Origin of the sequence: Bradyrhizobium sp. 215_C5_N1_1, from assembly GCF_052075935.1 — a bacterium.
In the GTDB taxonomy this organism is placed as follows: domain Bacteria; phylum Pseudomonadota; class Alphaproteobacteria; order Rhizobiales; family Xanthobacteraceae; genus Bradyrhizobium; species Bradyrhizobium barranii.
The window spans coordinates 1,189,592-1,416,346 of the sequence record NZ_CP197228.1 but is presented as its reverse complement, the minus strand read 5'-3'; the positions used below and the strand labels follow the sequence as shown (position 1 = coordinate 1,416,346).

211 protein-coding genes, 1 other RNA gene and 1 pseudogene (2 of these 213 only partly in view) are annotated in these 226,755 nt (G+C 64.9%); 97 read left to right on the top strand and 116 right to left on the bottom strand.

The genetic code is table 11. The features are described from left to right. A protein-coding gene (locus AB7G19_RS06580; protein WP_085401814.1) for a tetratricopeptide repeat protein crosses the window boundary here: on the top strand, positions 1 to 844 show its 3' portion. The gene continues 2 nt to the left of window position 1, outside the view; the window shows 844 of its 846 coding nt (coding positions 3-846); only part of the start codon is in view: it crosses the left edge, with 1 base visible at position 1; its stop codon occupies positions 842 to 844. Here AB7G19_RS06580 and AB7G19_RS06575 read toward each other — a convergent pair. The 10 genes from AB7G19_RS06575 to AB7G19_RS06530 all read right to left on the bottom strand — a co-directional run bounded on the left by AB7G19_RS06575 (position 834) and on the right by AB7G19_RS06530 (position 9,826). Continuing rightward, positions 834 to 1,553: a hypothetical protein gene (locus AB7G19_RS06575; RefSeq protein ID WP_063981063.1), complete on the bottom strand. Its 720-nt coding sequence runs from the start codon at positions 1,551 to 1,553 to the stop codon at positions 834 to 836. The genes AB7G19_RS06580 and AB7G19_RS06575 overlap by 11 nt on opposite strands. A 135-nt stretch (positions 1,554 to 1,688) precedes the next feature. Then, positions 1,689 to 2,036 (bottom strand): RidA family protein, encoded by a 348-nt coding sequence (locus AB7G19_RS06570; RefSeq protein WP_085401813.1) that lies wholly within the window; start codon positions 2,034 to 2,036, stop codon positions 1,689 to 1,691. Between the two features lie 12 nt (positions 2,037 to 2,048). Then, positions 2,049 to 3,170 carry an NAD(P)/FAD-dependent oxidoreductase gene (locus tag AB7G19_RS06565; RefSeq protein WP_085401812.1) on the bottom strand — a complete coding sequence of 374 codons (1,122 nt, stop codon included), beginning with the start codon at positions 3,168 to 3,170 and terminating at the stop codon, positions 2,049 to 2,051. Further along, positions 3,167 to 4,585: an FAD/NAD(P)-dependent oxidoreductase gene (locus AB7G19_RS06560; RefSeq protein ID WP_085401811.1), complete on the bottom strand. Its 1,419-nt coding sequence runs from the start codon at positions 4,583 to 4,585 to the stop codon at positions 3,167 to 3,169. The genes AB7G19_RS06565 and AB7G19_RS06560 overlap by 4 nt, the downstream gene beginning before the upstream one ends. Further along, on the bottom strand, positions 4,582 to 4,878 hold the full coding sequence (locus AB7G19_RS06555) for a (2Fe-2S)-binding protein (protein ID WP_063981059.1): 297 nt from the start codon (positions 4,876 to 4,878) through the stop codon (positions 4,582 to 4,584). The genes AB7G19_RS06560 and AB7G19_RS06555 overlap by 4 nt, the downstream gene beginning before the upstream one ends. 29 nt (positions 4,879 to 4,907) lie before the next feature. Then, complete coding sequence (locus tag AB7G19_RS06550; RefSeq protein WP_085401810.1) at positions 4,908 to 6,044, bottom strand: NAD(P)/FAD-dependent oxidoreductase; 1,137 nt, start codon at positions 6,042 to 6,044, stop codon at positions 4,908 to 4,910. Positions 6,045 to 6,052: 8 nt separating this feature from the next. Further along, positions 6,053 to 6,859 (bottom strand): ABC transporter permease, encoded by an 807-nt coding sequence (locus AB7G19_RS06545; RefSeq protein ID WP_085401809.1) that lies wholly within the window; start codon positions 6,857 to 6,859, stop codon positions 6,053 to 6,055. Further along, positions 6,856 to 7,731, bottom strand: a complete 876-nt coding sequence (locus tag AB7G19_RS06540) for an ABC transporter permease (RefSeq protein WP_085401808.1) — start codon at positions 7,729 to 7,731, stop codon at positions 6,856 to 6,858. Before AB7G19_RS06540 ends, AB7G19_RS06545 begins: the two co-directional genes overlap by 4 nt. Then, positions 7,728 to 8,768: an ABC transporter ATP-binding protein gene (locus tag AB7G19_RS06535; protein WP_085401807.1), complete on the bottom strand. Its 1,041-nt coding sequence runs from the start codon at positions 8,766 to 8,768 to the stop codon at positions 7,728 to 7,730. The genes AB7G19_RS06540 and AB7G19_RS06535 overlap by 4 nt, the downstream gene beginning before the upstream one ends. 23 nt (positions 8,769 to 8,791) lie before the next feature. Beyond that, positions 8,792 to 9,826: an ABC transporter substrate-binding protein gene (locus AB7G19_RS06530; RefSeq protein WP_085401806.1), complete on the bottom strand. Its 1,035-nt coding sequence runs from the start codon at positions 9,824 to 9,826 to the stop codon at positions 8,792 to 8,794. 273 nt (positions 9,827 to 10,099) lie between these two features. Here AB7G19_RS06530 and AB7G19_RS06525 point away from each other — a divergent pair, with 273 nt between their 5' ends. Then, positions 10,100 to 11,017, top strand: a complete 918-nt coding sequence (locus tag AB7G19_RS06525) for a LysR substrate-binding domain-containing protein (RefSeq protein WP_085401844.1) — start codon at positions 10,100 to 10,102, stop codon at positions 11,015 to 11,017. On the opposite strand, the gene AB7G19_RS06520 is transcribed toward AB7G19_RS06525, so the two are convergent. Genes AB7G19_RS06520 through AB7G19_RS06480 form a run of 9 tightly spaced genes read right to left on the bottom strand, consistent with a single transcriptional unit; the run spans position 11,007 to position 19,799 of the window. Further along, positions 11,007 to 12,380 carry an amidohydrolase family protein gene (locus AB7G19_RS06520; RefSeq protein WP_085401805.1) on the bottom strand — a complete coding sequence of 458 codons (1,374 nt, stop codon included), beginning with the start codon at positions 12,378 to 12,380 and terminating at the stop codon, positions 11,007 to 11,009. The genes AB7G19_RS06525 and AB7G19_RS06520 overlap by 11 nt on opposite strands. Further along, positions 12,377 to 13,960: an ABC transporter substrate-binding protein gene (locus AB7G19_RS06515; protein ID WP_085401804.1), complete on the bottom strand. Its 1,584-nt coding sequence runs from the start codon at positions 13,958 to 13,960 to the stop codon at positions 12,377 to 12,379. Before AB7G19_RS06515 ends, AB7G19_RS06520 begins: the two co-directional genes overlap by 4 nt. Before the next feature lie 22 nt (positions 13,961 to 13,982). Beyond that, positions 13,983 to 14,639, bottom strand: a complete 657-nt coding sequence (locus AB7G19_RS06510; protein WP_085401803.1) for an aspartate/glutamate racemase family protein — start codon at positions 14,637 to 14,639, stop codon at positions 13,983 to 13,985. A gap of 8 nt (positions 14,640 to 14,647) precedes the next feature. Then, complete coding sequence (locus tag AB7G19_RS06505; protein WP_028151441.1) at positions 14,648 to 15,532, bottom strand: polysaccharide deacetylase family protein; 885 nt, start codon at positions 15,530 to 15,532, stop codon at positions 14,648 to 14,650. Further along, positions 15,519 to 16,334: an ABC transporter substrate-binding protein gene (locus AB7G19_RS06500; RefSeq protein WP_085401802.1), complete on the bottom strand. Its 816-nt coding sequence runs from the start codon at positions 16,332 to 16,334 to the stop codon at positions 15,519 to 15,521. The genes AB7G19_RS06505 and AB7G19_RS06500 overlap by 14 nt, the downstream gene beginning before the upstream one ends. 15 nt (positions 16,335 to 16,349) lie before the next feature. Continuing rightward, positions 16,350 to 17,114, bottom strand: coding sequence for an amino acid ABC transporter ATP-binding protein (locus AB7G19_RS06495; RefSeq protein ID WP_085401801.1), 765 nt, complete (start codon positions 17,112 to 17,114; stop codon positions 16,350 to 16,352). Beyond that, entirely contained in the window at positions 17,111 to 17,968 is an 858-nt protein-coding gene (locus AB7G19_RS06490) for an amino acid ABC transporter permease (protein ID WP_014492344.1), read from the bottom strand. Before AB7G19_RS06490 ends, AB7G19_RS06495 begins: the two co-directional genes overlap by 4 nt. Next, the gene (locus AB7G19_RS06485) at positions 17,965 to 18,789 is read right to left on the bottom strand and encodes an ABC transporter substrate-binding protein (RefSeq protein ID WP_085401800.1); all 825 of its coding nucleotides are present in this window, start codon (positions 18,787 to 18,789) and stop codon (positions 17,965 to 17,967) included. The genes AB7G19_RS06490 and AB7G19_RS06485 overlap by 4 nt, the downstream gene beginning before the upstream one ends. A 53-nt stretch (positions 18,790 to 18,842) precedes the next feature. Continuing rightward, a complete protein-coding gene (locus AB7G19_RS06480) occupies positions 18,843 to 19,799 on the bottom strand; it encodes an N-carbamoyl-D-amino-acid hydrolase (RefSeq protein ID WP_085401843.1) in 957 nt (318 codons plus the stop codon). Between the two features lie 151 nt (positions 19,800 to 19,950). Between AB7G19_RS06480 and AB7G19_RS06475 the strand changes: the two genes are divergently transcribed. Both AB7G19_RS06475 and AB7G19_RS06470 read left to right on the top strand, forming a co-directional pair. After that, positions 19,951 to 20,877 (top strand): LysR family transcriptional regulator, encoded by a 927-nt coding sequence (locus tag AB7G19_RS06475; protein WP_085401799.1) that lies wholly within the window; start codon positions 19,951 to 19,953, stop codon positions 20,875 to 20,877. A gap of 29 nt (positions 20,878 to 20,906) precedes the next feature. Further along, positions 20,907 to 21,620 carry a type 1 glutamine amidotransferase gene (locus AB7G19_RS06470; RefSeq protein ID WP_085401798.1) on the top strand — a complete coding sequence of 238 codons (714 nt, stop codon included), beginning with the start codon at positions 20,907 to 20,909 and terminating at the stop codon, positions 21,618 to 21,620. Between the two features lie 209 nt (positions 21,621 to 21,829). Here the strand turns inward: AB7G19_RS06470 and AB7G19_RS06465 are convergent, their stop codons facing one another. From AB7G19_RS06465 to AB7G19_RS06430, 8 genes are all read right to left on the bottom strand, one after another. Further along, positions 21,830 to 22,297, bottom strand: coding sequence for a nuclear transport factor 2 family protein (locus tag AB7G19_RS06465; protein ID WP_085401797.1), 468 nt, complete (start codon positions 22,295 to 22,297; stop codon positions 21,830 to 21,832). A 93-nt stretch (positions 22,298 to 22,390) separates the two neighbouring features. Beyond that, complete coding sequence (gene ybgC, locus AB7G19_RS06460; protein WP_085401796.1) at positions 22,391 to 22,840, bottom strand: tol-pal system-associated acyl-CoA thioesterase; 450 nt, start codon at positions 22,838 to 22,840, stop codon at positions 22,391 to 22,393. Between the two features lie 69 nt (positions 22,841 to 22,909). Then, positions 22,910 to 23,824 (bottom strand): metallophosphoesterase, encoded by a 915-nt coding sequence (locus AB7G19_RS06455; protein WP_085401795.1) that lies wholly within the window; start codon positions 23,822 to 23,824, stop codon positions 22,910 to 22,912. 150 nt (positions 23,825 to 23,974) lie between these two features. Further along, positions 23,975 to 25,027 (bottom strand): Holliday junction branch migration DNA helicase RuvB, encoded by a 1,053-nt coding sequence (ruvB, locus tag AB7G19_RS06450; protein ID WP_085401794.1) that lies wholly within the window; start codon positions 25,025 to 25,027, stop codon positions 23,975 to 23,977. Then, positions 25,024 to 25,554, bottom strand: a complete 531-nt coding sequence (locus AB7G19_RS06445; RefSeq protein ID WP_071916641.1) for a hypothetical protein — start codon at positions 25,552 to 25,554, stop codon at positions 25,024 to 25,026. Before AB7G19_RS06445 ends, ruvB begins: the two co-directional genes overlap by 4 nt. After that, positions 25,551 to 26,168 carry a Holliday junction branch migration protein RuvA gene (gene ruvA / locus AB7G19_RS06440; RefSeq protein ID WP_063981036.1) on the bottom strand — a complete coding sequence of 206 codons (618 nt, stop codon included), beginning with the start codon at positions 26,166 to 26,168 and terminating at the stop codon, positions 25,551 to 25,553. The genes AB7G19_RS06445 and ruvA overlap by 4 nt, the downstream gene beginning before the upstream one ends. Beyond that, complete coding sequence (ruvC, locus tag AB7G19_RS06435; protein ID WP_039156321.1) at positions 26,165 to 26,692, bottom strand: crossover junction endodeoxyribonuclease RuvC; 528 nt, start codon at positions 26,690 to 26,692, stop codon at positions 26,165 to 26,167. The genes ruvA and ruvC overlap by 4 nt, the downstream gene beginning before the upstream one ends. Before the next feature lie 235 nt (positions 26,693 to 26,927). Then, positions 26,928 to 27,674 carry a YebC/PmpR family DNA-binding transcriptional regulator gene (locus AB7G19_RS06430; RefSeq protein WP_085401793.1) on the bottom strand — a complete coding sequence of 249 codons (747 nt, stop codon included), beginning with the start codon at positions 27,672 to 27,674 and terminating at the stop codon, positions 26,928 to 26,930. A 203-nt stretch (positions 27,675 to 27,877) separates the two neighbouring features. On the opposite strand from AB7G19_RS06430, the gene AB7G19_RS06425 reads away from it, so the two are divergent. From AB7G19_RS06425 to AB7G19_RS06405, 5 genes are all read left to right on the top strand, one after another. After that, positions 27,878 to 29,626 carry a methyl-accepting chemotaxis protein gene (locus AB7G19_RS06425; protein WP_085401792.1) on the top strand — a complete coding sequence of 583 codons (1,749 nt, stop codon included), beginning with the start codon at positions 27,878 to 27,880 and terminating at the stop codon, positions 29,624 to 29,626. Between the two features lie 108 nt (positions 29,627 to 29,734). Then, a complete protein-coding gene (locus AB7G19_RS06420; protein WP_085401791.1) occupies positions 29,735 to 31,159 on the top strand; it encodes a methyl-accepting chemotaxis protein in 1,425 nt (474 codons plus the stop codon). 699 nt (positions 31,160 to 31,858) lie between these two features. Next, positions 31,859 to 32,323, top strand: a complete 465-nt coding sequence (locus AB7G19_RS06415) for a (2Fe-2S)-binding protein (protein WP_201266187.1) — start codon at positions 31,859 to 31,861, stop codon at positions 32,321 to 32,323. A gap of 8 nt (positions 32,324 to 32,331) precedes the next feature. After that, positions 32,332 to 34,500, top strand: coding sequence for a xanthine dehydrogenase family protein molybdopterin-binding subunit (locus AB7G19_RS06410; RefSeq protein WP_085401790.1), 2,169 nt, complete (start codon positions 32,332 to 32,334; stop codon positions 34,498 to 34,500). Further along, a complete protein-coding gene (locus tag AB7G19_RS06405) occupies positions 34,497 to 35,840 on the top strand; it encodes a c-type cytochrome (RefSeq protein ID WP_085401789.1) in 1,344 nt (447 codons plus the stop codon). Before AB7G19_RS06410 ends, AB7G19_RS06405 begins: the two co-directional genes overlap by 4 nt. 269 nt (positions 35,841 to 36,109) lie before the next feature. On the opposite strand, the gene AB7G19_RS06400 is transcribed toward AB7G19_RS06405, so the two are convergent. After that, a complete protein-coding gene (locus AB7G19_RS06400; RefSeq protein ID WP_085401788.1) occupies positions 36,110 to 37,207 on the bottom strand; it encodes a cyclase family protein in 1,098 nt (365 codons plus the stop codon). Positions 37,208 to 37,327: 120 nt separating this feature from the next. On the opposite strand from AB7G19_RS06400, the gene AB7G19_RS06395 reads away from it, so the two are divergent. Further along, complete coding sequence (locus AB7G19_RS06395; RefSeq protein WP_085401787.1) at positions 37,328 to 38,395, top strand: CobW family GTP-binding protein; 1,068 nt, start codon at positions 37,328 to 37,330, stop codon at positions 38,393 to 38,395. Between the two features lie 212 nt (positions 38,396 to 38,607). Here the strand turns inward: AB7G19_RS06395 and AB7G19_RS06390 are convergent, their stop codons facing one another. From AB7G19_RS06390 to AB7G19_RS06370, 5 genes are all read right to left on the bottom strand, one after another. Then, a complete protein-coding gene (locus AB7G19_RS06390; protein WP_085401786.1) occupies positions 38,608 to 39,432 on the bottom strand; it encodes a TIGR00282 family metallophosphoesterase in 825 nt (274 codons plus the stop codon). Next, positions 39,410 to 40,006, bottom strand: coding sequence for a 5-formyltetrahydrofolate cyclo-ligase (locus tag AB7G19_RS06385; protein WP_071916650.1), 597 nt, complete (start codon positions 40,004 to 40,006; stop codon positions 39,410 to 39,412). Before AB7G19_RS06385 ends, AB7G19_RS06390 begins: the two co-directional genes overlap by 23 nt. A 190-nt stretch (positions 40,007 to 40,196) precedes the next feature. Next, a non-coding RNA gene (gene ssrS / locus AB7G19_RS06380) (6S RNA) lies at positions 40,197 to 40,357 on the bottom strand. A 59-nt stretch (positions 40,358 to 40,416) separates the two neighbouring features. Beyond that, positions 40,417 to 40,800 carry a cell division protein ZapA gene (locus tag AB7G19_RS06375; protein WP_028150902.1) on the bottom strand — a complete coding sequence of 128 codons (384 nt, stop codon included), beginning with the start codon at positions 40,798 to 40,800 and terminating at the stop codon, positions 40,417 to 40,419. Beyond that, entirely contained in the window at positions 40,797 to 41,117 is a 321-nt protein-coding gene (locus AB7G19_RS06370) for a DUF4164 domain-containing protein (RefSeq protein ID WP_020608063.1), read from the bottom strand. The genes AB7G19_RS06375 and AB7G19_RS06370 overlap by 4 nt, the downstream gene beginning before the upstream one ends. Before the next feature lie 285 nt (positions 41,118 to 41,402). Between AB7G19_RS06370 and tkt the strand changes: the two genes are divergently transcribed. From tkt to AB7G19_RS06330, 8 genes are all read left to right on the top strand, one after another. Next, positions 41,403 to 43,388, top strand: coding sequence for a transketolase (gene tkt, locus AB7G19_RS06365; protein WP_085401785.1), 1,986 nt, complete (start codon positions 41,403 to 41,405; stop codon positions 43,386 to 43,388). Positions 43,389 to 43,556: 168 nt separating this feature from the next. After that, complete coding sequence (gene gap, locus AB7G19_RS06360; RefSeq protein WP_085401784.1) at positions 43,557 to 44,564, top strand: type I glyceraldehyde-3-phosphate dehydrogenase; 1,008 nt, start codon at positions 43,557 to 43,559, stop codon at positions 44,562 to 44,564. A gap of 138 nt (positions 44,565 to 44,702) precedes the next feature. Then, a complete protein-coding gene (locus tag AB7G19_RS06355) occupies positions 44,703 to 45,899 on the top strand; it encodes a phosphoglycerate kinase (protein WP_063981025.1) in 1,197 nt (398 codons plus the stop codon). A 52-nt stretch (positions 45,900 to 45,951) separates the two neighbouring features. Then, the gene (fba, locus tag AB7G19_RS06350) at positions 45,952 to 47,019 is read left to right on the top strand and encodes a class II fructose-bisphosphate aldolase (RefSeq protein WP_071916654.1); all 1,068 of its coding nucleotides are present in this window, start codon (positions 45,952 to 45,954) and stop codon (positions 47,017 to 47,019) included. 241 nt (positions 47,020 to 47,260) lie between these two features. Beyond that, on the top strand, positions 47,261 to 48,286 hold the full coding sequence (locus tag AB7G19_RS06345) for a class I fructose-bisphosphate aldolase (RefSeq protein ID WP_085401783.1): 1,026 nt from the start codon (positions 47,261 to 47,263) through the stop codon (positions 48,284 to 48,286). 3 nt (positions 48,287 to 48,289) lie between these two features. Beyond that, positions 48,290 to 48,964, top strand: a complete 675-nt coding sequence (locus tag AB7G19_RS06340; protein WP_085401782.1) for a thiamine phosphate synthase — start codon at positions 48,290 to 48,292, stop codon at positions 48,962 to 48,964. A gap of 8 nt (positions 48,965 to 48,972) precedes the next feature. Then, on the top strand, positions 48,973 to 50,055 hold the full coding sequence (locus tag AB7G19_RS06335) for a tetratricopeptide repeat protein (protein WP_085401781.1): 1,083 nt from the start codon (positions 48,973 to 48,975) through the stop codon (positions 50,053 to 50,055). A gap of 84 nt (positions 50,056 to 50,139) precedes the next feature. Next, the gene (locus AB7G19_RS06330) at positions 50,140 to 50,925 is read left to right on the top strand and encodes an inositol monophosphatase family protein (RefSeq protein WP_028150910.1); all 786 of its coding nucleotides are present in this window, start codon (positions 50,140 to 50,142) and stop codon (positions 50,923 to 50,925) included. A 161-nt stretch (positions 50,926 to 51,086) separates the two neighbouring features. Here the strand turns inward: AB7G19_RS06330 and AB7G19_RS06325 are convergent, their stop codons facing one another. The 4 genes from AB7G19_RS06325 to AB7G19_RS06310 form a co-directional block, all read right to left on the bottom strand. Continuing rightward, positions 51,087 to 54,242, bottom strand: a complete 3,156-nt coding sequence (locus AB7G19_RS06325) for a multidrug efflux RND transporter permease subunit (protein ID WP_085401780.1) — start codon at positions 54,240 to 54,242, stop codon at positions 51,087 to 51,089. A gap of 6 nt (positions 54,243 to 54,248) precedes the next feature. Then, entirely contained in the window at positions 54,249 to 55,442 is a 1,194-nt protein-coding gene (locus AB7G19_RS06320; RefSeq protein WP_094184113.1) for an efflux RND transporter periplasmic adaptor subunit, read from the bottom strand. Between the two features lie 327 nt (positions 55,443 to 55,769). Next, the gene (locus AB7G19_RS06315; RefSeq protein WP_063981018.1) at positions 55,770 to 56,333 is read right to left on the bottom strand and encodes a hemerythrin domain-containing protein; all 564 of its coding nucleotides are present in this window, start codon (positions 56,331 to 56,333) and stop codon (positions 55,770 to 55,772) included. 302 nt (positions 56,334 to 56,635) lie between these two features. Continuing rightward, positions 56,636 to 57,661, bottom strand: coding sequence for an SAM-dependent methyltransferase (locus AB7G19_RS06310; protein WP_085401779.1), 1,026 nt, complete (start codon positions 57,659 to 57,661; stop codon positions 56,636 to 56,638). Positions 57,662 to 58,043: 382 nt separating this feature from the next. Here AB7G19_RS06310 and AB7G19_RS06305 point away from each other — a divergent pair, with 382 nt between their 5' ends. The 4 genes from AB7G19_RS06305 to AB7G19_RS06290 all read left to right on the top strand — a co-directional run bounded on the left by AB7G19_RS06305 (position 58,044) and on the right by AB7G19_RS06290 (position 62,148). Further along, a complete protein-coding gene (locus AB7G19_RS06305; protein WP_085401777.1) occupies positions 58,044 to 59,069 on the top strand; it encodes a flagellar motor protein MotA in 1,026 nt (341 codons plus the stop codon). A gap of 152 nt (positions 59,070 to 59,221) precedes the next feature. Next, positions 59,222 to 60,250, top strand: coding sequence for a peptidoglycan -binding protein (locus AB7G19_RS06300; protein ID WP_085401776.1), 1,029 nt, complete (start codon positions 59,222 to 59,224; stop codon positions 60,248 to 60,250). After that, positions 60,250 to 60,696, top strand: coding sequence for a GNAT family N-acetyltransferase (locus AB7G19_RS06295; protein ID WP_085401775.1), 447 nt, complete (start codon positions 60,250 to 60,252; stop codon positions 60,694 to 60,696). Before AB7G19_RS06300 ends, AB7G19_RS06295 begins: the two co-directional genes overlap by 1 nt. 276 nt (positions 60,697 to 60,972) lie before the next feature. Beyond that, positions 60,973 to 62,148: an IS481 family transposase gene (locus tag AB7G19_RS06290; RefSeq protein WP_085398134.1), complete on the top strand. Its 1,176-nt coding sequence runs from the start codon at positions 60,973 to 60,975 to the stop codon at positions 62,146 to 62,148. A gap of 49 nt (positions 62,149 to 62,197) precedes the next feature. On the opposite strand, the gene AB7G19_RS06285 is transcribed toward AB7G19_RS06290, so the two are convergent. After that, positions 62,198 to 64,042 carry an ABC transporter ATP-binding protein/permease gene (locus AB7G19_RS06285; RefSeq protein WP_085401847.1) on the bottom strand — a complete coding sequence of 615 codons (1,845 nt, stop codon included), beginning with the start codon at positions 64,040 to 64,042 and terminating at the stop codon, positions 62,198 to 62,200. Positions 64,043 to 64,242: 200 nt separating this feature from the next. Between AB7G19_RS06285 and rpmE the strand changes: the two genes are divergently transcribed. Then, positions 64,243 to 64,470, top strand: a complete 228-nt coding sequence (gene rpmE / locus AB7G19_RS06280) for a 50S ribosomal protein L31 (RefSeq protein ID WP_007599895.1) — start codon at positions 64,243 to 64,245, stop codon at positions 64,468 to 64,470. 179 nt (positions 64,471 to 64,649) lie between these two features. Here the strand turns inward: rpmE and rcdA are convergent, their stop codons facing one another. Together rcdA and AB7G19_RS06270 are read right to left on the bottom strand one after the other, a co-directional pair. Continuing rightward, complete coding sequence (gene rcdA, locus AB7G19_RS06275; protein ID WP_028148425.1) at positions 64,650 to 65,159, bottom strand: protease adaptor protein RcdA; 510 nt, start codon at positions 65,157 to 65,159, stop codon at positions 64,650 to 64,652. Positions 65,160 to 65,785: 626 nt separating this feature from the next. Further along, a complete protein-coding gene (locus tag AB7G19_RS06270) occupies positions 65,786 to 65,977 on the bottom strand; it encodes a DUF1192 domain-containing protein (protein ID WP_085401848.1) in 192 nt (63 codons plus the stop codon). 275 nt (positions 65,978 to 66,252) lie between these two features. Here AB7G19_RS06270 and metG point away from each other — a divergent pair, with 275 nt between their 5' ends. The 3 genes from metG (at position 66,253) to AB7G19_RS06255 (ending at position 72,029) form a co-directional block, all read left to right on the top strand. Further along, complete coding sequence (gene metG / locus AB7G19_RS06265) at positions 66,253 to 67,932, top strand: methionine--tRNA ligase (protein WP_085401849.1); 1,680 nt, start codon at positions 66,253 to 66,255, stop codon at positions 67,930 to 67,932. 67 nt (positions 67,933 to 67,999) lie between these two features. Continuing rightward, on the top strand, positions 68,000 to 68,998 hold the full coding sequence (locus tag AB7G19_RS06260; protein ID WP_085401850.1) for an NAD(P)H-quinone oxidoreductase: 999 nt from the start codon (positions 68,000 to 68,002) through the stop codon (positions 68,996 to 68,998). Between the two features lie 154 nt (positions 68,999 to 69,152). Next, entirely contained in the window at positions 69,153 to 72,029 is a 2,877-nt protein-coding gene (locus AB7G19_RS06255) for an EAL domain-containing protein (RefSeq protein ID WP_085401851.1), read from the top strand. Here the strand turns inward: AB7G19_RS06255 and AB7G19_RS06250 are convergent. The 3 genes from AB7G19_RS06250 to AB7G19_RS06240 all read right to left on the bottom strand — a co-directional run bounded on the left by AB7G19_RS06250 (position 72,026) and on the right by AB7G19_RS06240 (position 73,097). Then, on the bottom strand, positions 72,026 to 72,190 hold the full coding sequence (locus tag AB7G19_RS06250; RefSeq protein ID WP_161495846.1) for a hypothetical protein: 165 nt from the start codon (positions 72,188 to 72,190) through the stop codon (positions 72,026 to 72,028). The genes AB7G19_RS06255 and AB7G19_RS06250 overlap by 4 nt on opposite strands. A gap of 389 nt (positions 72,191 to 72,579) precedes the next feature. Beyond that, positions 72,580 to 72,828 (bottom strand): hypothetical protein, encoded by a 249-nt coding sequence (locus AB7G19_RS06245; RefSeq protein ID WP_144030762.1) that lies wholly within the window; start codon positions 72,826 to 72,828, stop codon positions 72,580 to 72,582. 11 nt (positions 72,829 to 72,839) lie between these two features. After that, complete coding sequence (locus AB7G19_RS06240; protein WP_028148420.1) at positions 72,840 to 73,097, bottom strand: DUF7662 domain-containing protein; 258 nt, start codon at positions 73,095 to 73,097, stop codon at positions 72,840 to 72,842. Positions 73,098 to 73,234: 137 nt separating this feature from the next. Here AB7G19_RS06240 and AB7G19_RS06235 point away from each other — a divergent pair, with 137 nt between their 5' ends. Continuing rightward, positions 73,235 to 74,731 carry a sensor domain-containing diguanylate cyclase gene (locus tag AB7G19_RS06235; RefSeq protein WP_085401853.1) on the top strand — a complete coding sequence of 499 codons (1,497 nt, stop codon included), beginning with the start codon at positions 73,235 to 73,237 and terminating at the stop codon, positions 74,729 to 74,731. Positions 74,732 to 74,837: 106 nt separating this feature from the next. Here AB7G19_RS06235 and galU read toward each other — a convergent pair whose 3' ends face one another. Beyond that, positions 74,838 to 75,713 carry a UTP--glucose-1-phosphate uridylyltransferase GalU gene (gene galU, locus AB7G19_RS06230; protein ID WP_014498169.1) on the bottom strand — a complete coding sequence of 292 codons (876 nt, stop codon included), beginning with the start codon at positions 75,711 to 75,713 and terminating at the stop codon, positions 74,838 to 74,840. 254 nt (positions 75,714 to 75,967) lie between these two features. On the opposite strand from galU, the gene AB7G19_RS06225 reads away from it, so the two are divergent. Both AB7G19_RS06225 and AB7G19_RS06220 read left to right on the top strand, forming a co-directional pair. After that, positions 75,968 to 77,299 (top strand): lytic murein transglycosylase, encoded by a 1,332-nt coding sequence (locus tag AB7G19_RS06225; RefSeq protein ID WP_245344109.1) that lies wholly within the window; start codon positions 75,968 to 75,970, stop codon positions 77,297 to 77,299. Positions 77,300 to 77,457: 158 nt separating this feature from the next. Continuing rightward, entirely contained in the window at positions 77,458 to 79,137 is a 1,680-nt protein-coding gene (locus AB7G19_RS06220; protein WP_085401854.1) for an SGNH/GDSL hydrolase family protein, read from the top strand. Between the two features lie 188 nt (positions 79,138 to 79,325). Here AB7G19_RS06220 and AB7G19_RS06215 read toward each other — a convergent pair whose 3' ends face one another. Both AB7G19_RS06215 and AB7G19_RS06210 read right to left on the bottom strand, forming a co-directional pair. After that, a complete protein-coding gene (locus tag AB7G19_RS06215; RefSeq protein WP_063981006.1) occupies positions 79,326 to 79,700 on the bottom strand; it encodes a CsbD family protein in 375 nt (124 codons plus the stop codon). 73 nt (positions 79,701 to 79,773) lie between these two features. Next, entirely contained in the window at positions 79,774 to 80,511 is a 738-nt protein-coding gene (locus tag AB7G19_RS06210) for an SDR family NAD(P)-dependent oxidoreductase (RefSeq protein WP_085401898.1), read from the bottom strand. A 99-nt stretch (positions 80,512 to 80,610) separates the two neighbouring features. Between AB7G19_RS06210 and AB7G19_RS06205 the strand changes: the two genes are divergently transcribed. Further along, entirely contained in the window at positions 80,611 to 81,390 is a 780-nt protein-coding gene (locus tag AB7G19_RS06205; RefSeq protein ID WP_085401855.1) for an SDR family NAD(P)-dependent oxidoreductase, read from the top strand. A gap of 113 nt (positions 81,391 to 81,503) precedes the next feature. Further along, entirely contained in the window at positions 81,504 to 82,391 is an 888-nt protein-coding gene (locus AB7G19_RS06200) for a TauD/TfdA dioxygenase family protein (RefSeq protein ID WP_085401856.1), read from the top strand. Positions 82,392 to 82,628: 237 nt separating this feature from the next. On the opposite strand, the gene AB7G19_RS06195 is transcribed toward AB7G19_RS06200, so the two are convergent. After that, positions 82,629 to 83,273: a YqgE/AlgH family protein gene (locus AB7G19_RS06195; protein WP_063981003.1), complete on the bottom strand. Its 645-nt coding sequence runs from the start codon at positions 83,271 to 83,273 to the stop codon at positions 82,629 to 82,631. Between the two features lie 142 nt (positions 83,274 to 83,415). Between AB7G19_RS06195 and AB7G19_RS06190 the strand changes: the two genes are divergently transcribed. The 3 genes from AB7G19_RS06190 (at position 83,416) to AB7G19_RS06180 (ending at position 86,962) form a co-directional block, all read left to right on the top strand. Then, a complete protein-coding gene (locus tag AB7G19_RS06190; RefSeq protein WP_085401857.1) occupies positions 83,416 to 84,255 on the top strand; it encodes a protein-disulfide reductase DsbD domain-containing protein in 840 nt (279 codons plus the stop codon). 325 nt (positions 84,256 to 84,580) lie between these two features. Beyond that, positions 84,581 to 85,948, top strand: coding sequence for a flippase (locus AB7G19_RS06185; protein ID WP_085401858.1), 1,368 nt, complete (start codon positions 84,581 to 84,583; stop codon positions 85,946 to 85,948). 189 nt (positions 85,949 to 86,137) lie between these two features. Next, the gene (locus AB7G19_RS06180) at positions 86,138 to 86,962 is read left to right on the top strand and encodes a sulfite exporter TauE/SafE family protein (RefSeq protein WP_071916674.1); all 825 of its coding nucleotides are present in this window, start codon (positions 86,138 to 86,140) and stop codon (positions 86,960 to 86,962) included. Between the two features lie 125 nt (positions 86,963 to 87,087). Here the strand turns inward: AB7G19_RS06180 and AB7G19_RS06175 are convergent, their stop codons facing one another. The 12 genes from AB7G19_RS06175 to cysG all read right to left on the bottom strand — a co-directional run bounded on the left by AB7G19_RS06175 (position 87,088) and on the right by cysG (position 98,318). Then, a complete protein-coding gene (locus AB7G19_RS06175) occupies positions 87,088 to 87,876 on the bottom strand; it encodes a 3-hydroxybutyrate dehydrogenase (protein ID WP_028157423.1) in 789 nt (262 codons plus the stop codon). Between the two features lies 1 nt (position 87,877). Then, the gene (locus tag AB7G19_RS06170; protein ID WP_085401859.1) at positions 87,878 to 89,053 is read right to left on the bottom strand and encodes a DUF3734 domain-containing protein; all 1,176 of its coding nucleotides are present in this window, start codon (positions 89,051 to 89,053) and stop codon (positions 87,878 to 87,880) included. 78 nt (positions 89,054 to 89,131) lie between these two features. Further along, positions 89,132 to 89,635, bottom strand: a complete 504-nt coding sequence (locus AB7G19_RS06165) for a CAP domain-containing protein (RefSeq protein WP_063980998.1) — start codon at positions 89,633 to 89,635, stop codon at positions 89,132 to 89,134. Positions 89,636 to 89,731: 96 nt separating this feature from the next. Then, complete coding sequence (locus AB7G19_RS06160) at positions 89,732 to 90,766, bottom strand: sulfate/molybdate ABC transporter ATP-binding protein (protein WP_063980997.1); 1,035 nt, start codon at positions 90,764 to 90,766, stop codon at positions 89,732 to 89,734. Beyond that, positions 90,756 to 91,667: a sulfate ABC transporter permease subunit CysW gene (gene cysW, locus AB7G19_RS06155; protein ID WP_085401860.1), complete on the bottom strand. Its 912-nt coding sequence runs from the start codon at positions 91,665 to 91,667 to the stop codon at positions 90,756 to 90,758. The genes AB7G19_RS06160 and cysW overlap by 11 nt, the downstream gene beginning before the upstream one ends. A 9-nt stretch (positions 91,668 to 91,676) precedes the next feature. Further along, positions 91,677 to 92,513 (bottom strand): sulfate ABC transporter permease subunit CysT, encoded by an 837-nt coding sequence (gene cysT, locus AB7G19_RS06150; protein ID WP_071916676.1) that lies wholly within the window; start codon positions 92,511 to 92,513, stop codon positions 91,677 to 91,679. 33 nt (positions 92,514 to 92,546) lie between these two features. Next, a complete protein-coding gene (locus tag AB7G19_RS06145; protein ID WP_085401899.1) occupies positions 92,547 to 93,548 on the bottom strand; it encodes a sulfate ABC transporter substrate-binding protein in 1,002 nt (333 codons plus the stop codon). A 124-nt stretch (positions 93,549 to 93,672) separates the two neighbouring features. Beyond that, positions 93,673 to 94,404, bottom strand: a complete 732-nt coding sequence (locus AB7G19_RS06140; RefSeq protein WP_085401861.1) for a phosphoadenylyl-sulfate reductase — start codon at positions 94,402 to 94,404, stop codon at positions 93,673 to 93,675. Then, positions 94,401 to 94,916, bottom strand: coding sequence for a DUF934 domain-containing protein (locus AB7G19_RS06135; RefSeq protein WP_085401862.1), 516 nt, complete (start codon positions 94,914 to 94,916; stop codon positions 94,401 to 94,403). The genes AB7G19_RS06140 and AB7G19_RS06135 overlap by 4 nt, the downstream gene beginning before the upstream one ends. Next, positions 94,903 to 96,558 (bottom strand): nitrite/sulfite reductase, encoded by a 1,656-nt coding sequence (locus tag AB7G19_RS06130; RefSeq protein ID WP_085401863.1) that lies wholly within the window; start codon positions 96,556 to 96,558, stop codon positions 94,903 to 94,905. The genes AB7G19_RS06135 and AB7G19_RS06130 overlap by 14 nt, the downstream gene beginning before the upstream one ends. A 30-nt stretch (positions 96,559 to 96,588) precedes the next feature. After that, positions 96,589 to 96,897, bottom strand: a complete 309-nt coding sequence (locus tag AB7G19_RS06125) for a DUF2849 domain-containing protein (protein WP_071916679.1) — start codon at positions 96,895 to 96,897, stop codon at positions 96,589 to 96,591. Continuing rightward, positions 96,894 to 98,318, bottom strand: a complete 1,425-nt coding sequence (gene cysG, locus AB7G19_RS06120; protein WP_085401864.1) for a siroheme synthase CysG — start codon at positions 98,316 to 98,318, stop codon at positions 96,894 to 96,896. The genes AB7G19_RS06125 and cysG overlap by 4 nt, the downstream gene beginning before the upstream one ends. A gap of 236 nt (positions 98,319 to 98,554) precedes the next feature. On the opposite strand from cysG, the gene cysD reads away from it, so the two are divergent. The 3 genes from cysD to AB7G19_RS06105 all read left to right on the top strand — a co-directional run bounded on the left by cysD (position 98,555) and on the right by AB7G19_RS06105 (position 103,749). Then, complete coding sequence (gene cysD, locus AB7G19_RS06115) at positions 98,555 to 99,349, top strand: sulfate adenylyltransferase subunit CysD (RefSeq protein ID WP_063980990.1); 795 nt, start codon at positions 98,555 to 98,557, stop codon at positions 99,347 to 99,349. A gap of 20 nt (positions 99,350 to 99,369) precedes the next feature. After that, a complete protein-coding gene (cysC, locus tag AB7G19_RS06110) occupies positions 99,370 to 101,286 on the top strand; it encodes an adenylyl-sulfate kinase (protein ID WP_085401865.1) in 1,917 nt (638 codons plus the stop codon). A gap of 297 nt (positions 101,287 to 101,583) precedes the next feature. After that, entirely contained in the window at positions 101,584 to 103,749 is a 2,166-nt protein-coding gene (locus tag AB7G19_RS06105) for a malate synthase G (protein WP_085401866.1), read from the top strand. Positions 103,750 to 103,907: 158 nt separating this feature from the next. On the opposite strand, the gene AB7G19_RS06100 is transcribed toward AB7G19_RS06105, so the two are convergent. Then, positions 103,908 to 104,063, bottom strand: coding sequence for a Thivi_2564 family membrane protein (locus tag AB7G19_RS06100; RefSeq protein ID WP_011084288.1), 156 nt, complete (start codon positions 104,061 to 104,063; stop codon positions 103,908 to 103,910). Between the two features lie 274 nt (positions 104,064 to 104,337). Between AB7G19_RS06100 and AB7G19_RS06095 the strand changes: the two genes are divergently transcribed. Next, the gene (locus tag AB7G19_RS06095) at positions 104,338 to 106,431 is read left to right on the top strand and encodes a methyl-accepting chemotaxis protein (RefSeq protein ID WP_085401867.1); all 2,094 of its coding nucleotides are present in this window, start codon (positions 104,338 to 104,340) and stop codon (positions 106,429 to 106,431) included. A 225-nt stretch (positions 106,432 to 106,656) separates the two neighbouring features. Here AB7G19_RS06095 and AB7G19_RS06090 read toward each other — a convergent pair whose 3' ends face one another. Then, positions 106,657 to 107,310, bottom strand: coding sequence for a DUF2865 domain-containing protein (locus AB7G19_RS06090; protein WP_085401868.1), 654 nt, complete (start codon positions 107,308 to 107,310; stop codon positions 106,657 to 106,659). A gap of 13 nt (positions 107,311 to 107,323) precedes the next feature. Further along, entirely contained in the window at positions 107,324 to 108,106 is a 783-nt protein-coding gene (locus AB7G19_RS06085) for a L,D-transpeptidase (RefSeq protein WP_063986079.1), read from the bottom strand. Between the two features lie 204 nt (positions 108,107 to 108,310). On the opposite strand from AB7G19_RS06085, the gene AB7G19_RS06080 reads away from it, so the two are divergent. The 5 genes from AB7G19_RS06080 (at position 108,311) to AB7G19_RS06060 (ending at position 112,519) form a co-directional block, all read left to right on the top strand. Further along, positions 108,311 to 109,423, top strand: a complete 1,113-nt coding sequence (locus AB7G19_RS06080) for an AI-2E family transporter (protein WP_085401869.1) — start codon at positions 108,311 to 108,313, stop codon at positions 109,421 to 109,423. A gap of 75 nt (positions 109,424 to 109,498) precedes the next feature. Continuing rightward, positions 109,499 to 109,870, top strand: a complete 372-nt coding sequence (locus tag AB7G19_RS06075; RefSeq protein WP_028148389.1) for a DUF883 family protein — start codon at positions 109,499 to 109,501, stop codon at positions 109,868 to 109,870. A gap of 82 nt (positions 109,871 to 109,952) precedes the next feature. Continuing rightward, positions 109,953 to 110,408: a hypothetical protein gene (locus AB7G19_RS06070; protein WP_085401870.1), complete on the top strand. Its 456-nt coding sequence runs from the start codon at positions 109,953 to 109,955 to the stop codon at positions 110,406 to 110,408. Positions 110,409 to 110,595: 187 nt separating this feature from the next. Further along, positions 110,596 to 111,738, top strand: coding sequence for an OpgC domain-containing protein (locus AB7G19_RS06065; protein WP_063980984.1), 1,143 nt, complete (start codon positions 110,596 to 110,598; stop codon positions 111,736 to 111,738). A 172-nt stretch (positions 111,739 to 111,910) separates the two neighbouring features. Continuing rightward, on the top strand, positions 111,911 to 112,519 hold the full coding sequence (locus AB7G19_RS06060; protein ID WP_441254515.1) for a TetR/AcrR family transcriptional regulator: 609 nt from the start codon (positions 111,911 to 111,913) through the stop codon (positions 112,517 to 112,519). 73 nt (positions 112,520 to 112,592) lie between these two features. Here AB7G19_RS06060 and AB7G19_RS06055 read toward each other — a convergent pair whose 3' ends face one another. The 15 genes from AB7G19_RS06055 to urtA all read right to left on the bottom strand — a co-directional run bounded on the left by AB7G19_RS06055 (position 112,593) and on the right by urtA (position 126,434). After that, complete coding sequence (locus tag AB7G19_RS06055) at positions 112,593 to 114,251, bottom strand: CHASE domain-containing protein (RefSeq protein ID WP_014498206.1); 1,659 nt, start codon at positions 114,249 to 114,251, stop codon at positions 112,593 to 112,595. A gap of 299 nt (positions 114,252 to 114,550) precedes the next feature. Then, on the bottom strand, positions 114,551 to 115,174 hold the full coding sequence (gene ureG / locus AB7G19_RS06050; RefSeq protein ID WP_063980981.1) for an urease accessory protein UreG: 624 nt from the start codon (positions 115,172 to 115,174) through the stop codon (positions 114,551 to 114,553). Between the two features lie 39 nt (positions 115,175 to 115,213). Next, positions 115,214 to 115,942 (bottom strand): urease accessory protein UreF, encoded by a 729-nt coding sequence (locus AB7G19_RS06045; protein ID WP_085401872.1) that lies wholly within the window; start codon positions 115,940 to 115,942, stop codon positions 115,214 to 115,216. Beyond that, entirely contained in the window at positions 115,923 to 116,534 is a 612-nt protein-coding gene (locus AB7G19_RS06040) for an urease accessory protein UreE (protein WP_085401873.1), read from the bottom strand. Before AB7G19_RS06040 ends, AB7G19_RS06045 begins: the two co-directional genes overlap by 20 nt. 12 nt (positions 116,535 to 116,546) lie before the next feature. Further along, on the bottom strand, positions 116,547 to 116,846 hold the full coding sequence (locus tag AB7G19_RS06035) for a putative quinol monooxygenase (RefSeq protein ID WP_014498210.1): 300 nt from the start codon (positions 116,844 to 116,846) through the stop codon (positions 116,547 to 116,549). Between the two features lie 128 nt (positions 116,847 to 116,974). Continuing rightward, on the bottom strand, positions 116,975 to 118,690 hold the full coding sequence (ureC, locus tag AB7G19_RS06030) for an urease subunit alpha (RefSeq protein ID WP_085401874.1): 1,716 nt from the start codon (positions 118,688 to 118,690) through the stop codon (positions 116,975 to 116,977). 34 nt (positions 118,691 to 118,724) lie between these two features. Next, positions 118,725 to 119,264, bottom strand: a complete 540-nt coding sequence (locus tag AB7G19_RS06025) for an HD domain-containing protein (RefSeq protein WP_085401875.1) — start codon at positions 119,262 to 119,264, stop codon at positions 118,725 to 118,727. Positions 119,265 to 119,267: 3 nt separating this feature from the next. Next, entirely contained in the window at positions 119,268 to 119,573 is a 306-nt protein-coding gene (locus AB7G19_RS06020) for an urease subunit beta (RefSeq protein WP_085401876.1), read from the bottom strand. A 10-nt stretch (positions 119,574 to 119,583) separates the two neighbouring features. Then, positions 119,584 to 119,886 (bottom strand): urease subunit gamma, encoded by a 303-nt coding sequence (locus AB7G19_RS06015; protein ID WP_085401877.1) that lies wholly within the window; start codon positions 119,884 to 119,886, stop codon positions 119,584 to 119,586. 39 nt (positions 119,887 to 119,925) lie between these two features. Beyond that, positions 119,926 to 120,756 carry an urease accessory protein UreD gene (locus tag AB7G19_RS06010; RefSeq protein WP_085401878.1) on the bottom strand — a complete coding sequence of 277 codons (831 nt, stop codon included), beginning with the start codon at positions 120,754 to 120,756 and terminating at the stop codon, positions 119,926 to 119,928. A 36-nt stretch (positions 120,757 to 120,792) separates the two neighbouring features. Beyond that, on the bottom strand, positions 120,793 to 121,488 hold the full coding sequence (urtE, locus tag AB7G19_RS06005; RefSeq protein ID WP_008131878.1) for an urea ABC transporter ATP-binding subunit UrtE: 696 nt from the start codon (positions 121,486 to 121,488) through the stop codon (positions 120,793 to 120,795). 3 nt (positions 121,489 to 121,491) lie between these two features. After that, entirely contained in the window at positions 121,492 to 122,253 is a 762-nt protein-coding gene (gene urtD, locus AB7G19_RS06000) for an urea ABC transporter ATP-binding protein UrtD (RefSeq protein ID WP_014498216.1), read from the bottom strand. Between the two features lie 5 nt (positions 122,254 to 122,258). Beyond that, complete coding sequence (gene urtC / locus AB7G19_RS05995) at positions 122,259 to 123,425, bottom strand: urea ABC transporter permease subunit UrtC (protein ID WP_085401879.1); 1,167 nt, start codon at positions 123,423 to 123,425, stop codon at positions 122,259 to 122,261. Beyond that, positions 123,422 to 125,029: an urea ABC transporter permease subunit UrtB gene (gene urtB / locus AB7G19_RS05990; protein WP_441267743.1), complete on the bottom strand. Its 1,608-nt coding sequence runs from the start codon at positions 125,027 to 125,029 to the stop codon at positions 123,422 to 123,424. The genes urtC and urtB overlap by 4 nt, the downstream gene beginning before the upstream one ends. 82 nt (positions 125,030 to 125,111) lie before the next feature. Next, a complete protein-coding gene (gene urtA, locus AB7G19_RS05985; RefSeq protein ID WP_063980975.1) occupies positions 125,112 to 126,434 on the bottom strand; it encodes an urea ABC transporter substrate-binding protein in 1,323 nt (440 codons plus the stop codon). Positions 126,435 to 126,940: 506 nt separating this feature from the next. Here urtA and AB7G19_RS05980 point away from each other — a divergent pair. The 3 genes from AB7G19_RS05980 to AB7G19_RS05970 all read left to right on the top strand — a co-directional run bounded on the left by AB7G19_RS05980 (position 126,941) and on the right by AB7G19_RS05970 (position 129,303). Next, positions 126,941 to 128,512 carry a DEAD/DEAH box helicase gene (locus AB7G19_RS05980; protein ID WP_085401881.1) on the top strand — a complete coding sequence of 524 codons (1,572 nt, stop codon included), beginning with the start codon at positions 126,941 to 126,943 and terminating at the stop codon, positions 128,510 to 128,512. Positions 128,513 to 128,535: 23 nt separating this feature from the next. After that, positions 128,536 to 128,823, top strand: coding sequence for a translation initiation factor IF-1 (gene infA / locus AB7G19_RS05975; RefSeq protein WP_008131890.1), 288 nt, complete (start codon positions 128,536 to 128,538; stop codon positions 128,821 to 128,823). Positions 128,824 to 129,090: 267 nt separating this feature from the next. Beyond that, positions 129,091 to 129,303 carry a cold-shock protein gene (locus AB7G19_RS05970; RefSeq protein ID WP_028148374.1) on the top strand — a complete coding sequence of 71 codons (213 nt, stop codon included), beginning with the start codon at positions 129,091 to 129,093 and terminating at the stop codon, positions 129,301 to 129,303. Between the two features lie 203 nt (positions 129,304 to 129,506). On the opposite strand, the gene AB7G19_RS05965 is transcribed toward AB7G19_RS05970, so the two are convergent. Further along, the gene (locus AB7G19_RS05965; RefSeq protein WP_063980973.1) at positions 129,507 to 130,004 is read right to left on the bottom strand and encodes a pilus assembly protein N-terminal domain-containing protein; all 498 of its coding nucleotides are present in this window, start codon (positions 130,002 to 130,004) and stop codon (positions 129,507 to 129,509) included. A 157-nt stretch (positions 130,005 to 130,161) separates the two neighbouring features. Next, positions 130,162 to 130,989, bottom strand: coding sequence for a sterol desaturase family protein (locus AB7G19_RS05960; protein ID WP_085401882.1), 828 nt, complete (start codon positions 130,987 to 130,989; stop codon positions 130,162 to 130,164). A 269-nt stretch (positions 130,990 to 131,258) separates the two neighbouring features. On the opposite strand from AB7G19_RS05960, the gene AB7G19_RS05955 reads away from it, so the two are divergent. The 10 genes from AB7G19_RS05955 to AB7G19_RS05910 all read left to right on the top strand — a co-directional run bounded on the left by AB7G19_RS05955 (position 131,259) and on the right by AB7G19_RS05910 (position 140,176). Further along, a complete protein-coding gene (locus tag AB7G19_RS05955) occupies positions 131,259 to 131,423 on the top strand; it encodes a Flp family type IVb pilin (RefSeq protein ID WP_014498224.1) in 165 nt (54 codons plus the stop codon). 70 nt (positions 131,424 to 131,493) lie between these two features. Further along, entirely contained in the window at positions 131,494 to 131,640 is a 147-nt protein-coding gene (locus AB7G19_RS05950; protein ID WP_167768029.1) for a hypothetical protein, read from the top strand. A gap of 123 nt (positions 131,641 to 131,763) precedes the next feature. Beyond that, a complete protein-coding gene (locus tag AB7G19_RS05945) occupies positions 131,764 to 132,288 on the top strand; it encodes an A24 family peptidase (RefSeq protein WP_014498226.1) in 525 nt (174 codons plus the stop codon). Between the two features lie 126 nt (positions 132,289 to 132,414). Beyond that, entirely contained in the window at positions 132,415 to 133,209 is a 795-nt protein-coding gene (gene cpaB, locus AB7G19_RS05940; protein ID WP_063980971.1) for a Flp pilus assembly protein CpaB, read from the top strand. A gap of 11 nt (positions 133,210 to 133,220) precedes the next feature. Next, positions 133,221 to 134,696 (top strand): type II and III secretion system protein family protein, encoded by a 1,476-nt coding sequence (locus AB7G19_RS05935; RefSeq protein WP_085401900.1) that lies wholly within the window; start codon positions 133,221 to 133,223, stop codon positions 134,694 to 134,696. Between the two features lie 20 nt (positions 134,697 to 134,716). After that, on the top strand, positions 134,717 to 135,451 hold the full coding sequence (locus tag AB7G19_RS05930; protein ID WP_085401884.1) for a CpaD family pilus assembly protein: 735 nt from the start codon (positions 134,717 to 134,719) through the stop codon (positions 135,449 to 135,451). Continuing rightward, positions 135,448 to 136,713 (top strand): AAA family ATPase, encoded by a 1,266-nt coding sequence (locus AB7G19_RS05925; protein ID WP_085401885.1) that lies wholly within the window; start codon positions 135,448 to 135,450, stop codon positions 136,711 to 136,713. Before AB7G19_RS05930 ends, AB7G19_RS05925 begins: the two co-directional genes overlap by 4 nt. A 21-nt stretch (positions 136,714 to 136,734) precedes the next feature. Beyond that, a complete protein-coding gene (locus tag AB7G19_RS05920) occupies positions 136,735 to 138,198 on the top strand; it encodes a CpaF family protein (protein ID WP_071916702.1) in 1,464 nt (487 codons plus the stop codon). Positions 138,199 to 138,214: 16 nt separating this feature from the next. Then, a complete protein-coding gene (locus tag AB7G19_RS05915; protein WP_063980967.1) occupies positions 138,215 to 139,192 on the top strand; it encodes a type II secretion system F family protein in 978 nt (325 codons plus the stop codon). A gap of 9 nt (positions 139,193 to 139,201) precedes the next feature. Beyond that, positions 139,202 to 140,176, top strand: a complete 975-nt coding sequence (locus tag AB7G19_RS05910; protein WP_063980966.1) for a type II secretion system F family protein — start codon at positions 139,202 to 139,204, stop codon at positions 140,174 to 140,176. Between the two features lie 62 nt (positions 140,177 to 140,238). Here AB7G19_RS05910 and AB7G19_RS05905 read toward each other — a convergent pair whose 3' ends face one another. From AB7G19_RS05905 to AB7G19_RS05895, 3 genes are all read right to left on the bottom strand, one after another. Further along, positions 140,239 to 141,051 carry a tetratricopeptide repeat protein gene (locus AB7G19_RS05905; protein WP_085401886.1) on the bottom strand — a complete coding sequence of 271 codons (813 nt, stop codon included), beginning with the start codon at positions 141,049 to 141,051 and terminating at the stop codon, positions 140,239 to 140,241. 94 nt (positions 141,052 to 141,145) lie between these two features. Beyond that, complete coding sequence (locus AB7G19_RS05900; protein WP_085401887.1) at positions 141,146 to 142,648, bottom strand: metallophosphoesterase family protein; 1,503 nt, start codon at positions 142,646 to 142,648, stop codon at positions 141,146 to 141,148. A gap of 257 nt (positions 142,649 to 142,905) precedes the next feature. Further along, entirely contained in the window at positions 142,906 to 143,109 is a 204-nt protein-coding gene (locus AB7G19_RS05895; RefSeq protein ID WP_018454690.1) for a hypothetical protein, read from the bottom strand. A 220-nt stretch (positions 143,110 to 143,329) separates the two neighbouring features. Between AB7G19_RS05895 and AB7G19_RS05890 the strand changes: the two genes are divergently transcribed. Beyond that, a complete protein-coding gene (locus tag AB7G19_RS05890; RefSeq protein ID WP_085401888.1) occupies positions 143,330 to 144,703 on the top strand; it encodes a leucyl aminopeptidase family protein in 1,374 nt (457 codons plus the stop codon). After that, positions 144,696 to 145,550: a C40 family peptidase gene (locus tag AB7G19_RS05885; RefSeq protein WP_085401889.1), complete on the top strand. Its 855-nt coding sequence runs from the start codon at positions 144,696 to 144,698 to the stop codon at positions 145,548 to 145,550. The genes AB7G19_RS05890 and AB7G19_RS05885 overlap by 8 nt, the downstream gene beginning before the upstream one ends. Before the next feature lie 88 nt (positions 145,551 to 145,638). Here the strand turns inward: AB7G19_RS05885 and AB7G19_RS05880 are convergent, their stop codons facing one another. The 6 genes from AB7G19_RS05880 to AB7G19_RS05855 form a co-directional block, all read right to left on the bottom strand. Beyond that, positions 145,639 to 147,276, bottom strand: coding sequence for an ABC transporter ATP-binding protein (locus AB7G19_RS05880; RefSeq protein ID WP_085401890.1), 1,638 nt, complete (start codon positions 147,274 to 147,276; stop codon positions 145,639 to 145,641). A gap of 7 nt (positions 147,277 to 147,283) precedes the next feature. Continuing rightward, positions 147,284 to 148,462 (bottom strand): ABC transporter permease, encoded by a 1,179-nt coding sequence (locus AB7G19_RS05875; RefSeq protein ID WP_085401891.1) that lies wholly within the window; start codon positions 148,460 to 148,462, stop codon positions 147,284 to 147,286. Next, a complete protein-coding gene (locus AB7G19_RS05870; protein ID WP_028148358.1) occupies positions 148,462 to 149,571 on the bottom strand; it encodes a microcin C ABC transporter permease YejB in 1,110 nt (369 codons plus the stop codon). Before AB7G19_RS05870 ends, AB7G19_RS05875 begins: the two co-directional genes overlap by 1 nt. A gap of 2 nt (positions 149,572 to 149,573) precedes the next feature. Next, positions 149,574 to 151,472 carry an extracellular solute-binding protein gene (locus AB7G19_RS05865; RefSeq protein ID WP_441267742.1) on the bottom strand — a complete coding sequence of 633 codons (1,899 nt, stop codon included), beginning with the start codon at positions 151,470 to 151,472 and terminating at the stop codon, positions 149,574 to 149,576. A 14-nt stretch (positions 151,473 to 151,486) separates the two neighbouring features. After that, on the bottom strand, positions 151,487 to 153,388 hold the full coding sequence (locus tag AB7G19_RS05860) for an extracellular solute-binding protein (RefSeq protein ID WP_085401893.1): 1,902 nt from the start codon (positions 153,386 to 153,388) through the stop codon (positions 151,487 to 151,489). 212 nt (positions 153,389 to 153,600) lie between these two features. After that, the gene (locus tag AB7G19_RS05855; RefSeq protein WP_071916710.1) at positions 153,601 to 154,155 is read right to left on the bottom strand and encodes a c-type cytochrome; all 555 of its coding nucleotides are present in this window, start codon (positions 154,153 to 154,155) and stop codon (positions 153,601 to 153,603) included. A 219-nt stretch (positions 154,156 to 154,374) separates the two neighbouring features. Here AB7G19_RS05855 and AB7G19_RS05850 point away from each other — a divergent pair, with 219 nt between their 5' ends. Continuing rightward, complete coding sequence (locus AB7G19_RS05850; RefSeq protein ID WP_014498245.1) at positions 154,375 to 155,115, top strand: 3-deoxy-manno-octulosonate cytidylyltransferase; 741 nt, start codon at positions 154,375 to 154,377, stop codon at positions 155,113 to 155,115. 21 nt (positions 155,116 to 155,136) lie between these two features. Further along, complete coding sequence (locus tag AB7G19_RS05845; RefSeq protein ID WP_014498246.1) at positions 155,137 to 155,997, top strand: prephenate dehydratase; 861 nt, start codon at positions 155,137 to 155,139, stop codon at positions 155,995 to 155,997. Positions 155,998 to 156,119: 122 nt separating this feature from the next. Here the strand turns inward: AB7G19_RS05845 and AB7G19_RS05840 are convergent, their stop codons facing one another. Further along, complete coding sequence (locus AB7G19_RS05840) at positions 156,120 to 157,133, bottom strand: LLM class flavin-dependent oxidoreductase (protein WP_085401894.1); 1,014 nt, start codon at positions 157,131 to 157,133, stop codon at positions 156,120 to 156,122. Positions 157,134 to 157,532: 399 nt separating this feature from the next. Here AB7G19_RS05840 and metF point away from each other — a divergent pair, with 399 nt between their 5' ends. From metF to AB7G19_RS05825, 3 genes are all read left to right on the top strand, one after another. Beyond that, positions 157,533 to 158,474 carry a methylenetetrahydrofolate reductase [NAD(P)H] gene (metF, locus tag AB7G19_RS05835; RefSeq protein ID WP_085401895.1) on the top strand — a complete coding sequence of 314 codons (942 nt, stop codon included), beginning with the start codon at positions 157,533 to 157,535 and terminating at the stop codon, positions 158,472 to 158,474. A gap of 6 nt (positions 158,475 to 158,480) precedes the next feature. Beyond that, positions 158,481 to 162,329 carry a methionine synthase gene (metH, locus tag AB7G19_RS05830; RefSeq protein WP_354115631.1) on the top strand — a complete coding sequence of 1,283 codons (3,849 nt, stop codon included), beginning with the start codon at positions 158,481 to 158,483 and terminating at the stop codon, positions 162,327 to 162,329. Between the two features lie 697 nt (positions 162,330 to 163,026). Continuing rightward, positions 163,027 to 163,815: a hypothetical protein gene (locus tag AB7G19_RS05825; RefSeq protein WP_071916715.1), complete on the top strand. Its 789-nt coding sequence runs from the start codon at positions 163,027 to 163,029 to the stop codon at positions 163,813 to 163,815. 12 nt (positions 163,816 to 163,827) lie between these two features. Here the strand turns inward: AB7G19_RS05825 and AB7G19_RS05820 are convergent, their stop codons facing one another. Further along, a complete protein-coding gene (locus AB7G19_RS05820; protein ID WP_085403570.1) occupies positions 163,828 to 164,457 on the bottom strand; it encodes a glutathione S-transferase family protein in 630 nt (209 codons plus the stop codon). A gap of 195 nt (positions 164,458 to 164,652) precedes the next feature. Here AB7G19_RS05820 and AB7G19_RS05815 point away from each other — a divergent pair, with 195 nt between their 5' ends. Further along, entirely contained in the window at positions 164,653 to 165,807 is a 1,155-nt protein-coding gene (locus tag AB7G19_RS05815; RefSeq protein ID WP_161495885.1) for a BBP7 family outer membrane beta-barrel protein, read from the top strand. Positions 165,808 to 165,824: 17 nt separating this feature from the next. On the opposite strand, the gene AB7G19_RS05810 is transcribed toward AB7G19_RS05815, so the two are convergent. From AB7G19_RS05810 to AB7G19_RS05770, 9 genes and pseudogenes are all read right to left on the bottom strand, one after another. After that, entirely contained in the window at positions 165,825 to 166,418 is a 594-nt protein-coding gene (locus AB7G19_RS05810; protein WP_085403568.1) for a GNAT family N-acetyltransferase, read from the bottom strand. A gap of 194 nt (positions 166,419 to 166,612) precedes the next feature. Further along, positions 166,613 to 169,060, bottom strand: coding sequence for a penicillin acylase family protein (locus AB7G19_RS05805; protein ID WP_135214683.1), 2,448 nt, complete (start codon positions 169,058 to 169,060; stop codon positions 166,613 to 166,615). A 122-nt stretch (positions 169,061 to 169,182) separates the two neighbouring features. Continuing rightward, positions 169,183 to 170,688, bottom strand: coding sequence for a glycerol kinase GlpK (gene glpK / locus AB7G19_RS05800; RefSeq protein WP_085403566.1), 1,506 nt, complete (start codon positions 170,686 to 170,688; stop codon positions 169,183 to 169,185). Positions 170,689 to 170,952: 264 nt separating this feature from the next. Next, positions 170,953 to 171,731: pseudogene (locus AB7G19_RS05795) on the bottom strand (SDR family NAD(P)-dependent oxidoreductase). A gap of 155 nt (positions 171,732 to 171,886) precedes the next feature. Then, a complete protein-coding gene (gene pimD, locus AB7G19_RS05790; RefSeq protein WP_085403565.1) occupies positions 171,887 to 173,029 on the bottom strand; it encodes a pimeloyl-CoA dehydrogenase small subunit in 1,143 nt (380 codons plus the stop codon). Between the two features lie 163 nt (positions 173,030 to 173,192). Beyond that, positions 173,193 to 174,383 carry a pimeloyl-CoA dehydrogenase large subunit gene (gene pimC, locus AB7G19_RS05785; protein WP_085403564.1) on the bottom strand — a complete coding sequence of 397 codons (1,191 nt, stop codon included), beginning with the start codon at positions 174,381 to 174,383 and terminating at the stop codon, positions 173,193 to 173,195. Between the two features lie 52 nt (positions 174,384 to 174,435). Beyond that, positions 174,436 to 175,623, bottom strand: coding sequence for an acetyl-CoA C-acyltransferase (locus tag AB7G19_RS05780; protein ID WP_085403563.1), 1,188 nt, complete (start codon positions 175,621 to 175,623; stop codon positions 174,436 to 174,438). Continuing rightward, complete coding sequence (gene pimA, locus AB7G19_RS05775) at positions 175,620 to 177,302, bottom strand: dicarboxylate--CoA ligase PimA (RefSeq protein WP_085403562.1); 1,683 nt, start codon at positions 177,300 to 177,302, stop codon at positions 175,620 to 175,622. Before pimA ends, AB7G19_RS05780 begins: the two co-directional genes overlap by 4 nt. A gap of 159 nt (positions 177,303 to 177,461) precedes the next feature. Beyond that, the gene (locus tag AB7G19_RS05770) at positions 177,462 to 179,558 is read right to left on the bottom strand and encodes a 3-hydroxyacyl-CoA dehydrogenase NAD-binding domain-containing protein (protein WP_063980943.1); all 2,097 of its coding nucleotides are present in this window, start codon (positions 179,556 to 179,558) and stop codon (positions 177,462 to 177,464) included. A 130-nt stretch (positions 179,559 to 179,688) separates the two neighbouring features. On the opposite strand from AB7G19_RS05770, the gene AB7G19_RS05765 reads away from it, so the two are divergent. The 9 genes from AB7G19_RS05765 to AB7G19_RS05725 all read left to right on the top strand — a co-directional run bounded on the left by AB7G19_RS05765 (position 179,689) and on the right by AB7G19_RS05725 (position 189,618). Continuing rightward, complete coding sequence (locus AB7G19_RS05765; RefSeq protein WP_085403561.1) at positions 179,689 to 180,555, top strand: IclR family transcriptional regulator; 867 nt, start codon at positions 179,689 to 179,691, stop codon at positions 180,553 to 180,555. 66 nt (positions 180,556 to 180,621) lie between these two features. Next, the gene (locus AB7G19_RS05760) at positions 180,622 to 181,419 is read left to right on the top strand and encodes an ABC transporter ATP-binding protein (protein WP_085403560.1); all 798 of its coding nucleotides are present in this window, start codon (positions 180,622 to 180,624) and stop codon (positions 181,417 to 181,419) included. Then, entirely contained in the window at positions 181,416 to 182,129 is a 714-nt protein-coding gene (locus AB7G19_RS05755) for an ABC transporter ATP-binding protein (protein WP_014498266.1), read from the top strand. The genes AB7G19_RS05760 and AB7G19_RS05755 overlap by 4 nt, the downstream gene beginning before the upstream one ends. A 12-nt stretch (positions 182,130 to 182,141) precedes the next feature. Beyond that, positions 182,142 to 183,020, top strand: a complete 879-nt coding sequence (locus tag AB7G19_RS05750) for a branched-chain amino acid ABC transporter permease (protein WP_063980940.1) — start codon at positions 182,142 to 182,144, stop codon at positions 183,018 to 183,020. A gap of 2 nt (positions 183,021 to 183,022) precedes the next feature. Then, positions 183,023 to 184,042, top strand: a complete 1,020-nt coding sequence (locus AB7G19_RS05745; RefSeq protein WP_028151939.1) for a branched-chain amino acid ABC transporter permease — start codon at positions 183,023 to 183,025, stop codon at positions 184,040 to 184,042. A 40-nt stretch (positions 184,043 to 184,082) separates the two neighbouring features. Continuing rightward, entirely contained in the window at positions 184,083 to 185,312 is a 1,230-nt protein-coding gene (locus AB7G19_RS05740) for an ABC transporter substrate-binding protein (RefSeq protein ID WP_071916729.1), read from the top strand. Between the two features lie 142 nt (positions 185,313 to 185,454). Next, complete coding sequence (locus AB7G19_RS05735) at positions 185,455 to 186,681, top strand: ABC transporter substrate-binding protein (protein ID WP_085403582.1); 1,227 nt, start codon at positions 185,455 to 185,457, stop codon at positions 186,679 to 186,681. A gap of 240 nt (positions 186,682 to 186,921) precedes the next feature. Continuing rightward, positions 186,922 to 188,151 carry an ABC transporter substrate-binding protein gene (locus AB7G19_RS05730; protein WP_085403559.1) on the top strand — a complete coding sequence of 410 codons (1,230 nt, stop codon included), beginning with the start codon at positions 186,922 to 186,924 and terminating at the stop codon, positions 188,149 to 188,151. A gap of 183 nt (positions 188,152 to 188,334) precedes the next feature. After that, on the top strand, positions 188,335 to 189,618 hold the full coding sequence (locus AB7G19_RS05725) for a glycerate kinase type-2 family protein (RefSeq protein ID WP_135214681.1): 1,284 nt from the start codon (positions 188,335 to 188,337) through the stop codon (positions 189,616 to 189,618). 196 nt (positions 189,619 to 189,814) lie between these two features. Here AB7G19_RS05725 and AB7G19_RS05720 read toward each other — a convergent pair whose 3' ends face one another. Next, complete coding sequence (locus tag AB7G19_RS05720; RefSeq protein WP_071916733.1) at positions 189,815 to 190,336, bottom strand: MarR family winged helix-turn-helix transcriptional regulator; 522 nt, start codon at positions 190,334 to 190,336, stop codon at positions 189,815 to 189,817. A 177-nt stretch (positions 190,337 to 190,513) separates the two neighbouring features. Between AB7G19_RS05720 and AB7G19_RS05715 the strand changes: the two genes are divergently transcribed. From AB7G19_RS05715 to AB7G19_RS05705, 3 genes are read left to right on the top strand one after another with little or no spacing between them, the layout of a single operon-like run. Next, on the top strand, positions 190,514 to 191,554 hold the full coding sequence (locus AB7G19_RS05715) for a branched-chain amino acid ABC transporter permease (protein WP_085403557.1): 1,041 nt from the start codon (positions 190,514 to 190,516) through the stop codon (positions 191,552 to 191,554). 5 nt (positions 191,555 to 191,559) lie between these two features. Further along, on the top strand, positions 191,560 to 193,329 hold the full coding sequence (locus AB7G19_RS05710; RefSeq protein WP_441267741.1) for a branched-chain amino acid ABC transporter ATP-binding protein/permease: 1,770 nt from the start codon (positions 191,560 to 191,562) through the stop codon (positions 193,327 to 193,329). Further along, positions 193,326 to 194,057 (top strand): ABC transporter ATP-binding protein, encoded by a 732-nt coding sequence (locus tag AB7G19_RS05705; protein WP_063980934.1) that lies wholly within the window; start codon positions 193,326 to 193,328, stop codon positions 194,055 to 194,057. Before AB7G19_RS05710 ends, AB7G19_RS05705 begins: the two co-directional genes overlap by 4 nt. A gap of 216 nt (positions 194,058 to 194,273) precedes the next feature. Here AB7G19_RS05705 and AB7G19_RS05700 read toward each other — a convergent pair whose 3' ends face one another. Beyond that, a complete protein-coding gene (locus tag AB7G19_RS05700) occupies positions 194,274 to 194,909 on the bottom strand; it encodes a pyridoxamine 5'-phosphate oxidase family protein (protein WP_085403555.1) in 636 nt (211 codons plus the stop codon). A gap of 121 nt (positions 194,910 to 195,030) precedes the next feature. On the opposite strand from AB7G19_RS05700, the gene AB7G19_RS05695 reads away from it, so the two are divergent. Beyond that, complete coding sequence (locus tag AB7G19_RS05695) at positions 195,031 to 195,915, top strand: LysR family transcriptional regulator (RefSeq protein ID WP_085403554.1); 885 nt, start codon at positions 195,031 to 195,033, stop codon at positions 195,913 to 195,915. A gap of 146 nt (positions 195,916 to 196,061) precedes the next feature. Here AB7G19_RS05695 and AB7G19_RS05690 read toward each other — a convergent pair whose 3' ends face one another. After that, positions 196,062 to 196,481, bottom strand: coding sequence for a PaaI family thioesterase (locus AB7G19_RS05690; RefSeq protein ID WP_085403553.1), 420 nt, complete (start codon positions 196,479 to 196,481; stop codon positions 196,062 to 196,064). 316 nt (positions 196,482 to 196,797) lie between these two features. Further along, positions 196,798 to 197,967, bottom strand: coding sequence for a 4-hydroxybenzoate 3-monooxygenase (gene pobA / locus AB7G19_RS05685; protein WP_085403552.1), 1,170 nt, complete (start codon positions 197,965 to 197,967; stop codon positions 196,798 to 196,800). 260 nt (positions 197,968 to 198,227) lie between these two features. Here pobA and AB7G19_RS05680 point away from each other — a divergent pair, with 260 nt between their 5' ends. The 9 genes from AB7G19_RS05680 (at position 198,228) to AB7G19_RS05640 (ending at position 207,199) form a co-directional block, all read left to right on the top strand. Beyond that, positions 198,228 to 199,244: a TRAP transporter substrate-binding protein gene (locus tag AB7G19_RS05680; RefSeq protein WP_135214680.1), complete on the top strand. Its 1,017-nt coding sequence runs from the start codon at positions 198,228 to 198,230 to the stop codon at positions 199,242 to 199,244. A gap of 233 nt (positions 199,245 to 199,477) precedes the next feature. Further along, positions 199,478 to 199,987 (top strand): TRAP transporter small permease, encoded by a 510-nt coding sequence (locus AB7G19_RS05675; protein WP_014498282.1) that lies wholly within the window; start codon positions 199,478 to 199,480, stop codon positions 199,985 to 199,987. Between the two features lie 2 nt (positions 199,988 to 199,989). After that, complete coding sequence (locus tag AB7G19_RS05670; RefSeq protein WP_071916741.1) at positions 199,990 to 201,309, top strand: TRAP transporter large permease; 1,320 nt, start codon at positions 199,990 to 199,992, stop codon at positions 201,307 to 201,309. A 12-nt stretch (positions 201,310 to 201,321) separates the two neighbouring features. Beyond that, positions 201,322 to 201,783 (top strand): DUF3237 domain-containing protein, encoded by a 462-nt coding sequence (locus AB7G19_RS05665; RefSeq protein WP_441267740.1) that lies wholly within the window; start codon positions 201,322 to 201,324, stop codon positions 201,781 to 201,783. Between the two features lie 252 nt (positions 201,784 to 202,035). Next, on the top strand, positions 202,036 to 202,845 hold the full coding sequence (locus tag AB7G19_RS05660) for a crotonase/enoyl-CoA hydratase family protein (protein ID WP_063980927.1): 810 nt from the start codon (positions 202,036 to 202,038) through the stop codon (positions 202,843 to 202,845). Further along, the gene (locus tag AB7G19_RS05655; protein ID WP_085403549.1) at positions 202,842 to 204,725 is read left to right on the top strand and encodes a feruloyl-CoA synthase; all 1,884 of its coding nucleotides are present in this window, start codon (positions 202,842 to 202,844) and stop codon (positions 204,723 to 204,725) included. Before AB7G19_RS05660 ends, AB7G19_RS05655 begins: the two co-directional genes overlap by 4 nt. A gap of 25 nt (positions 204,726 to 204,750) precedes the next feature. Next, a complete protein-coding gene (locus AB7G19_RS05650) occupies positions 204,751 to 205,512 on the top strand; it encodes a 3-hydroxyacyl-CoA dehydrogenase (RefSeq protein WP_085403548.1) in 762 nt (253 codons plus the stop codon). A 25-nt stretch (positions 205,513 to 205,537) separates the two neighbouring features. Further along, the gene (locus tag AB7G19_RS05645) at positions 205,538 to 205,957 is read left to right on the top strand and encodes an acyl-CoA thioesterase (protein ID WP_085403547.1); all 420 of its coding nucleotides are present in this window, start codon (positions 205,538 to 205,540) and stop codon (positions 205,955 to 205,957) included. Positions 205,958 to 206,047: 90 nt separating this feature from the next. Next, positions 206,048 to 207,199 (top strand): ABC transporter substrate-binding protein, encoded by a 1,152-nt coding sequence (locus AB7G19_RS05640; RefSeq protein WP_028151958.1) that lies wholly within the window; start codon positions 206,048 to 206,050, stop codon positions 207,197 to 207,199. Positions 207,200 to 207,454: 255 nt separating this feature from the next. On the opposite strand, the gene AB7G19_RS05635 is transcribed toward AB7G19_RS05640, so the two are convergent. Both AB7G19_RS05635 and AB7G19_RS05630 read right to left on the bottom strand, forming a co-directional pair. Then, complete coding sequence (locus AB7G19_RS05635; protein ID WP_085403545.1) at positions 207,455 to 208,183, bottom strand: glutathione S-transferase family protein; 729 nt, start codon at positions 208,181 to 208,183, stop codon at positions 207,455 to 207,457. Positions 208,184 to 208,251: 68 nt separating this feature from the next. Next, positions 208,252 to 208,524: a hypothetical protein gene (locus AB7G19_RS05630; RefSeq protein WP_085403544.1), complete on the bottom strand. Its 273-nt coding sequence runs from the start codon at positions 208,522 to 208,524 to the stop codon at positions 208,252 to 208,254. Positions 208,525 to 208,637: 113 nt separating this feature from the next. Between AB7G19_RS05630 and AB7G19_RS05625 the strand changes: the two genes are divergently transcribed. After that, positions 208,638 to 209,336, top strand: a complete 699-nt coding sequence (locus AB7G19_RS05625) for a helix-turn-helix transcriptional regulator (protein WP_063980922.1) — start codon at positions 208,638 to 208,640, stop codon at positions 209,334 to 209,336. Between the two features lie 5 nt (positions 209,337 to 209,341). Next, a complete protein-coding gene (locus AB7G19_RS05620; RefSeq protein WP_085403543.1) occupies positions 209,342 to 209,665 on the top strand; it encodes a YkgJ family cysteine cluster protein in 324 nt (107 codons plus the stop codon). Here AB7G19_RS05620 and AB7G19_RS05615 read toward each other — a convergent pair. Together AB7G19_RS05615 and AB7G19_RS05610 are read right to left on the bottom strand one after the other, a co-directional pair. Continuing rightward, positions 209,662 to 210,075: a hypothetical protein gene (locus AB7G19_RS05615; protein ID WP_085403542.1), complete on the bottom strand. Its 414-nt coding sequence runs from the start codon at positions 210,073 to 210,075 to the stop codon at positions 209,662 to 209,664. The genes AB7G19_RS05620 and AB7G19_RS05615 overlap by 4 nt on opposite strands. Before the next feature lie 378 nt (positions 210,076 to 210,453). Further along, positions 210,454 to 210,801, bottom strand: coding sequence for a DUF3307 domain-containing protein (locus AB7G19_RS05610; protein WP_038933545.1), 348 nt, complete (start codon positions 210,799 to 210,801; stop codon positions 210,454 to 210,456). Between the two features lie 402 nt (positions 210,802 to 211,203). Here AB7G19_RS05610 and AB7G19_RS05605 point away from each other — a divergent pair, with 402 nt between their 5' ends. The 4 genes from AB7G19_RS05605 to AB7G19_RS05590 all read left to right on the top strand — a co-directional run bounded on the left by AB7G19_RS05605 (position 211,204) and on the right by AB7G19_RS05590 (position 215,047). Beyond that, positions 211,204 to 212,649: a TAXI family TRAP transporter solute-binding subunit gene (locus AB7G19_RS05605; RefSeq protein WP_085403541.1), complete on the top strand. Its 1,446-nt coding sequence runs from the start codon at positions 211,204 to 211,206 to the stop codon at positions 212,647 to 212,649. Between the two features lie 124 nt (positions 212,650 to 212,773). Beyond that, a complete protein-coding gene (locus tag AB7G19_RS05600) occupies positions 212,774 to 212,992 on the top strand; it encodes a hypothetical protein (protein WP_135214674.1) in 219 nt (72 codons plus the stop codon). Between the two features lie 147 nt (positions 212,993 to 213,139). Next, positions 213,140 to 214,249, top strand: coding sequence for a cyclic nucleotide-gated ion channel (locus AB7G19_RS05595; RefSeq protein ID WP_085403539.1), 1,110 nt, complete (start codon positions 213,140 to 213,142; stop codon positions 214,247 to 214,249). Positions 214,250 to 214,261: 12 nt separating this feature from the next. Further along, positions 214,262 to 215,047 (top strand): enoyl-CoA hydratase/isomerase family protein, encoded by a 786-nt coding sequence (locus tag AB7G19_RS05590; RefSeq protein WP_085403538.1) that lies wholly within the window; start codon positions 214,262 to 214,264, stop codon positions 215,045 to 215,047. Here AB7G19_RS05590 and AB7G19_RS05585 read toward each other — a convergent pair whose 3' ends face one another. Further along, on the bottom strand, positions 215,048 to 215,482 hold the full coding sequence (locus AB7G19_RS05585; protein ID WP_085403537.1) for a DUF6157 family protein: 435 nt from the start codon (positions 215,480 to 215,482) through the stop codon (positions 215,048 to 215,050). Positions 215,483 to 215,499: 17 nt separating this feature from the next. After that, positions 215,500 to 216,144, bottom strand: a complete 645-nt coding sequence (locus AB7G19_RS05580) for a glutathione S-transferase family protein (RefSeq protein ID WP_085403536.1) — start codon at positions 216,142 to 216,144, stop codon at positions 215,500 to 215,502. 84 nt (positions 216,145 to 216,228) lie between these two features. On the opposite strand from AB7G19_RS05580, the gene AB7G19_RS05575 reads away from it, so the two are divergent. Both AB7G19_RS05575 and AB7G19_RS05570 read left to right on the top strand, forming a co-directional pair. After that, the gene (locus tag AB7G19_RS05575) at positions 216,229 to 217,212 is read left to right on the top strand and encodes a helix-turn-helix transcriptional regulator (protein WP_085403535.1); all 984 of its coding nucleotides are present in this window, start codon (positions 216,229 to 216,231) and stop codon (positions 217,210 to 217,212) included. Positions 217,213 to 217,350: 138 nt separating this feature from the next. After that, positions 217,351 to 217,584, top strand: a complete 234-nt coding sequence (locus AB7G19_RS05570; protein ID WP_014498305.1) for a hypothetical protein — start codon at positions 217,351 to 217,353, stop codon at positions 217,582 to 217,584. 56 nt (positions 217,585 to 217,640) lie between these two features. Here AB7G19_RS05570 and AB7G19_RS05565 read toward each other — a convergent pair whose 3' ends face one another. The 3 genes from AB7G19_RS05565 to AB7G19_RS05555 all read right to left on the bottom strand — a co-directional run bounded on the left by AB7G19_RS05565 (position 217,641) and on the right by AB7G19_RS05555 (position 220,583). Then, positions 217,641 to 218,588, bottom strand: a complete 948-nt coding sequence (locus AB7G19_RS05565; protein ID WP_085403581.1) for a fatty acid desaturase — start codon at positions 218,586 to 218,588, stop codon at positions 217,641 to 217,643. A gap of 15 nt (positions 218,589 to 218,603) precedes the next feature. Then, complete coding sequence (locus AB7G19_RS05560; RefSeq protein WP_085403534.1) at positions 218,604 to 219,623, bottom strand: alpha/beta fold hydrolase; 1,020 nt, start codon at positions 219,621 to 219,623, stop codon at positions 218,604 to 218,606. A gap of 156 nt (positions 219,624 to 219,779) precedes the next feature. Next, positions 219,780 to 220,583, bottom strand: coding sequence for an MBL fold metallo-hydrolase (locus tag AB7G19_RS05555; protein WP_085403580.1), 804 nt, complete (start codon positions 220,581 to 220,583; stop codon positions 219,780 to 219,782). 260 nt (positions 220,584 to 220,843) lie between these two features. Between AB7G19_RS05555 and AB7G19_RS05550 the strand changes: the two genes are divergently transcribed. Then, entirely contained in the window at positions 220,844 to 221,233 is a 390-nt protein-coding gene (locus AB7G19_RS05550) for a hypothetical protein (RefSeq protein WP_441267739.1), read from the top strand. Positions 221,234 to 221,302: 69 nt separating this feature from the next. On the opposite strand, the gene AB7G19_RS05545 is transcribed toward AB7G19_RS05550, so the two are convergent. Continuing rightward, on the bottom strand, positions 221,303 to 221,443 hold the full coding sequence (locus AB7G19_RS05545) for a hypothetical protein (protein ID WP_231143863.1): 141 nt from the start codon (positions 221,441 to 221,443) through the stop codon (positions 221,303 to 221,305). Between AB7G19_RS05545 and AB7G19_RS05540 the strand changes: the two genes are divergently transcribed. Continuing rightward, positions 221,442 to 222,131 (top strand): helix-turn-helix domain-containing protein, encoded by a 690-nt coding sequence (locus AB7G19_RS05540; protein ID WP_245328533.1) that lies wholly within the window; start codon positions 221,442 to 221,444, stop codon positions 222,129 to 222,131. The two genes, AB7G19_RS05545 and AB7G19_RS05540, sit on opposite strands and share 2 nt — an antisense overlap. Here AB7G19_RS05540 and AB7G19_RS05535 read toward each other — a convergent pair. The 3 genes from AB7G19_RS05535 to AB7G19_RS05525 all read right to left on the bottom strand — a co-directional run bounded on the left by AB7G19_RS05535 (position 222,128) and on the right by AB7G19_RS05525 (position 225,601). After that, positions 222,128 to 223,135, bottom strand: coding sequence for a zinc-dependent alcohol dehydrogenase family protein (locus tag AB7G19_RS05535; protein WP_063980911.1), 1,008 nt, complete (start codon positions 223,133 to 223,135; stop codon positions 222,128 to 222,130). The genes AB7G19_RS05540 and AB7G19_RS05535 overlap by 4 nt on opposite strands. A 16-nt stretch (positions 223,136 to 223,151) precedes the next feature. After that, entirely contained in the window at positions 223,152 to 224,765 is a 1,614-nt protein-coding gene (locus AB7G19_RS05530; protein WP_063980910.1) for an acyl-CoA synthetase, read from the bottom strand. Positions 224,766 to 224,833: 68 nt separating this feature from the next. Next, positions 224,834 to 225,601 carry a FadR/GntR family transcriptional regulator gene (locus tag AB7G19_RS05525; RefSeq protein ID WP_283017990.1) on the bottom strand — a complete coding sequence of 256 codons (768 nt, stop codon included), beginning with the start codon at positions 225,599 to 225,601 and terminating at the stop codon, positions 224,834 to 224,836. Between the two features lie 165 nt (positions 225,602 to 225,766). On the opposite strand from AB7G19_RS05525, the gene AB7G19_RS05520 reads away from it, so the two are divergent. Beyond that, positions 225,767 to 226,755 carry the 5' portion of an ABC transporter substrate-binding protein gene (locus tag AB7G19_RS05520; protein WP_085403529.1) on the top strand. 217 nt of this gene lie beyond the right edge of the window, so only the first 989 of its 1,206 coding nucleotides appear in the window; its start codon is at positions 225,767 to 225,769; its stop codon lies off the right edge, out of view.

Here is a 226,755-nt window from a genome sequence, read left to right as displayed (position 1 = left end):
GAGCGGCAAGCCGAATAGCCCCCTCGCCCAACTGCTTCAGCAAGCCTTTCTGGCGCTACGTGCAAAGCAGTTCGACATTGCAAGGCAGCTTGCGACCGAAGCCCTGAAATCAAATCGCACCGACCGGAATGCCGTGCTGATCCTCGCCCATGCCCTGCTCGGCCAGGAGCGCGCGGAGGAGGCGATTGCGCCGCTGGAGAAAGCCGCGAAGCGCAATAGCGATCCCGAAATCGAGACGCTGCTCGGCCATGTGCTGTGTGCCGCGCGGCGCAGAAGCGATGGACTGGCGCAACTGCGGCGAACCGCAGCACGCCGTCCGCCCTATCTGCCCGCGTTCCAGGAGCTGGCGGGCCAGCTTGCGAACGCCGGCGAGGTTGGCGAGGCGGTCGGGATGATCGAGCAAGCCCTCGCGCTCGCCCCGGCCAGCGTCGATCTGCAACTCGACCTTGGCCGCATGCATGTCCGGAATAACAATCGCGCCAAAGCGCGTACCGTGCTGACCGCGGCGCGCGCGATCGGGCCGGGACGCACCGATATCCTGACCGAACTTGCCTGGGCCGAGCTTCTCGACGGCGCCTATGCGGAGGCCGCCGACACCTACCGTCACGCGCTCGGGCTTCGCCCGGACGACGCTCTCTCCCGCGCCAATCTCGCGATCTGCCTGATGGAGATGGGCGAACGCGATGGCGGCGAGGCGGCGCTGCGGTCCGTGTATGGCGGACGGCCGCAGATGCTCAGCCGCGCCGCCCTCACACTCGCCGCCTCGTCGCACGGCCGCTTCTTCTTCCGCCCGAGCGCCGCGGCGAAATTCCTGGGAGCCAGGCCCGAGCGGGCTACGCCCTGAATTTCCGCCGGTACAGACCCGGCTCGCGCTTCAGCGCGGCGCGCAGGGCGTGGACCTTCTGCGCTTCATCCTCGGTGAAGGCCGAGGTCTGCCGCGTCCAATCCTCACGCTTGACCGGAATGCATTGCGCGATCGGTGTGCCCTTGGGCAGCACGCCGCGAAAGCCCGTATTGTGCCAATGCGCCGGAAAGTGGATCCAGCTGTCGCGATAGCGATCGCAATCGACGAGGCCGCTCAGCGTGATGAACGGCAGGTCGAAGCGATTGACCGGATGGGTGAAGAACAGCGAATAGCCTTCCGGCGCCTCGATGGTCCAGAGATTGTGAAACTTGATGACGAAGCGATCGGCCTCGAACAGCGGCGAGCCGGTGAGCTGGCCCTGATCGTGAAAGCTGATCGGCGAGCGCGGAAAATCGATCTCACCGCCGGGCGGGATGTCGTTGTCCCAGCTGATCTCGCCATCCTCGACCCTGATATCGCAGATTAGCGGGATCAGGAAACCGCATGTCATCGCGTCGATGAACGGCGGGCAACGCTTGACCGTCTCGTCATCCTGCTGATTAAGGGCACTGAAGGCCGTGGTCGGCATCGCCTTGAGCCAGTCGGGAACGCCGAGATTCGCCGGCACCGGCTGCGGCAGCAGGCCTTCGAGTTCTCCGGGGCAGCGAAATTTGATCGCGAGCTTGTTGTTATTATTCTGCGAGGACATTGGGCATTCCAGCCGAGTCCCCTACTGATAAACGGAAACTGCGGCGCGTCAAAGCGCCGCAGCTAATCCAGACCATTACATCTTCGTCATGTTCGGATCGACGGCTCTCTTCACGGGCCCGTGAGAAGAGCGCAATCAGCCCTTGAGTGCGGTCACCACCACCTCGATCAGAGCACCGCCGCCGAGATCGGCGACACCGACCGTGGCGCGCGTCGGCAGGTTGTCGCCGAAGAACTCGGTCCAGGCCGCGTCCATCTCCTTCTTCTTGGAGAGATCCGTGACGAAGATCGAGGTGCTGACGACGCGCGACTTGTCGGTGCCGGCTTCCTTCAGATAGCCGGCGATCTTGCCGAGGATGTTGCGGGTCTGATCGCCCATCGAGACCGAGGTGTCGTCGGCGATGGTGCCGCCGACGAAGACGAAGCCGTTGGCCTCGACGGCGCGGTGCATGATGGGCGTGCGGATGCTGCGGGTGATGCTCATGATGTCCTCTTCTTAGAGCGTGGAAGGATGGAAACGGTCGATGCCGAGATCGCCGATTCGGGTCTGGGTGCCGCCATTGACGATCAGCTCGGCCATCACGGCGCCGGCGCCGGGGCCGAGCTGGAAGCCGTGCAGGGAGAAGCCGAACTGGTGATAGAGGCCCTTGTGGCGGCTGCTCGGTCCGAACACAGGGATATCGTCCTTCATCTTCGCCTCGATGCCGGCCCAGGCGCGGACGATCGTCGCGCTGCGCATCACCGGGAACAGCTCGAACACGGTGCGCGCGCTGATCGCGAGGCTCTTCCAGTCCAGCACGGTCTCGTTGCGATCCTGATAGGGCGTCGCCAGGTGGCCGCCGCCAATCAGCACGGTGCCGTTGGAGAATTGCTTGAAGGAGAGCTTGCGCCCGCGCAGGATCACGACGGGGTCGATGAAGTGCGGCACGCGCGAGGTGATCATCAGCATCGGCGCCACGGTCTCGACCGGAACGGGCTCGCCGAGCGCGGCCGCAATGTTTCCGGCCCAGGCGCCGGCGGCATTGACGAGCACCGGCGCGGCATAAGTCTCGGTGCCGACATCGACATACCAGAGGCCGTCGCTGTAGCGGATGTTGCTGGCCGCCACGCCCTCGCGCACGGTCGCGCCGAGCTGCTCCGCCTTGCGCCGGAACGCCGTCGTCGTCTGCGCCGGATTGGCGGCCCCATCGCGGCGCGACACCACGCCGCCCGGACATGTCTCAGCCACGGCCGGCACGAGGCGCCGCAATTCAGTCGCGTCGATCAGCTCTTCATGGGTGAAGCCAAGCGCGTTCAGCTCGGCGACACGCGCGCGGCAGACCGCGAGCTCCTCCTCGTTCTCCGCGACGAGAACCTGACCGTAACTCTCAAAGCTGCAATCGTCGTCGAGGAGATCGGTGATCTTCTCCCAGATCCCCATCGAGCGGATCGAGAGCGGGATTTCGGGCATGTGCCGCGCGAGCTGGCGGACGCCGCCGGCATTGACGCCGGAAGCATGGCGGCCGGCGTAGTCTTTCTCGATCAGCACCGGCTTCATGCCGGCGAGGCACAGATGCAGCGCGGTCGAGCATCCGTGGATGCCGCCGCCGACGACGATCGCATCCACGTTTTGGGTCATCCGCGTACCACCGCCTTGACGTCGGCCTCGCTCTTCGGGACGGAGGCGAGCTCGGCGAGCGTGATCGGCTTGACCGGCGCGCGCAGCCGGTAATAGCCGATCTCCTGTGCCGTCTTGCCCCGCGCCTGCGCCATCAACTCGGTGACCGTGAGGCCGCAGAGCCGGCCCTGGCACGGCCCCATGCCGGTGCGGCGATAGGCCTTGAGCTGGTTCGGCCCGGTCGCGCCGATGGCAACGGCATCGAGAATGTCCTTCGCGGTGACTTCCTCGCAGCGGCAGACGATGGTGTCGCCCGTGGGAATGCGGAACTGCGGCGCCGGGCGGAACAGCGTGTCGAGAAAGACGCGGCCGCGCTCGGCCTTGGCGAGATCGGCGCGGAGCGTCGCCATCGGCGCAAGCTTTGTCGCAACCGCAGGCGCCAATGCCTCCACTGCCGCGCGCGCCGCGATGCGGCCACGGACCACAGCCGCATTGGCACCACCGATACCGGCGCCGTCACCAGCGATCGCGATGCCCGCTACCGACGAATTGCCGCTCGCGTCTAACACCGGCGACCAGCACAATTGCAGATCATCCCAGCGATGCTCGATACCGGCGGCCATCGCCAGATTGACATTGGGCACGACGCCCTGATGCAGCAGCAACAGGTCCGCCGGAATCGTCTCACGCTTGCCGCCGGCGACATAGCTCACATTCGCGAGCTGGCCATCACCGGATGCTGAGAGCTCGGTCACACCTGAGACGACCTGCGCCTTCGCTTTCACCTCGCGCATCATCGACAGCCCCTTGGTGAAATAGGGCGAGGTCAGGAAGGCGAAGGCGTGCGGCAACGCGGCGAAGTAATTGCCGCGCTCGGTGGTGTCGAGGATGCGATCGATGCGGCCGCCCAGCCGCAAGATCTGCGCGGCGAGCAGCCAGAGCAGAGGCCCCTGCCCCGCGATCACGGTGCGGCCGTCCGGCACCAGGGCCGATGATTTCAGCATCGTCTGCGCCGCGCCCGCGGTCATCACGCCCGGCAAGGTCCAGCCGGGAATCGGGAACGGCCGCTCCAGCGCGCCGGTCGCGAGGATCACGCGCTGCGCCTTGAGGAAAGCGGAGGCACCGCCGATCGAGACGGCGATCTCGAGATTGCGGTCGAGGCTCCAGACGGTGGCGCGATGGATAATCTCGGCGCGGCTCGCGCGGAGCGACTGAACGAGATCGGCACCGACCCAATAGTCGGCGCCAAGCTGGTTGCGGTCGGTCACGGGCGTGGACGAGATGGCACGAAACACCTGGCCGCCGGGGCCGATGTTCTCGTCGAGCAGCAGCGTCGACAGGCCGGCTTCGGCGGATGTCGCAGCGGCCGCGAGGCCGGCGGGCCCGGCCCCGATCACCACGACGTCATAAGCTTCGCGCTTGGGAGCCACAGTCATTTTCCGATCTCCCGCTTGCCCTTCTGAATCTCGATCTGCATGCCCTCGGCGACGGGCACGAGGCAGCCCTGGCGGTTACCGACGCCGTCGATGGTGACGAGGCAGTCGAAGCACACCCCCATCATGCAATAGGGCAGACGCGGCGCGCCGCTCACTGCGGTGGAACGGCGCGCATCACAGCCGGAGGCCAGCAGTGCGGCGGAGACGGTGTCGCCCTGGCGCGCCGCGATGGCCGTGCCATCCACGAAGATCTGGACCTGCGGTCGCTTGTCCTGTTCGGATCGTCTAAACATGGGATGCCTCTTGGCTCCTTGAGATATCTCTAATAGCCGCTGTTGTTCGCAGCACCGGCGACGCCGAAACGGCTGGCCGAGAACGCGCCGACCAGCTCCGGCTCGAGCGCGCCAGCTGCGACCATGCGCGCGATCTCGAAAGCGTGGTTGGAGGCGAGCGTCACGCCGGAATGGCAACAGGCCACGAAGGCGCCGGGATGCGTCTCCGACTGGTCGTAGATCGGAAAGCCGTCCTGCGGCATGACGCGGATGCCGGCCCAGCTCCTGACCACGTTGAGCCGCGCCAGATGCGGAAACATCCTTTGCGCGCGATCGGCCATCACGGCGCTGACGGAATGCTTCAGGGTGCGATCGTCGAGCTCGTCCTCCTTGCTGTCGCCGATCATCACGGTGCCCTCGTCGGTCTGGCGGATCGTGGTCAGCGGGTGCGGCAGGAACGGCATGGTGCGCTCGGTCACCACGATCTGGCCGCGGGTCGGGCCCATCGGCGCGTGGAGGCCGACCATCGGTGCCAGCGTCTGGTTGGCATTGCCGGCCGCGAGCACGATCTTGGCGGCGCGCAGTTCGCCCTTCGGCGTGGTCAGGCGGAATTCGCCACCGCTCTTGCTGATCGCCGAGACCGGGCGCTCCGGAAAATAGTCGATGCCGAATGCCTTGAAGCCGGTGTGGAAGGCGCGGAAGGTCCGCAGCGAATTGACGTGGCCGTCGAGCGGACAATAGCTGCCGCCGGACACTTCCGGCCCGATCAGCGGCAACGACTTCTTCACCTCGGAGGCGGAGAGCATCTCCATCTTGTAGTCGGCAGCGCCGGTCTGGTTGTGCATGCGCTTGACCAGCTCGGTGCGCTGGCCGAACTCGTCATCGCCAAGCGTGAGATGAAAGCCGCCATTCTGCTGAAGCGAGACGTCGAGGCCTGTCTGCTGCTTCAGCTCGGAGGCGAGCCGGCCCCACGCTTGCGACGCCTGCACGGTCCAGACAGTATAGGCCGGCATGCCGAGCCCTTTGCTCTGAACCCAGACCAGCGCAAAGTTCGCGCGCGAGGCGCGCTTGGTGATATCGCCTTCGTCGAGAACGGCCACGCTCTTGCCTAGCCGGCCTAGACCCCAAGCAATCGCGGAGCCGAGCAATCCGCCGCCGACGACGGCGACGTCATAATCCCTGGACATGGGTTCTCCTATCGTCCCGTATCGCCCTTGCCGGCGAGCACACGGTCGAGCCCGTAGAAGCGGTCGAGCAGAATGAGGGCGGTCATGGTAACAGCGATCACGCAGGCCGAGACCGACGTCACCAGCGGATCGATGTTGTCCTGGATATAAAGGAACATGCGCACCGGCAACGTCTCGGTGCCGGGTGCCGCAAGAAAGACGGTCATGGTGAGATCGTCGAAGGACTGGATGAAGGCGAGCGCCCAGCCGCTGATGACGCCGGGCAGGATCAGCGGCAACGTCACGCGGCGAAACAAAGTCCAGCCGTTGGCGCCGAGCGAGACTGCCGCCATCTCGACCGAGAGGTCCATGCCGGTCGCCGCTGCCAGGGTCAGCCGCAGCGCGAACGGAAACACGATGATGACATGCGCGATGATCAGCGCGGCAAAGCTGCCGCCGAGGCCGGCCGAGGTGAAGAAGCGCAGGAAGGCGATGCCGAGCACGACATGCGGGATCATCAGCGGCGACAGGAACAGCGCCGCGAGCGCATCGCGGCCGCGGAAGCGATAGCGCGCGATCGCGAGCGCCGCCGGCACCGCGAACAGCAGCGCCACGAAGGATGAGAGCGCACCGAGCCCCAGGCTGACCCAGAAGGCATGGATGAATTCGGGATAGTTGGCGATCGCCCTGAACCAGCGCAGCGAAAAACCGTTGGTCGGCAGCGACAGAAAGCCTTCCGGCGTGAAAGCAACGAGGCAGACCACCAGGATCGGCGCGACCATGACGATGACGAAGATGGTGTGGAAGATCAACGCGAGCGGGCCGTTCCGGCTCATCGGAACACCTCCGCGTAGCGGCGCTCGATCAGCGCGTTGCTGCCGACGACGATCAGCACCAGCGCGACCAGCAGCAGCGTTGCGACCGCTGCACCGAGCGGCCAGTTCAGCGTGTTGAGGAATTCGTCATAGGCCAGCGTCGCCGCGACCTTGAGCCGGCGGCCGCCGATGATCGCCGGCGTCGCGAAGGCGCTGGCCGAGAGCGAAAACACGATGATCGCCCCCGACAGCACGCCCGGCATGATCTGCGGCATGATGATGCGGCGGATGATGGTCACGGGTCCCGCGCCGAGCGACATCGCGGCGTTCTCGATCTGCGGGTTGAGCCGCTGGAGCGCGGCCCACACCGACAGCACCATGAACGGCATCATCACATGGGCGAGCGCAACCACCATCCCTGTCTCGGTGAACATGAAGGGAATGGGCGAGCGGATCACTCCGAGCGACATCAGCAGCTTGTTGACGAGCCCGTTGTTGCCGCCGAACAGCAGCGCCCAGCCGAGCGTCCGCGCCACCACGGAGATCAAGAGCGGCCCGAGGATGACGAGCAGAAAAAGACTCTTCCAGCGCCCGCTCATGCGGTTGAGGATGTAGGCTTCCGGCGCACCAAGCACGGCGGTGAGCAGCGTTGTCAGGATCGCGATGCGAAACGTTCGCCAGAACATTTCGGCGTAATAGGGATCGGTCGCGATCTCATGCCAGTTCTTCAGGATGAAGACGGGCTCGATGCCCTTGTACTGACCCCAGTCGTGGAACGACAGCATCACCGTCATCGCCAGCGGGATCAACAGCACGCCGACGAACAGCATCAAAGCCGGCGCCGTCAGTGCCCATGGCGCGCGTGCGCTGCGCTCCTCGGCGGCCGTGCTCATGCGACACCCCTCGCGCGCACGCTCATGTCCTCGGGCCGCCAGACGAGGCGAACCGCCTCGCCCTCTGCCGGCGGCGCCGTCCCGTCATTCTGGCGGATCACGATCGCGGGCCCGCATTCGCTGTCGCACTGGAACAGCCAGTGATTGCCCTGGAAGATACGCGTGACGATCTTTGCGCCGAGCCCCGTATCGCCAAAGCCGATCCGTTCAGGGCGAATGCTGACAGTGACGGGGCCACTGAGCCCGGCCGGCGCCGGCGCGTTCCAGGAGCCAGCCACCACCCGCACCGGCGTCGCGGCCCGATCAATCGTCGCCGCAAAATCGTTGGTCTTGCCGAGGAACTGCGAGACGAAGGCCGAGGCCGGCTTCTCATAGGTCTCCTGCGGCGAGCCGATCTGCTCGATGCGGCCCTGGCTCATCACCACGATGCGGTCGGACAGCGACATCGCCTCGTTCTGGTCGTGGGTGACCAGGATCGTCGTGGTGCCGATGGTGCGCTGGATCTGGCGCAGCTCGATCTGCATCTCCTCGCGCAGCTTGGCGTCGAGATTGGACAGCGGCTCGTCGAGCAAGAGCACGCTCGGCTTGATCACCAGCGCGCGCGCCAGGGCCACGCGCTGCTGCTGACCGCCGGACATGCGGCGCGGATGGCGGTCCTCGTAGCCGGCAAGCCCGACCATCGCGAGCGCGGCGCGGACGCGCTCGGCTCTTTCGGCGCGCGGCACGTTGCGCATCTCGAGGCCGAACGCGACGTTCTCCGCCGCCGTCATGTGCGGAAACAGCGCGTAGCTCTGGAACACGATGCCGAGCCCGCGCTTCGCGGGATGGATCGCGGTGAGGTCCTTGCCCTCCAGGCGGATCGCGCCGCGTGTGGGATCGAGGAAACCCGCGATCATCTGCAAGGTCGTGGTCTTGCCGCAGCCGGACGGGCCGAGGAAGGAGATGAACTCCCCCTTCCCCACCGACAGACTGAAGTCATCGACCACAGTCTGCGCGCCGAACTGCTTTGCGACCCGATCGAGCTCGAGATAGGCCATGCGCTGTCTCCGCAACGATCAGATCAACGCTCGACCTCGCGATTCCAGCGCTTGGTCCACTCCTCGCGCTTCTCGTTGATCACAGTCCAGTCCGGATTATAGAGCTTTGCCGCGCGCTCGCCGATCGGCGCCATCTTGCCGAGCTCCAGCGGTACCACCAGTGATTTCAGCACCGGGCCGTAGCCGTAGTCCTTCAGCAGCACGAGCTGGATCTTTGGGTCGAGCAGCATCTTGATGAAGCTGGAGGCCAGCGGCGAGGCATTCGGCTTGGTGATCGGACACGCCGTCGTCAGCAGCGTCGCCGCGCCTTCCTTGGGATAGACGAAGTCGACGGGGAAGCCGGTGTTGGCAAAACTCTGCACGCGGCCGGTGCCCCACACCGCGATCACGGCCTGGCCGGATTGGAACAGCTCGGTCATCTTGCCCGGCGACGGCTCATAGGCGAGCACGTTCGGATTGATCTGCTCCTTGAAGATCTTGAAGCCGGAATCGACGTTGGTCTCGCCGCCGCCGTTCATCTTCGACAGCATCACCAGCGCTTCGAGGCCGTAGGTGTTGTTGATCGGCGGGATCACGAGCTGTTTGGCGTATTTCGTGTCCTTCAGATCGTTCCAGGAGGTCGGCGGCGCCCAGCCTTTCTCGGCGAACACCTTGGTGTTGTACATCAGGCCGGTCGCGACGATGCCGATCGCAACGGCGCGATCGTCCTTGAAGCGGGCGGTGTCATAGAGATCGGCCGGCAGACCGTCGAGCTTGCCGCAGAAGCCGAGCTGAATCGCCTGGTACATCGGGCCGTCGTCGACGATGGCGACGTCGATCTGCTGATTGCCCTTCTGCGCCTGGAGCTTGGCCAGCGTGTCCGTGGAGTTGCCGGCGACGTATTCGACCTTGACGCCGTTCTCCTTCTCGAAGGCCGGGATCACCTCGTCGCGGATGGTCTTCTCGAACGAGCCGCCGTAGCCGGCGACGTAGAGCGTTTTCTGCTGGGCCGAGGCGGCCGACGGGACGGCGATGAGCGCTGCGATGCTGACCGCGGTCAGAAGGCTGAGAGTCTTCATATGGACCGATCTCCAATACCGGGATGAGGTGACGTGCCGAAAAATCTCTGACTGAGGCGCCTTCCGCATTTCCTTCCGCGCCAACCCTCTCCGGACAGGGCTCCGGCCCCTGTTCGCGAGGTTTTGGCGCGATTCGGAGGTTTGAACCCCTCCAATCTGCCGAAAAAGCGGGCTGTCTCCAGTCCTGATGAAAAAGATCGCAAACCCTGGCTTCCATCGTCCAATGAATAATGGCACCCTCTGCATGCCTAAATGTTATGGATGGAATTGGAGATGGCGCGGATCAATTCGCGGCAGGTGGAGGCCTTCCGCGCGACGATGCTGACCGGCAGCGTGACTGAGGCGGCGGCGCTGATGACCGTGACGCAGCCGGCCGTAAGCCGGCTGCTGCGCGACCTCCAGGCGCTGCTGAAAATGGAGCTGTTCGAGCGGCGCGGGACTGGCCTCGTGCCGACCGCCGCGGCGATGGCGCTCTATACCGAAGTGGAGCGCTCCTTCGTCGGGCTCGAACGCATCACGGCGGCGGCGGAAGAAATCCGCGGCCGTCGCACCGGGTCGCTGCGGATCGCAGCTCTGCCGGCGCTGTCGAACGGCTATCTGCCGCGGCTCGCCGGACATTTCCTGAAGGAGCGGCCCAACCTCAACCTCGCCTTCTTCGGCGTGATCTCACCGATCGTGGTCGATTGGGTGCTCAACAATCAATGCGACATCGGCTTTGCCGAGGTGCCGATCGCCCATTCCGGCCTGCCGAGCCAGCGGCTGCCCGCGTTGGCGCGCGTCGCGGTGCTGCCGACCGGTCACCGCCTCGCGGAGAAGGAGGTGCTGGAGCCGCGCGATTTCGGGGGCGAGACATTCATCTCGCTGTCGGCGGGATCGTCGAGCCGGCACCTCGTCGACCAGGTCTTCCATCGCCACGACGTCCGCCGCGTGCTCAGGGTCGAGACCACGCTGTCGGAGATCATGTGCGGCATGGTGTCATCAGGGCTCGGCGTCGCAATCTGCGATCCCTTCACCGCGCAGGAATTCTCCACCCGCGGCATCGTCGTGCGCCGCTTCCTGCCGCGCATCGACTTCGAATTCTCCGCGGTCTTTCCGGCGCAGCGCAGCCCCTCGCCCGTGGCGCTCGATCTGGTCGAGACCATGCGCAAGGCGCTGGTTGAATTCGAGGACGACGCAACACTCAGCCGTTGAACGCGGCCTGCGCCTCCGGCAGGTCCCAGATCTTGCAGATCGCAGCGGTACCAGCCGCCGTGATCGCCGCTTCGTCGGCGCCGAGATAGCATCCCTCATCGACTAGCATGCGGCCGTCGACCATGACCTGATCGATGTTGGCGCGGTTGGCAAGCGCGATCAGCGCGCGGCGCGGATCGAACAGCGGCTGAAGATGCGGATGGGTGAGATCGACGACGGTGAGATCGGCCGTCGCGCCCGGCTCGATCCGGCCGAGATCAGGCCGCTTGATGACGTCGGCGGCCACGGCCGTGTTGGCCTCGATCAGCTCCGGCGAATTGGCGACATCGGCGCGCTGCGACGTGACCTTGGAGATCAGCGACGCCGCATTGAGTTCGCCAAGCAGGTCCATGTTGTAGCCGTCGGTGCCGACCACGGTGCGGACGCCGTGCTCCGCGAACCGGCTGAACGCCGCGGTGACGCCGGCGCGCGCGAATACGCGCGGGCAATTCAGCACGGTCATGCCGCAGGCGGCCATCAGCTTGAGATCGTCGTCGGTGCTGAACATGCAGTGCGCGGCCATGAGGTCGGGCGCGAGCAGGCCTAGCCAGTCCAGATATTGCGCCGGCGTGCGGCCACCATAGCGCTTGCCGATGGTCTCGACCTCGGCGCGGCTCTGCGCCATGTGCGTCGTGATGGGCACGCCAAGCTCGCGCGCCCGTGCGGCGCAGGCTTTCAGCAGATCGGGACCGCAGGTGTCCGTGGCGTGCGGGCTCATCGCAAGACTGATGCGGCCGTCGCCGCGATTGTTCCAGCGCTGATAGAGCGCGTCCCAGGTTGCCATGTCGGCGGTGCCATCGTCGCCGGAATAGCGGACCACGCCGTCAGGACCCGCCTTGGCATCTGATGTCGAGAACAGATAGGGCGCGCCGTAGAAGCGGATGCCCATCTCCTCGGCCGCATCAAACATCTCGGGGATCGAGTTGCGGAACGGCTCCATCACGGTGGTGGCGCCGCCCTTCAGAAGTTGAAGGATGCCCAGCCGTGCGACGGCCATGCGCTCTTCCGCCGACAACAGATCGGCGCCGCGCTTGGTCAGCGGCAAGAGCACCGTATAGACGATGCTCTGGTTGTTACGGCGTCCGTTGCCGTCCTCGGTGTGGCTGCGCGCCACCGCCTCGGAGAAGCAATGATTGTGCAGGTTCAAAAGACCAGGCAGCACGAAGCGGCCGGGACGATCATAGACCTGATCCGCGCTCGGCCTGTCGCGCGTGATTGCCGCGATCTTCTTGCCTTCGACCAAGACCCAATGGTCGCGCAACACGTCCTGCGCGCCGTCCTTGCGTGACAGCACATAGCTGCCGAAAATTGCTGTGGTGCTCATGCGGGGCGTACGTTCCAGAAGACGGCGGTGCCGTCGAGAATGCCGGTGATGGCTTTGCGATAGGCGGTCGGCTGCTTGTACAGGCCGATCGGAATATAGGGGATTTCGTCGAACGCGACCGCCTGGATCTCGCGGCAGATGCGCTGCTGCTCGGCGAGCTCGGAGGCCGCCAGCCACTGGCTGCGCAAGGGCCCCATCTTCTCGCTCGCGTACCAGCCGGCGACCTTGCCTTCGCCGCGGATGTTGGTGTTGCCGGCCGGATTGAGCCAGTCGATGCCCTGCCAGTTGCCGACCGCGGCGCTCCAGCCGCCCTGCCCGATCGGGTCTTTCTTCAACTGGCGCTGCAGGACGACGGCGAAATCGAGCCCGGCATATTCGACGTTCATGCCGGCCTTGCGCAAGCTGTCGACCGCGATCTCGCCGAGTGGCTTCTGCGCCAGCGAATTGGTGGGGACCAGCACCACGATCTTCTCGCCATTGTAGCCCGCGGCCTTCAGCTCGGCCTTGACCTTGGCGTAGTCGCGCGGGCCGCGGAACACGTCGAGGCCGACGTCGCTCGCCATCGGGGTATCAGGCGCGAAATAGCCGATCGGCGAGACCTGGAAGGCCGGATCGGTGCCAGCCACGGCCGTCATGAACGCGGATTGATCGATCGCACCCAGCAGCGCGCGGCGCACGGCAGGATTGTCGAACGGCGGCTGCAGATGATTGAGGCGCAGCATGCAGGCGTAGCCTCTGGGGTCAAGGATGCGCGTCTCGATATCGCCGGCGGCCTTGATGATCGGCAGCAGATCGTGCGGCGTGGTCTCCTGCCAGTCCTGCTCGCCGGTCTGGAGCGCGGCGACGCCGGTGCCGGCATCGGGCGTTGTGGTCCAGACCACGCGATCGTAGTGCACGATCTTCGGTCCCGCGGTCCAGTCCGGCTTGCCGTCGGTGCGCGGCTGGTAGCGCTCGAATTTGGCATAGGCGTTGCGCGCGCCCTGCACGCGCTCGTCGGCGAGATAGCGGAACGGGCCGCTGCCGATGACTTCGGTCAGCGGCTTGAACGGGTCCTGGCTCGCCAGCCGCTCCGGCATCATGAAGCAGGGATTGATCGCGGCCTTGCCGAGCGCCGGCGGCAGCAGCGGGAACGGACGCTTGAGGCGGAAGCGGATGGTGCGGTCGTCGGCAGCCGAGAGCTCGGCGGTCGCCTCCAGCAGCTCGCCGCCAAAGCCGTCGCGCGCCGCCCAGCGGCGGATGCTGGCGACGCAGTCGCGCGCCAGCACACGTTCGCCATCGTGCCAGAACAGGCCATCGCGCAAGCTGAGGTCCCACTGCAGCAAGTCAGCGGAGATGGCGTGGCCCGACAACATCTGCGGCGAGACCTGGAGCGAGGAGCTCATGCCGTAGAGCGTGTCGTAGACCATGAAACCATGGTTTCGCGACACCTGCGCGGTCGAATAGATGGGGTCGACGAAGGCGAGGTCGATGACGGGAATGAAGCGCAAGGTGCTCTGCGCTTCGGCGCGTACGATGCCCGGCAGTGAAAGCGCGGGCACTGTTGCGGCAGCCTTGAGGAGCGAGCGGCGGGAGATCGGCATGACAAAAGGCTCCTGAAGGATCTTACGTATTCAACAAGACCGCGCCGATTGCAGCGGCGACAGCCTGCTGCGCCGGCTCGATCACGGGCACGCCGATCGCATCCACAATCGCCGCGCGGTGCGAGGCCATGCCGGCGCACCCCATCACCACGACGTCGGCGCGGCATTGGGTGACCAGCGCGCGGCCGGCTTCGATCAAGCGGCCGCGGATATCGGCGCCTGCCGTTTCCGCCGCACTCGCACCCACCGACCAGCTTCCGGCGTAACGGCCATCGACGCCCATTACCCGCGCCATGCGTTGCTGGCGGCGGATGCTCGATGGCGACAGCGCGATGATGCCGAAGCGTTCGCCCAGCATCAGCGCGCGAAAGATGCCGCATTCGGCGATGCCCAGCACCGGACGGCGGCCTGCCGCCTCGCGCACGGCATGCAGGCCGGGATCGCTGAAGCAGGCGAGCACGAAGGCATCGGCATCAGCGCGCGTGACGCGGTTGACCAGCGGCATGACCACGCTATCGGCATCGCGCTGCGAGCTGATGCCTGGCGGTCCCTCGGCGAGGCCAACCACCTCGATGTCAGGCCCGCCGGCAATGCGCAGCGGCGCGACCGCCTCGTCGATCGCCGCCGTCACCGACGCCGAGGAGTTGGGGTTGATGACGAGGATGCGACGACGGGTCATGGCACTGCTCAGCGGTTACCGGCTTCGTGGCGCAGGAAGTTCTCCGCGATCTTCTCGCCGGTCGTGATCCAGACGTCCGGGCACGACTTTGCGTAGGTCAGGAACTCGCGCAGCAGGCGCAGCCGCATGGGGCGGCCGCTGCACTGGGGATGCAGCACGGTCGTGACCATGGCGCCCCAGTCCCTGGTTTCGTCGAGCTCGTCCTTCCAGATCGAGAGCACGTGCTCCTTGGGGAAGATCGAGCGCGGGCTGAAGCGGGCGGAGAGGCCGTGCATCCAGTCGTCATAGCTCGCTGTGACCGGCAGCTCGATCGTGCCGGGCTTGCCGTCGGCGAGACGATGGCGATAGGGCCGCACGTCGTCGCGGAACGAGGACGTGTAGACGATGCCGTGACGTACGAGTGCTGCGCGCAGCTCCTCGGTGAACTCGCCATAGGGCGCGCGGTAGCCGGTCGGCCTGACGCCGAGCCGGCGCTTTAGCGCCTCAAAGCCGCGCTCCAGCTCCTCCTCGATCCAGGGATCGCCGGGATCGGGCAGCAGATGGTGATAGCCGTGATGGCCGATCTCGTGGCCGGCCTTGAGGATCGACTCGGCCATCGCCGGATGCGCGTCGACCGACCATCCCGTGACGAAGAAGGTCGCCTTGAGATCGAGCTGGTCGAGCAGCTCCAGCAGTTTTGGCGTGCCGACGCGCGCCTCATAGCCGCCATAGCTCATGGTGATGAGCCGCTGCGCGTGCACCGCGTCCTTGCTGGTCCACGCGCTCTCCGCGTCCACGTCGAACGACAGGAACATCGCCGAAGTGTAGGGTTTCGGCCAGGGATATTCCGGCGCGGGATCGGCGGTGTTGGCCGGAACGAGCGGGATGCTCTTGAGTGCCTTACTGTCCAGCATTGATGGTCGCCTTCTCTAATCCGTTGTCGTTCAGTTTCCACTTGGCAAGCAGGGTCTTGTAGGTGCCGTCGGCGATCAACCCATCGACCGCTTCGAGAATGGCCTGCTGAAGTGCCTTTTCCTTGACCGGCAGGGCAATGCCGGTGAATTGCTGCGCGATGGGCTCGCCCACGGACGCATAGGCGCCGGGCTCGAGGTCCATGATGTAGGGCAGCGTCTCGTTGCCTTGGGCGGCGGCATCGATGCGGCCCTGCCTGAGCTGGGTGCGGGCGTCGGCCGAGCCGTCGGTGCCGATGAACTGGATCGGATTGCTGCCGCAATTCTTCTCGCTCCACGCCGCGATCTGCGCCGGGAACATGGTGCGGCGGCTGGCGCCGACCTTCTTGCCGCAGAGCGATGCCGCGTCCTTGAACTCCGCCTTGCGCGACTGCTGCACGAAGAACTGCGGGCCGCTCCTGAGATAATCGACGAAGGACGCGATGTCGTGACGGCTCGCGTAGTCCGTGAAGCCGGACAGAATGGCGTCCACGCGCCCGGTCGAGATCGACGGCATGAACTCGGCAAAGCTCGTCTCCTGCCATTCGATCTTGACGCCGAGCTTGCGGCCGATGGCTTCGCCGAGATCGATGTCGAAGCCGGACAGCGCGTTGGTGGCGGGATCGCGGAATTCCATCGGCGGATAGTTCGGGACCAGCGCCACCTTGAGACTGCCGCGCTTGGCGATCTCCGCCGGCAGCTCGATGGACAAGGCCGAAACGGTCATGGCGCCGAAAAGCGCCGCCGCAACCCAAAGTCTCTTCATCAACACGCCCCCATTTCAGATCACAGCCGAAAGAAATGCCTTGGTGCGCTCCTCGCGCGGCGCACCCAATACGTCCGAGGCGCGCCCCTGCTCGACGATCGCGCCCTGGTCCATGTAGACGACGCGGTCGGCGACCTCGCGCGCGAAGCCGAGCTCGTGCGTCACCACCATCATGGTCATGCCGCTCTTCGCCAGCTCCTTCATGACCGCGAGAACCTCGCCGACGAGTTCCGGATCGAGCGCACTGGTCGGCTCGTCGAACAGCATCAGCATCGGCTTCATGGCGAGCGCGCGCGCGATCGCCACGCGCTGCTGCTGGCCGCCGGAAAGCTGCGCGGGATACCAGTCCGCCTTGGCGGACAATCCGACGCGCCGGAGCAGTTCGAGCGCCTCCGCGCGCACCTCGTCGGACTTGCGCCCCTGCACCTGAAGTGGACCTTCGGTGATATTCTCTAGCGCGGTCTTGTGCGGAAACAGGTTGAAGCGCTGGAACACCATGCCGGTCTTCAGCCGCTGCCGCCCGATCTCCCGCTCGCTGAGGCGATAGAGCCGCCCGCTTTGCTCGCGCACGCCAAGCAGCTCGCCGTCGAGCCAGATGCCGCCAGCATCGATCATGGCGAGCTGGTTGATGCAGCGGAGCAGCGTGGTCTTGCCGGAGCCGGAGGCGCCGATCAGGCACATCACCTCGCCGGGCCAGACGTCGAGCGAGACGCTTCTGAGAGCCTGGAATTCGCCAAAGCTCTTGCTGACGGAGCGGATCGCGACGAGGGGTTTTGTCATCGCGCCAGCCGCAATGTGCCGCGGGCAAAACGGCGTTCGAGCAGCATCTGGAGCGGCGTCAGGATCGAGACCACGAGCAGATACCAGAGCCCGGCGACGATCAGGAGCTCGATCACGCGCGAATTGGCGTAGTAGATGTTTTCGGCGTTGTGCAGCAGTTCCGGATACTGGATGACGCTCGCGAGCGAGGTCGCCTTCACCATGCCGATGAACTCGTTGCCGAGCGGCGGGATCACCACGCGCATCGCCTGCGGCAGGATGATCCGGCGCAGCGCGCGCAGCCGGCCCATGCCGATCGCCTGCGCCGCCTCGTATTGCCCGATGTCGACCGACAGCATGCCGGCGCGCATCACCTCGGACGTATAGGCGCCCTGGTTGATGCCGAGCCCGAGCAGCGCGGCGAGGAACGGCGTCATGACGTCGACCGCGCGCGCAGACCACAGGCCGGGAATGCCGATGGTCGGAAACACCAGCGCGAGGTTGAACCACAACAGCAGTTGCAGGATCAGCGGCGTGCCACGGAACAGCCAGGTGTAGCCGGCCGCGACCGTCTTCAGCACCGGATTGGGCGACAGCCGCATGACCGCGACGACAACGCCGAGGACAATGCCGAGCGCCATGGCCAGCACCGCCATCACCATCGTGTTGACGATGCCTTCGAGAATGACTTTTGCGGTCAGGAAGCGACTGACATAGGACCATTCGATCTGGCCGCCGGCGAAGGCGCGCACGATCGCCGCCAGCACGAGGACGATCAGGGCCGCGCTGAGCCAGCGAAACCAGTGCGGCTCGCGCGCGATCCGCATCCCCGACAGATCAGGGAAACCCTCCGCGAGTGCCGGCACCGGCTTCATTGCGGCGCCGCATTCAGCATGGGCTGGGCCACCGCGTTGGCCCCCAGGCCCCATTTGTCGAGGACGGCCTTGTAGGCGCCGTCGGCGATCATTGCCGTGAGCTTCTCCGTGACTACTTCGCGCAAGGCCGCGTCGTCCTTGCGGAACATGATGCCCTGATAGCCTTTGGCGAAGGGCTCGCCGACGACGCGATATTTGCCGGGCTCCTGCGTCTGCGCGTAAGGCAGCGTCTCGCTGCCCTGCACGGCGGCGTCGATGCGGCCCTGCTTGAGCTGGTTGCGGACGTCGATCGAGTTTTCGCCGGGGACGTACTGAATGGCCGGCTTGCCGGCCGGCTCGCAGTTCTGCTTGCTCCACTTCTCGATCTCGACCGGGAAGCTGGTGCTGCGGGTGGTGCCGACCTTCTTGCCGCAGAGATCTGTCGCGTCCTTGGCCGCATTGTCCGCCATCACGAAGAACTGCGGGCCGGTCGCGAGGTAGTCGACGAAATCGGCGGTCTCGCGCCGCGAGGCGCGGTCGGAGATGCCGGAGATGATGAAGTCCGCGCGCCTGGTCTGGAGCGACGGGATCAGCTCGGCGAACGGCGTCTCGCTCCAGACGATCTTGACGCCAAGCCGCTTGGCAAGTTCGTTGGCCAGATCGATGTCGAGCCCGACGAGCTCGTTGGTGGCGGGATCGCGATATTCCATCGGCGCGTAGGTGGAGTTGACCGTGAGTTTTACCACGCCCGCCTGCTTGATCTCCGCCGGAAGCTCTGCCGCTTGCGCTGACGTTACGGTAGCCAGTACTGCGAGACCGAGAGAGAGCGAGAGGCGTATCATGTCAGCTCCTTTGCCAACGTTTTGCTTTGAGTCCTTTGCCAGCGCCGTGCCAGTCAGTCCGCGTCGAGAACGGCCGGCTCGATGACGCCGGCGCGTTCGGTGATCACCCTGTATTGCTCCGGCCGCCGGTGGGCGGCGAAGTTGAACATCTTGTCCTTGCCCTGGCGGCAGAGATCGAGATCGATATCGGCGACGATTACCTCGTCGGCCAAAGTCTGGGCTTGCGCGACGATGCGGCCGTTGGGATCGACGATGCAGGAGCCGCCGATCAACCCGGAGCCGTCCTCCTCACCCGCCTTCGCCACCGAGATCGCCCAGGTCGCGTTCATGTAGGCGTTGGCCTGTGTCACCAGTGTCGAGTGGAAGGTGCGCAAGGACGCGTCTTCGGTGATGCCGCCGTTGGGGTCATAGGCCGCCGAATTGTAACCGATGCAGACCAGCTCGACGCCTTGCAGGCCGAGCACGCGCCAGGATTCCGGCCAGCGGCGGTCGTTGCAGATCATCATGCCCATGATGGCGTGGGCCCAGGCCGATCCGGCGCGGAAGGCGGGGAAGCCGAGGTCGCCATATTCGAAATAGCGCTTCTCGAGCTGCTGGTAGCGCGCGCCTTCGCGCGGCTCGACCGAGCCCGGCAGATGCACCTTGCGATAGCGGCCGAGGATCTCGCCATCGCGATCGACCAGGATCGCGCAATTATAACGTCGACCGTCCGGCGTCAGCTCGGCATAGCCGACATAGAAGCCGACACGCAGCGCGCGCGCACGGTCGAACAGCTTTGCCACCGCCGGGTTCGGCATGCCGCGCTCGAAGTAATGGTCGAGCGCGTCGCCTTCGAGCAGCCAGCGCGGGAAGAAGGTGGTGAAGGCAAGCTCGGGAAACACCACGAGGCTGGCGCCGCGACCGGCGGCCTGCTCCAGCAAGTCGAGCATACGCGCCAGCGTATGCTCGCGCGTATCGGCTTTTTGCGTCGGCCCCATCTGTGCGGCGGCGGCGCGAAGGACACGAACCAAGATTGCCTCCAATATGTGCGCAGTGCTGCCTCAATGGGCGAATGAACCCTTTGATGCGACGTGCAAATCCGCGACCATTACGCGGAAGCGGGGCTGCAAAATCAATTCGTTCTGCTATGATGTTTTGGCCCAGAGTATAATCGGCAGTGATATGAACCTGCGTCAGCTCGAGATCCTGCGTGCCGTCATCCGCCATCGCACCACGGTGGCGGCGGCGGACGAGCTGGCGCTGTCGCAGCCGGCGGTCAGCAACGCGCTGAAGACGATGGAGGCGCAGGCGGGCTTTGCGCTGTTCGAGCGCGTCAACAACCGGCTGTTTCCGACCGCGGAGGCGATGGCGCTCTACAAGGAGAGCGAAGCGATCTTCGCGCTGCACGCCAAGCTCGAGAACCGCGTCCGCGATCTGCGCGAGAACCGCTCCGGGCATCTCGCGCTCGTCGCGACGCCGCCGCTGGCCTACAGCATCATCCCGTCGGCGCTCTCAAGCTTCCTTCGCCGCCGCCCTGAGACGCGCGTGTTCTTCGACGTGCGGCGCTATGAGGGCATCATCGAGGGCGTGCTCAGCCGCGTCGCCGAGCTCGGTTTCGCGCTGGGGCTGACGCATCATCCCGGCATCGCGCATGAGGTGGTGCACACCGGCGAGATGGTCTGTGTGCTGCCGCCGCGGCATCCGCTTGCCGACAAGCCGGTGATCTCGGCCGCCGATCTCTCCGGCATGCCCTTCATCGGGCTCGAGCGCGGTACGCGCCTCGGTGAGGCCGTGCGCGACAGCTTTGCCCGCGCCGGTGCGCCGTTCCAGCCGACCGTCGAGGTCCGCTACTGCAACACGGCTTGCGTGCTCGCCGCCGCCGGCGTCGGCGCCGCCGTGGTCGATCCGTTCTCGCCGCGACAGAACGGCGGCAGCGGCCTCGTGGTGCGGCCGTTCACGCCCACGACGCACGCCGTCGCCTATATGCTATGGTCGGAAGCCGAGCCGCTGTCGCGCCTGGCCAAGGCGTTTCTCAACGAGGTCCGGAAAGAGAGCGCACTGCTGGCGCGCCCAGCGCCACACCAGCAACATGGGGCAGAAAGCGACTGAGCTTCGCAACCTTTTGACCCGGGGGGCACATGGCACGCATCACCATCATCGAGACCGGACAGGTCCCGCAGAAGTACCGCGAGCAGCACGGCTCGTTTCCCGACATGTTCGAGCGCATGGTCCGCGCCGAGGATCCGACCGCCACGGTGGACGTCGTCAGCATCCCCAATGGCGACGCACTCCCCGACCCGAGCAAGCTCGAGGCCGTGCTGATCACCGGTGCTGCCGCCGGTGTCTATGACGGGCTCGACTGGATCGCGCCGCTGGAAGATTTCGTGCGCACGGCTTACGCCAACAAGACGCCGATGGTCGGTGTCTGCTTCGGCCATCAGCTGATCGCGCAGGCGCTCGGCGGCACCGTGCAGAAGTCGGAGAAGGGCTGGGGCATCGGCCGCCACGTCTATCAGGTGCTGCCGGAGAACGGCGTCGTCGACGGCAAAGCGGTTGCGATCGCCGCCTCGCATCAGGACCAGGTGGTCGAGCCGCCCAGCGATGCGCTGACGATCCTCTCGTCCGAATTCACCCCGCATGCCGGCCTGCTCTACGCCAACGGCACCACGCTGACCGTGCAGCCGCATCCGGAATTCGACGTGGAGTTTGCGCAAGTGTGCTGCGAGCTCCGCGACGGCAAGGCGCCGGAGGATGTCGTTGCGACCGCGAGGGAGTCGCTGGCGGAGCCGATGGACAACGCGAAGCTGGGTGCGGCAATCACGCGGTTTTTGGCGCGGCGCGCGGCGCCTTAATTCAAGGTCCTCGCCACGCGCACCTCTTCCCTTCTCCCCTTGCGGGAGAAGGTGGCGCGAAGCGCCGGATGAGGGGTTGCCTCAGCGCACTCAATAAGAGTCGGACTCGCGGAGGGAGACCCCTCACCCGTCTCGCCGCTGCGCGGCGAGCCACCCTCTCCCACGGGGGGAGAGGGTGCAGCGTGCTCGCTGCACTATCTCCGCAAGCCTCAGAACGGATCCGTCCCCAGCCCCGGCACATCCGCCGGCCGCGGTCCCGGCGCCGGCCAGTGAAACCGGCGGTCCTTCTCGGCAATCGCGATATCGTTGATCGACGCCTCGCGCCGCCGCATCAGCCCGTGCTCGTCGAACTCCCACTGCTCGTTGCCGTAGGAGCGATACCACTGGCCGCCCGCATCGTGCCATTCGTACTGGAAGCGTACCGCGATGTGGTTGCCGTCGAAGGCCCAGAGGTCCTTGATCAGGCGGTAGTCGTGCTCCTTCTCCCATTTGCGGGTGAGGAACGCGACGATGGCCTCCCGGCCCTGAAAGACCTCGGAGCGGTTGCGCCAGCGGCTGTCCTCGGTATAGGCGAGCGAGACTTTCACCGGATCGCGCGAATTCCACGCGTCCTCGGCCATGCGCGCCTTTTGCGCGGCGGTCTCACGGGTGAAGGGTGGAAGTGGCGGGCGCGACATGGTGGCCTCATCGGTTGGTCCGGGCCGCAATCTATCGCTGCAATTGCTGGAGTCGATAGGCCATCACCTATCGGCCGATCACTTATCGGGTGATCAGGAAATCAGATCGGCCCTCATCAATGACCGGATCGATTTCGGGATCGGCTGGGCGCGGCCGCCGCTGATGAAGGCGACGCGCACCTCGGCCTTCACCAGCACGTCCTCGGCTCGCCGCACCTCCTGCGCCAGCATGATGGAGGCGCCCTTCACCGCAACCGGCCACGTCACGACGTCGAGCACGTCGTCCATCCGCGCGGGCTTCAGAAAGTCCAGATGCATCGAGCGCACCACGAAGGCAAAGCCCGCGCCCTCTGTTTCGACCTGGTCGAACAGCGCCTGCTGCTCGGCGCCCATCAGCCGCAGATGGTTGGTGCGCCCGCGCTCCATGTATCGGAGATAATTGGCGTGATAGACGATGCCGGAGAAGTCCGTATCCTCGTAGTAGACGCGGACCTGCATGTGATGGCGGCCGTCGCGGATCTCGCCGTCGAGATGGGCTGTCACGTCGCGAGCCTCTTCGCTTTTTGCAACCGGTCCGTTTTGCGCAAAAACAGCCGGCCGCGCAAGCGCAGGTTATGCCACGGCCGGCGTCCTTCCCAGCGTCACCTCGACGATTTCCGGCGGCACGCCGACGCGGACCGGCATGATGCTGCAACCGAGGCCGCCGGAGACGATGACGTCGCATTTCAGCCGGAAGTGACCATAGGCGAGCCGCAGGCCGTGCTGAGGCGAAACAGCCGGCGACCAGCCGAACAGGCGGACCTGGCCGCCATGGGTATGGCCGGACAGTTGCAGCGCGACGCGCGCGGGTACGAGCGGCGCGATATTGGGCTCGTGCGCGAGCAAGATGACCGGCGCATCGTCGGTGACCTTCGCCAGCGTACCCGCGAGATCGTCGGCGCCAAGCCGGTGCACGCGGCCATAGCGCTTCGCGGGATAGTAGGCGAGCTGATCGCCGAGGCCCGCGAGCCAGAAGGAGCGTCCGTCCTTGGTGAGACGCACGACGTCGTTCTCGTAGACGGGAATACCGGCCGCCTCCAGCGCGCGATGGGCGGCTGTCGGCCCGTGCCCGGCCTGCTGCACGGCCCTGTCCACCCAATAGTCGTGATTGCCCATGACGGCATGGACGCCGAGCGGTGCCTTGAGGCCCGCGAGCACCTTGGCCCATTCGCTCGACGGAATGATGCGCGTGACCTGGTGAACACCCGCGACATAGTCGCCGAGCAACACGATGACATCGGCGTTGAGCGCATTGGTGCGATCGACGATGCCCTCGATCCGCTCCAGCGACATCCAGGGATCGCAGGCATGAATGTCGGTGACGATGGCGATCTTGAGCGGAAAATCCGCCGGCCATTGCCGCGGGGTCGGGTGATAACGGGTGACGCGGAGCCGCAGCGGCTCGATGCCGACGCCATAGGCCGCGGTCGAGACGCCGAGCGCGGACAGGCCGCCGATGGAACGGATGAGATGACGACGCGTGATCATGGAAGCCCGATGGTGATGCAGCTTTGTGATGCGGTCCGATTGGAGCGGAATTGGGGTCCGCTCGTGCAGACGGCCTGCATTCGCGTGCAGACCGTTTGCACAAAGGTTACCGGAAGTTCATGACAACCGACGCACCTTGCATCAACGCAATCAGTCGTCGCTCTCGTCCGTGCCGAACAGGCCGAACTGTGCCGCGGCATCGCGCGAGGGCTCGGCGATGCCGAGATGGCGGAAGGCGTGCGAGGTGAGCAGGCGGCCGCGCGGGGTGCGCTGGAGATAGCCGCACTGAATGAGATAAGGCTCGATGATGTCCTCGATCGCATCGCGCGGCTCGGACAGCGCGGCGGCCATCGTCTCGACGCCGACCGGGCCGCCGCCATAGTTCTGCGCGATGGTCGTGAGGTAGCGGCGGTCCATGGCGTCAAGGCCCGCGGCGTCGACCTCGAGCGCGCTCAGCGCGTGGTCGGCGATCTTGCGGTCGATCGAGGCGGCATCGGCGGCGGAGGCGAAATCGCGCACGCGCCGCAACAGGCGGCCGGCGATGCGCGGCGTGCCGCGGGCGCGGCGCGCGATCTCGTTGGCACCGTCGGCGCTCATGCCGACATTGAGCACGCGCGCGCCGCGGGTGACGATGCTTTCCAGCTCTTCGATGGTGTAAAAATTGAGCCGGACCGGGATGCCGAAGCGGTCGCGCAAGGGATTGGTGAGGAGGCCGGCGCGCGTGGTAGCGCCGACGAGCGTGAATTTCGACAGCTCGATCTTCACCGAGCGTGCCGCCGGGCCCTCGCCGATGATCAGGTCGAGCTGAAAGTCCTCCATCGCGGGATAGAGCACCTCTTCCACCGCCGGGCTCAGGCGATGGATCTCGTCGATGAAGAGCACGTCGCGCTCTTCGAGGTTGGTGAGGAGTGCGGCGAGATCGCCGGCCTTGGCGATCACCGGACCCGAGGTGGCGCGAAAGCCGACGCCGAGCTCCTTGGCGACGATCTGCGCCAGCGTGGTCTTGCCGAGGCCAGGGGGGCCTACGAACAGCACGTGATCCAGCGCCTCGCCGCGCTTGCGCGCCGCCTCGATGAAGATCGAGAGGTTCTTGCGCGCCTGCTGCTGGCCGACGAAGTCGGACAGCGATTGCGGACGTAGCGCGGTGTCGCCGACGTCATCGGAGCGGCGCTCGGGCGTGACGATGCGTGGGGGAGTGGTCATGCGGGCAGGATAACACGATGCAGCGGTTTCGCGAGCCACCAGCACAGGCTGGCCGGAATGACGGCGACGACGGCGAGCATCGCCGAAAGCTTCAGCGCCTCGGGCGCGGAACGGACACTCGGCACGATCACCGCCGAGGTTTCGGAGGGCACGACGAACATGCCAACCATGACGAAGCCGGCCGCGCCCACGGCCGCGGCGAGCCACGCCATCCAGATCATGTTGAGATCGGCGTAGACCGCCGCCAACGCAAATATCAGGCCGGCGACGACTGCAGGAAGGAACGAGGCGAGAATCGTGACGATGGCCAACAGCACGACCGCGATCGAAACCAGAGCACGCAGTGCTTCCAGTTCGAGGAACACGAGAAACATCTGCAGCACCGCGGCGCCGAGCGCCGTTACCGTCACAGCAACCAACGCGGCGGTCGTCAGCGGCCCGACAATGGAGAAAATCACGACGATACCGGCCACGCGCGAAAGGCGACGAAACAGGGCGGCGACGGGATTGGCGTGGGCCGCGCTCACTTCGACAGCTCCTTCAGGCCTAGCCGGATGAGTTGCGCGGTCTCGGCGCTCTCGCCCGCGCTGCGCGATGCGGATGCAATAGCGGCAGCCGCCTGCGGCTGGCCGTAGCCGAGATTGACCAGCGCAGAGATCGCATCTGCCACCGGGCGCGGCGCGCGCTGGTCGTCGACGGCGCCGGCGAGATGCACGACGGCGGGATCGACATTGGCGAAAGCAGGCGCCTTGTCCTTCAGCTCGGTAACGATGCGCTCGGCAACCTTGGGGCCGACGCCCGGCGTGCGTGCCACCGCGGCCTTGTCGCGCAGCGCAATCGCGTTGGCGAGGTCGGAAGGCGCCAGCGTGCCGAGCACGGCGAGCGCGACCTTGGCGCCGACGCCCTGCACGGTCTGGAGCAGGCGAAACCATTCGCGCTCCTGGTCGGTGCGGAAGCCGAACAGCTTTATCTGGTCCTCGCGGACGTAAGTCTCGATCGACAGCACCGCGGCCTCGCCGGGCGAGGGCAGATGCTGCAGCGTGCGGGCCGAGCAATGCACCTGATAGCCGACCCCGCCGACGTCGAGGAGCACATAATCCTCGCCGTAGGAATCGATCAGGCCCTTGAGCTTGCCGATCATAAGCCCGCCACCTTCAGCCTGAGCGCCGTGCTTTGGCGATGATGGGCGTGGGTAATGGCGATGGCGAGCGCGTCGGCGGCGTCCGCTGACGGCGGCTCGGCTTTCGGCAGCAAAATCTTCAGCATCATCGCGATCTGGTGCTTGTCGGCGTGGCCGGCGCCGACCACCGTCTTCTTGACTTGGTTCGGTGCGTATTCGGCGACAGTAATGCCGAACATCGCGGGCGCCAGCATGGCGACGCCGCGGGCCTGGCCGAGCTTCAGCGTCGCGACGCCGTCCTTGTTCACAAAGGTCTGCTCGACCGCGGCTTCCATCGGCTTGTGACCGGACAGGACAGCGGCAAGCCCCTCATGGATCGCGAGCAGCCGGCTCGCCAGCGGCAAATCGTCCGGCGGTTCCACCGAGCCGCAGGCGACGTAGATCAGGCGATTGCCCTCGGCCTCGATCACGCCCCAGCCGGTGCGGCGCAGGCCGGGGTCGATGCCGATGATGCGAACGGGGCCACGAATCGGGAGCGCAGTCATGGGCCAGTGATAGCGGCTGGCTGCGGTGGGGGAAACAGAAACAGAACGGAAGTAACAGGGGAAGTGGGGTGTCGCGATTGGGCGCCCGCGATGACGACCACAAGGCACGCGGTCATACCCCGCGAAAGCGGGGTATCCAGTACGCCGCGGCTTCTCCGTATCCTTCTGGCGTCTCTGGAATACTGGGTCGCCCGGTCAAGCCGGGCGACGACAGCGGAGATTGGGATTAGCGACCTCAGCCGCCCATCTTCGCCAACAGCGCGTCCGACATCTCGAAATTGGCGTAGACGTGCTGGACGTCGTCGTGCTCGTTGAGCAGATCCATCAGCTTCAGGAGCTTCTCGCCGGTCTCGTCGTCGACCGCGACCGTATTCTGCGGCTTCCAGATCAGCGCAGCCTTGCGCGGCTCGCCGAACTTGGCTTCCAGCGCCTTGGCGACGTCGCGATAGCCTTCGGTCGAGGCGTAGATCTCGTGTCCGCCTTCGCTCGATACCACGTCGTCGGCGCCGGCCTCGATCGCGGCATCCAGCACCGCGTCGTCGGAGGCGACGCTGCGGTCGTATTCGATGATGCCGGTGCGGTCGAACATGAAGGAGACCGAGCCGGTTTCGCCGAGATTGCCGCCCGATTTGGTGAAGAAGGAGCGGATGTCGGAGGCGGCGCGGTTGCGGTTGTCGGTCAGCGCCTCGACGATGACGGCGACGCCGCCGGGGCCGTAACCCTCGTAGCGGATCTCGTCATAGTTCTCGCCCTCATTGCCGAGCGCCTTCTTGACGGCGCGCTCGATATTGTCCTTCGGCATGTTCTCCTGGCGCGCCGCGATGATGGCGGCGCGCAGGCGCGGGTTCATGTTGGGGTCGGGCGTGCCCAGCTTGGCCGCGACGGTGATTTCCCGCGCCAGCTTGCCGAACAGCTTCGACTTCTGGGCATCCTGCCGCCCCTTGCGGTGCATGATGTTCTTGAATTGGGAATGTCCGGCCATGCGTGTCTCGTAAGGAATCGTGCGCCAAAGGTGAGCGTGGGAAGCGCGGCCTTATAGGCCGCCAACCCACCGGAATGAAAGAGGCTCTACGACTTTAAGGTAATACCGTAGTGCCCCGTGCCTAGGAGCCAGGCACCGTTAACCCTGATTTCATTCCGGCCTGCGAAAATAGCAACCGCCCGTTCCCCGACAAGAGTGACCTGATGGCGTTCGCATTGTTTCGGAAGCGTCTGCCCGACTTGTCCGCGCCCGTGGCACCCCCGCAGGCCGCGCCGTCGCCGGTCGATCCCGCGCCTGCCCTGTCGGCCGAGGGCGATTCCGCCAGGGAAATCCTGGAACTGCTGGAACTCGAGCTCGGCGCCATGATCCGCCAGCTCGAGCGGGCCGCCAACTCGGTCGCCGGCGGCGCGGAGGCGACCGCGGCAACGCTCGCGGATATTCGCGAGCGCACCGACGCCCTCACCGGTCGCACCAATGCGGCGCAGTCGAACGCCTCAACCTTCGCCCATGCCGCCGACAAGTTCACCCAGTCCGCGCAAGGCATCGGCGCGCAGGTGCGCGAGGCCGCCAAGCTCGCCGACGAAGCCAGCGCCGCAGCGCAGGAAGCCCGCGCCAACGTTGACCGCCTGCGTGAATCCTCCGCCGCCATCGGCAACGTCGTCAATCTGATCGCGCAGATCGCGCGGCAGACGACGCTGCTCGCGCTCAACTCCACCATCGAGGCCGCGCGTGCGGGTGCGGCCGGCAAGGGCTTTGCGGTCGTAGCCACCGAAGTGAAGGCGCTCGCGGTGCAGACCCAGGGCGCGACGGAGGAGATCACCAGGAAGATCGACGCGCTCCAGCGCGACGCCGCCGGCTCGGCCGACGCCGTGCATCGCATCGCGCAGGCGATCGAGGCGATCCGCCCGGTGTTCGACACCGTCAACGGCGCGGTCGCCGAGCAGAATGCCACCACCAGCGAGGTGTCCGGCAACGCGGCCAGCGCATCGCAGTTCATCATCTCGGTCGGCGAGAGCGCGGCCGAGATCGACGCCGCGACCAAGGCGGCCGAGACCCACGGCGAGAACGTCGCCAGCGCCGGCAAGGCCGTCACCACCTTCGCGCGCAAGCTGAAATCGCGCTGTGCGGTGCTGCTGCGCCAGAGCGAGCACGACGACCGCCGCAAGACCGAGCGGCTGCCCTGCCATCTCAAGTTCGAAGCCGCGCGCGGCGTGTTGCAGGTCTACGAGATCGCGATGGATGGCGTGCTGATCGGCGGCGCGGAGGCGGCGAAGCTTGCCACGCAGGCCGTCGTCGACGGTACCCTCGAAGGCGTCGGTGCCTGCCGCCTGCGCGTGATCGAGCAGTCCAAGGCCGGCGCCCGCGCGCAATTCGTCAGCCCGAACGCCGATCTCAGCGAGAAGATCGAAGACAGGCTCTGGTCGATCCACGAGGAGAGCACCGAGTTCGTCACCCGCGCCATGGAAGCCGGCACCGCGCTGACCCGGATTTTCGAGCAGGCGGTCGCGCGCGGCGAGGTCAAGATCGACGACCTCTTCGACACCGATTATGCGGAGATCGCCGGCACCAATCCGCAGCAATACCGCACCAGATATCTGGACTGGGCCGACCGCGCGCTGCAGCCGTTCCAGGAAGCCTTTCTCGCCAAGGAACCGCGCATGGCGTTCTGCGCCATGGTCGACCGCAACGGCTTCCTGCCGGTGCACAACAAGATCTATTCGCATCCGCAGCGGCCGGGCGACACCGCCTGGAACACTGCCAACAGCCGCAACCGGCGGATCTTCAACGATCCGGCGGGGCTCGCCGCCGCGCGCAACCTGCGCTCGTACCTGGTCCAGAGCTATGCGCGCGACATGGGCAACGGCAACACCGTGATGATGCGCGAGATCGACGTTCCGATCCGCGTCCAGGGCCGGCACTGGGGCGGATTCCGCACGGCTTACAAGCTGTAGTGCACGCTCAGGCAAGACGCCGGCCGCGAATCATCCTTTAAGGCTGGAATTGGAATGGGAATGCCGCGGAGGGCCGGCGAACGGCTCTGACTGGAGGACTCTCAAAACATGTCCGTCGCACAACTTGCAGTCCTGGACACCGGCTCCAACCGGACACTTGCCGAACGTCTGATCGACCAGCTCGCCGACCGCATCGGCGGCCTCGGCGTCGAGCTCGCCGACATCGCCGGCAACGTCCAGGAAGTCGCAAACCGCGTCGCGAACCAGTCCGAACGGTTCCATCATCTCCAGGAGACGGCCGAGACCATGGTCTCGGCCAATCACGATATCGCCAACGCATCGCAGGCGGTGCAATCGACCGCATCGGCGGCGGTCGGCGAGATCGCGCAGTCGCGCGGCGCGGTCGACACCGCGGTCAGCCACATCTCCGAGCTCGTCGCAGCCGTGGAGCGGATCGAGGCGCGCTTGAGCGCCGTCGGCTCGGCGCTGGCGCAGGTGGCAAAAGTGTCCGGCTCGATCGAGGCGATCGCCAAGCAGACCAACTTGCTCGCGCTCAACGCCACCATCGAAGCGGCCCGCGCCGGCAATGCCGGCCGCGGATTTGCGGTGGTGGCAAGCGAGGTCAAGAATCTCGCGGAGGCTACCCGTGCGGCCACGCATCAGATCTCCGACACCGTGCGCGATCTCGACGGCCAGATCGAAGGCCTGATCGGCGAGAGCAGCGACGCCTCGCAACGCGCCAAGACTGCCGGCGAAGGCGCCCAGCAGATCTCCGGCATCATCTCGCGGGTCCAGCAGGGTTTTGCCTCGGTGGAGGCGGAGATCGACAGCGTCACGCGCGCCGCGACCTCCAATCTCGGCCATTGCGACACGGTCATCAGCGAGCTCAACGAGCTCGCCAAGGGCGTCGACCTGTCCTCGCGCGATCTCAAGAACGCCGATCAGCGCGTGACAAAACTGCTCGACACGTCCGAAGCGCTGATCGCGATGATCGCCGACAGCGGCGTGGAGACATCGGATGCGCCGCTGATCCGCGTCGTCGTCGCGACCGCAAAGCGGATCTCGGACGAGTTCGAGGCCGCAATCGACCGCGGCGAGATCACGCTCGACCAGCTCATGGACGAGACCTACCGGGAAATCCCCGGCACCGATCCCAAGCAATACAAGACCAACTACGTCGACTTCACCGACCGCGTGCTGCCCGCCATCCAGGACCCGATCCAGAAGTCAGACCCCCGCATCGTGTTCTGCGTCGCCTGGGCCAAGGGCGGCTATCTGCCGACCCACAACCCGAACTACCGCCTGCCGCAGGGCAAGGACCCCGTCTGGAACAACGCCAATTGCCGCAACCGCCGCCTGTTCAGCGACCGCGCGGTGAAGAAGGTCGCGGCCAACACAAAACCGTTCCTGCTCCAGACCTATCGCCGCGACATGGGCGGCGGGCAGTTCGTGCTGATGAAGGATTTGTCCTCGCCGATCGTGATCCGCGGCAAGCACTGGGGCGCCTTCCGGATGGGTTTTCGGCAGAGCTGACGCCCGCCGCGCCTACGACCCTGAATCAAAAATCTGGAAAACAACCCCATGCACAGTAACCGGGGCGTGGGGAATCAATGGCTTACGCCGGCAGGCCAGGACGCAGTTTGAGACGCAGTTTGACTCGTCGGGCAAAACAGGCGCACAATACTACTATTCCGAAATTCCCATCTCCTCCTCTTCCCTTCTCCCCTTGTGGGAGAAGGTGGCGCGAAGCGCCGCATGAGGGGTCTCTATCGGCGGACGAGGCTGCTTCGGAATGAGAGAGCATCATACGCGGAGACGGACCCCTCACCCGATTGAGTCTGCGTCTACCGGCGTCGCTGCCCTCTCCCACAAGGGGAGAGGGCACAGCAATGAGCCGCTGGGACTGATCCCGCCAGACTCGTCGTCCGACTTTCCCAATCGCACGAATTTCGTCATCGCATGATTTTCCGCATTCGCACGATCATCTGCGGCGATCAACGATGCGTACGACGAAAATGCGTCACAACATGACGATTATCATATCAATTAGCCCAATTCCGCTGCAGCGATCGCCGCACAAATTCGTGAACGTCATGGCCTGACGCGTCGGCAGCGCAAATATGCATCGCCGGAAATTCTGGCGCTTCATCGTTTCGCATCAGTATGATTATTGTCGCGCACGAATTCGCCGACGAGATCGCCGCAAGCGATCAAGCGAGCAAGGGGATGCTTATGGCAACAACTCTCACCATCAACGGCGAAACCAAATCGTTCGACGCGCCGCCGGAAATGCCGCTGCTGTGGGTGCTGCGCGACATCCTCGGAATGACGGGCACGAAATTCGGCTGCGGCATCGCGCAATGCGGTGCCTGCACGGTGCATGTGGACGGCAAGGCCGTGCGCTCCTGCGTCCTGCCGGTCAGCGCGGTTGCGAACCGCGCCATCACCACCATCGAACATGTCGGCAATACGCCCGCAGGCGCGAAGGTGCAGAAAGCCTGGCTCGATCTCGAGGTGGTCCAGTGCGGCTATTGCCAATCCGGCCAGATCATGGCGGCCGCCGCTCTACTGGCAACCACCTCTCATCCGGATGATTCCGACATCGACGCCGCGATGGCTGGCAACATCTGCCGCTGCGGCACCTATGTCCGCATCCGCGAGGCCATCAAGCAGGCGGCCTCCGGCCGGCAGTCGTGAGGTCCGCCATGAATGCACACAACAGCCTCTCCCGCCGCACGCTTCTGACCAGCGGTCTCGCGACCGGTTTCCTGCTCGCCTTTCACCTGCCCCTGCGGGCCGCCGTCAACGAGCCGGAGCAGCCGAGGGATACGACCGACGGCAAGTTCGCGCCCAACGCCTTCATCCGTATCGACGAGACCGGCCAGACCACGCTGATCATGCCGCAGGTGGAGATGGGTCAGGGCATCTACACCTCGATCTCGATGGTTCTGGCCGAAGAGCTCGACGCCGATTGGGCAAAGGTCGGGGCGTTGCACGCGCCGCCAAACGACAAGTTCTACGCCAATCCCGCCTTCGGACTGCAGGCGACGGGTGGTTCGACGTCGATCCGCGCCTGGTGGAAGCCGCTACGCGAAGCGGGTGCCAGCGCGCGCGCGATGCTGGTGCAGGCCGCCGCCGCGCAATGGCAGGTCGAGCCAGCGAGTTGCACGACGTCCAAGGGCGAAGTCATCCATGCGGCAAGCGGCCGCAAGCTCGGCTATGGTGAGCTCGCGCTGGCGGCACAGAGCCAGACACCTCCGAAGGATGTCCCGGTCAAGGACCCCAAGGACTTCGTCCTCATAGGCCAACCGCTGAAGCGGCTGGATACACCGGACAAGGTCAACGGCAAAGTCGTCTACGGCATCGACGCGATCCTGCCCAACATGAAGATTGCCGCGATCGCCAATTGCCCGGTGTTCGGCGGCAAGGTCGGCAAGGTCGATGACAGCGCAGCGATGAAAGTCGCCGGCGTGCGCAAGGTCGTCGTGCTCGACGACGCCGTCGCCGTGATCGGCGATCACATGTGGGCGGCCAAGAAGGGTCTCGAAGCGCTCAAGATCGAGTGGAACGAAGGACCGAACGCCAAGATCTCCACCAAGGACATCTGGGACGATTTACGCAAGGCCAGCGAGAAGGATGGCGCGATCGCGAAATCCGTCGGCGACATCGCCAAGGGGCTTGCCAGCGGAGACAAGTTCGAGGCGAGCTTCGAACTGCCGTTCCTCGCGCATGCCTCGATGGAGCCGATCAACGCCACCGTTCACGTCAGGCCGGATGCCTGCGAGATCTGGACCGGCACACAAATCATGACGCGCGTGCAGTCGGAGGCGGCGAAGGCCGCCGGCCTTCCCGTCGAGAAGGTGATCGTCAACCAGCACCTGCTCGGCGGCGGTTTCGGCCGCAAGCTCGAACCCGACATGGTGGTTGCGGCGGTCAAGATCGCCAAGCAGGTCGACTATCCCGTCAAGGTGATATGGACCCGCGAGGAGGACATCCAGCACGACGTCTACCGCCCGGTCTATCGCGACCAGGTCAATGCGACCCTGGTCGACGGCAAGGTGGCGGCCTGGAAGTACAAGATCGCAGGTTCTGCGGTGATTGCCCGCTGGCTGCCGCCAGCGTTCCAGAAGGGCGTCGATATCGACGCGGTCGACGCCGCCGTGGAGACGCCCTACGACTTTCCCAACTTCCACGTCGAATATGTCCGTGCCGAGCCACCGGCTGTGCCGACCGGCTTCTGGCGCGGTGTCGGCCCGAACAACAATGTGTTCGCGTTCGAATGCGCGCTGGACGAACTTGCGCGCAAGGCCGGCAAGGATCCGGTCGAATTCCGAAGGTCGATGCTGACCAAGACTCCGCGTGCGCTCGCGGTGCTCAACCTTGCCGCGGAGAAATCCGGCTGGGGCCAACCGCTGCCGGCCCGCGTTGGACGTGGCGTCTGCCTGCAGCCATCGTTTGCGAGCTTCCTCGCAACTGTTGTGGAAGCCGAGATCGACGACATCGGCGAGATCACGCTGCGCCGCATCACCTCGGTGGTCGACACCGGCATTGCGGTCAACCCCGATACGGTGAAGGCGCAGATCGAGGGCGGGCTGATCTTCGGCCTCACGGCCGCGCTCTATGGCGAGATCACCATCGACAAGGGCCGCGTGCAGCAGTCGAACTTCCACGACTACCGCATGATGCGCATCAACGAGACGCCGAAGATCGAGGTCATCGTGGTCAAGAGCGGCGAAGCGCCCGGCGGCATCGGCGAAGCCGGCGTCAATGCCGGACCACCGGCGCTGCGCAACGCGATCTACGCCGCAACCGGCGTGGCGCTGCGGCGCCTGCCGATCGACCGGAAACTTCTGGCTGTGGGGAAGAAGGCATGAGCGGCAAGATGCGTATCCTCACAAGCCTGGTCGTGATCGCCATCGTGGTGGCGGCGCTCGGCGTCTGGATCATCCGCGGGCCCGGTCCGCTCGACTTCGCCGGCGGCACCAAAGTGGCGCTGGCGGATTATCGCGCCGGCAAGCCGACCGGCGTACCGGCCAAGCTGGAGAAAGCGAGTGTGGTCGAGCGCGGCGAGTATCTCGCGAAGGCGGCCGACTGCATGGTCTGCCACACCAAGCCCGGGGAGAAGGAATATTCCGGCGGGCTCGGCTTCAAGCTACCGTTCGGCACGCTCTATTCGACCAACATCACGCCGGACAAGGACACCGGCATCGGCAATTACAGCGACCAGGATTTCCTCAACGCTGTCCAGCGCGGCACGCGTCATGACGGCGCGCGGCTCTATCCGGCCATGCCCTACACGTCCTACACCTACATGACGGACGAGGACGTGCTGGCGGTGAAGGCGTATCTGTTCAGCCTGCCGGCAGTGCGCGCGAAAGCGCCCGACAACACGCTGTCGTTCCCGTTCAACCAGCGCTGGGCGATGATCTTCTGGTCGGCCGTGTTCAATCCGGACACGCGCTTTACGCCGGATACCTCGAAGAGCCCGGAGTGGAACAGAGGTGCGTATCTCGCCGAAGCGCTGGCGCATTGCGGCGAGTGCCACACGCCGCGCAATCTCGGCTTTGCGCTCGACAACCGCAAGAAGTTCGGCGGCGCGATCACGGCCGGCTGGCGCGCTTTCAACATCTCCTCCGACAAGGCCACCGGCCTCGGCAATTGGCGCGACGAGGACCTGATCTCGTATCTCTCGCTCGGCCACGCGCCGGGCCACGGCTCGGCCTCGGGTCCGATGGGCGAAGCGGTCGATCGCAGCTTCAGCCAGTTCGCTCCCGAAGACATCCGCGCGGTCGTCGCCTATCTGCGTAGCGTGCCGCCGGTGGCCTCGCCCGACCTGCCTGCGACCACGGCGCCGGTCGCGCCCGCCTCGCACAAGGACGGCGTCACGGCCGACGCACGCGGCAAGATGGTGTTCGCCAGCGCCTGCGCCAGCTGCCACGGCTGGAGCGGCGAGAGCCCGGTCTCGCCGATGGCGACGCTGACCGGCACCTGGGCCGTCAACGACCCGGCCGCCACCAACGTCGCCCAGATCGTACTCTCGGGCACCAAGCGGCATACGCCGGATGGCGCTCTCTCGATGCCGGCATTCGGCGATGCGTATAGCGACGACGAGATCGCGGCGGTGGCGAACTACGTCACGGCACGGTTCGGCACCAAGGGCTCGAAGCTGACGGCGAAGGATGTTGCGGAGCTGCGGGAGCAGACGGCGGAGTAGTGTACGACGAGATTGACGCGTGATCGCGCGCCAATCTCCGCCGTCGTCCCGGACAAGCGAAGCGCAGATCCGGGACCCATACCCACAGGGCGGGATTTGGCGAAGATTCGGTGTGGGAGCTGTGCCCCACACCACTCCCTGGGGTTATGGGTCCCCGCCCCCCGTGCGCAATTGCGCACTAGGCGGGGACGACACCGAGGATGTGGCAACGCTTTCAGCCCAACCAAAACATCGGCGTGGGCTTCCCTCACCCACGCCGATGCGTATCGTCACGTAATCGCAATCGGGCAGCCGTTGCTTCCCGTCGCGCCCTTGATGGGCGCCGGGGTGAACGAATAGACGAACTGATACTTCTTCTCGGCGATCAGATCGTCGAAGATCAGATTCTCATGGTTGTGGATGCCGTACTTGGTCTGCAGCTCGGCGTGGACCACGAAAGCGAGCGACTTGTCGGGATTGGGCACCACCTCGACCGCCCAGGTGTCGGCGCCGGTCAGCGCAAGATCCTTTTCGACCACCCACTTCGCAGCATCGAGGCCGATGCCCGGCTCGCCGCTGTTGAAGCGATCGTTGTTCTTCATCCACAGCGAGCCCCAGCCGGTGTGGAACATGATCGCGTCGCCAGGCTTGATGTCGCTCTCGGGGATGTTCTGCTTCGCCAGCGCCGCCTTGATGTCAGCCGAGGTGATCTCCTGCCCCGCATCCATCATGCCGCCCTTGAGCGCGACCATGTCGAGCAGATGCGCGCGGGTGAAGATCGGCTTAAGCTTCTCGACGCCAAGCTTCTTGAGCCCGTATGCGTCGCTAATTTCTGCGGCTGTGAAGCCATTGTAGAATCGCATCTCGCTCTTGTCGCCGTCCTTGCCCATCTGGATGCCGATATGGCCGAGGCCGTCGAACTGCGTACCGGTCTGGCCGATCTCGGTGGCCAGGAATTCGTCGTGATAGACCATCTTGTTGTCACCGAACGGGCCGCCGGTCGGGCTGCCGGGAATGCGCAGTGCGAATATGCGCGCACCAAACAGCGGCATGGCGGCTTCGTAGACGCGGCCGATCTTGTAGATCTTGCCGTCCTTGATCCATTTCGCCGCGTCGAGGACCTTCGCCGGGGTGATGTGGTTGGATGCGCCGGACTCGTCATCCTTACCCCATTTCGATGGCCACCAGGGCTTGTCGGTGCCCTTGGGCATGGAGGTTGCAGTCTGCGCCTGGGCCTCACTGATCGGTGCAAGCGCGAACTTGCCGTGCATCGAGCCGGCGAGCGCGGCTCCAGCAACGCCGGCGATGCCCGCGGTGCGGAGCAGGGTCCGGCGATCCGTCGTGGAGCCGCCGCCGTCTTGATCTACGTTATTGATCTCGTTAGACATTCCACCCTCCCAGGTTGTGGTCAGAACAATGTCTGACTCTAAAATTGTTTCCGCTAGCCTCCTCCTCCGCTACGCTATTGTCCAGCGACAAAAATAAGACGGCCGACGCGAGAGCTTCCCATGGGCCTGTTCGAAAGCGATAAATCCGCGCAGCGACTTCCGGTCTCGCTGATCACCGGCTTTCTCGGCAGCGGCAAGACCACGCTGCTCAATCGCCTGCTGCGCCACGACGACATGAAGGACAGCGCCGTCATCATCAACGAGTACGGCGAAGTCAGCCTCGACCATCTCCTGGTCGAACGCGTCGACGGCGAAGTCGCCGTGCTTGCGAGCGGATGCATCTGCTGCACCATCCGCAGCGACCTGGAGCAGACGCTGCGAGACCTTCTGGTGAAGCGGGACCGCGGCGAGATTCCGCCGTTCCGCCGTATCCTGGTCGAGACCACCGGGCTCGCCGACCCCGCGCCGATCGTGCAGCTCCTGCTCAACAATCCGCTCGTCTCGCACTTCCTGCGGCTCGACACGGTCGTGACCACGGTCGATGCGGTCAACGCGCCGCATCAGCTAGACCGGCAGTATGAGGCGGTGAAACAGGTCGCGTTGGCCGACCGGCTGTTGATCACCAAGAGTGACCTGGTCGAGGACATCGCGGCGCTTGAGCTGCGTCTGCGGCGGCTCAATCCCGGCGCCAGAATCGAAAGCGTCAGTTATGGCGAGATCGATCCCGCGCAGCTATTCGGCGCCGGCCTGATCGATCCCGAGCTGAAAAGGATAGACGTCGAGCGCTGGCTCAACGAGCGGGCCTTCGCGGAACCAGATGCGCACGCCGGCCATGCGCATCACGATCATCACGCGCACCATGATCATGGCCATCATGATCACGATGCGTCGATCGCGAGCTTCATGCTGGCGTTCGACGAGCCGCTCGACTGGATGGCCGTGACGCACTGGCTTGCGCATTTACGCAACGCGCGCGGCCAGGATCTGCTGCGGGTGAAGGGGATCCTCAATCTTCGTGACGAACCGACGCCGATCGTGATCCATGGCGTGCATCACGTCTTCCATCCGCCGGTCGCGCTTAGCGGCTGGCCCGACAGCGATCGCCGCTCGCGCATCGTGTTCATCACGCGCGGGATCTTGCGTGCGGACGTGCTTGAGCTCTGGCAGGCGGTTCGCGCCGCGGCGTGAGGCGATTGATGCGCAGTTGCGCGCGTCAATTTCAACTGTCGTCCCGGACAAGCGAAGCGCAGATCCGGGACCCATACCCACAGGAAGCAGTTTTGCGAAGACTCGGAGTGGCCAGTCTAGCACCACAACTACTCCCTGGGGTTATGGGTCCCCGCGCCCCGTGCGCAATTGCGCACTAGGCGGGGACGACACCGAGGGTGTGGCGGCGTACTTCAGCTCAACCAGAATTTCGGCGTCGCCGGCTCCAGCCGGCCGCCCACGCGCACAGGCGCAATCCGCAGCGCGAGGCCCGTCGCATCATCCGTCTCGACCGCCACGCCGCTCAGCGTCGCGACGCCAGCCGCCGGCTCGAACCGGCCGGAGGGAATCCCCGACGTGAAGCGCCGCAGCGGTTCTTCCTTCTGCATGCCGATGATGGAATCGTAGTCACCGGTCATGCCGGCGTCGGTCATGTAGGCCGTGCCGCCCGACAGGATCTGGTGGTCGGCGGTCGGCACATGGGTGTGGGTGCCGACGACGAGGCTGGCGCGGCCGTCGCAGAAGAAGCCGATGCCCTGCTTCTCGCTGGTCGCCTCGCAATGGAAGTCGACGACGATGGCGTCGGCGGCAACGCCGAGCGGACAGGCGCCAAGCTCGCGCTCGAGCGCGGCAAAGGGATCGTCGAACGGGGTCATGAAGACCCGGCCGAGCGCGTTGACGACGAGCGCATGCTTGCCGTTCTTGGTCTCCACCAGCGCGGCGCCGCGGCCGGGCGTGCCGCGCGGGTAGTTCGTCGGCCGCACCAGGCGTTCGGCGCGCTCGATGAACACCAGGGCTTCACGCTGGTCCCAGGAGTGATTGCCGAGCGTCACCGCGTCGGCCCCGGCATCGAGAAACTCCTGATAGATCGCTTCCGTGATGCCGAAGCCGCCGGCGGAATTCTCACCGTTGACGACGACGAAATCGAGCGACCAGTCCTTGACCATGCCGGGCAGATATTCGGCGATGGCGTTGCGGCCGCTACGGCCGACGACATCACCCACGAAGAGAATGCGCAACTTCAGAACTCCGGAAATCGAACACGTCCGATTCCGTTAGCACATAATCCAGCGCGACGTCGTGCGATAGTGCCGGAACCGCCTTGATCTCCTGGGCTGCAAAAGCAAGCCCGATACCGACGATCTGCTTGGTCTTGCGCAGATGCGCGAAGGTGTGGTCGTAGTGCCCCGCGCCATAGCCGATGCGATGGCCGAGACGGTCGAAGGCCGCGAGCGGCGTCAGCATGATGTCGGGGATGACTTCGGCCGCGGCCGGCGACGGCTCGGGAATGCCGAGCGGGCCGAGCATCAGGCGGTCGTTCGGATGGAAGATGCGGAAGATCAGCGACTGGCCGCGGGCGGTGACGCAGGGCAGCGCGAGCTTTGCGCCCGCCTCGGCGAGTGCCTTCATCAGCGGCAGCGGATCGATCTCGCTGCGGATCGGGGAATAGCCGGAGACGATGCTGCCGGGCAAAAGCGGGAACGGCAGCCCGCGCTTGGCGAGCTTTGCGGCGGCGGCGGTGCGCTTCTTCTCGCTCAGCGCGTCACGCGCCGCGAGGGCTTTGGCACGGAGTTCGGCTTTCGAATTGGACATGCGCTTTGGTCCCCCACGTCATCACCCACCTTGTGCGCCCTTGCGCACCGGGGCGGGTGATCCAGTATTCCAGAGGCGGTGGTGATTCACACAGAGGCCGCGGCGTACTGAATGCCCCGGGCGAGCCGGAGCACGACATCTACCGAACTGGCCGCAGTCGTTTCGACAAGCACAAACCAAGCAAAAAAAGTGCGAAGCCGCGAACGCCGTTGAAGCACTCGATCCCGGAGTTCCCTACGAAAGTAGGTGGGCACCATATGTCCGAGCCCACGGGCCCGGCCAGGGACAGTTCCCTAAAGGATCGATAAGGCCCCGGGGATATATGGCTCCTGACGCACGTCGCAGCCTCGCCCGCGCAATGTAACAACGATACTGACGAACCGCCAGCCCAACGGGCGGTCCGCCCAAAATCAGCCGATCGCGATGCCGTTGCCCACCGTCCGGTTCAGGACCTGGGTCGACTTCTCGATGCGCTCGGCGGCGGCGTTGAGCGCATTCACCACGGCGGTCTGGGTCATCCGGGCGCGCTCGACGGCGGCGTTGCGGAAATCCCTGAGCTCAGTCAGCTCCTGCTCCATGGTGCGGACGCGGTTGCCGACGTCGACCAGCTCGTCGCAGACGGTCAGCGCCGCCATCACGGTGAGCCTGGCATCACCGATCTCGCCGAATTTTCCGCGCAGCGACTGAATTCGCGTCTCCAGGCTTTCGGCGAGCTTGAGCAGCCGCACCTCCTGGCCCTCCTCGCAGGCCATGCGGTATTGCCGGCCGTTGATGGTGACGTTGATGTGGCTCATCCGTCCTCTCCGGTATCGAGCACCGAGCGTATCGTGACGATTGCGGAATCCAGCCGATCGGAGATTTCGCGATTGGTGCGCTCGAGCTTGCGCGCCTTCACCAGCGCGCCGTCGAGCTCATCGGCAAGCCGCGAGCGATCCGCGCCCAGTGCCTGGATTCGTGCCGCGAGCTCGTTCTCGTCGCGATCGGCATCGCGCCGCCGCTCCACCGCGCTTTCGAGCGCGTCGAGCGCCGCCATGAGTCTGCGGGTCGCGATCTCGATCTCGACGGCCGAGGACTCCGTCATGGCAGAGCTGTTGGAAACGCGATCGTTCATGCAGTCAGCGGCGGAACCTGTGGCCTTGCCCGTGGGGCTTGCCGTCCGGCAAAAGACTCGGTTCGGCAAACGGTTAGAAGCAGAAATTTACGTGGCAAGCTAGCGGAGCGCAACGCCGCCGCGAAACTATGCACTGCTAAGCAACTTTTACGGCCAAACCGACGTTTGATTGCCTTGGACTCCCGGAACCGAGGTGCTATCCCAGCCCAACCTTCCGTGGCCGCCAGGCTCCCCCCACGCGGCCCGCACCACTGCCAAGCGCCTCATTTCAGACGGATTTCAGACATGACGCAAGTCGACCACAACCGCATGGCCAACGCGATCCGTGGCCTCTCGATGGACGCTGTCGAGAAGGCGAAATCGGGCCATCCCGGCCTGCCGATGGGCGCCGCCGACGTCGCCACGGTGCTGTTCACGCAATTCCTGAAATTCGACGCCACTGCCACCGACTGGCCCGACCGCGACCGCTTCGTGCTCTCGGCCGGCCACGGTTCGATGCTGCTCTATTCGCTGCTGTATCTGACCGGCAATGCCGACATGACGCTGGATCAGCTCAAGCAGTTCCGCCAGCTCGGCGGCTTGACCCCGGGGCATCCCGAGAACTTCCACACCAAGGGCATCGAGACCACTACCGGTCCGCTCGGCCAGGGGATCTCGACCGCGGTCGGCATGGCGCTCGCCGAGAAGATGCTGGCCGCCGAATTCGGCAAGAAGATCGTCGACCACCACACCTATGTGCTCGCCTCCGACGGCGACCTGATGGAAGGCGTGTCGCAGGAAGCGATCGCGATGGCCGGGCACTGGAAGCTCGGCAAGCTGATCGTGCTCTACGACGACAACGGCATCTCGATCGACGGGCCGACCTCGATCTCCGATTCCGTCGACCAGGTAAAGCGCTTCAAGTCCGCGGGCTGGGCCGCCGAAAAGATCGACGGCCATGACCAGGCCGCCATCACTGCTGCGATCACCCGCGCGCAAAAATCCAACAAGCCGACGCTGATCGCCTGCCGCACCACCATCGGCTTCGGCGCGCCGCACAAGGCCGGCACCGCGAAGGCGCATGGCGAGGCGCTCGGCGCCGACGAGCTCAAGGCCGCCAAGGAAAATCTCGGCATCTCGCTCGAGCCGTTCTCGGTGCCGGATGACGTGCTGAAGGCCTGGCGCGCCGCCGGCAGCCGCGGCGCGGCGGCACGGCAGGAATGGGAGGGACGGCTCGGTGGGCTCGGCAGCCGCAAGCGCGCCGAGTTCGAGCGCCGTCTGCGTCATGAGCGTCCGGCCTCGCTCGCGAAGGCCGTGCGCGCGTACAAGAAGGAGCTGCTGGAAAAGCCGATGACCGCGGCGACCCGCAAATCCTCGGAAGCGGTGATCGAAGTCATCGCCGGCGCGATGCCGATGGAATTCCTCGCAGGCTCCGCCGACCTCACCGGCTCCAACAACAACAAGGCGAAGTCGGCCACAGCTTTCTCGGCCAAGACGCCAAAAGGCCGCTTCATCCATTACGGCATCCGCGAGCACGGCATGGCGGCTGCAATGAACGGCATCTTCCTGCATGGCGGCTTCGCGCCGAACGGTGCGACCTTCCTGGTGTTCACCGACTATGCGCGTCCCGCGATGCGCCTTGCCGCGTTGATGGGCGCCGGCGTCGTCTACGTGATGACGCACGACTCCATCGGCCTCGGCGAAGACGGCCCGACCCACCAGCCGGTCGAGCATCTCGCCGCACTTCGCGCCATTCCGAACATGCGCGTGTTCCGCCCGGCTGACTCCATCGAGGTCGCCGAGTGCTGGGAGCTTGCGCTCAATCGTATCGACGGGCCGACCGTGCTGGCGCTGACGCGTCAGAACCTGCCGCAGCTCCGCACCAATGCGCCGAACGACATTCCTTGCGCGGCCGGCGCCTACGAGCTGGTCGCCGCCCAGGGCGAAGCCAAGGCAACGCTGTTCGCTTCCGGCTCCGAGGTCGAGATCGCGGTCGCCGCCCAGAAGCAGCTCGCCGAGCGCGGCATCGCGTCACGGGTGGTCTCGGTGCCCTCGCTCGAGCTTTTGTTAGCGCAACCAGAAGCCAAGCGTGCCGAGATCATCGGCAACGCGCCGGTGAAGGTCGCGATCGAGGCCGCAGTGCGCTGGGGCTGGGATGCCGTGATCGGCCAGGATGGCGATTTTATCGGCATGCATTCGTTCGGCGCGAGCGCGCCGGCGAAGGATCTTTACAAGCATTTCGGCATTACCGCCGAGGCTGCGGTTAACGCTGTGCTGAAGCGCGTTAGCTGAGAGTTGAGCTTGCCAAAAAAAAGGACTACGTAGTCTCTCATATGATCAAGCATCGCCCGGCCGAACCGGGCGTCCGCCCTAAAAAACCCTCGCAGGCGCGCTAAGCGCGTTGTGCGGGATGATCGGGGTTATCGAACACGTCATTGAACGGTCATAAGGAGATGAAACATGGCAGTCCGCGTCGGAATTAACGGTTTTGGCCGCATCGGCCGCAACATCCTGCGGGCTATTGCCGAGTCCGGCCGCAAGGACATCGAGGTCGTCGGCATCAACGACCTCGGCCCGGTCGAGACCAACGCGCACCTCCTTCGCTTCGACAGCGTCCATGGCCGCTTCCCCGGCACCGTGACCGTCGATGGCGACTCCATCAACCTCGGCGGCGGCAAGATCAAGGTGACCGCCGAGCGCGATCCCTCGAAGCTGCCCTGGAAGGATCTCGGCGTTGACATCGCGATGGAATGCACCGGCATCTTCACCGCGAAGGACAAGGCGTCCGCGCATCTCACCGCCGGCGCCAAGCGCGTTCTCGTTTCCGCGCCCGCCGACGGCGCCGACGCCACCATCGTCTACGGCGTCAACCACGACACGCTGACCAAGGATCACCTGGTCGTCTCCAACGGCTCCTGCACCACCAACTGCCTCGCGCCGGTCGCCAAGGTGCTGAACGACCTGGTCGGCATCGAGACCGGCTTCATGACCACGATCCACGCCTACACCGGCGACCAGCCGACGCTGGACACGCTACACAAGGATCTCTACCGCGGCCGTGCGGCGGCGATGTCGATGATCCCGACCTCGACCGGCGCGGCGAAGGCAATCGGCCTCGTGCTCCCGGAACTCAAGGGCAAGCTCGACGGCGTCTCGATCCGCGTGCCGTCCCCGAACGTCTCGGTCATCGACCTCAAGATCGTCGCCAAGCGCGCCACCGACGCCAAGGAAATCAACGCGGCGATGAAGCGTGCCTCCGAGCAGCAGCTCAAGGGCATTCTCGGCTATACCAATCAGCCGAACGTCTCGATCGACTTCAACCACGATCCGCACTCCTCGACCTTCCACGAGGACCAGACCAAGGTGCAGAACGGCACGCTGGTGCGTGTGATGTCCTGGTACGACAACGAGTGGGGCTTCTCGAACCGCATGGCGGACACCGCCGTCGCGTTCGCGAAGGTGATCTAACTCCGCTCTCGTGTCCCGGACGCGATGCAGCGTGAAACGCTGCGTCGCAGATCCGGGACCCATGTCCCTCCAGCGTAGGTCCCGGTTCTGCACGGCGGCACTCCGCGCCGCTTTGCGCCCGGGACAAGAGAGTGTCCGATGACCAACAAATTCCGCACCCTCGACGACGTCGATGTGAAGGGCAAGCGCGTGCTGCTGCGCGTCGATCTCAACGTGCCCATGGACAACGGGCGCGTCAGCGACGCAACCCGGCTCGAGCGCGTTGCGCCGACCATCACCGAAATCTCGGACAAGGGCGGCAAGGTCATCCTGCTCGCGCATTTCGGCCGACCGAAGGGACGCGACCCCAAGGAGTCGCTCAAGCCGGTTGCTGAAGCGCTGTCGAAGGTCGTGAACAGGCCCGTCGCCTTCGCGGACGACTGCGTCGGCGAGCCCGCGGCCACGGCCGTAGCGGCGTTGAAGGATGGCGACATCCTGTGCCTGGAAAATACCCGCTTCCACAAGGAAGAGGAAAAGAACGATCCCGCCTTCGTCGCCGAGTTGGCGAAACTCGGGGACATCTGGGTCAATGACGCCTTCTCGGCCGCGCACCGCGCCCATGCCACGACCGAAGGCCTCGGCCACAAGCTGCCGGCCTATGCCGGCCGCACCATGCAGGCCGAGCTCGTCGCGCTGGAGAAGGCGCTGGGCTCGCCGACCAAGCCCGTCATCGCGATCATCGGCGGCGCCAAGGTCTCGACCAAGATCGATCTGCTCGAAAACCTCGTCACCAAGGTCGACGCGCTCGTGATCGGCGGCGGCATGGCCAACACCTTCCTGCACGCCCAGGGCGTTGGGATCGGCAAGTCGCTGGCCGAGAAGGATCTTGCCGCGACGGCGATCCGCATCATGGAGAAGGCGGAAGCCGCCAATTGCGCGATCATCCTGCCGGTCGACGCCACCGTCGCCTATCATTTCGCGGCGAACGCGCCCTCGCATGCCTACGGGCTCGATGCGATCCCGGCCGACGGCATGATCCTCGACGTCGGCCCGCAATCGATCGCGCGTGTCCACGCCGCCATCGACGACGCCGCCACGCTGGTCTGGAACGGACCGCTCGGCGCCTTCGAGATGCAGCCGTTCGACCGCGGAACCGTGTCGGCCGCCAAGCATGCCGCCGAGCGCACCAAGGCCAAGAAGCTGATCTCGATCGCGGGCGGCGGCGACACGGTCGCGGCCCTCAACCAGGCCCATGTGGCCGGTCAATTCACCTATGTCTCGACCGCCGGTGGCGCATTTCTTGAATGGATGGAAGGCAAGCCCCTTCCCGGCGTCGAAGTTCTGCGCACCAAGTAATCAGTCGGCCTTTTAAGTCGGCCTTGCAGGCCCAAACCGGAGAAAAAGACAGATGGCTCGGATCACGTTACGTCAATTGCTCGACCATGCAGCGGAGAACGATTACGGCGTACCGGCCTTCAACATCAACAACATGGAGCAGGCGCTGGCGATCATGGACGCGGCCAACACGGTCGACGCGCCCGTCATCATCCAGGCCTCGCGCGGTGCGCGCTCCTACGCCAACGACATCATGCTCAAGCACATGATGGACGCGGTGACCGAGATCTATCCGCACATTCCGGTCTGCGTGCATCTCGACCACGGCAACGAGGCCGCGACCTGCATGACCGCGATCCAGGCCGGCTTCACCTCGGTCATGATGGACGGCTCGCTCAAGGCCGACGGCAAGAGCCCGGCCGACTGGACTTACAATGTCGGCGTCACCAAGACCGTGACCGACATGGCCCATCTCGGCGGCATCTCGGTCGAGGGTGAGCTCGGCGTGCTCGGCTCGCTCGAAACAGGCATGGGCGACAAGGAAGACGGCCACGGCGCCGAAGGCAAGCTGAGCCACGACCAGCTCCTGACCAATCCGGACGAGGCCGTGAAGTTCGTCCAGGAGACCAAGGTGGACGCGCTCGCGATCGCGATGGGCACCTCGCATGGCGCCTACAAATTCACCCGCAAGCCCGACGGCGACATCCTCGCCATGAAGGTGATCGAGGAGATCCACCGCAAGCTGCCGAACACGCATCTCGTGATGCACGGCTCCTCGTCGGTGCCGCAGGACCTCCAGGACATCATCAACGAGTTCGGCGGCAAGATGAAGCCGACCTGGGGCGTTCCGGTCGCCGAGATCCAGCGCGGCATCAAGAACGGCGTGCGCAAGATCAACATCGACACCGACAACCGCATGGCCATGACCGGCCAGATCCGCAAGGTGTTCAAGGAGCACCCGGAAGAGTTCGACCCGCGCAAGTACCTGAAGCCGGCGATGGAAGCGATGACCAAGCTGTGCAAGCAGCGGCTCCAGGAGTTCAATACCGCAGGCCAGGCCTCCAAGTTCAAGAAGGTCCTGACCCCCGCCGAGATGGCCAAGCGCTACGCCAAGGGCGAGCTGGATCCGAAGGTGGCGTAAGGCCTTCAGCCACATCCTCCCGTCATTCCGGGACACGCGAAGCGTGGGCTATGATGCGCAATTGCGCATCTGAGAATCCATAACCACAGCCTGGGGTTATGGATTCCGGGCCTGCGCCTTTCGGCGCATCCCGGAAGGACAGAGGGCCCCCTTTACCCTGCGACGAACGTTAACTCGGCAATTGCCCGAGAACGGTCTATTTTCACAGGCAAGGGCAGCATCGTTTTGGGAGGACCTCTCGATGAATCTGACTGAGCTCAACAGGATCGCGACCGCCATGGTCGCGCCCGGCAAGGGCATCCTTGCCGCCGACGAATCCTCCGGCACCATCAAGAAGCGATTTGACGCGATCGGGGTGGAATCGACGGAAGGCAATCGCCGCGACTATCGCGAGATGCTGTTCCGCTCCAGGGAGGCCATGAGCCAGTACATCTCCGGCGTGATCCTCTATGACGAGACGATCTGGCAAGACGCGAAGGACGGCACGCCACTGGTCAAGCTGATCGAACAGAGCGGCGCCATCCCCGGCATCAAGGTCGACGAGGGCACGCAAGCCCTGCCGATGTGCCCGGGCGAGCTCGTCACCGTCGGGCTCGACAAGCTCGCCGAGCGCCTGAAGAAATATTACGAGCGCGGCGCGCGCTTCGCCAAATGGCGCGCCGTGATCGATATCGGCAGCGGCATTCCGTCGATGACCGCGATCGGCGTCAACGCCCATGCGCTGGCCCGCTACGCAGCGCTGTGCCAGGCCGCGCAGATCGTGCCGATCGTCGAGCCGGAAGTGCTGATGGACGGCGATCACGACATCGACCGCTGCTATGAAGTGACGACCCGCGTGCTCAACAAGACCTTCCAGGAATTGCGCGTGCAGCGCGTTGCGCTCGAAGGCATGGTGCTGAAGCCGAACATGGCGATCTCGGGCAAGAAGTGCGCGAAGCAGGCTCCCGTCGAGGAAGTCGCGGAGAAGACAATTCGGCTGCTGAAGGCCTGCGTGCCCGCGGCCGTGCCCGGTATCGCCTTCCTCTCCGGCGGCCAGTCGGGCGAAGAGGCGACGGCGCATCTCAACGCCATGCACAAGCTTGGCCCGCTGCCCTGGGGCCTGACCTTCTCCTACGGCCGCGCGCTGCAGGCCGCGCCGCAGAAGGCCTGGTCCGGCAAGGCCGAGAATGTCGCAGCCGGCCAAAGTGCATTCAGCCATCGCGCCCGGATGAATGGTCTGGCGTCCAAGGGCGAATGGCAAAGCAGCCTGGAAAAGAAAGCAGCCTAGATCTTGTCGAACAAATCGCCTCCGCCGCGCCCGGCGCCGCGTCTCTATCTCGCGACGCCTGCCATCGATGATCCCGCTGCGTTCGTCGCCGAGCTGCCGGGCCTGCTCGCTGCCGCCGACGTCGCGGCCGTGCTGCTGCGGCTGAAGGAGACCGACCAGCGCACCATGATCACGCGCATCAAGGCGCTGGCCCCGCCGGTCCAGAAGGCGGGCGCCGCGCTGCTCGTTGAAGGTCATGCCGAACTGGTCGCACGTGGCGGCGCCGACGGCGCGCACCTGCCCGGCATCGCCGCGCTGAAAGAGGCGCTGCCATCGCTCAAGCCCGATCGCATCGCCGGCGTCGGCGGGCTGACGACGCGGCACCATTCCATGGATGCGGGCGAGATAGGCGCGGACTACGTGCTGTTCGGCGAACCTGATGCAAAGGGCCAACGCCCGTCGTCCCAGGCGATCGCCGAGCGGCTGGACTGGTGGGCCGAGCTGTTCGAGCCGCCCTGCGTCGGCTTTGCCACCTCGCTCGAAGAGGCGCACGACTTCGCCGCCAGCGGCGCCGATTTCGTGCTGGTCGGCGAATTCGTCTGGTCCGATCCGCGCGGTCCCAAGGCCGCGCTGATCGAGGTCGACGCTGAGATCAAGAAGGCCCATGCGGCCGCGCTTGCGGGTCAGGAGCACGGCTAGCGCCCGACATGAAGCTCCCGCGCATCACCATCCTGGCCACGCTGCTGCTGACGGCGCCCGCGGCCGCGCAGCTCCAGATCACGCCGCCGGTGGCCACGCCGAGCGCCGTGCCTGAGAAAGAGAAGCCCAAGCCGCCTCCGGCCGCCAAGAAGAAGGAGGCCGCGCCGGCGCCAAAACCTTCGGCCTCGCCCAAGCCGGCCGCCTCGCCCAAGCCGGCGCTGCCCGCAACCGTGATCCCCGCACCGGCAACCGACAATCCCAATGTCGACCTGGTGTTCGGCGCCTATCAGCGCGGCCAGTACAAGACGGCGTTCGATCTCGCCACCGCCCGCGCACAAGCGGGCGACCCCAAGGCGATGACCATGCTCGGCGAGCTCTATTCCAACGCCATGGGCATCCGCCGCGACTACGCCAAGGCGCTGGAATGGTACAAGCGCGCCTCCGATGCCGGCGACCGCGAGGCGATGTTCGCGCTCGCCATGCTGCGAATTTCCGGCCGCGGCGGCTCGGTCGACAAAAGCGAGGCGGTGAAGCTGATGGCTTCCGCCGCCAAGCTCGGCGAGCCCAAGGCGGCCTATAACCTCGCGCTGCTTTACCTCGACGGCCAGACCCTGCCGCAGGACGTCAAGCGGTCCGCCGAGCTGCTGCGTCAGGCCGCCGACGCCGGCCTGCCCGAGGCGCAATACGCGCTGGCGACCTTCTACAAGGAAGGCACCGGCGTGCCGAAGGACCCGGAACGCGCGGTGCGGCTGCTCCAGGCGGCTTCACTGGCGGACAATGTCGATGCCGAGGTCGAATATGCCATCGCCATGTTCAACGGCACCGGCACGGTGAAGAACCAGCCGGCCGCCGTCGCGTTGCTCCGCAAGGCCTCCCGCCAGGGCAGCGCGATCGCGCAGAACCGCCTGGCCTGGGTGCTGATCAACGGCATGGGCACGTCCGTGGACAAGGTCGAGGGCTTTAAATGGCACCTGGTGGCGAAAACCTCCGGCAAGGGCGATCCGGAGCTCGACAAGCAATTGTCCGACCTGCCGGCCGAGGACCGGGGCAAGGCCGAGGCCGCCGCCAGAAAATGGCTCGGGACCAAATGACTTGACGCAAAGGCCCTCGCAGGGCACCCCATCCTTCAAACAGGCGCGATTTCGCGCCATTTCCCCCGATCAAGACCAGAGCACATGCTGTATTCCGCCACTATCAACGTCATGGTCAAGGCCGCGCGCCGCGCCGGCCGCAGCCTCAAGCGCGATCTCGGCGAGATCGAGCATCTCCAGGTCTCGCTGAAGGGGCCGGCCAATTTCGTCTCGCTCGCCGACAAGCGCGCCGAGGAGATCCTCTACCAGGACCTCGCCAAGGCCCGCCCCGGCTACGGCTTCATCGGCGAGGAAGGCGGCACCCGCGAAGGCAGCGACAAGAGCCACACCTGGATCGTCGACCCGCTCGACGGCACCACCAACTTCCTGCACGGCATCCCGCAATTCGCGATCTCGATCGGCCTCGTGCGCGAGGGCACGATCATTGCGGGCGTGATCTACAACCCCGCCAATGACGAGCTCTACATCGCCGAGCGCGGCAAGGGCGCCTTCCTCAACGACCAGCGCCTGCGCGTGGCCGGCCGCCGCCAGCTCAACGAATGCGTGGTGGCCTGTGGCCTGCCGCATATCGGCCGCGGCGACCACGAGGAATTCCGCCGCGAGATGACCGCGATCCAGGACCGCGTCGCGGGCCTCCGCCGTTTCGGCGCCGCCTCGCTCGACCTGGCCTTCGTCGCCGCCGGCCGCCTCGACGGCTACTGGGAGCGCAACCTGCAATCCTGGGACATCGCCGCCGGCATGATCATGGTGCGCGAGGCGGGCGGCACGGTGAGCGACATCGCAACGCCGGGCGACGCGCTGGTGACCGGGCATGTCGTGTGCGGCAACGAGTTCGTGCACGGGGAGCTGGTGAAGATTTTGCGGAAGTAGGCGTAAGGCGAAGCCCTGCGCTTCACACTCCGCCGTCATCACCCGCCTTGTGCGCACTTGCGCACTGGAGCGGGTGATCCAGTATTCCAGAGACGTTTGTTGGATACGGAAGGGCCGCGGCGTACTGGATGCCCCGCCTGCGCGGGGCATGACAGCTCGCCTTATGGCTTCACCGGCGCGGGCGGCCCGTACGCCTCGCCGTCCTTCGCCGCAGCCGGCTCCCGATCTCCCGCGAGCACGCGCTGCACCGAGACGAAGAACACCGGCACCATCAGCAGCGCCAGGATCACCACCGCGATCATGCCGCCCATCACGATGCTGCCGAGCGCCTGCTGGCTGGCGCCGCCGGCGCCGTGCGCAATCGCCATCGGCAGCACGCCGCAGATGAAGGCAAGGCCGGTCATCAGGATCGGGCGGAAGCGCAGGCGGCAGGCTTCGATGGTGGCGTCCACCAGCGGCTTGCCTTCCTTGCGCAGGTCCTTGGCGAACTCGATGATCAGAATCGCGTCCTTTGCCGCGAGGCCGATGATGGTGATCAGGCCGACGGTGAAATAGACGTCGTTGGGCAGGCCGCGCAGCATCGCCGCGGCCACCGCGCCGACGATGCCGAGCGGCACCGTGAGCAGCACCGCGAGCGGAATGGTCCAGCTCTCGTAGAGCGCGGCAAGACACAGGAACACCACGAACACCGACAGTGCCAGCAGGAACGGCGCCTGCGAGCCCGACAGTTTTTCCTGGAGCGACTGTCCGGTCCATTCATAGCCGAAGCCGCGCGGCAATTTGCCGGCAAGCCGCTCCATCTCGGCGATCGCGTCGCCCGAGGTGAAGCCGGGTTTCGCCTCGCCGGAGATGCGCACTGCCGGATAATAATTGAAGCCCGCGATCTGCGTCGGGCCGCGCGCCCATTCGACCGTGGCGAAGGACGAGAACGGCACGAGCTGGCCACGGCTGTTCTTGACGTTGTAGTTGAGGATGTCCTCGGTCCGCATGCGGTCGCGGGCATCGGCCTGCACCACGACGCGCTGCATGCGGCCGCGGTTCGGGAAGTCGTTGATGTAGTTCGAGCCGAGATTGGTCGAGATCGTGTTGTTGATGTCCTCGAAGGTGACACCGAAGGCGCCGGCCTTCTCGCGGTCGATCACGAGATTGACCACGCCGGCCTCGGGCAGGCCCTCGATATAGACCTTCTGAAGCACCGGGCTCGCATTGGCCTCCGCGATCAGCTGGTCGGCGGCGCGCATCAATGCCGGATAGCCTTTCTGGCCGCGGTCCTGGAGGCGGAACGAGAAGCCCGAGGAGTTGCCGAGATTGTCGATCGGCGGCGGCTGGAGCGCAGAGATCTTTGCATCGCGGATCGACGACGACAGATCGCGGTTGATGTCGTTGACGATCGCCGCGGCAGAGTCCTTCGGCCCGCGCTCCGACCAGTCCTTCAGCGTGATGAAGGCCTGCGCGGTGTTCATGCCCTGGCCAGAGAAGCTGAAGCCGGTGAGGAAGGTGACATCCTTCACACCCGGCCGCTCGGCGAGATATTTCTCGACCTTCTCGATGACGGCCTCGGTGCGGGGATACGACGAATCCGACGGCGTCTGCACGTCGGTGGTGACGAAGCCCTGGTCGTCGATCGGCAGGAAGCCGCCGGGCAGGCTGACGAAGGCCCAGGAGAGACCAGCCAGCAGCGCGACATAGACCAGCATCAGGCGGCCGGTCCGCTTCAGCGAGAAGCCGACGGTGCGGGAATAGCCCTCCTTGCCGCCTTCGAGCATGCGGTTGAACCAGCCGAACACGCCCCGCTTCGCATGGCCGTGGCCGGCCGCGACGGGCTTCAGAATCGTCGCGCACAGCGCCGGCGTCAGCGACAGCGCGAGGAAGGCGGAGAAGCCGATCGCGGCGACCATGGTCACCGAGAACTGGCGGTAGATGATGCCGACCGAGCCTGGGAAGAACGCCATCGGCACGAACACCGCCATCAGCACCAGCGTGATGCCGATGATGGCGCCCGATATCTGCGCCATCGCCTTGCGCGTCGCTTCCTTCGGCGGCAGGCCTTCCTCGGACATGATGCGTTCGACGTTCTCGACCACGACGATGGCGTCGTCGACGAGGATGCCGACCGCGAGCACCATGCCGAACATCGAGAGCATGTTGATGGAATAGCCGGCGAGCAGCAGCGTGGTACACGCGCCCAGCAGCGCCACGGGCACCACGATGGTCGGGATGATGGTGTAGCGGATGTTCTGCAGGAACAGGAACATCACCACGAATACCAGCACCACGGCTTCGACCAGCGTCGTCAGCACCTTCTTGATCGAGGCCTCGACCACGGGCGTGATGTTGTAGGGGATCTCGTAGGAGATGTTGGCCGGGAAGAAGCGCGACAGCTCCTTCATCTTCTCCTCGACCGCGCTCGCGGTCGCCAGCGCGTTGCCGGTCGGCGACATCAGCACGGAGAGGCCCGCGGTCGGCTTGCCGTTCAGGCGCGTGTTGAACTGGTAGCTGAGGCCGCCGACCTCGATGCGTGCGACGTCGCGCAACCGCACGGTCGAACCGTCGGCATTGGCGCGCAGGATGATGGAACCGAATTCGTCCGGCGACGAGAGCTGGCCCTTGACCAGCACCAGCGAGGAGGTGCGCTGGCTCGAGGTCGACGGCTCGGCGCCGATGCTGCCCGAAGCGACCTGTGCGTTCTGCGCGGCGATCGCCTTGTTGACGTCGTCCGCGGTCAGCCCGTAGCCGACCAGCTTTGCCGGATCGACCCAGACGCGCAAGCTACGTTCGGTCGAATAGAGCGTGGCCCGGCCGACGCCGGGGATGCGGCGGATCTCGCCGAGCACGTTGCGGATCATGAAGTCGCCGAGGCCGACTTCGTCGAGGCTGCCGTCGGTCGAGTTCAGCGTGATGATCTGGAGCACGGCGCTCGAGGCTTCCTCGATCAGGATGCCCTGCTGGATCACCGCACGCGGCAGCCGCGCTTCGACGCGCTTGATGCGGTTCTGCACCTCGACGGAGGCGGCGCTGGTATCGGTGCCCGGCTGGAAATTGGCGATGATCTCGACCTGGCCGAGCGAGTCGCTGGTCGATTCGAAATTGAGGATGCCGGAGGCGCCGTTGAGCTCCTCCTCGATCAGCCGGGTGACGCTGTTGTAGAGGTTTTCGGGCGAGGCGCCGGGATAGCTGGTCGAGATCGAGATCGAGGGCGGCGCGATGATCGGATATTGCGCGATCGGCAGCAGCGGGACCGCGATCGCGCCGATCAAGCAGATGAACAGCGCGACCACCCAGGCGAAGATCGGCCTGTCGATGAAGAAACTCGCCATGGCGCGTTACCGCGTCAGCTTCTGGGCGTGCCGATTGTCCGCGGTGGCGTCCGCTTCCGACCAGGATTGCGGCTTCACCTTGTCGCCGGCCGCGAACTTCTGGAAGCCTTCGACCACGACCTTGTCGCCGGCCTTCAGGCCCTCGGTCACGAACCAGAGTCCGTCCTGCACCGAGCCCGTGCGCACCGGCTGCACGGCGATGTGGTTGTCGTCCTTGACGACGAACACCTCGCTGCCGCCGCCGCCGTTGCGCTGGATCGCCTGCTGCGGCACCGCGATTGCGTCGCTGTCGAGTCCCTGGTCGATCCGGACGCGGACATACATGCCCGGCAGCAGCTCGCGCTTGGGATTGCGGAATTCGCCGCGCAGGGTCACCTGGCCGGTATGGGCATCGACCTTGGCGTCCGAGAACAGCAGCTTGCCGTCGAGCGAATAAAGGGTGTTGTCGTCGAGCACGAGGCGCACCTTGGCGGCATCGGCGGCGATGCGCTCGAGGTCGCCGCTCTCGAAGGCGCGGCGGAGCTGGTTGAGCTCGGTCACCGACTGGGTGAAGTCGGCATAGATCGGATCGAGCTGCTGGATGCTGGCGAGGTTGGTCTCGTTCTGCACCGCGAGCGCACCCTCGCTGACCAGCGCCGCACCGACGACGCCGTCGATCGGCGCGCGCACGGTGGCGTAGTCGAGATTGAGTTTGGCGCGCGCGAGTTCCGCCTTGCGGCCTTCGACCTCGGCATGGGCCTGACGCTCGGCCGCGATCGCCTTCTCGTTCTCGGCTTCTGGGGCAGCGCGATCCTTGGTGAGGGTGGCGATGCGGTGCGCCTGCTGTCTCGCCTGCATCAACCCGGCCTCGGCCTTGGCGACGGCCGCCTCGGTGGCCATCACCTCGACCTCGAACGGACGCGGATCGATGCGATAGAGCGCATCGCCGGCCTTCACTTCGCTGCCCTGACGGAACAGGCGCTCGACCACGATGCCGGAGATGCGCGGCCGCACGTCGGAGACGCGCGTCGGCGCGATGCGGCCCGGCAGCTCGCGCACCACGGCGCGCGGCTGCGGCTTGACGATGACGATGCTGACGTCAGGATCGGCGGGCTGGGCAGCGGACACCGCAGAGACGGATTCGTCGCAGCCCGCGAGCAGCGGCGTAAGGGCCGCGAGCATCATTGCAACGCATGCCGATCGCGCGCGAAGTCCTGACATGAAGTTAAGTGCCCCGATGTTGTTGAAACTGAAATCACGCTCCGCGCGAACCCGTTCTGGGCGATTCCATGCGGCTGATGCCGTCAAGATAGAAGGTACTTGCTGCGACGCAACGCATTGCGCGGGCGGCTCAATGCCACATGACCTATCATGCTGAGTTCAGGGCGCTTTTCGGGACTCACCGGATTGTGAGTCGGGTTCCATCACCGCGAGCTGCGACAGAAGATCGCAACGGAACGTTACGAGGGTGTGTACCCATAAAGACGATCAAAGCGTTATGCGCGTGATCCGAAGCCGACGTCACCCGCGAGAGCAACGCTCGCTCGACTAATGTCGGCCGGCTTCAGCCTCCTGCTCTAACTGCAAGATCCGTGCTCGTAGCGTGTCAAAGGTTTCTTCGGCAGCCTCGCTAAACAGCGGGTCCTCATGATTGATTGAAGCAGAAGCGATCTCGGTCCAATCCTGAGGCTCTAAAGCCTTGAGGGCGGCAGGAAAGAAATCACGATCTTCCATCATGATGTGACGCCGCTCGCTCTCTATGAAATCGCGAACGACCTTGTCCACATTTTGCCGCAGGATTTCACGATCCGCGAGGACGTAATCGACCGCTTGAGCGACGCGGCGCAAACGCTCGGTCCCCTTCTGGTGCTCAAGTGTGAGGTTACCGATCTTTGCAGCCGCAGCGGGATCGCGACGTTTTAGCTTGGCGAAGACCAGCTCCTCAAGAGGATGATGGTACATCTCGGGATAGAGTTCGAAATAGCTGATAACCGCGCGAATAACTTCGTAGTCAGGGCGGTCCCCGCGATCGAAAATTTCCAGCTCGCGCTCGAGGACGGCGAGCAGTGTCTCGATATTGCGATGTTCTCGGGACAAGCGCTCAATGATCATTGCAGCCTCCAATGAAGTCATTGAGAAAAAATTACATTAGCGTGAAAACATCTCAGCGCTTTGCGCTAGATCAAACCCGGGCCGGAAAGGGAAAAGACGTTATGTCATTGACCAGGGGTCAGTGGGTCACAATGGCTTTCCTGAGGCATTCAGATGTGTTGGCGCCGCGCAGCCTCATCACATTCACCCGCCTTTTGGACCCAACCCGGACCTCTGGCGAGGTCCGCTATCGCGCCTATCAGGGGCGCCGCGAACCTCATACCCTTCCCTGATCTTCGGCGCGAAATTGACGTGTACTCGCCCTAACCCGCCTTCATCCGGTAGTGGCTGACACCCCATTCGCTGCCATCGGCGTAGCCGAACAGCCCTGATGTCGCGAGGAAGAACCAGCGCCAGCGTCGCATCCACAAAGCGGTCTCCTCGCCATGGACGCTGCGCAGGGACGCTTCGATCGTGTCGCGATGCGCATCGAAATTGGCGAGCCAGTCGTTCGCGGTGCGCTGATAGTGTGTACCGCTCCAGCACCATTCCTTCTCGATCCTGAAGACGTCGCCGAATTGCCTGACGAGGTGATGGCTCGGCATCAATCCATCCATGAAGACATGCTGCGCGATCCAGTCCTCGCGATTGGCGCGGTCGAACAGATGAGAGCCGGAACGATGGGTGACGATGTGCATGAAGAAGCGCCCGTCAGGCGCGAGCCAGGACCGCACGCGCGTCATCAGCTTGCGCCAGTTCATCATCTGCTCGAACATCTCGACCGAGACGATGCGGTCGAACTCCCCATCGGGCGCGAACACGTTCATGTCCGCGGCGACCACGCGCAGGTTCAACAGCCCGCGCAGCCGCGCCTGCTCCTCGACATAGGCGCGCTGGGCCTGCGAGTTCGACACCGCCGTCACCTTCGCATGCGGGAACCGCCGCGCCATCCACAGCGACAGCGAGCCCCAGCCGCAGCCGAGCTCGAGGATGGTCTGGCCGTCGGCGAGACCGGCGTGCTCGACGGTCTGGCGCAGCGCCTCCTCCTCCGCCTCCTGCAGGGTGCTCGCATCGGACTTGTAGAAGCAGGACGAATAATTGCGGTTGGGGCCGAGCACCTCCGCAAAGAACGCCGCGGGCACCTCGTCATGCCCGGCATTGACGGCATCCGCGTCCCCGGCGATCGGCCGCAGGATCATCCGCCCGGCGAAGGCGGCATCGTCGGCCGCGCCCAACGCGGACATGCGCGTCGCCGTGCGCGAGCACAGGCGCTGGATCGCGGCGCGGATCACGACGTCCGGCAGCGGCACGCGTTCGGCAGTCCCGAAGATCGCGGAAACGACGCTCATGCGATCACTCCGTTGATCAGGTCTCGTTGTGGCGGCGGCGGAAGGAACGGGCAGGTTCGGGCGTTGCCACCGGCCCGGCGGGCTCTGAGGTCCAGACAGGATCGACCGCGCCGCAGATGCTGCCGCGCCACCCAGGCGAGCGCCATCCGGACCGCGAGCAAGAGCGCGATGACGGCCACTCCCCAGGATTCGTCACCATGCAAAAAATCCGACCTAAGCCTGCGGAATGCCGAAGTTTTGCAAATTGCGCCTCTATCAAAGCGCGGTTTCAGCTTTGGGTTCCGAGAGCTCTCCACGAAATCGGCACATCCGGCGCTTTTTTTGGGCTGCCGCTGTGCCATAGTGCGCCCCGCAAGCAAGTTCGTAACGGATGATACCGGCCATGCCGCCAGGCGCCTCGCCCCGCTCCCCCATCGATATCGAATATACCAAGCTATCCTCGCCCAGCGTTTTCCTGGTGCGGATGCTGGTCTTTCTGGTGCTGTGCACCCTGGTCGGCGTGGTGCTCTACAAGCAGATCATCCTGGCCTTCTTCGCCAATCCCGGCCTCAATGCCCTGATCGGCGGCGTGCTGTTCATCGGCATCATCCTGGCCTTCCGCCAGGTGATCCGGCTCTACCCCGAAGTCTCCTGGGTCAACAATTTCCGCATCGCCGATCCCGGCCTGGCGCCGTCCCGGCACCCGAAACTGCTGGCGCCGATGGCCATGATCCTCGGCGGCGAGCGCACCGGGCGGATGACGATCACCCAGACCACCATGCGGCACCTGCTCGATTCGATCGCGACCCGCCTGGACGAGGCCCGGGACATCTCCCGCTACATGACCGGCTTGCTGGTCTTCCTCGGCCTGCTCGGCACCTTCTGGGGCCTGATCGAGACGGTCGGTTCGGTCGGCAAGGTGATCGACGGGCTCAAGGTCGGGGGCGATTCCGGCGCCCTGTTCGACACGCTGAAGGAGGGCCTCGCCGCCCCGCTCGGCGGCATGGGCATCTCGTTCTCGAGCTCGCTGTTCGGCCTCGCCGGCTCGCTGATCCTCGGCTTCCTCGATCTGCAATCGAGCCAGGCCCAGAACCGCTTCTACACCGACCTCGAAGACTGGCTCGCCACTACCGTGCGCGAATATGGCCACGGCGAGGTTGCGGTCGCAGCCGCCGGTGGCAGCGGCGGCGTTGCCAGCGGCGAGCTCCAGGCCGCCGTCGAGCGCTTACGCTCCGTGCTCGAGGAAGGCAGCGCCAGCCGCGGCACCACGGCGGCAATGGCGAGCCTTGCCGAAGCCATCCAGGCGCTGGTCTCGCACATGCGGACCGAGCAGCAGATGATCCGCGAATGGGCCGACGGCCAGGGCGAGCAGAACCGCGAGATCCGCCGCCTGCTGGAGCGCATCGCGCGCCAGCCCGAGAAGGGCTGAGCCGCGCAAGAAGTATCGTGCGCCGGACGCAGCGCAGCACGCAGTGATGCGCTGCTGAGCCGGGGCCCAGAGAAACAAGGAATGGGTCCCGGCTCTGCGCAGCAGCGTTGCACGCTGCAGCGCGTCCGGGACACGAGAGAACGGAGACGACAATGGCTCTAGCCCGCGGCCGCCGCAGCGAAGCCGGCTTCAACTACTGGCCCGGATTCGTCGACGCGCTGTCGACGCTGGTGCTGTCGATCGTGTTCCTGCTGTCGGTGTTCCTGGTCGTGCAGTTCTTCCTGTCGCAGGAGGTCACCGGCAAGGACAAGGCGCTGGAGCAGCTCAACGCCAAGATCGCCCAGCTCAACGAGCTCTTGTCGCTGGAGAAGCTCGGCAAGCTCACGCTGGACGACCAGGTCTCGCAATTGAAAGCGGGCCTCGCCTCGGCCGAGACCGAGCGAGATCGCATCAAGGGCCTCTATGACGGCCTCGCCGCTGCCGGCAACGACGCCCAGGGCAAGACCACCGAGCTCGGCAAGGCGCTGGACTCGGAGAAGGCGGTCTCGGCGCGGGCGCTGGCGCAGATCGAGGTGCTGAACCAGCAGATCAGCGCGCTGCGCCGGCAACTGGCCGCGCTGGAGGAGGCGCTCGACGCCAGCGAGAAGCGCGACAAGGAATCGCAGAACCGCATCGCCGATCTCGGGTCTCGCCTGAATGTCGCGCTGGCGCAGCGCGTGCAGGAATTGTCGCGTTATCGCTCGGAGTTCTTCGGCCGCCTGCGCACCATTCTGGGCAATCGCCCTGACATCCGCATCGTCGGCGACCGCTTCGTGTTCCAGTCCGAAGTGTTCTTCGACACCGGCCAGGCGACACTTCTGCCCGAGGGCCGCGCCGAGCTCGACACATTGGCGACCGCGCTGATCGATCTCGACAAGAAGATCCCGAGCGAAATCCCCTGGGTGCTGCGCGTCGACGGCCACACCGACATACGCCCGGTCAGCGGCGCGAATTTCAAATCGAACTGGGACCTGTCCGCGGCGCGCTCGATCTCGGTGGTGCAATATCTGATCTCGCTCGGCGTGCCCGCCCAGCGCCTCGTCGCAGCCGGCTTCGGCGAATTCCAGCCGCTCGACACTGCCAACACGGAAGAGGCCTACAAGCGCAACCGCCGCATCGAGCTGAAGCTGACGGAGCGGTAGTGAGCGCCCTCCGCCTCCGCCCCTACCGCCCCGAGGACGAAACCGCCTCGATCGACCTCTGGCATCGCACCTGGCAGCAAGCCTATCCGCAGATCGATTTCGCCGCGCGGCTGGACTGGTGGCGCGAGCGCTGGCGCAAGGATCTGGTGCCGAAAGCCTCGATCGTGGTCGCAGAAGCGGACGGCGTTCTGACCGGCTTCGTCACCATCGACGGCGAAGGCTATCTCGACCAGCTCGTGGTCGATCCCGCGCACTGGGGCTCGGATGCGGCCAGGCTGCTGGTGGATGAGGCCAAGCGCCTGTCACCGTCGGGCGTCACGCTGCTCGTCAACAAGGACAATGCCCGCGCCATCCGATTCTACGAGCGCAACGGCTTTGCCCATGCCGGAGACGATTTGAACCCGACCTCGGGACGGCCGGTGCTGAAGATGACATGGCGGGCGTGACGAGGTTTGCTGCCGCCCCCCTCCGCTGTCATGCCCCGGCTTGCCGCCTTCGCTGAAGCTTCGGCGTGCCGAGCGCTCGTGTGGGCCTCGGCGTAGCCTTGGCGGAGCCGGGACCGAGACATCCAGTACGCCGCGACTTCTCCGAATCCCACTACTGTCTCTGGAATACTGGATCACCCGCTTTCTTGTTTAGCCCGGACAGATCACTGACGGGTGTTCGGAGACATAGCTGACACATCAACATTGGCTGGATTGGTCCGATTCGGGAGGCCGTCCATGCCTTGGAGCGAGGTGTCAGTGATGGATCAGCGCCACGAGTTTGTGCGGCTGGCTTTGCAGGAGGGCGCCAACCGGCGCGAACTGTGCCGTCGGTTCAACATCAGTCCTGACGTCGGCTACAAGTGGCTGGCGCGCTGGCAGGCCGGCGATCGGGAGCTGGCCGACTGTTCCCGGCGCCCGCATGCGATGCCCAAGCGGAGTGAGGCTGCGGTCGAGGCAGAAGTCCTGGCTGTACGCGACAAGCATCCGGCTTGGGGAGCACGGAAGATTGCCCATTGCCTGAAGCGGGGCGGGCAGACGGTGCCTGTGCCATCAACGGTGCACCAGATCCTGTGTCGGAACGACCGGATCAAACCGAGTGAGAATGCGCCGCCCAATCCGGGCCACCGGTTCGAGAAGGAAGCTCCCAACCTGCTGTGGCAGATGGACTTCAAGGGTCACCTGCCGCTCGCCAATGGGACGCGGTGCCATCCGCTAACGATCGTCGACGATCACTCGCGCTACGTGCTGTGCCTGAAGGCATGTGCCGACGAGCAGCGCCTCACCGTGCAGAATCACCTGTCGACGACGTTCCGCTGCTATGGCCTGCCGGAGGCCTTCTACACCGACAATGGCTCACCCTGGGGCGATACGTCCGGCATTCGTTGGACCGGACTGAAGGTGTGGCTGCTCAAGCTTGGCGTCAGGGTGGTGCACGCAAGGCCATGCCACCCACAGGCCCGCGGCAAGAACGAACGCTTCCATCGCACCCTGAAGGCCGAGGTGTTTGCAATGCGCCGCTTCCGAACTCTCCCGGAAGTCCAGCGCGCCTTCGACGCCTGGCGGCCGGTCTACAATCTGGAGCGGCCTCACCAAGGCCTCGATATGCAGGTCCCTGCCGATCGCTTCCGGCCAAGTGCTCGCCCCATGCCGGCCCGCGTTCCGAACGTCGAATACGACAGCGGCGAGATCGTGCGCAGGGTCTCATCGACAAGACCCTACATCTCCTTCAAGGGACACTTCTGGAAAGTTCCCCAGGCCTTCGCCCGCGAACGCCTTGCCATCCGGCCGCTGGATCGTGACGGCCACTACGGAATCTTCTTCGCCAGCTGGCAGGTCGCATCGATCGACTTGACCAATGGCCAACCTGTCAGTGATGTGTCCGAACAGGTGTCAGCCATGTCTCCGGGCTAAACATTTCGCGGGTGATGACACCGTCAGTGAGGCGACAGTCAGGAGCCCCTCACGCCCCCTCGAACTGCAACCTCGCGAGCCTCGCATAGAGCCCGTTCTTGGCGACGAGCTCCGCGTGCGTGCCCTGCTCGACGATCTTGCCCTGGTCCATCACCAGGATGCGGTCGCAGGAGAGGACGGTGGCGAGACGATGGGCGATCACCAGCGTGGTGCGGTGTCGCATCAGCTCTTCCAGCGCGGTCTGCACCAGCGTCTCGCTTTCGGCATCGAGCGCGGAGGTCGCTTCATCGAGCAGCAAGAGCGGCGCATCGCGCAGGATCGCGCGCGCGATGGCGATGCGCTGGCGCTGGCCGCCGGAGAGCGTGACGCCGCGTTCGCCGAGCGGGGCCTCGAAACCTTCGGGCAGGCGGCGGATGAACTCGGCGGCATGCGCGAGTTCGGCGGCACGCTCGACCTCGGCATCGGTCGCATCGGGCCGGCCGAAGCGGATGTTCTCGCGGGCGCTCGCGGCAAACACGTTGGATTCCTGCGGCACCAGTGCGATGCGCAAGCGGAAATCGCGCGGGTCGGCGGATTTGACCGGCACGCCGTCGAGGGAGATCGCGCCGCCCCGCGGGTCGTAGAAGCGCAGCAGGAGATGAAAGATGGTGCTCTTGCCGGCGCCTGAGGGCCCGACGATCGCGACCTTCTCGCCGGGGCGCACGGTGAACGACACGGCATCGAGCACATTGACGTGAGGCCGCGCCGGATAAGCGAAGCTGACCTGGTCGAAGCCGACCTCGCCGCGCGCCGGCACGGGCAGCGCGCGCGGTGACGCCGGCGCGGTGATCTCGGGCCGCACATGCAGGATCTCGAACAGCCGCTCGGCGGCGCCGGAGGCGGCCGAGACTTCGCCCCAGACCTCGCTGAGCTGGCCGAGGCCGGCCGCGGCAAACGCCGCATAGAGCACGAACTGGCCGAGCCGGCCCGGCGAGATCGTGCCGATCAGGACGTCATGCGAGCCGATCCAGAGGATCGCGACCACGCTTGCGAACACGATGAAGATGATGATGGCGGTGAGCACGGCGCGGGCCTGCGTGGAGGTGCGCGCGGCTTCATAGGCCTGCTCGACCTCGCCGCCAAAACGCTTCTCGGCGAGCCCTTCGCTGGTATAGGCCTGCACGGTGCGGATGGCGCCGACCAACTCGCCCGCATAGGCGGAGGCATCGGCCAGCGTGTCCTGCGCATTGCGCGACAGACGCCGCACCCAGCGCCCGAACGCGACCAGCGGCAGCACGATCAGGGGAATGGCGAGCAGCACGAAGCCGGAGAGGCGCGGGCTGGTGATCACCATCATCGCCGCCGCACCGAAGAACATCATGAGATTGCGCAGCGCGATCGAGACGGAGGCACCGACCGCGGACTTGATCTGGGTGGTGTCGGCCGTGAGCCGCGACACCAGCTCACCGCTGCGCGCGGAATCGAAGAAGGCCGGCGAGAGCGAGAGCAGATGCGCGAAGACGTCGCGCCGGAGGTCGGCGACGATGCGCTCGCCGATCGTCATCACGAGGTAGTATCGCGAGGCGCTGGCAAGCGCGAGCACGGCGACGACCGCGATCATCACGGAGAAGTAGCTGTTGATCAGCGCGATGCCTTCCGGCGTCAGGCCGAAATCGATCATCCGCCTCACAGCGATCGGCACCAGTAGCGTCGTCAGCGCCGCGACCGTGAGCGCGACGAAGGCGAGTGCCGCGCGGCCGCGATAGCGGGCCACATAGGGCGCGAGCGCCAGCAGCGGCCGCAGCTTCGCGCGGCCCTTCGCCGGCGTCTCGATCAACTCGGCTTCGATCGACGGGGCCTCAGGCCCGGCGCGCTCGTCGCGGTACTGGTCGTCAAGCCGTTCCACAGCGCTCATGAGATCGGACCCAAGGAGACATATTAGCTCCACATAGGCCGCTGCGGGGGGAGTGGCAAATCCGGGATGTCCCTTAGGGGACGGCCCGGTTCTCCTTTGCCCACAATGGCTTGTTTTAAAGGGGCCTGTGGGGTATAGACCCCGCCAAATCCGTCATTCGATAGCCACTCAAGACAGGCGCCGGGCGCCGAGGAATTGCCATGAAAGCCGAAATTCATCCGAATTATCATACGATTAAGGTCGTGATGACCGACGGAACCGAGTACCTGACCCGCTCCACCTGGGGCAAGGAAGGCGACACGCTGAACCTCGACATCGACCCGAAGTCGCACCCGGCCTGGACCGGCGGCAACGCCCAGCTGATGGATCGCGGCGGCCGTGTCTCGCGCTTCCAGAAGAAGTTTTCGGGCTTTCTCAAAAAGGATTGATCCCGCCCGCAAGGCTGGACACGAAAAACGCCCCCGGTCAGACCGGGGGCGTTTTTGTTTTGCCGTCATTCCGGGGCGCGACGAAGTCGCGAGAATCCATACTCCCGATCGTGGTTATGGATTCCGGGCCCGCGCCAAGAGGCGCGTCCCGGAATGACGACCGTGATTGTTGATAGACCTTACCGCTCGAACGCGGCCTTCAGCGCGTTGAGCTGCGGCACCAGCGGGTTGCCGATCGCCACGTATTCGACCGGCGGGGTGTGGATGGTGGTGTCGAGGCGGCGCACGCGGGTCTGAAGGCTCATCGAGCGATGGATCAGATCCTGCAGCTGCGAGGGCAGCTTCTCGACGGTATCGGACGGGCCGGGATCGGCGGCGCTGAGCTTGACCTTGGTCTTCTCGCGATTGGCCTGGCTCAGCGTCATCTCGCCTTCCTTCACCGCGCGGTGCAGCAGCAGCCATGAGGCAAGCTGCATCAGGCGGGTGGTCAGGCGCATGCTCTCGGTCGCATAGGTGAGGCTGACGGCGCGATCGAGCGCCTTGGCCTCGGTGCGGCCGGCGCCATCGAGATAGGCGGCCGTCTCTTCCACCAGGTCCATGCCCTCACGGAACAGGACGCCGAACGCCGCAGAATTGGTGAACCGCTCGCTGAGTTGAACGAGAGCACCTTCGGCTTGCAAACGTTCCATGGTTAACGCCCCTTACGCAACTGTCTGACTGTCCGGCTTTGGCGCCGGCTTATGATGAACAAATCATTGCGCGAGCCGGACGCGGAGTCCAGCGACAAGCGCGGATATGGTTTCCGCGCGTCTTTCCTCGGAATTCAACCGGAACGGGACCCAAAAAGGCAAAAAAAGAGCCGCCGGAGACCGGCGGCTTTGAAAGTTGATAACAGGGAGGCGTCAAACAGAGTGGACAGGAGCCACTCGGTGTCCAAACGAGGACAGCTCCAGTCATAAACCCGAAAGCTTAATTGGAAGTAAACGAGCTAATTTTTTGAGAGTTCGTTAGCCATGTCGGTCACTGGCCGAGGGGGCGGCGGAACAAACTCGGCACTCGTCATTCCGGGGCGCCACGAAGTCGCGAGCTTTGATGCGCAATTGCGCATCTGAGAATCCATAGCCACAGGCGGATGCGGTGGCCCGGCTCAGCCTGCCCGTTTCAACTGCCCGTGATTATGGATTCCGGGCTCGGCGCTGCACGCCGCCCCGGAATGACGACGCGAGATAGTTTTGCGCGAAGCATGGGTCCCGTCTCTGCGGAGCAGCGCTACGCGCTGCACCGCGTCCGGGACACGAGAGGTGAGCGCTGGGCCCTACTTCTTGAAAAAACTATCCGCCGCATTGCGCGAGGCTCGCTTCTTGGTGGCGGCTTCCTCGAGCCTTGCGATCTCGGTGTTGAGCAGCGCCACGCGCTCGGTCAGTTCTTCCACTGACAGGAGTGAGAGATCCTGTCCGATTTCATGGCTGACCTTCTTGCGCGGCTTGTCGTCGTCCTCGATGGCCATGTGTCCTCCCGGGCAGTCCTGTCCTGAACGACGCCGATCTGGCGCTTTCCGAGCCGAAATGGTATCGCTTCTGCACAAGGAGAATTTGCAGTGACTTTCGCGAGCGCGCAACACCTGACGCGAATGCCCCGGCCCGACCGCAAGGAGGTTGACCGGACGGGATAAGCGCGCGTCCACGCGCGTGAGGCATGAGCCGACCCCAAGCCCTTCCGATCATGCGGGAGGGCTTTTGATTTTTCGTCGGTCGGCACCACCAAACGCGAAAGACCGCAGTCATGACCAAAATTCTCATCACCAGCGCCCTTCCCTACGTGAACGGCGTCAAGCATCTCGGCAATCTCATAGGCTCGCTCCTCCCTGCCGATGTCCATGCCCGCTTCAGGCGGCAGATCGGCGACGACGTGCTCTTCATCTGCGCCACCGACGAGCACGGCACGCCGGCCGAGCTCGGCGCCGTTCGCGCCGGACAGGATGTCCGCACTTTCTGCGACGCGCAGCACGCAATCCAGGCCGACATCTACCGCCGGTTCGGCCTCTCCTTCGACCATTTCGGGCGAACCAGCTCGCCACAGAACAGCGCTCTGACGCAGCACTTCTATCGCAGGCTCGACGATGCCGGATTGATCGAGGAACGTAAGTTGCCGCAGGTCTGGTCACCCACGGACGGCCGCTTCCTGCCGGACCGCTACGTGCTCGGCACCTGCCCGCATTGCGGCGACCCGTCCGCGCGCGGTGATCAATGTGACCAGTGTGGCGCGCTGCTCGATCCGCCCGAACTGATCGACCCGCGGTCTGCGCTGTCGGGCGACCGGGCGCTGGAGGTCCGAGAAAGCCGCCATCTGTTCCTGCGCCAGTCGCAACTTGTCGGAGCGTTGAGCGCGTGGATCGATAGCCGCTCCGGCTGGCCCTCCTTCGTGGTATCGACCGCGAAAGGCTGGCTGACAGCCGATCTGCGCGATCGCTGCATCACGCGCGATCTGGCCTGGGGCATCCCGGTTCCGCGACAGGGATTCGCCGACAAGGTCTTCTATGTCTGGTTCGACGCGCCGATCGGTTACATCGCCGCCACCCAGGAATGGGCCGCCGCCGCGCCGAGCCGCGACTGGCGAAAATGGTGGTGGCAGGCCGATGACGTCCGCTACGTCCAGTTCCTCGGCAAGGACAACATCCCATTCCACACCGTGAGCTTCCCGGCGACGCTGATCGGCTCGAACGAGCCGTGGAAGAGCGTGGACGTGATCAAGGGATTCCACTGGCTCAATTACGAGGGCGGCAAGTTCTCGACCAGCCGCAATCGGGGCATCTTTACCGACCAGGCCCTGGAGGAATTGCCCGCCGATCTCTGGCGCTGGTGGCTGGTCGCCAACGCGCCCGAGAGCGCCGACACCGATTTCAACGTTGCCAGGTTCGTCGCCGACGTGAACAAGGATCTCGCCGACATCTTCGGCAACCTCGTCAATCGCATTGTCAGCTTTGCCCATCGGGCCTTCGACGGCCGGATTCCGGAAGGCGGCGCTCCTGACGAGGCCGAGCACCTGCTCGCACGGGAACTGGAGCAGCGTATCGCGACGCTGCGACGCCACCACGAGGCGCTCGAGTTTCGTGCCGCGGCCGCCGCAACGCGTGCGATCTGGGATGTGGCGAACGCTTACCTGCAGCATGCCGCGCCGTGGACGGCCATCAAGTCCGATCGGCTTCGCGCGGCGATCGTGACGCGAACAGCCCTCAATCTGGTCCGCACCTGCGCCGTGCTGGCGTGGAGTATCGTGCCCAGCCTGTCGGAAAATGTGCTGCACGCCTTCGGTGGCGAAGATGCCGCGCCACGCTGGCCCCGTGGCCCAATTGCGGACCTGCTCGACGGCGGCGCCGGCACAGCGATCGCGCCGATCGGTCCACTGGTCGAAAAAATCTCTCCCGAAAGAGCAAGCCATCTGGCGGCGCGGTTCGGGCCTTAATGTCGTTTCACTTCGGCGGAAAAAGGCGATATGCCATTCGCCGAATTCATTCATCCAAGGACACATCATGGACAAGCTGCCCGCGCAAATGACCGTGGTCGCCATCTCCAAGCCCGGCGGACCGGAGGTGCTGGTGCCGGAACAACGTGCCGTTCCGCAGCCCGGTCCCGACGAGATCCTGGTCAAGGTGCAGGCCGCGGGCGTCAACCGGCCCGACGTGGCGCAGCGCTCCGGCGCCTATCCGCCGCCGCCCGGCGCCAGCGACCTGCCGGGGCTCGAGATCGCCGGCGAAGTGGTGGCGGTCGGCAGCAACGCCAAACGGCACAAGATCGGCGACAAGGTGATGTCGCTGGTCGCCGGCGGCGGTTATGCGCAGTACTGCATCGCGCAGGACGCCCAGGCGATGAGCGTGCCGCCGGCGCTGTCGATCAAGGAAGCCGGCGCGCTGCCGGAAACCCTGATGACGGTCTGGCACAACCTGTTCGAGCGCGGCGGCCTGAAGGCCGGCGAGACGCTGCTGATCCATGGCGGCTCCTCCGGCATCGGCACCATGGCGATCCAGCTTGCGAAAGCCTTTGGCGCGAAAGTGTTCGTCACCGTGGGATCGCAGGACAAGATCGATGCCTGCCTCAAGTTAGGTGCCGACCGCGCCATCAACTACAAGACCGAGGACTTCGTCGCCGTGGTCAAGGCGGAGACCAATAATACCGGCGCCAACCTGATCCTCGACATGGTGGCCGGCGAGTATGTCGACCGCAACTATGATGCCGCGGCGGTCGACGGCCGCATCGTGCAGATCGCAACCCTCAACGGCCCCAAGGTCAGCGTCAACATCGCCAAGGTGATGGTGAAGCGCCTGACCCATACCGGCTCGACCCTGCGCCCCCGTAGTAATGCGGACAAGGCGGCCATGGTGGCCGCAATCGAGGCGAAAGTGATGCCGCTGTTGCGCGAAGGCCGCGTCAAGCCGCTGATGGACAGCAGTTTCCCGCTGGAAAAGGCATCCGATGCGCACCGGCGCATGGAGACCTCGGCACATATTGGCAAAATTGTGTTGGAGGTCTAGGCCAACGGCCCATCAGGCAAGGCGGAAACCCTTTGATTTTCCTCGCTTTCGTGGCATCTATCGCGACGCGCCGAACCATCTTGCTCCGTTCGGAAAACGCCTTGCACTGACCATCTTGCACTGAAGAGTTTGCGTCGAACGCGGAGAACCGACCTTGCGTCTGATCAGGTGCCTCGCGCCCATAGCGCTGGGCCTCATGATTCTCGTCGCCGCATCCCAGGCGCGCGCGCTGGATGCCGTCAGCGTCCGCGGCGACGCGCCCGCGATCGACCTCACCGGCGTGCTCGAGCATCAGCGCAGTGACGCCGATCGCATCCAGGTCTCCACCGCACCCGGCACCGACGGCATCGTCCGCCGCATCGAGGTGCGCGCCCGCGAGGGCGGCCAGAACTGGGTGGTGTTCGCGCTCGCCAACAACACCGACGACCAGCTCGACCGCCTGATCGTCGCCCCGCATTACCGCATCGTCTCGTCGGGCCTGCTGTGGCCCGACCTCGGGCTGTCGCGCATCGCGACCATCACGCCCTCGATCGGCGACCGCCCGGAGCGCCAGGAGAGCGCGACGGCCGACGTGTTCCGCATCACGCTCGATCCCGGCGCCGTCGTCACCTTTGTCGCGGAACTGCGCACCGACAAGCTGCCGCAGCTCTATCTGTGGGAGCCCGAGTCCTACAAGGACAAGGTCAATTCCTTCACGCTCTACCAGGGCATCGTGATCGGCATCTCCGGGCTTTTGGCGCTCGTGCTCACCATTCTGTTCGTGGTGAAGGGCAGCATCATGTTCCCGGCCGCCGCGGCGCTGGCCTGGGCGGTGCTGGTCTATATCGGCGTCGATTTCGGCTTCTGGGGCAAGGTGCTCGATATGTCGAACAACGCCGAGCGCATCTGGCGCGCGGCGGGTGAAGCGATATTGGCGGCGACGCTGCTGGTGTTCCTGTTCGCCTATCTCAACCTCAGTCGATGGCACGTGCGCTATTCGCACATTACGGTGCTCTGGCTTGCCTTCCTGGGTTCGCTGGTGGCGCTGGCCTTGTTCGACCCGGCGGTGGCTTCCGGCATCGCCCGCATGTCGCTGGTGCTGATCGCCTTCGCTGGCTTCGCGCTGATCGTCTACCTCTCCACACATGGCTTCGACCGCGCGGTGCTCTTGATCCCGACCTGGTTCCTGCTGGTGGTCTGGGTGGTCGCGGCCGGCATGACGGTCGCGGGCTCCGTCACCAACGACATCGTCGGCCCGGCTCTGCTCGGCGGCCTCGTGCTGATCGTGATGCTGATCGGCTTCACGGTGATGCAGCACGCCTTTGCCGGCGGCAGCGCCAGCACCGGCGTCGTCTCCGACATCGAGCGGCGGGCGCTGGCGCTGGCCGGCTCCGGCGATCTGATCTGGGACTGGGACGTCTCCGCCGACAAGGTGTTCACCAGCCCGGAGACCGAAGCCCTGCTCGGCCTCAAGCGCGGCACGCTGGAAGGCCCGGCCGCCTCATGGCTTGAGGTGCTGCATCCGCTCGACCAGGACCGGTTCCGCGCCGCGCTCGACAGCGTGCTCGACCAGCGCCGCGGCCGCCTGGTGCAGGATTTCCGGCTGCGCACGCCGGACGGTCATTTCATGTGGTTCGCGCTGAAGGCGCGCCCGGTGGTCGGCTCGGACGGCGAGGTCTCGCGCGTGGTCGGCACGCTGACCGACGTCACCGAGCTGCGCAACGCCGAGGAGCGCCTGCTGCACGATTCCGTGCATGACAACCTCACCGGCCTGCCCAACCGCAAACTGTTCATGGACCGGCTGGGTGCGGTCGCGCATTTCGCCAAGACCATGCCGACGCTGCGGCCGACGCTGATGGTGATCGACCTCGACCGCTTCAAGCAGGTCAACGATTCCGTCGGCATCGCGGTCGGCGACTCGATCCTGCTGACGCTGGCCCGCCGCCTCACCCGCATCCTGAAGCCGCAGGACACGCTGGCGCGGCTCGCCGGCGACCAGTTCGGCCTGATCCTGCTCTCGGAGCAGGACCCTGCCCGCATCACCGCCTTCGCCGAAACCATCCGCAAGACCATCCGCGCCCCGATCGCCTTCAACGACCGCGAGATTTTTCTCACCGCCTCGATCGGGCTGGCGCTGTCCGATCCGCAGACACAATTGACGGACGAGATCATCAAGGACGCCGAGCTTGCGATGTATCATTCCAAGCGCATCGGCGGCGACCGCATCGACGTCTACAAGCCGGCGATGCGCGCGCGAAAGACCGACCGCCTGACGCTGGAGAGCGAGCTGCGCCGCGCCATCGAGCGGCAGGAGCTCACGATCCTGTACCAGCCGATCGTGCGGCTGGAGGATCGTTCGATCGCCGGCTTCGAGGCGCTGGTGCGCTGGGATCATCCGAAGCTCGGACGCATGGCGCCGTCGGAATTCATCAGCATCGCGGAAGAGACCGGCCTGATCGTCGACCTCGGCATGTTCGTGCTCGACCAGACCGCAAAGCAGCTTTCGGTGTGGCAACGCGCGATGCGCTCGCGCGAGCCGATCTTCGCCTCCGTCAACGTCTCCTCGCGGCAGCTCTTGCGCCACGACCTGATCCACGACATCCGCACCGTGCTGTCGCGCTCCTCTGTGGCGCGCGGCACGCTGAAGCTGGAATTGACGGAATCGCTGGTGATGGAGAACCCGGAGCACGCAGCCCAGATGCTGACGCGCATCCGCGAGCTCGGCACCGGGCTGTCGCTCGACGATTTCGGCACCGGCCATTCCTCGCTCGCCTATCTCCAGCGCTTCCCGTTCGACACCATCAAGATCGACCAGTCGTTCGTGCGCACCACCAACCGCGGCACCCGTCCGGTGATCCTGAAGTCGATCATCGCGCTCGCGCATGACCTCGGCATGGACGTGGTCGCGGAAGGCGCCGAGACAGACTCCGACGCGGTCGAGCTCTACCAGATGGGCTGCGAATACGCGCAGGGCTTCGCCTTCGGCGAGCCGATGGACGCGGACGCGGCGATGCGTCTGCTCACGGAAGTGCGGCTGGAAGCGGCGAGTTAGCGCTTATCTTCTTCCGCTCTCCTCCCGGAAAGGGTCGCTCGCAAAGCGAGCGTGGGGTGCCGCACCGGCGCGCTCATGCCGGGCTTGATCCAGATCAATGGGCCCTGCTCGACCACCATGAAAGATGGCACGCAGCATTCGATCCAGAACGGCTTCGTCATCGAGGTCACTGGGCTCGCAGCTGTCGTTCTCAGAATGAGCAGACCACGCGTCTTTCTCAGGAGTCACGGATGACTCGGCACCTTTTCTACGCGATGACCCTCATCGGCACCGGAGTGTTCCTCGCCTCATCGGCCGAAGCAGTGACAGCCGCACGATGCGAGGATCGAGGCGCAAATTGCCTCGGCACATGTGCCGACTACACCGGCGGGGCCGGTGACGTTCGAGGGCGCCAGAACACATGCGTGCGCGTCTGCGACCGGCAGACAACCAGATGCCTGATACGAGCCCATGACGAACGCTGGCCCCATAATCGCCAATGAAGGCCGTGGTTCTACACTTGGGCTAACGCCCCCCGTCTCGCGCTTGCGGCGCACCGCGTCCAGCTGACCTACCCTGGCTTGCGTCGTAGCCCCGCGACCAAACAAAATCCCACCACCAGCGAGATCGCGGCAAGACCGCCCCAGACCATTCCCGCCTGTTCGAGATAAACATCCTGCGTTACCGGGTCGTAGCAGCGGCCGAGCTCGTTGAAGCAGTCGCGCCAGCGCCAGTAGCGGGCCTCGAAGGCGAGCGCGAACAGCACGCCTGTTGCAATCAGGGCTGCGCCAACAATCCCCCTTAGCCAGCGCAAAATCATGCAGCGTCAGCTCACCTGCGCTGCTTCTTCTTGGTGAAGCGCACGCTCTGGCCGTCCGGCATCCGCGTCGCGACGAACCCCGCGGCGAGGCAGGCTTCGCGCTGGGGCATCTGGATGTCGGGGCTGCGGAGGCTGTCCCACCATGAGGCGCGATTCGCCGCCCGCGGCAGGGCCGAGCCGATGATCTCCTCGATCTGCTCGAAACTCAGCACGAATTCCGTTTGCTTCTGCCGCATCAGGTAATCCCGCAGCGCGTCGTAATCGTTCACAATCGTCCTCTCGTCCCAGCTCCGCTGCCCAAAAGCGATGCCCGCGGAAACCAATTCTTAACTCATTGTGGCAGCGCCGTCCCGGCTTAAACACTACGCAAGATTTCGGGCGCATCCACTAGTGTTGGGAGCACTCGATGCAGTCTGGATGGCGCGACGTCACGACCCGCCGGCCGTGGCGGATTTCGGCGAAGCTGCTGATCATATCGTCCGTCGTGACGGTGATCGGCTTTTCCGCCATTTGCGTCAACGTCATGCTGGACATGCGCCGCGGCGAGGAGGCCCTCGCGCGCCAGACGCTGGACAATCTGGCCACCTCCATCGAAGCAGATATCAGCCGCAACATCGAGATCTACGATCTCTCCCTGAAGGCGGTCGCCAGCAACATGCTGCTGCCGGAGATCAACGCGGTCTCGAAGCCGATCCGTCACCTGATCCTGTTCGATCACGCCACCACGGCGCGGCACTTCGGCGCCATCCAGGTGTTCGATGCCGAGGGCAGGCTGACCATCGACGCCTCCACGCTCGATCCCCTGCCGGAGAACCGGAGCGAGGAGGACTACTTCAGGGTTCATCGCGACGATCCCGACGCCGGCCTCTTCATCAGCCGTCCGATGCTGTTCCGCGGCGCCTATTCCATCGTGCTGAGCCGGCGCATCAGCGATACCGACGGCGGCTTCTTGGGGGTCGTCACCGGCTCGATCCGTTTCAGCTATTTCCACGAATTGTTCGAGCGCCTGAACCTCGATCCCGACGATACCATCACCGTGCTGACGCGCGATCGCACCATCATGATGCGGCGGCCGTTCGATCTCGACGTCATCGGCAAGAATCTGGGGACGCGGCAGAGCTGGAAGGCCGACAATCTCAAGGCCGGCGGGTCCTATGCGGGCCAGGGCCCGGTGGACGCGACGCCGCGCCTCTATGTCCGCAGCACCGGCCCGGGTCCGCTGTTCGTGGTGGCAGGCAAGCCGCTCGCCGCCGTGTTCGAGCTCTGGCAGAAGGAAGCCTACCGCATCGGCGCGGTAGTCCTGGCGCTCATCCTGTTCATGCTGGCCTCGACGCTGGTGCTCGCCCGCGAGATCGGCCGGCGTGCCGAAGCCGAGCGCAAGCTCGAGGAGATGGCGACGACGGATGCGCTCACCGGCCTGAAGAACCGCCGCAAGTTCGATCAGGTCATCGACGTCGAATGGCGCCGCGCGATGCGCCAGAAGACGCCGGTCGCGCTGCTGATGATCGATGCCGATCACTTCAAGGCCTACAACGACACGTTCGGCCATCAGGCCGGCGACCAGGTGCTGGTCGGCATCGCCATCTGCATTTCCGATTCGGTGCGGCGGTCCGGCGACTGCGCCGCGCGCTATGGCGGCGAGGAATTCGCGGTGCTACTGCCGAACACTTCGGCCGCCGAGGCCTTCAATGTCGCCGAGACGATCCGCGGCAAGGTGCAGGGTTGGTCCGACGACCAGGCGATGTCGACGGTCTCCTGCGGGATTGCGGGCCTGGTCCCTACCACCGGCCTGGACTGGCCGGTCCTGGTCGCCGCCGCCGACAAGGCGCTCTATGCGGCGAAAGCCGGCGGCCGCAACCAGTCCGTGGTCGCGAGCCTTCCGAAGCTATCGCTGGTGGCGTGAGGGGCCCCCTCCGTCATTGCGAGCGAAGCGAAGCAATCCAGACTGTCTCCGCGGAGGCAGCCTGGATTGCTTCGTCGCTTCGCTCCTCGCAATGACGAGTGGAGCGCTACTGCCCCAGATACTTCTTCATCTCCGCGATGAGCCCATCGCGCAGTTCCGGCCGCTTCAGGCCGTAGGCGATGTTGGCGCGGAGGAAGCCGGGCTTGGAGCCGCAATCATGGCGCTCGCCCTCGAACTCGACGCCGTAGAATTTCTGCGACTTGGCGAGGCCGATCATGGCGTCGGTGAGCTGGATCTCGCCGCCGGCGCCGCGCTCCTGGGTCTCCAGGATCTTGAAGATCTCCGGCTGAAGGATGTAGCGGCCGGTGATGGAGAGGTTGGAGGGCGCGGTGCCCTTGGCCGGCTTCTCGACCATGCCGTCGACCTCGAACATCTTGCCGGTGCGCTTGCCGACGCCGCAGATGCCGTATTGATGGGTAAGATGGTCGGGCACCGCCTCGACCGCGATGACGTTGGATTTTTCGCCGAGCGTTGAAGCCGTCTCGATCATCTGCTTCAGGCAGCCGGTCGTGTTGAGCACGAGCTCATCGGGCAGCACGACCGCGAACGGCTCGTTGCCGACGATGTCGCGCGCGCACCAGACCGCGTGGCCGAGACCGAGCGGCGCCTGCTGGCGGGTGAAGCTGACGGCGCCGGCCTCCGGCTGGTTCTGCGCCAGGATGTCCTGCTCGGCCTTCTTGCCGCGCGCGGCGAGCGTCGCGTCGAGCTCGAACATCTTGTCGAAATGATCTTCGATGACGTTTTTGTTGCGGCCGGTGACGAAGATGAAGTGCTCGATGCCGGCTTCCCTCGCCTCGTCATAGACGTACTGGATCAGCGGCTTGTCGACGATGGTCAGCATTTCCTTCGGCATCGCCTTGGTGGCGGGCAGGACGCGGGTGCCGAGGCCGGCGACGGGGAATACGGCTTTGCGAATTTTCATGGGACAGATCGAATACCTGAGGACGTGAAGGGAGCAATGGTATCTTGCTAGCTTGTTTGCAGCCGCTAACAAAGGCGGATGTGAGGCCTCGCGCTCACAGAGTTGAGAAAAAGGCCGACACCAAAATTTCACCTTTGTTAAGCTATTGGCAACCGGTACCGGGCCTCCTGAAGGCGGATTTTCGGCCGGACAGGTAGGGTATGATGCAATCAGTGGCAGGGCTGGCAAAACGTGCTGGATTTGTGACCGGCGCAATGATGCTTGCGGCCGCTGTGCTGCTGCCTGTCAGCGCGCGCGCCCAGGCGCAGAACGGCTTGTCGAACCTGTTCGGCGGTATTTTCTCCGGCTCGAATCCAGCGCCCTCTCAGCCGGCGCCCGGCCCCGGCGGCGCCTTGCCATGGACCGGCGAGGACGGCGCCTCCGGCCACCCGTTGATGACGGCCGCCGCGATCCGCGAAGCGGCCTCCAACTTCAACAATTGCGTGGCGGGGATGTGGCCCGATGCCGCACGGCGCAACATCACGCAGGAGAATTTCCAGCGCTTCACGGCCGGGCTGTCGCCCGACCTGCGCATCATGGATCTGATGGATTCGCAGCCGGAGTTCACCAAGTCGATCTGGGACTATCTCGACATCCTCGTGAACGACAACCGCCTCGCCACGGGCCGCGAGGTCCTCGCCAAATACAAGGCGCAGTTCGACGCCACCGAAAAGGCTACCGGCGTCGACCGCTACATCATCGCCTCGATCTGGGGCATCGAGTCCAATTACTCGACGCAGATGGGCGACCGCAGCGTGCTGCAATCGACCGCGACGCTCGCCTGCATCGGCCGCCGCCAGGCCTATTTCAAGGACGAGTTTCTCTCCGCGCTGGAGATCCTCAACCGCGGCGATCTCAGGCCTGAGCAAATGCGCGGCTCCTGGGCCGGCGCCTTCGGCCCGACCCAGTTCATGCCGACTGCGTTCAAGCGCTTTGCCGTGGATGGCGATGGCGACGGACGGCGCGACGTCGTCGACAATCCCACCGATCTGATCGCCTCGACCGCCAACAATCTGAAGAAGGACGGCTGGCAGGCCGGCCAGACCTGGGGCTACGAGGTCGTGGTGCCCCAGGGCTTCAACTACATGCTGGCCGATCGCGCCAAGGCGATGACGATCCCGCAGTGGGAGAAGCTCGGGCTCAAGCGCCCGGCCAACCACCCCTTCCCGCATCCGGCCGAGAAAGCCTATCTGCTGGCGCCCGCCGGGGCGCAGGGCCCGGGCTTCCTGATGCTGCAGAATTACCGCGTCATCATGAAGTACAACCCGGCCGAGGCTTATGCGCTGGCGATCGGCCATTTCGCCGACCGCCTGCGCGGCGGCCAGCCCTTCGTGCAGCCCTGGCCGCGGCAGGAGCGCGAGCTGTCCCGCACTGAACGGCTGGAACTCCAGCAGCTCTTGGCCCAGCGCGGCTTCTACAAGGGCACCCCGGACGGCCAGTTCGGCGGCCAGACCCGGGAGGCGCTGCGCAATTTCCAAGCCTCGATCGGGGTCCCCGCCGACGGATTTGCCTCCTCGGACGTGCTGGATCGCCTCCGCGGGCGGTAAAACCGCCCCGAAAGTAACCCTGAACAGGGAAATTGCCCGATCGCCTTGACGGGGACGGCGGTTCCCCGGTGTATGGCAGAAGAATCTGCCCGTTTGGCGCCTGATTCCGCTATTATATCGAGCCTGTCCCAATCCCCATTGCGCGTGCCTGAGATCGCATGTCGAAGAAGTCCCTGTTCAAGGCGCTGACCGAGACCGGCCCGCTGATCGCGCTGGGGACGGCGCTTGCGATCCTGGTCTCCGTTGCGGGACCCGCCTCGGCGCAGTTCTTCAACTTCCCCGGCTTCGGCGGCCCGCCGCAGCGGCAGGCCCCGCCACCGCGAAACGGTGGAGGCGGCGGCTGGTTCGGTGGCGACTTCTTCGCGCCATTCCAGCAGCAGCAGCAGCAGGCGCCGCGCCAGGATTTTTCGCGCGCGCCGGCACCAGCCAAGCGCGACACCACGCCCGACAAGAACGTGCTGGTGATCGGCGACGCCATGGCCGACTGGCTCGCCTACGGCCTCGAAGACGCCTACACCGAGCAGCCCGACATGGGCGTGATCCGCAAGCACAAGACCACGTCCGGCCTGATCAAGTACCAGCCGAAGGGTGAGCCCGCAGACTGGGCGGCGGCAGCGAAGGGCATCCTCGAGACCGAGAAGCCTGATGTGATCGTCGTCATGCTCGGCCTCAACGACCGCATCTCGATCCGCGAGGCCGCGCCCGACAAGGCGACGGACAAGGACAAGAAGAACGACAAGGGCGCGCGCGCCAAGCCACCGGCCAAGCCGGGCGATGCTAAACCCGACACGGCCGCCAAGCCGGACGACAAGCCCGCCGACGCCGACCTGCCGCAGGACGATGCCGACAACGCCGACACGCCGGCGGTCGCAGCGCCGGAGAAGACCGCGCGCAACCCGAACGGCCTCTACGAATTCCGCGACGAGCGCTGGGTCGAACTCTACAGCAAGAAGATCGAGGAGCTGGCCAACGTTCTCAAGTCCAAGGGCGTTCCGGTGCTCTGGGTCGGCCTGCCCGCGATCCGCGGCCCCAAGGGCACCGCGGACATGCTGTTCCTGGATTCGCTCTACCGCGAAGGCGCGGCCAAGGCCGGCATCACCTATGTCGATGTCTGGGACGGCTTTGTCGACGAAGCCGGCCGCTTCCTCCAGAAGGGCCCGGACTTCGAGGGCCAGATCCGCCAGCTCCGCAGCTATGACGGCGTCTATTTCACGAAACCCGGCGCACGCAAGCTCGCCCACTATGTCGAGCGCGAGATCACGCGCCTGCTCGCCGGACGCTCCGGCCCGATTGCGCTGCCGAGCGAGCCTGCGACCCCCGACACCAGCGCCGAGCCCGGCAAGCCCGCGCCGCGGCCGCTGGCGGGACCGATCGTGCCGCTGGTTGCGGCCTCGATCTCGGCCGATCAATTGCTGGGCGGACCGGGTTCGCGTCCCGCTGCCGTCGATGCGCTCGCCGCGAAGACGATGGTGAAGGGTGAGCCGCTGGCCGCGCCCGCCGGCCGTGCCGATGATTATGCCTGGCCGCGCCGCGAAGTCGGCCGCGAGCAGGCCAAGGGCGATACGCCGATGGCTGCGACGACGCCGGATGGTGCTGCTGCTGCTCCCGGTACGCCAAGCGCTGCCGCCGCGATCGCGCCGCCCAGACTCGCGCCGAAGAAGCCGCCGGTGCAGCAGCCGCAGCAGCCGGCCCAGGCAACGCCGGCATTCCGCGATTTCTTCGGCTTCGGCTCTCCGCAGCCACCGCCGCGTCAATTCGCACCAGCGCCGCGTAATCCCAATCCCGCGATCCCGCGCCCGCCTGGTAACGTCGGGCGATCGGCGGAGATGTTCCGGTAGTTTTTCTGAATTGAGATCTCGTGTCCCGGACGCGCTGCAGCGTGTAACGCTGCTGCGCAGAGCCGGGACCCAGCACTGCGACATTCACAAAGAATGGGCCCCGGCTCAGCAAAGCGGCGTTGCCGGACGATGCCTACGCATCGCCTAGTCCGCATTGCGTCCGGGGCACGAGAGACGGGGGCTTTGGCTCAGCCGTAATAGCGCCAGCGCGGCGGCGGGCGACGGGCGGGACGCGACATCAGAAGCGCGAGTGCGAAGCCGATCCCGCCGGCGATCAGCAGCGCACCGAGCGGATTGTCCTGCACCTTCTTGGCAATCGCCTGCGAACCGTCGCGCAAGGTCTCGGCCGGCTTGTCGTAGGCATCCTTGGCGTAGCCGGCCGCAGTCTCGCCGGCGTCGCGCACGGCGTCCTTGGCCTGGCCGTAGAGATTCTGCACGGTGCCGGCGGCTTCCCGCGCCTTGCCTGACGCCTGCGTCTGCGCATCGCCAGCGAGATCACCGACGGCGCCTTCTGCGCGCCCAGCGAATTCCTTGGCCGATCCGACGATCCGATCCTTGTCCATGTTGCTCCTCCTCGGGGGTCAACCCAAGTAACCGATCAGGAGCAGCGCAGTTCCAATCGCCTCGCGCAATCGCCTAAAGAATAAGCCCCCCATCGACGACCAATGTCTGTCCGATGATGTAGGACGACAGCGGCGAGGCGAGGAACAGCGCCGCGCCCGCCATGTCAGCCGGCGTGCCCAATCGCCGCAGCGGAATGCGTGACAGCGCGCCTTCGAGCCGCTTGGGATTGTCGGTGGTCACCTTCGTCATCTTGGTGTCGACGAGGCCGGGCGCGATACCGTTGACGCGGATGCCATCCTCGGCCCAGGCCTCGCCCAGCGTCCGCGTCAATCCGACTGCGCCGGTCTTCGAGGCGTTGTAGGCGGGATTGCCCATGGTGGAATGATAGGCTGCGGTCGAGGACACCATGATCAGCGCGCCCTTGCTATCGCGCAGCATGGAGTGAAAGCGCGTCGCGCAGGCCATCAGGCTCATCAGATTGACCTCGACGACCTTGCGGAAGCCGGCCATCTCGAACTCGCCGCGGCGATAGAGCACCGCGCCCTGCGCGAGCACGAGCACATCGAGACGGTCGAAGGACGGCTTGAACGCTTCCACCGCGCCGGCGTTGCCGACGTCGAGCTGCGCATAGGAAAGACCCGTGAGATCGGAGCCTTCTTGCGCCGAATATTCCGCGGGATGAGCACGCGTGCCGCAGACTGCAACTTGCGCGCCCCTGGTGCGAAAGGCTTGCGCGATGCCGTTGCCGATACCGCTGGAACCGCCGACCACCAGCACCTGCTTGCCTGAGAAATCGAGCTCGTTCGCCATCGCGGCCTCCCCTTTTGTTTTGCTTGTTTGACCTGTCTGCGGATCGATGCCAGCCTTGTCCCATCTCATAACAAGAAACAAGAGACGCGAGGAAACGGCATGTCCGAATTCAAGGAGCTCAGCCGGTCGGTGAAGGGCCTGACCGTTCTCGTCACGGGTGCGGCGAGCGGCATGGGGCGCGCCACCGCGCGCGTGTTCGCCGCTGAAGGCGCGAACGTCGCCGTTACCGACTTTGACGAGCAGGGCGCGCTGTCCGTTGCCAAGGAGATTGCCGCGAACGCCGGATCCGCGAAGGCGTGGAAGCTCGATGTCGCCGATGGCGGCGAGATCAAGCGCGTGGTTGGCGATGTCGCGGCGCATTTCGGCGGGCTCGACATCGTCGTCAACAATGCCGGCATCTCCGTGCGCGTCGCGATCGACGACGAGGCTTACGAAGACGCCTGGGCCAAGGGCATCGCCGTGATGCTGACGGCGCATCCGCGCATCATCCGCGCCGCGCTGCCGCACCTGCGCAAGTCGAAGAGCCCGCGCATCGTCAACATCGCCTCGACCGAGGCGCTCGGCGCCACCGCATTGCACAGCCCCTATTCGGCGGCGAAGGGCGGCGTGGCGAGCCTCACGCGCTCGCTCGCCGTCGAGCTCGGCCGCGAAGGCATCACCGTCAACTGCATCTGCCCGGGCCCGATCCGCACCGCCATCACCGACCGGATCTCCGAAGAGCACAAGACCATCTACGCCAAGCGCCGCACTGCACTCGGCCGTTACGGCGACCCCGAGGAGGTCGCGCATACGACGCTGAGCCTGTGCCTGCCGGCTGCGTCTTTCCTCACCGGCGCGGTGATCCCTGTCGACGGCGGCCTGATGGCGCGCAACGCGTGAGAGCCATGACGCTTAAGAGATATGCACGCCGAGCGTTGACAAGTCCGGTCGCGGGAGTAGCTTTTTCACCGGCAGAGCGGGACCAACCGCTCGCGGCTCGCGGGAGAAACACCATGACGATCGCCATCCAGCAGCTTCAGAAACATTTTGCCGGCGAGGTTTCCGGCCTCGATCTGCGAAAGCCTCTCACCGAGGCCGAGGCGCGCGAGGTCGAGGCAGCCATGGACAAATATGCGGTGCTGGTCTTCCACGACCAGGACATCACCGACGAGCAGCAGATGGCCTTCGCGCTGAATTTCGGCCAGCGCGAGGACGCGCGCGGCGGCACTGTGACCAAGGAAAAGGACTACCGGCTCCAATCGGGCCTCAACGACGTCTCCAATCTCGGCAAGGATGGCAAGCCGCTGGCGAAGGACAGCCGCGCGCATCTGTTCAATCTCGGCAACTGCCTGTGGCATTCCGACAGCTCGTTTCGCCCGATCCCCGCAAAATTCTCGCTGCTGTCGGCGCGGGTGGTGAACCCGAAGGGCGGCAATACCGAGTTCGCCGACATGCGCGCGGCCTATGACGCGCTCGATGACGACACCAAGGCCGAGATCGAGGATCTGGTCTGCGAGCACTCGCTGATGTATTCGCGCGGATCGCTCGGCTTCACCGAGTACACCGACGACGAAAAGCAGATGTTCAAGCCGGTGCTGCAACGCCTGGTGCGCACCCATCCGGTGCATCGCCGCAAGTCGCTGTACCTCTCATCGCATGCCGGCAAGATCGTCAGCATGAGCGTCCCCGAAGGCCGGCTGCTGCTGCGCGATCTGAACGAGCATGCGACGAACGCAGAGTTCGTCTATGTCCACAAATGGAAGCTGCATGATCTCGTGATGTGGGACAACCGCCAGACCATGCATCGCGTCCGCCGCTACGACCAGTCCCAGCCCCGCGACATGCGCCGCGCGACGGTGGCGGGGACAGAGCCGACGGTACAGCAGCAGGCGGCGGAATAGGCGGCATTGGAGTAGCCACAAATTCCGCCGTCGTCCCGGACAAGCGTAGCAAAGCGAAGCGCAGATCCGGGACCTATAACCACAGGCCGTGGTTTGGCGAAGACTAGTGGTGACCAGCCCGCTTCAACAACGACTTCCTGGGATTATGGGTCCCGGATCTGCGCTCCGTTCTGGACAACGCTACGCGTTGCCAGAAGCTCCGCTTGTCCGGGACGACAGCGGAGGTTGGCGCAACAGCTACGCGTGTCCCGCATCGTTCGAGAGCATGCCGGGATCGATGCCGATCTTGCGCAGCGCGCGGCCGTACTTCTCGTCGACATCGTCGCCGAAGATCAAATCCGAATCCGCATCGCAGTGCAGCCAGCCATTGCTCTGGATTTCGGTCTCGAGCTGGCCCGGCGCCCAGCCGGCATAACCAAGCGCGAGGATGGCGTGCTTCGGGCCGGAGCCGTTGGCGATCGCCCGCAGGATATCGACGGTCGCGGTGAGGCAGACGCCGTCGTCGATCCGGAGCGTCGCGTTCTCGATGTAGAAATCGCTGGAATGCAGCACGAAGCCGCGGCCGGTATCGACCGGCCCGCCACGCAGCACCTTCATGCTTTCGGCGTTCTCCGGCAGCTTGATGTGCTCGCCCTTCTTGATGATGCCGAGCTGCTGCAACAGCTCGGGGAAGTCGATGCTGCCGGCGGGATGATTGACGATGATGCCCATCGCGCCCTCGGCGGAATGCGCACAGAGATAGATCACCGAGCGCTCGAAGCGCTCATCGCCCATCACGGGCATCGCGATCAGGAGCTGGCCGTCGAGATAGCCGGCCGAGCTGGGAAGCGCGGGGGCCGCGCTGCGGGTGCTTTCGCCCGTCCTTTTGCCTGTGGGAGCCATCGGTGAAGCACTCCGGTTTCGATTCCTATCCTGATGTCGGGCCGGGCTGCTGTCAAATCAAGGCTTGCATAGACTTGATTCAGGTGCATCCATCACAAGCAATTCAATGGTTTGCCCAGGGGCGACCCTGTAAAGACGTGCCATGCTGACAAGAGTTCCCCTGCATGCGGCGTTTGGCGTCGCAACAACCCTGCTTGCGTCGTCGATGACGCTTGCTGCCCGCGCCGACGACGCTTCGCCCTGGCAGCGCGACGGCCATTCCGCAGTGCGATTGCTGGCGGGATCGCGCAGCGGCGCCGTCCTGCTCGGCGGTATCGCCTTCCAGCTCCAGCAGGGATGGAAGACCTACTGGCGCATCCCCGGCGATTCCGGCGTTCCGCCGCGGTTCGATTTCTCCAAATCGGACAATGTCGAAGCGGTGACGGTGATGTGGCCGGCGCCGCTGAAATTCGATGACGGCGCGGGCGGGCATTCGATCGGCTATCACGGCCAGATCGTGCTGCCTCTGCGCATCGTGCCCAAGGCGCCCGACAAGCCGGTGACGCTGCGTGCCGAGATCAACTACGCCGTGTGCGAGAAGCTCTGCGTTCCCGTCGAGGCCAATGTCGAGCTCGGCTTCAACAACGTCGCCTCGACCGAGGACGCCAATCTGCGTGCCGCGCTCGACACCGTGCCGAAGCCTGCCACGATCGGTGATCCCAATCCGCTGACCATCCGCGACGTCAAACGTGACGGTCCCAAGAATGTCGTGGTCGACGTGGTCGTGCCCGATAGCCGCGGCGTCAATTTGTTCGTGGAAGGGCCGACGCTCGATTGGGCGTTGCCGATTCCGGCGCCGGTCGAGCGCAGCCCACCCGGTGTGCAGCGATTTTCATTCGAGCTCGACGGACTGCCGCCGGGCGCCAAGCCCGACGGGGCGGCGCTGAAGTTCACGCTCGTCGCGCCTGAGAAATCGTACGAGTTCAATACGAATTTGGAGTGAGCCGGAGCTGAGTTGCGCTGCCAGCGCCCCATATTCAGCTGTCGTCCCGGGGCGCGCGCAGCGCGAGCCCGGGACCCATAACCACAGGGAGTGGTTTGGCGAAGACTCGGAGTTACCAGCCAGCGCAACGATTTCTCGCTGGGGTTATGGGTCCCCGCCTCCCGTGCGCAATTGCGCACTAGGCGGGGACGACGCCGGTGGCTGGAGCGGCAGCATGCCTCACCCAACCCAATCTTAACGAATGGTTGCTAATCCCCAAGGGCTACCGCATCGGGCCTGCCGCAGCATGCGGGACGCCTGATACGGACGCCCTGGGGATCTCGAATTGGCCGTGATGGATGCAGAACCCGCTACGACCGGACCTGCCGGCCTCATCGCGCGGCTGCGCGCGAAGCTGACGGGCGGGTCGAACGAAGCGTCGCTGACGCGGCGGTTGGCCGGCACCATCTTCATCATCCGGGTGATCAGCGCGGGCCTCGCCTATTTCTCGCAAGTTCTGCTCGCGCGCTGGATGGGGACGTCCGACTACGGCATCTATGTCTACGTCTGGACCTGGGTGCTGCTGCTCGGCAGCATGATGGACTTCGGCATCTCGGCCTCCGCGCAAAAGATCATTCCCGAGTATCGCACCAGCGGCGAGCATGCGCTGCTGCGCGGCTTTCTCTCCGGCAGCCGCTGGCTGACCTTTGCCGCGTCCACGCTGGTGTCGCTGGGGCTCGCCGGTATCGTCAAGCTGCTCTCCCCCTGGATCGATCCGGCCGAGGTGCTGCCGCTCTATATCGGCTGCATGACGCTGCCCGCCTTCGTCGTCGCCAACACCCAGGACGGCATCGCGCGCTCGCATGACTGGATGCAGCTTGGCCTGATGCCGCAATTCATCATCCGCCAGGCGCTGATCATCGGCATCACGGCCGCTGCCTTCCTGCTCGGCTATCACCTCGGCGCAGTCGCCGCGATGGTCGCGAGCGCCGGCGCGGTGTGGATCGCGATGACCGGGCAGATGGTGGTGCTGAACCGCAAGCTCGCCGATCACATCGAGCCGGGCCCCAAGACCTACGACATCGGTGGCTGGCTCGCCGTCTCGCTGCCGATCCTGCTGGTCGAGAGCTTTTACCTGCTGCTGTCCTATACCGACGTGCTGGTGCTTCAGCAGTTCCGCCCATCGGACGAGGTCGGTGTCTATTTCGCGGTGGTGAAGACGCTCGCCCTGGTCTCGTTCATCCACTACGCGATGTCGGCGACCACAGCGCATCGCTTCGCCGAGTACAACGCGCTCGGCGACAAGGCGCGCCTGTCGGCCTATGTCGCGCATGCCATCAACTGGACGTTCTGGCCGTCGCTGGCAGCGACCATCGTGCTGCTTGCGCTCGGCAAGCCGCTGCTCTGGCTGTTCGGCCCGCAATTCACGGTCGGCTACGACATCATGTTCGTCGCCGCGATCGGCCTCGTGGTGCGCGCCGCGATCGGACCGGTCGAGCGCCTGCTCAACATGCTCGGCCAGCAGAAGATCTGCGCGCTGGCCTACGCGCTGGCCTTCGTGATGAACCTCGTGCTCTGCATCGCGCTGGTGCCGCGCTTCGGTGGCCACGGCGCCGCGGCCGCGACCTCGATCTCGCTGACATTCGAGACGGTGCTGCTGTTCTGGATCGTGCGCCAGCGGCTCGGCCTGCACGTGCTGGCGTTTGGCAAATAGGCGCTGCCACCCGGTTGCCGGCCTGGAGAATGGCTGTTTCGCGCCTTGCGCGGCGGCGACTGAAACCCCCTACCCGCCAGCCGTCCGTAGCAAGATTTTTCTTATTCAATCGAAGCGATTGCGCTTCAGGGAAATTTTATTCTACGTCATATTGCTCAACCGACGAGATAAACCTAAGATTCCCCAGACATGATTGATCCGCTCTATGTCGCCTCCGGATTTGGCGTCGGCCTGCTTGTCGGGATGACCGGCGTGGGTGGCGGCTCGCTGATGACGCCGCTGCTGATCCTGCTGTTCGGCATCCACCCCTCCACCGCCGTCGGCACTGACCTGCTCTATGCCGCCGCCACCAAGACCGGCGGCAGCGTGGTGCATGGCTGGTCGCGGAGCGTGCACTGGCCCGCCGTGCTGCGGCTCGCCTGCGGCAGCATCCCGGCGAGCGCGCTGACGCTGCTCGTGCTGTGGAAGCTCGACCTCAGGAGCGATTCCGAGCGCAGCCTGGTCAATCTGGTGCTGTGCTTTGCACTGCTGCTGACCGCGACCTCGCTGATCTTCCGCAAGGCCCTCATGGAGCGCTATCGGAAGCGCCTCGAGCAGGTCAATGAGCGCACCACCGCGATCGCGACCGTCGTCACCGGCATCGTGCTCGGCGTGCTGGTGTCGATCTCGTCCGTCGGTGCCGGCGCGGTCGGCGTCACCGTGCTGCTGCTGCTCTATCCGCGCCTGCCGATGGCGACCATCGTCGGCTCGGACATCGCGCATGCGGTGCCGCTGACGCTGGTCGCGGGCATCGGACATTGGGCGCTTGGCGACGTCGATTGGGCCCTGATGGGCGTGCTGCTGCTGGGCTCGCTGCCCGGCATCATCGTCGGCAGCCTCAGTGCGACGCGCGTCCCCGAGACGGTGCTGCGCCTGACGCTTGCCTGCGTGCTGTTCGTGGTCGCCGGCAAGATCATGTTCGCGGAGCTGAACCTGTCGTCGGCGATCGTGACGGCGCTGGCCTGGACGCATTGAACGAAGACTAAGCGCAGCTCTCGTAGGGTGGGCAAAGCGAAGTGCGCCCACCGCTTTTCATCAATCGGAGAAGAATGGTGGGCACGGCGCTGACGCGCCTTTGCCCACCCTACGGCATCGCGTGATTACTCCGCCGTCCAGCCGCCGTCGATCGACAGGTTGGTGCCGGTGATCTGCGCGGCATCGTCGCCGCACAGGAACAGCGCGAGGGCTGCGACCTGCTCGGAGGTGACGAACTCCTTGGTCGGCTGCGCGTCGAGCAGCACGTCGTTGATGACCTGCTCGCGCGTGAGGTTGCGCGCCTTCATCGTGTCGGGGATCTGCTTCTCCACCAGCGGCGTCCAGACATAGCCGGGGCTGATGCAGTTGCAGGTGATCTTGTGGGTCGCGACCTCGAGCGCCACGGTCTTGGTCAGTCCGGCGATGCCGTGCTTGGCCGACACATAGGCGGACTTGAAGGGCGAGGCGACCAGCGAGTGCGCCGACGCCGTGTTGATGATACGGCCCCAGCCCTTCTTCTTCATGCCGGGCACCGCCGCGCGGATGGCATGGAAAGCCGAGGACAGGTTGATCGCGATGATCTGGTCCCACTTCTCGACCGGGAATTCCTCGATCGGCGAGACGAACTGGATGCCGGCATTGTTGACGAGGATGTCGACCGAGCCGAACGACTTCTCGCCGAGCGCGATCATCCCGGCGATCTCGGCGGGCTTGGTCATGTCGGCCGGCGAATACACCGCCTTCACGCCGAAGTCGGACTCGATCTTGGCGCGCTCCTTCTCGATATCTTCCGGCGAGCCGAAGCCGTTGATGACGACATTGGCGCCGGCGGCGGCGAAGGCGCGCGCGTAGGCGAGCCCGATGCCGCTGGTCGAACCGGTCACGACGGCGTTCTTGCCTGACAGACTACCCATGTTATTCGCTCCTTTTTGGCGGGGGCGCGGTGACGTCCCCCGTGAGATCGTAGGTCACCATGGTCTCGCCGGACTGCGGCCGCTCGAGCCAGTCCTTATGGCGCATCGACAGATGCACGTCGCGCACCCCGGCTTCCCAATGCTCGACCATGGCGACATGCGAGAAGTCGTAATCCTTCGACGAGGATTCGTAGTTCTTGCTGCGATAGATCAGGTGCACCACGGTGACGGTGCTTTCGCGCGACACCTTCGCGAGGAATTCGACGGAAGGATCATTCTTCAGATAATCGGGCAATTTGGAAATCAGATCGCGCACGGCCCGGCGCGCATTATGGATCTGCTTGTTCTTGTCGGTGTTCATCCGCGTTCGGCTGGAGAAGCGGATGTCCTTCTCGCGCTCGGTCGCCTCGAGCAGCGAATTCGGCAGATCGCCGCGGGCGCTGAACAGATCGACCTGGAAGATCAGCATGTCGCGAGCGACCTCGGCATCGAGTACGTAGTCGAGCGGCGTGTTGGAGGCGATGCCGCCGTCCCAATAATGCTCGCCTTCGATCACGACGGACGGAAAGCCCGGCGGCAGCGCGCCGGAGGCCATGATGTGCTCGGGGCCGATGGTCTTGCCGAGCTTCTTGAACTCGTAATTGTCGAAATATTTGAAGTTGCCCGAGGTGACGCCGACGGCGCCGACCGACAGGCGCGTCTTCAGATCGTTGATGCGGTCAAAATCGACCAGGCGCTCCAGCGTCTTCTTCAGCGGCGCGGTGTCGTAATAACTCTCGGCCTGCTTGCTGCCGGGCGGCCAGAGCGGCGCGGGCGGAATGCGCGGCGTGAAGAAACCGGGCACGCCGAAGGTCGCGATCAATGCGGCACTGGTCGAATTGAACAGCTCGCGGCTGTGATCGCTCTTGCCGATCGGCTTCCACGGCACCGGCGCCGACACCATCTCCCAGAATTCCTTGAGCCGCTTGACGCGGGTCTGTCCCTCGTTGCCGGCGATGATGGCGGCGTTGACCGCGCCGATCGAGATGCCGGCGACCCATTCCGGCTCGAAGTCGAAATGGCACAGCGACTGGTAGGCGCCGGCCTGATAGGAGCCGAGCGCGCCGCCGCCCTGGAGGACCAGGACGCGCTGCGCCTTCGCGGGGACTGTTGCGACTTCCGGGCTATGATCTGTCATCTGGGAACAATAGCAAAAGGCGAGCCACCGTGGCGACAGTCCGCCGCGGCGTCAATGCATCCCGGGATCAAGTCTGGCTTATCGGGGGTCCGTCGAGGCCAGGATCATGGTCCAGAACACCTTGTATTTGGTGCCGGGAGCATAGCCCGCCGCGATGCCCAGTTTTGTGACACCGCTCTTGAGCATGTTGGCGCGGTGCGGAGGCGAGTCGCGCCAGCCGGAAAACGCTTCCGCCAGCGTATGATAGCCGGCCGAGACGTTCTCGACCGCCACCGTCGCCGGATAGCCGCCCGCGCTGAGGCGCTTGGCCAGCGGTGCGCGGACGTCATGGTCCATCTTGTTGGCCGCCGCCATGGCCTGGGACTGGGATTCGGCGAGCCGCATCAGATCGGGGTCGATCACGACGGTGCCGAGGGCGTTGTTCTGGCGGTATTGCGAGATCATGATCGCTGCCGCCTGCGCATCGAGCTTGGTGCCCGGGACCGACATGTCGGCATACATCGACGGCTGCTGGACCGGTGCTTCGTTGCCGGCGCAGCCGGCGAGAAGCAAAGTGATGAGTATTGCGGCCGCAGCGCGCATGTTCAGGGGCCCCCAAATGAGGGGCCGTTGTTGCATACCAACCGTGGCTGAAAGGTGAATATTGAGGAAGATTTGAGCTTTCGGCCGAGGCGCCTGCTAGCCCGCAAATATCCGGTAGCGGCGCGGTTCGAGGCCGATCGTGTCGCCGGCGCGCAGTTCCCTGTCGCGGGGGGCGTCGATCTCGATGGTCTCGCCGCCGGATAGCGCCACCTCGGCCCGCTGCACGGGGCCGAAATTCCGGACGTGCTGCACAGCGCCCTCGAAGGCACCGCTTCCGGGCGGGCCGACCAGCATATCATGTCGCCGCACGAACAGTTTTGACGCGCCAGACACCAAGCCGTCTGCTGCAAGATTGAGTGGGCGGTCGCCGAGCCTGATGACGCCGCCTTCGACCTGGACCGGCAGCTCGATGGATTCGCCGATGAAGCCGTGGACGAAGGCGGTCGCCGGGCTTTCATAGACGTCGTCGGGCGAGCCGATCTGCTCGATCCTACCCTTGTCCATCACCACGACGCGGTTGGCGACTTCGAGCGCCTCCTCCTGGTCGTGGGTGACGAAGATCGAGGTGACGTTGATCTCCTGGTGCAGCGAGCGCAGCCATCGGCGCAGCTCCTTGCGCACCTTAGCATCGAGCGCGCCGAAGGGCTCGTCGAGCAGGAGGATGCGCGGCTCGATCGCGAGCGCGCGGGCGAGTGCGATGCGCTGGCGCTGGCCGCCGGAGAGCTGGCTCGGATAGCGGTCGGCGAGCCAATCGAGCTGCACGAGATCGAGCAGCTCCTTGACGCGCGCACGAATGGTGGACTCATCCTTGCGGCTGGCGCGCGGCTGCACGCGCAGGCCGAAGGCGACGTTCTCGAACACCGTCATGTGGCGGAACAGCGCGTAGTGCTGGAACACGAAGCCGACGTTCCGTTCGCGCGCGCCCCGCGCCAGCGCATCCTCGCCATTGAAGGAAACCTCGCCGGAATCAGGCCAGTCGAGGCCGGCGATGATGCGCAGCAGCGTGGTCTTGCCGGAGCCGGACGGACCGAGCAGCGCCAGCAGCTCGCCATTGTCGACCTTGAGATCGACGCCATCGAGGGCTTTGAAGCTACCGAACTGCTTGACGAGATTCCTGACTTCAATGGTCACTTGCGTCGTGTCCTTCGTCGAGGTGACGTTCCAGAACGGTCTTGGCGATCAGCGTGATCAGGGCCAGCATCGCCAGCAGCGAGGCGATCGCAAACGCAGCGACGAACTGGTACTCGTTGTAGAGAATCTCGACCAGCAGCGGCATGGTGTTGGTCTCGCCGCGGATGTGTCCTGATACCACCGACACGGCGCCGAATTCGCCCATCGCGCGCGCGTTGCAGAGCAGCACGCCGTAGAGCACGCCCCATTTGATGTTGGGCAGGGTGACGCGGAAGAAGGTTTGCAGGCCGGAGGCGCCGAGCGAGATCGCGGCCTCCTCCTCCTGCGTGCCCTGCTCCTGCATCAGGGGGATCAGCGCGCGCGCCACGAACGGGAAGGTCACGAAGGTGGTGGCGAGCGCGATGCCGGGCACCGCGAACAGGATCTGGATATCATGATCCCTAAGCCAGCTGCCGAAATAGCCCTGCGCGCCGAACAGCAGCACGAAGACGAGGCCCGAGATCACCGGGCTCACCGAGAACGGCAGGTCGATCAGCGTGATCAGGAAGGTCTTGCCGCGAAACTCGAACTTGGCGATGGCCCATGCCGCGACGAGGCCGAATACGAGATTGAGGCCGACCGAGATCGCCGCCACGATCAACGTCAGCTTGATCGCAGCCAGCGCTTCAGGCTCGGCAAGCGCAGAGAAATAAGCGAGAACGCCTCTCGAAAAGGCCTGCGCGAACACCAGAACCAGCGGCAGCACGACGAAGACGCTGAGGAAGATCACCGCCAGAGCGATGATGGCGATACGTATTGCGGGTGGCTCGGTGCGGAGGCTGTCGCGTGCCGCAGCGGCGTGCGCACGTGCGCGCGCATCGGTCGAAGGCAGCGAGACGGAATCTGCGATCTGCATCGTCATGATCTGCCCTCAGCGCGCCGGAATCCGGCTCTGCGCCCAGCGCTGGAGCCGGTTGACGGCGAAGATGATGACGAAGGAGACGACGAGCATGACCACGGCGATGGCGGTCGCGTCGGCATAGCGGAATTCGGACAGCCGGATCACGATCAGGAGCGGCGCGATCTCGGAGACATTAGGCAGATTGCCGGCGATGAAGATCACCGAGCCGTATTCGCCGACCGCGCGGGCGAAGGCGAGCGCGAGGCCGGTGAGCAGCGCCGGTCCGAGCGAGGGCAGGATCACGCGGATGATGGTCTGCCAGCGGCTGGCGCCGAGGCTGCCGGCGGCCTCCTCGATCTCGGGGTCGAGGTCCTGGAGCACCGGCTGCACGGTGCGCACCACGAAGGGGATGCCGATGAAGATCATGGCGACGAAGATGCCGATCGGCGTGAATGCCACCTTGATACCGAGCGCGGCGAGCGGCGCACCCAGCCAGCCCGTCTCGGCAAACAGCGCGGTCAGCGCGACGCCGGCGACCGCCGTCGGCAGCGCGAACGGCACGTCGACGATAGCGTCGAACAACCGGCGCCCGGGGAAGCGGTAACGCACCAGCGCCCAGACGATGATGCTGCCCATGACGAGATTGACGCAGGCCGCCGCAAAGGCGAGGCCGAAGGAGACGCGCAAGGCGTTGAGGGTGCGGCGGCTGGACAGGATGTTCCAGAATTGCTCGGGGCTAAGCTCCAGCGATTTCAGGAACAGCCCGGCGAGCGGAATCAGGATGATGATGGAGAGCCAGGAAAGCGTCAGTCCCATCGTGAGACCGAAGCCCGGCAATGTCCGTCGTCGTGCTGCAACTGCGCTCACCAGGCCCCCTGCTACTCCTAAGACGGCGCCCGATCAGTTCTTGTAGATCTGATCAAAGACGCCGCCGTCGGCAAAATGTTCCTTCTGCGCCTTGGTCCAGCCGCCGAAAACGTCGTCGATCGTGAACAGTTCGACCTTGGCGAAGGAGTTTTCGTACTTCTTGGCAATCTCGGCGTCGCGCGGACGGTAGAAATTGCGCGCGGCGATTTCTTGACCTTCCTTGGTATACCAATACTGGAGGTAGGCATCGGCCGCGTTGCGGGTGCCTTTTTTATCGGCAACCTTGTCGACGATCGCGACCGGCGGCTCGGCGAGGATCGATTGCGGCGGCGCCACGATCTCGAACTTCTGCGCACCAAACTCCTTCAGGGCGAGATAGGCCTCGTTCTCCCAGGCCAGCAGCACGTCGCCGACGCCGCGCTCGACGAAGGTCACGGTGGCGCCGCGCGCACCGGTGTCGAGCACCGGCACCTGCTGGTAGAGCTTTCCGATGAAGTCCTTGGCCTTGTCGGCCGAGCCGTATTTCTTTTGGGCAAAGCCCCAGGCGGCGAGATAATTCCAGCGCGCCCCGCCGGAGGTCTTCGGGTTCGGCGTGATCACCGAGACACCGGTCTTGAGCAGATCGTCCCAGTCCTTGATGCCCTTCGGATTGCCCTTGCGCACCAGAAACACGATGGTCGAGGTATAGGGCGATGAATTCTGCGGCAGACGCTTCTGCCAGTCGGTCGCGGTGAGGCCCTTGTTCGCGACGGCGTCGATGTCATAGGCGAGCGCGAGCGTCACCACATCGGCCTGCAATCCGTCGATCACGGCACGCGCCTGCGAGCCGCTGCCGCCATGCGACTGCTTGATCTCGACGCTCTTGCCGGTTTCCTTCTGATAGGCATTCGCGAACGCCTTGTTGAACTCGGCATAGAGCTCACGCGTCGGATCGTACGACACGTTCAAGAGATTGATGTCAGCGGCGAGAGCCGAGCTTACCAACAATCCAGTCAAGAGCAGCCCTGCCGCGAGCGGAACGATACGGCGCATCATGTCCATCTCCATTTACCTCGACGACGTCATCGTCATCGATGGCACGCGGGCATAACTCGGGGCGAAACGCTCTCAAGTCAACGGAACCGGATTTTCTTGTTCGTAGCCGGACAGCTCGACTGTGCTACGAAGTCTTCATCGTGTGGATGCCGCATTCTGTCTTGGCTCGGCCGCGCCAGCGACCGGCGCGTGCATCCTCGCCCTCGGCCGTTCTGCTGGTGCAAGGCATACACCCAACCGACAGGAAACCGGACTCCACCAGCGGATGACGCGGCAATTTGGCGCGGACGAAAATGGCTTCGAGTTCCTCGCGCGAGACATTGGCGAAGGGGTTGAACTTCAACCGCGCGCCATCATCCTCGACCACCGGAATGTCGGTGCGCGCATTGCCCTGAAAGCGCTTGCGGCCATTGAGCCACGCATCGAACGGCTTCAGCGCACGCGCCAGCGGCTCGACCTTGCGGATGCGGCAGCAGGCGTCTGGATCGGAGAACCAGAGGTCGCGGTCGGGATCTTCGCGCGACAGCGTCTCCTCGGCAGGCTTGATCGAGCGGACGTCCTTCAAGCCGAGTTCCGCGATCAGCGTATCGCGATAGGCCAGCGTCTCCTCGAACAGCCAGCCGGTGTCGAGGAAGATCACGGGGATCGCCGGATCGACGTCGGCCATGACCTTCAGCAGCGTCGCCGATTCCGTGCCGAAGGACGACACCAGCGCAAGCTTCTCGCGCCCGACCGCCTTCAACGCCGCGGCGATGACCTCCGCGGGCGAAGCATCGCGCAGCGCACGATCGAGCTCCTCCGCCGAGGGCAGCGCAGACACGGACACTGAAGCGACCTGGGGCGCGATTGCGTTCACGTGCCGACACCTTCGGAGTGACGCAGCTGCATTCGCCTGTGCAGCGCGGTGATGCGGCCGTCGCCGGTCGGCTGATAGAACACCGAATAGCGCTTCGCGGTCTGCATGAAGGCTTCCGCGTCGGCCTGCTTCTTGACCTCGAAGGAATCGAAGCCGGCGCGCAGCATGAACACGAACTGGTCGCGCAGCACCTGGCCGGTGGCACGCAAATCGCCGCGATAATTATAGCGCTCGCGCAGCAGGCGCGCCTGGCTGTAGGCGCGGCCATCGCGGAAGCTCGGGAACACCAATGCGACGACGGCGATCTTGCCGAGATAGGGCACGAGCTCGGCGATATCGCGATTGTTCGGCCAGATCACGCCGACCTTGCCGCCGCGCTTGAGCAGCGCGTCCGCATCGCTGAGGAAGCGCTCGGCCGGCACCAGGATGTCGCCGCCCTCGGGCAGCGGCGTGTCGACGGCAAGCTTGGCGAAGCTGTCGTCGGCGATTTTTCCGCCGTTAACGAGTGGCATAGACGCGCTCCTTGAAGGGTTCGACGCCGAGGCGCTTCACCGTGTCGACGAACAGCTCCTCCGGCCGCTCGCGCAGCGCCAGATAGGCTTCCACGATGTCCTCGACGACGTCAGCGACCTCGTCAAACTTGACGCCGGGGCCGATCAGATTGCCAAGCGCGGCGCTCTCGTCGGCACGGCCGCCGATGGTGATCTGGTAGACCTCCTCGCCGTTCTTCTCGACACCGAGAATGCCGATATGGCCAACATGATGATGGCCGCAGGCATTGATGCAGCCGGAGATGTTGATATGCAGCCGCCCGATCAGATTGGCGAGCTCATGGTTGGCAAAGCGCCGCGTCAGCTCCTGCGCGATCGGGATCGAGCGCGCATTGGCCAACGAGCAATAGTCGAGCCCCGGGCAGGCGATGATGTCGGTGATCAGGTTGACGTTCGGCGTCGCCAGCCCAAGCTTGTCGAGCGCCTTCCACAGCGCCGGCAGGTCGCGCTTGGCAACATGCGGCAGCGCCAAATTCTGCTCATGACCGACGCGGATCTCGCCGAAGGAATATTTGTCGGCGAGATCGGCCAGCGCATCCATCTGCTCGGCGGTGGCATCGCCCGGAGGCGCGCCGATCGGCTTCAGCGAGATCGTGACGATGGAGTAGCCCGGGTTCTTGTGCGCGGCGACCGAGTTCTTGCGCCACGCCTCGAAATCGGGATCGGCCGCGGCCTGGCGCAGCTCGTCCGGCATGTGCGGCAGCTTCTCATAAGCCGGATAGATGAAGCGCGAGCGGATGTCCTCGATCACCTCGTCGTCGATCTGAAGCGAGGAGTTGCGGATATGCTGCCACTCCTCCTCGACCTCGCGGGAGAACTTCTCGATGCCGAGCTCGTGCACCAGGATCTTGATGCGCGCCTTGTAGATATTGTCGCGGCGTCCGTACTGGTTGTAGACGCGCAGGATCGCCTCGATATAGCTCAGGAGATCGCGGCCGTGGACGAAGTGCTTGATGGTCTTGCCGATGAACGGCGTGCGGCCGAGACCGCCGCCGACCAGCACCTCGAAGCCGGTTTCGCCCTTCTCGTTCTTGATCAGCCGCAGGCCGATGTCGTGGACCTTGATCGCAGCGCGGTCGTGATCCGAAGCGGTGATCGCGATCTTGAACTTGCGCGGCAGGAACGAGAATTCCGGATGCAACGTAGTGTGCTGGCGGATCAGCTCCGACCAGATGCGGGGATCCTCGATCTCGCCCGGCGCGACGCCGGCCCACTGATCCGAGGTTACGTTGCGCATGTTGTTGCCGGAGGTCTGCATCGCGTGGATGCCGACGTCGGCAAGATCGGCCAGCGCATCCGGCAGGTCCGAAAGCTTGATCCAGTTGAACTGGATGTTCTGGCGCGTGGTGAAATGGCCGTAGCCGCGGTCATATTTGCGCGCGACATGGGCAAGCTGCCGCAACTGGTTCGACGCCAGCGTTCCGTAGGGAATCGCGACGCGGAACATGTAGGCGTGCAGTTGCAGATAGACGCCGTTCTGCAAGCGCAGCATCTTGAATTCGTCCTCGGTCAACTCGCCCGAGAGACGGCGTTGCACCTGGTCGCGGAATTCCGAGACGCGCTCGTTGACCAGCGTGCGATCGATTTCGTCGTAAGCGTACATGATTAAAGTGCCTTACAGCCCGACCTGCGATTAAACCGGCAAGTCGATGGTCACGCCATCGCGGCGGATCTGCTCGCGCAGATTTCCGGGCACGATCTTGCCGTCCTCGCCGATCTGGACCGGAGCGATATAGGGACCAATCGCGCCGACGTCATCGGCCACGGCCTCGGCGAGCAACGCTTTCGCCTCATCGGAGTTTCGCACGATCGCGGCGTCTGCGAGGTCAGCCGACCAGCCCTTGGCAGCAGTGCGGTAGACCACGACGCCATCCCAGGTACGGTTAGCGGTCACGACGGAGGAATCGCTGATTTTAAGTTTCTTTTGCAAGGGAGAGGTCATTCGGCAGCATCCAGGAGGTCAGAGATGATTTGTTTGGGTGTTTCGCGGCGAAGTGAACCGGTATGCCGGACTACGTCGCCGATGATGAGGATGGCGGGACCGCCATGGGTCCGCCGCACGAGCTCGGGCAGGTCGCGCAGCGTGCCGATCGCGCCTTGTGCGTCCGGCCGCGTGACGCGGGCGAACACGCCGACGGGCGTCTCGGGCGAACGGCCGGCCGCGAACAAGCCTTCGCGGATCGCGGGGGCCGCGGTCATGCCCATGTAGACCACGACGGTCATTTTGGTGTCGGTCAGCGTCGACCAGTCCACGTTCTCGGCATCGCGCGCCTTGTGCGCGGTGAGGAAGGTGATGCGGGTCGCTTCATGACGGTAGGTGAGCGGCACCTCGAAATCGGCGGCGCCGCCGAGCCCGGCAGTGATGCCGGGAATAATCGAATAGGCGATACCAGCGGCGCGCAGCGCTTCGACCTCTTCGCCGCCGCGGCCGAACACGAAGGGGTCGCCGCCCTTCAGCCGCACCACGCGCTGGCCGGATTGCGCGGCCTCGATCATGCGCTTGTTGATGGCGTCCTGGCCGATGCCGGGCTTGCCGACGCGGCGGCCGACCGGAACGCGCGTGGTGTCGCGGCGGATGCGGTCGAGAATTTCAGGGGAGACCAGTTCGTCATGGAAGACGATGTCGGCATCCTGGAGCGCGCGCAGCGCCTTGATGGTGAGAAGGTCGGGATCGCCGGGCCCAGCGCCGACCAGCGCGACGGAGCCTTCCGGCTTGTCGGCACGCGCGAACGCGGACGGATCGGAAATCGCCCTGATCGCGGCGTCGGCCTCGCCCTTGCGGCCCGCGAGCACAGACGCGCCGATCGGACCGTCGATGACGCGCTCCCAGAAGCGGCGGCGCAGCGGAAACTCGGCGATGCGCTCGTTGATGGATTTGCGGAAGCCGCCGATGAACTCGGCGAGCTCACCGATGCGGGCCGGCAGCAGCGCCTCGATCTTCTCGCGCACGCGCCGCGCCACCACCGGCGAGGTGCCGCCGGTGCCGATCGCGACCACGACATCACCGCGATCGACGATCGCCGGGAAGATGAAGCTGGAATGTTCGAGATCGTCCATGACGTTGACGGGCAGGCCGAGCGCCTTGGCGCGCGCCGACATGGCAACGCCGACATCGCCCGCGCCGGCGCAAACGATGGCAATGACGCCCGAGAGATCGGCGGTGAGCGGATCGCCAGTGGCGATTTCAACCCGCGCAGCGTCTTCGGAACTGAGGCTCAGGTCCTGATTGCCGTCGATCGCATGCACGCGGATGCGCGCACCGGCAGCAGCGAGCACGCGCAGCTTGGCGCGCAAAAGCTCACCCGCGCCGATGAGGACCACCGGACCGGCCTTGAGATCGAGGAACACCGGCAAGAACCGCATGCGATACTCGCTTCCCCCACATCCGGGGTTGACTGGAATTATTTTCTATATATGTGTCGTTTCGAGCGTGCAAAGAGAAAATTTTTTCTTCTCTTCTGCACCGCAACTATAGAAAATTCGCCTCCAAACGCAAAGTGGCAGAGATGCATCTTCTCAGGACCGATTCCGGTGCAGATGGACGGGACTTCCGGGCTCCCGTTTCCGAGCAAATTCCCGTCGGGCTGACCGCCCCCAGCATGGACCATTTGGACCAGCTTGAGGCGCAGAGCATCTACATTTTCCGCGAGGCCTTCGGCCGCCTGAAGAAGATCGCCCTGCTGTGGTCGCTCGGCAAGGACTCCAACGTCATGATCTGGCTGGCGCGCAAGGCGTTCTTCGGCCGGCTGCCGTTCCCGGCCCTCCACGTCGATACCGGCAAGAAGTTTCCGGAGATGTATCGCTTCCGCGATCACTACGGGAAAGAGTGGGAGCTCGACCTGCGCGTCGAACCCTGCCCGCCGATCGATGCCGTCGACCCAACGCTGCCGCCGGCGGCCCGTTCCGCTGCGCGCAAGACCGAAGGTCTGAAGATGGCGCTCGCCAAATTCGGCTTTGACGGCCTGATCGCCGGCATCCGCCGCGACGAAGAGGCGACGCGCGCCAAGGAGCGCGTGTTCTCGCCGCGCGGGCTCGAAGGCAATTGGGACGTGCGCGATCAGCCGCCGGAGTTCTGGGACCATTTCAACGCCTCGCCGCCGCAAGGCGCGCATTTGCGCATCCATCCGATCCTGCATTGGACCGAGGCCGACATCTGGGCCTACACCAAGCGCGAGAACATTCCGATCATCCCGCTGTATCTCGCCAAGGACGGCAAGCGCTATCGCTCGCTGGGCGATCAGGACATCACCAATCCGGTCGCGTCGACCGCGTCGACCATCGACGAGATCCTGGTCGAGCTCGAGCAGACCAAGGTGCCGGAGCGCGCCGGCCGTGCGCTCGACCACGAGACCGAGGACGCCTTCGAGCGTCTGCGCGTCGCCGGCTATCTCTGATTCAAGGACGCAACGCGGCTATGAACATGATCGTCACCCCCGCTTCGCCCGCCACTCCGAACGGCACCACGCGTCCGCAGGTCCGCATCGTCATCGTCGGCCATGTCGATCACGGCAAGTCGACGCTGGTCGGGCGCCTGCTGCACGAGACCGGCAGCCTGCCCGACGGCAAGCTCGAGATGCTGAAAGCCGTCAGCGCGCGGCGCGGCATGCCGTTCGAATGGTCGTTTCTGCTCGACGCGCTCCAGACCGAGCGCGACCAGGGCATCACCATCGACACCACGCAGATCCGCTTCCGCACCAATTCGCGCGACATCGTGCTGATCGACGCGCCGGGCCATGCCGAATTCCTGCGCAACATGATCACCGGCGCCTCGCAGGCTGACGGCGCGGTGCTGATCATCGATGCGCTCGAAGGCGTGCGCGACCAGACCCGGCGGCACGGCTATCTGCTGCACCTGCTTGGCGTGAAGCAGGTCGCGATCGTCGTCAACAAGATGGACCGCGTCGATTTCAGCGCCGAGCGCTTCAAAGAAATCAGCGACGAGATCTCGGCGCATTTGCAGGGCCTCGGCGTGACGCCGACGGCCGTGATCCCGATCTCGGCCCGCGACGGCGACGGCGTCGCGGAGCGCACCGACCGCATCAGCTGGTACAAGGGTCCGACCGTGGTCGAGGCGCTGGACCAGCTCGAGCCGGCGCGTCCGCTGGAAGCCCTCGCCCTGCGCCTGCCGGTGCAGGCGATCTACAAGTTCGACGACCGCCGCATCGTCGCGGGCCGCATCGAATCCGGCAGCCTCATTGCCGGCGACGAGATCGTGATCATGCCGGCCGGCAAGATCGCCAGGATCAAGACGGTCGAAAGCTGGCCGGTAACGCCGGTCGCGGGACGGCAGGGCGCGGGCCGCTCGGTCGGCATCACGCTCGACCGCGAATTGTTCATCGAGCGCGGCGACATCGTCGCGCATGTCGGCTCCGCACCGCGCGAGACCCGCCGTCTGCGCGCGCGCATCTTCTGGCTGCACGACAAGCCGCTCGCCAAGGGCGACCAGCTGCTGGTCCGCTGCGGCCCGAAGGAGAGCCGCGCCACCGTCGTCGCCATCGAGAAGGCGGTCGATCCCGGCGAGCTGTCGAGCGTCGAGAACAAGGCGATCGGCCGCAACCATGTCGGCGAGATCGACATTTCCCTTTCGAGCCCGATTGCCGCCGATCCCTACACCGAGAATCCGCGGACCGGCCGTCTCGTGATCGAGGTTTCGGGGCGCATCGCCGGCGGTGGTCTCGTGCTGTCGGTCGATGCCGGCCAGCGCGCCGTGCCGGTCGACATCGTGCCGGTGGAATCGGCGCTGCGGCCCGACGAACGCTCCGCGCGCTACCGCCACAACGGCGCGGTGGTCTGGCTCACCGGCCTGCCGGCGTCCGGCAAATCGACGTTGGCAAAGGCGCTGGAACGTCGGCTGTTCACCAATGGCGGCTCGCCGATCCTGCTCGACGGCGACACGTTGCGCGCCGGGCTCAACAACGATCTCGGCTTCTCCGCCGCCGACCGCAGCGAGAACATCCGCCGCCTCGCGGAGGTCGCGACCCATCTCGCCCGCAACGGCCACATTGCGATCGTCGCCGCCGTCTCGCCGGCCCGCGAGGACCGCGCGACCGCGCGACGCATCGCCGACACCGCGTTCCGCGAGATCCACGTCGCGACGCCGGCAGAGGTCTGCGAGGATCGCGATCCCAAGGGCCATTACAAGAAGGCCCGCGCCGGCGCGCTGGCGTCGTTCACCGGCATCGGCAACGACTACGAGCGACCCGAGGCTGCCGAGCTCGTGATCGACACGTCGGCCCGCACGGTTGCGGACGCTGCTGACGAGATCGAACGGATGCTGAAGACCACCGGCGTGCTGTTCGACGAGCTCGTGGACCTCGCCGCGAATATTTGAGGCCGTCCTATTTTCCCCGGCTGTCGTCGCCCGGCTTGACCGGGCGACCCAGTATTCCAGAAACAGCGTTGGGTCACGGAGAAGCCGCGGCGTACTGGATTCCCCGCCTTCGCGGGGAATGACAACGGTGCGTCGGGCCGCACACCTCGCCTTGACATTTTGACAACTTTTGGAGGCCTTCTCACGGCCCCGATTTTGAGGCTAATAGGCCCTGAAAGCCGCCCCCTATGGGCGCATTTTGCTGCTGTCGGGTCAAAAGCAGCCAAAAAACAGCCATTTCCAACAAGAAAGCCCATCATGAAACGCGTCGACGCCCACGGATTGAAGATCGCTCCCGTCCTGTTTGACTTCATCGCCAAGGAAGCGGCCCCGAAAACGGCGATCGCGCCGGATGCGTTCTGGGCCGGGGTCGCCGCCATCATCAAGGATCTGGGGCCGAAGAACCGCGCGCTGCTCGCCGTGCGCGACACGCTGCAGGCCAAGATCGACGACTGGCACCGTGCCAACAAGGGCAAGGCGTTCGACCTCGATGCCTATACCGCGTTCCTGAAGGAGATCGGCTATCTCGTCCCCGAGCCGGCGACGCAGAAGGTCGAGACCGCCAATGTGGACGAAGAGATCGGCAAGATCTGCGGCCCGCAGCTCGTCGTGCCCCTCACCAACGCGCGCTATGCGCTGAACGCGGCGAACGCGCGCTGGGGCTCGCTCTATGACGCCTTCTACGGCACCGACGCGATTCCGCACGATCCTTCCGAGAGCGGCAAGGGCTACAACAAGGCGCGCGGCGACAAGGTGATCGCCAAGGCCAAGGCGTTCCTCGATGCCGCCGTGCCGCTGGCGACCGGCAGCCACACCGACGTCACCGCCTACAGCGTCGTCGCGGGCCAGCTCGCGGTGAAGCTGAAGAGCGGCAACGCAACGGCGCTGAAGAACGCCGCGCAATTCGCGGGCTTCCAGGGTGATGCCGCCGCGCCGTCCGCCGTGCTCCTCACCAACAACGGCCTGCACGTCGAGGTCAAGATCGACCGCAGCAGCACGATCGGCAAGGACGACCCGGCCGGCGTCGCCGACATGATCATGGAATCCGCAGTCTCGACCATCCTCGACATGGAGGACTCGGTCGCCGCGGTCGACGCCGAGGACAAGGTGCTGGTCTATCGCAACACGCTCGGCCTGATGAACGGCACGCTCTCGGCCGATTTCGAGAAGGGCGGCAAAACGCTGACCCGTTCGCTCAATGCCGACCGCAGCTACAAGACGCCTGACGGCAAGGGCGAGGTCAAGCTGCACGGCCGCAGCCTGCTGCTGATGCGCAATTGCGGTCACCACATGTTCACCGACGCCGTGCTGGACGAGAAGGGCGAGGAGATTCCGGAAGGCCTGCTCGACGCTGCCGTCTCAGGGCTTCTTGCCATTCACGACATCAAGGGCAACTCCAAGGTCAAGAACAGCCGCACCGGATCTGCCTATATCGTCAAGCCGAAGATGCATGGCCCGGACGAGGTGTCGCTGACCTGCGAGATCTTTGACCGCGTCGAGAAGATGCTCTCGCTGCCCGAGAACACGCTCAAGGTCGGCATCATGGACGAGGAGCGGCGCACCACCGTCAACCTCAAGGCCTGCATCCAGCGCGCCTCCAAGCGCATCATGTTCATCAACACCGGCTTCCTCGACCGCACCGGCGACGAGATCCACACCTCGATGGAAGCGGGCCCGATGATCCGCAAGAACGAGATGAAGGCGCAGGCCTGGATCAAGGCCTATGAGGACTGGAACGTCGACATGGGCCTGATCGACGGCCTGCCCGGCCACGCCCAGATCGGCAAAGGCATGTGGGCCGCGCCCGACAAGATGGCGGACATGCTGCAACAGAAGCTCGCGCATCCGCAGGCCGGCGCCACCACCGCCTGGGTGCCGTCGCCGACCGCTGCGACGCTGCACGCCCTGCACTATCACCAGGTCAACGTCACCGCGCGCCAGCAGGAACTCACCAAAGGCGGTCCGCGCGCGAAGCTGTCCGACATCCTCACCATTCCGGTGTCGAAGTCGAACTGGGCGCCCGACGACGTCAAGCAGGAGATCGACAACAACTGCCAGGGCATTCTCGGTTACGTCGTGCGCTGGATCGACCAGGGCGTCGGCTGCTCCAAGGTGCCTGACATCCACGATGTCGGCCTGATGGAAGACCGCGCCACCTTGCGCATCTCGAGCCAGCATCTCGCCAACTGGCTGCACCAGGGTGTCATCACCGAGGCGCAGGTGATGGAATCGCTCAAGCGCATGGCCGTCGTCGTCGACAAGCAGAACGCGGGCGACGCGATCTACAAGCCGATGGCGCCCGCCTTCGACGGGGTCGCCTTCAAGGCCGCCTGCGACCTCATCTTCAAGGGCCGCACGCAGCCGAACGGCTACACCGAATACATCCTCACCGCGCGCCGCCGCGAGGCCAAGGCTGCGGGCTAAAGCCCGATCATTCAAACACCAAAGCCCCGGCTCGCGCCGGGGCTTTTTTGTTTTCGGGCCGTAGCCCGGATGGAGCGCAGCGCAATCCGGGACCGGCGTTGCTTGGGGCAGGCCCCCGGATTTCGCTGCGCTCCATCCGGGCTACACGCCCCATCCCGCTAAAACACCGTCAGATATTTCAACAGCGACACGACGCCGATGATGATGACGACCACGCGCGCGATCTGCTTGGCGCGACCGTCCATGGGCAGCATGTTGATGAGATAGAGCACGAGAATGACGACGAGAAAGGTGACGAGTACGCCGACCAGCATCGCAAGGACCCCCCTTCAGGCAAATTGTCTGACGGTGTTCTAACGCCCATCTCCCGCGCAGGTTCCATCACCGCAACCCACTGCAACTTCTAGTAAATACGTACTTCTACGATCAGCCGGCCTGCCTAAAACTTTACCCTTTTCGTTTCAGATGCAGAAACCGTTTGGGTGATGCGCCGCAAACGGCATGCGATTGCCGATCTGCCTGCCCCTCCGTTTTGATGTTGCCGGGGCGTCTTGACGAACTTTGCAATGGGAATTTTGGGGGGCTTCGATGCTGAATCGTCTGACCGTGTCCGCGCTGCTGAAGGCGGTGATCGCCATCACGTCGGTCTGTGTGGTGATTGCACTCTCGCTCACCGCCTACGCCTCCTGGGACCGCCTCAAGACCGCCAACCGCATCTCGCAGATCGCCGACGCCTCCGCCGATCTGTTCAAGGCGATGCACAATCTGCGCACCGACCGCTCGACCACGTCCCGGCTGCTGAACGCGACCGAGCCGATGGACTCCGAGATCGAGAGATATCTGCGCGCGCTGCGCGATGCCCAGATGCCGGCGATGGCCCGCGCGCTCGAGCTGCTGCCGAGCATCGACTTCCCGCAATCGGGCGCGCTGGTGCCTGAGCTCGCGCGGCTCTACAAGCTGCTGGGCGAAGAGCAGAAGCAGTTCTGGGAGGATGTTGCCAAACCGAAGGACCAGCGCCGCGCCGGCCTGACCAAGGAATACATGGAGACGACGCAGGGGCTGCTCGACGTGCTCGACAAGCTCTCGGGCGTCCTCGCCGCCACCGTCAACCACCAGGATGCCGTGATCGACCAGCTGCTGTCGATCAAGCAGAGCGCCTGGCTGCTCCGCAACACCGCGGGCGAGGCCTCACTGATCGTCTCGACCGGACTTGCGGCCGGCAAGATCTCGCCGGAGGGCCGCTACAACTATACCCAATTTGTCGGCGGTACGGCCGCGATGTGGAAAGCGCTGGAATTGTCGACCTCGGGCATGCAATTGCCGCCCGCGCTCGCATCCGCCATGACCACGGCCAAGACCGCTTATTTCGAGCCGCAATATCTCACCCTGCGCGACCGTCTCGCGGACACCCTGGTCAAGGGTGAGAAGGCCGAGCTGACGGCCAACCAGTGGAGCCCGCTCACGGTCGGCCGTATGGCCAGTGCGGTCGCGGTGGCCGAAGCCGCGCTCGACGCCGCCCGGAGCTACACGCAGGAGCAGCGCAGTACCGCACAGCGCGCGCTGATCGTGCAGCTTGCACTCCTGGCGCTCGCCATCGGCCTCGCCGTCGGCGCGGTCATGCTGGTCAGCCGCCGCGTCATCCATCCCCTCAACACCATCCGCGACGCCATGCTCAAGGTCGCCGGCGGCGACCTTGCCGTCGACAGCGGCTATCTCGACCGCCAGGACGAGATCGGCGCGCTTGCCGGCGCGCTGGAAACCTTCAAGCAGCAGGCGACCGAGAAGCTCAAGATCGAAGAGCATGAGCGCGAGCGCAATGTCGGCGCGGCCGCGCGCCAGCGCGCCGTCGAGACTTATGTCGGCGAGTTCGAGGGCGCGGTGCGCAAGACGCTCGGCGAACTGAGCGAAGCGTCCGGCGAGATGCGCAAGACCTCGGGCGACCTCTCCGCGGTGTCGCGCCAGACCAACGACCGCGTCCAGGTCGCCGGCAAGGCCTCCAACGACGCCTCCATGAGCGTCGACAGCGTCGCCGCCGCGGCCGAGGAGCTGTCTGCCTCGATCAACGACATCAGCCAGCAGGCGGCGCACGCCGCGGGCATTGCCAGCCGCGCCGTCAACCAGGCCCGCGAGACCGACGGCACGGTGCAAGGGCTGGCGCAGTCCGCAGGACGCATCGGCGAGGTCGTCGGCCTGATCAACACCATCGCGGCGCAGACCAATCTGCTCGCGCTCAACGCCACGATCGAGGCCGCACGTGCGGGCGAAGCCGGGCGCGGTTTCGCGGTCGTCGCCTCCGAGGTGAAATCGCTGGCCAGCCAGACCGCAAAAGCCACCGAGGAAATCTCCGGGCAGATCGCCGACATTCAGAGGGTGGCGAGCGACGCCATCAACGCGATCCAGACCATCGGTGGCATCATCGGCGAAGTGAACGAGGTCGCGACCGCGATTGCCGCCGCCGTGCAGGAGCAGGGCGCGGCGACCCAGGAGATCACGCGCAGCACGCAATTTGCGGCGCAGGGCACCAGGAACGTCTCGGACAACATCACCGGCGTGAAGGCCGACGCGGATGCTGCCGCCGGTGCGGCGGACAACGTCAAGCAGGCCTCGGAAACGCTGGAGACGCAGAGCCGCCAGCTCGGCCAGCAGGTCAGCGACTTCCTGGGGAAGATCCGCGCGGCGTAGGACTTGCGGATTGGATAGAAAGCTGCCGCTACACCTTCAGTGTCGTCCCGGCGAACGCCGGGACCCATAACCACAGGGAGAAGTTGTCGCGCGCGAGCTGCTAACCACGTGCCTTCGTCAAACCGCTTCCTGTGGTTATGGATCCCGGATCTGCGCTCCGCTTGTCCGGGACGACACTGGAGATCGAGGCGCTAGCGCCGCAACCTACTTGAGGCCGCACCGCCCCTACTCCTTCGCGACCACCGGCACCTGGCGGAACCTGGCGCGCACCGAATCCGGCAGCGGCGAAAAATTCATCGCGACGCCGCGGCGGTCGTTGGCGTTGCGGTTGGCGACCACCAGGCCATCGCTGCCCGCGACGATGTCACCCTTGCGCAAGGTCGGATCGTCCTCGACCTTGACCTGGGCAAGTCCGACCGGATCCTTGCCGTTGCACGTGCAGCCCGCGACGATCTCGTTGCGGAAGCGGAACGCGTTGGGCAGGTCGGAATAGGATTTTCCCTTGTCCGTCGTGGCGTCGTCGATGTTGCTGCCATAGACCAGCGAGGTTTCCGACGTCGGGCAGAAGCTCTTGCAGGATTTCGCCTTGCTTTCGGCGTCGTTTCCTTGCGCCGGGAAGTAGCGGCCATCGCAGCTGCGCACGCAATAGGCGATGCCGCCGCCATAAGAGGTCCGCTGGCGCGGCGTGTCGTAGCGCGGCATGTCATCGGTCGGGAACGGCATGCGGATCTCCGGCGCGGAGCGCGCGCGGAAGCCGCCGAACAGCGCCGAGAAGAAGTCTTCCGCATGCGCCGACGGCGTCAACGCGAGGCCGAGCGAGGCGACGGCGAAGCACGCCGCCGCGCCGCCGGCCAGTTTGCCGATCGAACGTCTGTTCATATGACCTCGCCCATCAGTTCACTGCCGACGTCGTGATGTTCAGCGCCTGCCGTCCCGAAGGCAGCGTCGTCACCGGCGGGCGCTTGCGTACCGGGTCGCCGCCCTTGTCGTACCCCTTGGCCATCAGCGGGGCGTTCTTCGGCAGCACCACCACCTTGGCGCCGACATTGACGCGGCTGAACAGGTCCGTGACGTCCTCGTTGGTCATGCGAATGCAACCAGAGGACACGAACTTGCCGATCGTGGTGGGATCGTTGGTGCCGTGGATGCGGTATTCGCTCGAACCGAGATACATCGCGCGTGCGCCGAGCGGATTGCCGGGACCGCCGGCGACGAAGCGCGGTAGATAAGGCTGACGCGCGATCATCTCGGCCGGCGGATGCCAGTCCGGCCACTCGGCCTTGCGACTGACGCTCTGCACGCCGGCCCAGGTGAAACCTTGTCGGCCGACGCCGACGCCGTAACGGATCGCGCGGCCATTGCCGAGCACGTAATAGAGGTAAGTGTTGCCGGTATCGATGACGATGGTCCCGGCCGGCTCGTTCCGGTCGAAGCTGACGATCTGCTTGCGCAGCCGGTCGGGCAGCGCGGCATCCTCGTCGGCGGCCTGCGGCGCCGCGTTGACATAACCCCGCGAATAGCTCGGGTCCTGCGGATATCCCTGCGGCTGCATCGGCGCGTAGCCGAGCGTCTGGGCCTGTGCCGCGAAGGGCACGGTCAGCAATGCTGTCGCGAAGGCAATGGCGGTGGTGGCGCGCAGCGAGAAGCGGCGACGGACTGGAGAGAACCTTGTCATGTGCTGCCCCGTTGGATGTGCATCAGGTGATGCGGCTCCCAACAAACGCAGCTGGACTGACTCAAGTTCCACCGCTCGTTGCGGCAGCGAGGTCACAGTCAAGCGAGCAAAACTTCACGAAACCGCGATGGAACCGGAACGTCCGCCCGGACGTTCTACTGCCAACAATGGGCGCGCGGAGGCTTCCGTGCGGGAGGAGATATTGTGCGCGTCCTTCCCACTGAACGTCTGATTTCCGGCAACAACGAGGGCGACCCGCTTCCCGACAGCCATGTCGAGCTGCCGCCGGTGATCCGCCGCACCGAGTTTGTCGCCTTTACGCTCGCCGGTCTGTTTCTGATTGCCGTGGTCGCGGTGCTCTACGTCGCCAGGGCGTTCTTCCTCCCGGTCGTGATGGCGGTCGTCGCCGGCACCATGTTGTCGCCGGCCGCCAGCTTTCTCGAGCGGCGGCATGTGCCGCGCGCCCTCGGCGCCGTGCTGATCGTGATCGCGGTGACGACGGTGGTCGCCTTCGTCGTCGCGCTGATTGCCGTGCCAGCGATGGAGTGGAGCTCGCGCCTGCCGGAATTGGGCGCGCAGTTGAAGGAGAAGATGCACGTCTTCGACCGGCCGCTGGCGCTGTGGAAGGAGTTGCAGACGATGGTGGGCGGCTCCGAGGGGCTGCCAAGCCTTCCGCTGCCGAAAGCCGAATGGGTGCAACCGACGCTGGAATTCCTGTCGCCGACCTTCGCCGAATTCCTACTGTTCTTCGCCACCCTGATCCTGTTCATCGCGAGCTGGCGCGACCTGCGGCGGGCGCTGATCATGAATTTCGGCGATCGCGATGCGCGGCTGCGCACGCTGCGGATCCTCAACGAGATCGAGGTCCATCTCGGCAACTATCTTTTGACGGTGACACTGATCAACGTCGGCGTGGGCATCGCAACCGGTCTCATCTGCGCCATCACCGGCATGCCCAATCCGGCCGGGCTCGGCGCGCTTGCGGCGGCGCTCAACTTCATCCCGATCATCGGACCGGTCGCGATGTTCGTCATTCTGGTCGTGGTGGGGCTCGTCGCCTTCCCGACCATCGGCGGCGGACTGATGGCGGGGCTCGCCTTCGGCGGCATCACCTTCCTGGAAGGGCACTTCGTCACGCCGACCATCATCGGGCGCAGGCTTTCCCTGAACGCGCTTGCCGTCTTCATCGCGCTGGCCTTCTGGACCTGGCTGTGGGGGCCGATGGGCGCATTCCTGTCGTCGCCGCTCCTGATCGTCGGGCTGATCCTGAAGGAGCATCTGCTGCCGGAGAATTCGCCGCAGCTGCCGCAGGCATGACCGGTTTCCCGAACGGAACTTACCCGGGCACGAAACGTTTTCCGGCTATCTCAGCCGCCAACAGCTTTGGAGCTCCTGATGTCAACCAATGGCGAAACCGGGATGAGAGACTGGACCGACAAAGCCACCAGAGAACGCCTCGAGAAGGATGTAGCAGCCGTGAAAAGCGATATCGCCGCCCTCACCGATCAGATCACCGACGCGCTCAACACCTTTGCCAATTCCACCAGCAAGCAGGCCCGCCGCGGCTATCGCCAGGCCCGCGAGAGCGTGGATTCCGCGGTCGACGACATGTCGGATCGCGGCAGCGCCATGATGGAAGCTGCGCAAGACGCCTACGGCTCGATCGAGGAAACGCTGGAAGATGCCATCACGCAGCGGCCGCTCGCGACCGTCGGACTCGCGCTCGGCATCGGCTTCCTGATCGGCGTCGCCTGGCGCCGGTAGCGTGGGCGCAAAACCTTGACGTTGTTACGGCGGCGCTGTTGCGCCGTCGCTGCCGGCTTGCGGGGATCTGAGGAGCAAGGCCATGTTACAGCGCATCATCGACGGCATCAGCGCATCGACGGGCACGACCGTCCGCCTGACATCGCTCGCCGCGGGCGCGGCACTCGCGCTCTTCATCACCACGGGCTTTCTCTGCGCGGCCGCCTTCATCTCGGTCCTTCAGACCTACGGACCGGTGCAGGCCTGCCTCGCCGGCGCCGGCATCTTCTTCCTGCTGACGCTTGCCGCGGCGGGGAGCTATTGGGGCTACAAGCGGGAGATGCGGAAGCGCGCCCGGATCGCCGCCGAGCGCGCCGCGAAGTCGGCCGCTTCGAGCATGCTCGCCGACCCCATGCTGCTCGCGACGGGCCTCCAGATCGTTCGCGCCATCGGAATCAAGCGGCTGCTGCCGATCCTGGCGATCGGCGGCGTCGCCCTTGGAATCATGGCGAGTCGCGCCGGCGCATCCGACGACGCCTCGGCTGAACCGGCCGAATAGCGGTCGAAGCGCTAAGATAATTTCGTCGTCGGCGGAACGAGCGAGCTTGCGGGAATTCCATCCGGCGATCATGCGCAATTTTGCGCCAGATTGGACAATTCCAGCCCCCCTCACGCAAACGCTACTCGGATAGGCGGGCGGTTGCCGCTAAAAGCAGCGCCCGTGATTCTAAAAGTCATTTTCCGCGATGAAACCGTCCGTCAAGGCGAACCTCGCCGCATTCCATCACGATGCCAGATTGTATTTGACGCTCGGCATTGCCAACTGGTCGGTGTTCGTCGACCACATCCCGAACAACGTCGTTAATCTCCTGACGCTCCGAAATTTCGGCTTCAGCGGCGCCGCTGACCTGTTCGTGTTCGTGGTGGGTTATGGCGTCGCCATCATTCACGGCAGGATGGCGCTGGAGCGCGGTTACGTCGTCGCGGCGACGCGCATCTTCCGCCGCGTCTGGCGGCTCTACGCTGCCTATGTCGTGCTCTTCGTGATCTATATCGACACCATCGCCTATGTCGCCTCGCAATCGATGGCGCCGGAGATCATCCACGAATACAACATCTCGGGCATTCTCGATCATCCGCTGCGCATCCTGGTCCGCGGCCTCGTGCTCCAGGAAGAGCCGCTGAACCTCGACCTCCTGCAACTGATGATCCCGCTGATGGCGTTCTTTCCGTTTGCGCTATGGGGTTTGTTGCGGCGGCCGAACCTGACGCTGGCGGCATCGGTCGCGCTGTACGTTGCGGCGCGCTGGTTCGACTGGAATTTCCGGGTCTATCCGGACCAGGACTGGACCTTCAATCCGCTGTGCTGGCAGATGCTGATGGTCCTCGGCGGCTGGTTCGCCGTAACAGGCGCCTCCGGACGCGCGTTGCACGGCATGTCCTGGCTGCGGATCCTCGCGGGTGCCTATCTCATCTTCGCGATGGCGGTCACCTTGATGCGGCATTCGCCCGCGCTGGCCGTCTATTTGCCGGACGTCGTCGTCAACAGCATCGCGCCGACAGACAAGGAAAACCTCGCGCCCTATCGCGTGATCCATTTCCTCGCGCTCGCCTTCCTCGCGACCCATCTCATTCCGGCCGACCACCCCGGCCTGAAGTTGCGGCCGCTTCAGGCGGTGATCACATGCGGCGAGGAATGGCTCGCGGTGTTCTGCGTTGCCGTGTTCCTGTCCTTCGCCGGCCATCTCATCCTGATCACCGGACCGAACCTCGTGGTGATGCAGATCGCGGTAAGCCTCGTTGGCTTCGCGGCGATGACGGCTGTGGCCTATTACATCTCGTGGTCGAGGCGGCAGGACCTTCCGGCCGCCCTGCGGCAGCAGGCCTAGAGCTCCGTTCCGATCTAATCGGAACGGAGCTCTAGATTCCTGTCTTGACGCGTTTTCTTCACGCGAACCGGTACCCACTTCGCTCGAGCCAAATAATCGTGCGATTCTGCTAGGCCGAGACCTGTGGCTGCGCTATGCGGGGAGCCTCTGCGTGAGGGGACCGGGCGTGGCGATGGCAAAGGGCGGGGGTGATGAGGCTGACAGCGCGCCCCGGCGCGGCCGGCCGCGATCGATCGAGACCACCAACGCCATTCTCGAAAGCGCCTATGCGCTGATGGCCGCCACCGGCCTTGCCGCCACCTCCATCGACACCGTCGCACGCCACTCCAGCGTCTCCAAGATGACGATCTACAAATGGTGGCCGTCGCGGGAAGCGCTGCTGATCGACGCCTTCCTTCATCATGCCGCGCAGATGCTGCCGCTGCCGCCTGCGAGCTCCGGCAGCCCCGCGGCGCGCGCACGCCGCCATGCCGCGGCCTATGCCGAGGCGCTCCAGGGCGAGTTCGGCAAGGTGCAGCTCGCCGTCGTCTCCGAATGCATTTCCAAGACCGGCTCGGCGGAGCTGTTCTATGCCCGCTACCTGCAATTCCGCCGCGACGCACTGGTCGAGATGATCGCCGCGGGCCAGACGGATGGCAGCATCCTGGCGGAGGGAGCGCCCGAGGATCTCTACGACGCCATCTATGGCAGCCTGTTCTACCGCTACGTCTTCGGCATTGCACCGATCACGCCGGCCTACGCGCGCAATCTGGTCGACCTGGTGCTGCGGCCGAAGGGTTAGAGCATGATCCGGAAAAGTGTGAAGCGGTTTTCCGAAAAGATCATGCTCAAAACAACAATCTGAAGCGCGACCTCTATCGCACCGGCCTGACCGGCGCCGAGATCTTGTCCGTGCGGTCGCGCTCGGACATGTCGACCACCGTCTCCATCGGCGCCGTCAATTCATAGACGTAGGAGGCGTCGGTGAAGTAGCGCTTGGCGGTGCCGCCGAGCGCTTCGGGCGCGACACGGTCGAGCAGGATCAGGCCGAAATCGGAATCCGGGCGGCGCGTCGCCTCGCTGGTGTTGAACTCCTCCCAGCGGAAATGGAAGACCTCGTCGGTCCCCTCGCCCGTCACCGTCCAATTCGCGGTGATGTGCGGATGCTTTCCGACCAGCGACAGACCTTCGTCGGAGTGCGAGGCGAGCTCGAAGAACAGGAGCGACAGGCTCTGCGCGGCGCGTGCGCTGACCGCGATGTCGGGGCCGGTGACGGCGATGCGGTCGGCATGCGGGATGGCGCGCGCCTCGAACAGGCCCTTCAGCTTGACGCCCTGCCACTGGCTCTCGCTGAGCAGCGAGACCACGTTGGACATGGCGTGGATGCGGCCGATCAGCAGTTCACGCGCAACGTCGATGTCCGAGCCGTGGCGCAGCGTGCGCGTCACGATCGACTGGATCACCGCCAGGATGTTCTTGACCCGGTGGTTGAGCTCGTCGATGACGGCGGTCAGCCGGCGCTCGAAGCCGATCCGCACCTGGATTTCCCGGCTGAGCCGCAGATTGTTGTAGGCGACATAGCCGAACAGGCCGCACACCATCGCGGTGATGGCAAAACCGATCGCCGCCACGATGATCGCCGTCTGCTCGGCGCGCCGCGCCGAATTGGTCTTGGCGTAGTAGCCGAGATGCCAGTCGCGCCCGCCAAAGCTCACCGTGCGCGTCGCCGACGGCGCCGGCCCGTCCGCGGCCGTCATGCGTGACGAGACCACGCCCTGGTCGTTGGCAACGAGCTCGCCACCTTCCCTGCGCGGATCCTTCAGCGCGACAGAGAACAACGACATGTCGTCATTGGTCAGCATCAGGGAGGCGAGCTCGTAGGAAAATGTGACGAAGCCGGCCGGCTCGGTCGCACCCTCGGGAATGACGGGCGCGGCCACGATGATGCCGATGGGCCCGCCGCCCCGCAGCAACTGAACCGGGTCCGAGGCGACCGACCTCTTCTCGACACGCGCACGCGTCAGCATGGCGCTGCGCACCTGATCCTGCTCGTAGCTGCGGCCGGGCAGCGCCTTGGTCTCGTTGCTGCGCGGCTCGAGGTCCATCAGCACGTCGATCGGCTGGGTGACCTTCGCAAGATCGATCGGCTTGTCGTCATACGAGCGGATCTGCGGATTGGGGAAGCCGGCGCTCGCGATCGCGTCCTCCGCCGGCAGAAGCTCGTTCGGCTTCAGCCGGGCGACCCACCCGGCGACCACGAAATCGGTCTTGAAGGCGTAGATGGCCGAGCGCAGCGGCTCCAGCATGTTCGGCTTGATGACCGACGGCGCACGGAACAAGCCTGAGGCGACACGCGCGAGCAGCTCGCGCTCGGTCAGCCGGTCCTGGACCAGGCTCGCATGGACGTCGATCGCGCGCGCCAGCGCGATCCGGTCCAGTGCCAGCTCCTGGTCGTGGACGCGATAGGCCGCGAGCCCGGAGAGCAGGGCTCCGAGCAGGGCGATGAAACCGATGATAAAACCCAGCCGGACCACTTCGACTACTCAGGCGAAAACAGCAGGTCGGCAATAAACACGGAGCATATCAACGCCGCTCGAACGGCCATGTGCCGAAACAGAGTGGACCCCAGTAACGGAGATAATGAAGGAGGAGGCATCAGTACGCAACTTCGGTCGCCTGAAAAGCTTAATTCGCCCGGCCGATGGTCTGGCCATGAAGGCTTTGCTCCGGGCACCGGAGGTAGTTAATCGCCGTGTCCGAAATTTGTTCCGCGGATGCGGCTTTTGCCCCAGACGTTAACGGCGGAAAACGCCTGCGCCACGTCGTCGCGCCGTCAGCCCGCCCGTTTCAGGCCGCCTTTGGCCTCGATGAAGCCGACGATCTGGTCGAGCCCCTCGCTCTTTTTCAGGTTGGTCATGACGAAGGGGCGCGCGCCGCGCATGCGCCTGGCGTCCGTCTCCATCTTCTCCAGGGAGGCGCCGACATGGGGCGCGAGGTCGATCTTGTTGATGACCAGGAGGTCGGAGCGGGTGATGCCGGGGCCGCCCTTGGACGGGATCTTGTCGCCGGCCGCCACGTCGATGACGTAGATGGTGAGGTCGGCGAGCTCCGGGGAAAAAGTGGCAGCCAGATTGTCGCCGCCGGACTCGATCAGCACGAGGTCGAGCCCGGGGAATTTTGCGCGCATGTCGGCGACCGCGGCCAGGTTCATCGAAGCGTCCTCGCGGATCGCGGTGTGCGGGCAGCCGCCGGTCTCGACGCCGGCGATACGGTCCGGCGTCAGCGAGCCCGAGCGCACGAGGAATTCCGCATCCCATTTGGTGTAGATGTCGTTGGTGATCGCCGCGATGTCATAGCGCTCGCGCATAGTCTTGCAGAGCAGGTCCATCAGCGCGGTCTTGCCCGATCCGACCGGGCCGCCTATTCCGACACGCAAGGGGCCGTGAGATTTCGACATGTCACTCGCTCTCTCTTGATGGATTAAAGGCCGCACCGCTCACGAGCGAAACAGCCGCGTATATTGCGTCTCGTGCCGCAGACTGGCGAGATCGGCGCGGAAGGTCGCGCTGCCGAGGTCGTTCAATGTCGCATTCAACGCACGATTGGCGGTCGCAGCAACGGCGGCTTCCAGCTTCACCAGCACCCGCTGGCTGTCGGTCTGGCCGAGCGGAATGAGGCGGCTCGCCGCCGAAATCCAGTTCGAAACCAGCGCATGCAGGAAGGCATGCAGCGTCGGCGCCAGCGGCACGCCGTGCACCGCGGCGACCACACCGACGGCGACAGGATAGACCAGTGCCGTGCGACATGCCGCAACCATGGCATCCAGCCCGTTGGCGTCCCACGCGGCACGGGAGATGTCGATGAAGGCGCGGCCCTGCGAGGTCGTCTCGAGCTGCCGCTCGCGCGACGGCACGAAGGCGGCGGCGAGCTCCGCGATATCGTTCAAGGTGGTGTCTTCGCCCAACTCAGTGGCGCGATAGGCGTGGACCAGGAACGTCGCATCGCAAAAGCCGGAACCATCGCCCAGCATGGCGTCGAGCCAGTCGGCCAGCGTCGCGGTGTCGGTGATGTCGCCCGCCTCGACCGCCCATTCGATGCCGCTGGAATAGGAGAAGCCGCCGACCGGAAAGGCCGGCGACAGCCACGTCATCAGCCGGTACAGCGCCGCCGCCTCGCGCTCGGCGAGGTCACCGGCACTCACCGGCTCATTTGTGGTCATGAGCATGCTTGTGGCCGTGGTGGTGGTCGGGGTGGTCGCAATGCTCGTCGTGGTGATGGTCGTGGCCGTGGTCATGCGCGGCATGATCGTGGTTATCGTGGCCATGATCGTGGTGGTGATGGCCGTGATCGTGATGCGCATGGTCGTCGTGGCCATGTGCATGGCCGGCATCGGCGTAAGCGCCGCCTTCGGGATCGAACGGCGCCTCGATCTCGATCACGCGCGCACCGAGGCCCTTCACCATGGCCTCGATGACATGGTCGCGGCGGATGCGCAGGCCCTTGGCCATGATCTGCGTCGGCAAATGACGATTGCCGAGATGCCAGCCGACGCGAATGAGGTGGTGCGGATCGCGACCGCGGATCTCCAGCAGCGGCTCGGGCGCCGCGACCACTTCGACCAGCCGGCCGTCCTCCAGCACTAACGCATCACCGCCGCGCAGCGCGACGGCATTCTCCAGGTCGAGCAGGAATTCGAGGCCCCGCGTCCCCGTCATCGCCATGCGGCGGCGGTGCCGGTCGTCGAAATCGAGCACCACCGTATCCGCCGGCGTCTCCGTGAAGCCGTGCTGTCCCTTAACCTGCGTCGCCCGGATCATGCTTTTACCCCGTTACCGTGTCTCGACCTTCTCGGGCGTGATCACTTCAATCTTCGGCGGCGCCGTAAAACACTTCACCGCGACGCGACCGAACGTCTTCATGTGCTCCATGGCGCGATGCGGCACCAGCGCCTCGGCGCTCTCCCACTGCTCGACGAATACCATCTTGGCGGGATCGGTGACGCTCTCGTGCAAATCATAGGCGATATTGCCGGGCTCCTTCCGCGTCTCCTTGATGCAGGCGGTGGCGGCCGCAATGAATTCGGCGCGCGTCTCGGGCTTGATGGTCAAGGTGGCAACGACGTAAATCACGAGAAATCCTCCCGGCTTTTCTTCTAAGGTAAGATACCGGGCGGGACCTTAGACCAGGCGGGGTCGAACGCAAAACCGGAAAAGCCGCCCCCCGGGCCTGCGCCGGGGGCATGCGTCCAGGCGCTATTTCAGTACATGAAATATCGCTGCGCCATCGGCAGCACCTCGGCGGGCGCGCAGGTGAGCAGTTCGCCGTCGGCGCGCACCTCGTAGGTCTCGGGATCGACCTCGATATTGGGCGTGGCGTCGTTGTGGATCATGCTCTTCTTCGAGATTTTTCCGCGGGTGTTCTGCACCGCATAGAGCTTCTTGTCGATGCCGAGCTTTCGCGCGAGGCCGCCGGTGACCGCCGCCTTCGAGGTGAACACCACGGACGACGTGGTGCGCGCCTTGCCGAAGGCACCGAACATCGGCTGATAGTGCACCGGCTGCGGCGTCGGGATCGAGGCGTTGGGATCGCCCATGGGGGCGGCGACGATCGAGCCGCCCTTGATGATGCAGTCCGGCTTGACGCCGAAGAAGGCCGGCGACCACAGCACGAGATCGGCGAGCTTGCCCTTCTCGACCGATCCGATCAGCTTCGACACGCCGTGCGCGATCGCAGGATTGATCGTGTACTTGGCGATGTAGCGCTTGACGCGGAAATTGTCGTTGTCCTTGCCTTTGTCCTGGTCGAGCGACCCGCGCTGCTTCTTCATCTTGTCCGCGGTCTGCCACGTCCGGATGATGACCTCGCCGAGTCGGCCCATGGCCTGCGAGTCCGAGGACATCATCGAGAGCGCGCCGAGATCGTGCAGGATATCCTCGGCCGCGATGGTCTCCTTGCGGATGCGGCTCTCCGCAAACGCGAGGTCTTCCGCGATCGAGGGATCGAGATGGTGGCACACCATCAGCATGTCCAGATGCTCGTCGATGGTGTTGCGGGTGAAGGGCCGCGTCGGGTTGGTCGAGGACGGCAGCACATTCTTCAGCCCCGCGACCTTGATGATGTCTGGGGCGTGACCGCCGCCGGCGCCCTCGGTGTGGAAGGCGTGGATGGTACGGCCCTTGAAGGCCTTGATCGTATCCTCGACGAAGCCGGATTCGTTCAGCGTGTCGGAATGCAGCATGACCTGGACGTCGTAATCGTCGGCCACCGACAGGCAGTTGTCGATCGCAGCCGGCGTGGTGCCCCAGTCCTCGTGCAGCTTCAGCGCGCAGGCGCCGCCCTTGATCATCTCGACCAGGGCGGCAGGCCGCGACGCGTTACCCTTGCCGGAGATGCCGAGATTGACCGGGAAGGCGTCGAACGACTGGATCATCCGCCCCATGTGCCACGGTCCCGGCGTGCAGGTGGTGGCGAACGTGCCGTGCGAGGGACCGGTGCCGCCGCCGAGCATCGAGGTGACGCCAGACATCAGCGCGTGCTCGATCTGCTGCGGACAGATGAAATGGATGTGGCTGTCGAAGCCGCCTGCAGTGAGGATTTTTCCTTCGCCCGCGATCACGTCGGTGCCGGGGCCGACGATGATGGTGACGCCCGGCTGGATGTCGGGATTGCCAGCCTTGCCGATCGCCGAAATCATGCCGTCCTTGATCGCAACGTCGGCCTTCACGATGCCCCAGTGGTCGACGATCAGCGCATTAGTGATGACGGTGTCGGCCGCGCCCTGCTTGTTGGTGACCTGCGACTGCCCCATGCCGTCGCGGATCACCTTGCCGCCGCCGAACTTCACCTCCTCGCCGTAGGTGGTAAAATCCTTCTCGACCTCGATGATGAGATCGGTGTCGGCCAACCGCACCTTGTCGCCGGTGGTCGGGCCGAACATGTCGGCATAGACGGAACGCTTTATTTTGACGGACATCACAAGCCCCGTTTGCGTTTGAATTTTTGGTTGTTCACAGCGAAGCCCTCGCTGCGCTTACGGCATCGTCGAATTTTGCATCGAGCCACGAATTGCCGCCACGGCATCCGGCGACGACTTGCTCAGCCCAGCCCGTGTAGTCGGCGAGATCGTCGCGCTCTTCGGCGGACGGGTCGGAATGAATGCGCGCGCCGATATTGCTGATCTTGTCGGCGATCTTGATCAGCTTGGCGCCGGCCGATTTCTTCGGTGCATCGACGATCTGCCGGCGTCGCCGCTCTGGCTTGGGCAGGCTCATGTCGTCGGTGCATTCAACGACGAGAGAGGCGACGCGATCAGAGAATTTCTGTGCGAGCTCCTCGCGAGTGGTGTCGGTGTCCTCGATCACGTCGTGCAGCCACCCGGCCGCGACCAGCTCGGCATCCGCGCCATCGGTCGCCGTCGCCAGCAGGTTCGCGACCTCCGCGAGATGATTGATGTAAGGCTCGTTCCCCCGCCCCTTGCGCGCCATGCCATTGTGCCGGCGCGCGGCCAGCTCAGCGGCTTCCGAGATAAGGCGGATGGCGGGAAGCATGACTCACAGCTTCCCCATCACGTCGCCACGAAAACCGTAGATCGTCTTCTTCCCCGCCACCGCGACGAGCTGGACGTCGCGGGTCTGGCCGGGTTCGAAGCGGACGGCGGTGCCGGCGGCGATGTCGAGGCGCATGCCGCGGGCTTTCTTGCGATTGAATTTCAGCGCCGGGTTGGTCTCGAAGAAATGGTAGTGCGAGCCGACCTGGATCGGGCGGTCGCCGGTGTTGGCCACCGTCAGCGTCACGGTCTTGCGGCCGGCATTGAGCTCGATCTCGCCGTCCTGGATGAAGAGTTCGCCGGGAATCATGCTCTCGCTCCTACCTGATCGGCTCGTGCACGGTGACGAGCTTGGTGCCGTCCGGAAAGGTCGCCTCGACCTGGATGTCGTGGATCATTTCGGGAATGCCCGGCATCACCTGGTCGCGGGTGAGGACCTGCGCGCCGGATTGCATCAGCTCGGCGACGGTGCGGCCGTCGCGCGCGCCTTCGAGGATGAAGTCGGAGATGATCGCGATCGCCTCGGGATAGTTGAGCTTGACGCCGCGATCCAGCCGGCGGCGGGCGACGATGGCCGCCATCGAGATCAGGAGCTTGTCCTTTTCGCGGGGAGACAGGTTCATGCAGCATCTCTTCCGTTCAATGCATCAATTCAGCAGCCATCAACTCAGCCACAGCCGCGGCAGCGCCGCGCCGGTCCGCGCCAGCACCGCCATCATGTCGGCGCGCAAGCGCGCGGCATCTTGGGCACAGAACCGCGCCATTGCAAAGCCATTCCAGGCGGAGATTCCGACCTCGCCGGCGAATGACTCCGAGGCCTCGCGGATACGCTCGATCAGCCGCTCGTCGCCGGGAACGATCAGCGCCGTGCCGATCGCGGCACCGCCCTTGGCCACCGCCGATCGCCCAAGTTTTGCACCGATATTGCCGTCGAGCCTGACGGTTTCGGCGAACACCAGCTTGCCCCCACGACGCAGCCGCCAGCGATCAAAGAACTCGCCCTGCTCCATCCGCTCGCCCATGGCGGTGCGGCCGAACACGACGATCTCGCAAAGCAGAAGCGAGGCGGCCTCGTCGAGTTCGATGTCGAAACGACGATGGACCCGGGCGCGATCGAACAGGATCGTCTCCTGGGGCAGCCAGCCGAGATGCGCGCCTGCGGCGACCTTCAAGGCGATATTGAGCTGCGCCGCCGCCCCTGGCGCGCGATAGACCTTCTCGGCCGCAGCGGTGGTCAATGTCAGGCGCGACCCCTGCCCTGCCGCGATCTCGATGTCAAAACTATCTCCGCCGGCAACACCGCCAGCCGTGTTGACGAACACGCCGGAGAGCCCCTCGCCCTCCGGCGAGGGAAAGCGCACGCGCAGGGAGCCGGACTCATGCAAGACGCCCCGCCGCGTCACCCCATCGCGGGCATGGACGTCGAAGCGCACCGCGCCGCGGGCGCGGTTCGCCTCGAAAACCGAAGATGTCGTCAAAGCGTCGCTGCGCATCCGTCTCCCCAGCCGGCCGCGGCAGAAATTTTCGGATTACAGCGCCATCTGGCGGCTGATTTCGGCCGGATCGAGATTGGATCGGTCGCAGGAGAACTTCACCGCGCCGCGATCCATCACCGCGAAACTGTCGCCGAGTTCGCAGGCAAAGTCGAGATATTGTTCGACCAGCACGATGGCGATGTTGCCGAGGTTACGCAGGTAGGAGATGGCACGGCCGATGTCCTTGATGATCGACGGCTGGATGCCTTCGGTCGGCTCGTCGAGCAGCAGCAGCTTTGGCCGCATCACCAGCGCACGCCCGATCGCGAGCTGCTGCTGCTGGCCGCCGGAGAGGTCGCCGCCCCGCCGGCCGAGCATGGACTGCAGCACCGGGAACAGCGAGAACACGTCGTCCGGGATGTGCTTGTCCTCGCGCTTGAGCGGGCCGAAGCCGGTCTTGAGATTCTCCTCGACCGTCAACAGCGGAAATATCTCGCGGCCCTGCGGCACGAAGCCGATGCCCTTGCGCGCCCGCTCATAGGGCTTCAGGCCCGTGATGTCGCTGCCGTCGAGCACGATCGCGCCGGAGGAGATCGGATACTGGCCGACCATGGCGCGCAACAGCGAGGTCTTGCCGACGCCGTTGCGCCCGAGCACGCACGTGACCTTGCCGGGCTCTGCGGCGATGGAGACGCCGCGCAGCGCCTGCGCCGCGCCGTAGAACAGGTTGATGTCCTTGACCTCAAGCATCGCTCAGCGCCCCAGATAGACTTCGATGACCCGCTCGTTGGACGAGACCTGGTCGATGGTTCCTTCCGCAAGCACGGTGCCTTCATGCAGGCAGGTGACCTTGACGCCGAGCTCGCGCACGAACGTCATGTCGTGCTCGACGACCATCACGGTGTGGGTCTTGTTGATCTCTTTCAGCAGCTCGGCGGTGAGATGGGTCTCGACGTCGGTCATGCCCGCGACGGGCTCGTCGACGAGCAGCAGCTTCGGATCCTGCGCCAGCAGCATGCCGATCTCGAGCCACTGCTTCTGACCGTGGCTGAGGCTGCCGGCGAGCCGGTTGCGGGCGTCGGTGAGGCGGATCGTCTCCAGCACCTTGTCGATGCGCTCCGATTCCGCCCTGCTGCCGCGCCAGAACAGCGTGCCCTTGACGCTGTGGTCGACATTGAGCGCGAGCAGGAGGTTGTCCTGCACGGTCTGGCTCTCGAACACGGTCGGCTTCTGGAATTTGCGGCCGATGCCGAGCTCGGCGATGCGGGTCTCGTCCAGACGCGTCAAATCGGTGACGCCGTCGAACAGCACCGTGCCCTCGTCGGGCTTGGTCTTGCCGGTGATGATGTCCATCATCGTGGTCTTGCCGGCGCCGTTCGGGCCGATGATGGCGCGCATCTCGCCGGGCGCGAGCGTCAGCGACAGATTGTTGATGGCGTGGAAGCCGTCGAACGAGACGTGCACGCCGTCGAGATAGAGCATCGCGGAGGTCGCGCGGGTATCCATGACGTTCATTGCGCCTACTCCGCCATCTTGGGTTCGGTGACGCCATCTTCGGCCGCGGCGCTCGCGCTGGCTGCGGTGCGTTTTTCTTTTGACGACTCCCACCAGGCATTGAAGGTGCCGACGATGCCCTTCGGCAGCAGCAGCGTCACCAGGATGAACAGCGCGCCCAGCATGAACAGCCAGTAGGGCGCGAGCATGCCCGAGGTGAAGAACGTTTTTGCGTAGTTGACGACGACGGCGCCGAGTGCAGCGCCGATCAGCGTACCGCGGCCGCCGACCGCGACCCAGATCACCGCCTCGATCGAATTGCCGGGTGCAAATTCGCTCGGGTTGATGATGCCGACCTGGGGCACGTAGAGCGCACCGGCAACGCCGGCCATGCAGGCCGACAACGTGAACACGAACAGCTTGTAGGATTCGACGCGGTAACCGAGGAACCGGCTACGCGATTCCGCGTCGCGGATTGCGATCAGAACCTTGCCGAGCTTGGAGGACACGACGGAGCGGCAGATCAGGAAGCTCAGGATCAGCGCCAGGCAGCTCAGCGCAAACAGCGCGGCACGGGTGCCCTCGGCCTGCACGTTGAAGCCGAGGATGTCCTTGAAGTCGGTCAGGCCGTTGTTGCCGCCGAAGCCGAAATCATTGCGGAAGAAGGCGAGCAGCAGTGCATAGGTCATCGCCTGCGTGATGATCGACAGGTACACGCCGGTGACGCGGGAGCGGAAGGCGAGCCAGCCGAAGCAGAAGGCGAGCAGGCCGGGGACGACCAGCACCATCAGCGCCGCGAACCAGAACATGTCGAAGCCGTACCAGTACCAGGGCAGCTTCGAATAGTTCAGGAACACCATGAAGTCGGGCAGGATCGGGTTGCCGTAGACGCCGCGGGTGCCGATCTGCCGCATCAGGTACATGCCCATCGCGTAGCCGCCGAGCGCGAAGAAGGCGCCGTGGCCGAGCGAGAGGATGCCGCAATAGCCCCAGATCAGGTCAATCGAGAGCGCGAGGATCGCGTAGCAGACATATTTGCCCCAGAGCGCGACCAGATAGGTCGGCACCTGCAGGAACGAGCCCGCGGGCAGCAGCAGGTTGGAGAGCGGGATGAGGATGCCGCAGGCCGCGACGATGGCGAGAAAGATCGTCGCGCCGCGGTCCAGCGACCTGGTCAGCATGTGGGGGGTCATGCTTCCACCGCACGGCCCTTGAGCGCGAACAGGCCGCGCGGCCGCTTTTGAATGAACAGGATGATGAGAACGAGGATCGCGATCTTGCCGAGCACGGCGCCGGCGACCGGCTCCAGGAACTTGTTGGCGATGCCAAGCGTGAAGGCGCCGACCAGCGTGCCCCAGAGATTGCCGACGCCGCCGAACACCACGACCATGAAGCTGTCGATGATGTAGCTCTGGCCGAGATTGGGGCTGACATTGTCGATCTGCGACAGCGCCACGCCCGCGATGCCGGCAATACCGGAGCCGAGACCGAAGGTCAGCGCGTCGACGCGCGAGGTGGCGATGCCCATCGAGGCCGCCATGCGGCGGTTCTGCGTCACCGCGCGCATCTCGAGGCCGAGCGCGGTGTAGCGCAGCATCGCGAGCAGGATCGCGAACACCGCGAGCGTGAAGACGAGGATCCAGAGCCGGTTGTAGGTGATGGTGATCTGGCCGAGCTCGAACGCGCCGCTCATCCAGGAGGGATTGCCGACCTCGCGGTTGGTCGGGCCGAACATGGTGCGCACCGCCTGCTGCAGCACCAGCGACAGGCCCCAGGTTGCCAGCAGCGTCTCCAGCGGACGGCCATAGAGGAAACGGATGATGCTGCGCTCGATCAGCACGCCCATGCCGCCGGCGACGAGGAAGGCGAGCGGCACGGCGATCAAGAGCGAATAATCGAAGAGTGCGGGATAGCGGGTGCGGATCACCTCCTGCACCACGAAGGTGGTGTAGGCGCCGATCATCACCATCTCGCCATGGGCCATGTTGATGACGCCCATCACGCCGAAGGTGATGGCGAGCCCGATCGCGGCGAGCAGCAGCACCGAGCCGAGCGAGAGGCCGTACCAGGCATTCTGCACCGTGGACCAGACCGCGAGCGAGCCCTGGATCGAGCTGATTGCGCTCGCAGCGGCCTTGGTCACCGAGGCCGGCTGATCGCCCATGCCTGTCAGCAGCGCCATCGCCTCCTGGTCGCCGCGCGCCTTGAGGGTCGCGACCGCCTCGAGCTTCTCGACCTCGGTGGCATCGGACTTGAACAGCAGGATCGCGGCGCGGGCATCGCCGAGTGCGGCCTTGACCGATTTGCTGGTTTCCTTGGCGAGCGCGGCATCGACCGGCTCGAGCGCGGTCTCCTCGTGCGACTTGAAGACGGATTGCGCCGCCTGGAGGCGCGTTCCGACATCCGGCGACTGGAGCGTCAGGCTGCCGATCGCAGCGTCGACGCTGCGGCGCAGGCGGTTGTTGAGGCGCACCGCGCTGGCGCTATCGGGAACGCTGGCGACGGGCTCGCCGGTCGCAGCATCGATCGACTTGCCGTCGGCACTGGTGACGTAAACCTTCTTGCTATCAGGGTCGGCCATGAGGCGACCGTCCTGGAGCGCGCTGATGATGGGGAAAGCCAGCTTGTTGCCGCTGCTCGCGACGACGCCTATCGCCTCATCGGTGTCGGAGAAATCGTCATTGGCGAATTTGGCGACCGCATCCTCGAACGGACCGGCAAAGGCCGGCAGTGCGAACGCGATCAGAAACAACGAGAGGACAAAGGTACAGAGACGAGCGGACAAATTGGTTGGCACTTTGAATCACCCCGGCAGAAGTGGGGAGAAGGCGGCGGAATAGCCGCCTCCTCCCGTCGTGCAATGAACCGACAGATCGGGATCAGGAGCCCGAGCCGAGGCACTTGTTGGTCTTGGTGTTGAAGTTGCCGCACTTCTTGCCGACCCAGTCGCCGACTAGGTCCTTGGAGCCATCGAGCTCCTTCGACCAGGCGTCGCCTGCGACAAGACCCGGGGTCTTCCACACCACGTCGAACTGGCCGTTGGCTTTGATTTCGCCAATGAACACCGGCTTGGTGATGTGATGGTTCGGAAGCATCTTGGAGGTGCCGCCGGTCAGGTTCTTGGCTTCGATGCCGGGCAGCGCGTCGATCACCTTGTCCGGATCGGTCGACTTCACCTTCTCGACCGCCTTGACCCACATGTCGAAACCGATGACGTGCGCTTCCATCGGATCGTTGGTCACGCGCTTCGGGTTCTTGGTGTAGGTCTGCCAGGCCTTGATGAACTTCTCGTTCTCGGGCGACTTGATCGACTGGAAGTAGTTCCAGGCGGCAAGATGACCGAGCAGCGGCTTGGTGTCGATGCCGGCGAGCTCTTCCTCACCCACCGAGAACGCGACCACCGGGATGTCCTTGGCCTTGATGCCCTGGTTGCCGAGCTCCTTGTAGAAGGGAACGTTGGCGTCGCCGTTGATGGTCGAAACCACCGCGGTCTTCTTGCCGGCCGAGCCGAACTTCTTGATGTCGGCCACGATCGTCTGCCAGTCGGAGTGACCGAACGGCGTGTAGTTGATCATGATGTCTTCCTGGGCGACACCCTTCGACTTCAGGTAGGCTTCCAGGATCTTGTTGGTGGTGCGCGGATAGACGTAGTCGGTGCCCGCGAGCACCCAGCGCTTCACCTTCTCGTCCTTCATCAGATAGTCGACGGCGGGGATCGCCTGCTGGTTCGGCGCAGCACCCGTGTAGAACACGTTGCGCTCGCTCTCCTCGCCCTCGTACTGCACGGGGTAGAACAGGATGCTGTTCAGCTCCTTGAAGACCGGGAGCACGGACTTGCGCGACACCGAGGTCCAGCAGCCGAACACGACCGCGACCTTGTCCTTGGTGATCAGCTCGCGCGCCTTTTCGGCGAACAGCGGCCAGTTCGAGGCAGGATCGACCACGACGGCTTCGAGCTTCTTGCCGTTGACGCCGCCCTTCTTGTTCTGCTCGTCGATGAGGAAGAGGATGGTGTCCTTCAGCGTGGTTTCGCTGATGGCCATGGTGCCGGAGAGAGAATGAAGGACGCCGACCTTGATGGTGTCGTCCGCGGCCTTTGCGCCGGTCAATGAAGCCAGACCCATCATCAGTCCGGCGGTCGCGGCGAGAACGCCACGGCGGCTAAATGACGCCGCTATATCGTGAGTGGATTTGTTAAGCATGGATGTATCATCTCCCTGACGCAGACGTGAAAAAGACGCTGCGAAACGGCCCCACGGCCGCCTGCGATTAACGGAATCGCAAGAACCATGCCATGGGCTGGGCACATGCCAACCTATTGGTCAGATTATATAATTTCCCTGCAATCCAACTTTCGCCGCAGTCCAATTGCCCAAATCTTAGGCGAGTAAAATGTATGCCAATGCGGCAGACAGGTTATTTTTTAAGCAAAACAGCAACCCTGTCTAAATTTCCGGCATAACTATTTCTGCACTGCAATCGCGGTTTGAGGCCGCGTTGCCTTGAAACCGCCCCCTGAATGTTCCATATGGAGGTTCGAGACCTCTTGCGAATCAAGGGGTCGTAGCGAGCCGCGTGTTCTTAAGCCCTTTCCGGGCCTCTGGCTTGCCCCATCCCATAAGCCATCCGACACCCCAAACACGCAGGTGTCCATTCGACACCCTTATTGCGCGTGCCCCGCTGATTGCGCTGGGCGCCCGCTTTCGACATGGAAAGAACCCATCTTTTGACTTCCTTTCAGGACTTCGGCCTTGCCGAACCCATCGCGCGTGCTCTCGCCGAAGAGAATTACGTCACCCCCACCCCCATCCAGGCCCAGACGATTCCCACGGCGCTGACCGGCCGCGACGTCGTCGGCATCGCCCAGACCGGCACCGGCAAGACCGCGTCCTTCGCGCTGCCGATCCTGCACCGCCTGCTCGAGAACCGCATCAAGCCGCAGCCGAAGACCTGCCGGGTGCTGGTGCTCTCGCCCACCCGCGAGCTGTCCGGCCAGATCCTCGATAGCTTCAACGCCTACGGCCGCCACATCCGGCTGTCCTCGACACTCGCCATCGGCGGCGTGCCGATGGGCCGCCAGGTTCGCGCGCTGATGCCTGGCCTCGAGGTTTTGGTGGCGACCCCCGGCCGGCTGCTCGACCTCGTGCAGAGCAACGGACTGAAGCTTGGAAGCGTCGAATTCCTCGTGCTCGACGAGGCCGATCGCATGCTCGACATGGGCTTCATCAACGATATCCGCAAAATCGTCGCCAAGCTGCCGATCAGGCGGCAGACGCTGTTCTTCTCGGCCACCATGCCGAAGGACATCGCCGAGCTCGCCGACGCGATGCTGCGGGACCCCGCCCGCGTTGCGGTGACCCCGGTGTCCTCGACCGCCGAGCGGATCAACCAGCGCATCATCCAGGTCGATTTCTCCGCCAAGCCCGCCTTCCTGACCAAGCTCCTGAAGGACGAGCCGGTCAATCGCGCGCTGGTCTTCACCCGCACCAAGCATGGTGCCGACAAGGTCGTGAAGACACTTGAGAAGGCTGGCATCGCCGCCAGCGCCATCCATGGCAACAAGTCACAGAACCATCGCGAGCGGACGCTCGCCCAGTTCCGTTCCGGCGAAATCCGCACCCTGGTCGCCACCGACATCGCGGCCCGCGGTATCGATGTCGACGGCATCAGCCACGTCATCAATTTCGACCTGCCGAACGTGCCGGAGACCTATGTGCACCGCATCGGGCGCACCGCGCGTGCCGGTGCCGAAGGCACCGCGATCTCGCTGGTCGCCGGCGGCGAGGAACTGAGCTATCTCCGCGACATCGAGCGGCTGATCAAGGTAACGCTATCGCGTGAGGATCACCGCACCGATGCCGGGCGCCGCGATGCGGGCCCGCCCCCGCCGCAGCAACGACAGGGCCGGCCGGGCCGCCCGGGCCAGCGCCCGCAAGGCGCAAGGCATGGTGAGGGACGTCACACTGACGGACGACGCAGCGACGAAAGGCATGCCGACGGACGCCACCATAGCGCCGGCAAGCATGGCGACGGAAGGCCCGGCGAAGGTCGGCACGGTGACGGAAGGCATGTTGACGGACGTCCCGGTGGTAGCCAGAAGGTCTCGAAGGGGTCTCGCCGCCAACGGTCCGGTGGTAAGACGCATTCTTCCCCAACCGAGCGCCCGGAACAGCGTTCCGCGCATAGCGCCGGCAAGCCCGATGGGATACAAGGCGTGGCCTTTTTACGCCGCGAGAGTCGGCCGATGGGCCAACCGACCCGCAAACCCTATTCGCACTAGCCGTCCACGACCTGGAGAAATTCATGGCTAAGGAAGAGCTGATCCAGTTCGAAGGACTGGTCACCGAAATCCTCCCCGACGCGCGCTACCGCGTGCAGCTCGACGCCGGGCACGAGATCGTCGCCTACACCGCCGGCAAGATGAAGAAGAACCGCATCAAGACGCTGGCGGGTGACCGCGTGACTGTGGAAATGTCGCCCTACGACCTCGAGAAGGGCCGGCTGATTTTCCGCCACAAGGACGAACGTCCGAGTGGCGTGGGCGGGCCTCCCCGTCCCGGACAGCGCGGTGGCCAGTTCCGCCGCCGTTGATCCGCTTCCAGCACATCGGTCGCGGAACTAAAATTCTGACCTGTATGCTGATCCGCCGTGTCGATCGCGGCGGATCAAAAAATCGTGCACGTCAGGATTGTTTTGGTGCCTTAATTCCAATAAAATCACTCATCGATTTTCGGCCGGACGACATTGGCATCCACCGGTACAGCCGGTTCAGACACGCTGACGACCCTTCCAGAAACTCGATCTAACCCGCCTGCGAAAGTAGGCTTCGACACTGCACATCTGAGAAGGAACTACCCCGTGAGCATGGGAACCGTGAAGTGGTTTAACGCGACCAAGGGCTTTGGCTTCATCCAGCCCGACGATGGCGGCCAGGACGTCTTCGTACACATCAGCGCCGTCGAGCGCGCCGGTCTCGGCACGCTGCGTGAAGGTCAGAAGGTCTCTTACGAGATCGTGGCCGACCGTCGTTCCGGCAAGTCGGCAGCGGACAACCTCCGCGCCGCCGGTTGAGCCCACGGGCCTTTGGCCCGGACGGCTCTAGCGAGCAAGCAACAGGAAAAGGCCGTGCGCAACGCACGGCCTTTTTTCATGTCCGAAAGAGCGGATGGACTCAGCAGGTCGTACCGGCCGCATCCGCGCTGTCGTAGACGCAACTGGACGACGCGTCGGTCTTGCCAGTTCGTCTTGCCAGTTCGTCTTGCGAGTTCGTCCTGCTAGTTCGTTTTGGCGGCCGCGCCAGCATTGCCGCTGGCGTTGTTGCTCAACGAACCGGCCTGGCTCATCGTGTTGTTGAAATAGTTGTCGCTGTCGCCGAGCGTCACGCGGCGCTGGCACAGCGGCATGCAGCTGTAGGATTCGCGCTCGACCCCGCGATAGACGGTGACGAGCCGGTCGCTCGGACCTTCGACCTGGATCTGACGGTCGACCAGGATCTCACCGCCTCGGTCGAGCGCGATGAAATTGGTGGCACCGTAGCCCTTCCCGGTCACGACGATCATGCCGCCGGGCTGGAGCGTGACGTCGGCGATCAGGGGATTGCCGACCACGATGGTCGCCACCTTGCCGGGCAGCCGGACCAGCTTGGCCTGGTCGACATTGACGGCGATGGTGTCGGCGGTCGCCTCGGCAAGGCTGGCGGCCGGCGATGCCAGCACCGCAGCCGCAACCAGAAGACAAACGCGCGCATGACGGCGCAGCAACTCTTTACGCATATTCTTACCCCCGGGACGTCACAAACCGGCAGAAGCGATTCGATACACAGCGGAGCCGGTGCCCGACCCGGCTAACCTGCCCTTAATTCGTGAACGTTCCGCAAACTCGCCGACTATTGTTTGAACGGACTGGCGCTTTGCTGCCTCAGAAGATCCCTTACTGGCGGAACGGATAGGCGAGCTGGCCCCCGATCTCCTTCGGCATGGTCGCTTCGTCCTTGCCGTAGTCCTGCGGCAGTTTCCCCTCCGGCATGCGGAAGGTGCCGAACAGCACGTCCCAGATCGGAAACGTCCCGGCAAAATTGGTGTCACCGCCCTCTTCGAGCGCGGTGTGGTGCCAGCGGTGGAACACCGGCGTCGCCAGCACATATTTGAACGGCCCGAAGGTCCAGTTCAGGTTGGCGTGCACGAAGGCCGAATGGAAGGTGGTGAACGGACCGAGCCAGATCATGACGTTCGGGGAGATGCCGGCCATCAGCAGCACGACGTCGACGCCGATCGTCCCGAGCATGAGATTGACGGGATGAAAGCGGGCCGCGGAAATCCACCCGATCTCCTCCGACGAATGATGGATGGCGTGGTACTTCCAGAATCCGCCGTCGTGGAACAGCCGGTGCAGCCAGTACAACATGAAGTCAGACAGCACCAGGAACAGTATGCCCTGTACCCACAGCGGCAACTGCGCCAGCGGGCCATGGCCGTTGTCGTAGAAGGCGATCAGGTCGTCGGCATCGTGGATGTTGAAGACGGCACCGGCACCGACGATCAATAGTCCGATCCGCATGGTGCGGGCGAACACCGGAACGAAGAACCAGTAGCAGATGTCGGTGAGGATCTCGCGCTTGCGCCACCACGGCGCGCCGGGATTGCAGGCCCAGAAATGCTCGAGCACGGTGAAGACCGCCGCGAGCACGAAGGTGACGGGGACCATCTTCTGGATGGTCTCGCCGAGCATCAAGGCAACTTGCATGGGCAGGCTCGACATCGTCGCCTCTCTTCCAAACTTCTGATCCCGCTTAGGCCTACTCCCCGAAATTTAAGGGAGGGTGAAGTCCACGGCGCGCTTGGGGCGCATTTGGAACAGGAAGAATTTCGATTGCGTCCTTAAGGCCAAATTCACTCTGGGCAAAAGCATCGGGCTGGAAGCGGGTTTGCCCGATCGAATTAACTCTACCGAAAGAGCTCGGATCTCATGTTTATCGCGTCAAGCACAGCGCCGAACGAGGCGATCACACCCCAGACGGAGTTTAGTTCATGAAGAACCTGATTGCGCGTTTCGCGAAGGATGAATCCGGCGCCACCGCCATCGAATACGGCCTGATTGCCGCCGGCATCGCACTGGCCATCATCACCGTCGTCAACAACCTCGGCAGCTCGCTGAACACCAAGTTCGGCTCGATCAGCTCCTCGCTGAAGTAAGCAACCGATCAACGACGGCAAAAGCCCCGGACCTCCGGGGCCTTTGTTTTTCTGAATGCGGCGAGTTCCAGTGGCGTTACGCGAGTACAGAACCGAAGCCGCGGTTGCGGCGAGCGAGGCGGAGGCGGCCGAGACCTCTTCGCCGGCGTACTGGGTTTGCCTTGCGCTGCTGCTCGCGACGGCCGTCCTCGCCGCGCGCATTGCCAGCATCTGGTGAGTGCGTCTCCGGCAGGTCCCTGCTCGCAGCGCCGCTGCCGCCGTTGTCGGTTTGTTTAGCACTGCCGGCTAGCATGCGGCGACACCCCGATCCCGCGATGAACCCAAGCTCAAGACGCCGCCCATGATCCTCGACCTTGCGCGCCTTCTGCTCTTCCCGGCCCTGATGGCCTTCGCCGCCGCGAGCGATCTCTTCACGATGACCATCTCGAACCGCGTGTCGCTGGCGCTGATCGCGGGCTTCTTCGTGCTCGCGTTCGCCGGTGGCATGGCACCTTACGAGATGCTGAGCCATGTCGGCGCCGGCGCACTGCTCCTCGTCGTGGCCTTCGGCTGCTTTGCGATGGGCTGGATGGGCGGCGGCGACGCCAAGGTTGCGGCTTCGGTCGCGCTCTGGTTCGGCTTCGCGCAATTGATGGATTTCCTGCTCTACGCCTCGCTGTTCGGCGGAGCCCTGACGCTGCTCCTGCTCCAGTTCCGGCAATGGCCATTGCCTTACGGGCTGGCGGGCCAGGCCTGGCTGGCACGGCTGCACGACAAGGAGAGCGGCATTCCTTACGGCATCGCGCTCACGCTCGGCGCGCTGATGGTCTATCCGGAGACCGAATGGGTGAAGGCGATCGACCTCGCTCACCTCGCACTGCGCTGAACGCACCGGGTAAGCCGGCGTTAAGCCGATTTAGATACGCCTCATTAACCATGCTTTGACGAATAGCTGGTCAACTGCCGATTACGGCGGCGGCTGCGTCGCTGCGTTTTGTGGAAAGTGAAGCGTATGAATAGGGCACGCATTGTCGTCCTGACGGTCGCCATCTGCGCCGGCGGTGTCGCCGCGTACCTGGCGAGCGGCTCGGACTCTGCGCCGCCACCGGCGGCTCCGGTCGCACAGCTTCCGACCGTCGACGTCCTGGTCGCCAAGAACGACATCGGCCTCGGCCAGACCGTGAAGCCGGAAGACGTGCAATGGCAGACCTGGCCGGCTGCGACCGCCAGCTCCACCTTCATCCGCCGCAACGAGCGCCCCGAGGGCGCAACCCAGGTCATCGGCTCGATCGCCCGCGCGCCCTTCATCCAGGGTGAGCCGATCCGCGACCAGAAGCTGGTCAGGGCCGAGGGCTCCGGCTTCATGGCGGCGATCCTGCCGACCGGCATGCGCGCGATCTCGACCGAGATCTCGCCGGAGACCGGCGCGGGCGGCTTCATCCTGCCCAACGACCGCGTCGACGTGCTTCTGACGCGCCGCCTCAAGAACGCCGACCAGGGCGCCGGCGCCCAGGACATCGTCACGTCCGAGATCATCCTGGCCAACGTCCGCGTGCTGGCCATCGACCAGGCGCCGAAGGAAAAGGACGGCCAGAACGCCGTGGTGGGCAAGACTGTCACGCTCGAGCTCAATCCCGCGCAGACGGCGACGCTCTCCGCGGCCCGGCAGAGCGGCACGCTGTCGCTGGCGCTGCGCAGCATCGCCGACGTCAAGATGAGCGAGATCACGCTCGATGATTCCGCGAAGCGCGATGGCGTTTCGATCATTCGCTACGGCATCCCAAGCGCGACGGCGAAGGCACGATGAGGACTGTCGATATGAAATGCAGGGCAGATTTGGCGACGATGCGAACCTCAATGGTCCGCGCCCTGTCGTTATCGGCCGCCTTCGCGCTGACCCTCAACCCGGTGCTCACCCCGGCGATCGCCGCCGACTACCGCCCCGTGGCGCAGGTCGCGGCCGACGGTCAGATGAACGCACGCTTCCTCTCGCTCGGCGTCGGCAAGTCGATCGTGATCGATCTGCCGCGCGACATCAAGGACGTGCTCGTCGCCGATCCCAAGATCGCCAATGCGGTGGTCCGCTCGTCGCAGCGCGCCTACATCATCGGCGCCTCGGTCGGCCAGACCAACATCGTGTTCTTCGATTCCGCCGGCCAGCAGATCGCGGCCTATGACATCGCGGTCAAGCGCGACCTCAACGGCCTGCGCGCAGCGCTCAAGCAGGTCCTGCCCAATTCCGACATCCAGATCGACGGCCTCGGCGACGGTGTCGTCCTGACCGGCTCGGCGGCGAACCCGCTGGAAGCGCAGCAGGCCAATGATCTCGCCGCGCGCCTCGCCGGCGGTGCCGAAAAGGTGGTGAACTCGATCGTGGTCCGCGGCCGCGACCAGGTCATGCTGAAGGTGACCGTCGCCGAAGTCGCGCGCACCATCATCAAGCAGCTTGGCATCGATCTCACCGCGAACCTGAACTACGGCACCTCAGTGGTGAGCTTCACCAACTCCAACCCCTTCACGGCTCTCGGCAAGAACCTGGTGGACGGCAACGCCCTGACCACGAAGTTCGGCGCGACGCCGTCGGTGCAGGCGACCCTGCGCGCGATGGAGAGCGCCGGCGTCATCCGGACGCTGGCCGAGCCGAACCTGACCGCGATCTCCGGTGAGTCCGCGACCTTCATCGCCGGCGGCGAATTCCCGGTACCAGCGGGCTATGCGTGCGATCCCACCACGCATGTCTGTACCACCCAGATCAGCTTCAAGAAGTTCGGTATCTCGCTCAACTTCACCCCCATCGTGCTGAGCGAGGGCAAGATCAGCCTGCGCGTGATGACCGAGGTCTCGGAACTGTCGAACGAAAATTCGATCACGCTGTCGCAGGCTGTGACCTCGAACTCGGTGAACTCGCTGACGGTGCCCTCGATCAAGACCCGCCGCGCCGAAACCTCGCTCGAAATTCCCTCCGGCGGCGCGATGGCCATGGCCGGCCTGATCCAGCAGCAGACCAAGCAGGCGGTCAGCGGGTTGCCGGGACTGATGCAGCTCCCGATCCTCGGTACGCTGTTCCGCAGCCGTGACTTCGTCAACAACGCGACCGAGCTGGTGGTGATCGTGACACCTTATGTCGTTCGCGCCGCGTCGCCAAAGGACCTGTCGCGGCCGGATGACGGCTTCGCCGCGCCTGCAGACCCGCAGGCCGAGCTGCTCGGCAATATCAACCGCATCTACGGCGTGCCCGGCCGGACCGAACCGGCCAAGAACTACCGCGGCACCTACGGCTTCATTACCGACTGAGGCGGAACGGGGATTTCACGATGATCACAGCACCACCCCAGATTCGCAAACGCGCCATCCGTTTCGGTGGCGCGCTCGTCGGCATGGCGCTCGCCCTCGGCGGCTGCCAGCACAACGAAGCGGTCACGGCCTCCATCCCCGACGATTACAAGCAGCGCCATCCGATCGCGATCGAGGAGCAGAACCGCTCGATCGTTGTCTTCGTCGGCCACGCCCGCGGCGGATTGACCGCCGCCCAGCGCGCCGACGTGATGGGCGTCGCCTCGGCCTGGCTGCACGAAGGCACCGGCGCCATCCGCATCGACGTGCCGTCCGGTACGCCCAACGCGCGTCCGGTCGCGGACACGATGCGCGAGATCCAGGCGATGCTGGCGGGTGCGGGCGTTCCGCCGCGCGGCGTCAACATTCGCCCCTACCAGCCGGAAGACAGGCGCTTCCTGCCGCCGATCCGGCTCACCTATTCCAAGATCGCCGCGGTCGCCGGTCCCTGTGGCCTGTGGCCGGACGACATCGGCCCCTCGATGAAGAACAAGAGCTGGTTCGAGAACAAGGACTATTACAATTACGGCTGCGCCTATCAGCGCAACATGGCGGCGATGATCGACAATCCGTCGGACCTCGAGCAGCCGCGGCCTGAAACGCCGTCCTATACGGCGCGTCGCACCACGGCCTTCGAGAAGTATCGCAAGGGAACGACGACGGCGACCACCTATCCTGAGGCCGAGAAGGCCAAACTCAGCGACACCGGCAAATGATCAGCTACGCTCGCCAGACTCAACAAGAGCAGCCCGAGGCGCCGACGCCGGTCGAGGAGCATATTGCTCCCTCGCCGCGCGTGTCGGTCCAGGCTTTCTGCGAGACCGTCGAGACCGCTGCCGCGGTGCAGTCGGCCGGCGAGGACCGTCGTCTCGGCAAGGCCCATCTGAAGATCCAGATGGGCGGCATGGCGGCGGCGATCGAAGCCTACCGCTCGGCGCCGACGCCGAACGTGATCGTGCTTGAGAGCGACGGCCGCAACGATCTTCTGACCGGCCTCGACCATCTCGCCACGGTCTGCGACGCCGGCACCCGCGTGGTCGTGATCGGCCGCATCAACGACGTCACGCTCTACCGCGAGCTGGTGCGCCGCGGCGTCAGCGACTACGTGCTCGCGCCGGTCGGCGCGATCGACGTCGTGCGCTCGATCTGCAACCTGTTCTCGGCGCCCGAAGCCAAGGCGGTCGGCCGCATCATCGCCGTGGTCGGCGCCAAGGGCGGCGTCGGTGCGTCCACCATCTCCCACAACGTCGCCTGGGCGATCGCGCGCGACCTCGCAATGGACTCGGTCGTCGCCGATCTCGACCTCGCCTTCGGCACCGCCGGGCTCGACTACAACCAGGACCCGCCGCAAGGTATCGCGGATGCTGTGTTCTCGCCGGATCGCGTCGACACCGCCTTCATCGACCGCCTGCTATCGAAATGCACCGACCATCTCAGCCTGCTGGCGGCGCCGGCGACGCTCGACCGGGTCTATGATTTCGGCACCGACGCCTTCGACGCCGTGTTCGACACGCTGCGCTCCACCATGCCCTGCATCGTACTCGACGTTCCGCATCAATGGTCGGGCTGGACCAAGCGCGCCCTGATCGGGGCGGACGACATCCTGATCGTGGCGGCGCCTGATCTCGCCAATTTGCGCAACACCAAGAACCTGTTCGATCTGCTGAAGGCCTCGCGGCCCAACGATCGGCCTCCGCTCTACTGCCTGAACCAGGTCGGCGTCCCGAAACGGCCCGAAATTGCCGCCGCCGAGTTCGCCAAGGCGATCGAGAGCCAGCCGGTCGTCTCGATCCCGTTCGAGCCGCAGATCTTCGGCTCGGCCGCCAATAACGGCCAGATGATCGCGGAGATCTCCGCCAACCACAAGTCGATCGAGATGTTCCTTCAGATCGCCCAGCGCCTGACCGGCCGCAGCGAGACGAAGAAGCAAAAGTCTTCCTTGCTTTCACCGCTGATTGACAAGTTGCGGGGAAAATAAGCCGCCGCATGGAGTTGTTAAGTGTTCGGTAAGCGTAGCGGAACAGACACCGATACTCGGGCTCCCAAGCCCGGCGCCGTGTCGCCAGAGCCTGCCCAGGCTCCGGCGCCTGCGGTGTCGCGCGCGCCGCCCCCGCCGGCCGTCGCCTCGCCGCCGCTTGCCCCCGCACGGCCGGCGCCGGCCATGGAATCCCGCCGCTCGGACAATTACTACGAGGTCAAGGCGACGATCTTCGGTGCGCTGATCGAGGCCATCGACCTCGCCCAGCTCGCCAAGCTCGACTCCGAGTCCGCGCGCGAGGAAATCCGCGACATCGTCAACGAGATCATCGCGATCAAGAATATCGTGATGTCGATCGCCGAGCAGGAAGAGCTGCTCGACGATATCTGCAACGACGTTCTCGGCTACGGCCCGCTGGAGCCTCTGCTGTCGCGCGACGACATCGCCGACATCATGGTCAACGGCGCCGACACCGTCTACATCGAAGTCGCCGGCAAGATCCAGCGCACCGGCATCCGCTTCCGCGACAACCAGCAGCTCCTCAACATCTGCCAGCGCATCGTCAGCCAGGTCGGCCGGCGCGTCGACGAATCCTCGCCGATCTGCGACGCGCGCCTCGCCGACGGCTCCCGCGTCAACGCCATCGTGCCGCCGCTCTCGATCGACGGGCCCACGCTCACCATTCGAAAATTCAGGAAGGACAAGCTGACGCTGGATCAGCTGGTCAGGTTCGGCGCGATCTCGCCGGAGGGCGCGGAAATCCTCCAGATCATCGGCCGCGTCCGCTGCAACGTGCTGATCTCCGGCGGCACCGGCTCCGGCAAGACCACGCTGCTCAACTGCCTGACCAACTACATCGAGCACGACGAGCGCATCATCACCTGCGAAGACGCGGCCGAGCTCCAGCTCCAGCAGCCGCACGTGGTACGACTGGAAACCCGTCCGCCCAACATCGAGGGCGAAGGCCAGGTCACCATGCGCGAATTGGTGCGCAACTGCCTGCGTATGCGCCCCGAACGCATCATCGTCGGCGAAGTCCGCGGACCCGAGGCGTTCGACCTGCTCCAGGCCATGAACACCGGCCATGACGGCTCGATGGGCACGCTCCACGCCAACAATCCGCGCGAAGCACTGTCGCGCTGCGAATCCATGATCACGATGGGCGGCTTCTCACTGCCCTCGCGCACCATCCGCGAGATGATCTGCGCTTCGATCGACGTCATCGTCCAGGCCGCGCGCCTGCGCGACGGCTCGCGCCGCATCACGCACATCACCGAGGTGATGGGCATGGAAGGCGACACCATCATCACCCAGGACATCTTCCTCTACGACATGGTCGGCGAGGACGCCAACGGCAAGATCATCGGCCGGCACCGCTCGACCGGCATCGGCCGCCCGAAATTCTGGGAGCGTGCGCGCTATTACGGCGACGAGAAGCGCCTTGCCGCCGCGCTCGATGCGGCGGAAGTCGCGCCGAAGACATGAGCAGATCGGCGCAGCCATGAACATGCAGGTCCTTGCCCTCGCCTTCCTAGCCACCGCCGCCGTCGGCGGCATCGCCTGGGTGTTCCTTTATCCGCTCCTGTCCGGAGAACGGAAGGCGGAAAACCGCCGTGCCTCGATCGCGCGCGCCGATGCGCCCGCGGCCAAGCAGACCGAAAAGAGCCAGCGGTCGCGCCGCGAGCAGGTCGAGACGTCGCTCAAGGATCTCGAGGCGCGGCGCCAGCAGGAGAAGAGCGTTCCGCTCGGTGTTCGCCTGTCGCAGGCAGGGCTCGACTGGACGCCACAGAAATTCTGGATCGTGTCCGCCGTCGTGGCGGGAGTGCTGTTCGCGGCCGCCATGTTCGTCGGCGGCGGCCTGCTTGGCGCCGCCGGCCTTGCCTTTGCCGGCGGCTTCGGCCTGCCGCGCTGGGCGCTGGGCTTCCTGAAGAAGCGACGCGAAAACAAATTCCTGGCAGCGCTGCCCGATGCGGTCGACGTGATCGTTCGCGGCATCAAGGCGGGCCTGCCGCTGTTCGAGTCGATCAAGGTCGTCGCCGCCGACTCGCCCGAGCCGCTGCGCAGCGAGTTCCTGGCCATCATCGAGACCCAGGCGATCGGCATGCCGCTCGGCGAGGCCTGCTCGCGTCTGTACGAGCGCATGCCGCTGCCGGAAGCCAACTTCTTCGGCATCGTCATCTCGATCCAGCAAAAATCCGGCGGCAACCTCTCCGAAGCGCTCGGCAACCTCTCCAAGGTGCTGCGCGACCGCAAGAAGATGAAGGAAAAGATCCAGGCGATGTCGATGGAGGCCAAGGCCTCGGCCGGCATCATCGGTTCGCTGCCGCCGATCGTGATGTTCCTCGTCTATCTCACGACTCCGCACTACATCTCGCTGCTTTGGACCCATCCGACCGGCCAGCTCATGCTGGTCGGCTGCGTCGTCTGGATGTCGATCGGCATCATGGTGATGAAGAAGATGATCAATTTCGATTTCTGATGGTGCCGTATGGTCGAATTCCTCGTTTCGAAACTGCATGACGTCCGCTTCATGACCATGCTGCTGGCGGCCATCGCCGCCAGCGCCACCGTCTATACGCTGGTGATGCCGCTTTTCGCCGGCGAAGGCCTCGCCAAGCGCATGAAGGCGGTGGCGAGCGAGCGCGAGCGCATCCGCCAGCGCGAGCGCGAGCGCCTCAACAAGAGCGAGAAGGTCTCGCTGCGCCAAACGCCGAAGCAGGTCGTCTCCCGGGTCGTCGAGGACTTCAACCTCACCAAATGGCTCGCGCAGGAAGCCGCGCGCGACAAGCTGATCATGGCGGGCTATCGCGGCCAGGCGCCCTACATCACCTTCCTCTTCGCCCGCATGGTGGCTCCGCTCGTGCTGTTCGTCGGCTCGATCATCTACGTGTTCCTGATCGCGCATATGCAGCAGTCGATGCCGATCAAGATCGGCATCTGCATCGGCGCGGCCTATCTCGGCCTTCAGGCGCCCATGCTGTTCCTCAAGAATGCGATCTCCAAGCGCCAGCTATCGATCAAGCGCGCCTTCCCCGATGCGCTCGACCTGCTCCTGATCTGCATCGAATCCGGCATGTCGGTCGAAATGGCGTTCCGCAAGGTCGCTACCGAAATCGTGGGCCAGTCGATCGCGCTGTCCGAGGAGTTCACCCTGACCACGGCCGAGCTGTCCTATTTGCAGGATCGCAAGGTCGCCTATGAGAACCTGGCGCGGCGCACCGGGCTCGAGGGCGTCAAGTCGGTGTGTCTCGCGCTTCAGCAGGCGGAGCGCTACGGCACCCCGCTCGGGCATTCCTTGCGCGTCATGGCGCAGGAAAACCGCGACATGCGCATGAACGAGGCCGAGAAGAAGGCCGCCGCGCTGCCGCCGAAGTTGACGGTGCCGATGATCCTGTTCTTCCTGCCGGTGCTGTTCGTCGTCATTCTCGGACCGACCGGCATCAAGATCAGCGAGCTGCACTGACGTCGAGACGCGGACCGCGCGCGGTCCGCCGGCAGCTTCAGGATTGCAAGATCAGGTTCTGATCAGTCGGGCTGGCTGAGCGAGGCGACCGGCGTCCGCTTCGGTGCACCGCGCGGAGCGTCGCTGCGGCTCAGCATTTCCTTGAGGTAAGCGACATTGGCCGCGGCTTGGTCCGGCGGCAGGTCGGCCTTCACGATCGTCTCGGCTTCGGCAAAGCGGCCCTGGAGACCGACGACGAGGCCGAGATTCTGCCGCACCCGGGTACTGGCGCGCGGCGAGGCGTAGGCCTGCCGCAACGCCTCTTCGGCCTTCGGCAGGTCCTTCGACAACATGTAGGACAGGCCGAGATTGGAGAGCACGCCGGGATCGCCCGGCGCGATCCTCAGCGCGCTCGCATAATAGGAACGCGCCTCGTCGTGGCGGCCCATCTGATCGAGCGCGGTGCCCTGCACCGAGAGCAGGCGCCAGTCCGGATTGTCGGGCGAGTGCGCCTTCGACAGCACGTCGAAGGCCTGCTGAAAATTGCCGTTGTCGGCGAGCGCGCGGCCATACTGCGCGAGCAGCGCCTTGTTGCCGGGATTGGCGATGGTCGCCTGCTCGAGCACGGCGGCGGCCTGGGCGCGCTGGCCGTTGGCGCGCAAGGCCTGGCCGTAGCCGAGCGCCGCGTCGGCGTCCTTGGGATTGGCACGGTAGCGCTCGCCATAGACGTCGACGGCGCGCGCGGGATCGGCGGGGGCGGCTTCCGTCCGCGGCCCGACAGAGCCTGTGACGTCGGAGAGTTTCGACATGGCCGTGCAGCCGCCGAGGCCCATGGCCACTGCCGCCACCAGCGAAGTGGACGCGAGAAGCCGGGCAAGACTGAACCGTTGACGCATGACGCTTTTGACTCACGAGCCGATTGATCGAGCCGAACGCGCCAGCAATAGACTGTTAACCCTAACGGCGGGTTAACGTCAGCCTGGCTGCCCCTCACGGCGGTGTCTGCGGCGGCGGCTCGCCACCGAGTGCCAGATCGAGACCGAGCACCCTCACCGGCTCGTTCAGGTCGTGCAGCAGCAATTGCAGCCGCCGCCGCGCCTGAGAAACATCGACGCCTGCGCTCGGCATCCCGGGCCATTCGCGCCGGAAGTCGTCGCGGTTGACCAGCCGCTTCGCAAGCAGCTCGTCGAGCTGAACATCGTCAATGCCGAGCACGTCGGCGCAGTGCTCGATCAAGCGGCGCAGCAACAACTTCACCGCGGCCAGCGCCTCGGCGTCATCTCTACGCTCCGATCTCGCGAACTTGCCCCCGATATCGGCCCAGACCCATGAGGTGACGAGATAGGCGTGGAGCGCGCTCGGCCAATCCACCTCGCCGTCGGCATAGAAAGCGCGGCGCATCAGGAGCCGGCGGGCCTGTGCGACAACTTGATCACGCTTCAGCATCGCACATGAGGCGATCTCGATGGCCGACTGGACGGCGGGATCGCGGGAAAAATCCCGTCCTGCCGGCAACCTGATGACGCCGTCCGGCAGGTTCGAGTCGAGCAGCCCGAAGGTGCCGTCGTTGCGCGGCCGCGAATAGCGCGTGATCGCGAACTGGTGCTCCGTGCGGCCGGCCTGGGACGATGCGCCAAAATGAATGATGTTGAAGCCGGCATCGTCACCGGCCTGCCCGGTCGAGGACGGACAGGAGAGCACGTAGATCGTACGCCAGAAGGCTTCACCGCTCGCGCTCCGCGTGGCACGCGGATCCGGGATCGAATAGCGGGTGAGCCCCTCGACATGCCGGTGTCCGTGCAGGACCAGATTGACGTTGAGCGACGTCGCCGCTTCGAGGAAAGTTGCGGGCGCCGCGAGATACATCAGCGGTTCGTCGGGCACGCCGAGAAACCGCTTTCCTTCGCCGGTCGCCTGCGGCAGCGGATGATGATGCAACGCCAGTACGCGCACCAGGTTTTCCGCCGACTCGGCATAGTCGGCGCGTCCCACGGATCCCATGCTGCCCGCGAGCTCGACGCTCAGCCGGGCGGAATCCGCGACAAGCGCGCTGTAGGCGCTCTCGTCGATATTGCCGCTCGCGAGCGTCGAGAGGCTCGCGCGGTTGGAGTCGAGCAGCACCAGATCAAGCCCAGCCTGGCGGTAATAGACGCTCTTCGAGCTCCGCGGCAGATGCAAATAATCATAGACGTCGTGGCGGCCCGCGCGCTGTTTCGGGCGCTTGACGTCGTGATTGCCCGCGACCGCCTGGATGTCGGTGAACAGCCCGGTCTGCCGGAAGGACGCGATGACGGCGAGCGCTTCGTCCAGCGCACGCGGCGTCGGGTCGTCCACGAGATCACCGGTGATCAGCAGAATGCGATCGGGAACGTCCGCGAAGTCCGCCATCGCCTCACGGATTGCGGCACTGAGCGCCTCGGTCGTCGCCAGCAGCCGGCCTGACCCGTCCAGATGCAGGTCGGAAATCTGCGCAATAACGAACGCTCTATCCATTTTGCGCCGCTCATTTGCGAATGCTGCGCCGCCCAAACGATGAGAAGAATGCTTTCGACGAACAGGTTTGGCCGGATATCAAGCCGGCCCGCCGCGTTGCTGCGCAAGATGCCAGCAGAACCGCACGGCACAATCTAAAATATCCGTCAATAATGCCACAACCGCGGCGCTAGTAAAGCCCCGCGGCCGCGCTCTCGTGAACGGCAGTTCTCAGCCTGTGATACGAGATCCGCCCGGCGATTGTTTCGCTCACCCGATCAATATTCGATGGCCAGCCGCTTGCGGATTTCGTCGATGCGCTTGTCGAGCGCATCGAACCGCGCGTGGACGGAGCGGTCGTGGAGATAGAAGACGTAGCCGCCGGCAAGGAATGCGAAGATCCAGTGATGATGCTCGACATAACCAAAAATCGCCTCGACGGCCTGGCCGATGAATGTGACCACGCTCCACACAAATTCCATTGCAGTTTCCTCCCGGCAGGCCTCGTCTTCGGCCGCCGGTCATCTCCTGCACACTTTTCCCAGTCGATCCGGCGGCCGTTGCCGGAACCTAGCATGGGCCCCCTGCGGCGAGTAGCGGGTCGCTGAACGGTGACAGCAAAGCCGATTGCAGCCGCGGCGAAACTCTGCGAAGTCTCGTCCGTTCGCATGACCTGCTTGATCTGACGATCCGGACCCGCCAATGCCTTCTGTCTTCGAGACATCGCCCACCGCCATCCCGATCACCTTTGTCACCAAGTCGAGCTGGGATCAGGTCGCCGAGAAATTGCCGCCGGTGCAACGCCAGTTCGCCACCGCGAGCGCCTTTGCCGCCAAGCCGGGCGGCTATCTCGCGCTGCCCGCGCCGGACGGCGCGATCGCGCAAGTGCTGTTCGGACTCGAGGACGAGGGCGCGAGATCACGCGACCTGTTCCGGCCGGGCGCCCTGCCCGGCCTGCTGCCGCCCGGCATCTATCGCTTTGCCAATGCCCCCCACGATGCGCGGTTGGCGTCGCTCGCCTTTGCACTCGGCAGCTATCGCTTCGCCCGATACCGCAAGGCTGACCGCCCCGCCGTCCGACTGGTACCGCCCGATGGCGTGGACGCGGCCGAGATCAATCGCATGGCGGACGCCGCGATGCTGGCGCGCGACCTCATCAACACGCCGTCCAACGACATGGGCCCGGAAGAGCTCGCTGCGGCCGCGCAAGCGCTCGCCACGGAATTCGGTGCCAGCTTTGCCTGCACCATCGGCGAGGACCTGAAGACGAATTTTCCACTGATCCACGCCGTCGGCATGGCCTCGGACCGCGCGCCGCGGCTGATCGACATCGGCTGGGGCGATCCTGATCATCCCAAGGTGACGCTGGTCGGCAAGGGCGTCTGCTTCGACACCGGCGGGCTCGACCTCAAGCCGTCGAGCGGCATGCTGATCATGAAGAAGGACATGGGCGGCGCCGCCAACGTGCTGGCGCTCGCGCGCATGGTGATGGATGCGAAGCTCAAGGTCCGCCTGCGCGTGCTGATTCCGGCGGTAGAAAATGCCGTCTCCAGCAATGCCTTCCGGCCGCTCGACATCTTCACCTCGCGCAAGGGCATCACGGTCGAGATCGGCAACACCGACGCGGAGGGCCGGCTCGTGCTCGCCGACGCGCTGGCACTGGCCGACGAGGAGAAGCCGGACCTTCTGATCGATCTGGGCACGCTGACCGGCGCGGCGCGCGTCGCGCTGGGGCCGGATTTACCGCCCTTTTACACCAATGATGAGACGCTGGCCGCCGACGTCGCGCGTTGCGCGGCGAAGGAGAACGATCCCTTGTGGCGCATGCCGCTGTGGCCGCCTTACGATGCGTGGCTGGACTCCAAGACCGCCACCATCACCAACGCACCCTCAGGCGGCTTTGCCGGCTCGATCACCTGCGCGCTGTTCCTGCAACGGTTCGTCGAGCAGGCGAAGAGCTGGCTTCATGTCGACATCTACGGCTGGACCCCGTCGGCAAAGCCGGCGCGGCCCGAAGGCGGCGAATGCCAGGCCGCGCGCGCCATCTACACATTGCTGAGCGAGCGCTATGCATGATCCAGGACACGATCCAAGGCTGACACCGGCGCGCGGCGACCTCGCCGCGAAATATCTCGAAGGCAAGGTGGAAGCCGACCGCTTCGTCACGGGCGAGGAATTCGAGGTGTTCGAGGCGATCACACCCGTGCGCGAGCAGCCGTCGTCGAACGCGATGCTGATGACGGAGGCGCTGCGCGGCGAACGCGTCACGGTCTACGATCGCAACGGCGAAGGCTGGGCCTGGGGCCAGCTTGGCGGCGATGGTTATGTCGGCTGGCTGCCTGATGCAGCGCTGATGAAGCCATCGGCCGCCCCGACCCACAAGGTGAGCGCGCTCCGGACATTCGCCTTCCCCGGTCCCTCGATCAAGCTGCCGCCGGCCGGCACGCTCGCGCTGGGCTCGAAGGTTGCGGTGGTGCACGAGGACGGCAGCTTCGCCGTGACGCGCGACGGACAATATCTGCCGAAGGCCCATATCGCCCCGCTCGATCACCGCGAGCCGGACTTCGTCGCGGTCGCCGAACGCTTCGTCGGCACGCCCTATCTCTGGGGCGGCAAGAGCAGCCTCGGCATCGACTGCTCCGGCCTCGTGCAGGTCTCGCTGACAGCAGCAGGCATCGGCTGCCCGCGCGACAGCGACATGCAGCAGGCAGGGCTCGGCCGCGCGCTGGAGACGCATGAGCGGACCAAGCTGCAACGCGGCGATCTCATTTTCTGGAAGGGCCATGTCGCCATCGTCCGCGATGGCGGCACCATGGTTCACGCCAACGCGCATCACATGGCAACCGTGATCGAGGCGACCGAGCCGGCGATCGCGCGGATCAAGGCGGCAGGCAGCGAAATCGTCGCGATCAAGCGGCTGTAGCGCGACTTCGTGGGATGGGTAGAGCGCAGCGAAACCCATCATTCTCACCACGCGCCGTTTCGCTTCGCTCTACCCATCCGACTGAAGACTACGTCGCCACCGCCCCGTTCCCCGCCGTCTCCAGCCGGAACGCCGCCGCGAACAGCGCGCGTGTGTAATCCGTCTTCGGGCTCTTGAACAGTTCGGCGGCCTGTCCCTCCTCGACCACCTTCCCCCCGCGCATCACGATGAGATGGCTGGCGAGCGAGGCGACGACGCGCAGATCGTGCGAGATGAACATGTAGGTGAGATCGCGCCTGCGCTGGAGCTCCCGCAAGAGGTCGACCATCTGCGCTTGAATCAGCATGTCGAGTGCGCTGGTCGGCTCGTCCAGCACCACGAAATCCGGCTCCAGCACCACCGCCCGCGCGATGCTGATGCGCTGGCGCTGGCCGCCGGAGAACTCATGCGGATAGCGATAGCGGGTGTCTGCCTTCAACCCGACGTCCTCGAGCGCCTTGACGACGCGCTCCTCACGCTCCTCGCGCGACAGCTTTGGCTGGTGCACGGTGAGGCCCTCGGCGATGATGTCGGCGACCGACATGCGCGGACTGAGCGAGCCGAACGGATCCTGGAACACGATCTGCATGTCGCGCCGGAACGGTCGCATCTCCTTGAAGCGCAGGCCCTGGATGTCCTTGCCGAGGAACACGATGCGGCCATTGGAGGAGATCAGCCGCATCAGCGCCAGCCCGAGCGTGGTCTTGCCCGAGCCAGACTCGCCGACGACGCCGAGCGTCTCGCCCTTGCGTACGGCAATGCTGACGCCATCGACCGCCTTGATGTGGCCAACCGTCTTGCGCATCAAGCCGCGCTTGATCGGAAACCAGACCTTCAAATCATCGGCGGACATCACCACCGGTGCATTCGGCTGCGGCGGCGCCGGATCGGGCTTCGGCTCCGCCGCGAGCAGGTCGCGCGTATAGGGATGGTTCGGGGTCCTGAAGACCTGCTCGACCGGCCCCTGCTCGACGATCTCACCGCCCTTCATGACACAGACATGGTCGGCGATGCGGCGCACGATGCCGAGATCGTGGGTGATGAAGAGCAGGCTCATGCCGAGCCGGGAGCGGATCTCGGCGAGCAGCGCCAGGATCTGCGCCTGCACGGTGACGTCGAGCGCCGTGGTCGGCTCGTCCGCGATCAGGAGGTCCGGTTCGTTGGCGAGCGCCATCGCGATCATGACGCGCTGACGCTGGCCGCCGGAGAGCTGGTGCGGATAGCTGTTGAGCCGCGTTTCGGGCTCGGGGATGCCGACCTGCGTCAGCAGTTCCAGCGTCCGCTTGCGCGCTTCGGCATTGCTGGTCGGATTGTGGAGCTGGATGATCTCGCCGATCTGCGCCTCGATCGTGTGCAGCGGATTGAGCGAGGTCATCGGCTCCTGGAAGATGATGGAGATATCGCTGCCGCGAATCTCCCGCATCTGCTGCTCGGACTGGTCGATCAGCTCCCGCCCCTTGAAGCGGATGCTGCCCGAGGGATGCGAGGCATTCGGATAGGGCAGAAGCTTCAGGATCGAGAGCGCGCTGACCGACTTGCCGGAGCCGGACTCGCCGACTAGCGCGACGCATTCGCCGCGCTTGATCTGGAACGAGACCTTGTCGACCGCGAGCGTCGTCGCGCCGCCCTGGTGGAAGGCCACCGAGAGGTCGCGGACGGCAAGCAGGGGCTGGTTGATCGCGTCCATCACGCCCTCACTTGAACGTCTTGCGCGGATCGAAGGCGTCGCGCACGGCTTCGCCGATGAAGATCAAGAGCGACAGCATGATCGCGACCGAGAAGAAGCCGGAGAAACCCAGCCAGGGCGCCTGCACGTTGGATTTGCCCTGCGACAGCAGTTCGCCGAGCGACGGCGAGCCGGGCGGCAGCCCGAAGCCGAGGAAATCGAGGGCCGTGAGCGTCATGACCGACGAGGAGACGATGAACGGAAGGAACGTCATCGTCGCGACCATCGCGTTCGGCAGCAAATGCTTGAACATGATCACGGCGTTCGACACGCCCAGCGCGCGCGCGGCCTGGATGTACTCGAAATTGCGCCCGCGCAGGAATTCCGCGCGCACGAGTCCGACCAGCGACACCCAGGAAAACAGGAGCAGGATGCCGAGCAGCACGAAGAAGCCGGGCACGAGCACCGACGAGAGGATCAGCAAGAGGTAGAGCGAAGGGATCGCAGTCCATATCTCGATGAAACGCTGGAACAACAGATCGACCCAGCCGCCGAAATAGCCCTGCACCGCGCCGGCCGCGATGCCGACGACGGAGGAGACAATGGTTAGGCACAGGCCGAACAGCACCGAGATGCGGAAACCGTAGATCAGGCGCGCAACCACGTCGCGGCCCTGATCGTCGGTGCCGAGCCAGTTGTATTCGAGGTCGCGGCAGCTCTTGAGGCCCTTCTTCTCGACGACAGGCTTGCACTGCGCCTCCGTCAGCATCCAGGTCGGCGGCGACGGCGCCGGTGTCGGCAGGTCGAGATTGTGGGTGTCGTAGGAATAGCGGATCAGCGGCCAGACGATGCTGCCGCCCTTGTCCTTGATCAGCTTCTGCAAATAGGGATCGCGGTAGTCGGCCGCCGTCTCGAAGTCGCCACCGAAGGTCGTCTCGGAATAGGTGACGAAGGCCGGCCAGTAGAGATGGCCGTCGTACTTGATCAGGAACGGCCGGTCATTGGCGATCAGCTCGGCAAACAGCGACACCACGAACAGGATCATGAAGATCCAGAACGACCAGTAACCGCGCCGGTTCGCCCTAAAATTCTGCCAGCGCCGCCGGTTGAGCGGCGATGGCACGAACGGCTTGCGCGTGATCGGCACGGCATCGCCGAGCGGCGACTTTGCGGTGGTTTCGATCGGGGTCGGGGCGGCCAGTGTCATCAGACCTCCCGCGCCTCGAAATCGATCCGCGGATCGATCCACATATAGGTGAGGTCAGAGATGAGGTTGATCACGAGGCCGACGAGCGAAAAGATGAAGAGCGTGCCGAACACCACGGGATAGTCGCGGTTGAGAACGCTCTCGAAACTGAGCAGTCCGAGCCCATCCAGTGAGAAGATGGTCTCGATCAGAAGCGAGCCCGAGAAGAAAGCGTGAATGAAGGTGCTGGGAAAGCCCGCGATCACGATGAGCATCGCGTTGCGGAAGACGTGGCCATAGAGCACCCGATTCTCGCTGCAGCCCTTCGCGCGCGCAGTCATCACGTATTGCTTGCGAATCTCATCCAGAAACGAGTTCTTGGTCAGGAACGTCATGGTGGTGAACGCGCCGAGCCCCATGGCGATCAGCGGCAGCGTCAAATGCCAGAAGTAATCGATGATCTTCCAGTACCAGGGAAATTGCGACCAGCCGTCTGACGTCAGTCCGCGCAATGGGAACCAGTTGAAGAACGAGCCTCCGGCGAACAGGATGATCAGGAGGATCGCGAACAGGAAGCCGGGAATCGCGTAGCCGAGCACGAGTACGCTCGACGTCCAGGTGTCGAAGCGCGTTCCGTCCTTGACCGCCTTGCGGATGCCGAGCGGAATCGAGATCAAGTAGGTCAGCAGCGTCAGCCAGATGCCAAGCGAGATCGAGACCGGGAGCTTTTCCTTGATCAGCTGGAGCACGCTGACATCGCGAAAATAGCTGTTGCCGAAATCGAAGCGGGCGAAATTCCACACCATCAGCGCGAAGCGTTCGGGGGCCGGCTTGTCGAAGCCGAATTGCTTCTCCAGCTTCTTGATGAAGTCGGGGTCCAGGCCCTGCGCGCCGCGATATTTCGAATTGATGGCATCGCCACCAGCGCCCAGCTGACCGGGCGCGCGCTGAGCGAAATCACCGCCGCCCGAGATGCGCGAGCTGCCGCCGGTGTCAGCGCCCGAGAGCTGCGCGATGACGCGCTCGACCGGGCCGCCCGGCGCGAACTGCACGACGACGAAGGAGACGAAGAGGATCCCGAGCAGCGTCGGGATCATCAGGAGGATGCGGCGGGCGATATAGGCGCTCATGATTATTTCGCCTGCTCGAGCTTGGCCGCCTTGGCGCGGTCATACCACCACAAGGTCCGCTCACCGACGCCGCTTGCATAGTCGGAGATCGCGTAACGCGGCAGGTTCGCGGGATGGCTGAACTGGTCCCAATAAGCCAGCCGGTGGCTGGTATTGTACCATTGCGGCACCCAGTAGCGGCCGGCGCGGAAGACACGATCGATCGCGCGGCACGCGATCGTCAGCTCATTGCGTGTTTCCGCCGCCATGGCCTTCTCGACCAGCGCGTCGAGCGCAGGACTGCCGGCGCCGGCATAGTTGTAAGACCCCTTGGTCGCCGCAGCTTGCGAGGTGAAGTACGTCCGCAAGCTATCGCCGGGCGTCGCCGACATCGTGAGGCGCTGTATTGCAAAGTCGAAATCGAAGGACTCGAGCCGCGCACGATATTGCACGGCGTCGATGAGACGCAGATTGGCCTCGATACCAAGCACGCCGAGATTCTTGAGGAACGAGGCATGGTGCGGCTGGAACGAGGCCTCGTCTGTCAGGAATTCGACGGCGAAGACTTCGCCATTCGGCAGCAGCCGTTTGCCATCCTTGACCGGAAACTGTGCCTCCTGGAGCAATTGCTGGGCCCTGCGCAAGAGCGCACGATCCTGGCCGGAGCCGTCCGACACCGGCGGCACGAACGGCTCACCGAACACGTCGTCGGGCACCTGGCCGCGGAAGGGCTCGAGCAGCTTCAACTCCTCGGGCGACGGCAGGCCCTCCGCGACGAGGTCCGAATTCTGGAACGGCGAGCGCGTGCGCGCATAGGCGCCGTACATGATGGTCTTGTTGGTCCATTCGAAGTCGAACGCGCAGTTCAGCGCTTCGCGCACCTTCGGGTTCTTAAACTTGTCCCGCCGCGTGTTGATGAACCAGCCCTGGCCGCCCGACGGAGTCTGATCCGGCACCTGCTCGCGCTTGACGCGGTCGTCCCTGATCGCCGGGAAGTCGTAACGCGTGGCCCAGATGCGCGAGGTGAACTCCTCGCGATACAAATAATTCTTGCCGGTAAAGCCTTCAAAGGCGACGTCGCGGTCGCGATAGAATTCGTAGCGGATCACGTCGAAATTGTTGCTGCCGCGGCAGACCGGCAGGTCCGCGCCCCACCAGTCCTTGACACGTTCGAACTCGATGAATCGATTGATCTCGAACTTGCCCACCTTGTAGGGACCGGAGCCCAGCGGCGTCTCGGTCGTGGTTTCTTCGAACGACCGGTTGGCGTAGTAGGCCTTCGAGAAGATCGGCAAACCCGCGACATAGAGCGGCACGTCACGTGCCCGCTTCTCGGCGAAGGTCACGACCACGGTGGCGTCGTCCAGTGCTTCGGCGCCCTTGACGTCGCGCATCTGGATCTGGATCAGCGGATGCCCCTTCTCCTTCAGCACATTGATCGAGAACGCGACGTCATGCGCGGTCAGTTTCGAGCCATCGTGAAACCGTGCCTCGGGCCGCATCGTGAACCGATAGGCGAGCTTGTCAGCCGAGAGCTGCACTGATTTCGCGGCGAAGCCATACATCGCGTCGGGCTCGTCGCCGGCATGCGCCATCAGCGTGACGAAGGTCAGATCCATGCCCTGCGCGCCCTCGCCCTTCAGAATGAAGGCATTGAGCGAATTGAAGGTCTGGAACGACTGGTTGTAGCCTTTCGTTGATGGAATGAGCGAGAACGTGCCGCCCTTCGGCGCATCGAGATTGACATAGTCGAAATGGTGGAAGTCGGCGGAATATTTGAGATCGCCGAACGCCGAGATGCCGTGCGCCTCGATCCCCGCCTCCGATGCGCGTGCGCCGGGCAACATCAGCGCGCCGAGGGACGCACTGAGAGTGCCGCCGACACCCAAGACCAGCACATGGCGGCGTGACATCTGCGTCATGCGGGGGATGTCCTTCACGACTTCTTTGCGATCCGTGCCGCCTTGTCTGCGTCGTACCACCAGATGAACGGGAAGCCGGACTGACCGTATTTGGGCAATTCCGCCGGCCGGCCGAAGCGATCCCAGCGCGCGGTGCGGATCTTCGAATAGGTCCATTGCGGAACGACGTAGTTATTCCACAGCAGCACGCGGTCGAGCGCTTTGGTTGCCGCGACGAGATCGTCGCGGCCCGTGGCGTAGATCAGCCGCTCGATCAGCTTGTCGACCGCCGGATTCTTGATGCCGGCAATATTGCGCGAACCAGCGATGTCGGCCGTCTTGGACGACCAGAACTCGCGCTGCTCGTTGCCCGGCGACTGCGACTCGCCCCATGAGTTGGTGACGACGTCGAAATCCCAGTCCCGCGTCCTGTTCTCGTATTGAGTCGGGTCGACCGTGCGCACGCTGACCGCGATGCCGAGCCGTTCCAGAGACGGCTTGTAGAACAGCGTGACCCGCTCGAAGCTCGGATCCTGGTTCAGCAGCTCCAGGGTGAACTGCGCACCGGTCTTGACGTCGACCAGCTTGCGGTCGCGCACCTCGTAACCGGCCTCCTTGAACAGGCGCAGCGCCTCGCGAAGATTGTCGCGCACGGCTTCCGGACTGCCGCCGACCGGATTGGTGTAGGCCGTCGTGAACACTTCCGGCGGGACCTCGGCGCGGACGGTCTCGAGGATCTCGAGCTCTTTCCCTTGCGGCAACCCGGTCGCCATGAGCTCGTCGATGCCATCGAAATAGCTGCTGACGCGCTTGTATTGACCGTAGAAGATCTGCTTGTTCATCTCCTCGAAGTCGAACGCATAGTTGAGCGCACGACGCACGCGCGGATCTTTGAATTTGGCGCGGCGCAGGTTCGGCACGAAAGCCTGCATCACACCCGAGCTGCGATTGGCGAACTCCTCGAGGATCACCCGCTTTTCGGTCACGGCCGGGAAGTCGTAGGCTGTCGCCCAGTTCTTCGCACTGTTCTCGGTGCGCCAGTCCACCTGATCGGCCTTGAAAGCCTCGATCGCCACGGTGGCATCGCGGAAATACTCGTAGCGCATCTCGTCGAAATTGTTGCGGCCCACATTGGTGGCGAAATCGCGCCCCCAATAATCCTTGACGCGCTCCAGCGCGATCGACCGTCCCGCCACGAATTCCTTGACCATGTAGGGGCCGGAACCGAGCGGTATTTCGAGCGTGGTCGCGGAGACATCGCGCTTGCGGCCCTGCGCGTCGGTCCCCTCCCACCAATGCTTCGGCAAAACCGTGAGCTGCCCGACGATCTGCGGCAGCTCGCGGTTGCCCGGTGCGTCGAACACGAACTTCACCTCGCGCTCACCGACCTTCTCGGCCTTCACCACATGGCTGTAATAGGCCGAGTACATCGGGTGATGCTTCTTGAAGGCATCCAGCGAGAAGATCACGTCGTCCGCAGTGACCGGCTTGCCGTCATGCCATTTGGCCTGCGGCCGCAAACGATAGGTGACGAAGGAAAAGTCGGCCGGGTGGCTGACGGCCTCGGCCAGCGCGCCGTATTCGGTCGAGACTTCGTCGAGCGACGGCGTCGTGAGGGATTCGTAGATGAACGCGACGGCACCGGCGACCTGCCCCTTCACTCCCGCCACTACGATATTGAAATTATCGAAAGTGCCGACGGCGATCTGGCGCGCGACACCGCCTTTGGGCGCTTCCGGATTGACGTAATCGAAGCGCTTGAAGTCGGCGGGATATTTGACCTGTCCGAACAGCGACAGCGCGTGGCGCCAGGGCGCCTCACTGGCGGATTGCGCCGCGGCCGTGCCGATGACGGGAAGGCCCCCTACGGAACCGAGGGCGGGGAGCGCTACGGCAGCAGTGCCGGTGAGCAGGAGATCGCGTCGGGTAATGGCCAAATCAACATTCCTGATCTTGAAGGAGGTTACCCCTTTAAGTGCTCAATATAGGCGAGGTTTCGACGGAATATGTTGCTTTTTCCTCATGTTGGAAGCCCCGGCGGCCTGTCGGATGCGGCCAAACGCCCCGATAAACTCACCGCGAGGCCCGGATAAGCAAACGGCCAGGCTTTTCAGCCTGGCCGCACATTCAAGATTGGCTTTTGACGGCCTTACTTCGACGCCGTCGGGATCGGCTGAGGATGCTCTGACAGCGAATTCAGATAGGCGATGACGTCGGCGCGCTCGGAGTCCTTCGGGATGCCGGCAAAGCCCATCGCGGTGCCCGGGATGAAGCCCTTCGGGTTTGCAATGAACTTGTTGAGGTCGTCGAACGACCAGGTGCCGCCCTTGGCCTTCATGGCGGCCGAGAAGTTGAAGCCGTTGCGGCCCTCGCCCCTGGCTTCGCCGACGACGCCATAGAGGTTCGGACCGACGCGATTCGGGCCGCCCTTCTCGAAGGTGTGGCAGGCGCCGCACTTCTTGGCAGCCGAAGCGCCCTTTTCGACGGAAGCGGTCTGGAGCAGCTTTTCGATCGGCTCGGAGGGCGCAGCAGCGGCGCCACCTTCCTTGCCGTGGCCAGCATCTTCCTTCACGGCGATCTCGAAACCAGGCTTCGCCAGCGGCTTCGGTGTGAACAGCGCCTGGGCGGCAAAGCTCGTCACAAGCAGAATGAGACAGGTGCCAAGCACGGCACCGAGGATCTTGTTCAGTTCGAAAGAGTCCATTTCCGGCCAGGCCCCACACCACAGTAAGGAAATAGCGGCCGAGCGGCCGCCAGGACGAGCCTCGGGAGAATCAAACGTTCCTTGTTGTTTCCCCGAGTTTTGCCATTGAGATATCGGTTTGCCCGGGGTCTGGCAACCCGTATAAGCGACCCGGCTTTCAGCCCGTCCCCACCCCATTTCTCGACGCGGAAAACCTCTCGTTTCCAGGCCCTTGACCCGATGATCGATCCCCGCATCCTGGTGCTGATCCCGGCCCGCATGGCCGCCACCCGCCTGCCCGGCAAGCCGCTCGCAGACATCGCGGGCCTGCCGATGATCGTGCATGTGATGCGGCGGGCAGAGGCCGCCGGCATCGGCCGGGTCGCGGTCGCAACCGATACGGACGAGATCGCCTCCGTGGTCACCGCCCATGGCGGCGAAGCCGTGATGACCCGCCCGGAGCACCCCTCTGGCTCGGACCGCATCCACGAGGCGATGCAGAAGCTCGATCCCTCAGGCAAGGCCGAGATCGTGGTCAATCTCCAGGGCGATTTCCCGACCATCACGATCGACAACATCCGCGAGGTGCTGCCGCCGCTGCAAGATCCGGCCGTGGACATCGCGACGCTGGCCTCGCAGATCCATACCGAGGAGGAGGACCTCGCGCCGAGCGTCGTAAAGGCGATCGGAACCTCGCTGGGCGGGAAACGCATGCGCGCACTTTATTTCACTCGCGCGACCGCGCCGACCGGCGACGGACCGCGCTACCACCATATCGGCCTCTACGCCTATCGCCGCGCCGCGTTGGAGCGCTACGTCTCGCTGCCGCCATCCCCGCTGGAATTGCAGGAGAAGCTCGAGCAGCTCCGGGCGCTGGAAGCCGGGATGCGGATCGACTTCACCATCGTCGACACCGTGCCCCGCGGGGTCGACACGCCGGCGGACCTGGAGACCGCCCGCAGCATCCTTTCCAAATCCTGAGCCGCTGTTACAAGGCCGATCATGAGCAAGCTGAAAATCGCATTCCAGGGCGAGCCTGGGGCCAACTCCCACATCGCCATCGTCGAGGCCTATCCCGACGCCGAGCCGATGCCCTGCGCCACCTTCGAGGACGCGCTGTCGGCGATCTCGTCGGGCGAGGCCGACCTCGGCATGATCCCGATCGAGAATTCGGTCGCAGGCCGCGTCGCCGACATCCATCATCTGCTGCCGGCCTCCGGCCTCTTCATCATCGGCGAATGGTTTCTGCCGGTCCGCCATCAGCTGATGGCGGTGAAGGGGACGAAGCTTGAGGACATCAAGAGCGTCGAGAGCCACGTGCATGCGCTCGGCCAGTGCCGGCGCATCATCCGCAAACTCGGAATCAAGCCGATCGTGCACGCCGACACCGCCGGCAGCGCCCGCGATATCTCCGAGCGCAACGACAAGGCCGTCGCCGCGATCGCCTCGCGGCTTGCGGCAAAGATCTACGGCCTCGACATCCTGGCCGAGGACATCGAGGACGAGGCGCACAACACCACGCGCTTCGTGGTGCTGGCGCGCGAGCCGAAATGGGCGGCGCAGGGCTCGGGGCCGCTGGTCACGACTTTTGTATTTCGCGTGCGCAACTTGCCCGCCGCGCTCTACAAGGCGCTCGGTGGCTTCGCCACCAACGGCGTCAACATGACCAAGCTCGAAAGCTACATGGTCGACGGCAATTTCTTCGCCACGCAGTTTTATGCCGACGTCGACGGCCACCCTGAAGACAAGGGCCTGGCGTTCGCGATCGAGGAGCTGAAATTCTTCTCGCGCGAATTCCGCATCGTCGGCGTGTATCCGGGGCACCCCTTCCGCGCGACGTTCAGCGAAACGCAACAGGATTGATTGAGTGTCCCGGACGCGCGGAGCGCGAGCCGGGACCCTGGGGCCACGATACCCGGAGCGCGATGGGCCCCGGCTCTGCAGCGCACCGCTTCGCGCTGCGCCGCGTCCGGGACACGAGAGCTTTACGCGGCCGCTCTCAGCCCGAACGCCTCCGCCAGCAGCGAATACGACTTCTTCCGTGCGTCGTGGTCGTACACGGCCGTAATCACCATCAACTCGTCCGGTTTGCTCGCATCGATCAACGGCTGCAGCTTCTTCTGCACCGTCGCCGGATTGCCGACGAAGAGGCGTGAACGGTTGCGCGAGATCGAAATGCGCTCGGCGTCCGTATAGGGATAGGCCAGCGCCTCCTCGACACTCGGCAGCGGCAGATATTGCCCGCGGTCGCGGCGCAGGCGGTTGAGATCGAACGAGGTGGCGAGCTTTTCGGCCTCCTCATCCGTGTCGGCCGCGATGACGGCGACCGCGAGGATCGCGCGCGGGCTCGCGCTCCAGGCCGAGGGCTGGAAACGGTTGCGGTAATGCACCATCGCATCGATCGCGTCATGGGATGCGAAATGATGGGCGAAGGCGAAGCCCATGCCGACCTGCGCGGCGAGCTCCGAGGAATAATCGCTGGAGCCGAGCAGCCAGATCGGCGGCAGCTTGGTGTCGTCGGGCATCGCGACCACGTTGTTGTAGGGGTGCCCTGCGGGAAATTCGCGGGTCTCCCACAGAATCAGTTCGTGCAGCCGCTCCAGGAAGTCGTCGCCCTCGCGGCGGTCGAGACGGCTGCGCAGGGCGTAGGCCGTGGCGCCATCGGTACCGGGGGCGCGGCCGAGACCGAGATCGATGCGGCCGGGAAACAGCGCCTCCAGCATCTTGAAGCGCTCGGCCACCACGAGCGGGGCGTGGTTGGGCAGCATCACCCCGCCAGAGCCGACGCGGATGTGCTTCGTCACCGCTGCGATCTGCCCGATCATCACGTCGGGCGCCGGGCTCGCCACCGAGGCGAGGTTGTGATGCTCGGCGAGCCAGTAGCGGACATAGCCAAGCCCATCGACATGGCGCGCCAGATCGATGCTGTTGCGCAGCGCCGCGGCGGGTTTTGTACTTGTGGTGACGACGGAGAGGTCGAGGACTGAGAGCGGGATCATGGCGCGCTAAGGTAGTGAAGGCCGGCGCGGCGGCAATGGGCAGACTGCGCAGGTCTGGCGTGTGCGGGCCGCGAACCCGCACGGCAGCGCCAGTTGAGGCGATGGGACAAGATTTGTCGCGGCAACACCATCTTCACACTGCCCACACCCCATATTTGCTCCTGCCCGTCGCCAGAACTGTTGCAATTTGTTGATTTATATAACATTTTATTACACCTACGCACTTCCCACTCACACCCTCTTCCGTTCAATATTTCCACCGGTACCGGTGAAAGTGGGCCACTTCCCATCCCCGATGGGCTGTCGAGTGCGACCGCTTTGGCTTATCTTGCCCACATCCAATCGAGACCTGACTGCCGGCCGCCAAAAACCGGACGAGCCCTTGGAGTGAGTGGTGCCATGACTGATCTGACGACACCTGCCCGAGCCGAAGGGCAAGACGGGCACCTCCAAAACGGGCACCTCTCCTCGAAGCGGCCTGCAATCTCCTTCGAGTTCTTTCCGCCCAAGACGGAAGAGATGGAGCGCAATCTCTGGGAGACCATCAACCGGCTCGCCCCGCTCGACCCGAAATTCGTCTCCGTGACCTACGGGGCCGGCGGCTCGACCCGCGAGCGCACCCATTCGACCATCACCCGCATCCTCAGGGAAACCGCGCTGCTGCCGGCCGCACATTTGACCTGCGTCGGCGCCTCGCGCGGGGAGATCGACGAGATCGTCGACCGCTATCACGAGGTCGGCGTCCGCCACATCGTCGGCCTGCGCGGCGATCCCGCCGGCGGCATCGGCGCGCCCTATTCCAGCCATCCCGACGGCTACCAGAGTTCCGCCGACCTCGTTGCGGGCATCAAGAAGCGGCACGGCGACATCGAAGTCTCCGTGTCCGCCTATCCCGAGAAGCACCCTGAAGCGCGCGACTTCGACGCCGACATCGACACCCTGAAGGCCAAGGTCGATGCGGGTGCGACGCGCGCGATCACGCAGGTGTTCTTCGATAACGACCTCTACTTCCGCTATCTCGACCGCGTCCGTGCCCGAGGCATCGACATCCCGATCGTGCCCGGCATCATGCCCATGCACAATTTCAAGCAGGCCCGCAATTTCGTCACCCGCGCCGGCACCTCCGTGCCGGATTGGCTGGCGGAGAAATTCGACGGCCTCGACGACGACGCCGAGACCCGCAAGCTGGTGGCCGCGACGGTTGCCGCCGGCCAGGTGCAGAAGCTGGCGAAGCGCGGCGTCGACACCTTTCATTTCTACACCATGAACCGCGCCGATCTCGTGTTCGCGATCAGCCATTTGCTCGGCATCCGCGCCAAGAGCGCGCAGAAGGCGGCTTAAGATAAAATGACCACTCCCGTTTCTCCCAAGCGAACTGCCCTGCTCAATGCCGCGCGCGAGCGCATCCTCGTGCTCGACGGCGCCATGGGCACGATGATCCAGAACCTCCAGTTCGACGAGGCCGCCTTCCGCGGCGAGCGCTTCAAGAATTTTCATCGCGACCTGCGCGGCAACAACGATCTGTTGATCTTGACCCAGCCGCAGGCGATCGAGGACATCCACGCCGCCTATTTGCGTGCCGGCGCCGACATCGTCGCGACCAACACCTTCTCGACGACCTCGATCGCGCAGGCGGATTACGATCTCACCGACATCGTCTACGAGATGGCGCGCGAAGGCGCCCGCCTCGCCGGCAACGCCGCAAGGCGCGTCGAGGCCGAGGACGGCAAGCCCCGCTTCGTTGCGGGTGCCATCGGCCCGACCAACCGCACCGCCTCGATCTCGCCCGACGTTTCCAACCCCGGCTACCGGGCCGTCACGTTCGACGATTTGCGCAAATCCTATGGCGAGCAGATCAACGGCATGCTCGACGGCGGTGTCGATCTGCTGCTGGTCGAGACCATCTTCGACACGCTGAACGCCAAGGCGGCGCTGTATGCGATCGCCGAAATCACCGAAGAGCGCGGCATCGACGTGCCCGTGATGGTGTCGGGCACCATCACCGACAAATCCGGCCGCCTGCTGTCGGGCCAGATGCCGGAGGCATTCTGGAATTCGGTGCGACACGCAAAGCCCGTCACCATCGGCTTCAACTGCGCGCTCGGCGCGGAAGATCTGCGCGCCCACATCGCCGACATCGGCCGCGTCGCCGACACGCTGGTGTGCGCCTATCCGAACGCCGGCCTGCCCAACGAATTCGGCCAGTACGACGAGACCCCGGAGTACATGGCGCGCCTGGTCGGCGAATTCGCGCGCGACGGCCTCATCAACATCGTCGGCGGCTGCTGCGGCACCACGCCGGACCATATCGCGGCGATTGCGGCGGCCGTCGCCCCGCACAAGCCGCGCATCGTGCCGGAAATCGAACCGCGGCTGCGCCTCTCCGGTCTCGAGCCATTCATCCTGACGGACGCCATCCCGTTCGTGAACGTCGGCGAGCGCACCAACGTCACCGGCTCCGCTCGCTTCCGCAAGCTGATCACCGCCGGCGACTACACCGCCGCGCTGCAGGTCGCCCGCGACCAGGTCGAGAACGGCGCGCAGATCATCGACGTCAACATGGACGAAGGGCTTCTGGATTCGGAAGCCGCGATGGTGACCTTCCTCAACCTCGTCGCCGCCGAGCCCGACATCGCCCGGGTCCCCGTGATGGTCGATTCCTCGAAATTCTCGGTGATCGAAGCCGGCCTGAAATGCGTGCAGGGCAAGCCGGTCGTCAACTCGATCTCGATGAAGGAAGGCGAGGAGAAGTTCATTCACGAGGCGAAGATCGCCCGGCGCCACGGCGCAGCCGTGGTGGTGATGGCGTTCGACGAAGTCGGCCAGGCCGATACGTTCGCGCGCAAGACCGAGATCTGCAAGCGCGCCTACGACATCCTGGTGGACCGCGTCGGCTTCCCGCCTGAGGACATCATCTTCGATCCGAACATCTTTGCGATCGCGACCGGCATCGAGGAGCACAACAATTACGGCGTCGACTTCATCGAGGCGACGCGCTGGATCCGCCAGAACCTGCCGCACGCGCATATTTCCGGCGGCGTCTCCAATCTGTCGTTCTCGTTCCGCGGCAACGAGCCGGTGCGCGAGGCGATGCACTCGGTGTTCCTGTATCACGCCATCAAGGCGGGCATGGACATGGGCATCGTCAATGCCGGGCAGATGATCGTGTATGACGACATCGATGCCGAGCTGCGCCAGGTATGCGAGGACGTCATCCTCAATCGCGACCCCGGTGCGTCCGAGCGCCTGCTGGCGCTCGCGGAGAAATTCCGCGGCAACAAGACCCAGACCAAAGAAGCCGACCTCGCCTGGCGCGAATGGCCGGTGGCGAAGCGGCTGTCGCATTCGCTGGTGCATGGGATCACCGAGTTCATCGAAGTGGACACTGAGGAGGCCCGCAAGGCATCCAAGCGTCCGCTCGACGTGATCGAGGGCCCCTTGATGGCCGGCATGAACGTGGTCGGCGACCTCTTCGGCGACGGCAAGATGTTCCTGCCGCAGGTGGTGAAGTCCGCGCGCGTGATGAAGCAGGCGGTGGCGTGGCTGATGCCGTTCATGGAGGAAGAGAAGGCGCGCAACCTCGCCAACGGCATCGGCACCGAAGGCTCCTCGTCCGCCGGCAAGATCGTGCTCGCGACCGTCAAGGGCGACGTCCACGACATCGGCAAGAACATCGTCGGCATCGTGCTCCAGTGCAACAATTTCGAGGTCATCGACCTCGGCGTGATGGTGCCGGCCGCAAAAATCGTCGAGACCGTGAAGGCGGAGAAGGCCGACATCGTCGGGCTATCAGGCCTGATCACGCCCTCACTCGACGAGATGGCGTTCTTCGCCGGCGAATTGCAGCGCGAAGGTTTGAAGCTGCCGCTGCTGATCGGCGGCGCCACCACGAGCCGTGTGCACACGGCCGTCAAGATCGACCCGAGCTATCGCGCCGGTCCCGTCGTGCATGTGAATGACGCCAGCCGCGCCGTCGGCGTTGCCTCCTCGCTGCTCTCGCCGGAGAAGCGCGAGGCTTACGCCGCCGAGGTGCGTGCCGAATACGCAAAAATCTCGGACGCGCATCTGCGCGCGCAGGCGGACAAGAAGCGCCTGAAGCTCGCGGCCGCGCGCGCCAACCGCGTGCCGGTCGACTTTGCCAAGAACAAGCCGGTGAAGCCGACCTTCTTGGGCATCCGCAGCTTTGACGAATACGATCTCGCCGAGCTCGTGCCCTATATCGACTGGACGCCGTTCTTCCAGACCTGGGAGCTTGCCGGCCGCTTCCCCGCCATCCTTGACGATTCCAAGGTCGGCGAAGTCGCACGCTCGCTCTACGACGACGCGCGCAAGATGCTCGATCTGATCGTCAAGGAAAAGTGGTTCAGGGCGCGCGCCACCGTCGGCTTCTGGCCGGCGAATGCGCAAGGCGACGACATCGTGCTCTATGCCGACGAAAGCCGGACCAAGCAGATCGCGACGCTGCACACGCTGCGCCAGCAGCTCGAGAAGCGCGAGGGCCGGTTCAACGCCGCGCTCGCCGACTTCGTCGCGCCCGCCGGCGTCCCCGATTATGTCGGCGGCTTCGTCGTCACAGCCGGCATCGGCGAGGACGTGGTCGCCGACCGCTTCAAGATGGCCAATGACGACTACTCCTCGATCCTGTGCAAGGCGCTGGCCGACCGCCTCGCCGAGGCCTTTGCGGAACGCATGCACGCCCGCGCGCGCCGCGAGTTCTGGGCCTACGCGCCGGACGAAGCACTCTCCTGCGACGATCTGATCCTCGAAAAGTACCAGGGCATCCGTCCAGCGCCGGGCTATCCCGCGCAACCCGATCACACCGAGAAGGCGACGCTGTTCGAGCTGCTCGACGCGGAAGCGACTGCCGGCGTGAAGCTGACCGAGAGCTTTGCGATGTGGCCGGGCTCTTCCGTGTCCGGGCTCTATTTCGCGAACCCCGAGAGCTATTATTTCGGCGTCGGCAAGATCGAGCGTGACCAGGTCGAGGACTATGCCGCACGCAAGGGAATGACGGTGGCGGAAACCGAGCGCTGGCTCGCGCCGGTCTTGAACTACATCCCGTCGCAGCAGACCGACAAGGCCTTCGTGGCAACGCCCGCGAACGATGAGACGTCGAAGGACCTCGCCTCGCATCCGCCCGGCTGCACCTGCGCGGTGCATCTCGTTTGGCAGAAGAAGCGCGCGGGGGCGGGGTAGGCCCGCCTTCGCTTCCCAAGACGAAAAAAGTGAAAAACAACCCCATGCACAGTAGAGGTGGGGTTGAAAGGGTTGAGGAATTTCGGTCTTACCGAAACGACTTGCTCCGTCGGGCAAAACACCGGTAATATTCCATCATCGCCTGCCATGCCGATGGTTGCCACACGTGCGGTCCCCATCCTCCCCTGGAGGGCGAGAATCGGTTCGCATGCAGCGAAGCGGAATGCGGACCGAGGTGGCGTGACGGTCTCTCCGCGTTGAACACTACCCGTGTTGAGAGGTCTCCCCACCCCGCTCGCGCTTCGCGCGAACGACCCTCCCCCTCCAGGGGAGGGTAGAGACCTCGCTCCTTCGGCGGCGCCGGCGGCTGCACGATCTCCCTGGACGGCGCCTGCGCCTCGCAACAACCGGCAGTGCGCGACGCAAAGAGCGGCCTGCTCCTTTCTGACACACCACCAGGACGAGCCGCGGTCCGGAATTCGGCTCACCGGCAATTTCGCGCAGGAACCGGGCGGTGTGAACTCGTTCACTTGTCCGCTCAACCTTGATTCGATACTCTGTCGGTCTACTACCTTCAAACCGATGGTTTGCTTGGGATCGAGCATATGAACCAGTTCATTGCACTGTTCGTCGCCGCGATCGCCCTTGTCGTGCTGCCTACGATTGCCGCGGCTGACTGTCCGAAAGGCTACGTGCCATGCGGCGAACGAAACCAGTTGTGCTGCCCGCGAAAGTAGCAAGTCGCAAATGGCTTTGGCTTGGTAGCCTCGTCTTTGTCGCGATCGGCCTGGTGATGGTTGCAGCCTGGGTCGGGTTCCCGCGAAAGAAACAGACGATCACGGCCATCCTCTCCGAGACCGGATATTTCGAGGTGGTCCCGCCGAGCACGTTCGGCGGTCCCGGCACCATCAACACGATCGAATATCTGAGCAATGGCCGGCTGGAGCTGCATCCGACCTGCGATATCGACCCCGCGCTGCTGGCCGACAAGATCCGGAAATCACCGACCGTGGATCGGGACCTGAAGCAGTCGCTCGAGAAGAATCTCGACGTGTCCGCGCAGGTCAGGGACAAGCTGTCGGCGGTCGCCGGAATGCAGCAGGTTGATTCAATTCACCTCAAGCTCGAGAACGCCAACATTCTCCTGATTTCCGACGAGTCGCTGATATCGACCCGCAATGCATTGCTGAAGGCCGAATGCGAGGACGCGATCGCCCTGAACCTTTCGAGCGGCGGAGTCGTCTGCCAGACGCGGTCCGTACTGGAGGCCGACGTCGTCTACGAGATCAAATATCACAACACGATTTCGATGGAGGAGCGGGCCAAGCTGACATCCGAGATCGCAGCGAAGCTCGAGCTGGACGCCCACCAGGGATCGGACGACAAGGTGTCCGGCTCTCAATTGTTCTTTGGCATAAGACTGTCGCCAAATCCGATCGTCCTGAAGTCCGCGGCGGGTGAGATCAAGCCCTGCAACAGGCGATAGGACGCCGCGCTTTCACCCCTTCGGCGGGGTCAGCGGCTGCACGATCTCCTTGAACGGTGCCAGCGCCTCGCAGCGTTCGGCATGTGCCGACAGCGCCGGATAGCGCGATGGCTCGAACAGAAGCGGATGCGCTTCACGGGTGAAGCGCACGACGCAGGCAACCGCAATGTCGGCGTGGCCGATCCGGCCGGCCAGCCAATACGGCGTCGTCACCCCGGCGCGTTCGGCCTCCAGCACGCCGAGCACGTCGGCGATCTGCGCCTGGCAGCGCTCGACCCACAACGCAAGCTGCTCCTTCCGCAGCACGCGCTCATAGAGCAGGCTCACCGCCTTGTCGCCGAGACCGGTGGCGAGTGCGCAGATGCGCAAATGCTTTCGTCGCTCGGCGCCGCCGCGCGGCAGCATCGCCTTCTCCGGCCCGACGAGCTCATCGAGATAATCGAGAATGATCGTGCTCTCGATCAGCGCCTCGCCGTCGTCGAGCACCAGGGTCGGCACGCGGCGCAGCGGATTATACGGCGCGATCTTGTCGGCGTCGCCGAAGGTGGACCATGGCCGGTGCTCAAAGGCGAGGCCGTAGAGCCGCAGCGCGATCGCGACACGGCGGACGAAGGGAGAATCGTATTGGCCAATCAGGAACATGGTTCTCGCTCACTAGTCAGTGCCGGGGCTCGAAGCCGGCCATTCACCTTCTTCACAAGGCTATTATCGAACGACACAGCCAGCGAGCGGTGCCCAACGGCAACAGCTACACATTTTCGTCTCGGCACCGCCTCAACTCCAGCTTGCCGAACAAATTGTCGCATGGTTCATTCCGCGGACCCAGAGGGAAGCCAAATGAATCGGCGGGCATTGAGAGCGGCAGCGGTCGGCCTGGCTCTTACGGCGATCGTGCCCGACGTCACGTCAGCAGCCGATCTGCCGATGAAGGCGCCGCCCAAACCTGCCGACTTCAATCCGTTCTGGGCCGAGGCCGACTACCTTGCCTGGAGCGTGACGGGCGACAAGCTGCCGGCGCTGGTGACCACGAGCCCGGTCGGCACGCCGCTGGGAGTTGTCGGCGTGCTCGGCCAGCCCACGACGACCGTGCTGTTCGGCAATTCCAGTGTGAACAACGACTGGCGTTCGGGCGGGCGCATCACCGCCGGCTACTGGTTCGATCCGCAGCGCAGCCGCGGCATTGAAGCCTCGTTCTTCGGGCTGGAGAATCTCTCGACCGGATTTGCGACCGACACCAATGCCAATCCGATCCTGGCACGGCCATTCACCAATGCGCTGACGGGATTTCCCGACGCGCTGATCGCGGGATTTCCGGGGCTGGCCACCGGCAGCGCCAGCGCGAGCGAAACCTCGCGCCTGCTCGGCGCCGGCGCGCTCTATCGCTGGGATCTCGGCGCGTGGAGCGGACAGCGCGTCAGCGCGCTGGTTGGCTATCGCTATCTGCGGTCGACCGACACGCTGACGATCTCCAATACCGCGACCATTCTTGCCTTCGGCACCTTCAGCCCCACCGACAATTTCAAGGCGTCGAGCAATTTCCACGGCCTCGATCTCGGCCTTACCGGCGACTGGCGCAATGGCCCGTGGTCGCTGGAGTGGCGCGGCAAGGTGGCGCTCGGCGCCAATCTCAACAGTGCCGACATTTCGGGCTCGACCGCCTCGACCGTGGCCGGCGTCACCACGACGGCCCCCGGCGGCTTCCTCGCGCTGTCGAGCAATATAGGCCATTACGACCAAACCCGCTTCGCCGTGGTGCCGGAGCTGTCGTTGAAGGCGGGATATCAGGTTGCGCCCGGCTGGCGGCTGATCGCCGGCTACGACGTGATGTACTGGACCGGCGTACAGCGCGCCGGCGGGCTGATCGACACCACCGTCAATCCGAACCTCGCGCCACCGCCGGCCGGCGGCGGGCCGAACCGGCCCGCGCCGGTGCTCAACACGACGAACCTGCTTGCGCAGGGGTTCAGCTTTGGCGTGCGGTATAATTATTGAGGGCGCGTAGCCCGGCATTACTCAATGATCGGCACATGCCTCGCCGCCGTCGGCGATGCCGTTCCATCGAGGCGCGGATCATCGGCCACCTCGATCTGGCGACGGAACGCACGAAATCCCGAGCGCTGATAGAACGTAACGGCGGACGGATGATCAAAGGTGCAGGTGTGCACCCAGACGCGGCGTAGCTCGCGCGACCAGGCAGTCTCCAGCGCACGGTTCATCAGGAAGCGAGCGGCGCCCGTCCCGATCAATCCGGCGGTGACGCCGAAATAGACCAGCTCGCACTGACCGGCCTCGCGAAAATCCAGCTCCAGCAGGCCTTCGTCGCGGCCGTCCACGACCAGGGCATAGACCTCGACGCCCGGCGCGTGGACGATCGCGGCAAGCTCCCTGTCATTCAGGCGCGCACGCGAGAACCACAGCCACTCCTCGCCGACACGGCGATGGAGGTCGCGATACCAATGAAGCGCGGGCGCGTCGACCTTGCGCAAGGACCAGCGGCCTGGAGGATCGTCGCGGCGCGCGGGAGGCGCGGTCATCTCCAGATGGGTGACGACCGCGGCGATCTTGCCAGCGGGGATGTCGGAATAGCCGTCGGGGATGATCATGGGGCCTCTCGGAAAGACATGGCGAACAGCTCGCTTGCGGCCCCATCCTTCGAGACGCCCGCCTATGGCGGGCCCTCAGGATGAGGCCGCGTTTCGCGGCGAGATATCAGACCCTCATGGTGAGGAGCCCGCCTAAGCGGGCGTCTCGAACCATGCAGGCCGCGCTCTTCCGCACTCTCCAGCCAACAAGTCGCTCATCGCGGCGTCAAGATGATCGCTTCCGCGGTCGCGGCTTCGACGGCCGGGCGGCTGTAGAGCAGCGGGACATATTGGCCCGTCGCCCAGAGCGGCGCGAGGTCGCGGTAATGGGCGCTGAAGGGATCGCCGGATTGGCCGGGCGTGTTGATGGTGCGGCTCGCATCCCAATTACCGACGTCGAGCACCATGCGGAACGATGCGCCGGCGAACAGCTGGTAATCGGCGCGGCGGTAGGTGGCCGCGCGCGGCACATTGGCGGCGCCGCCATAGGCGAGCGGGCCGACCGAGAGCTGTGCGGCGGTCGCCTTGTCGGCGAGCGGCATCAGCGCATGGTCGAATTTCGCGACATGCAGCCGGCCCCAGCGCCAGGTCGAGGCATCAGCCCCGAGCTTGCCCGTGACGTCGGCCACTGCGGCGCCGAGGCTGTCGCGCAGGATCTGGTCGCGCGCGGCAGCGGGATCGGAGCCGAACGACGCATCGGGAGATTCCAGATAGGCGACCAGCGCCGAAATGCTCGACGCCTCCGGCGCGATCAGATCGGCGGCCTTGGGAGCCGTGGTTTTCAGCAGCACCGGCCCAAGATGATTGGCGATCCAGACCTCGAACACGGCCGCCGCCGCGCTGTCGGCGGCATCGCGCGCGTCCCATGGCTTGAGCAGCTCGAGACCCTTCTTCACATTGGGATCGTCGGAGGTGAGCGGCTGCAACAGCTTGACGAGGCGTCGCCCCAGCATCGCGGTGTCGTCGTTCTGCAAATCCATGGCGTCGGCGAGCGTCACCTTGCTGTTGGCCGCGAGCACCTCGGTGATGCGTTGCCAGCGCGCGCTGTCGGACCATTCGAATCCGACCTTGCGTTCGGCTATCGGGTAATCGGCCGGCAGGTTCATCTGGTTGGCGGTGGCGAGAAAGCCCTGCTTGGGCTGATAGGCTTTCGGCAATTCGTCGAGCGAGAGAAAGCCCTGCCACTCATAGCGGCCGTCGCCGGGCACCGGCATCAGGCCGTCGAAGTTGGCGCGCCGCGGCGTCTTGCCGGCGGCGACCCAGCCGATATTGCCGCGGGTGTCGGCATAGACCTGGTTCTCCGACGGCGCGCCCCAGCGCCGCATGGCGGCGAGGAAGCCGTTCCAGTCCTTCGCGGTCATGTAGTCGGACGAGCCGAAATAGGCTGACGTGCCGGGCTCGAACCAGATCGAGCGCACGGCGAAGGCGCGCTTGTTCGCATCGTCGACGAAGATGACGGGACCGTGCCGGGTGAACTTCAGCTCGAGGTCGCGATCGGCCTCGCCTTTGACCTGCTCGGTCTCGTGGACGACGCGCATGTCTTCCCAGCCATTGCCATAGCGGTACTGGTTGGGGTTTTGCGGATTGAGCTCGTAGACGTAGAGGTCTTCCTGGTCGACGTTGAAGATGGTGAGGCCGAAGGCGATGGTGCCGTTGTGGCCGATCGAGATGCCGGGCAGCGCCGGCTCGCCGGCGCCGATCACCGAGAGGCCGGGCGCATTGAGGCCGACGATGTAGCGCAGCGAGGGCACGCTGTGCTCGCGATGCGGATCGTTGGCGAGGATCGGGCGGCCCGTCGCCGTGCGCGAGGCCGCGATCACCCAATTGTTGGAGCCGATGGTGTCGCGCTGCTGGTCGGCCTCGGTGAGGTATTTGTCGGGATCATGCGCGAGTGCGGCCTGCTTGTCCTTCGGTGCGGCAAAGGCCACCGGGCGCGTCGCGAGATCGTAGGCCGCGAGCACGGCCTTCGGCACGCTGCAGGGGTCGAGACCATCGGGGACTTTCGTGGTCCATGCCGGCTCGAGCTTGACGCGGAAACGATCGGCATCGAGGCCGGCCGCGCAGGCGACCAGCGAGCGTTTGACCTCGGAGGCGACATTGCGCGTCAGGCCGTGGCTGCGGATGCGGACGACGTCGTCCGCCGTCCACGGATCAGGCATCGTGCCGGCGATCCTGAACTCGATCGGCAGCGGACGCTTGCCCGCGCGCACATCGGCGACATAGGCATTGACGCCTGCGACGAACGCGTCCGCATAGGTCTTCGCCTTGGGGCCGTAGGCCACCCACTCTGCATTCATGTCGCCGCGATAGAGGAACAGCCGCAGCGCCTTGTCCTGCTCGGCATAGGCCGAGCCGAAATCCTTTGCGAGCAGGCCGAGCCCGCGCTTGCGCCAGAGATCGATCTGCCAGAGCCGGTCGCGCGCGGCGTTGAAACCCTGCAGGAAGAACAGGTCGTGCTCGTTGCCGGCATAGATGTGCGGGATGCCCCAGACGTCGACCAGGATCTGGGCGGGGGCGTCGAGGCCTGCGACGTCGGTCTTGAGCTGCCGCGCGCTTCCGAGCGGGTTCGCCTTCTCGCGCGCGATGGCTGTCGAGGTCAGCAGCGCGGCGCAGATGGCCGCGCCGCAGAGTTTTTGGATGACCCGGTTGAGATCCGTGTTCATTGTCGTCTCCCGTTGTTGTTATTTTAGCCCGTAGCCCGGATGGAGCGAAGCGTAATCCGGGAATCTTACTCGCGGAGAAAACCCCGGATTGCGCTTCGCTCCATCCGGGCTACGACATCCGCCTATCCCTCTCCTTCGTCGCTCGCGAGCACGCCCTTCACCGCGCGCGCCCAGCCCGCGAGCTTCCGCTCCCGCGTCGCCTGGCTCATGTTCGGCTTGAAGCGATGCTCGAGGCGCCAATTGTCGGCGAACTTCGTCGGCTCGGGATAGACGCCGGCCTGGAGGCCGGCGAGATAGGCCGCGCCCAACGCGGTCGTTTCCTGGATCACGGGGCGATCGACTGGTGCGTCCAAGAGATCGGCGAGGCGCTGCATGGTCCAGTCGGAGGCGGTCATGCCGCCGTCGACGCGCAGCACGACGCTCGCGACTTCCGAGCTCGGCCAGTCCGCGCGCATCGCGGCCCAGAGGTCGAAGGTCTGGTAACACACGCTCTCCAGCGCGGCGTGCGCGAGCTCGGCCGGGCCGGTGTTGCGGGTGAGGCCGAACAGCGCGCCGCGCACGCGCGGATTCCAGTAGGGCGCCCCCATGCCGACGAAGGCCGGGACCAGATAGACGCTCTGCATGGAATCGGACTGATCAGCGAGCGGGCCGGTCTCGGCGGCGTGCTTGATGATGCCGAGGCCGTCGCGCAGCCACTGCACCGCCGAGCCTGCGACGAAGATCGAGCCTTCGAGCGCGTAGGTGCGCTTGCCGTCGAGCTGATAGGCGACGGTTGTGAGCAGCTTGTTCTTGGAGACGACCGGCGTGGTGCCGGTGTTGAGCAGGGCAAAACAGCCGGTGCCGTAGGTCGACTTCATCATGCCCGGGCGGAAGCAGGCTTGGCCGATGGTCGCGGCCTGCTGGTCACCCGCGATGCCTGAGATCGCGATCGCGCCGCCGAACAGGTCCGGCGTGCTCTCGCCGAAGCGGGCGGAGGAATCCTTCACCTCGGGCAGCATCGAGCGCGGCACGCCGATGATCTCCAAGAGCTCGTCGTCCCACTGGCCGGTGTGGATGTTGAACAGCAGCGTGCGCGAGGCGTTGGTGGCGTCGGTGGCGTGCACCTTGCCGCCGGTGAGGCGCCAGAGCAGATAGCAGTCGACGGTGCCGAACATCAGCTCGCCGCGCGCGGCACGCGCCCGTGCGCCGGGGACGTGGTCCAGGATCCAGGCGACCTTGGTGCCAGAGAAATAGGGATCGATGATCAGGCCGGTCTTTTGCGAGATCACGGGCTCGCGGCCTTCTGCTTTCAATTTTGCGCAGATGTCGGCGGTGCGGCGGTCCTGCCAGACGATGGCGCGGTGCACGGCCTGGCCGGTGGCGCGGTCCCACACCACGGTGGTCTCGCGCTGATTGGTGATGCCGATCGCGGCGATGCCCTTGGGCCCGATGCCGGCCTGCTCGATCGCGTCGCGGCAGACCATCACGGTCGAGGTCCAGATGTCCTCCGGCTCGTGCTCGACCCAGCCCGAGGCCGGAAAATGCTGCGGAAACTCCTGCTGCGCGCGGGCGGCAATCGAGATGTCACTGCGAAAAACGATGGCGCGCGACGAGGTGGTGCCCTGGTCGATGGCGAGGACGAAAGACATGGAAGCTACCTTGGCGTTTCCCTGAGAGGGGGTCATTGTGTCGCGCCAAAGGGAGCGGATTAGGGCGGCAAGGTCAAGATTGGATCAACGCGCGCGGCTCCCCTTCCTTCTCCCCTTGCGGGAGAAGGTGGCGCGAAGCGCCGGATGAGGGGTATGCTTTAGCGAATTCAGCGGTAAGAGGGTTGCACATGGAGAGAAACCCCTCACCCGTCTCGCCGCTACGCGGCGAGCCACCCTCTCCCGCAAGGGGAGAGGGGAAGAAGGCTACACCGCCGCCGTCGTCACGCCGCCGTCGATGACGATGGTCTGGCCGGTCATGAAGCTTGAGGCGTCGGAGGCGAGGTAGGCGACGGCGCCGGCGATCTCGTCGGGCTCGCCGATGCGGCGGAGCGGCGTGGTGGCAGTGCGGCGCTTGAGGTTGGCTTCGTCTTCCCACAGCGCGCGGGCGAAATCGGTCTTGACGAGGCCGGGCGCGATGCAGTTGACGCGGACGCCTTTCGGGCCCCATTCGCCGGCGAGCGAGCGGCACAGCGCGAAATCGGCGGCCTTGGAGATGCCGTAGGCGCCGATCACGGTCGAGCCGCGCAGGCCCCCGATCGAGGAGATGATGACGACGGAGCCGTTGCCGCGCTCGGCCATTTGCGGGATCGCCAGCGCGGAGAGCCAGATGTTGCTCTTGACGTTGCTGCCCATGATCTTGTCGAAGGCCTCGTCGGTGATGTCGAGCAGCGGACCGTAATACGGGTTCACGGCGGCGTTGCAGACGAGGATGTCGATCTTGCCGTAGTGCTTGATCGTGCCCGAGATCAGCGCCTCGACCTCGGCCTTGCGCGCGATGTTGCAGGGAATGACGATGGCATCGCCACCGGCCGCGATGATGCCGTCGGCGACTTCCTTGCAGGCGTCCGCTTTCCGTGATGACACCACGACCTTGGCGCCGAGCTTTGCGAGCAGCTCCGCCGAGGAGCGGCCGATGCCGCGGCTGGAGCCGGTGACGATTGCGATGCGACCTTGCCGGTGAGATCGAACGGGGTGTTTTTCATTTTAGTGGCTCCCTCTTCTTTGCATCGTCAAACTCGCCGTCATGGCCGGGCTTGTCCCGGCCATCCACGTTCTTCCCTTGCCGCCAAGACGTGGATGCCCGGGACAAGCCCGGGCATGACGATCTCTGTGCGGCTACCGCCTCGCGATACGGTGACTAGATCAACCCGCTCCCATCCGCGACGCGGCGCTGGTGGTAGTCGGTATCACCAAAGCTGTTCTCGATCATGGTGAGGCGCTTGAAGTAGTGGCCGATCTTCGCCTCCATGGTCATGCCGATGCCGCCGTGGAGCTGGATCGCCTGCTGTCCCACGAACTTCAGCGACTTGCCGATCTGCACCTTGGCGGCGGCGATGGCGTTGGAACGCTCCTTGGCGTCCTCGAAATCCCCGGCCATGGTCGCGAACATCGACATCGATCGCGCCTGCTCGGCGGCGACGAACATGTCGGAGGCGCGGTGCTGCAACGACTGGAACGAGCCGATCGCAACGCCAAACTGCTTGCGCGTCTTGATGTACTCGACCGTGGTCTTGAGCGACTCGTCCATCAGGCCGACGGCCTCGGCGCAGAGCGCGATGCGGGCTTCGTCGACGACGCGCTCGATCAGCGCGAGCGAGTCGTCGGGATTGCCGATCGCGGCGTCCGCGCCCACTTCAACACCGGTGAAGGTGATGTCGGCGGCATGCAGGCCGTCCTGCGTCGGGTACGACTTCTTCGTCACGCCCTTGGCGCCCGCCGGCACCAGGAACACGCCGATGCCGGTCTTGTCGCGGCGGTCGCCCTTGGTGCGGGCGGTGACGATCAGGGTCTCGGCGTTCTCGCCGTTCAGAACGACGAACTTCTCGCCGTCGATCACCCAGCCGTCGCCCTTCTTCTTCGCCGTCGTCGAGACGTCGAAGAGATCGTAGCGCGAGTTCTTCTCGAGCTGGGCGAACGCCAGCGTCTTGCTGCCGTCGATGATCCCGGACACGTGCGCGGCCTTCTGCGCATCGGAGCCGGCGTGGCGCAGGAAGCCACCGCCGATCACGACGGTGGCCAGATAAGGCTCGAGCACCAGCGCCTTGCCGAGCGCTTCCATCACGATCATGGTCTCGACACCGCCGCCGCCGAAGCCGCCATCGGCCTCCGCGAAGGGCAGGCCAAGCAGGCCCTGCTCGGCGAGCTTGCCCCAGACGGCCTGGCTCCAGCCGCCCTTCTCCTTCATGTACTTCTTGCGGCTCTCGAAATCGTAGGAATCGGTCAGCAGGCCGTCGATGCTGTCCTTGAGAAGCCGCTGCTCCTCGTTCAGATCAAAATCCATGTTTCTCTCCAAATCGGCGGGAATTGCCCTGCCGTCGCCTTACCCTCAGACGTCATCCCCGCGAAGGCGGGGATCCAGTAAACGCAGCCGCCTGCCGTACTCGCGACCGCCGCGGCGTACTGGGTCCCCCGCCTTCGCGGGGGACGACACCGTCATTGTTGACTCACAGCCCCAGCACCGCCTTGGCGATGATGTTGCGCTGGATCTCGTTGGAGCCGCCGTAGATCGAGACCTTGCGGTTGTTGAAGTAGCTCGGCGCGATCTGGGCGGTCCACTCCATGGCTTCGTTCGAGCCGTCGTCGCCGTGCACGTCGTAGGGTGCTGCGAACGGACCGATCACTTCCATCAAGAGCTCGGTGGTGGTCTGCTGGATCTCGGAGCCCTTGATCTTCAGCACCGAGGACGCCGGATTGGGCTTGCCCTTGCCGTGCTTGCCCTCGTCGGCGACGACGCGCAGTTGCGTCAGCTCGAGCGCCTTCAGCTCGATCTCGCAGGCCGCCAGCTTCTCGCGGAAGGCGGCGTCCTGGATGATCGGCTTGCCGCCGGATTCGACCTTGGAGGCCAAGTCGCGGATGCGGCGCAGCCGCTCCTTGGACACGCCGACCCGGGCGATGCCGGTACGCTCATTGCCGAGCAGGAATTTGGCGTAATCCCAGCCCTTGTTCTCTTCGCCGATCAGGTTCTCGATGGGCACCTCGACGTCGTCGAAGAACACCTCGTTGACCTCGACGCCGCCGTCGATGGTCTGGATCGGACGCACGGTGACGCCCTTCGACTTCATGCTGAAGACGATGAAGGAGATGCCCATCTGCTTCTTGGCGGAGGGGTCGGTGCGGCAGAGGCAGAATATCATGTCGGCGTGCTGGGCGAGCGTGGTCCAGGTCTTCTGGCCGTTGATGATCCACTTGTCGCCCTTGCGCTCGGCCTTGGTCTTGAGCGAGGCAAGGTCGGAGCCGGAGCCGGGCTCGGAGAAGCCTTGGCACCACCAGTCGTCGACATTGGCGATGCGCGGCAGATACTGCTTCTTCTGCTCTTCGTTGCCGAAGGTGTAGATCACGGGGCCGACCATGCTGACGCCGAAGGCGAGCGGCTGCGGCGCCGGATAGGACTGCAGCTCCTCGTTGAAGATGTAGTGCTGCACGGAGGTCCAGCCGGTGCCACCATACTGCTTCGGCCAGTGGCTGACGCCCCAGCCCTTCTTGTTGAGGATGCGCCACCACGTCACCATCTCGTCCTTCGAGAGGTGGCGGCCCTCGACCAGCTTGCGCCGCGTATCCGGCGGTACGTTGTCGCGGAAGAATGATCGCACTTCCTCGCGAAACGCCTGCTCTTCCCTAGTGAATGCGAGATCCATCGGATCCTCCTGTGAGCTTCTTTGTTTCGTCGTCGTCAGGACGACGGTGAAATTACTGCAACACCTCGAACAGCCCGGCCGCGCCCATGCCGCCGCCGACGCACATGGTGACGACCGCATACTTCGCCTTGCGGCGGCGGCCCTCGATCAGGGCGTGACCGGTCAGGCGCGCGCCCGACATGCCGTAGGGATGGCCGACCGAGATCGCGCCGCCGTCGACGTTGATCTTCTCGGGGTCGATGCCGAGCTTGTCGCGGCAATACAGCACCTGCACCGCGAAGGCTTCGTTCAGCTCCCAGAGGCCGATGTCGTCGACGGTGAGGCCGTGGCGCTTGAGCAGGCGCGGCACGGCGAAGACCGGGCCGATGCCCATCTCGTCCGGCTCGCAGCCGGCGGAGACGAAGCCGCGGAAGATGCCGAGCGGCTTGAGGCCGCGCTTTGAGGCTTCCTTGTCGCTCATGATGACGGAGGCGCTGGCGCCGTCGGAGAGCTGGCTGGCATTGCCGGCGGTGATCGAAAAGCCTTCGCCGCGCACCGGCTTGAGGCCGGCAAGGCCTTCAGCCGTGGTCTCGGGGCGCGGGCCTTCGTCCTGCGACAAGGTCACCTCCTTGAACGAGACGGCGCCGGTCGCCTTGTCGGTGACCGCCATCTGCGTCGTGATCGGCGCGAGCTCGTCCTTGAACTTGCCGCCCTGCTGGGCCGCGGCGGTGCGGCGCTGGCTCTCCAGCGAATATTCATCCTGCTTCTCGCGCGAGATGCCGTAGCGCTTGGCGACGACTTCGGCGGTGTCGATCATGGGCATGTAGACCTCGCCCTTGATCTTGAGCAGCGCCGGGTCCTGGGCATGGAAGCCGTTCATCTTGTCGTTCTGCACGAGGCTGATCGACTCGCCGCCACCGCCGACAGCGATCTCGACGCCGTCGAAGATCACCGAGCGCGCGGCGAGCGCGATCGCCTGGAGGCCCGAGGCGCATTGCCGGTCGATGGTGGTGCCGGCGACGGTCACGGGGAGACCTGCGCGGAGCAGCGCCTTGCGCGCGATGTTGCCGCCGGTCGCGCCCTGCTGCAGCGCCGCGCCCATCACGACGTCCTCGACCTCCTTTAGATCGACCTTGGCGCGGGCGACGGCCTCGCCGATGGCGTGGCCGAGCAGCGTTGCGCCCTCGGTGGCGTTGAGCATGCCGCGATAGGCCTTGCCGATCGGGGTGCGGGCGGTGGAAACGATGACGGCGTCGGTCAAGAGCGACCTCCTGATGGGTGTTGGGTGGATTGTGATGGTTTCTGCTGCTGGCGCAATTCGTGGCGCGACAATTTTCCGACCGGCGTGCGCGGCAGATCGTCGACGAACTCGACCGCTGCCGGCAGTTCGTGCTTGCCGACCTTGCCGGCGAGTTGCGCGCGCAGCTCGTCGAGCGAAAACGGCTTGGCGTCCGGCTTGAGCTTGATGAAAGCCTTGGCGGCCTCGCCGCGATACTGGTCGGGAATGCCGAGCACGATCACCTCGTGCACGCCTGGAATGGTGTAGATCGCCTGCTCGATCATCTGCGGATAGACGTTGAAGCCGCCGGAGATGATCATGTCCTTCTTGCGGTCCACCAGGAAGAAGTAGCCGTCGGTGTCGACATAGCCGATGTCGCCGGTGAGGAAGCGGCCGTCTGAAAACGACTCCGCGGACTCCTTCGCCTTGTTCCAGTAGCCCTTGGTGACGTTCGGGCCCTTGATGCGGATCTCGCCGACTTCGCCCGGCGGCAGAACTTTTGTCGGATCATCCAGCGAGACCACGTCCATCTCGATGCCGGGCAGCATCAGGCCGATCGACCCCGGCTTGTCCGGTCCCGTCGGCGGGTGGCCGGTGCCGGGCGAGCAGGTCTCGGTCATGCCCCAGCCGCTGCGCAGCTTCTTGCCGACCTTGCGCTCGAAGAAGTTCGCGATCTCCACCGGCAGCGGCGCGCCGCCGGAGCCGATGACGGCGAGCGAGGAGAAGTCGCGCTTATCGAGATCGGGCAGTGCCGCGATCGCGATCCACATCGTCGGCACGCCCGGGAAGTACGTCGCGCGCTTGATTTCGATGTCGCGCATCACCGCCTCGACATCGAAGCGCTGGTGGAGCGAGATCAGATTGCCACGGCTGAGCGAGGACAGCAGCACGACGGTGAGCGCATAGATGTGGAACAGCGGCAGCACGCAGATCACGCGCTCGACGACGTCGCCGCGCGCCGCACGCGACGGCTTGCCCCAGACATCGTAGATCGACACCGCGGAGGTGAGATTGCCGTGGGTGAGCATCGCGCCCTTGGGCAGGCCGGTGGTGCCGCCGGTATATTGCAGCAGCGCGACGTCGTCGGCCGTTACGGACGGCCACTCAGCCGGCGCGGTCGCGCCCTCGACGAAGCTCTTGAAGGTGACGACGCGGGGATCATCGGGGATCGGCGCCTGCGGCGTGCCGACCTTGCCCCAATCGTCGTCCTCGCAGACGACGAGGCGATCGATCAGGCCCTTCTCCAAGAACTTCAGCGCGGTCGGCAGCAGCGCCGCGAGGTTGGAGGTGACGAGCAGGCGCGAGCCGGAATCCGAGACCTTGTGCGTCAGAGCGATCTCGCCGTCGAGCGGGGAGAGATGCGCGACGCGGGCACCGGCCTTGAGCGCGCCGAAGAAATTGACCGGATGGTCCGGCGTATTGCCGAGGAACAGCGCCACGGAGCTGTTCTTGCCGCAGCCGGCACGCAGGAACGCCGCTGCCGCGCGCTCGGCCATGGCGGCGAGCTCGGTATAGCTGATCGGACGATCGCGGAATTCCAGCGCGGTCCGCGGGCCGAAGTCGGCGGCGGCGTTCGACAAGAGGTCAGGCAGCGAGCCCTGGACGATGGTGTCGTCCCAACGCACGCCCTCGGGATAAAACTGTTCGCCGGGATGGGTCATTATTCTTGATTGGTTGAGCGAGCAACTAACAGAGACCGTCATTCCGGGGCGCGACAAAGTCGCGAGCCCGGAATCCATAACCACCAGCTGGGGTTATGGATTCCGGGCCTGCGCCTTGCGGCGCATCCCGGAATGACGAGGGTTGAGATGAAGCGGCCATCACGCCGCCTTCGACGCCGCGGCCAGCGACGCGAACGTCTTGCCTTCGGCCGCGAGCTTCTTCAGCAAGGGCGCGGGCTCGAGGCTCGGGTCGTTGGTCTCCTTGGCGTAGAAGGAGAGACGATCAGCGATGTGCTTGAGGCCGACGGTGTCGGCCCAGAACATCGGGCCGCCGCGGTAGATCGGCCAACCGTAGCCGTAGAGCCAGACCACGTCGATGTCGGAAGGACGCGCCGCGATGCCCTCTTCGAGGATCTTCGCGCCCTCGTTGATCATCGGGTACATCATACGCTCGAGGATCTCCTCGTCGCTGACGACGCGCTTCTTGCGGCCGAGACGGAGCAGCGTCTCGTCGATCAGCTTTTCGACCTCCGGATCGGGCAGCGCGGAGCGACTTCCTGCTTCATACTTGTAGTAGCCCTTGCCGGTCTTCTGGCCGAAGCGGCCGGCTTCGCAGAGTGCGTCCGCGATCTCCGACTTGATGCCGCGGTCCTTGCGCGAGCGCCAGCCGATGTCGAGGCCGGCGAGGTCGCCCATCGCGAACGGCCCCATCGGCATGCCGAATTTGGTGACCACGGCATCGACCTGCTGCGGCAAGGCACCTTCGAACAGCAGCTTCTCCGATTGCTTGCCACGCTGCGCCAGCATGCGGTTGCCGACGAAGCCGTCGCAGACGCCGACCACGGCCGGCACCTTCGCGATCTTGCGCGCGATGGTCACGGCGGTGACCAGCGCATCCGGCGCGGTCTTGTCGGCGCGCACGATCTCGCACAGCTTCATGACGTTGGCGGGCGAGAAGAAGTGCATGCCGAGAACGTCCTGCGGCCGCTTGGTCGACTTCGCGATCTCGTCGATGTTGAGGTAGGAGGTGTTGGAGGCGAGTACGGCACCGGGCTTGACGTATTGGTCGAGCTTGCCGAACACTTCCTTCTTCACCGCCATGGTCTCGAACACGGCCTCGATCACCAGGTCAGCATCGCCGACGTTCTCGATGCCGACAACGCCGTTGATCAGCGCCATGCGCTTGGCGGGCGCGTCGGCCGGGATGCCGCCGCGCGCGGCGGTCGCTTCCCAGTTCTTCTGCATGATGCCCATGCCGCGCTTGAGCTGCTCCTCGCCGGTCTCGATCAGGGTGACTGGCACGCCGGCATTGGCAAAGGACATCGCGATGCCGCCGCCCATGGTGCCGGCACCGAGGATGGCGACGCGGTTCACGGGCCGCGACTTGGTGCCTTCAGGGACGCCGGCGATCTTGCTGGCCTCGCGCTCGGCGAAGAAGGCATAACGCTGCGCCTTGGACTGGTCGCTGGAGACGAGCTTGAGGAAGCCCTCGCGCTCCTTCTTCAGCCCCTCGTCGAACGGCAGGTCGATGGCGTAGCCGACGGCGTCGGCGGCGGCGAACGGCGCTTCCAGGCCGCGCGACTTCTTGGTCATGGCGGCGACCGCATTGGTGAAGATCGAGCGGTCGGCCTTGGCCGCGGCGAGCTTGGAATCGTCGTCGCGCAGGCGCCGCAGCGGACGCTTCTCGGCGAGCAGCTTGCGCACGAAGGCTTCGCCGCCGGAGGCCGGACCTTCGACGATCTCCTCGATCAGGCCATTCTTGAGCGCTTCGGCAGCACCGATCGGATCACCGCCGACGATCATCTTGACCGCGAGTTCCGGCCCGACCGCGCGCGGCAGACGCTGGGTGCCGCCGGCGCCCGGCAGCAGGCCGAGCTTCACCTCGGGCAGGCCGAGCTTGGCTTCCTTCACGGCCACGCGGAAATGACAGGCCAGCGCGACCTCGAGGCCGCCGCCGAGCGCGGTGCCGTGGATCGCGGCGACGACCGGCTTGGGCGAGTTCTCGATCTCGGCCAGGACGTCGTTGAGGGCGGGCGGCTTCGGCGGCTTGCCGAATTCGGTGATGTCGGCGCCGGCGATAAAGGTGCGGCCGGCGCAGGTCAGGACGATGCCCTTGATCGCGGGATCGGCGATCGCGGCCTTGATGCATTCGAGAATGCCGCCGCGCACTGCGGCACTCAGCGCATTGACCGGAGGACTGTTGACCGTGACGATCCCGACTTCGTCATGACGCTCAAGCTTGACCACTTCGCTCACGGCTTCCCTCCTTGGTGGGGATTTACTTTTGTTCGATTTCGCGGTGCGGAATTTAATTCCGCATCTTGACGGCAGGGTTATTTTGAAGCACGGACGTTGTCAACGACTCCGCGCAAGAAGCAGATCAGGGATGAAGCGTACAGGCAAGAAGACTGCGATCGATCGGAATTTCGTCGTCGCGCTTTCCCGCGGACTAGATGTATTGCGCGCATTCCAACCCAGCGACGGACTTCTCGGCAACCAGGAGATCGCCGCGCGGACGAACCTGCCCAAGCCGACCGTTTCGCGCCTGACCTACACGTTGACGAAGCTCGGTTATCTGACACCGGTTCCCCGTTTCGAGAAGTATCAGCTCGCGCCCGCCGCGATGGCGCTCGGTTATGCGGCGTTATCCAATCTCGGCGTTCGGCATTTGTCCGAGCCATTTCGCGAGGAATTGATGCGCGCGACCGGCGGCGCCGTCGCAATCGGCGGCCGCGACCGTCACAGCATGATCTATTTCGGGCAAAGTCGCGGCAGCGAGACGGTCGGCGTTCAACTTGACGTCGGCTCCCGCGTGCCGATTGCAACCAGCGCGATGGGCCGTGCCTATTTCTGGGCGCTCGACGAAGAAGGTCGCGCCGAGGTGTCCCGCATCCTGCGCGAACATTACGGCAGCCGCTGGCCGAAGATGCGCGACGGACTGGAACGTTCAGGCGAGACCGTTGCGAAATACGGTTTCGCGATGTCCGTCGGCGACTGGCACGACGACATCGGCGCCGCCGGCGTCGCGCTCAAGCTCAACGACGGAACCGGACCTTACGCATTCAATTGCGGCGCGCCCGCATTCCGCTTCACGGAAGAGCGTTTGATCAACGACATTGGACCGCGTCTGCTGGCGATGGTAAGGAACATTGAAGCGGCACTCGGGGGACTGATGCCGCAATCCAAAAAAGAAGTCAGCAAAAAGCTGAAATCAGGAGGAAAAGTTGCGCGTGTGGCCGAGGGGTTCAGATAGCCTTTGTCATCACCGGGAGCGGTTCGCATCGCCCCTTCGCCCACTGACGTATGTGGGCGAGACGAGATGACGCAGGCACAGCTCGCGCGGGGGACATCGCCCCTGCTCGCGGTTCGCGACGTCAGCGTCGTGTTCGGCGGCATCATTGCGCTCAACGGCGTGTCCTTTGACATGCACAAGGGCCAGATCCTCGGATTGATCGGCCCCAACGGCGCCGGCAAGACCACGCTCTTCAACTGCCTCTCGCGGCTCTATCAGCCGTCGTCGGGCGACATCCTGATGGAAGGCGCGAGCATCCTGTCGCGGCCTCCGCACCGGATCGCCGAGATCGGCATCGGCCGCACCTTCCAGAACGTGGCGCTGTTTCCGAACCTCTCGGTGATGGACAACGTCCGCGTCGGCGCCCATTCGAAGACCTCCAGCGACATCATCAGCGACTCGCTTCGGCTCGCCTGGGTCCGGCGCAGCGAGACCGAGGTCAACAAGAAGGTGCAGGAGATCCTCGCCTATCTCAAGCTCGAGGACGTCGCCCACACCATCGTGTCCGGCCTGCCCTTCGGCACGCAGAAACGCGTCGAGCTGGCGCGCGCGCTCGCGGCAGACCCGAAGATCCTGCTGCTCGACGAGCCGGCCGGCGGCCTCAACCACGAGGAAGTCTATCTGCTCGGCGACCTCATCCGCCGCATCCGCGACGACCGCCACATGACCGTGCTGCTGGTCGAGCACCACATGGGCCTCGTGATGTCGATCGCCGACCACGTCGTCGCGCTGAATTTCGGCAAGAAGCTCGCGGAAGGCACGCCGGCCCAGGTGCAGGCGGACCCCGACGTCATCAAGGCCTATCTCGGGAGCAAGGACCAATGACGACGCTGCTCAACGTCAAGGACCTGCGCGCCTATTACGGCCAGGTCCAGGCGCTCCATGGCCTGTCCTTCTCGCTCAACGAGGGATCGTTGACGACGCTGCTCGGCGCCAATGGCGCCGGCAAGACCACCACCCTGCGCGCGATCTGCAACATGGTGCGTTCCACCGGCGCGATCGAGTTCGAAGGCAAGCCGCTCAGCAACCGCTCCACCGAGAGCATCGTGCGGTTCGGCATCGCCCACGTGCCGCAGGGCCGCGGCACCTTCACGACCATGACGGTCGAGGAGAACCTCCAGCTCGGGGCCATCACCCGCAAGGACAGCGCCGGCATCGTTTCCGACATCGAGCGCATGTACGCGCATTTCCCGGTGCTCAAGCAGCGCCACACCCAGCAGGCCGGCACGCTCTCGGGCGGCGAGCAGCAGATGCTCGCGGTCGCCCGTGCGCTGATGCTGCGGCCGCGCCTGATGCTACTCGACGAGCCGTCCTTCGGACTGGCGCCGCTGGTCGTGCGCGACCTGTTCGGCATCCTCGGCAAGATCAATCGCGAGGACAAGGTGTCGATCCTGGTGGTCGAGCAGAACGCCCAGCTCGCGCTCGAGCTCGCCGACCAGGCCTATGTGATCGAGACCGGACGCATCGTGATGTCGGGCAATGCCAAGGACATCGCGAACAACGAAGAAATCCGCAAATCCTATCTGGGTTACTGAGGAGCCGGCACGATGGAGCTGTTCACCAACCAAGTGCTGGCCGGCATCGCCACGGGCGCGATCTACGCCTGCATGGCGCTCGCCGTGGTCATGATCTACCAGGCGATCGACCATCTCAACTTCGCGCAGGGCGAGATGGCGATGTTCTCGACCTTCATCTCCTGGCAGCTGATGCAGTGGGGCGTGCCTTACTGGGCCGCCTTCATCCTCACGCTGGCGCTCTCCTTCGTCGCCGGTATCGCGATCGAGCGCATCCTGTTCAAGCCGCTGGCGAAAGCGCCGGTGCTGACCAACGTCGCCGGCTTCATCGCCCTGTTTGCGATCATCAACTCCTCGGCCGGCCTGATCTGGGACTTCACCATCAAGCAGTACCCGACCCCGTTCGGCTCCGCGCCGTTCCTGGGAAGCCAGCTGATCTCGACCCACCAGGCCGGCATGATCGGCGTCACGGTGCTGCTGCTGCTCGGCCTCTACTTCTTCTTCCAGTACACGCGCATCGGCCTGGCCATGCGCGCGGCCGCCTCGGTGCCTGAATCGGCCCGCCTCGTCGGCATCAACACGTCCTGGATGATCGCGCTCGGCTGGGGCATGGCGACCGCGATCGGCGCAATCGCCGGCATGCTGATCGCCCCTGTCGTGTTCCTCGAGCCCAACATGATGGGCGGCGTGCTGATCTACGGCTTTGCCGCCGCGGTGCTCGGCGGTCTCACCAGCCCGTTCGGCGCCGTGGTCGGCGGCTTCCTGGTCGGGATCTTCGAGAACCTCGCCGGCACCTACATCCCCGGCGTCGGCAATGAGCTGAAGCTCCCGATCGCGCTCGCGCTGATCATCTCCGTCCTGGTCGTCAAACCCGCTGGCCTGTTCGGCCGGCACATCGTCAAGCGAGTTTGATCATGAGCGCTGCAGAAGAAGTCGTTGCAGAAGGCCACGAGGCGGTCGAGGCTGTTCCGAAGCGGGCCATGACGCTGGGCACCGGCACCTCGCTGGTGGTGCTCGCGGCACTGCTGATCGCACCCGTTTTCGTCAAGAACTTCATCATCTTCCAGATGACGATGCTCCTGATCTACGGGCTCGCGGTGCTGGCGCTGAACATCCTGACCGGCGGAAGCGGCCAATTCTCGCTCGGCCAGAGCGCGTTCTACGCGGTCGGTGCCTATACGACAGCGGTGCTGATGGAGCACTTCAACGTCAATTACGCGCTGACGCTGCCGATCGCCGGCGTCGTCTGTTTCGGCTTCGGCTTCCTGTTCGGGCAGCCGGCGCTGCGGCTCTCCGGCGTCTACCTCGCGCTTGCGACCTTCGCGCTCGCCACCGCCATGCCGCAGCTCCTCAAGCTGAACTTCCTCGAGCACTGGACCGGCGGCGTGCAGGGCCTCGTCGTCACCAAGCCGGACGCGCCGTTCGGGCTGCCGATGTCGCAGGACATGTGGCTGTATTACTTCACGCTCGTGGTCGTGATTGCGATCTACATCTTCTCGGTGAACCTGCTGCGTTCCCGCTCGGGCCGCGCCTTCATGGCGATCCGCGACAACGAGATCGCGGCCTCCGCGATGGGCGTCGACGTCGCGCTGTACAAGACGCTGGCCTTCGGCGTCTCCGCCGCCATCACCGGCATCGCCGGCTCGCTCGGCGCCATCGCGGTGCAATTCGTCGCGCCCGACAGCTACACCATCACGCTCGCGATCTCGCTGTTCCTCGGCATGGTCGTCGGCGGCGTCGGCTGGCTGCCCGGCTCGATCGTCGGCGCTGCCTTCATCATCTTCGTGCCGAACATCGCGGAGGGCATCTCCAAGGGCCTCTCCGGCGCGGTGTTCGGCGTGCTCCTGTTCCTCGTCATCTACCTCGTGCCGCATGGCGCAAGGCAAGTCGCGATCCTGGGCCAGCAACTCGCCGGTCGGCTCAGGAAGAACTGAAACGTCCATCCAGACTGTTGTTTTAACCAAGGAGACCCAATTGCTTTTCGGAAGAATACTGCGAACCACCGCACTCGTAACGGCGGTCGCGACCCTCACCTCCGGCGCAGCACTTGCCCAGAAGAAATACGACACCGGCGCGTCCGATACCGAGATCAAGATCGGCAACATCATGCCGTACAGCGGTCCGGCGTCGGCCTATGGCATCATCGGCAAGACCGAAGAAGCCTATTTCAAGATGATCAACGACAAAGGCGGCATCAACGGCCGCAAGATCAACTTCGTCACCTATGACGACGCCTATTCGCCGCCGAAGGCCGTCGAGCAGGTCCGCAAGCTGGTCGAGAGCGACGAAGTGCTGGCCGTGTACAATCCGCTCGGCACGCCCTCGAACACGGCGATCCAGAAGTACCTGAACGCCAAGAAGATCCCGCAGCTGTTCGTCGCCACCGGCGCCACCAAGTGGAACGACGCGAAGAACTTCCCCTGGACCATCGGCTGGCAGCCCTCCTACCAGAGCGAAGCGCAGATCTACGCGAAATGGCTGATGAAGGAAAAGCCGAACGCCAAGGTCGCGATCCTCTACCAGAACGACGATTTCGGCAAAGACTACCTCAAGGGCACCAAGGACGGTCTCGGCGCCAAGGGCGCGTCCATGATCATCATGGAAGAGAGCTACGAGATCTCCGAGCCGTCGATCGACGGCCACATCGTCAAGATCAAGGCCGCCAATCCCGACGTGCTGCTGATCTACGCGACGCCGAAGTTCGCGGCCCAGACCATCAAGAAGACCGCCGAGCTCAGCTGGAAGCCGCTCCAGATCCTCACCAACGTGTCGATCTCGGTCGGCAGCGTGATGAAGCCGGCCGGCTTCGAGGCCTCGCAGGACGTGCTGTCGGCGGCCTATGCCAAGGATTCCACCGACCCGCAGTGGAACAACGATCCCGGCATGAAGAAGTGGAACGAGTTCGTCGACAAGTACATGCCCGGCGCCGACAAGACCGACACCGGCATGGTCTACGGCTACGGCGCGGCGTCGACCCTGGTCAAGACGCTGGAGATGTGCGGTGACGACCTCACCCGCGCCAACCTGATGAAGCAGGCCGCTTCCTTGAAGGATTTTGCACCGGACACGCTGCTGCCCGGCGTCAAGATCAACACCAGCGCCACCGACTTCGCCCCGATTTCGCAGCTCCAGATGCAGCGCTTCAAGGGCGAGAAGTGGGAACTGTTCGGCGAGATCATCAGCGGCGACGTCGCCTCCGAGTGACGCTGACGCAATAGTCCAAGTCTGGTCAGTTCAAGTCTAGTCAAATCTGACAAAGCCCCCGCGGGCGACCGCGGGGGCTTTTTGTTGACGTCAGGCGTCAATCTTGTTCAATGCGGCGCCGATCCATTCCGGGTGGAGAAAGATGACTGTCGTTCGATTTCAGGTTGCGGCCGTTTCGGCCGCGCTCGCGTTGTGCACTGCGGTGAGCAGCCCGGCACTGGCGCAAAAGAAATACGACAGCGGCGCTTCCGATACCGAGATCAAGATCGGCAACATCATGCCCTATAGCGGGCCGGCCTCCGCCTATGCCGCGATCGGCAAGGCCGAGGAAGCCTATTTCAACAAGATCAATGCCGAGGGTGGCATCAACGGCCGCAAGATCAAGTTCATCTCCTACGACGACGGCTATTCGCCGCCGAAGACGGTGGAGCAGGCGCGCAGGCTGGTCGAGAGCGACGGCGTGCTGCTGATCTTCGGCTCGCTCGGCACCTCCACCAACGGCGCCATCCGCAAATACATGAACGAGAAGAAGGTGCCGCAGCTGTTCGTGGCGAGCGGCGCCTCCAAGTGGAACGATCCGAAGCAATATCCGTGGACCATGGGCTGGCAGCCGAGCTACGCCAGCGAGGCGCGCATCTACGCCAAATACATCATGAAGGAGAAGCCGGACGCGAAGATCGGCGTGCTCTACCAGAACGACGATTTCGGCAAGGACTATCTGAGAGGGCTGAAGGACGGCTTAGGGGCCAAGGCGTCGATGATCGTGCTCGAAGACGGCTACGACACGTCGGAGCCTGCGATCGACGAGCACGTCGTGAAGCTGAAGGCCTCGGGCGCCGACGTCTTCCTCAGCATCACCACGCCGAAATTCGCCGCGCAGGCGATCAAGAAGGCGGCCGAGATCAACTGGCATCCGGTCCACATCATCTCCAACGTCTCGGCGTCGGTCGGCGGCGTGCTCGAGCCCGCGGGCATGGAGATCTCGCAAGGCATCCTGTCGGCGAGCTACACCAAGGACGGCTCCGACCCGCAATGGAATGCCGATGACGGCATGAAGAAGTTCTATAGCTTCCTCGCGCAGTACGACCCCAAGGCCAACAAGCTCGATGCCGGCGTGGTGTTCGGCTATGCCGCGGCCCAGACCATGGTGAAGGTGCTGCAGATGTGCGGCGACGAGCTCACCCATGAGAACGTCATGAAGCAGGCCGCTTCCTTGAAGGATTTCGAGCCCGACACGCTGCTGCCCGGCATCAAGATCAACACCTCCGCCGATAATTTCGCCCCGATCGAGCAGCTCCAGATGATGCGGTTCAAGGGCAGGAAATGGGAGCTGTTCGGCGACATCATCTCGAGCGAGCTCGGCCACTGAAGCCGCGCAACTCAAAATCGCCTCCGACTGGTTAATCAACTCAAGACAGCGGCGCCGTCTCGCAGTCGCACACGAGCGCGCGCCGGTCCTTGACTACTAAAGGAGCAGCCCCTGCGACACAGCCGCGGGGGCTTTCTGTTGAAGGCTCCCGGTAAATCGTATTGAATTGCCTCCGCGCCGCCAAAAATCATCAAGCCAAGAAAAGGGACGCACACACACCAAGAAAATAGGGAGATAGGAATGCCCGCTGTCACCGGCAAACTTGCGGCCGCGTCACTGGCGCTTGCGCTCATTGCGGCCTCGGCCTCCACTGCATCGGCCCAGAAGAAATACGATACCGGCGCGACCGACACCGAAATCAAGATCGGCAACATCATGCCCTACAGCGGACCGGCCTCCGCCTACGGCATCATCGGGCGGACCGAAGCCGCCTACTTCAAGAAGATCAACGACGAGGGCGGCATCAACGGCCGCAAGATCAATTACATCTCCTATGACGACGCCTACTCGCCGCCGAAGACGGTGGAGCAGGCTCGCAAGCTGGTCGAGAGCGACGAGGTGCTGTTCATCTTCAACTCGCTCGGCACGCCGCCGAACTCGGCGATCCACAAATACATGAACTCGAAGAAGGTGCCGCAGCTGTTCGTCGCGACCGGCGCCACCAAGTGGAACGATCCGCAGAACTTCCCCTGGACGATGGGCTGGCAGCCCAATTACCAGAGCGAGACGCAGATCTATGCGAAGTGGCTGCTGAAGAACAAGCCGGACGCCAAGATCGCCGTGCTGTTCCAGAACGACGATTACGGCAAGGACTATCTCAAGGGCCTGAAGGATGGCCTCGGCTCGAAAGCCGCCTCGATGATCATCATCGAAGAGAGCTACGAGACCTCCGAGCCGACCATCGACAACCACATCGTCAAGCTGAAGTCGACCGGCGCCGACGTCTTCATGAACATCACGACGCCGAAATTCGCCGCGCAAGCGATCAAGAAGAATTCCGAGATCGGCTGGAAGCCGCTGCACTTCCTCAACAACGTCTCGGCCTCCGTCGGCAGCGTGATGAAGCCGGCCGGCTTCGAGAACGGCCAGGACATCATCTCGGCCGACTATCTCAAGGACGTGTCGGATCCCGCGTGGAACAACGATCCCGGCATGAAGGAGTTTCTGGCGTTCATGACCAAATACTTCCCCGAGGGCGACAAGCTCGATAAGGGCACGATCGTCGGCTATGCCGTGGCGCAGACACTGGTCCAGGTCTTGAAGCAGTGCGGTGACAATCTCACGCGCGAGAACATCATGAAGCAGGCGGCGAACCTGAAGGACTTCCGCACCGAGGCGCTGCTGCCGGGCGTGAAGGTCAACACCTCGCCGACCGATTTCGCGCCGATCAGCCAGCTTCAACTCGAGAAGTTCAAGGGCGAGAAGTGGGAGCTGTTCGGAGACGTGATCAGCGCCGACGTCGGCGGCTAACCCCAAACGACAGAGAGCCCCCTGCGCGGCCATCGCAGGGGGCTTTTGCTTGCGCGCGGATTATGATCACGCGATTGCACAATCGAATGATGGTAAAGCCCGCTTACGCTTTGGCGCCTGATGCGGTAGGCAGGGAGCCGGCGATTTTGTCGCCATCATTTCAGTTCGCTGAAGGCCTTCGCCATGACCGACCGACGTCCCCTGCTCCGCGCGCTCTACGACGCCGCCGTTGCCGCCGCCCATCCCAGCACGATTCTGGCGCCGCATCTGCGGCCCGCGCCGAAAGGGCGTGTGATCTGCCTCGCCGCCGGCAAGGGCGCGGGTGCGATGGCCGCGGCAGCCGAGCGGCATTATCTCGACACGCTCAAGCTCGCGCCGGAGCGCCTCGTCGGCATCGCCACCACGCGCCATGGCTACGGCGTGCCGACCCGCCGCATCCGCGTGGTCGAGGCCGGCCATCCCGTTCCCGATGAAGCCGGCCTGAAGGGCGCCGCCGATACGCTCGCGCTCGCGAGCGAGGCCGGGCCCGACGATCTGCTGCTGGTGCTGCTCACCGGCGGCGGCTCGGCGAACTGGATCGCGCCGGTGGACGGCATCAGCTTCGCGCAGAAGCAGGCGGTCAACAAGGCGCTGCTCCGCTCGGGCGCGCCGATCGGCGAGATGAACACGGTCCGGAAACATTTGTCGCGGATCAAGGGCGGCCGGCTGGCGCGCGCCGGCAAGAATGCCGCCGAGATCGTGACGCTCGCGATTTCCGACGTGCCGCACGACGATCCGTCCGCCATTGCCTCCGGCCCCACCGTGCCCGATCCGACCACGCTGGCGGATGCGCGCGCGATCGTCGCGAAGTACAAGCTCGTCATCGACGACGCCGTCCGCCGCGCGCTCGACGATCCCGCCAACGAAAGCGCTAAGCCTGACGATACCGCCTTTGCCCGCGCGCATTTCGAGCTGATCGCGCGGCCCAAGCAATCGCTCGACGCCGCGGTGAAGCTCGCCAAGGAAGCTGGCTACGAGACCATCGATCTCGGCGCCGATCTCGAAGGCGAGGCGCGCGAGGTCGCAGCCGATCACGCCAGGCTCGCGCTTCAGGCGCGCGCGCAAGGCAAGCGCCTCGCGATCCTCTCCGGCGGCGAACTCACCGTTACCGTGCGCGGCAATGGGCGCGGCGGCCCCAACCAGGAATACGCGCTGGCGCTCACCGGCCTGTTGAAGGACACGCCTGATGTTTCCGCTCTCGCCGGCGACACCGACGGCGCCGATGGCGGCGCCGGCCATCCCACCGATCCCGCGGGCGCGCTGATTGATGCTGCGACGTTCGCCAAGATGAAGGCGCTGGCGCTTCAGCCGCAGGCGTACCTGGACAACAACGACGCGACGACGTTCTTCGAGGCAACCGGCGATTTGCTGATGCCGGGACCGACACTGACGAACGTGAACGATATCAGGGTGATCTTGGTGGATTGAGGCGCCTGCCCAGGTCTCACTGTCATTCCCCGCGACCCGGCTACGCCAAGGCTTCGCCGGGGTTGAGGTCCAGGGGCGCCGAAGCTTTAGCGTAGGCGGCAGGCGGGGAATCCAGTACGCCGCGGCCTATCGGTTCGATCACAAACGTCTCGGAGTACTGGATCGCCCGGTCAAGCCGGGCGATGACAGCCGGGCCTCAAAACTCGTTCGCGATCTTCGAGAGCATCCCGATCAGGGCTTCGCGGTTGGCCTGCCCGAGCAGCTCGTTCAGCCGGGACTCGTGCTTGGTGGCGACGAGCTTTTTCGCCCGGGTCAGCACGGCCTTGCCCTTGTCGGTCAGCACCAGGATGTGCGAGCGGCGGTCGTTGGTGGAGCGGATCCGCGCGCAGAGGTCGCGGCTCTCCAGATTGTCGAGCATCGCCACGAAGTTCGGGCGCAGGATGCCCAGCGTCGAGGCGATCTCGGTCTGGTTACGGCCCGGATTCTTCTCGACCAGCAGCAGCACGGAGAACTGCGCGGGCGTGAGCTGGAGCGAGGCCATGCAGCGCAAAAAGTTCTCGAACACCTTGAGCTGCGCCCGCTTCAGCACGTAGCCGAGCTGTTCGGAGAGCTCGCCAAGCTGGAGGGCTTCAGGCTGGGCCTCGGCCGCGTCCTTGCGGCCCTTGGCCGCGTCGCCGGGCTTTTCAGAAGACTTTTCAGCGGTTTTGGAAACGGTCATCGCCTCGTGCTCGTGATCCCGCTAAATTCGGGGCGGGTCGTCCGCCCCACCCTTGAAGTTATATTTGATAATTGTTATGGACCATATCAAATATCGTCAGCGTTTCAATGGCTGTGAGCGGACCGTCCACCGCAATTGCGGAGCCCGGTCCCGATCTTTGAGGGGGAGCGTCCGGTCTTGAATACCACCATCATGCTGTTCCTGGTACAGGACGGCATCACCAATGGCGCGATCTATGCGCTGCTCGGCCTGGCGCTGGTGCTGGTGTTCGCCGTCACGCGCGTCATCCTCATTCCCCAGGGCGAATTCGTCACCTACGGCGCGCTGACCTATGCCTCGCTGGCCGCGGGCCAGATGCCGGGCACGGCAAAGCTCGCGCTGGCGCTGGGCATCGGCGCCTTCGTGTTCGACCTGTTCGTGGCGCGCAAGGCGCTGCACGGCCGCCTGATCGTGCGCAGCCTCGTCACCAACGTCGTGCTGCCGGCCATCGTGCTGGCGCTGACCATCTACTTCGCCGCCCAGAAGCCGCCGGTGGCGGTCTGCATCGCGCTGTCGCTGGTGATCGTGGCGATGATCGGCCTCTACCTCTACCGCATCGCGTTCCAGCCGCTGGCGCACACCTCCGTGCTGGTGCTGCTGATCGCATCGGTGGGCGTCCACCTGGCGCTGCAGGGCCTCGGCCTGCTGTTCTTCGGCGCCGAAGGCCAGCGCGGACCTGCCGTGCTATCAGGCTCCTTCACCGCCGGTGCACTGCGCTTCACCGGCCAGAGCATCACCGTCTACGGCATCACCATCGCCTTCATCGTCGGGCTCTGGCTGTTTTTCGGGCTGACGCTCTACGGCAAGGCGCTGCGCGCGACCGCCGTGAACCGGCTCGGCGCCCGCCTTGCCGGCATCCGCACCACGCTGTCCGGCCAGATCGCCTTCCTGCTGGCGTCCGTCATCGGCGCGCTGTCGGGCATCATGATCGTGCCGATCACGACGCTCTATTACGACTCCGGGTTCCTGATCGGCCTGAAGGGCTTCGTTGCCGCGATCATCGGCGGCCTCGTCAGCTATCCGCTCACCGCCGTCGCGGCGCTGGTCGTCGGCATCGTCGAGGCGTTCTCGTCCTTCTACGCCTCCAACTACAAGGAAGTGATCGTCTTCATGCTGCTGATCCCCGTGCTGCTGCTGCGCTCGCTCGCCGCGCCCGCGGTCGAGGAAGAGAAGGACTGACGCGCATGCAGAGCCGGCTTCCCATCCTCGTCTTCGCGCTTCTCATGGCGGCGATCCCGCATCTCCCGGGCATGCCGCCGTTCTGGATCGTGCTGCTCGACAATATCGGCCTTGCCGCCCTCGTCGCGATGGGCCTCGTGCTGCTCACCGGCGTCGGCGGCCTGACCTCGTTTGGCCAGGCGGCTTTCGTCGGCTTCGGCGCCTACACCACCGCGGTGCTGTCGACGGCCAATGGCCTGTCGCCGTGGCTGACCTTGCCGCTGTCGCTGCTGGTCAGCGGATCGTTGGCGGTGCTGCTCGGGCTGGTGACCGTCCGTCTCTCCGGGCACTATCTGCCCCTCGGCACGCTCGCCTGGGGGCTGGGCCTGTTCTATCTCTTCAGCAAGCTGGAATTCTTGGGAAGAAACGACGGCATCTCGGCGATCCCGCCCCTGTCGATCGGCTCGTTCAAGATGCTCTCGCCCGGCTCGATCTATTACGCGATCTGGGTTGCCGTGATCCTCTCGGCCCTGCTCACGATGAACCTGCTGGATTCCCGCACCGGCCGCGCCATCCGCGCGCTGCGGCGCGGACACGTCGCGGCCGAAGCGTTCGGCGTGCACACGCCGCGCGCAAAGCTGCTGGTGTTCATCCATGCCGCGGTGCTCGCCGGCCTCTCCGGCTGGCTCTACGCGCATCTCCAGCGCGCGGTGAACCCGACGCCGTTCGGCGCACAGGCCGGTATCGAATATCTCTTCATCGCGGTGGTCGGCGGCGCCGGCTATGTCTGGGGCGGCGTGCTGGGCGCGGCCATCGTCGTGGTCCTGAAGGAGGTGCTGCAAAGCTATTTGCCGCTGATCCTGCCCGGCTCCGGACAGGTCGAGACCATCGTGTTCGGCATCATGCTGGTGGCGCTGCTCCAGCTTGCGCCCGGCGGCGTCTGGCCCTGGCTGATGTCGTTCCTGCCCGAGCGAACCCGCGGCAAGAAGCCGGACACCTCGCTGAAACTGGAGCAGCGCACCCGCGCGGCCGGCCAGTCCGGGGTCCTGCTCCAGGTCGAGAAGGCGCGAAAGCAGTTCGGTGGCGTGATCGCGGTCAACAACGTCTCCTTCGACGTGCAGGCCCGCGAGATCGTCGCGTTGATCGGACCGAACGGCGCCGGCAAGAGCACGACATTCAACCTGATCACCGGCGTTCTGTCGGCAACATCGGGCTCGATCTCGGTGCTCGGCAAGAAGGTCGACAGGGCGCCTCCGCAGGAGATCGTCAAGCTCGGCATCTCCCGCACCTTCCAGCATGTGAAGCTCGTCCCTGACATGACCGTGCTGGAGAATGTCGCGATCGGCGCGCATCTGCGCGGCCATTCGGGACCGATCTCCTCGATGCTGCGGCTCGACCGCGCCGATGAAGCGAGGCTGCTCGCGGAGGCCGCCCGCCAGATCGAGCGCGTGGGCCTCGCCGAGCAGATGCATCAGCTCGCAGGCTCGCTCTCGCTCGGCCAGCAGCGCATCGTCGAGATCGCGCGTGCGCTGTGCGTCGATCCGATGCTGCTGCTGCTCGACGAGCCGGCCGCCGGCCTGCGCCACATGGAGAAGCAGCGCCTTGCCGCGCTGCTGCGCGAATTGCGCGACGGCGGCATGAGCGTGCTTCTTGTCGAGCACGACATGGGCTTCGTGATGAACCTCGCCGACCGCATCGTGGTGCTCGATTTCGGCACCAAGATCGCGGAAGGCACGCCCGCCACGATCAAGACCAATCCCGAAGTGATCAAGGCCTATCTCGGAGTGGCGGCATGAGCGCGCTGTTGTCCGTCGCCGACGCACATGTCGCCTATGGCAAGGTCGAGGCCGTGCGTTCGGTCTCGCTCGAGGTCGGCGCCAACCAGATCGTCACCATCGTCGGGGCCAATGGCGCCGGCAAGACCACGCTGCTCTCCGCCATCATGGGCATTCTGCCGCTGAAAGGCCGCGTCGCCTTCGCAGGGCAGGATCTGTCACGGCTCGACATCGAGGACCGCGTCGCGATGGGGCTCGGCCTCGTCCCCGAGCACCGCGAATTGTTCGTGACCATGAATGTCGAGGACAATCTCGAGCTCGGGGCCTTCCGCATCGAGCGCAGCAAGGCGAAAACCTCGATGGAGCGCGTCTACACGCTGTTTCCGCGGCTGAAGGAGCGGCGCAAGCAGCTCGCGGGCACCCTCTCCGGCGGCGAGCAGCAGATGCTCGCGATGGGCCGCGCACTGATGGGCGAGCCGAAGCTCTTGATGCTGGACGAGCCGAGCCTCGGCCTCGCCCCGATCATCGTCGCCGACATCTTCCGCATCGTCACTGAGCTGCGCGCCAGCGGCGTCTCCGTGCTTCTGGTCGAGCAGAACGCACAAGCCGCGCTGAAGATCGCGGACCAGGCCTATGTGATGGAGCTCGGCGAGTTTGTGCTCAGCGGCAAGGCGAGCGATGTCGCGGCGAACGAGCGCGTCGCGGCCAGCTATCTCGGCTTCCAGCACGAAGGCGCGAGTGTGATCTGATTTCTTGGCTAGGTCCGCTTCCCTTCGCGGCCTTCGGCCGCCGTTCTTAAGAACGCCGATGCTTCGCATCGGCGGCTATCGCGCCTGATGAGGGGCTCTCTCCGCCAATTGCGACGTGGGACCATCGCAGGCGGAGAGAAACCCCTCACCCGTCTCGTCGCTACGCGACGAGCCACCCTCTCCCGCAAGGGGAGAGGGTACACCGTGCGAGCCGGACTAGCTTTCGCTTGAAGGCAGACTCGCTTTTCCCTTCAACGCCGCGACCTCCGCTTCCAGCTCCGCGATCCTCGCATCCCTCGCCGCCAGCGCTGCCGCGACATCCGGCGCATCGAACTTCTGCGGAATGTGCTGCGGGCAGTTGGTGTCCCACGCTGCGATCTTGAACAGGATCACCTGCTCCGGGCGCGCGCGGTAGCCCTTGGGCATCAGCGACGTCGTCAGCGCCTCGTCGTCCTCGACGACGCGCGCCTCGCCCCAGATCTTGACGCGGCGGCGATGGGCGTAGTCCATCACGAAGATATAGGCCTTGGGATTCTCGGACAGGTTTCCCTGCGTGATGTATTGCCGGTTGCCGGCGTAGTCCGTGAAAGCCAGCGTCTGCTTGTCCAGCACCTTCAGAAACCCCTTCGGGCCGCCGCGGTGCTGGATGTAGGGCTGGCCATCGGCCGAGGCGGTGGCGAAATAGAAGCTGCTGGCGTCAGCCAGGAACGCCGCGAGGTTCTCATCGACCTCGGTGCGCCATCCGCGCTGCTCGGCATGAGCATAGCCTTCGCGTGATCCCTTTCGGGTCTGGATCGATTTCACCGCCGGCGTGAACGCGACGTCGCTGGCGTAGGTGTGAGTTGCCGTCATCGGAACATCTCCTGAAATCCCGGCGCATCCCTGCGTCTTTCGCTGTCTAAGATGGACCTTCCGGCGGGCAAAACAATCTGGCCACTTGACACTTAATCATTGCGATATATGCAATAATACCATGGACCGCCTCGAAGCCATGCACGTCTTCGTCACCGTCGCCGATCTGCGCGGCTTTGCGCCGGCGGCGCGCAAGCTGCAGCTGTCGCCGTCGGCCGTGACGCGGCTGATCGCGGCGCTGGAGGAGCATCTCGGCGCGCGGCTGCTGCAGCGCACCACCCGGCAGGTGAGATTGACCGATGTCGGCACGCGCTATCTGGAGCGCGCGCGGCGCATCCTCGCCGATGTCGAGGAGGCCGACGGCTCCGCGCGCGAGGAGCGCAACCGGCCGAGCGGCCGTCTGGTGGTGTCGGCGCCCCTCGGCTTCGGGCGGCTGCATGTCTCGCCGGTCATGACCGATTATCTCAAGCGCTATCCGGAGGTCACGGCCGAGCTCAGGCTCTCGGACAACCTCGTCAATCTCGTCGAGGACGCAGTCGATGCCGCGGTGCGGATCGGCCATCTCGCCGATTCTTCGCTGGTCGCACGCCAGGTCGGCGAGATGCGGCGGATCACGGTGGCGACGCCGGGCTACCTGAAGCGCCACGGCGAGCCGAAGACGCCCCAGGAATTGCTCGCGCACCAGACCATCGCGTTCGGCCCCTACGCCAATTGGCACTTCGTGCAGGACGGCCGCGATATCGAGTGGACGCCGACGCCACGTTTTACCAGCAACAGCGCCGACGCCGCCCTGCAATATGCAGAAGCCGGCGGGGGCATCACGCGGGTGCTGGCCTATCAGGCCGCGGAGGGGTTGAAGCGCGGGCGGCTAAAAATCGTGCTGGCGAAATACGAGCAGCCGGCGCTGCCGATCCACATCGTCTATCCGACCTCGCGTTTGCTGTCGGCCAAGGTGCGGGCGTTCGTCGATCTCGTGGTGGAGACGGCGGAGTGGCGGTTTGGGTGATGGTCTCGTGTCCCGGACGCGCTGCAACGCGTAGCGTTGCTGCGCAGAGCCGGGCCCCAGAAGGCCAGAGCAAGGGCCGCGGATGGATGGGCCCCGGCTCTGCGGAGCGGCACTTCGCGCCGCACCGCGTCCGGGGCACGAGGGCCTTACCCCTTCTTCGGAACCACCCGAAATGTCCCGCTGGCGCGCGCGATCACGGTGTCGTCCGCCTTCACCAGACATTGCGCGAAACAGATCGTCTTGCCGGTCCGGATCACGTCGCTCTCGATCGCGAGCCACTGACCGATCTCGGCGGAGCCGACGAAATCGACCGTGAGCGAGATCGTGACGAACGAGATGGTCCAGTTCGTCATCTGCGCGCAGCTATAGCCCATGGCGTTGTCCGCGAGTGCGGCGATGAGGCCGCCATGGATCAGGCCGCGGCCGTTGGTGTGCGGCCTGGCGAGACGCAGGCCGATGATCACGGCCTTGTCGGTTTTCTTCGCGTAGAGCGGCTCCCACGGCTCGGTGAGCGGACTCTTGCGGGAAAGCGGCTCGAAGCCGTCGGGGATGTCGGTGTCGGTCATAGCGTGTCTCGCGTTGCTGGCTGGCGCCATTGAACGCGATGGACGTGACGGACGCATCACCTACAAAGTTTTAAACGGAATTTGCGCGGGTGTTTGAAATGGGCACTCCCGTCATTGCGAGGAGCGAAGCGACGAAGCAATCCAGACTTTCTCCGCGGAAACAGTCTGGATTGCTTCGCTTCGCTCGCAATGACGATGTGGAGAAAACACGCGATGCCGTAGGGTGGGCAAAGGCGCATCGCGCCGTGCCCACCATCTCATAGCAAACGCAAAAGCTGGTGGGCACGCTGCGTTTTGCCCACCCTACGGCACCCTCCTAAAACGGCAGCCCCACATAGTTCTCCGACAGCGACGTCACCGCGGCCTGCGACTGCGTGACGTAGTCGAGCTCGGCGAGCTGGATGCGCCCGCCGATGGTGCCGGTGTCGGGGAATTTGTGCAGCATCGAGGTCATCCACCAGGAGAAGCGCACCGCTTTCCAGACCCGCGCCAGCGCCGTGGCGGAATAGGCGTCGATGCCGGCGTTGGATTTCTCGTCGTAGAATTCGCGCAGTGCGTTCGACAGATAATGCGCATCGCTGGCAGCTAAGTTCAGCCCCTTCGCACCGGTCGGCGGCACGATGTGGGCGGCGTCGCCGCACAGGAACATCTTGCCGAACCGCATCGGCTCGGCGACGAAGCTGCGCAGCGGCGCAATGCTCTTCTCGATCGAGGGGCCCGTGACCAGACTGTCGGCCGCCTCCTGGTCGAGCCGGCGCTTCAATTCGTCCCAGAAGCGGTCGTCCGGCCATTGGTCGACATGGTCGTCGAGCGCGCACTGCACGTAGTAGCGGCTGCGCTTGGTCGAGCGCATGGTGCAGAGCGCAAAGCCGCGGGCGTGGTTGGAATAGATCAGCTCGTGGCTGACAGGGGGCGTCTCCGAGAGGATGCCGAGCCAGCCGAACGGATAGATCCGCTCGAACTCCTCAATCGCCGTGGCCGGGACGCTGGCGCGGCTGACGCCGTGAAAGCCATCGCAGCCGGCGATGAAGTCGCAATCGATCGTGTGGGTGACCCCGTCCTTGACATAGGTGACGCGCGGCCGACTGCCGTCGAAATCATGCGGCTGCACGTCCTTGGCCTCGTAGACCGAGGTGAGACCCGCGGCCTTGCGCGCATTCATCAGGTCGAGCGTGACCTCGGTCTGGCCATAGATCATGACCGTCTTGCCGGTCGCGGCCTTCATGTCGATGCGGTGACGGCGGCCGGAAAAGGCGAGCTCGATGCCTTCATGCACCAGGCCTTCGGCATGCGCCCGCGCGCTGGCGCCGATCTGGTCGAGCAGCGCGACGGTTCCCTCCTCGAGGAGGCCGGCACGGATGCGGCCCAGCACGTAGTCCGGGCTCTGCCGCTCCAGAATCACATTGTCGATGCCGTATTGGTGCAGCAGTTGCCCAAGCAACAATCCGGCCGGCCCGGCCCCGATGATTGCGACTTTTGTCCGCAATACTTGCTCCTCCCGATCCTGTAGGTTTTCGCCGCGGCTCGCTTGTCGCGTCGGTCCGCGCAAGATAATTATATCATATAATCGTTGGGCAAAAGGGGAGTGCGCCCGAGCAGCGACAAATCCATGCAACATGGCTGACGTAGATGACGCGGCGGCACGCCGCGCCAGTTCCGGCTTGAACGCGCCGGCAAATTAGATAACATGTTAATTAATGAGACCGGGCCATCGAAGCCCGCCGTCGAAACAGGGAGAGACGACCGATGAGGAAAGCCTGTCTGGCGTTGCTGCTGGCAGCAAGCGTGAGCCCCGCGTTCGCGCAGGACAAGACCTTCGACCTGAAGGTTTCGCACTGGGTGCCGGCCTCGCATCCGCTGCAGAAGTCCCTGGAAGACTGGGTGGCCGCGGTGAATAAGGATTCCGGCGGCACCATCACGGGCAAGGTGTTTCCCGCCCAGCAACTCGGCAAGGCATTCGACCATTACGACATGGCGCGCGACGGCATCGCCGACGTCACCTACGTCAATCCCGGCTATCAGCCCGGCCGCTTCCCGATCGTCGGCGCCGGCGAATTGCCGTTCCTGATCTCGGACGCCAAGGGCGGCTCGATGGGCCTGGATGCCTGGTATCGCAAATATGCCGAGAAGGAGATGAAGGACGTCAAATACTGCCTCGCCTTCGTCCACTCGCCTTCGTCGTTCCATTCCAAGACGAAGAAGATCGTGATGCCGGAGGACGTGAAGGGCCTGAAGATCCGTCCCGCGCACGCCACCATGGCGAATTTCGTCACCTCACTCGGCGGCACCAATGTGCAGTCCTCCGCACCTGAGGTCCGCGACATCATCGAGCGCGGCGTTGCCGACGGCGTCACCTTCCCCTGGGGCTCGCTGGTGCTGTTCGGCATCGACAAGGTGACCAAGTACGACATGGAGGCGCCGCTCTACACCACGACCTTCGTGTTCGTGATCAACAAGGACAAGTACAACGCGATGTCCGACAAGCAGAAGGCCGCGGTCGACAAGAACTGCTCGACCGAGATGGCCGGCGTGGTCGGCGAGCACTGGGGCAAGTTCGAGGACGCCGGCGTCGACAAGGTGAAGGCGGAAGCCGGCCACGAGGTCTACAAGCTGACGCCGGAACAGACCGCCGCCTGGAAGAAGGCCGCCGATCCCTTGGTCAAGACCTGGGGAGAAGGCGCCAAGAAGGCCGGCGCCGATCCCGACGCGGCGCTTAGCGAGCTCAAGGCGTCGCTGAAGAAGTACAACGCGCTGGCGGAGTGACGCCAAGCTGCGGCCGCGGCCGGCTCTCTTCTTCCCCCCTCCCCGTTCTTACGGGGACAGGGTTGGGGTGAGGGGCTGCTTCCGCAGAGACGGTGACAGCTCGATTCGCGGAGAGTCCCCCTCACCCGAATTCGAGCGACGCTCGAATTCGACCTCTCCCCGCAAGCGGGGCGAGGTGAAGTGCGCGGCGAGACCGAGATCAAACAATGACAGCACACGACGTGACACCTCCCATGAAGCGCTCCTGGATGGACCGCATCATCGACACGATCGAATGGATCGCGGCCGGCTTCGTCGGCATCGTCGCGCTCGACATCTTCCTGTCGGTGCTGCTGCGCAACACACTGAATTACTCGATCCCCGATTCGTTCGATATCGGCCGCATGCTGCTCGGCATTCTCATCTTCTGGGGCATCGCGGCGACGTCCTATCGCGGCACCCACATCACGGTCGACCTTGTCTGGGGCAATGTTGGGCCGCGCTATCAGCGCTGGATCGACGTGTTCGCAACGCTGGTGCTGCTGTTCGTCGTCACCGTGCAGACCTGGACGCTGTTCGACAAGGTGCGCGGCACCTACAACGACAATGTCCAGACCTTCGACATGCACATGCCGACCTGGCCGTTCTTCGCGGTCGCGTGGATCGGTGATGCCGCGGCCGTGCTGCTGATCGCGATCCGCACCTACCGCCTGATCTTCCATCCCGAAGACATGCACGATCCCAAATTGAAGGCGACGGAGTAATCATGAGCACCGATGCCGTCGCCTTAATCGGCTTCGTTTCCCTGTTCGTCCTGATGCTGCTGCGCGTGCCCGTCGGCATGGCCATGGGCCTCGTCGGCGTGACCGGCTTCGCCTATCTCGTCAACGGCACTGCGGCGCTGAAACTGGTCGGCCAGACCTCGATGCGTACGGTCACCGACTACACGTTCGGCGTCATCCCGATGTTCCTGCTGATGGGCTCCTTCGTCAGCAATTCCGGCATGAGCCGCGAGCTGTTCCGCGCCGCCAACGGTTTCGTCGGGCATCTGCGCGGCGGGCTCGGCATCGCCACCGTCGGCGCCTGCGGCGGCTTTGCCGCGATCTGCGGCTCCTCCGTCGCGACCGCCGCGACCTTCTCCGCGGTCGCCTATCCCGAGATGCGCCGCTTCGGCTATCCGCAATCGTTCGCCACCGGCGTGATCGCCGCCGGCGGCACGCTGGGCGCGATGCTGCCGCCGTCCACCGTGCTCGCGGTCTACGGCATCATCACCGAGCAGGACATCGGAAAGCTCTTCATCGCCGGCATCATTCCGGGCCTCCTGGCGATGACCATGTACATGATCACGATCTTCCTGATCGGTCATTTCCGCCCGGACTTCCTGCCCAAGGGCAAGGTGCTGCCGTGGCGCGAGCGCTTTGCGGGCCTGAAGGACATCTGGGCGCCGGTCTTGCTGTTCGTGTTCGTGATCGGCGGCCTCTACGGCCTGCCGTTCCTGCCGCGCTTCACGCCGACCGAAGCCGGCGGCGTCGGCGCCGCGGGCGCCTTCATCATCGGCGTGGTCACGGGGCGGCTCGACCGCGAGAAGATCCTGGCCTCGCTGCTGCAGGCGACGCGCACCGCGGCCGCCGTGTTCACCGTGCTGATCGGCGCGTTGATCTTCGGCTATTTCCTCACGGTGACGCAGACGCCGCAGAAGGTCACCGAATTCCTCACCGGTCTCGGTCTCGGCCCCTACGGCGTGCTGGCGCTGATCATGGTGATGTATCTCGTGCTCGGCTGCCTGATGGACGCCATGGCGATGATCATCCTCACCGTGCCGATCATCTTTCCCGTCATCACGCATCTCGGATTTGATCCGATCTGGTTCGGCGTCATCATCGTGATGACCGTCGAGCTCGGCCTGATCCATCCGCCGGTCGGGATGAACGTCTTTGTCATCAAGAGCGTGGTGAAGGACGTTTCCTTCTCCACGATCTTCAAGGGCGTGATCCCGTTCGTGGCGACGGATCTGGTGCGGCTGGTGATTTTGATCGCGTTCCCGCTGCTCGCGACCTGGCTGCCGACACGGATGATGGCGCACTGACGAGGTGAAGCGATGACCACACCGGCGCTCGAGACCAAATACGTCTTCACCGTCACCGCTGAGATCGGCGACGTCGTCACGGTCGGCGAGACCGGCATTGGGGTCCGCCGCATCATTCCGATTATCGGCGGCGAGGTGACCGGCACGATCACCGGCAAGGTGCTGCCGTTCGGCGCCGACTTCCAGACCATCCGCCCCAACGAGCTGATCGATCTCGAAGCGAAATACGCCTTCGAGACCGATGACGGCGCTATCGTCTATGTCGAGAACAAGGGCATGCGCTTCGGCCCGGTCGAGCTGCTGCAAAAGCTCAAGCGCGGCGAGCCGGTCGATCCGAAGCTGATCTATTTCCGCACAGTCCCGAAGTTCGAGACGGGGCACGAAAAATATCGCTGGCTGATGGAGCACGTTTTTGTCGGCTCAGCCGCACGCCATGCCGATCGCGTGGTGATCGACGTGCATCAGGTGCTGTGAGAAAGCTGCCACCTCGTCATTGCAAGCGCAGCGAAGCAATCCAGCATCTTTCCGCGGAGAGACTCTGGATTGCTTCGCTGCGCTCGCAATGACGGAGGATGTGGCAACAGCAGCGTATCACGAGGCCGTAGAGACCCCTGACCGCCGGATGAGACCCAGGCAATTCAATCCCCGCCAGGGGTGATATCCTCCCGCCCTCCTTGACTCCCCCAGAATTCGTTATACAACATAACTATTCTGACAAGGACGCAAATGACACAGGGAAACGCCGAGACCGCTGACGCGGGCGCCTCCGGGCTTTTGAGGATCGAGCGGGCGGACCGGGTTCTGACCGTGGGCCTGAACCGGCCGGCCAAGCGCAATGCGCTCAATGACGGCATTATCCTCGAAATCGGCGAGTGCTTTGCCTCCCTGCCCGAGGATATCGGCGCGGTCGTCATCCACGGCATCGGCGATCATTTCTCCTCCGGTCTCGACCTCTCCGAGCTTCAGGACCACGACGCGACCGGCGGCCTCCTGCATTCCCAGATGTGGCACCGGGTGTTCGACCGCATCCAGTACAGCCGCGTGCCTGTGATCGCTGCGCTGCGGGGCGCGGTGATCGGCGGCGGGCTGGAGCTTGCCTGCGCCGCCCATATCCGCGTCGCCGAGCCCTCGACCTATTTCGCCCTGCCGGAAGGGCAGCGCGGCATCTTCGTCGGCGGCGGCGGCTCGGTGCGGCTGCCGCGGCTGATCGGCGTTGCCAGGATGATGGACATGATGCTGACCGGCCGCGTCTATAGCGCGACCGAAGGCGCCTCCTACGGCTTTACACAATATGTGACGGAGGCCGGCAACGGGCTCGGCAAGGCGCTGGAGCTTGCGACCAAGGTCGCCTCCAACGCGCCGCTGACGAACTTCGCCGTGCTCCAGGCGCTGCCGATGATCGCGGAGGCCAATCCGCAGGCCGGCCTGCTGATGGAATCGCTGATGGCAACGGTTGCGCAGAGCGACAAAGAGGCAAAACGCAGGATTCGCGAATTCCTCGAACACAAGACCGCAAAGGTGAAGCCGAAGTCATGAGCGGGCAGCCGTCCTCTTCCAGCATGGAGCGCGGCGCGAGCACCTCCCCGCTGCGGCCCATTTCGTTCGGCGATCCCGTCGTCAACATCGAGCGGCGCGACGACGGCACGATTTATCTGCGGCCCAAACAGCCGCTCGGCGACTATCCGGTCCGCCTCACCGACCGCCTGCATCATTGGGCGACGACGACGCCGGACCGCGTCTTCATGGCCGAGCGCGAAGGCGGCCGCGGTTGGCGCAAGATCACTTACGCCGAGCTGCTCGCCGCCAGCCGGCACATTGCCTCCGGCTTGATTGCGCGCGGCCTGTCGGCGGAGCGGCCAGTCGTCATCCTCTCAGGCAATTCGATCGACCACGCGCTGCTGGCGTTCGGCGCGTTCTATGCCGGCATTCCGTTCTGCCCGGTTTCGCCGGCCTATTCGCTGGTGTCGAAGGATTACGGCAAGCTCTCTTACCTGATGAAGCTGCTGACGCCCGGCCTCGTCTTCGCCGAGGACGCCAGCAAGTTCGCGGATGCGCTCGCCGCCAATGTCACGCTCGGCACCGAGATCGCCGCGTCCTGGGGCAGCGTGCCGGGCCGCGACGTCACCCTGCTCGCCGACCTCATGGCGACGCCGCTCCACGGCGATCTCGACGCGATACACGACAAAATCGGCCCCGACACGATCGCAAAGTTCTTGCTGACCTCGGGCTCGACCGGCAATCCCAAGGCCGTCATCAACACCCAGCGCATGATCTGCGCCAACCAGGTGATGCTGCGCGAGACGCTCGCCTTCCTCAAGGACGAGCCGCCCGTCATCATCGACTGGCTGCCCTGGAATCATACGTTTGGCGGCAACCACAATATCGGGCTGACGCTCTACAATGGCGGCTCGATGTATCTCGACGCCGGCAAGCCGGTGCCGGGCGGCATCGAGGAGACCGTGCGCAATCTCCAGGAGATTTCACCGACGGTCTATTTCAACGTTCCCAAGGGCTATGAATCGCTGCTGCCGTATTTGCGCGACGACCAGGGCCTGCGCGCAAAGTTCTTCGACCGGCTGCACGCGATGTTCTTCTCGGGCGCCGCGCTGTCGCCGTTCGTCTGGAACAGCCTCGACGAGCTCGCGGTGAAGGAGAAGGGCTACCGCGTGCCGATGCTGACCGGCCTTGGCGCCACCGAGACCGCGCCGTTCTTCATGTCGGTCAATCCGCGCACCAGCCGTTCCGGCCATGTCGGGTTGCCCGTGTCGGGCAATGACGCCAAGCTGGTGCCGAACAACGGCAAGATGGAAGTGCGTGCCAAGGGGCCGAACGTGATGCCCGGCTATTGGCGCCAACCCGACATCACCGCGAAATCCTTCGACGAGGAAGGATTCTACAAGATGGGCGACGCGCTCAAGCCCGTCGATCCCGATGATCTCAACGCCGGCTTCGATTTCGACGGCCGCGTCAGCGAAGACTTCAAGCTCGGCAGCGGAACCTGGGTCAGTGTCGGCCCGCTGCGTGCGCGCTTCGTCGCCGCCTGCGCGCCGCTGGTGCGCGACGTCGTCATCGCCGGCATCAACCGCGACGAAATCTCCGCGCTGGTGCTGCTCGATCTCGACGGTTGCCGGCTGATCAACCCGACGCTGCCGGCCGACGATCTCACCGTCACCGCCCGCGACCGGCTGGTGCGCGAGGCCTTCCGCGAGCGCCTGACGGGCTTTCTGTCTTCGGCCACCGGTTCCTCGACGCGGATCACGCGCGCGATCCTGCTGGATACGCCGCTTTCGATCGACAAGGGTGAAGTCACCGACAAGGGCTCGATCAACCAGCGCGCGGTGCTGGAACATCGCGACGCGCTGATCGAGGAGCTCTACGCTGCCAATCCATCGGACCGTGTGATATCGGTCGGCTAAGAAACCATCGCCAAAGGAGAACGCCATGTTGTTGAAGGATCAGGCAGTCATCGTTACCGGCGGTGCATCGGGACTGGGCGCGGCGACCGCGCGAAAGCTGGCGGCGCAGGGTGCCAAGGTCGCGGTGTTCGACCTCAATGCCAAGCTTGCGGAGACCGTCGCCGCCGAGCTCAAGGGCGTCGCCGTGACCTGCGACGTCTCCGATGCCACCTCGGCTGAGGCCGCGATCACGCAGGCGACCAAGGCGCATGGACCCGCGCGCGTGCTGGTCAATTGCGCCGGCATCGGCGTCGCCAAGCGCGTGGTCGGCCGCGACGGGCCGATGGCGCTTGCCGATTTCGACAAGGTGATCAAGGTCAACCTCATCGGCACCTTCAACATGCTGCGCCTCGCCGCGACCGAGATGTCCAAGCTCGAGCCGCAGGCGACCGGCGAGCGCGGCGTCATCATCAATACGGCGTCCGTTGCCGCCTATGACGGCCAGATCGGCCAGTCGGCCTATTCCGCCTCCAAGGGCGGCATCGTCGGCATGACGCTGCCGATCGCACGCGAGCTCGCGCAGTTCGGCGTCCGCGTGCTGACGATCGCGCCCGGCCTGTTCCTGACGCCGCTGCTCGCCAACCTGCCGCAGGAAGCCCAGGACTCGCTCGCCGCCGCGATCCCGTTCCCGCGCCGGCTCGGCCACGCCGACGAGTTCGCCGCGCTCGCGCTGCACATGGTCGAGAATTCGTACCTGAACGGCGAAGTGGTGCGCCTCGACGGCTCGCTGCGCATGGCGCCGAAGTAAGGCGCAACGAAAGCAGGGCCATCGCATGTTCGTGAACCGGCGCGACGTCCAGATCCAGTGGGGCGACTGCGACCCCGCCAACATCGTCTATTACCCGCGCTATTTCGCGATGTTCGACGATTCGACGTCGACCCTGTTCGAGGTCGCCGGATTCTCAAAGCAGGATTTGGTCCGCAAATACGGCCTGGTGGGCATCCCCATGGTCGACACGCGGTCCAAGTTCTACATCCCCTCGACCTATGGCGACTGGATTACCATCGAGACGAAGATCGAGAGCATCAAGCGCTCGAGCTTCGAGGTGAAGCACAACGTCTACAAGGGCGAGGCGCTGGCGATTGAGGGTTTTGAGACCCGCGTCCTGGTCCGCCGCGATCCCGTTAACCCCGACAAGCTGAAATCGGCACCGTTTCCGGCCGAAATGGTAGCCAAATTCACGGGGAGCTAGGTCTGGAGCTAAATCGCCGCATCACCAAAAGAGGGGGCTGAATTACCCCCCGATTTCTGCTTTCAAAGAAACACGTCAAGGGAGGAATAGATGAAACGCTTTTACCTGACCGCCGCCATCGCCGCGGCGACGCTTGCCCTGCCGGCTCTGCCTGCGCTGGCCCAGACTAGCGAAATCACCATCGGCATCACCACCACCACGACCGGCCCGGGCGCGGCGCTCGGCATTCCCGAGCGCAACGCGCTGGAATTCGTGCCGAAGGAGATCGGCGGCGTGCCGCTGAAGGTGATCGTGCTCGACGACGGCGGCGATCCCACCACGGCGACCACCAACGCCCGCCGCTTCGTGACCGAATCCAAGGCCGACATCATCATGGGCTCGGCGCTGACGCCGCCGACCATCGCCGTCTCCAACGTCGCTAACGAGGCCGGCATTCCGCATTTCGGCCTGGCGCCGTTCCCGATCACGCCTGAGCGCATGAAGTGGTCGGTGGCGATGCCGCAGCCGATCCCGATCGTGGGCAAGGTGCTGTACGACCACATGAAGTCGAAGGGTGTGAAGACCGTCGGCTATATCGGCTATTCCGACTCCTATGGCGACCTCTGGTTCAACGACCTGAAGGCCCAGGCCGTGCCGATGGGCATCACCATCGCCGATGAGGAGCGCTTCGCCCGCCCTGATACCTCGGTGACCGGACAGGTGCTGAAGCTCGTCGCCGCCAACCCCGACGCGATCCTGGTCGGCGCCTCCGGTACCGCGGCCGCGCTGCCGCAGACCGAGCTGCGCGAGCGCGGCTATCAGGGCCTGATCTACCAGACCCATGGCGCCGCCAGCATGGACTTCATCCGCATCGCCGGCAAAGCAGCGGAAGGCGTGCTGATGGCCTCCGGTCCCGTCATGGACCCCGAGGACCAGCCCGACGAGGCCGCCACCAAGAAGCCGGGCCTGGCGCTCAACACCGCCTATGAGGCCAAGTACGGCCCGAACAGCCGCAGCCAGTTCGCCGGTCATTCCTACGATGCGTTCGAGATCCTCAAGCGCATCATTCCGACGGCGCTGAAAACCGCAAAGCCCGGCACGCCGGAATTCCGCGAGGCGATCCGCCAGGCGCTGCTGTCGGAGAAGGAGCTGGCAGCGAGCCAGGGCGTCTACAACTTCACCGAAAAGGACCGCTACGGCCTCGACGAGCGCTCGCGCATCCTGCTCACGGTGAAGAACGGCAAGTACACGCTCGTGAGGTAAGGCGCGACAAGAGTTTTGAGACGACGAGAGCCGGCCCGTTGGGCCGGCTCTTTTGTTTTTCTTCTGGGGCGAATTGCCTACCGAGGTCGTCATGCCCGGGCTTGTCCCGCCTGCGCGGCCGAAGCCGCTTCGGCGAGGCGAAGGCCCGGGCATCCACGTTCTTTGCACCGTACCGCAAGGCGTGGATGGCCGGGACAAGCCCGGCCATGACGGTGTGGAGAGTTCAGCGCCTCGAGAACTACGGTCTTGTGAGCGCTAAGCCGCCTGCCGCAGCGGGGTCCAGGCGAACTCCGGATAATAATCGTCCATCATGCGGTCGACATAGGCGGTGAGGTTTGCAAATCCCTCGGCGCGCTGACGCAGGCCGGATTCGAAGAAGGGCGTCAAAATTCCGGCGAGCGCGCCGAAGGCGGTGGCATCGACACCGCCGGGCTTGTTGCCCATCAGGTAGGCCTTGTCGCCGAGCTGGACCGAGAGCGCGAACAGCGAACGTACCGCGAGATCGACATCGTCATCGGGCGCGTGGCGGCCGAGGCCCGAGAGCAGATAGTTCTCGGCGACACGGAATTGCGCATCCTCGCGCAACTTTTCGCGATTGTGCTCCGGCGCGCCGTCGAAGAAATGCGCGGGCCCCTTGGCGAAGTTGACCGGATCGACCCAGCGCGCCCCGACCAGCGCCCAGTAGACGTGATGCTCGATCATCCGCTCGAACGCCCAGGCCTGCGCCCGCTCGGCCAGCGACAGCCCGGCGTCGAAATCGAAGCCATAGCGGCGCTCGATATGGGCGCGAATGAAGGTGGAATCGGCCACCGCCTCGCCGCCATCGTCGATGAACGGCAGCTGCCCCTTGGGCGAGGCCGGCGGCATCGCCCGCTCCTTCCGGTAGGGCAGTCCCGCCATCTTGAGCTGCACCTCGGTCTTGGTGACGAAGGGGCTGATTTCCGGCAGGCCGAAGCCGGCGCCAAAGCCATAAAGCGTGATCATGCGAACTCTCTCCTGGACCTGCGAAATTTGGGCTTGCGAAATTTGGACTTGCGAAACTTTGAGGGAACCTAGTGACCGGCTGCTGCCACCATGGTGGCAGCAGCCGTGATATCTTCTGCGAAACGGGCCCCCCGCCAGGCGCGGGCCATGACACTACGAACGACATGGCGGGCCAGCGCGTCCGCAGCCTGGGTCAGCAAGCGTGCCATCACGCTTGCGAGAGCAAATCGGAGGTCGACGGCCATGAGATCGAGCGAAACGAGACGGCTGAGCGCCCAGGCGGACCAGACCTGTGCCCGCAACATCGGAATCGCCGGGCCAAAATGGGTTGGAATGATCATGGACAAATCCTCTTCAGTCGATGTGTTGTCCCGGTATAGACACCCCCTGCTGCCAACATCCTGTCAGCAGCAGCGCGCCATTTTCTGATCCGTCCCCCGATAAGAGAATTGCCATGAGACGCGCCGACCGGCTGTTTCAGATCATCCAGGTGCTGAGGCGCACGCGTAAGCCGCTGACCGCGGACGCGATCGCGGCCGAGCTCGAGACCTCGAAGCGCACCATCTATCGCGACATCGCAACCTTGATCGGCCAGCGCGTGCCGATCCGCGGCGAAGCCGGGATGGGCTATATCCTCGAGAAGGGTTTCGACCTGCCGCCCTTGATGCTGACACCCGACGAGATCGAGGCGGCGGTGCTGGGCGCGCAATGGGTCGCGGGCCATGCCGATTCCGCGCTGGCACGCGCGGCCGAAGATTTGATGGCCAAGATCGCCGACACCGTGCCTGAGCGCTTGCGTCCCTTCGTGCTGGAGCCGGCAAGCCGCGCGCGGCCGAGCTGGAACAGGGAGCCGGATCGCCTCGACATGGCGCGCACGCGCACCCAGATCCACGAAGGCAGGAAGATCATGCTGCGCTACCGCGACGAGCAGGGCCGCCCCAGCGAGCGCATGATCTGGCCGATCTCGGTCGGCTATCTCGAAGCCGTGCGCCTGCTTGCGGCCTGGTGCGAGCTGCGCGGCGACTTCCGCAGCTTCCGCACCGACCGCGTCGTGGATGCGAACTATCTCGACGATAAATATCCGGAGCGGCGCGACGTGCTGCGCGCAAGATGGCGGCAGAGCCTGGTCTGGGGCCCGCCAAAGGACACGTGAGCGCGATGGAAGAGATCTCCCCCGTCGACCTGTCGAGCTGGTGCCAGAGCTGCGGCGCCTGCTGTGGCTATTCGGAGAACTGGCCGCGCTTCTCGATCGAGAGCGACGAGGAGCTTGCCGCAATTCCCGAAACGCTCGTCAACGCGCGCCAATCCGGCATGCGCTGCGAGGGCGATCGCTGTTCGGCGTTGCGGGGGGAGATCGGAAAGCAGACGGCCTGCGGCATTTACGAGGTGCGGCCGGAGGTGTGCCGCACCTGCATGCCGGGAGACGCCGAATGCGCGATGGCACGGCGGAAATTCGGACTGCCGGCAATCGAGGTCGCTTAGGCTGGAACGGCTGCAGCTGGAACGGCTTCGCTGACCTCGTCGTCGAACCCGTCCTCAAGCGGTGCAAGCACCGAGAGCGGCTTGGTCGACAGCGTGATCGGCTTGCGGCCCCCCGACAGCGACGGCGACGATTTGACCGTGCTTTCGCGCGACAGCGCGTAGAGCGTCGAGCCGACGCGGCCGCCGTTGTCGATCAGGTCACGCTCGTTGCAGCTGGCTGCGATCGCGACCGCCAGCGAGTGCAGATGGCTGCGGCGATAGCAGAACAGCGCCAGCCTGGCGCGCGCGTCAGGGGAAACACTCTCAACCAGCCTCGGCAGGCCACTCTCGCTGGCGCGATACATCTCACCAAGGAGCTCGTCGCGGACCGGGCAGAAATCGCTTTCATATGCGTCGCGGCTTGAAAACATTGCGGTTCTCCTCGTTGCCGAAGATGCAGCGCAATTCTCTAATGAAAGGTTAACCACGCCGCCCGGTAGTCACCCGGGGTCCTTGCGCCCTGGTCGCGAATCGGAGGCGCCCGAATGGGGGTCGGGCCACCACATCTGAGCCGATAAGTCGGGACGCCAATGCCTCCACGGCGTCATGGCCGGGCATAGCCGTCCGAAGGACGGCGTCGCTTCCGCTCGCCTTTGTCCTGGCCATCCACGGCTGGCCACGCGGCACGAAGAACGTGGATGCCCGGCCTTCGCCGCGCCGAAGCGGCTTCGGCCGCGCAGGCGGGACAAGCCCGGGCATGACGACCTCTTGTGAGTGCCGATCGACGACTATCCGCAGGCCCGCCGGCCTCAGTTCGCCGCCATGAAGATGGAAAGGCCGAAGCCGGTCAAATGATGCAGGGCCTGGTCGACGCCGATCAGGGTCCAGAACCAGGGATGCGCCAGGTCGACACCGAAATTGGCGGAGACGAACCCCTTGGCGCGGTCGATGGTGATGTGGATCGCGAAGTCGATGAACGCGACGAACCAGAATCGCGGCGCCACCAACAGGATCAGCGGCAGCGCAACCGCGAGGTGAATCAGGCAATGCACCAGAAGCGGCAAAGCCCAGCCGTGCTTCTGGTCCTTGCCGTGCGCCATCCAGGCGGTCTGGAGCACGAAATCGGCGATGATGTGCTTGAAGGTGAGCAGCAACATCCAGCCAATGAGCGCTTCGACCGGAACCGCCGATGACATGGGTGGAAACGACAAGCTGACGCCCTCATTGACGTGACAAGAAAGATCGGAGCGTTAGCGCAACTTCTTTTTGGACCGGTCAAATCGCCGGGACGTGTGATTTATGACATCTCCCGCGACGGAATGCAGCCGGGGGGAACTGGAAAATCGCCAACTGTGGCTAACTGGTGATAGGATGACCAATCGCCGCGGCCAGATCGAGTAAGGTTACCTCCGGCTCGAATTTTGCATTCCGGTACCGGCGCGCTATCATTGTCGGCAGAGAATATCGTTCTTTTTTCAAACGTTTAGGAATTGCAGGGCGCCCGCCGCGATCGCATCCGCGAGCCGCCCGCCACTCAGGAATAAGGCCGGAGTGCTGACATGAGTACTGAAGGCCCGACCTCGCCACCGACCGAACCGCCGCCGCGGCGCCCCAAGGTGATCAAGACCAATCAGCAGCAAGTCCTCCTCTACGTCGTGCTGACCCTGCTGCTGTCGCTCGCCACCGTCTGGGGCGGCCGCGCCATGCTGCACAATTCGGAGACGCTGACCTTTGCCGTCGGCACCCCCAACAGCGACGAGGCGCTGTTCGCCGCCAAGCTCGCCACGCTGCTGAAGAACAACGCCTCGCGCTTCCGGATCAAGATCGTCAACAACGCAGACAATGCCAAGGCGCTCGCACAGTTCGACCGCAAGCAGGCCGACCTCGCCGTCCTTCGCACCGACGCCAAGGTGCCGCTGCGGGCGCGCACGCTCGCGATCCTCGAGCACGATCTGGTGCTCCTGCTCGGTCCCGGCAACAAGAAGATCAAGTCGCTCGCCGAGTTGAAGAAGAAGAAAGTTGCGGTCCTCGCCGAGAACGAATCCTCGCTCGCCTTCGTCCGCAGCATCCTCGACATCCCCGATGGTCCGGATGCTGCCAGGATCCAGATGGCGCCGCAGGGTGCAACGCTCGACAAGCTGTTTGCGCCGGCGAGCGGCTTTGGCGCGGTGATCGCCATCGTCCATGCCTCCAGGGCGGTGCGGGACAAGGCCTATGAGCAGGTCGCCAAGCGCGGCGGCTTCACGCTGAACGCGATCGACGAGGCCAAGGCGCTGGCGCGCAAGATTCCCGGCATTTCCAGCGAAACGCTGACTGCGGGCACGCTGTCCGCATCGCCGGAAATCCCCGACGACGACCTCGACACGATCGGGCTCGAATGGCTGCTGGTCGCGCAATCCAGGATGTCGGCGAGCACGGCGGGCGAGCTCGCGCGCGTCGTCTATGAGAACAAGTCCGCGCTCGGGCTCGACAACGGCTTCGCCAGCCGAATCGAGCCGGCCTCCGTCGAGAAGGATGCCTACGTGATGGCGCATCAGGGGGCGGCCGACTACATCAACGACGACACCAAGTCGTTCATGGATAAGTACAGCGACCTGATGTATCTGGGCGCCGCCGCGCTCAGCGTGATCGGCTCGATCTTCGCCGCGATCTACGCCAAGATCACCCGGATCGCGCCGGAGAAGGCTGGCGAGCTTTCCACCGCCGTCCTCGACATCGGCGAACGCATCGAGCACGCCCATTCGCTGGACCAGCTCGAATGTCTCCAGGACGAGCTGGAGGGCATTCTGCGCGGCGCGGTCATAGGTCTCAGGGACGGCACGATCAGTACCGACGGGCTCGACACCTTCAAGCTCGGCTACGAGTTCGTCCGCGACGAGATCGGCATGCGCCGCGACTATCTCAAACGCCACTGCGGCGAGGCCGACAAGGTCGCCCAGGATACGGCCCCTCCCCAGCAGGACGAGAGCAAGATCGTCGTGGTGAAGACAGCTCAGAGTGCCTGACCTATCGATTTGACGGCTTTCGCAGCGGCGTCTTGCCGGCATTTCCCGCGAATCCCCGGGCAGAATCCGGGAACCGTCCCCCGTCCGCAACCGTTTGCTCCCGGATACAACCGGAGCACGCGCCATGCGTACACTCCTCGTCATCATCCTTCTGGGCATGCTGGTGGCGGCTGGATATTTCGCCTATTCCGCCATGGCGATCGAGGGCGAGCCGATCCCGACGGAAGGCTATGTGGCGTTGGCGCTGGGAGCGGGTTTCGCCATCGTCGTCGGCATCGGCCTGATGATGCTGCTTTTTTTCAGCAGCCGCCGTGGCTACGACGAGCCGCCGCATTTCAGGTAGCGCCCCCTGATCCACCACGGCACCGGGCTCACCGCACACCTGCGGGCAGTCCCCTGCCCGTCGTTGACGGCTCCTGCCCGGGCGGGCACTTTGGCGGTGGCGTCCCAGCCGGGACCGCAAGAGACACGACCGAGCCCGCCTTCCCGCATGTCCAAGCCGCTGATCCCCGCACTGGCCCAGTTCGTGGCCGCCACGGCCGGCCGCAACATGACCAAGGCGGCCTATGTGGCGGTCGGCCTCGGCGTGCTCAGCATGGTGCTGCTGACGGTCAACCCGGCCTACGAGACGGTGCACCGCTGGGTCGACGCCCTGCTATGGGCCTGCCTCGTCTATTTCGTGTTCGAATGGGTGGTCCGGCTGCGCCACATGGCACAAACGGGGCGCCTGTCGCTCTACATGACCTCCTCGGCCGGAGTGGTCGATGCTCTGGGCGCGCTGGCCGTGCCGGTCGCGCTCCTGATCGGCATCGAGCCGAAGACGGCGTGGCTGCTCAGCGTGCTCTGGGTATTGAAGGTGGTGCCGGGCATTCCGGGCCTGCGGCAGCTGCGCCGGGTGCTGGTGCTGGAATCGGGGCCGCTGGTCAGCGTGCTCGTGATCTTCCTGATGGTGGTGTTCCTCGCTTCCGTCGCCGAATATTTCCTGGAGCGGGACGTGCAGCCGCAGACTTTCGGCAGCGTCCCCGCCGCGCTGTGGTGGGCTGTCGTCACGCTGACGACGACGGGCTATGGCGACGTCGTGCCGGTGACGCCGCTCGGGCGCATCGTGGCGGCGATGGTGATGATCTCCGGCCTCGGCGTGTTCGGACTGTGGACCGGTATCCTGGCGACCGGCTTTGCCGCCGAGACCCGCCGCGACAACTTCCTCAAGACCTGGGAATCCGTCAGCAAGGTGCCGTTCTTCGCAGCGCTCGGCCCTGCCGCCATCGCCGACGTCACCCACATGCTGCGCACCATGGAGCTGCCGGCGCGCACCATGATCATCCGCAAGGGCACGCAGGGCGACTGCATGTATTTCATCGCCGCCGGCGAGGTCGAGGTCGACCTGCCCGGCAAGAAGGTCCAGCTCGGCGAGGGCGCGTTCTTCGGCGAGATGGCGCTGCTCGGCAACAACAAGCGCGGCGCCAATGTCTCGACCACGAAGGTGTCGCGGCTGCTGGTGCTCGACCTCGTCGATTTCCGCGTGCTGATGGCGCGGCATCCCGATCTCGCCGAGACCATCGATGCGGAAGCCAAGCGCCGCACACTCGAAAACAAATAAATGGAGACAAGAATGTCGGACACAGCCGACGCAGCCTCAGGCCCCGTGCTCGAACGCAACGGCGCACGCGCCACCATCCGCCTCAACCGGCCCAAACATCTCAACCGGCTCCAGGCCGAGGATCTCGGCGAGCTGGTCAGGCTTTTCGACCGGATCGAGGCCGATCCTGATATCCGCGTGCTGGTGCTGACCGGCACGGGGCGGGCCTTCTCGGCGGGCTATGACCTCAACTCGGTTGCCGAGCGCGCGGTCAGCGCCAACGAGCAGCAGAGCGCGGGCTCGGCGTTCGAGGTCGTCGTCAACCGGCTGGAGGATCTCGGCGTGCCGACGATCTGCCGGCTCAATGGCGGCGTCTATGGCGGCTCGACCGACCTCGCGCTCGCCTGCGATTTCCGCATCGGCGTTGACACCGCCGAGATGTTCATGCCGGCGGCACGGCTCGGGCTGCATTACTACAGAAACGGCATTAAGCGTTACGTGACGCGGCTCGGCGTCGACAATGCGAAAAAGCTGTTCCTCACCGCGCAGAAGATCAGCGCGCCGGAGATGCTGCGGATCGGCTATCTCACCGCCATGGTGCCGGTGGAATTCCTGGACGAGGAGGTCGACAAGCTCGCCACGGTTCTCGCCGGCAACGCGCCGCAGGCAATGGCCGGCATGAAGCGCGCCATCAACGAATTCGCCCGCGGCGAATTGGACGAAGCGGCCGCCGATCAGCGCCACCGCGACAGCATGCGCGGCGACGAGATCAAGGAGGGTATCAAGGCGTTCGCGGAAAAACGGCCGCCAAAATTCTGATCACGCCCGCTGCGACCGCATCGCGCGCACCTGCGTGAGCTTGGGATCGCGGACGAGCGCCTGGTAGCGCTTGCTGTCGACGGCGTAAATCGCGATCCGGCCCTCATTGTCGGCATGAACGCCCCAGCCGAAGCGCTTGCCCAGGCTCGACGCCCTCATGCACGCCTGCCCCCGGGAGAAGAACGCTTCACGGGCCGCATGCCTCTCCGTCTTCGGAGCCTTCGCATCGAGCTCGCGTCCCGGCGCAGACGTCGCGAAGATCACGTCGTCGGACGTGTGCTTGTAGGGCGCCTTGGCGATCATCTCGTATTGCAGGCATGCCACCGTCGGCTTTCCCGCGCGCAGCGACGGCTCCTCGCCAGTATGCGCGGGACAGTCTTCAGCGACCCGGATGAAGGTGTTGAAGCAGTTGGTCGTGTGGATCGACTTTGTCATCTGCAACCCTGGATCATTCAACCACCAGCAGCCGCGGCGTGCTGCGCCGCCATCTCATCGTCGGCGGCATTGATCCGCTGGAACGCAGGCCGCGAGGTCATGCGTTCGGCATAGCGAACGAATACATCTTTTTTCGGCACGATGCCAAACATCATGGTCCAGCTGAACGCGACGCCCCACAACACATCCGCCGCCGTCATGCGCTCGCCGAGCAGATACGGCCCCTTTGACAATTGCGCCTCGATCGCGCCCAGCATGGTGTCGTAATCGGCATAGGGTGACTGCATGATCGGTGCCGGCTCGCGCTGCATGAACTTGTCGATCAGGGCCGGCTCGAACGATGCGCCGTAATAGGCGATCCAGCGCAGGTAGGGACCGCGCAGCGGATCGTTCAGCGCGGGCGTCAGCCCCGCCTGCGGAAACAGATCGGCGAGATAGATGGTGATCGCGACCTGCTCGGTCACCAGCGCCTCGCCGTGGCGGACCGCCGGCACCTTGCCGAGCGGATTGAGGGCGAGATAGGCGGGCTTGCGCTGCTCGCCGGCCTTCATGTTGAGGACGTGGAGATCGTAGGGCGCGCCCAGCTCCTCCAGCAGCACCCGCGTGCCGGTGGCGCGGCTTTGCGGCGAATAATACAGGGTGATGCGGTTCTGATCGGTCATAACAGGGCTCCATCTGGCCGGCTGGCGATGGCGCTTGTAGCGGACCATACCTGACATCCTGTGTCAGGTATGGTTTAAGGGATCATGCGCGCGAGCAGAATGCTGTCGATCCTCACCACCCTGCAGGCCAGGGGGCAGGTCACTGCGCCCGAGCTTGCGGAAGCCTGCGAGGTCTCGGTGCGCACGATCTATCGCGACATCGACGCGCTCGCGGCGTCCGGCGTCCCCGTTTACGCCGACCGCGGCGCGGAGGGCGGCTATCGCCTGCTCGACGGTTATCGCGTGCGTTTGAACGGCCTGTCGCAGAACGAGGCGGAGGCCCTGTTCCTTGCGGGACTGCCGGGACCGGCCGCGGCGCTCGGGCTGGACGCAGCGATGATCGCCGCGCAGAACAAGCTGATGGCGGCCTTGCCTGCCAATCTTCGCGAAGACGCCGGGCGGATGCAGGAGCGTTTTCACCTGGACGCACCCGGCTGGTTCGGTGAGACGGAAGAACCCAAACATCTGCGCACCATTGCCGGCGCGGCTCTGCGCGGGACGTTGATCAAGATCCGCTACCAGAGCTGGCGCGCGGAGAAGCAGCGCCGCGTTGCACCGCTCGGGCTCGTGCTGAAGGGCGGCAGCTGGTATCTCGCCGGTCACGTCGACGGCAGCACGCGCACCTATCGCATCGCGCGCGTGCTGGACTGTACCGCGCTCGACGATCGCTTCGATCGTCCCGCCGCGTTCGATCTCGCCGGCTATTGGCAGGCCGCGACGCTTCGCCTCGAAGCCGAGATGCATCCCAATGTCGCGATCGTGCGGCTGTCGCCGTTCGGCGTCAAACTGCTCGACGCGCTGAGCCAGCCTTACGTCAAGGCGCGCACCCAGCTTGAAGAGAGCGCGGATGCGGACGGCTGGCGCATCGCGCGCGTTCCGACCGGCAAGACGTCATGGCACGCGGCATCCGAATTGTTGCGGCTGGGGTCCGAAGCCGAAGTGCTGGAGCCCGCCGATCTCCGCGAGAAGATGGCGGAGATGACGCAGGCGATGGCTGCGCGCTATCGCGCAGCGGCGCGAAAAGCCTGACAGCGGCGCATTTCACCGAAGCTCACGAAACATTCCTGAAACACGATTCCTGCCTCGCGCCCTGAACGCGTTCGCGTCTCAGCCCGACGGAGAAGCAGGGACACAACAACGGCCTTAGCGCCACACTGGAGAATGAAAATGTTTCGTAAGCTTGCTCTTGGTCTGATCGCTGCTGGTTCGCTCGGTGCTGCCGCTCTCGCGCCCACCGCGGCTTCGGCCCACGGCTTCCATCATCACTGGGGTCCCGGCTGGGGCTTTGGCGGCGTCTACGTCAACACCGGCGTCAGCAATTGCTACCAGGAGCGCGTCGTCAGGACCCGCCATGGCCTGCGCGTCCGCGTCGTGAATGTCTGCGCCTACGGGATCTACTGATATCTGATGCCCTCGACAAAGCTCCGGTCGCACTGCGGCCGGAGTTTTGCATTGGGTTAACCAATCTGCCGATGCCGGCGAAACCAGGCCCAGGTCTCCCGCGTCGTCCTGATATAGCCGCGGCCGCGATGAACGATCTCGTCGTCGACGATCTCGTTCAGCTTCGGCAGCGCGTGAAACGGGATCGAGGGATAGGCGTGGTGCTCGACGTGGTAGGGCATATTCCACGCGAACCATTTGACGATCGCGCCGGTATAGGTGGTGCGGGTGTTCTGGAAGGCGCTGCGGGTGCGGTCGCAGCCGGTGTGCTCGGCATAGAGATAGGGCCGCAGGAAGAACTGCCCGATCATCAGCGGGACGATCCAGACCCAGAGCAGCAACGCTGAGGAAAACCACAGCGAGAGTGCGAGCAGAAGCGCATAGAGCCCAGCATAGGCGCGCGCCTCGCGCACGATGACGGCGCGCTTGTTTTCGGGAATCCAGGGCACGGTGACCTTGCCCGTGACGGCGTGGCCGAGCATCAACCGGAGGCGGCCGGCGACCTGAAGCAGGCCGCTATAGGCGAGCGCGAGCTGCGTGTCGGATTTCGGCTTCACGCCGACGATCAGCTCCGGGTCCTTGTCCGGATCCTGGGTGTAGCGGTGATGGTCCCAGTGAAACAGGCAGTAATATTCGTAAGGTTGTCCGATGATGAGGGCCGAGGGATAGCCGACCGCAAGGTTGAGGCCACGGCTCCTGAACGCGGTCTTGTGCGCGGTCTCGTGCAGCGCCATGAACAGGAAGGCGACGAAATAGCCCTGCACCGCCATCAGCGGGAGCGCCCACAACACGCCCCAGGCTGAAGAGACCTTCCAGACCAGCGTGCCGACCAGCACGACCAGGCCGTAATGGCTGAGACTTTTCGCGGCCCCCCTGAGATTGGAGCGCACCGACAATTCGCGCAGCATGGCCGGGCTCAGCGGCTTCAGACGATGGCCGGGCTCTGAAACGGTCGCGTCAGTCATCATCGAAGGCTCGCCCTACTTGCTGAGAAGCTCTGCGACCTCGGCCTTGAGGAAGGCCTGATCGCGCGGATTGTTGACGGGGTTGCCGGCGCGATGGCCGTGCAGCGACGGGATCGGATGCAGCACCGCCGATTTTGCGTTGACCAGCCTGCCGAGTTCGTCCTCATTGTCGCGGACGTCGAAATAGCGGTCGGTCGCACCCGGCATCAGCAGCATATGCGCCTTGATCGCGGCCAGCGCCCGATCGAGGTCGCCATCGAATGAAGCGCAACGACTGATGTCACCGCGCTGCCAGATCCCGGCCTGCGCGAGGAGATCGTTGGCATCACGCCGGGCAAAGGTCGCGTCCCAGTTCCGAACCAGATAGTCCTCGAGCGAGGTGAAGCCCGCCTCGCGCCAGAGCTCGTCACGATAGAAGCCGTGCGACATCGCCCACCCGGCATAGACGCGTCCCATGGCGCGATAGCCGGCAACGGGCTTCTCGACGAAGCGGCCGTCGCGGAAGGCGGGATCACCGGTCAGCGCAGCCTTCACGCTTTCGAGGAAGACGTAATTATATGGCGCGCAGCGCGCACTGCCGCAGACCACCGCGGCCCGCGCCACCATGTCAGGATGCAGCGCCGCCCAATGATAGGTCTGCATGCCGCCCATCGACCAGCCATAGACCAGCGCGAGTTTTGTGATGCTGAAACGCTCGGTCAGCAGCCGGTGCTGGATCGCGATGGCGTCGTGATAGGTGATTTGGGGGAATGGCGCCTCGCCGGAATTCGACGGCGAGGACGACAGGCCGTTGCCGAACAGGTTCGGGATGATGATGAAGTAGCGCGTAGGGTCGAGCACGCCATCGGGCCCGATCAGCCATTCCGTGTCGTAGTGTTGGGCGCTGAACGAGGTCGGGTAGAGGATGACGTTGTCCCTGGCGGGGTTGAGGGTGCCGTAGGTCTTGTAGGCGAGCTTCATCGCGGGGAAGACGGCGCCGGACTGAAGCGTGACGTCGCCGGCCTCAAATATCTCGTAGTCGCGCTGCCCGGTCATGCGTCCAACTCCCGCTCACGCGGCCGCAGCATGCGCCCGCCGAGACAACGATGCATTGTTCGTGCCGGACCGGCAAACGCATCATTGCGTCGCGCTTAATATCTGTACTTATAGTACAGTTATTAGATCGGAACAAGGGGGTTTGGTCGTCACGCGTCAGGCGATGGCCGCGATGTATCGCTGCACGGACGCCGCGAATGCGGCCTTGGCGCCGGAGGCGATGTTGCGGCCCCACCAGGCGCCGTAGATGCGGTCAAAGGCGAGCGGCTCCACAGCGGCCGCGATCCGCCGCACCGCGGCGGCGTTGAGCGGCATGTAGTTCGGATAGGAGTACATGAAGCTGACGAAGCGCCGGTCCATCGTCACCTGCGCGATATCGCCGGTGAGCAGCGCGCCCTTGCCCTCCGCACCGCGCACATGGTGCAGCATGGTGGCGCCCGCGAAATGACCGCCGGTGCGCAGCAGCAGCACATCGTCGGAGATGCGCTGCTGATCGCCGGTCCAGTGCACGATGGCGGGATGCGGCCGCATCACCCACTGGCGGTCATCAGCATGCAGATAGACCGGCACGCCGCCGAACGCCTCGCTCCAGTCGGCAAACGCGCCGTAGAAGTGTGGATGCGAGATCGCGATCGCCTTCAGCCCGCCGAGCGAGCGCACATGCGCGATGGCTTCCGGCGTCGCCAGCGGGACGCAGTCCCACATCAGACAGCCGTCGCCGAGCGGCACCAACAGCGCGCGCTGGCCGATGGCGAAGCTCGGCTCGGACCCGATGCCGTTGAGGCCGAGATCATCCCGCCAGGCAAGGCGGTGCCGTTCCGCCAACGCTTCGCGTGTGAGGAAGGTTTGGCCCTTCCAGTTCACGAACTGCCGCTCGTCCTCGCAGATCGGACAGGATGCGGGCGGTTTTTCGCTTTCAGGAAATTGGGCGCCGCAGGTTTCGCAGGTCCAGAGGGGCATGGCCGTGATCCAGAAGAAGAAGGGGACACCCACGAGATGACGCCGTGGCCCTCCCATCGCAAGTGCGGAGGAACCAACCCGCTAGCACATGTTACTTTCCGGTCCGCCCCGGCGCCAGTTGGCCGGTCATGTCAGCCCGTCTTGTCAGCCCTGCGTGTGCAAGACCGTCTCCGCCGGCAGTCGCTCAACGTCTCGATGGCATCGCGCTCCGCTCCCCGCCTCTGTCGGGCTATCTCGGCTACAAGTTCGGCTATGTCGCCGTGTTCGTGCTGGCGGCCGCGTTCGGCGTCATCGCAATCGCCTGCGTGCTGATGATCCCCGCAAAGGCGATCGACGATCGCGCCTCGCGCGGCTGCAACGAGGATGACCCCGACAGCGCGCCGGATGCGTTCACCATGCTGCTCAAGCACCGGACGCTGCTCGTGCTGGCGCTCGCGCTTTTTCATCTCGGCAACGCCGGGCTGCGGCACCAGGTCGCGGTCACAGCGCGTCATTGCGAGTGGCTTATCACGCAATCCGGCGCTTTTGCGGTTGCGGAGCACCGGCCTGACGATACAACCTGCCGTAAATCGCCAACTAACCTGCCCTTCCCGATCGATGATCCAGCCTCAACTCTCATTCGATGGCGACCCGAATGGCCAGGCCTATGAAAGATGGCGCGAGCAGTTTTGCCGCCAGGTCGCCGACGTCGATTTCGTTCCGATCGGGGAAGGACGTGTTCACCGGACCATTTCGCCGGCCATCCTTCCGCGCCTCCGACTCTCGGCCTCGTTCGGCACGCCGATGTCCTTCGTATCGCTGGGGACGAACGACGAATTGGTGATCACGATGTCGCCGAATTCGGCGCTGAGCGGGGCCATGGGACGACGTCCGCTGGAGGTCGCCGCCGGCGACGTCACGATCGGCGACCCCTCGATCAAGGGCGCCCATATCACCCAGACGACGCACGGCAACTTCCAGACCGCGCTACTGCCGCGCAAGGCGCTGCTGCGCGCGTGCCCGAATGCCGAGGACCTGATCGCGCAGTCGATCCCCGGCGCCAATCCGATCACCTCGATGTTCCTGCGATATTATGATCTCGCGCACACTTATGCCGACAAGCTCGCGCCCGCGGAGCTCGATGCGGTCTCGCAGCATTTGTTCGACCTCTCCGTGCTGATGATCGGAGCGCGCGGCGATGTCGCCGAGCAAGCTCGCATGCGCGGCCTTGCGGCGGCGCGTCTCGAAACCCTCAAATCCGACATCCTGGCCCAGCTCGACAACCCCGCGCTGTCGCTCACCGTCCTTTCAGCCGCGCACCGGATCAGCCCGCGCACGATTCAGTTGATGTTCGAGCAGGCCGGCATCACCTATAGCGGCTTCGTGCTGGAGCAGCGGCTGCTGCGCGCCGAGCGGCTGCTTCGAAATCCAAACCTGCGCGCGCGCAAGATCATCGAGATCGCGCACCTCGCCGGCTTTCACGACGTTTCCTACTTCCATCGCGCATTCCGCCGCCGCTTCGGACGGACGCCCGACGACGTCAGGAAGCTTTCTGGCGAGATGGGCTAAGGAAACTCAACCACGATCTTGCCGAAGTGACCGCCCTGCTGCATCAGCCGCAACGCGTCCGGCACGGCATCGAAGCCGAACGCACGGTCGATGACCGGCTTCATGCCATTGCGGCCGATCGCGGCCGTCATCCCCTCGAACATCCGACGGCTGCCGACTGACAAGCCGATGACGTGCAGGTTCTTGGAGAACAGGCTCGGTATCGCGATCTGCTGCGAGAAGCCGGTGAGCACGCCGATCACCAGAATGTTGCCACCGACCCTGATAGCCTCGAGCGACTGTGCAAAGGTATCCTTGCCGCCGACCTCGACGACGTGGTCGACGCCGACGCCGGTCCAGTCGGCCGCCGCCTTGCCCCATTCCGGCACCGTACGATAATTGATGGTGTGGTCGGCGCCGAGCGTTTTGGCACGTTCGAGCTTCTCGTCGCTCGACGACGTCACGATCACGCTCGCGCCGGCGAGCTTTGCGAATTGCAGCGCGAAGATCGAGACACCGCCGGTGCCCTGCACCAGCACGGTGTCACCAGGTTTCACCTTGGCCTCTTCGAACTGCGCGCGCCACGCCGTGAGGCCGGCGCAGGGCAGCGTCGCCGCTTCCAGGAATGAAAGGTGCGATGGAATGCGGCTGACGCCCTCGGCATCGAGCAGCATCACCTCCTGCAACACGCCCGGCCGCGTGCCGCCGAGCGCATAGCGGCGGCTGGTCGCCGATACCTTTCCGTCGATCCAGGACTGGAAGAACATCGGACAGACGCGATCGCCAACCGCGACGCGGGCAACGCCGTCGCCGACCGCGATGACTTCGCCGGCACCATCCGAGAACGGGATCAGCGGCAATCGTGAGACGCCGCCCTTGCCCTGCACCGTGAGCAGATCACGATAGTTGAGCGATGCCGCCTTCATCCGCACCGCGACCTGGCCGGGGCCAGGCGTGGGCTCGGGCAGATCGACCAGCTCCAGCCCCTCGATCGACCAGTCGCGCTCGACCTGCCAGACCTTCATGGCGACCGCTCCGTGCTTACGCCCCAAAATTCTTCTGGATCGCCTTGTCGAGCGTCTCGCCGCCGACGAAGCGTTGGCGCAATTCGCGCTTGAGCAGCTTGCCGCTCGGGTTCTTCGGCAGGCTGTCGACGAAGATGACGCGCTTGGGCACCTTGAAATGCGCCATCTGGCCGGCGCAGTGCTTGATGACGGCGTCCTCCTCCAGCGTCTCGCCGGTCTTGACCACGACGATCGCGGTCACCGCCTCGATCCAGCGCGGATCGGGCAGGCCAACCACGGCAACCTCGGAGACCGCAGGGATGCGGTAGACCATCTCCTCGACCTCGCGACTCGCGACATTCTCGCCACCGGTCTTGATCATGTCCTTGACGCGGTCGACCACAGTGATGTGGCCCTCGGCATCGACGGTGGCGAGATCGCCGGAGTGAAACCAGCCGCCGGTGAAGGCCGCCGCGGTCTTCACGGGGTCATTATAATAGCCGGAGAGCAGATGCGGCGAGCGGTGCACGATCTCCCCGACCTCGGCGACTTTCACGTCTTCCATCGCCGTGTTGACCACGCGCGTCTCGACGTTGAGCACGGGCTTGCCGGCCGAACCGGCCTTGCGCAGCTGGTCCTCGGGCCGCAGCACGGTCGCGAGTGGCGCGATCTCGGTCTGGCCGTAGAAATTCCAGAATTTGACATTGGGCAGGCGGCGCTGAAGTTCGAGCAGCACCTCCACCGGCATGATCGAGGCGCCATAATAGCCCTTCTGAAGCGTCGACAGATCGGTCTTGTCGAAGTTCGGCGAGCGCAGCATCGCGATCCAGATCGTCGGCGGCGCGAAGAAGGACGTGATCTTGTGCGCCTGGATCAGCGCCAGGATATTGTCGGCGGTCGGTTTGCCCGTGATCACGCCGGAGGCACCGAGATAGATCTGCGGCCCCAGGAAGACGTCGAGCTGGGCGCAGTGATAGAGCGGCAGCGCGTGCAGGAACTTGTCGTCCGCGCTCATGCCGCCGTCGATGATGCAGCTCACGTACTGCCACATCACGGCTTCATGGGTCAGCATCGCGCCCTTGGGCAGCGATTCCGTGCCGCTGGTGTAGACGATCTGTGCGAGATCGCGGCTGTCGACGGAGGCCTCCAGGAACGACCCGTCGGGGCTGAGGAGATCGTCGAAATTGGTGAGGCCCGCGGGCGCGGATGCCGGATCCTCGCCCGGCAGCCAGATCATCTTCTCGACCTCGCAATCCCTGGCGCTTGCGGCCTTTGCCGGCTCGACGAAATCGGGGCCGGTCGCAAGCAGCTTCGCGCCGGAGCTTTTCAGGATGAAATTGATCTCATCCGGGTTGAGCATGAAATTGATCGGCACCAGCACCGCACCGATCCGCGCCAGCGCGAAGCGCAACGCCGCAAACGCGTGCGAATTGCGTGAGAGCACGGCAACGCGATCGCCCTTGCTGACGCCGAGACCGAGCAGGCCGCGTCCGAGCCGGTTGCAGATCGCGTCCATCTCGGCAAACGTCCAGCTGACATGGCCGCAGCTCACTGCGAGCTTGTTCGGCTCGCGGACTGCCGAGCGGCGCAAGAGATCGCCGATGGAATGCTCGCGCGCTTTCGAGATGGTAGCCGCGATGTCGCCGGTCATGTGTTCCTCCGTGTAACGTCTTTGTTTGTTGGATTTCTTGGCTGAAATCTTGCGTCTTCATCAGGCGCCTATCTGCGCCGGGCCGCCTGGGCGTGCTCCATGTACATGTGCTCGACCGACCGATCGAGCGAGGCGATTTTCTCGAAACCGCGCCGCCAGTCCTGCAAGTGCCGGCGCGTCCAGAGCACGCCCGCCTCGCGGTCGCGGCGGCGGATTGCGTCGATCAGATGGCGATGCGCGGCGACGAGGCGTGGGCCGCCTTCGGCAACGCCGGTCACGATCATCTCTGTGGTCGGATAGAACAGCTGCGCCGCCGGCTCGCGTGCGAGCTGGAGCACGCGGTTCTGCGAGGCCTTGGCGACCAGCACGTGGAATTCGGCATCGCATTCGGCAAGCGTGGCGGGATCGCCGACCACGGCCTCGCTGCGCACGAGATTGCCGGTGAGCTCGGCGAGGTTCTCTTCGGTCGCGCGCTCCACCGCGCCTTCGATGCTCGCCACCTCCAGCGTCATCGAGGCCTCGTAGAGCTCGCGGAACGTGACCTCGTGCAGCACCAGTGCGCGGCTGAGGCGGCTTGCGAGCTTGGTGTAGCGCGGCAGGCAGGCGTGCAGACGGCGCGAGGAATCGCGGCTGATCAAGCCGCCCTCCTCAAGCACGCGGATGCCTTCGCGAATGGTCGAGCGGTTGACACCGAACTGGCGCACCAGATCATGCTCGGTGCCGATGGGATCGCCGGGCTTGATGCGCCCATTGACGATCTCGCGCTCGATGGCGTCGGCGACTTTCTGATAGGCCGGCGCGACATCGATCGGACGGAAGAGCGGCGAAATCGGCACGGTAACCCCCAATGGCGTTTGTCCGACAAACTATAGGATCGCCCCGAAGACGCGTCAAACTGCGTCATTCATGCCGCAGATGCAGCAAATTGACTCCTTGGGAACCTCGCTCTAACTTTGTCGGACAAAGGGACAGAATAGTCCCGTACAAGAGGAAACGTATCCATGAGACCTATCGCAGCACTCGTGTCTGCGGCCGGCTTGCTGTCGGCTGCCCTGATCGTCCCCGCCTCCGCCCAGCAGACCCCGCTCAAGATCGGCGTGCTCTCCGACTTCTCCTCGGTCTATTCCGACATCGGCGGCCAGGGGAATGTCGAAGCCACCAAGATGGCGATCGAGGATTTTGGCGGCCAGATGTTCGGCAAGCCGATCGAGATGGTCGCAGCCGACGTGCTCAACAAGCCCGACGTCGCCTCCACCATCGCGCGAAAGTGGTGGGAGACCGAGGGCGTCGACATGATCATCGACCTGCCCACTTCCGCCACCGCGCTCGCGGTGATGGAGCTGTCCAAGCAGTACGAGAAGGTGATGATCGTGACCGATGCGGCAAGCTCCGACATCACCGGCAAATCCTGCTCGCCCTACACCGCGCACTGGACCTATGACACCTATTCCAACGCCCACACCGTCGGCAGCGCCATCGTCAAGAACGGCGGCGACAGCTGGTTCTTCCTCACCGCGGACTACGTGTTCGGTCATTCGATCGAGCGCGACACCGGCGATGTGGTGAAGGCAGCCGGCGGCAAGGTGCTCGGCAGCGTCAAGCATCCGCTCAACACGGCCGATTTCTCGTCCTTCCTGCTTCAGGCCCAGGCCTCCAAGGCCAAGATCATCGGGCTCGCCAACGGCGGCGGCGACACCATCAACGCGATCAAGCAGGCCGGCGAGTTCGGCATCGTCGCCGGCGGCCAGAACCTGGCTGCGATCGTGATGTTCATCTCCGACGTGCACAGCCTGGGGCTCAAGCTCGCGCAGGGCCTGATCATCACCGAGGCCTATTACTGGGACCTCAATGACAAGACCCGCGCCTTCGGCAAGCGTTTCCAGGAGCGCATCAAGCGCATGCCGACGATGAACCAGGCCGCGACCTACAGCGCCACGCTGCACTACCTCAAGGCCGTGCAGGCCGCCGGCACCAAGGACACCAAGACCGT

Excerpts from the sequence above, each read along its gene's own strand:
- AB7G19_RS06575 (WP_063981063.1), bottom strand. The coding sequence starts at position 1,553 with ATGTCCTCGCAGAATAATAACAACAAGCTCGCGATCAAATTTCGCTGC.
- AB7G19_RS06570 (WP_085401813.1), bottom strand. The coding sequence starts at position 2,036 with ATGAGCATCACCCGCAGCATCCGCACGCCCATCATGCACCGCGCCGTC.
- AB7G19_RS06565 (WP_085401812.1), bottom strand. The coding sequence starts at position 3,170 with ATGACCCAAAACGTGGATGCGATCGTCGTCGGCGGCGGCATCCACGGA.
- AB7G19_RS06560 (WP_085401811.1), bottom strand. The coding sequence starts at position 4,585 with ATGACTGTGGCTCCCAAGCGCGAAGCTTATGACGTCGTGGTGATCGGG.
- AB7G19_RS06555 (WP_063981059.1), bottom strand. The coding sequence starts at position 4,878 with ATGTTTAGACGATCCGAACAGGACAAGCGACCGCAGGTCCAGATCTTC.
- AB7G19_RS06550 (WP_085401810.1), bottom strand. The coding sequence starts at position 6,044 with ATGTCCAGGGATTATGACGTCGCCGTCGTCGGCGGCGGATTGCTCGGC.
- AB7G19_RS06545 (WP_085401809.1), bottom strand. The coding sequence starts at position 6,859 with ATGAGCCGGAACGGCCCGCTCGCGTTGATCTTCCACACCATCTTCGTC.
- AB7G19_RS06540 (WP_085401808.1), bottom strand. The coding sequence starts at position 7,731 with ATGAGCACGGCCGCCGAGGAGCGCAGCGCACGCGCGCCATGGGCACTG.
- AB7G19_RS06535 (WP_085401807.1), bottom strand. The coding sequence starts at position 8,768 with ATGGCCTATCTCGAGCTCGATCGGGTCGCAAAGCAGTTCGGCGCGCAG.
- AB7G19_RS06530 (WP_085401806.1), bottom strand. The coding sequence starts at position 9,826 with ATGAAGACTCTCAGCCTTCTGACCGCGGTCAGCATCGCAGCGCTCATC.
- AB7G19_RS06525 (WP_085401844.1), top strand. The coding sequence starts at position 10,100 with ATGGCGCGGATCAATTCGCGGCAGGTGGAGGCCTTCCGCGCGACGATG.
- AB7G19_RS06520 (WP_085401805.1), bottom strand. The coding sequence starts at position 12,380 with ATGAGCACCACAGCAATTTTCGGCAGCTATGTGCTGTCACGCAAGGAC.
- AB7G19_RS06515 (WP_085401804.1), bottom strand. The coding sequence starts at position 13,960 with ATGCCGATCTCCCGCCGCTCGCTCCTCAAGGCTGCCGCAACAGTGCCC.
- AB7G19_RS06510 (WP_085401803.1), bottom strand. The coding sequence starts at position 14,639 with ATGACCCGTCGTCGCATCCTCGTCATCAACCCCAACTCCTCGGCGTCG.
- AB7G19_RS06505 (WP_028151441.1), bottom strand. The coding sequence starts at position 15,532 with ATGCTGGACAGTAAGGCACTCAAGAGCATCCCGCTCGTTCCGGCCAAC.
- AB7G19_RS06500 (WP_085401802.1), bottom strand. The coding sequence starts at position 16,334 with ATGAAGAGACTTTGGGTTGCGGCGGCGCTTTTCGGCGCCATGACCGTT.
- AB7G19_RS06495 (WP_085401801.1), bottom strand. The coding sequence starts at position 17,114 with ATGACAAAACCCCTCGTCGCGATCCGCTCCGTCAGCAAGAGCTTTGGC.
- AB7G19_RS06490 (WP_014492344.1), bottom strand. The coding sequence starts at position 17,968 with ATGAAGCCGGTGCCGGCACTCGCGGAGGGTTTCCCTGATCTGTCGGGG.
- AB7G19_RS06485 (WP_085401800.1), bottom strand. The coding sequence starts at position 18,789 with ATGATACGCCTCTCGCTCTCTCTCGGTCTCGCAGTACTGGCTACCGTA.
- AB7G19_RS06475 (WP_085401799.1), top strand. The coding sequence starts at position 19,951 with ATGAACCTGCGTCAGCTCGAGATCCTGCGTGCCGTCATCCGCCATCGC.
- AB7G19_RS06470 (WP_085401798.1), top strand. The coding sequence starts at position 20,907 with ATGGCACGCATCACCATCATCGAGACCGGACAGGTCCCGCAGAAGTAC.
- AB7G19_RS06465 (WP_085401797.1), bottom strand. The coding sequence starts at position 22,297 with ATGTCGCGCCCGCCACTTCCACCCTTCACCCGTGAGACCGCCGCGCAA.
- AB7G19_RS06455 (WP_085401795.1), bottom strand. The coding sequence starts at position 23,824 with ATGATCACGCGTCGTCATCTCATCCGTTCCATCGGCGGCCTGTCCGCG.
- ruvB (WP_085401794.1), bottom strand. The coding sequence starts at position 25,027 with ATGACCACTCCCCCACGCATCGTCACGCCCGAGCGCCGCTCCGATGAC.
- ruvA (WP_063981036.1), bottom strand. The coding sequence starts at position 26,168 with ATGATCGGCAAGCTCAAGGGCCTGATCGATTCCTACGGCGAGGATTAT.
- ruvC (WP_039156321.1), bottom strand. The coding sequence starts at position 26,692 with ATGACTGCGCTCCCGATTCGTGGCCCCGTTCGCATCATCGGCATCGAC.
- AB7G19_RS06430 (WP_085401793.1), bottom strand. The coding sequence starts at position 27,674 with ATGGCCGGACATTCCCAATTCAAGAACATCATGCACCGCAAGGGGCGG.
- AB7G19_RS06425 (WP_085401792.1), top strand. The coding sequence starts at position 27,878 with ATGGCGTTCGCATTGTTTCGGAAGCGTCTGCCCGACTTGTCCGCGCCC.
- AB7G19_RS06420 (WP_085401791.1), top strand. The coding sequence starts at position 29,735 with ATGTCCGTCGCACAACTTGCAGTCCTGGACACCGGCTCCAACCGGACA.
- AB7G19_RS06415 (WP_201266187.1), top strand. The coding sequence starts at position 31,859 with ATGGCAACAACTCTCACCATCAACGGCGAAACCAAATCGTTCGACGCG.
- AB7G19_RS06410 (WP_085401790.1), top strand. The coding sequence starts at position 32,332 with ATGAATGCACACAACAGCCTCTCCCGCCGCACGCTTCTGACCAGCGGT.
- AB7G19_RS06405 (WP_085401789.1), top strand. The coding sequence starts at position 34,497 with ATGAGCGGCAAGATGCGTATCCTCACAAGCCTGGTCGTGATCGCCATC.
- AB7G19_RS06400 (WP_085401788.1), bottom strand. The coding sequence starts at position 37,207 with ATGTCTAACGAGATCAATAACGTAGATCAAGACGGCGGCGGCTCCACG.
- AB7G19_RS06395 (WP_085401787.1), top strand. The coding sequence starts at position 37,328 with ATGGGCCTGTTCGAAAGCGATAAATCCGCGCAGCGACTTCCGGTCTCG.
- AB7G19_RS06385 (WP_071916650.1), bottom strand. The coding sequence starts at position 40,006 with ATGTCCAATTCGAAAGCCGAACTCCGTGCCAAAGCCCTCGCGGCGCGT.
- AB7G19_RS06375 (WP_028150902.1), bottom strand. The coding sequence starts at position 40,800 with ATGAGCCACATCAACGTCACCATCAACGGCCGGCAATACCGCATGGCC.
- AB7G19_RS06370 (WP_020608063.1), bottom strand. The coding sequence starts at position 41,117 with ATGAACGATCGCGTTTCCAACAGCTCTGCCATGACGGAGTCCTCGGCC.
- tkt (WP_085401785.1), top strand. The coding sequence starts at position 41,403 with ATGACGCAAGTCGACCACAACCGCATGGCCAACGCGATCCGTGGCCTC.
- gap (WP_085401784.1), top strand. The coding sequence starts at position 43,557 with ATGGCAGTCCGCGTCGGAATTAACGGTTTTGGCCGCATCGGCCGCAAC.
- AB7G19_RS06355 (WP_063981025.1), top strand. The coding sequence starts at position 44,703 with ATGACCAACAAATTCCGCACCCTCGACGACGTCGATGTGAAGGGCAAG.
- fba (WP_071916654.1), top strand. The coding sequence starts at position 45,952 with ATGGCTCGGATCACGTTACGTCAATTGCTCGACCATGCAGCGGAGAAC.
- AB7G19_RS06345 (WP_085401783.1), top strand. The coding sequence starts at position 47,261 with ATGAATCTGACTGAGCTCAACAGGATCGCGACCGCCATGGTCGCGCCC.
- AB7G19_RS06335 (WP_085401781.1), top strand. The coding sequence starts at position 48,973 with ATGAAGCTCCCGCGCATCACCATCCTGGCCACGCTGCTGCTGACGGCG.
- AB7G19_RS06330 (WP_028150910.1), top strand. The coding sequence starts at position 50,140 with ATGCTGTATTCCGCCACTATCAACGTCATGGTCAAGGCCGCGCGCCGC.
- AB7G19_RS06325 (WP_085401780.1), bottom strand. The coding sequence starts at position 54,242 with ATGGCGAGTTTCTTCATCGACAGGCCGATCTTCGCCTGGGTGGTCGCG.
- AB7G19_RS06320 (WP_094184113.1), bottom strand. The coding sequence starts at position 55,442 with ATGTCAGGACTTCGCGCGCGATCGGCATGCGTTGCAATGATGCTCGCG.
- AB7G19_RS06315 (WP_063981018.1), bottom strand. The coding sequence starts at position 56,333 with ATGATCATTGAGCGCTTGTCCCGAGAACATCGCAATATCGAGACACTG.
- AB7G19_RS06310 (WP_085401779.1), bottom strand. The coding sequence starts at position 57,661 with ATGAGCGTCGTTTCCGCGATCTTCGGGACTGCCGAACGCGTGCCGCTG.
- AB7G19_RS06305 (WP_085401777.1), top strand. The coding sequence starts at position 58,044 with ATGCCGCCAGGCGCCTCGCCCCGCTCCCCCATCGATATCGAATATACC.
- AB7G19_RS06300 (WP_085401776.1), top strand. The coding sequence starts at position 59,222 with ATGGCTCTAGCCCGCGGCCGCCGCAGCGAAGCCGGCTTCAACTACTGG.
- AB7G19_RS06290 (WP_085398134.1), top strand. The coding sequence starts at position 60,973 with ATGCCTTGGAGCGAGGTGTCAGTGATGGATCAGCGCCACGAGTTTGTG.
- AB7G19_RS06285 (WP_085401847.1), bottom strand. The coding sequence starts at position 64,042 with ATGAGCGCTGTGGAACGGCTTGACGACCAGTACCGCGACGAGCGCGCC.
- rpmE (WP_007599895.1), top strand. The coding sequence starts at position 64,243 with ATGAAAGCCGAAATTCATCCGAATTATCATACGATTAAGGTCGTGATG.
- rcdA (WP_028148425.1), bottom strand. The coding sequence starts at position 65,159 with ATGGAACGTTTGCAAGCCGAAGGTGCTCTCGTTCAACTCAGCGAGCGG.
- AB7G19_RS06270 (WP_085401848.1), bottom strand. The coding sequence starts at position 65,977 with ATGGCCATCGAGGACGACGACAAGCCGCGCAAGAAGGTCAGCCATGAA.
- metG (WP_085401849.1), top strand. The coding sequence starts at position 66,253 with ATGACCAAAATTCTCATCACCAGCGCCCTTCCCTACGTGAACGGCGTC.
- AB7G19_RS06260 (WP_085401850.1), top strand. The coding sequence starts at position 68,000 with ATGGACAAGCTGCCCGCGCAAATGACCGTGGTCGCCATCTCCAAGCCC.
- AB7G19_RS06250 (WP_161495846.1), bottom strand. The coding sequence starts at position 72,190 with ATGACGAAGCCGTTCTGGATCGAATGCTGCGTGCCATCTTTCATGGTG.
- AB7G19_RS06245 (WP_144030762.1), bottom strand. The coding sequence starts at position 72,828 with ATGATTTTGCGCTGGCTAAGGGGGATTGTTGGCGCAGCCCTGATTGCA.
- AB7G19_RS06235 (WP_085401853.1), top strand. The coding sequence starts at position 73,235 with ATGCAGTCTGGATGGCGCGACGTCACGACCCGCCGGCCGTGGCGGATT.
- galU (WP_014498169.1), bottom strand. The coding sequence starts at position 75,713 with ATGAAAATTCGCAAAGCCGTATTCCCCGTCGCCGGCCTCGGCACCCGC.
- AB7G19_RS06225 (WP_245344109.1), top strand. The coding sequence starts at position 75,968 with ATGATGCTTGCGGCCGCTGTGCTGCTGCCTGTCAGCGCGCGCGCCCAG.
- AB7G19_RS06220 (WP_085401854.1), top strand. The coding sequence starts at position 77,458 with ATGTCGAAGAAGTCCCTGTTCAAGGCGCTGACCGAGACCGGCCCGCTG.
- AB7G19_RS06215 (WP_063981006.1), bottom strand. The coding sequence starts at position 79,700 with ATGGACAAGGATCGGATCGTCGGATCGGCCAAGGAATTCGCTGGGCGC.
- AB7G19_RS06210 (WP_085401898.1), bottom strand. The coding sequence starts at position 80,511 with ATGGCGAACGAGCTCGATTTCTCAGGCAAGCAGGTGCTGGTGGTCGGC.
- AB7G19_RS06205 (WP_085401855.1), top strand. The coding sequence starts at position 80,611 with ATGTCCGAATTCAAGGAGCTCAGCCGGTCGGTGAAGGGCCTGACCGTT.
- AB7G19_RS06200 (WP_085401856.1), top strand. The coding sequence starts at position 81,504 with ATGACGATCGCCATCCAGCAGCTTCAGAAACATTTTGCCGGCGAGGTT.
- AB7G19_RS06195 (WP_063981003.1), bottom strand. The coding sequence starts at position 83,273 with ATGGCTCCCACAGGCAAAAGGACGGGCGAAAGCACCCGCAGCGCGGCC.
- AB7G19_RS06190 (WP_085401857.1), top strand. The coding sequence starts at position 83,416 with ATGCTGACAAGAGTTCCCCTGCATGCGGCGTTTGGCGTCGCAACAACC.
- AB7G19_RS06180 (WP_071916674.1), top strand. The coding sequence starts at position 86,138 with ATGATTGATCCGCTCTATGTCGCCTCCGGATTTGGCGTCGGCCTGCTT.
- AB7G19_RS06175 (WP_028157423.1), bottom strand. The coding sequence starts at position 87,876 with ATGGGTAGTCTGTCAGGCAAGAACGCCGTCGTGACCGGTTCGACCAGC.
- AB7G19_RS06170 (WP_085401859.1), bottom strand. The coding sequence starts at position 89,053 with ATGACAGATCATAGCCCGGAAGTCGCAACAGTCCCCGCGAAGGCGCAG.
- AB7G19_RS06165 (WP_063980998.1), bottom strand. The coding sequence starts at position 89,635 with ATGCGCGCTGCGGCCGCAATACTCATCACTTTGCTTCTCGCCGGCTGC.
- cysW (WP_085401860.1), bottom strand. The coding sequence starts at position 91,667 with ATGACGATGCAGATCGCAGATTCCGTCTCGCTGCCTTCGACCGATGCG.
- AB7G19_RS06145 (WP_085401899.1), bottom strand. The coding sequence starts at position 93,548 with ATGATGCGCCGTATCGTTCCGCTCGCGGCAGGGCTGCTCTTGACTGGA.
- AB7G19_RS06135 (WP_085401862.1), bottom strand. The coding sequence starts at position 94,916 with ATGCCACTCGTTAACGGCGGAAAAATCGCCGACGACAGCTTCGCCAAG.
- AB7G19_RS06130 (WP_085401863.1), bottom strand. The coding sequence starts at position 96,558 with ATGTACGCTTACGACGAAATCGATCGCACGCTGGTCAACGAGCGCGTC.
- AB7G19_RS06125 (WP_071916679.1), bottom strand. The coding sequence starts at position 96,897 with ATGACCTCTCCCTTGCAAAAGAAACTTAAAATCAGCGATTCCTCCGTC.
- cysG (WP_085401864.1), bottom strand. The coding sequence starts at position 98,318 with ATGCGGTTCTTGCCGGTGTTCCTCGATCTCAAGGCCGGTCCGGTGGTC.
- cysD (WP_063980990.1), top strand. The coding sequence starts at position 98,555 with ATGGACCATTTGGACCAGCTTGAGGCGCAGAGCATCTACATTTTCCGC.
- cysC (WP_085401865.1), top strand. The coding sequence starts at position 99,370 with ATGAACATGATCGTCACCCCCGCTTCGCCCGCCACTCCGAACGGCACC.
- AB7G19_RS06105 (WP_085401866.1), top strand. The coding sequence starts at position 101,584 with ATGAAACGCGTCGACGCCCACGGATTGAAGATCGCTCCCGTCCTGTTT.
- AB7G19_RS06100 (WP_011084288.1), bottom strand. The coding sequence starts at position 104,063 with ATGCTGGTCGGCGTACTCGTCACCTTTCTCGTCGTCATTCTCGTGCTC.
- AB7G19_RS06095 (WP_085401867.1), top strand. The coding sequence starts at position 104,338 with ATGCTGAATCGTCTGACCGTGTCCGCGCTGCTGAAGGCGGTGATCGCC.
- AB7G19_RS06090 (WP_085401868.1), bottom strand. The coding sequence starts at position 107,310 with ATGAACAGACGTTCGATCGGCAAACTGGCCGGCGGCGCGGCGGCGTGC.
- AB7G19_RS06085 (WP_063986079.1), bottom strand. The coding sequence starts at position 108,106 with ATGACAAGGTTCTCTCCAGTCCGTCGCCGCTTCTCGCTGCGCGCCACC.
- AB7G19_RS06070 (WP_085401870.1), top strand. The coding sequence starts at position 109,953 with ATGTTACAGCGCATCATCGACGGCATCAGCGCATCGACGGGCACGACC.
- AB7G19_RS06065 (WP_063980984.1), top strand. The coding sequence starts at position 110,596 with ATGAAACCGTCCGTCAAGGCGAACCTCGCCGCATTCCATCACGATGCC.
- AB7G19_RS06060 (WP_441254515.1), top strand. The coding sequence starts at position 111,911 with ATGGCAAAGGGCGGGGGTGATGAGGCTGACAGCGCGCCCCGGCGCGGC.
- ureG (WP_063980981.1), bottom strand. The coding sequence starts at position 115,174 with ATGTCGAAATCTCACGGCCCCTTGCGTGTCGGAATAGGCGGCCCGGTC.
- AB7G19_RS06045 (WP_085401872.1), bottom strand. The coding sequence starts at position 115,942 with ATGCTCATGACCACAAATGAGCCGGTGAGTGCCGGTGACCTCGCCGAG.
- AB7G19_RS06040 (WP_085401873.1), bottom strand. The coding sequence starts at position 116,534 with ATGATCCGGGCGACGCAGGTTAAGGGACAGCACGGCTTCACGGAGACG.
- ureC (WP_085401874.1), bottom strand. The coding sequence starts at position 118,690 with ATGTCCGTCAAAATAAAGCGTTCCGTCTATGCCGACATGTTCGGCCCG.
- AB7G19_RS06025 (WP_085401875.1), bottom strand. The coding sequence starts at position 119,264 with ATGCTTCCCGCCATCCGCCTTATCTCGGAAGCCGCTGAGCTGGCCGCG.
- AB7G19_RS06020 (WP_085401876.1), bottom strand. The coding sequence starts at position 119,573 with ATGATTCCCGGCGAACTCTTCATCCAGGACGGCGAGATCGAGCTCAAT.
- AB7G19_RS06015 (WP_085401877.1), bottom strand. The coding sequence starts at position 119,886 with ATGAACCTGTCTCCCCGCGAAAAGGACAAGCTCCTGATCTCGATGGCG.
- AB7G19_RS06010 (WP_085401878.1), bottom strand. The coding sequence starts at position 120,756 with ATGCGCAGCGACGCTTTGACGACATCTTCGGTTTTCGAGGCGAACCGC.
- urtE (WP_008131878.1), bottom strand. The coding sequence starts at position 121,488 with ATGCTTGAGGTCAAGGACATCAACCTGTTCTACGGCGCGGCGCAGGCG.
- urtD (WP_014498216.1), bottom strand. The coding sequence starts at position 122,253 with ATGAACGTCATGGATACCCGCGCGACCTCCGCGATGCTCTATCTCGAC.
- urtC (WP_085401879.1), bottom strand. The coding sequence starts at position 123,425 with ATGACCCCCCACATGCTGACCAGGTCGCTGGACCGCGGCGCGACGATC.
- urtA (WP_063980975.1), bottom strand. The coding sequence starts at position 126,434 with ATGCTTAACAAATCCACTCACGATATAGCGGCGTCATTTAGCCGCCGT.
- AB7G19_RS05980 (WP_085401881.1), top strand. The coding sequence starts at position 126,941 with ATGGAAAGAACCCATCTTTTGACTTCCTTTCAGGACTTCGGCCTTGCC.
- infA (WP_008131890.1), top strand. The coding sequence starts at position 128,536 with ATGGCTAAGGAAGAGCTGATCCAGTTCGAAGGACTGGTCACCGAAATC.
- AB7G19_RS05965 (WP_063980973.1), bottom strand. The coding sequence starts at position 130,004 with ATGCGTAAAGAGTTGCTGCGCCGTCATGCGCGCGTTTGTCTTCTGGTT.
- AB7G19_RS05960 (WP_085401882.1), bottom strand. The coding sequence starts at position 130,989 with ATGTCGAGCCTGCCCATGCAAGTTGCCTTGATGCTCGGCGAGACCATC.
- AB7G19_RS05955 (WP_014498224.1), top strand. The coding sequence starts at position 131,259 with ATGAAGAACCTGATTGCGCGTTTCGCGAAGGATGAATCCGGCGCCACC.
- AB7G19_RS05945 (WP_014498226.1), top strand. The coding sequence starts at position 131,764 with ATGATCCTCGACCTTGCGCGCCTTCTGCTCTTCCCGGCCCTGATGGCC.
- cpaB (WP_063980971.1), top strand. The coding sequence starts at position 132,415 with ATGAATAGGGCACGCATTGTCGTCCTGACGGTCGCCATCTGCGCCGGC.
- AB7G19_RS05935 (WP_085401900.1), top strand. The coding sequence starts at position 133,221 with ATGAAATGCAGGGCAGATTTGGCGACGATGCGAACCTCAATGGTCCGC.
- AB7G19_RS05930 (WP_085401884.1), top strand. The coding sequence starts at position 134,717 with ATGATCACAGCACCACCCCAGATTCGCAAACGCGCCATCCGTTTCGGT.
- AB7G19_RS05925 (WP_085401885.1), top strand. The coding sequence starts at position 135,448 with ATGATCAGCTACGCTCGCCAGACTCAACAAGAGCAGCCCGAGGCGCCG.
- AB7G19_RS05915 (WP_063980967.1), top strand. The coding sequence starts at position 138,215 with ATGAACATGCAGGTCCTTGCCCTCGCCTTCCTAGCCACCGCCGCCGTC.
- AB7G19_RS05910 (WP_063980966.1), top strand. The coding sequence starts at position 139,202 with ATGGTCGAATTCCTCGTTTCGAAACTGCATGACGTCCGCTTCATGACC.
- AB7G19_RS05905 (WP_085401886.1), bottom strand. The coding sequence starts at position 141,051 with ATGCGTCAACGGTTCAGTCTTGCCCGGCTTCTCGCGTCCACTTCGCTG.
- AB7G19_RS05900 (WP_085401887.1), bottom strand. The coding sequence starts at position 142,648 with ATGGATAGAGCGTTCGTTATTGCGCAGATTTCCGACCTGCATCTGGAC.
- AB7G19_RS05895 (WP_018454690.1), bottom strand. The coding sequence starts at position 143,109 with ATGGAATTTGTGTGGAGCGTGGTCACATTCATCGGCCAGGCCGTCGAG.
- AB7G19_RS05890 (WP_085401888.1), top strand. The coding sequence starts at position 143,330 with ATGCCTTCTGTCTTCGAGACATCGCCCACCGCCATCCCGATCACCTTT.
- AB7G19_RS05885 (WP_085401889.1), top strand. The coding sequence starts at position 144,696 with ATGCATGATCCAGGACACGATCCAAGGCTGACACCGGCGCGCGGCGAC.
- AB7G19_RS05880 (WP_085401890.1), bottom strand. The coding sequence starts at position 147,276 with ATGGACGCGATCAACCAGCCCCTGCTTGCCGTCCGCGACCTCTCGGTG.
- AB7G19_RS05875 (WP_085401891.1), bottom strand. The coding sequence starts at position 148,462 with ATGACACTGGCCGCCCCGACCCCGATCGAAACCACCGCAAAGTCGCCG.
- AB7G19_RS05870 (WP_028148358.1), bottom strand. The coding sequence starts at position 149,571 with ATGAGCGCCTATATCGCCCGCCGCATCCTCCTGATGATCCCGACGCTG.
- AB7G19_RS05865 (WP_441267742.1), bottom strand. The coding sequence starts at position 151,472 with ATGACGCAGATGTCACGCCGCCATGTGCTGGTCTTGGGTGTCGGCGGC.
- AB7G19_RS05855 (WP_071916710.1), bottom strand. The coding sequence starts at position 154,155 with ATGGACTCTTTCGAACTGAACAAGATCCTCGGTGCCGTGCTTGGCACC.
- AB7G19_RS05850 (WP_014498245.1), top strand. The coding sequence starts at position 154,375 with ATGATCGATCCCCGCATCCTGGTGCTGATCCCGGCCCGCATGGCCGCC.
- AB7G19_RS05845 (WP_014498246.1), top strand. The coding sequence starts at position 155,137 with ATGAGCAAGCTGAAAATCGCATTCCAGGGCGAGCCTGGGGCCAACTCC.
- AB7G19_RS05840 (WP_085401894.1), bottom strand. The coding sequence starts at position 157,133 with ATGATCCCGCTCTCAGTCCTCGACCTCTCCGTCGTCACCACAAGTACA.
- metF (WP_085401895.1), top strand. The coding sequence starts at position 157,533 with ATGACTGATCTGACGACACCTGCCCGAGCCGAAGGGCAAGACGGGCAC.
- metH (WP_354115631.1), top strand. The coding sequence starts at position 158,481 with ATGACCACTCCCGTTTCTCCCAAGCGAACTGCCCTGCTCAATGCCGCG.
- AB7G19_RS05825 (WP_071916715.1), top strand. The coding sequence starts at position 163,027 with ATGCGGCGAACGAAACCAGTTGTGCTGCCCGCGAAAGTAGCAAGTCGC.
- AB7G19_RS05820 (WP_085403570.1), bottom strand. The coding sequence starts at position 164,457 with ATGTTCCTGATTGGCCAATACGATTCTCCCTTCGTCCGCCGTGTCGCG.
- AB7G19_RS05815 (WP_161495885.1), top strand. The coding sequence starts at position 164,653 with ATGAATCGGCGGGCATTGAGAGCGGCAGCGGTCGGCCTGGCTCTTACG.
- AB7G19_RS05810 (WP_085403568.1), bottom strand. The coding sequence starts at position 166,418 with ATGATCATCCCCGACGGCTATTCCGACATCCCCGCTGGCAAGATCGCC.
- AB7G19_RS05805 (WP_135214683.1), bottom strand. The coding sequence starts at position 169,060 with ATGAACACGGATCTCAACCGGGTCATCCAAAAACTCTGCGGCGCGGCC.
- glpK (WP_085403566.1), bottom strand. The coding sequence starts at position 170,688 with ATGTCTTTCGTCCTCGCCATCGACCAGGGCACCACCTCGTCGCGCGCC.
- pimD (WP_085403565.1), bottom strand. The coding sequence starts at position 173,029 with ATGGATTTTGATCTGAACGAGGAGCAGCGGCTTCTCAAGGACAGCATC.
- pimC (WP_085403564.1), bottom strand. The coding sequence starts at position 174,383 with ATGGATCTCGCATTCACTAGGGAAGAGCAGGCGTTTCGCGAGGAAGTG.
- pimA (WP_085403562.1), bottom strand. The coding sequence starts at position 177,302 with ATGACCCATCCCGGCGAACAGTTTTATCCCGAGGGCGTGCGTTGGGAC.
- AB7G19_RS05765 (WP_085403561.1), top strand. The coding sequence starts at position 179,689 with ATGAAGCGTACAGGCAAGAAGACTGCGATCGATCGGAATTTCGTCGTC.
- AB7G19_RS05760 (WP_085403560.1), top strand. The coding sequence starts at position 180,622 with ATGACGCAGGCACAGCTCGCGCGGGGGACATCGCCCCTGCTCGCGGTT.
- AB7G19_RS05755 (WP_014498266.1), top strand. The coding sequence starts at position 181,416 with ATGACGACGCTGCTCAACGTCAAGGACCTGCGCGCCTATTACGGCCAG.
- AB7G19_RS05750 (WP_063980940.1), top strand. The coding sequence starts at position 182,142 with ATGGAGCTGTTCACCAACCAAGTGCTGGCCGGCATCGCCACGGGCGCG.
- AB7G19_RS05745 (WP_028151939.1), top strand. The coding sequence starts at position 183,023 with ATGAGCGCTGCAGAAGAAGTCGTTGCAGAAGGCCACGAGGCGGTCGAG.
- AB7G19_RS05735 (WP_085403582.1), top strand. The coding sequence starts at position 185,455 with ATGACTGTCGTTCGATTTCAGGTTGCGGCCGTTTCGGCCGCGCTCGCG.
- AB7G19_RS05730 (WP_085403559.1), top strand. The coding sequence starts at position 186,922 with ATGCCCGCTGTCACCGGCAAACTTGCGGCCGCGTCACTGGCGCTTGCG.
- AB7G19_RS05725 (WP_135214681.1), top strand. The coding sequence starts at position 188,335 with ATGACCGACCGACGTCCCCTGCTCCGCGCGCTCTACGACGCCGCCGTT.
- AB7G19_RS05720 (WP_071916733.1), bottom strand. The coding sequence starts at position 190,336 with ATGACCGTTTCCAAAACCGCTGAAAAGTCTTCTGAAAAGCCCGGCGAC.
- AB7G19_RS05710 (WP_441267741.1), top strand. The coding sequence starts at position 191,560 with ATGCAGAGCCGGCTTCCCATCCTCGTCTTCGCGCTTCTCATGGCGGCG.
- AB7G19_RS05705 (WP_063980934.1), top strand. The coding sequence starts at position 193,326 with ATGAGCGCGCTGTTGTCCGTCGCCGACGCACATGTCGCCTATGGCAAG.
- AB7G19_RS05700 (WP_085403555.1), bottom strand. The coding sequence starts at position 194,909 with ATGACGGCAACTCACACCTACGCCAGCGACGTCGCGTTCACGCCGGCG.
- AB7G19_RS05695 (WP_085403554.1), top strand. The coding sequence starts at position 195,031 with ATGGACCGCCTCGAAGCCATGCACGTCTTCGTCACCGTCGCCGATCTG.
- AB7G19_RS05690 (WP_085403553.1), bottom strand. The coding sequence starts at position 196,481 with ATGACCGACACCGACATCCCCGACGGCTTCGAGCCGCTTTCCCGCAAG.
- AB7G19_RS05680 (WP_135214680.1), top strand. The coding sequence starts at position 198,228 with ATGAGGAAAGCCTGTCTGGCGTTGCTGCTGGCAGCAAGCGTGAGCCCC.
- AB7G19_RS05675 (WP_014498282.1), top strand. The coding sequence starts at position 199,478 with ATGAAGCGCTCCTGGATGGACCGCATCATCGACACGATCGAATGGATC.
- AB7G19_RS05670 (WP_071916741.1), top strand. The coding sequence starts at position 199,990 with ATGAGCACCGATGCCGTCGCCTTAATCGGCTTCGTTTCCCTGTTCGTC.
- AB7G19_RS05665 (WP_441267740.1), top strand. The coding sequence starts at position 201,322 with ATGACCACACCGGCGCTCGAGACCAAATACGTCTTCACCGTCACCGCT.
- AB7G19_RS05660 (WP_063980927.1), top strand. The coding sequence starts at position 202,036 with ATGACACAGGGAAACGCCGAGACCGCTGACGCGGGCGCCTCCGGGCTT.
- AB7G19_RS05655 (WP_085403549.1), top strand. The coding sequence starts at position 202,842 with ATGAGCGGGCAGCCGTCCTCTTCCAGCATGGAGCGCGGCGCGAGCACC.
- AB7G19_RS05650 (WP_085403548.1), top strand. The coding sequence starts at position 204,751 with ATGTTGTTGAAGGATCAGGCAGTCATCGTTACCGGCGGTGCATCGGGA.
- AB7G19_RS05645 (WP_085403547.1), top strand. The coding sequence starts at position 205,538 with ATGTTCGTGAACCGGCGCGACGTCCAGATCCAGTGGGGCGACTGCGAC.
- AB7G19_RS05640 (WP_028151958.1), top strand. The coding sequence starts at position 206,048 with ATGAAACGCTTTTACCTGACCGCCGCCATCGCCGCGGCGACGCTTGCC.
- AB7G19_RS05635 (WP_085403545.1), bottom strand. The coding sequence starts at position 208,183 with ATGATCACGCTTTATGGCTTTGGCGCCGGCTTCGGCCTGCCGGAAATC.
- AB7G19_RS05630 (WP_085403544.1), bottom strand. The coding sequence starts at position 208,524 with ATGATCATTCCAACCCATTTTGGCCCGGCGATTCCGATGTTGCGGGCA.
- AB7G19_RS05625 (WP_063980922.1), top strand. The coding sequence starts at position 208,638 with ATGAGACGCGCCGACCGGCTGTTTCAGATCATCCAGGTGCTGAGGCGC.
- AB7G19_RS05620 (WP_085403543.1), top strand. The coding sequence starts at position 209,342 with ATGGAAGAGATCTCCCCCGTCGACCTGTCGAGCTGGTGCCAGAGCTGC.
- AB7G19_RS05615 (WP_085403542.1), bottom strand. The coding sequence starts at position 210,075 with ATGTTTTCAAGCCGCGACGCATATGAAAGCGATTTCTGCCCGGTCCGC.
- AB7G19_RS05610 (WP_038933545.1), bottom strand. The coding sequence starts at position 210,801 with ATGTTGCTGCTCACCTTCAAGCACATCATCGCCGATTTCGTGCTCCAG.
- AB7G19_RS05605 (WP_085403541.1), top strand. The coding sequence starts at position 211,204 with ATGAGTACTGAAGGCCCGACCTCGCCACCGACCGAACCGCCGCCGCGG.
- AB7G19_RS05600 (WP_135214674.1), top strand. The coding sequence starts at position 212,774 with ATGCGTACACTCCTCGTCATCATCCTTCTGGGCATGCTGGTGGCGGCT.
- AB7G19_RS05595 (WP_085403539.1), top strand. The coding sequence starts at position 213,140 with ATGTCCAAGCCGCTGATCCCCGCACTGGCCCAGTTCGTGGCCGCCACG.
- AB7G19_RS05590 (WP_085403538.1), top strand. The coding sequence starts at position 214,262 with ATGTCGGACACAGCCGACGCAGCCTCAGGCCCCGTGCTCGAACGCAAC.
- AB7G19_RS05585 (WP_085403537.1), bottom strand. The coding sequence starts at position 215,482 with ATGACAAAGTCGATCCACACGACCAACTGCTTCAACACCTTCATCCGG.
- AB7G19_RS05580 (WP_085403536.1), bottom strand. The coding sequence starts at position 216,144 with ATGACCGATCAGAACCGCATCACCCTGTATTATTCGCCGCAAAGCCGC.
- AB7G19_RS05575 (WP_085403535.1), top strand. The coding sequence starts at position 216,229 with ATGCGCGCGAGCAGAATGCTGTCGATCCTCACCACCCTGCAGGCCAGG.
- AB7G19_RS05570 (WP_014498305.1), top strand. The coding sequence starts at position 217,351 with ATGTTTCGTAAGCTTGCTCTTGGTCTGATCGCTGCTGGTTCGCTCGGT.
- AB7G19_RS05565 (WP_085403581.1), bottom strand. The coding sequence starts at position 218,588 with ATGACTGACGCGACCGTTTCAGAGCCCGGCCATCGTCTGAAGCCGCTG.
- AB7G19_RS05560 (WP_085403534.1), bottom strand. The coding sequence starts at position 219,623 with ATGACCGGGCAGCGCGACTACGAGATATTTGAGGCCGGCGACGTCACG.
- AB7G19_RS05555 (WP_085403580.1), bottom strand. The coding sequence starts at position 220,583 with ATGCCCCTCTGGACCTGCGAAACCTGCGGCGCCCAATTTCCTGAAAGC.
- AB7G19_RS05540 (WP_245328533.1), top strand. The coding sequence starts at position 221,442 with ATGGGACGACGTCCGCTGGAGGTCGCCGCCGGCGACGTCACGATCGGC.
- AB7G19_RS05545 (WP_231143863.1), bottom strand. The coding sequence starts at position 221,443 with ATGGCCCCGCTCAGCGCCGAATTCGGCGACATCGTGATCACCAATTCG.
- AB7G19_RS05535 (WP_063980911.1), bottom strand. The coding sequence starts at position 223,135 with ATGAAGGTCTGGCAGGTCGAGCGCGACTGGTCGATCGAGGGGCTGGAG.
- AB7G19_RS05530 (WP_063980910.1), bottom strand. The coding sequence starts at position 224,765 with ATGACCGGCGACATCGCGGCTACCATCTCGAAAGCGCGCGAGCATTCC.